Origin of the sequence: Streptomyces sp. NPDC093085 (assembly GCF_040683935.1) — a bacterium.
Taxonomy (GTDB): Bacteria; Actinomycetota; Actinomycetes; order Streptomycetales; family Streptomycetaceae; genus Streptomyces.
On record NZ_JBFBFB010000008.1, the window covers coordinates 1 to 228,380 of the forward strand.

The window sequence follows — 228,380 nt, forward strand, 5'->3', positions numbered from 1 at the left end:
TTGTTCTCCGGCCCCCCCGCCCCCCCGGCGGGGGGGGGGGGGGGGGGCGCGGGGGGGGGGGGGGGGGGGCCGCGTGGGGGGGGGGGGCCGGCCCGGCCCCCCCCACACCCCACTCGTCAGCGCCGCTCAGTACCTGTCAGGGCGCGTACCCGTCACGGGCGCAGGGCGTGCTCCCGTCGCAGTTCCTGCCGGTCGAGCTTGCTGTTGTACGGCGCCAGCGGCTTCGCCTTCGCCGCGTCGCCCTGAACGGCGGCCGGTGCGACGCCCGCCCACTCCAGGATCCTGGCCGTGGCCTTCGCCTGCTCGGCGGGGACGAGAGCGGCGACATTGGCGCCGTGGTTGGCGCCCGGCGCGACATACACATAGCTGTCGCGCGCGCCCTTGCCGAGGCGGAAGGGCTCGGCGCCCCAGGGGTCGTTCTGTCCGTACACGAAGAGCATCTGGTCGGCGTGGTTCCGTACCCACCGGTCGACGTCGGGCATCGCCAGCGGGTTGAACCGCATGGGGATGGAGCGCGGCACGAAGTTACGCGGCGGCTGGTACCCGTACCGGGTCAGCTTGCCCAGGTGGGGCAGCTTGAGGGAGGGCGAGCCGAGCTCGGTGCCCGCCTGGTAGTAGTACGGGGTGTACGGGTCGAGCCCCTGGTCCGTGTAGAACGAGAACCCGGAGATCGTGTCGATGGTGTCGTAGATCTCCTGGTCGGAGGCGGTGGCCGGCGGGATGTACTGGCAGTCGGACTCCAGGCTGTACTGCCAGAACGCCCAGACGTAGTCGAGGACCACGGCCTCGTACGCCCGGTCGAGCGAGCCGACCGTCGTGAAGGTCGCCCCCTCGGCCTCGGCCCACTCCTGGTAGCGCCGCTCCAGCGGCGCCCGCCGGACGAGCGCCTCGCGCTGCACGGCGTTGAGCTTGTCGCGGCACTCCTTGGTGCCGACGCGCTCGAAGAAGCGGTCGTACGCCGAGTCCTCGTCGTTGATGACGTCATTGGGCGCGACATACGCGACGACGCCGTCCATGTCGCGCGGGTAGAAGCGCTTGTAATACGTGGCGGTCATGCCGCCCTTGGAGCCGCCGGTGGTGAGCCACTTCTTGGCGTAGATCGGCTTCAGCGCGGTGAAGATACGGTGCTGGTCGCTGGCCGCCTGCCAGATGGTCAGCTTCGACCAGTCGGCCGGCTGCGGCCGGGACGGGGTGAAGAACCGGTACTCCAGGGAGACCTGGTTGCCGTCGACGATCCGGGTGGGCTCGCTGCGGCTCGGGTTGGTGGAGACGTTGTAGCCGCTGGTGAAGAAGACCGTGGGGCGGTCGGTGTCCTTGTGCAGCAGCGTGAGGCGCTGCTGGAAGGTGCCCTTGGCCGGGTTCCGGTGGTCGACCGGCTGGGTGTACTCCAGGACGAAGTAGCGGTACCCCTCGTACGGCTTCTCCTGGATCAGGCTCATCCCCGGGATCGCGAGGATGCGGTCCTTGATGTCCGTACTGTCAGCGGCGGAGCTGGTGGCCCCGATGGATCCGGGGGATCCGCTGGCAGCGGTGGTACCGGTCGTGCTCGCGGGGGTCGCCGCGCCGGCCGTGGCGGCACCGGCCGTGGTCACGGTGCCTATGACCAGTACGAGCGACAGCACCCATCTCAACGCCTTGCGCATTCACGCTCCCTGTGTTCATGACAGACGCGGTGAACTTAGCGGCACCGGCACCCGCCCCGCCAGACCCGCATTCCCCGATCGCCCGTCAGATGAACCTGCCGGGAGGAAGATCGGGGGAAGGTCAGGGGGGAGGGCAGGGGGACGTCAGGGGGAGGCCAGGGGGACGTCAGGGGAAAATGAGGGGGAACGTCGAGCGGCCTGCGGGGCCTCAGCAGAGGATCCAGCCCGTGGAGCCCTTCTTACCGGAGATCTCGCCGGAGGCCCGTACGCAACGGTTGAGCGCGTGGACGGTGACCGGGCCGGCCTGGCGCGTGAAGTTCCCCTGGTCCACCACGGGCCGCCCGCCGCGCGCCTGGAGACTCACCGTCATGGGCCGCCGCTTCCCCGGGTTCTTGGCGACGGCCAGCGCGCACGCGTACCCCCGCGCCTTGTAGACGCGCAGCTCGCCGGTGGCGAAGGGGACGGTCTTCGCCGGTCTGCCGGAGCAGACGGACGCGGCCTCGGCGGCGGGCGCGTCCGGGGCGCCGACCACGAGGGCGCCGGTGGCGGTCAGCGTGACGAGGCAGTGCAGCAGGATCCGGTTCACCGGGCCACGGGCCGCCTCCACCCCGCCGGTCACGCCGTCGCTCGCCCCGCCGGCCGCCCCGCCGGCCGCGCCACCGCTCGCCCTGCCGGCCGCGCCGTCGGTCCCGCCGCCGCCAGCAAATCCGAACACAGATGCCCCCAAAGCCGTTCGTGTGTACATACGTACGAGATACGACGCACAACGATGGCCCAAGGTTGCGGCGGCACGGAGCCGTACAGCCGCCCCGACCGCCCCAGCCGTCCCGGCCGGCTCCGTACGCTCCCCCGTCCCGGCCGGCTCCGTACACTCCCCCGTCCCGGCCGGCTCCGTACACTCCCCCGTCCCGGCCGGCTCCGTACACTCCCCCGCCTCAGGAGACGACGGCCGCCTCCGCCGCCTTCTCGTCTCCCGTCCCGGCCGTCGCCTCGCCGATGAAGCTCCGCCACAGCCGCGCGTACCGCCCGTCCAGCGCGAGCAGTTCCGCGTGCGTGCCGTCCTCCACGACCTGCCCGTGGTCCAGCACGACCACCCGGTCCGCGCGCGCCGCCGTGGTCAGCCGGTGCGCCACGACCAGCGCGGTACGGCGCCCCGCCAGCCGGTCGGTCGCCTGGTTGACCAGCGCCTCGCTCGCCAGGTCCAGCGCCGCCGTCGCCTCGTCCAGCAGCAGGACGTCCGGGTCGACGAGTTCGGCGCGGGCCAGGGCGATGAGCTGACGCTGCCCCGCCGAGAGGTTCCGGCCGCGCTCGGCGACCTCGTGCAGATAGCCGCCGTCGAGCGTGGCGATCATCTCGTGCGCCCCGACCGCCCGCGCCGCCGCCTCCACCTGCGCGTCGGTCGCCTCGGGGCGCCCGTACGCGATGGCGTCCCGGACCGTACCGGCGAAGAGGTACGCCTCCTGCGGGACGACGCCGAGGCGGTGCCGGTACGCCGTCATGTCCAGGTCGCGCAGGTCCGTACCGTCCGCCGTGACCCGGCCCTCGGTCGGGTCGTAGAACCGCGCGACCAGCTTGACCAGGGTCGATTTGCCCGCACCCGTCTCGCCGACGAAGGCGACGGTCTGGCCGGCCGGTATCCGCAGGTCGACCCCGCTGAGCGCCGCCTCGCCCGCGCCCGCCGTGGCGCCGCTCTCCTCGCCCCGGTAGGCGAAGTGGACGTTCTCGAAGGCGATCTCGCCGCGCAGCGAGAGCACGTCGAGCGCCTTCCCCGGCGCCGGGGCGCGGGTCGATGTGCGTTCCCGCAGCAGCTCCTGGATCCGGCCGAGCGAGACCGTCGCCTGCTGGTAGCCGTCGAAGACCTGCGAGAGCTGCTGCACGGGCGCGAAGAACAGGTCGATGTAGAGGAGGTACGCGACGAGCGCGCCCGTGGTGAGCGTGCCGGCCTGGACCCGCCCCGCGCCCACCACCAGGACCGCCGCCACGGCCACCGACGACAGGAACTGGACGAAGGGGAAGTAGACGGATATCAGCCACTGGCCGCGCACCCGCGCCGCGCGGTAGTGCGCGCTGCGCTCCGCGAAACGCGCGCCGCTGTCTGCCTCCCGGCGGAACGCCTGGACGACACGGAGCCCGGACACCGACTCCTGGAGATCGGCGTTGACCACGCCGATCCGCTCGCGCGCCAGCTCGTACGCCTGGACGCTCTTGCGCCGGAAGAAGACCGTGCCGACGACGAGCACCGGCAGCGTCGTGAAGACGACGAGGGCGAGTTCGAGATCGATGACGAGGAGGACGACGAGGATGCCGGCGAAGGTGACGACGGAGACGAACGCGGTGACCAGACCGGTCTGGAGGAATGTCGACAGCGCGTCCACATCGGTGGTCATCCGGGTCATGATGCGGCCGGTCAGCTCGCGCTCGTAGTAGTCGAGGCCGAGCCGCTGGAGCTGCGCGAAGATCTTCAGACGCAGCGCGTAGAGGATCCGTTCGCCGGTCCGCCCGGTCTTCCGGGTCTCGCCGATCTGCGCCGCCCACTGGAGCAGGACGGTCAGCAGGCCGAGCGCGGAGGCCGCCCAGACCGCGCCGAGGGCGAGCTGTTCGACACCCTGGTCGATACCGTGCCGGATCAGGACCGGGAGCAGCAGCCCCAGCCCCGCGTCGGCGGCGACCAGCACCAGGCTGGCCAGGAGCGGCGGTCCGAAGCCGCGGAGCAGCCTGCGGAGTCCGTACGACTCCTCGGCGGCGACCGCGCGCGCCTCGTCGACGGCGGGGACATCGGTGGCCGGGGGCAACGCGGCGACCTGGGCGAGCAGCTCGGGGGTGGCGCCGGCTTCCGTCGGGTCGCCGGGCGCGCCCCCGTCGCGTATCCACAGGGCGGGGGTGATACCGCGCTCCGCGTCGAACTCGGCGTCGATCTCCTGCTGGACCTGGTCGCCCGGACAGCCGCCCCGGCCGCCCCCGGCGCCCCGGCCCGCACGGCAGTCGTGGCCGTCATGCGCGGCACGGGCGTCATGCGCGGCGCGGGCGTCATGGCCGTCGTGACCTTCGCGGGGGTCATGGCCGTCTCGGGCGACCGCCGGAGTGTCACCGTCGGGCGCCGGGCACTCCGCCGTGACCGGGCACTCCTTCGTGAGCCGCACCGGCGCGGCCTCCGGGGCCGGCGCCTCGGCCGGCCCCTCCAGCCCCTCCGCCCTGGCCAGTTCCTCCAGCTCCTCCAGCTCCTCAAGCTCCTCCAGTTCCTCCAGACCCGCCGTCCCGGCCGACTCGTCCGGCCCCTCCAGGCCCTCCAGCCCCTCCGGCTCCGTCAGCAGCCGCCGGTAGAGCGCGGAGCGCTCCTGTAGTTCCTCGTGCGTACCGATGTCGGAGAGGCGTCCCCCGTCGAGCACGGCGATCCGGTCGGCGAGCGCCAGCGTGGAGCGGCGGTGGGCGATGAGCAGCGTCGTGCGGCCGGCCATCACCGCGCGCAGCGCCTCGTGGATCTCGTGCTCCACACGGGCGTCCACGGCGGAGGTCGCGTCGTCCAGGACGAGCAGCCGGGGGTCGGTGAGGATCGCCCGCGCGAGGGCGATGCGCTGGCGCTGGCCGCCGGAGAGGGTGAGGCCCTGCTCGCCGACCTCGGTGTCGTAGCCGCCGGGGAGTTCGCTGATGAAGCCGTGTGCCTGGGCGGCGCGCGCGGCCCGCTCGATCTCCTCGTCGGTGGCGCCGGGCCTGCCGTACGCGAGGTTGGCGCGGACCGTGTCGGAGAAGAGGAAGCTGTCCTCCGGTACGAGGCCGATCGCGGCCCGCAGCGAGGCGAAGGTGAGTTCCCGGACGTCGTGGCCGCCGACGAGGACGGCGCCGTGGGTCACGTCGTAGAAGCGGGGCAGCAGCAGCGCGAGGGTGGACTTGCCGCTGCCGGAGGCGCCGACGACGGCGACCGTCTCGCCCGGGGCCAGCTCCAGCGAGAGACCGTCGAGGACGGGACGGCCGTTCTCGTACCCGAACGACACGTCGTCGAACTCGACGGAAGCGGGCGCGCTCGCCGCCAGCTCCTTGGTGCCGTCCTGGAGGGTGGGCTCGGTGTCGATCAGTTCCAGGACGCGTTCCACCCCGGCCCGCGCCTGCTGGCCGACGGTCAGGACCATGGCGAGCATCCGGACCGGACCCACCAGTTGGGCCAGATAGGTGGAGAAGGCGACGAAGGTGCCGAGGGTGATCTGCCCGCGCGTGGCCAGCCAGCCGCCGAGGGCGAGCATCGCGACCTGCCCGAGCGCGGGGACCGCCTGGAGCGCGGGGGTGTAGCGGGCGTTCAGCCGTATGGTGCGCAGCCGCCCGGCGAAGAGCCGCCGGCCGGCCTCGCGGAGCTTCCCGGTCTCCTGGTCCTCCTGGCCGAAGCCCTTGACGACCCGGACCCCGGAGACGGCGCCGTCCACGACCCCGGCGACGGCACCTGCCTGCGACTGCGCGTACCAGGTGGCGGGGTGGAGCTTGGTACGGCTGCGGCGGGCGATGTACGCGAGGGCGGGCGCGACGGCCAGGGCTATCAGGGTCAGCGGGAGCGAGAGCCACGCCATGATCACCAGGGACATCAGGAAGAGCAGGATGTTGCCGATGGTCATCGGCAGCATGAAGAGCAGCCCCTGGATGAGCTGGAGGTCGCTGGTGGCGCGGCCGATGACCTGCCCGGTGGAGAGGGAGTCCTGGCGGCGTCCGTCGAGCCGGGAGATCGTGGCGTACATCTCGGTACGCAGGTCGTGCTGGACGTCGAGGGCGAGCCGGCCGCCGTAGTAGCGGCGTATGTACGTGGCGACGTAGACGACGAGCGCGGCCAGGACCAGCAGCCCCGTCCAGGTGAGGAGCGAGCGCGACTCGGCGCCGATCACGTCGTCGATGACGACCTTGGTGATCAGCGGGACGAGTGCCATCACCGCCATACCGGCGAGCGAGGAGCCGACCGCGAGCAGGACATTGCGGCGGTACCGCCACGCGTATCCGGAGAGCCGCCGCGCCCACCCGGCACCGGCCGTCCCCCGCTCCGGGGTCCCCGGTCCGCTCCGCCCTTCCCCGGGCGTCCCCTGTTCCGCCGTCGCCGTCGCCGCCACCGCTGCCTCCGATCCCGTTCCACCTGCCGGAAGGCACCAACGCGGGCGGCCCCGGATTTCATCCCCCCGCAACAAAGACCGGTCCCGGGTCCTAGGACCCGGGACCGGTGTACGCACCGTACTGGCGTGTCGCGGGGACGGCCTCACTGGCGTGTCGCGGGGACGGCCCCCCTGGCCGCCTTCTCCGGGGTCGCCGGTACGGCCTCGTACGGGGTCGCCGGTACGGTGTGGACGGCCGCCCCGGAGGCGGTGGCCGCCGGGTTGAGGTCCTTGTGGACGGCCTTCGCGACGGCCTGGATGGTGTTGACGCCGTCGTTCATCGTCGCGTTGTCATGGGTGAGCACGCTGATCGTGTAGTCATGGCCCTTCCCGGTGAACGCGCCGATGCTGTGGACGCGCCAGCCGTGGGTGGCGCGGGAGAGCCAGCCGTTCTTGAGCTGCACGGTCGCGCTCGCCGGGGCCCCGGCCGGGACGCCCCAGCGCTGGGAAGCGACAACCTTGCGCATCCGCTCCAGGGTGTAGGCGCGCGCGTTGTCGCTGAGCACGGTGTTCTTGGCGGTGAGCAGGGCCAGCAGTTTCTGCTCGTCCTGGGCGGTGATCTGGGTGAGGCCCCAGTAGCCGCCGGTGCCGGGGACCGTCCGGGTCATGCCCGCGGCCTTGACGAAGCCCTTGACCTTGGCCGGCCCGAGCTGCTTCCAGAGGGCGGTGGTCGCGTCGTTGTCCGACTTGGTGATCATGGCCGTGGAGAGGTCGACCTCACGCTGGGTCAGATAGCGGTTGGTCTTCTTCGCGTCCCAGAGGAGGGTGGCGAGCACGGTCACCTTGACGACGCTCGCGGAGTCGAACTTCTGCGTGGCCCGCAGGGTGCAGGTGGTCCTGGTCGTACGGTCGCCGAGCGCGAGCGCCGTGGTGGACTTCCGGTTCTTGAGCGCCGCGGTGATGTCCTTGGTGAGCTGCGCGGCGAGCCCCGCCTTGCCCGAGGTGCAGACGACGGCGGGCGCCACGGCGGCCGGTGCGGCGGCGGGCACCACGGCCGGCGCGACCGCCGGTGTGGTGGCGGGGGTGGCCGCCGCGGCGGGGGCGGCACCCGCGACGGCCGCGACGGGGGCGAGCACCCCGGCGGTGAGCGCCACCGAGAGCGCGCCCCTGGCCCGCCGGGCGGAGGCGCCCACCCGGCACGCCGGGGCGCCGCCCCTGCCGTCGGCTATGCCCTCCGTCGCGTCGCCGGCTCTGTGCTGTGGGTGAGTCATGTCGGTTTCCCGTCCCCCATGTGTCGGTGGACGCGCACTGGCCGGCGCGTCCACTGACATGACTCACGCGTGTCATCGCATGGTTGTACGAGGCTCGGTCATATTTCCGTATGCGGAGCCTCGCCATCCGCATGCGGTCCCTCAGCGGTCGAGGCGCGTCGGCGGTCGAGGTGCGTCGGCGCGAACATCCGGAGCCGGGCCGGGAGGACGACGACGGAGGGGCCCGGTGCCGCGAGCGCCTTCGCCAGGTCCTCCCGCAGCGCCTCCGGTGTCGTGCGGACCGCCGGGACCCCGAAGGACTCCGCGAGGGCGACGAAGTCGGGCCGGTCCAGCTCCGTCCCCGTCGCCTCGCCGAAGGCGTCCGTCATGTACTCGCGGAGGATGCCGTACCCCCCGTCGTCCACGATCAGCCAGGTCACCGGCAGCCCGTACTGGCGGGCGGTGGCCAGCTCGGCTATGGAGTACAGGGCGCCGCCGTCCCCGGAGACCGCGAGCACCGGTCGCGTACGGTCGGCCGCCGCGGCGCCGAGCGCGGCGGGGAAGCCGTATCCGAGGCCGCCCGCGCCCTGGCCCGAGTGCATCGGCCCCGGCCAGGCGGACCAGGCCCAGTAGGCCAGGATCGTCATGTCCCAGAAGCTGGGGGAAGCGGCGGGCAGCGCCTCCCGGACGGCGGCCAGCACCCGCCGCTCCAGCGTCAGCCCCTGGGCGTCGATCCGCTCCCGTACCTTCGCCAGCACCGTACGCACCGAGGCGGCGGCGCCCGGGTCCGGCCGCTCGTCCACCGCGTCCAGCAGGGCGCCGAGCGCGATCCTGGCGTCGGCGTGGATACCGAGCCCGGGGTGGTTGGACTCCAGTTTGCCGAGGTCGGCCTCGATCTGGATCACCTGGCCGCGCGGGCGGAACGTGTGGTAGTTCGAGGAGAGTTCGCCGAGCCCCGAGCCGACCACCAGCACCACGTCCGCCTCCTCCAGGAAGTCGGTGGTGTGCCGGTCCTCCAGCCAGGACTGGAGGGAGAGCGGATGGTCCCAGGGGAAGGCGCCCTTGCCGCCGGCCGTCGTGACCACCGGCGCGGTGATCTTCTCGGCGAGCGCGCGCAGCTTGCCCGCCGCGTCCGCGCGGACCACCCCGCCGCCCGCGATGATCACCGGCAGCGCCGCGTGCGAGAGCGCGTGTGCCGCGACGGCGGTCAGCTCGGGGCGCGGACGCGGCTCGCGCGGTGTGGCGTCCATGGCGGTGACGACCGGCAGCGACACCTCGGCGAGCAGCACGTCCTGCGGGATCTCCACCCAGACCGGGCCGTGCGGGGCGGTGAGCGCGGACTCCCAGGCGGCGGCCAGCGCGGACGGGATCTGGGAGGGCGTACGGACCGGGTGCACGGACTTCACGATGTCGCGGAACGAGCCCTGCTGGTCGCGGAGTTCGTGGAGATATCCGTGGCGCCCGCCGCCCAGCCCCGCCACCGGGACCTGGCTGGAGACCGCCAGCACGGGCGCCGAGGCCGCCGCCGCCTCCTGGAGGGCGGCGAGCGAGGTCAGCGCGCCGGGACCGGTGGAGAGCAGCAGCGGCGCGACCTCGCCGGTGACCCGGCCGTAGGCGTCGGCGGCGAACCCCGCGTTGTTCTCCACCCGGAGCCCGATGTACTGGAGCGAGGAGCGGCGCAGGGCGTCGAACATGCCGAGCGCGTGCTGTCCGGGCAGCCCGAAGACGGTCGTGGCGCCGAGCCCGTAGAGCGTCTCCACGACGAGATCGCCGCCGCGCCGTCCGGGCGGCGGGGCGAGCGCCGCCGCGGTCTGCTCGGGGGTGAGCCGCACCGGTTCGTGGTCGTGGTCGTGCATCAGCGCGCCCCCGCCGTACCACGGTGCTGGTGTCCGTCGCCGCTCATCCTCGGGCCTCTCCGCTGTCGTGCCGCGCGCTGTTCACGCCGTTCGTCTCGCTCATGCCGCTCATGCCGCTGATGTCGTGCCGTTCCGCCTGCTCTGTCTGTTCCGCCTGCTCTGTCTCAAGAATGGACCAGGCCACTGACATCGGGCCCGGACGCCCCCCGCTCCCCCGCCGCCGCACCGTCCCCGCCGTCCTCCCCGCCCTCGCCCGCGAGCCGCGCGCGCCAGGCGGTGAGCACCGCCTCGTCGGTCGGCGGCGTCGCCAGGCTGACGATCACATAGGCGGCCAGGGAGACCAGCAGGCCGTAGTAGATGGGCTCGCTCGCGAGGATCCCGTACGCCGCCATCAGCCCCACGACCGTCAACCCGCCGGTGACCACGGCGGCGAGCGCCCCGTGGACGGTGCCGCGCCGCCACAGCAGCCCGCCGAGGATCGGCACGAGCAACCCGCCGACCAGGAGGTTGTACGCCACCGTCAACGCCTCGACGACGCTGTTCAGCGCCACGGCGACCGCGATCACGGCAACGCCCATGGCCAGGATGAAGAGCCGGTTCCCCCGCACCTCGTCCTCCGCCGGCGCCCCCGCGCCCCCGCCGTCGCGCGGGCCGCCCCGCCCCGCGGTGGAGCGCAGCCGCGCCCAGATGTCGTTGTTCGCCACGGTCGCACAGGCGATCAGGGCGCCCGAAGAGGTCGACATGACGGCGGCGAGCGCGGCGGCGAGCACCAGGCCCCGTACACCGAGCGGCAGTTCGTCCTTGACGATGGTCGCGAAGGCGTCGTCCGGGCGGCCCAGGTCCGGGTAGAGCACCTTGGCCGCCGTCCCGATGACCGCCCCGGCCAGCGCGTACAGCAGACAGTAGGTACCGGCGACGGTGCCGCCCCAGCGCGCCACCTTGTCGCCGCGCGCGGTGAACACCCGCTGCCAGATGTCCTGTCCGATGAGCATGCCGAAGGTGTAGATGAGGACATAGGTGAAGATCGTCTCGCCGCCGATGCCGAACGGGGCGAAGTACTCACCGGGGAGCCGCGCCTTCATCTCCGCGAATCCGCCCGCCTTGACGACCGCTATGGGCAGCAGGAGCAGGAGGACACCTATGGTCTTCACGACGAACTGCACCATGTCGGTGAGCGTGATGGACCACATGCCGCCGAGCGTCGAGTACGCGACGACGATGGCGCCGCCCAGGACGATCGCGACCGTACGGTTCAGGTCGAAGAGGACGTCGAAGATGGTGGCGTACGCGATGGTCGAGGTGACCGCGAGCATCAGCGTGTACGCCCACATCACGACCCCCGAGATCAGCCCGGCCCGGCCGCCGTACCGCAGGTCGAGCATCTCCGAGACGGTGTAGACCTTCAGCCGGGCGATCCGCGCGGAGAAGAAGACGGAGAGCGCGAGCAGTCCGAGGCCGATGGTGAAGACCATCCAGGCGCCGGAGAGCCCGTGCCGGTATCCCAGGCCGACCCCGCCGATGGTCGAGGCGCCGCCCAGCACGATGGCGGCCATGGTGCCCGAGTACATCCAGGGGCCGAGCCGGCGCCCCGCCACCAGGAACTCGCTCTTGGAGCGGGCGCGGCGCATGCCCCACCAGCCCATGGCGAGCATGCCGGCCAGATAGACGACGATCACCGCGTAGTCGACAGCCATGGGCTTCCCTCCGTCACATGAGATGCGCAGGACCCGAGGCGTCCTGTGTGGGTCATGACGGTAGGTGGCCGAAGGGTGGCGCTGAAGTGTACGTTTCATCCATTCTTTCCGCCGAGGATGGAGGGATCGTCCATGCCCGACGCCGACAGGTCCGGCACGCGCCCTCTCCCGGCCTCCGCCCCGCCCACTCCCCCGGTGCCGCTGGCCGAGCTGCTCGCCGACCGGTCGCTGGGGCTGCGCAGGATCGCGGGCCCGCCGGACGACGGCTCCCAGGTGGTGCAGTGGGTGCACACCTCGGAGATGGCCGACCCGTTCCCGTATCTCCTCGGCGGCGAGCTGCTGCTGACGGCGGGCGTCCAGCTCACCGACGCGAACGCCGACGCGTACGCGGAGCGCGTGGTGGCGGCGGGCGCGGCGGCGCTGGGCTTCGGGGTGACGCCGGTGTACGACGAGGTACCGGCCGCCCTGGTCGCGGCGTGCGACCGGCACGGGCTGCCGCTGCTGGAGGTACCGCCCGCCACCCGGTTCACCACCGTGGCACGCGGGGTGTGGCGGCTGATGGCGGAGGCACGCCACCGGGAGCTGCGCCGGGTGACCCGCGCCCAGCAGGGGCTGGCCACGGCGGCGGCCCGCCCCGACCCGGTGCCCGCCGTCCTCCACCAGCTCGCCGTGGGGCTGGCCGGCCGGGCGGTGCTCTTCGCCCCGGACGGCGCCGAACTCCACGCGACGGGGCGCACCCCGGCCCCGGGCGCCCGTACCGCGCTGGCGCGGCTGGCCAGGGTCGTCACCCCGGCGGCGCACGACACCGCCCCCGCCTCGGCGACGGACACCACCGCCCCGACGGAGACGGCCCCGGGCGCCCATCTGGCCGCGTACGCGCTCGGCGGGGGCGGCGGGCTGGTGCTGGGGGTGGCGGCGGAGCGGCGGGAGCCCGGCGACCACACCATCGCCGGGGTCGCCGTCGTGCTGCTCTCGCTGCTGACCGCGCCGCACCAGGGCGCGGCGGAGGCGGGCCGCTCGGCCGCGCTGGTACGGCTGCTGCTCGGCGCCCCGCCCGCCGAGGCGGCGCCGCTGCTCGGCCCGGGCCCCTGGCGGGTGGTCCACGGGCGGGGCGGCGACACGCCGTTCGCGGCCGGGGCGCTGGCGGCGGCGCTGGGCAGCGCGCTGGCCGACACGGACGGCACGACGGTACGGGTCCTCACCGACCGCGAGGTGACCGCGCAGCCCGGCTGGGCCCTCGGCGTGAGCGCCCCGGCCGCCCCGGACGGCCTGGCCGCCGCCGACACCGACGCCCAGCGCGCCCTGGGCCGCGCCGAGGCCACCCGTACCCCTCTCGTACGCCATGACCCGGCGGGCCCGTCCGCCGGTCTCGCGGCCCTGGTCCCCGAGGCGGAGGCCACCGCCCACGCCCGGGAGGTGCTGGCCCCGCTCCTGGCGGCGCCGGGCGCCCCGGCCCTGCTGGAGACCCTGCGCGCCTGGCTCTCCCTGCACGGGAGCTGGGACCGCACGGCGGTCGCCCTGGCCGTCCACCGCAACACGGTCCGCCACCGGGTCACCCGCTGCGCGGCCCTGCTCCGCCGGGACCTGGACGACCCGGATGTCCGCATGGATCTCTGGTTCGCCCTGCGCCGGCCGCTGCCATGAAAGGTCTGGCCAAGGCTCAGCCCTCCAGGGGGAGTTGGTCGCCCGTGGCGCCGACTTCGAGGCGGGCGTAGTCGGGGTGGTCCAGCCGGTGGTGGGCGTAGATCTGGTCGGCCCAGGGCGGGTCGAAGGGGGTGAAGGCGCGCAGGCCCAGGACGCGTCCCAGGGGGCGGCCGGGGTGGTCGGTGTTGAAGTCGGTGACCGCCGCCGCCTCGCCGATCTGCTCGATGCTGCCGGGGAGGTCGTCGAGGTAGCAGGTGACCCGGGGGAGCAGGTGGGTGTGGTCCGGGGTGCGGAAGAGGTCCAGGGCGCGTGCCGTGGAGGAGTAGTAGTCCAGGTCCAGGCTGACGAAACCGACCGGGTGGTCCCGGAGGGCCCCGGCGCGCCGGGCGAGATAGGCGGGCAGCGTCTCGGCGAGGTCTCCGATCACCAGTTCGGTGGCGCCCAGGCGGGCCCGGAGCCGGTCGTGGTCCATGGTGTAGAAGCCGGGGCCGAAGAGGTACGGCAGGTCCCGGGGGTCCTGGTGCGGGGGCATCCCCGTGCCGTTGTCGAAGCCGACCACCCGCACCCGTACCCCGGTGGCCGCGGCGTAGTGCCGGGCGTGCCGGGCGAGCGCCAGCAGCCCGTTGCCCCCGGCCACCCCGAACTCCACCACGGTGACCCCGGGGTGCCCCAGCCGGGCCGCCAGCTCGGTGGCGCGCCGGACCCCGTACGCGTAGTGCGGCCGTTCGACCAGCCCGAACCGGTACGCGGCGGGGGTACGCGTCCCGGGCAGCCGCCCCACCACCCGGCTGAGCAGCGCATGGCGCGTACCGGACTTCGACCAGTCCCACACCAGATCGGCGAACCCCCCGGCGGGCCGCCGACCGTACGGATGCCCCTTCTGCGCCGTCGACCGTGACAACCTGTGCTCCCCTCACCCCGGGCGTACCGGGTCCCTTGTCCTGTCCAGGCCGCCCCCGCCCCAACCGAACGACGACCCAGCGTCATCTGATCGAGTGATACGCGGCAAGGGGACACAGCACGAGGAAGCGGACCGATCGGGGCCAGGGGTGCGACCGGGGGCGCGTCCCGGGGCGCGTCCGGGGCGCGCGCTCAGCTCAGCGGTGGCCGGGCTTCTTCGCCGGGGCGGTCCGCCGTCCGCCCTCGGGGCGGCGGAGCGGGGCGCGGCGGAGGTGTCCGTCGGTCTCGTCGTCGCTGAAGAGCTCCGGATGGCGGGCCCGTATCGTCTCGATGTCGCTGAAGACCAGCCGCAGATGGCTCCGGAGCGCGTCGAGGGCGCCCGGCCCGTCGCGCCGGGCGAGGAGGTCCACCACGGCGCGGTGCTGCCCCACCAGGATGGTGAGCTGCTGGGTCAGCGGCAGCGAGAGCCGGCGGGCCCGGTCGAGCTGGGTCTTGGCGTTGCTCACCACCGGCCAGGCGTCGCCGTGTCCGCTGGCGGCCATGAGGCGGGCGTGGAAGCGCTCGTCCAGCCGGAAGAAGCCCTCCATGTCGTCGCGGCGCTCCGCCGCCGTCTGTTCGTCCAGGAGGTGCCGCAGCTCCGCCAGATCGTCGTCGGTGGCCCGCTGTACGGCGTCCGTGAGCGCCGCGCACTCCAGCGCCTCCCGGACGAACTGCGCGGAGGCGATGTCCCGCAGCCGGATCCGCGAGACGAAGGTCCCCATCTGCGGATAGACGTCGACCAGCCCTTCGTCGGCGAGCAGGATGAGGCTTTCGCGCACCGGGGTCCTGCTGACGCCCAGCTCCTCCGCCAGTTCGTTCTCCGAGAGCGCCGCCCCCGGCTCAAGATCCAGGCTGGTGATGCGTTCTCGGAGCAGGACATGGACGAGCTGCCGGGTGTTGCGGCCCCGTGCGCGCGCCGACTTCAGTTCCGGCCGGTAATCCATCGGTGCCCCTCCGCGGTCCCTCGCTCACGCCCGATCATCTCGCACGCCGATCTCTTGACCTTCACTGCAATACTTGTATGGTAGCCGACTGAACAGACTGAACCATGGGGATTCGGGTCTGCATGTGATGTTCAGGTCTGCAAGGAGGCAGCACATGAGCGCACCCTCGGTCACGTCACCGAAGAGCCCGCAGGGGCTGAGACGGGTGGTCGGAGCGTCCGTCGTCGGCACCATCGCCGAGTACTACGACTTCTTCATCTACGGCACGGCCTCGGCTCTCGTCTTCAACAAGATCTTCTTTCCGGAGGTCGACGCCGCGGTCGGTACGCTCGCGGCCTTCTCCACCTACGCCGTCGGGTTCTTCGCCCGTCCGCTCGGCGGCCTGGTGTGGGGTCACGTAGGGGACCGCATAGGCCGCAAGAAGGCCCTGGTCTTCACCCTGCTGCTCACCGGGCTCGGTACGTTCGCGGTCGGCCTGATGCCCACGTACGACCAGATCGGCGTCTGGGCCGCGGTGATCCTGGTGCTGGTCCGGCTCGTCCAGGGCTTCGGGGTGGGCGGGGAGCAGGGCGGTGCCGTACTCCTGACCGCCGAGGCGGCGCCGCCGGCGCGGCGCGGGTTCTACGCCAGCTTCGTCCAACTGGGCTCCCCCGCCGCGTATCTGATCCCGACCGCCCTCTTCGCGGTCCTGACCGGAACCCTGTCGGAGGCGCAGTTCCTCGCCTGGGGGTGGCGCGTCCCCTTCCTGCTGAGCGCGCTCGTCGTGGTGGTCGGGCTCTACATCCGGCTCAAGGTCGACGAGTCGGAGACCTTCGAGGCCGCCAGGGAGACCCGCAAGGCCGAGACCGCCCCCTTGAAGCTGCTCGTACGGGACAGCCGCAAGGAGATGCTCGGAGGGCTGCTGACCAAGTTCGCCGAGGCCGCCGTCTTCCCCTTCTACACCGTGTTCCTGGTCTCGTACGCGAACGCCCAGGGGGTCGACACCGCCATGGTGCTGAACGCGGTCATCATCGCGATCGCCGCCGAGCTCGTCATGATCCCGCTGCTGGGCCGGCTCACCGACCGGGTCGGACGGCGCCCGGTCTACCTGACGGCGGCGGTCCTCAATCTGGCGCTGATCGTGCCCGCCTTCGAGGCGGTGCGCAGCGGCAGCATGTTCCTGATCACGGCGCTGCTGGTGGCCGGTCTCGCGTTCGGGCACGCCGGTACGTACGCGCCGCAGGCCTCGTACTTCCCCGAGCTGTTCCCCTCGGTCTCCCGCTACACCGGGGTCTCCGTGGTCTGGCAGTTCGGCTCGATGATCGCCAGCGGCCCCTTCACCGTGGTCGCCGCCGCGCTGCTGATCGCCGGGGACGGCTCCTACCTCTGGGTCGCCCTCTATGTGGCCGCGCTGGTGGCCGTCTCCGTCGTCACCCTGCTCTTCATGCCCGAGACCGCGCCCGGCCGCCGCGCCGGCCAGGAGTACGCGCACTGGCCGGCCGCCGGCACGGGGTCCGATGCGGCGGCGGGGGCCGACGCGGGGGCCGGGACCGACAAGGGGGCCGAAAGTCTCTGGACACCCGAACGAACCGCCGGGTAACTTGGACTGAGCAAGCGCTTAATCGAGTGCTCCGGCCAGTTGCGAACCACAGGGGGTCTTCCCGTGCGCCGTACCGTTTACAACGAGGACCACGAGGCGTTCCGGGAGACCATCCGCGCCTTCATCGAGGCCGAGGTCGTCCCGGTGTACGACGAGTGGTACGCGGCGGGGCAGGCGCCTCGCGAGTTCTACCACACCCTCGGCGAGCTGGGGATCTTCGGGATCGAGGTGCCCGAGGAGTACGGCGGGGCGGGCGAGGACTCCTTCAAGTTCCAGGCCGTCATCACCGAGGAGTGCGCCCGCGCGGGGGTCTCCTTCGGCGGCTCCGGCGTGCATGTCGCGCTCTGCCTGCCCTATCTGAAGGCGTACGCGACCGACGAGCAGAAGAAGCGCTGGCTGCCCGACTTCGTCAGCGGCAGGGCGATGTACGCGATCGCCATGACGGAGCCGGGCACCGGTTCCGACCTGGCCGGGATGAAGACCACCGCCAAGCTCTCCGAGGACGGCACGCACTACATCCTGAACGGGGCGAAGACGTTCATCACCGGGGGCGTCCACGCGGACCGTGTCATCGTCTGCGCCAGGACCGCCGCGCCGACGCCCGAGGACCGGCGGCACGGGATCTCGCTGCTGGTCGTGGACACCACGTCCGAGGGGTACGCGGTCGGCCGCAAGCTCGACAAGCTGGGCCTGAGGACCTCCGACACCGCCGAGCTCTCCTTCACCGATGTCAAGGTGCCGGTCGGGGATCTGCTCGGCGAGGAGAACAAGGGCTTCTCCTACCTCGGGCAGAACCTCCCGCAGGAGCGGCTGGGCATCGCCGTCGGGGCGTACGCGCAGGCCGCTGCGGCGATCCGGTTCGCCCAGGCGTACGTCCAGGAACGGACCGTCTTCGGCAAGAGCGTCGCGTCCTTCCAGAACACCAAGTTCGAACTGGCCGGCTGCAAGGCCGAGGTGGACGCGGCGGAAGCGGTCGTGGACCGCGCGCTGGAGGCACACGACCTGGGCGAGCTCTCCGCAGCCGAGGCCGCCTCCGTGAAGCTCTTCACCACGGAGGTCGCGCACCGGGTGATCGACAAGTGCCTGCAACTCCACGGCGGGTACGGCTATATGAACGAGTACCCGATCGCCCGCCTCTACGCGGACAACCGCGTCAACCGGATCTACGGCGGCACCAGCGAGGTCATGAAGATGATCATCTCCAAGTCCATGGGACTCTGACCCCGCGCCCATGAACGACGCGCTCGCCGTCCTGCTCGACCTGCTCGACCCCGAACAGGTCGAGCGGGACATCTTCCGCGGCCGGAGCTCCGCCGTCTCCGGGGTCGTCCCGCGCGTCTTCGGCGGACAGGTGGCGGCGCAGGCGCTGGTGGCGGCGGGGCGTACGGTGCCGTCCGACCGTACGGCGCACTCGCTGCACGCGTACTTTCTGCGGCCCGGCGACCCCGCAGCGCCGATCGTCTACACCGTCGACCGGATCAGGGACGGCCGCTCCTTCACCACGCGCCGGGTCGTCGCGATCCAGCACGGCCGGCCGGTCTTCCATCTCTCGGCCTCCTTCCAGCGGTACGAGGAGGGTCTTGAGCACCAGACGGAGATGGCGCCGGCCCCCGATCCCGAGACGCTGGAGACCGGAGCGGAGACGGTGGCCCGGCACGCCGGGCGGTTCGTGGACCCGGTCATGGCGGAGTGGCTGCTGCGGGCGCGCGAGGCGGTCGATCTGCGCTATGTGGACGCGCCGCCGTACGCGGGCGTGGGGCAGCCGCGCGAACCGCGCTCCCAGGTGTGGTTCCGTACGGCGGGGAAGCTGGCGGACGATCCCCTGCTGCACATCTGTCTGGCGACGTACATCTCCGACATGACGCTGCTGGACTCGGTGCTGCTGGCCCACGGGCGGGGCGGCTGGGCGGTCGGGGACGTGGTGGGGGCGAGCCTGGACCACGCCATGTGGTTCCACCGGCCGTTCCGCGCGGACGAGTGGCTGCTGTACGACCAGAGTTCCCCGTCCTCCTCGGGCGGGCGGGGGCTCGGGCAGGCCCGGATCTTCACCCGGGACGGCGCGCTGGCGGTCTCGGTGGTCCAGGAGGGCGTGCTGCGGGTGCCCCGGGTCAGAGCAGCCCCGCCGCGTTGAGCAGATACGCCGTCATCGGGTCGTAGAAGCGCAGGTCCGTGACGTGGTCGTCGAGCGGGACCGTCACCACGAGGGTGCCCTCGGCCTCACCGAGGAAGAGCGCGGGGTCGTTGCAGTCCGCGTACCCCATGGAGTCGATCCCCCGCTGCCCGGCACACCCGGCCCACCCGTGGTCAGCGACGACCAGGTCGGGCTGCGGTCTGCCCTCCCGCTCCAGGCCGTCGAGGATGGCCCGCATCGGCTCCGGCGAGTGCGTGTGCCAGAGGGTCGCGCCACGCTCCAGCACGGCGACCTCCGCGACCTGGAAGACCATGCCCTCGTCCGCCGTCAGCCCGCCGGGGATCCGGACGATCTCGCATCCGGCGGCGCGCAGCGCGGCGGCGGTCTGCCCGTGCACGTCCAGCAGTCCGCCCGGGTGCCCGGTCGCGAAGAGCACGCGCTCCTTGGCGTCGGCGGCCTTCCGCAGCCGCGCCGCCATCCGCTCCAGCGCGTCGACCGTCAGCTCCGGATCGATGGTGTCCTGCCCGGCCCGGTGCTCCGGATCGTCGTTCACACCGCACCGCTCCGCCATCACGGCGAGCACATCCTGCTCATCCGTCCACCGGTCCCCCAGCTCCAGGCCCAGCCAGTAGTGGCGGTCGCCGTTGGCGAGCTTGCGGTAGTGGCGGAGGTTGTTGTCCCGGGGCGTGGCGACATCGCCGGCGATCCGCGTACGGACGAGATGTTCCACGAGGGCGGGGCGACTGGGTATCGGCATGCGCCTATTGTGCCGTCCGCCCGGCGGGGGTGTCTCTTCCCGGCCAATCCGGCGGGGACCCGGCGCCGGAGAGCTCCCGGGAGTGGTCCACTGTGGTCCGTGGATCCGCGCCTCCGTACGCCGGCCCAGGCGTGCGTCCGCAGATCCGTACATCCACTCCGTACATCCACGCGTTCCATCTCAACCGGGAGTCACCAGTGGCAGCTTCACCCGATCGCGGCACCCTCGTCGAGCCCTTCACCCTGCCGGGTGGCGTGTTCGACGGCGACACCTTCGTGCGGCGGGAGTACCGCCTCGAAGAGCGCCGGGGGCATCCGCTGGTCCTCGCCTTCTACCCGGGGGACGACACCGCCGTCTGCACCAAGCAGCTCTGCTCGTACTCCAGCGGCCTGGAGACCTTCACCGACCTGGGGGCCGAGGTCTGGGGCATCAGCCCGCAGGATGTCGACAGCCATGAGGCCTTCGCGCGCAAGCACGATCTGCGGATCCCGCTGCTCGCCGACACCGACCGGTCGGTCGCGAAGGCGCTCGGGGTGGCCGCGCCCGGGATCGGGGTGCGGCGGTCGGTGTTCCTGGTCGCGCCGGACGGCACGGTGCACTGGAAGCATGTGGCGCTGCTCGGGGTGACCTTCCAGACGGTGGAGACGCTGGCCAGGGAGTTGTCGGGGCTCACCACCGGGTGACGCCTCCGGTCACGGGGTGAGCCGTACGGTGCCCTCGTCGCCCAGCGCGGCGAAGGCACCGTGCGCCAGGCGTCTGAGCAGCGTCTCCGTCCTGGCCCGGCCGGGCAGGCCGCCGCCGTACGAGGAGCCGAGGTGCGGCGTCGAGTTGAGCAGCCCGAAGACGGCGTGCACGGCGCCGCGCGCCTGCGCCTCGGGCACCTGCGGGTAGAGCTCCCGTACGACCGTGACCCACAGCTCCACGTACTGCCGCTGCAACTGGCGCACCAGCTTGCGGTCGCTCTCCCTGAGCCGGTCGAGTTCCCGGTCGTGGAGGGTGATCAGCGCGCGGTCGTCCAGCGCGAAGTCGATATGGCCGTCGATGAGCGAGGCCAGCAGCGCGGCGGGGTCCCCGGGGGCGCCTGAGGTGTCCGGGTCCTCTGGGGTGTCCGAGGTCTCTGGGGCGCGTGAGCCTGCGGAGGTGTCCGGGGCGGCCGATGTGCCGGGGGCTTCCCCGGCGGGCGGGCCCCCGGCGGCGCGGGCCGCTTCGCGGACGCGGAGCCGGCCGCCTTCCAGCAGGCGGCCGCTGATGCCGACCAGCAGTTCGGCGAGCATCGCGTCCTTGCCGGCGAAGTGGCGGTACAGCCCCGGGCCGCTGATGCCGACGGCCGCGCCTATCTCGTCGACGCCGACGCCGTGGAACCCGCGCTCGGCGAAGAGGCGCGCGGCCTGCTGGAGGATCTGCTCGCGACGGTTCGGGGCGGCGGTTCGGGTGCTCATGGGACATCATTCTAGACAACGCCGTTAGCGATCGTTAACCTGAACGAGTGAGGTTAACGCTCACTAACGCCCGGGCAGATACTCCCTGGCAGGACACGTGCGGGGGCGGTCCCGGCACGGGGTGGCGCGAGGGCGCGCGGAGCGAGGGAGCTGACAGCGATGCGGCAGCCGACGAGGCAGGTGACCAGGGTGGACGGGCCGGACGCGGGGGCGGTCGCGGGGCGTGTGGTGGCGCGGGCGCCGGTGCTGACGAGCGCCGCCGACCCGGCGTCCGAGGCCTGGAAGGCGAACGAGGTGGGGCACGGCGCGCTCTCCGACGCGCTGCGGGCGAGGCTGGCCGCCGTGCGCCTCGGCGGCGGGGAGCGGGCGCGGGCCCGGCACACCGCGCGCGGGAAGCTGCTGCCGCGCGAGCGGGTGGACACCCTCCTCGACCCGGGCTCGCCCTTCCTGGAGCTGGCGCCGCTCGCGGCGGAGGGGATGTACGGAGGGGCCGCGCCGGCCGCCGGGGTGATCGCCGGGATCGGCCGGGTCAGCGGCCGCGAGGTGGTGATCGTCGCCAACGACGCGACGGTCAAGGGCGGTACGTACTACCCGATGACGGTGAAGAAGCATCTGCGCGCCCAGGAGGTGGCGCTGGAGAACCGGCTGCCGTGCCTGTATCTGGTCGACTCAGGCGGCGCCTTCCTGCCGATGCAGGACGAGGTCTTCCCGGACCGGGAGCACTTCGGCCGGATCTTCTACAACCAGGCCAGGATGTCGGGGGCCGGGATTCCGCAGATCGCGGCGGTGCTGGGGTCCTGCACGGCGGGCGGGGCGTATGTCCCGGCGATGAGCGACGAGGCGGTGATCGTGCGCGGGCAGGGCACGATCTTCCTCGGCGGCCCGCCGCTGGTGAAGGCGGCGACGGGCGAGGTGGTCACCGCCGAGGAGCTGGGCGGCGGGGAGGTCCACGCGCGGACGTCCGGGGTGACCGACCATCTCGCGGAGGACGACGCGCACGCGCTCCGTATCGTCCGCACCATCGTCTCGACGCTGCCCCCGCGCGGGCCGCTCCCCTGGCCGGTCCGGCCGGTCGAGGAGCCGACGGTGGATCCCGCCGGGCTGTACGGGGCGGTGCCGGTGGACCCCCGTACGCCCTACGACGTGCGGGAGGTGATCGCGCGGGTGGTCGACGGCTCGCGGTTCGCCGAGTTCAAGGCGGAGTTCGGGACGACGCTGGTGACGGGGTTCGCGCATATCCACGGCCATCCGGTCGGGATCGTCGCCAACAACGGCATCCTCTTCTCCGAATCCGCCCAGAAGGGCGCCCACTTCATCGAGTTGTGCGATCAGCGCGGCATTCCGCTGCTCTTCCTTCAGAACATCTCGGGCTTCATGGTGGGCCGGGAGTACGAGGCGGGCGGGATCGCCAAGCACGGCGCGAAGATGGTGACGGCGGTGGCCTGCGCGCGGGTGCCGAAGCTCACGGTGGTGGTGGGCGGTTCGTATGGGGCGGGCAACTACTCGATGTGCGGCCGGGCCTACTCCCCCCGCTTCCTGTGGATGTGGCCCAACGCCAAGATCTCGGTGATGGGCGGCGAGCAGGCCGCGTCCGTCCTGGCGACCGTGAAGCGGGACCAGATCGAGGCGCGCGGCGAGGAGTGGGGCGCCGAGGACGAGGAGGCGTTCAAGGAGCCGATCCGCGCCCAGTACGCGGCCCAGGGCGACGCCTGTTACGCGACAGCGCGGCTCTGGGACGACGGGGTGATCGACCCGCTGGAGACCCGCCAGGTGGTGGGGCTCGCCCTGACCGCGTGCGCCAACGCCCCGCTCGGCGAACCGGGCTTCGGCGTCTTCCGGATGTGAGGGGGCGGCGGCGATGGCTTCGACGGCGGCAGCGGGGACGAGGACGAAGGTGACGGCGGAGACAAGGGTGGGAGCGGGCATGTTCGACACGGTCCTGGTGGCCAATCGCGGGGAGATCGCGGTCCGTGTCATCCGGACGCTGCGGGCCCTCGGGGTGCGGGCGGTCGCGGTCTTCAGCGACGCGGACGCGGACGCCCGCCATGTGCGGGAGGCGGACACGGCGGTACGGATCGGAGCCGCGCCGGCGGCGGAGAGCTATCTGCGCACCGACCGGATCCTGGACGCGGCGGCGCGTACCGGCGCCCAGGCGGTCCATCCGGGGTACGGGTTCCTCTCGGAGAACGCGGGGTTCGCGCGGGCCTGTGCGGAGGCGGGGCTGGTCTTCATCGGGCCGCCCGCCACCGCGATCGAGCTGATGGGCGACAAGATCCGGGCGAAGGAGACGGTACGGGCGGCGGGCGTGCCGGTGGTGCCCGGGTCGACCGGGAGCGGGCTGACCGATGGCGAACTGGCCGCGGCGGCGGGCGAGATCGGGATGCCGGTGCTGCTGAAGCCCTCGGCGGGCGGCGGCGGCAAGGGGATGCGGCTGGTGCGGGCGGAGGCGGCGCTCGCGGAGGAGATCGCGGCGGCCCGGCGCGAGGCGCGCTCCTCGTTCGGGGACGACACGCTGCTGCTGGAGCGGTGGGTGGACCGGCCGCGCCATATCGAGATCCAGGTCCTCGCGGACACCCACGGGAACGTGGTGCACCTCGGGGAGCGCGAGTGCTCGCTCCAGCGCCGCCACCAGAAGGTGATCGAGGAGGCGCCGTCCGTGCTGCTGGACCCGGCGACCCGGGCGGCGATGGGCGAGGCGGCGGTGCGGGCGGCGCGCTCCTGCGGGTACGCGGGGGCGGGGACGGTGGAGTTCATCGTCCCGGGCGACGACCCCGCTTCGTACTTCTTCATGGAGATGAACACCCGGCTCCAGGTGGAGCATCCGGTCACGGAGCTGATCACGGGGCTCGACCTGGTGGAGTGGCAGCTCCGGGTGGCCGCCGGGGAGGAGCTGCCCTTTGCCCAGGAGGACATCGGCTTCACCGGGCACGCGGTGGAGGCCCGGATCTGCGCGGAGACGGTCTCCGTGCAGGAGGGCAGCCGGGGCTTTCTGCCCTCGGGGGGCACCGTGCTGGCGCTGCGGGAGGCGGCGGGCGACGGGGTGCGGACGGACTCGGGGCTGGCGGTCGGTACGGAGATCGGCAGTATGTACGACCCGATGCTGGCGAAGGTCATCGCCCATGGCCCGGACCGGGCCACCGCCCTGCGGCTGCTGCGGGCGGCTCTGGCGGAGACGGTCACGCTGGGCGTCCCGACCAACGCCGGTTTCCTGCGGCGGCTGCTGGCGCACCCGGCGGTGGTCGCGGGCGAGCTGGACACGGGGCTGGTGGAGCGGGCGATGGACGGCCTGGTGCCGGACGGGGTGCCGCCCGAGGTCTACGCGGCGGCGGCGGCCGTCCGCCAGGCGGAGCTGACACCGGGAGCGGGGCCGGGGCCGAGCACCGGCCGGGCGCCGGGCTCGGGGCCAGGATCGGGCTCGGTGGCGGGCACCGGCCCGGGCGCCGGATCCGGGTGGGTGGATCCGTTCTCCGTGCCGAGCGGGTGGCGGCTGGGGGGTGAGCCCGCGCCCGTACGCCATCCGTTGCGTGTAGCGGGACATGAACCCGTTACTCAGGAGGTGCGGGCCTCGGATGTGTTCCGGGTGGCGGCCGACCGGGTCACCGTCACGGTCGACGGGGTGACCCACACCTTCCACCGGGCCGGGGAGTGGCTGGGCCGGGACGGGGAGAGCTGGCATGTCCAGAACTTCGACCCGGTCGAGGCGGCGCTCCGGGGTGCCGGGGCGGGCGGCGGGGTGGACGCGCTGACCGCGCCGATGCCGGGCACGGTCACCGTCGTGAAGGCGGCCGTGGGGGACGCGGTGGTGGCGGGGCAGAGCCTGCTGGTCGTGGAGGCGATGAAGATGGAGCACGTGATCGCGGCGCCTCATGACGGCACGGTGACCGAGCTGGAGGTCACCCCCGGCACGACGGTCGCCATGGACCAGCTCCTCGCCGTGGTCACCCCCGCCGGGGTGGCGGACGGCGCCGGGCGGGAAGGCGGGGAGTCATGACCGAGGGGCTGCCGATGGCCGTTCCTGCGCAGGGGCTGCCGCCCCGGGTGCGGATCCACGAGGTGGGTGCGCGGGACGGGTTGCAGAACGAGAAGGTCGTCGTCCCGACCGAGGTGAAGGCCGAGTTCATCCACCGGCTCGCGCACGCCGGGCTGACCACCGTCGAGGCCACCAGCTTCGTGCACCCGAAGTGGGTCCCCCAACTGGCGGACGCCGAGGCGCTCTTCCCGCTCGTCTCGGAGTTGCAGGGCGAGGTGGCGCTCCCGGTGCTGGTGCCGAACGGGCGGGGGCTCAACCGGGCGCTGGCGCTCGGGGCCCGCCGGATCGCCGTCTTCGCCAGTGCCACCGAGTCCTTCGCCCAGGCCAACCTCAACCGGACGGTGGACGAGTCGCTCGCGATGTTCGCGCCGGTCGTCGCCCGTGCCCGCGAGGAGCGGATGCATGTCCGCGGCTATCTGTCGATGTGCTTCGGCGACCCGTGGGAGGGGCCCGTCCCGGTCCATCAGGTCGTCCGGGTCGCCAAGGCGCTGATGGAGCTGGGGTGCGACGAGCTGAGCCTCGGGGACACCATCGGGGTCGCCACGCCCGGCCATGTCCAGACCCTGCTGGCCGAGTTGAACGAGGAGGGCGTGGCGACCAGCGCCCTCGGGGTGCACTTCCACGACACGTACGGCCAGGCGCTCGCCAACACCCTCGCCGCCCTCCAGCACGGGGTGACGACCGTGGACGCCTCGGCGGGCGGGCTCGGGGGCTGCCCGTTCGCCCGGAGCGCCACCGGGAACCTCGCCACGGAGGACCTGGTGTGGATGCTCGACGGCCTCGGCGTGGCGACCGGGGTCGACCTCGGCAGGCTCACCGGGACCAGCGCCTGGCTCGCCGGGGAGCTGGGCCGCCCCAGTCCGTCCCGTACCGTCCGCGCGCTCTCCGCGCCCGCGTCCACCAAGGAGTGACCGATGTCCCTGGACCACCGCCTCTCCGCCGAGCACGAGCAACTGCGCCGCACGGTGGAGGAGTTCGCCCATGATGTCGTCGCGCCCAAGATCGGCGACTTCTACGAGCGGCACGAGTTCCCGTACGAGATCGTCCGCGAGATGGGGCGGATGGGGCTCTTCGGGCTGCCGTTCCCCGAGGAGTACGGCGGGATGGGCGGCGACTATCTCGCGCTCGGGATCGCTCTGGAGGAGCTGGCCCGGGTCGACTCCTCCGTGGCGATCACCCTGGAGGCCGGGGTCTCGCTGGGCGCCATGCCCGTATACCGGTTCGGCACCGAGGAGCAGAAGCGGCAGTGGCTGCCCCGGCTCTGCTCGGGGGAGATCCTGGGCGCGTTCGGGCTGACCGAGCCCGACTGCGGTTCGGACGCGGGGGGTACGCGGACCACGGCCGTGCGCGACGGCGACTCCTGGGTGATCAACGGCACCAAGTGCTTCATCACCAACTCGGGGACGGAGATCACGGGCCTGGTGACCGTGACCGCCGTCACCGGGCGGAAGCCGGACGGGCGGCCGGAGATCTCCTCGGTCATCGTGCCCTCGGGCACCCCCGGGTTCACGGTCGGCGCCCCGTACTCGAAGGTCGGGTGGAACGCGTCGGACACCCGGGAGCTCTCCTTCTCCGATGTCCGGGTCCCGCTGGACCATCTGCTCGGCGCGGAGGGCCGGGGGTACGCGCAGTTCCTGCGGATCCTGGACGAGGGGAGGATCGCTATCTCCGCGCTGGCGACCGGACTCGCCCAGGGGTGTGTGGACGAGTCGGTGGCGTACGCGCGGGAGCGGCACGCCTTCGGCCGGCCGATCGGTGCCAACCAGGCCATCCAGTTCAAGATCGCGGACATGGAGACCCGGGCCCATATGGCCAGGATCGGCTGGCGGGACGCGGCCTCCCGGCTCGCCCACGGGGAGCCGTTCAAGAGGGAGGCGGCCATCGCCAAGCTGTACTCGTCGACGGTGGCGGTCGACAACGCCCGGGACGCCACCCAGATCCATGGCGGTTACGGGTTCATGAATGAATATCCGGTGGCCCGGATGTGGCGCGACGCCAAGATCCTGGAGATCGGCGAAGGGACGAGCGAGGTCCAGCGGATGCTGATCGCACGGGAGTTGGGGCTTCCCGACTGATCCGGAGCCCCCGCCGCCGGGCCGGTCAGACGGCGGCGGGGACCTGCGTTCCCTGGGCACATCGTGGACGCACCCTGGGAGAGTCGGTGAGGTTAGGCTAACCTGCCTTCGAATGAACCACCGGCCGCCAGGGCCACACCGTATGCAGGGAAAGCGAACGAGCCGATGACCACAGACCGAGTGTTCCCCCTCACCCGCCGCGGCCTGCTGGCCGCCGGTGGAGCCGCCGGACTCGGTGTGCTGCTCGCCGCCTGCGGTGGCGGCTCGCCCTCCACCGCGACCGAGGGGAAGTCCGGTCCGTGGTCCTTCAAGGACGACCGCGGCGAGACGGTGAAGGCCGGCTCCACGCCGAAGAACATCGTCGCCTTCGTGGGGACCGCCGCCGCGCTCCACGACTACGGTGTCGCGGTGAAGGGCGTCTTCGGGCCGACGAAGACGGCCGACGGCAAGCCCGATGTCCAGGCCGGTGACCTCGACATCGGCAAGGTCGAGATCCTCGGCAACGTCTACGGCGAGTTCAATGTCGAGAAGTACGCGGCGCTCGACCCCGATCTCCTGGTCACCGCGATGTGGATCAAGGACGCGCTCTGGTATGTGCCGGACCAGTCCAAGGACAAGATCCTCAAGCTCGCCCCCTCGGTCGCCCTCTGGGCCGCCGAGACCACCATCCCCACGGCGATCCTGCGCCATGCCGAGCTGGCCGAGTCGCTCGGCGCCGACCTCAAGAACGCCAAGGTGACGGCGGCCAGGGAGCGTTTCGAGAAGGCAGCCGAGCGGCTGCGCCAGGCGGCCAAGGCCAACCCGGGCATCCGGGTCCTGGTCGGCTCCGCCAGCCAGGACCTCTTCTACGTCACCCTGGCGAAGTCCGCCGCCGACACCCGCTACTTCGAGGAACTCGGCGTGGAGTTCGTCACCCCGAAGGTCAACGCCCAGGGCTTCTTCGAGGAGCTGAGCTGGGAGAACGTCGGCAAGTACCCGGCCGACATCATCATGATGGACAACCGCTCCTCGGCCCTCCAGCCCTCGGCGCTGACGTCCAAGGCGACCTGGGAGCAGTTGCCCGCCGTCAAGGCCGGCCAGGTCATCCCGCGTACCACCGAGCCCATTTTCTCCTACGACAAGTGCGCCCCGCTGCTCGAAGATCTCGCCAAGGCCATCGAAACCGCGAAGAAGGTCGGCTGACACCCATGAAGACGGCTGAGACCGCACCGTTCCGTTTCTTCTCCCTCCAGGTCGTACGGACGCGGCGGCTCGGCCCGTCCCTGGTCCGCGTCACCTTCGGCGGCGACGACCTCGCGTCCTTCGCCTCCGGGGGCCGCGACCAGAGCCTCTCGCTCTTCCTCCCGCACCCCGGCCAGCCCGCCCCGGTCGTCCCCGTCGAGGCGGGCGACGGCTGGTGGGCCGCCTGGCGGGCGCTGCCCGAGGAGATCCGGGCGGTCATGCGCTCGTACACCCTGCGCGAGCAGCGCCGCGGCCCGGACGAGGTCGACATCGACTTCGCGCTCCACCCCGACGGCGGACCCGCCTGCCGCTGGGCGGGCCGGGCCGCCCCCGGCGACCGGGTGCTCCTGCTGGGCCCGGCGGTGACGGAGAACACGGGGGTGCGGTTCCGCCCGCCGGCCGGCACCGACTCCGTGGTGATCTGGGCCGACGAGACGGCGCTGCCCGCCACCGCGGCGATCCTGGAGTGGCTGCCCGCCGGGCTCAGGGCCGACGTCTGGATCGACGTACCGCACTCCGCCGACCGGCAGCCCCTGCCCACCGCCGCCGACGCCCGGATCACCTGGCTGGTACGGGAGGAGGGCGCGCCGGAGGCGGTGGCGGAGCTGCGCCGGTTCGAGCCGCGCGGCACCGCCCCGTACGCCTGGATCGCCGGGGAGTCGGGGACGGTCAAGGCGGTACGCCGCCATCTCGTCCAGGAGCGCGGGATCGACCGGCGCCGGGTGACCTTTGTCGGGTACTGGCGGCGCGGCCTGAGCGAGGAGCAGTTGCGCGAGGCGGCGACCCGGGAGGCGGTCGCCGCGTAGGGCGCGCCGCCGGACCGCCCCGGACCGCCCCGCGCCTCCTCTCCACCGCCTCCCCCGCCCCTGAGCGCGCGTCAAACGTGCTCTGTCACACATGGGGTGGTTCGGCATGAGAGGGAAAGAGAAACTAAGGTTAGGCTAACCTAACTAATTGTTCATCTCATTCAGTACCACCCCCCGCACACCCCCGCCCCCACATCCGGGAGGACCCCAGCATGCGTGCGCACCTGCTCAATGGCGCGACGGCGGACCGTTACCGACGCTCCGTCACCGAAGGAGTCGAGCGGGTGGCGAACCGACTCGCCACAACGGACCGGCCGTTCACCGGAATCACCCCCGACGCCCTGGCCCCCGTGGTCGACGCGGTCGACCTCGACACCCCCCTCGGTGACACCTCGGCCGCCCTCGACGAGCTGGAGAGCGTCTATCTGCGGGACGCCGTCTACTTCCACCACCCCCGCTACCTGGCCCATCTCAACTGCCCGGTGGTGATACCCGCCGTCGTCGGCGAGGCCGTGCTCTCCGCCGTCAACTCCTCCCTGGACACCTGGGACCAGAGCGCGGGCGGCACCCTGATCGAGCGCCGCCTCATCGACTGGACCGCCGGCCGCATCGGCCTCGGCGACAGCGCCGACGGCGTCTTCACCAGCGGCGGCACCCAGTCCAACCTCCAGGCGCTGCTCTTCGCCCGCGAGGAGGCCAAAGCGGACGACCCGGCGAAACTCCGTGTCTTCGCCTCCGAGTGCAGCCACTTCAGCGTCCAGAAGTCCGCCACGCTCCTCGGCCTCGGCCCGGACGCCGTGGTCTCCGTCCCCTGCGACCGGAACAAGCGGATGCAGGCCGTCGCCCTCGCCGCCGAGCTGGAGCGGTGCCGCGCCGAGGGGCTCACCCCGATGGCCGTCGTCGCCACCGCGGGCACCACCGACTTCGGCTCCATCGACCCGCTGCCCGAGATCGCCGCGCTCTGCGAGCAGTACGACACCTGGATGCATGTCGACGCCGCGTACGGCTGCGGGCTGCTGACCTCGCTCACCCGCCGGCCGCTGCTGGCCGGCATCGAGCACGCCGACTCGGTCACCGTCGACTACCACAAGTCGTTCTTCCAGCCGGTGAGTTCCTCCGCCGTGCTGGTACGGGACGGGGCCACCCTGCGGCACGCCACGTACCACGCGGACTATCTCAACCCGCGCCGTACGGTCGAGGAGCGCATCCCCAACCAGGTCGACAAGTCGCTCCAGACCACCCGCCGCTTCGACGCCCTGAAGCTCTGGATGACCCTGCGCGTCATGGGCGCCGACGGCATCGGGGAGCTCTTCGACGAGGTCTGCGACCTGGCCGCCGAGGGGTGGCAGCTCCTCGCCGCCGACCCCCGGTACGACGTGGTCGTGGAGCCCCAGCTCTCCACCCTGGTCTTCCGCTACATCCCCGAGCCCGTCACCAGCCCCGCCGAGATCGACCGCGCCAACCTCCACGCCCGGAAGGCGCTCTTCGCCTCCGGCGACGCGGTCGTCGCGGGCACCGCGGTGGGCGGCCGGCAGTATCTGAAGTTCACCCTGCTCAACCCCGAGACGACCGTCCGCGACATCGCCGCCGTCCTCGATCTGATCGCCGGCCACGCCGAGCAGTACCTGGGAGAGAACCTTGTCCACGCTTCCTGAGCGCAGCGCGCCGTACGACTTCGTCGGCATCGGGCTCGGCCCCTTCAACCTGGGACTTGCCTGCCTGACCGAGCCGATCGACGAACTCGACGGAGTCTTCCTGGAGTCGAAACCCGACTTCGAGTGGCACTCCGGGATGTTCCTCGAAGGCGCCCATCTCCAGACCCCGTTCCTCTCGGACCTGGTCACGCTCGCCGACCCGACCTCCCCGTACTCCTTCCTCAACTACCTCAAGGAGTCCGGGCGGCTCTACTCGTTCTACATCCGGGAGAACTTCTACCCGCTGCGCACCGAGTACAACGACTACTGCCGCTGGGCCGCCGCGAAACTGGGCTCCATCCGCTTCAACCGTACGGTGACCGAGGTCGCGTACGACGCGGAGAGCGCCCTGTACGAGGTCCGCACCGCCGACGAGACCTACCGGGCCCGGCGCCTGGTCCTCGGCACCGGGACCCCGCCGTACGTCCCCGACTCCTGCCGGGGGCTCGGCGGCGACATGCTGCACAACTCGCGCTATCTGCAAGGGAAGGCGGAGCTCCAGAAGAAGGAGTCCATCACCCTCGTCGGCAGCGGGCAGAGCGCCGCGGAGATCTACTACGACCTGCTCTCCGACATCGACACCTACGGCTACCAGCTCAACTGGATCACCCGGTCGCCGCGCTTCTTCCCGCTCGAATACACCAAACTGACGCTGGAGATGACCTCCCCGGAGTACATCGACTACTTCCACGCGCTGCCGGAGGCGACCCGCTACCGGCTGGAGGCCGGGCAGAAGGGACTCTTCAAGGGCATCGACTCGGAGCTGATCAACGAGATCTTCGATCTGCTCTACCAGAAGAACCTCAAGGGCCCCGTCCCCACCAGGCTGCTCTCCAACACCGCGCTCACCTCCGCCGCGTACGAGGAGACCTCGGCCGGCCGGGGCACCTACACCCTCGGGCTCCGCCAGGAGGAGCAGGAGCGGGAGTTCTCGCTCGCCACGCAGGGGCTGGTCCTCGCCACCGGGTACCGGTACGTCGCGCCCGCGTTCCTCGCCCCGGTCGAGGACCGGATCCGGTACGACGGGCACGGGCGGTTCGATGTCGCGCGCAACTACGCCATCGACACCGCGGGGAACGAGATCTTCCTCCAGAACGCCGCCGTGCACACCCACAGCATCACCTCGCCCGACCTGGGCATGGGCCCGTACCGCAACGCGTACATCATCGGGGAGCTGCTGGGGCGGGAGTACTACCCGGTCGAGAAGGCCATCGCGTTCCAGGAGTTCGCCGCACCGGAAGGCACCGTCCGATGACCGACCACGACCGCCGGGCCGGCGCCCCGCGCCGCGACGATGTTCTCTTCTCCCGTACGGACGAGACGCTGGGCCTCTTCGAGGTGCGCGCCGTCGACCCCTTCGCCGACCTCGAACTGCTGCACGGCTGGGTCACCCACCCCAAGGCCGCCTTCTGGCTGATGCAGGGCGCCTCGCTGCCGGAGGTCGAGCGCGAGTACATGGGCATCGCCGCCGCCGAGCACCACGACGCGTTCATCGGGCTGCACAACGGGGTCCCGGCCTTCCTCATCGAGCGGTACGACCCGGCGGAGGTCGAGCTGAAGGGGATGTACGACGCGGAGCCCGGGGACATCGGGATGCACTTCCTGGTCGCCCCGGTCGAGGGCGACCGCCGGGTGCACGGGTTCACCCGGGCGGTGATCACCACGGTGATGGCGCTGCTCTTCGACGACCCGGCCGTACGGCGGGTGGTGGTGGAGCCGGATGTACGGAACACCGCCGTCCACGCCCTGAACGAAGCGGTCGGTTTCCGGATCGAGAAGAAACTCGAAAAGCCCGAGAAGGACGCGTATCTGTCCTTCTGCACGCGCGAGATGTTCCACGCCGCGCTCGCCGAGCGTGCGACGACCACCGCGACCGCCGAGCCCACCGCTTCCGCCGAGCCCGTCGCGACACCCGCGCCCACCACGACCCCCGCGCCCGCCGTACAAGGAGTCACCCGATGAGCCGCCCGACCGTACCCGCCGCGAAAGCTCCGGCGTCCGCGCCCCTCACCGACGCCGTCGCCCATCTCACCCCGGAGCTCTGGGAGCGGGCCGGGCGGCTGCTGATCCGGAAAGCCCTCGCGGAGTTCTCGCACGAGCGCATCCTGACCCCCGAGCCGCTGGGCGAGGAGCGCTACCGGGTGCTCAGCGACGACGGCGCGACCGCGTACCACTTCACCGCGCGCCGGTTCGCCCTCGACCACTGGCGGATACCCGCCGCTTCGATACGGCGCCACCGGGGCGACGACGAACTGGCGCTCGACCCGCTCGACTTCTTCATCGAGCTGCGCGAGACGCTGGGGCTCTCCCCCGAGGTCCTCCCCGTCTATCTGGAGGAGATCTCCTCCACGCTCGCGGGCACGGCGTACAAACTCACCAAGAAGCCGGTCACCTCGGCGGAGCTGGCCACGGCCGGCTTCCAGGAGATCGAGACGGGGATGACCGAGGGCCACCCCTGCTTCGTCGCCAACAACGGCCGGCTCGGCTTCGGGGTCGACGAGTACCGTGCGTACGCCCCCGAGACGGCGAGCGGGATCCGGCTGGTCTGGCTCGCCGCCCGCCGGGACCGGGCCACCTTCACGGCGGGCGCCGGGCTCGACTACCGGGCCCTGATCGGCGGGGAGCTGGCGGCGGAGACCCGGGAGCGGTTCGACGGGGTCCTGCGCGGCCAGGGGCTCGACCCGGACGACTACCTCCTCATCCCGGTCCACCCCTGGCAGTGGTGGAACAAACTCTCCGTCACCTTCGCCGCCGAGCTGGCCCAGCGCCATCTGGTCTGCGTCGGGGAGAGCGAGGACACCTATCTGGCGCAGCAGTCGATCCGTACCTTCTTCAACACGAGCGATCCCGGGAAGCATTACGTCAAAACCGCGCTCTCCGTCCTCAACATGGGCTTCATGCGGGGACTCTCCGCCGCGTACATGGAGGCCACCCCCGCGATCAACGACTGGCTGGCGGGGGTGATCGAGGCGGACTCCACGCTGCGCGCGGCCCGGTTCTCGATCATCCGGGAGCGCGCCGCGATCGGGTACCACCACCGGCAGTACGAGGCGGCCACCGCCAAGGGCTCCCCGTATCTGAAAATGCTCGCCGCGCTCTGGCGGGAGAGCCCCGTGGAGTCGCTCGGCGCGGGCGAGCGGCTCGCCACGATGGCCTCGCTGCTCCACACCGACCGGGACGGCTCGTCCTTCGCCGGCGCGCTGATCGCCGCTTCGGGGCTGCCGGCCGAGGTGTGGCTGCGCCGCTATCTCGACGCGTACCTGGTGCCGGTGCTGCACTCCTTCTACGCGTACGACCTGGTCTTCATGCCGCACGGCGAGAATGTGATCCTGGTCGTCGAGGACGGGGTGGTCACCCGGACGATCTTCAAGGACATCGCCGAGGAGATCGCGGTGATGGACCCGCACGCGGTGCTGCCGCCGGCGGTCGAGCGGATCCGGGTGGAGGTCCCCGAGGACATGAAGATCCTGTCGATCTTCACCGATGTCTTCGACTGCTTCCTCCGTTTCCTCGCCGCCGACCTGGTCGCGGAGGGCGTCCTGCCGGACGAGGACGCGTTCTGGCGTACGGTCGCCGAGTGCGTCCGGGGATACCAGGACGCGGTGCCGGAGCTGGCCGACAAGTTCGCCGCGTACGACCTGTTCGACGGGGAGTTCGCGCTCTCCTGCCTCAACCGGCTCCAGCTCAGGAACAACAAGCAGATGGTCGACATCACCGACCCGGCGGGCGCGCTCCAGCTCGTCGGCACGCTGGCCAACCCGCTGGCGCGGTTCGCGCGGTAGCCGTACGGGGCGGGGAGGGACGGCTCTCCCCCCTTCCCGCCCCTCTTCCTTCCGTACTCCCCGCCCTTTCCGCCCTTTCCGGCCCTCTTTCCCGCCGGCCGCCCGATGGGAGAATCGCGGCATGGCGGAAATCATCCAGAAGGACGGCACCTGGAGCTTCGACGGCGGTACGGTCCGTATCGTCCCCGGCGGCGACAAGGGCGTGAGCCTGCTGCGCAGGACGCTCGGGGAGATCGCCGTACCGCTGGAGGCGGTGGCGGGCATCTCCTTCGAGGCGGGGCGCCGGACGGGGCGGCTCCGGCTGCGCCTGCGCGAGGGTGCCGATCCGCTGCTCCAGATCGCGGGCGGGCGGCTGGACGAGGGCTCCGAGCCGTATGTGCTGACCGTCGAGAAGAAGCGGTTCGGCGTGGCGGAGTACCTGGTGGACGAGGTACGGAACGCGCTGCTCCTGGACGGGATCGAGGCCGGCCCCGTCGACCGCTACCTGCTGCCGGGCCCCGCGCTGCCGCTCACGGTGGGCGCGGGTGACGCGACCGTCTCCTTCGACGGGGAGCGGATCCGGCTGGACTGGAACTGGAAGACCGAGGAGGCCAAGTCGTCGGGCGGCCCCCGGACGCTCTCCGTCGCCGAGGTGACGGCGGTGGAGTGGCTGCCGAGCATGGGCCTGGAGAACGGCTACCTCCGCTTCGTCCGCACCGGGGACACCGCCACGCTCCCGGCCGAGTACGACCCGTACGCGGTGGACCTCTACGGCTTCCGCAAGGACCCGCTGATGGCCCTGGTCGGCGCGGCGGTCCTGGCGAGGCTCCCGCACCCGCCCGTGGAGGCCCGCGGGGAGGCCGTGGGAAGCGGTACGGAGCCCTCGCGGCCCGCGCCGGAGCCCCCGGGCGCCCCGGCCGTCCCGGCCCCTGCCCCTGCCCCTGCCCCTGCCCCTGCCCCTGCCGACCACGACGCGCTGCTGCGCCGGCTGCGCGAGCTGGGCGAGCTGCGGCAGGCCGGGATCCTCACCGACGAGGAGTTCACCGCCGCCAAGCAGGCCATCCTCGGCGGCCTCTGAGCATGAGGGAGTAGAAGAATCTCCCTCATTCAGCTCTCATTTTCCCGTAGCCCTGCCCGATTCCGGGCAGGATTCTTGCAAAGGCTCCCCCGCCCCAGCAATATCGACGCGTGCTCGAACGCCGCCCGTCGTACGACGACCTCATCGACCACCTCGTGCGCACCACCGCCCTCCAGCGGGGCGAGGCCGCCCGGGTGGTGCTCGATGTGCTGGCGTACTTCGACGAGACGACCGAGGAGTTCGTACGCCGCCGCCACCGGGAGCTCCAGTCCGGCGGCGCGGCCAACGCGGAGATCTTCGAGCGGATCGCGGCCGAGCTGCCGCACCGCGCGGTGGCGCCCCCGGAGCTCTCGCTCCGGCAGTTGCGCCGCATCGTCTACGGCTGACGTACGCACGGCCCACGGGCGACGGACGGCGGCGCGGGCACGCACCGTGAGAACTTCAGGAGGGGCAGAGACGTATGTGCGGAATCGTCGGATACATCGGCAAGCGTGATGTGGCACCACTGCTGCTGGAGGGCCTCCAGCGGCTGGAGTACCGGGGGTACGACTCGGCCGGCATCGTCATCACCGGCAAGCCCGCCGCGGGCAAGCCGGCGGCGCTGAAGATGGTCAAGGCGAAGGGCCGGGTCCGCGAGCTGGAGTCCCGGGTCCCCAAGCGCTTCGCCGGGACCAGCGGCATCGCGCACACCCGGTGGGCCACGCACGGCGCCCCGAGCGACGAGAACGCGCACCCGCACATGGACGCCGAGGGCAAGGTCGCGCTGGTCCACAACGGCATCATCGACAACGCCTCCGAGCTGCGCAGGAAGCTGGAGTCGGACGGGGTGGTCTTCCTCTCCGAGACCGACACCGAGGTGGTCACGCACCTCGTCGCCCGCTCGCAGGCGCCGACCCTGGAGGAGAAGGTCCGCCAGGCGCTCCAGCTCGTCGAGGGCACGTACGGGATCGCCGTGATGCACGCGGACTTCCCGGACCGGATCGTCGTCGCCCGCAACGGCTCCCCCGTGGTGCTGGGCATCGGCGAGAAGGAGATGTTCGTCGCCTCCGACGTGGCGGCGCTGGTCTCGCACACCCGGCAGGTCGTGACGCTGGACGACGGCGAGATGGCCACGCTGAAGGCCGACGACTTCCGTACGTACACCACCGAGGGGTCCACCACCTCGGCCACGCCGACCACCGTGGAGTGGGAGGCCGAGTCGTACGACATGGGCGGCCACGACACGTACATGCACAAGGAGATCTCCGAGCAGGCCGACGCCGTGGACCGGGTGCTGCGCGGCCGGATCGACGACCGGTTCTCCACCGTGCACCTGGGCGGGCTCAACCTGGACGCCCGGGAGGCACGCGGGGTGCGCCGGATCAAGATCCTGGGGTGCGGCACCTCGTACCACGCGGGTCTGATCGGGGCGCAGCTCATCGAGGAGCTGGCGCGGATCCCCGCCGACGCGGAGCCGGCCTCGGAGTTCCGCTACCGGAACCCGGTGGTGGACCCGGACACGCTGTATGTGGCGGTCTCGCAGTCCGGTGAGACGTACGACGTGCTGGCGGCGGTGCAGGAGCTGAAGCGCAAGGGCGCCAGGGTGCTCGGTGTCGTCAATGTCGTGGGCTCGGCGATCGCCCGGGAGACGGACGGCGGGGTCTATGTCCACGCGGGCCCGGAGGTCTGTGTGGTCTCCACCAAGTGCTTCACCAACACGGTGGTCGCCTTCGCGCTGCTCGCCCTCCACCTGGGCCGGATCCGCGATCTGTCGGTGGCGGACGGGAAGAGGATCATCGCGGGGCTGCGGCGGCTGCCGGAGCAGATCGCGGAGATCCTGGCGGCGGAGCCCGCGATCGAGAAGCTGGCGGCGGAGTACGCGCAGTCGGCCTCGATGATGTTCATCGGGCGGGTGCGGGGGTATCCGGTGGCGCTGGAGGCGTCGCTGAAGCTGAAGGAGATCTCGTACATCCACGCCGAGGCGTATCCGGCCTCGGAGCTGAAGCACGGCCCGCTGGCGCTGATCGAGCCGGCGCTGCCGACGGTCGCGATCGTCCCGGACGACGACCTGCTGGAGAAGAACCGGGCCGCGCTGGAGGAGATCAAGGCGCGGAGCGGCCCGATCCTGGCGGTGGCCCACCAGGAGCAGGAGAAGGCGGATCACACGATCGTCGTACCGAAGAACGAGACGGAGCTGGACGCGATCCTGATGGGCATCCCGCTCCAGTTGCTGGCGTACCACACGGCCCTGGCGCTGGGCCGGGACATCGACAAGCCGCGGAACCTGGCGAAGTCGGTCACGGTCGAGTAGGGCGCGGGAGGTGCCTCGCGCACCTCGGTACGGCGCCATGAGAGCGCCCCCAGCGCGTGCCACCCGTCACACTGAGGGCGCTCTCCGAAGGGGCCGGTGCTTGCCCGGGCACCGGCCCGCGGCTGTCGTGGGCCTGATCGCAAGTTGGCCGAGATTGAAAGCGGAATTGGCGCTTCCAGCGGAGAGGCACCGCTGTTCCGCTCTCGGCGTCTCGGCGGCGGGCTCTTCGTACGGATACCTGGGCGGGTGTACGGAGGTACGGGCGTTCCGGGCCCGACGACCGTTACGTACCCCCACAGGGGCGCGCCGCACCCCTACGCGTGAGTAAATTCACGCTGCCGCACGGAGAGTTGACGACGGCTCAGCTCTGTGCCGGAAACGCCGTCACGGGGCCGGAGGATGGCAGCGGTCGGAAGACGACGGCGATCAGGGGACGCGCGGCGGCCAAGGGACGCCCCGTGGTCAAGGGACGCCCGGCGGTCGGCGGATGACGGCGGTCAGGGGATGCCCGGCGGTCAGGGGATGACGACGACAGGGCGCTGGGCGCGGCGGGCGAGGCGGCCGGCGACCGAGCCGAAGATCCGGCCGACGAGCCCGTGCGTGGAGCCGACGACGATGGCGTCCGCCGCGTACTCCTCGCCCACCTCTTCGAGTTCGTGGCAGATGTCGCCCCCGCGCTCGACCAGGATCCAGGGCACCTCGGCGAGGTAGTCCGCGCAGGCCAGCTCCAGGCCGAGCACTTCGGTCCGGTGGTCGGGGACATCGACGAAGACAGGGGGTTCGCACCCCGCCCACACCGTGGTCGGGAGGCGGTTGGCGACATGGACGATGATCAGCCCGGAGCCGAGGCGCCGGGCCATTCCGATGGCGTAGGCGAGGGCGCGCTCACTGGACATCGAGCCGTCGAAGCCGACGACCACCCCGTGCCGGAAGGCCGGATCGCAGGTGGCGCGCGTCTGTTCCGCCGCTTGCAGGTCCGACAACGGGTCGGCTACCTGCTCGCGGTCTGCGGGTTCTGGGATTTCGTGACCGGCCATGGATGTCTCGGCGAAAGAAGTCCTCTTGAGAAGGAGCAACGAGTGGCGGGGCGGACGGAGTGGTGTCCGGGAATCGCCTTCCCCACCCCATACCCCAAAGGGTACGGCGACACTCCTCTCATGCCCAGAGCCCGCCGCGTCACACGCGGCGTTCCAGGGAGCATGCACGAGGCGGTCCCGGATCGCAATGCCTGATGGCTCCTACAGGCTTCCCCAGGGCCCTCCGGGCACCCCTGCGGGGCCCCGGGATCACCCCCACGAGTGACGCCGCGACCCCTCGTGACGGGACCCCTGAGGGGCGCTCGCCGAGGGACGGGGGGAGACGGGGGTCACGGGACGGGAAACCGGGCCCGGAACCCCTCGTACCGCCCCCACGCCGCCCTCCACACCGCCTCCACAACTCCGGGGTCGCTCTCCGGCCACTCAGGGGTGGACCCCCGTCGGACGCGCCAGCGCCGTACGCAAAGATGTGCGGAACGTATGGAGCGTCCGACTGCCATCACTCGTGAAGGGCTCGACCAGGTGGACACCAGATGGACAGGGGGCGCGATGGGTCTCGTGCGCGCACGAGGGGGGTGCGCCGGGGGATTCAGCGCATCGCACAGACGCACCCATCGGTTTTCAGCCAACTTCGCACTTGGGCCCAACCTTTGATGAAATGGCCTGCCAACCCCCTTGCCACCAGGGAAGAAAGGACCGCTCCTGGCTTCCGCACCCTACGGGGATGGGCCATGCGCGCGAGGCCCACTTCCACTCTCGGCTCGCGAGTGAAACGCTTCGTGATCGAATGCTTCGCGCCAAGTTGCCTTGTCGACATAGCGCCGGTTGGAGAACTTGTCACGCCGGCACCACGGAACACAGTAGATTCGATCATGAGGATCGACGGCTGGGGACCCGTGCAAAACCGAGGGGAATCGTGCAGGAGCGAAAGGCCCGACAAGAACGGGGAGACGAGAACACCGAGGGGGGCTTAGCGCCATGAGCCAGGACTCCACCGCCGTACCGGAGTCAGTACGGAAGCTTTCCGGGCGTCGACGCCGGGAAGTCGTCGCCGTGCTGCTCTTCAGCGGCGGCCCCATCTTCGAGAGTTCCATTCCGCTCTCGGTGTTCGGAATCGACCGCCAGGACGCCGGGGTTCCCCGCTACCGCCTGCTCGTCTGCGGTGGGGAGGACGGTCCGCTGCGCACCACCGGCGGGCTCGAACTGACCGCGCCGTACGGCCTGGAGGCGATCAGCAGGGCGGGCACCGTGGTGGTGCCGGCATGGCGGTCGATCACATCACCGCCACCACCGGAGGCACTGGACGCGCTGCGCCGTGCCCATGAGGAGGGCGCCAGAATCGTCGGACTCTGCACCGGCGCGTTCGTGCTCGCGGCGGCCGGTCTGCTGGACGGCCGCCCGGCCACCACGCACTGGATGTACGCGCCGACGCTCGCCAAGCGGTATCCGTCCGTCCATGTGGACCCGCGGGAGCTGTACGTCGACGACGGCGACGTACTGACTTCGGCGGGGACGGCGGCCGGAATCGACCTGTGCCTGCATATCGTCAGGACGGACCACGGCGCGGAGGCGGCGGGGGCGCTGGCGCGCCGGCTGGTCGTACCGCAGCGGCGGGTCGGCGGGCAGGAGCGCTATCTGGACAGGTCTTTACCAGAGGAAATCGGCTCCGACCCGCTCGCCGAGGTGGTGGCCTGGGCACTGGAGCACCTCCACGAACAGTTCGACGTGGAGACGCTCGCGGCCCGCGCGTACATGAGCCGCCGTACCTTCGACCGGCGGTTCCGTTCGCTCACCGGGAGCGCGCCGCTCCAGTGGCTGATCACCCAGCGGGTGCTCCAGGCACAGCGGCTGCTGGAGACCTCCGACTACTCGGTCGACGAGGTCGCCGGGCGGTGCGGCTTCCGCTCCCCGGTGGCGCTGCGCGGGCACTTCCGGCGGCAGCTCGGCTCGTCCCCGGCGGCGTACCGGTCCGCGTACCGGGCCAGACGTCCGCAGGGGGACACCGTGCCGCCGGGGGTGATCGAGTCGATGGTGCCCGCCCAGGCGTCGCCGCACTCCCGGCGTACCGCGGCGGCGGCCGGCGCGCCCGGCCATCCGGCCGCTTCGGCGGCGCTCCCGGAGCACGGAAAACCGGGGCCGGACATGTATGCGGCAGGTCAGGGCCGTCCGAGTCTGCCCGGTCAGCGGAGCGCCCCGTAGGGTAAGGCGTATGAACGATCGAATGGTGTGGATCGACTGCGAGATGACCGGGCTCTCGCTGACGGACGACGCACTCATCGAGGTGGCCGCCCTTGTCACCGACTCGGAGCTGAATGTGCTCGGTGAAGGGGTGGACATCGTTATCCGCCCGCCGGACGCGGCGCTGGAGACCATGCCCGAGGTGGTGCGGCAGATGCACACCACCTCGGGGCTCCTCGACGAGCTGGCGGGCGGGACGACGCTCGCGGCCGCCGAGGAGCAGGTCCTGGCGTATGTACGGGAGCATGTGAAGGAGCCCGGGAAGGCGCCGCTGTGCGGCAACACGGTCGGCACCGACCGGGGCTTCCTCGCCCGCGACATGGCGGAGCTGGAGGGCTACCTCCACTACCGCATCGTCGATGTCTCCTCGGTCAAGGAACTGGCCCGCCGGTGGTACCCGCGGGCGTACTTCAACAGCCCGGAGAAGAGCGGCAACCACCGCGCGCTGGCCGACATCCGCGAGTCCATCGCGGAGCTGCGCTACTACCGCGAGGCGATCTTCGTCCCCCAGCCGGGCCCGGACTCGGACCGGGCAAGACAGATCGCGGCGCGGCACGTCCTGCGGGGGGAGTAGGGCGGCCCCCTCCCGATGGCCCTGGGGCGAGCCTCTGCCGCCCTCAGGGGCCTACGGGGGCCTCCGGGGTCCTGCGGGGCCTCCCCACCCCTCACCTGTCGCGCCCACGACAACGCGGGTGCGAGCACCCTCGGAGACCCTGTACACTTTTTCTCGGCCGGTCAGGGAAACGAAAAAGACCCGGTCATGGTGGGTATAGCTCAGCTGGTAGAGCACCTGGTTGTGGTCCAGGATGTCGCGGGTTCAAGTCCCGTTACTCACCCTTATCGATCAAGGCCGGACCTGCGTAAACGGGTCCGGCCTTTGTCGTGCCCGGAATTTTGGGAACATCACGGGAACACAGGCCCCCCGTCTGCGGCCGGATTGTCCCCACAGGGCGAGCATCGTGGAACGGCCCACGTCGGAGAAGGGCGATAGCCATACACTCGCCGCCATGATCCGCACCGTGGTGTTCGATATCGGCGAGACGCTGGTCCGGGATGACCGGTACTGGGCCTCCTGGGCCGACTGGCTGGGGGCACCCCGGCACACCGTCGCCGCGCTCGTCGGCGCGGTCGTCGCGCAGGGCAGGGACAACGCGGATGCCCTCCGGTTGATCAAGCCTGGAATCGACCTTGCCGCCGAGTACGCGGCCCGCGAGGCGGCGGGCCGCGGCGAGCAATTGGACGAGACCGACCTCTACCCGGACGTACGGCCTGTCCTCGCTCGCCTCCAGGGGCTCGGCGTCCGGGTGGTCATCGCGGGCAACCAGTCCATCAAGGTCGGCCAGTTGCTGCGTGAACTGGACCTCCCCGCCGACTTCGTCGCGACTTCCGGCGAGTGGGGTGCGGCGAAACCGTCGGAAGAGTTCTTCGCGCGCGTCCTTGATGCGTCGGGCGACGCCGGGTCGCGGGAGACCTTGTACGTGGGCGACCATCCCGCCAACGATGTCGCCCCCGCCGCGGCGGCGGGCCTCCTCACCGCGCACCTGCGCCGGGGACCGTGGGGACATCTCTGGGCCGACACTCCCGAGGCCGAGGCCGCGGACTGGCGAATCGACGGTTTGATGGAGCTGACGGAGATCGTCACCCCCTGACGGACGGTACGGTGCCGAGATGGCTGAAGGCGGTCACATCGGACAGCGAATCGCGACGCACCGGCGCGCCCGCCGCTTCACTCAGGCCGAACTGGCCCGCGCCGCGTACGTCTCGCTCGCCACTGTCCGGGCAATCGAGCGCGGCGCCCGCTCGCCGTCCGACGACACCCTGGACAGCATCGCCGCCGCGCTCGGCATCGACCCGAGCCGGCTTGTCACCGACACTGCGCGCACCTCGGACCGGATCCGCGCCGCGCTTCCCGCCATATCCGCGGCCATCGCCGCCTACGACATCCCTGACGGGGCACCAACGAGGCCGCTCCCGCAGCTCGCCGCAGCGGTGGCAGCCGCCGAGGCGTGGCGGCTCGGAGCCCAGTACAGCCGCCTGGCCCAGCACGCCCCTGCGCTGCTCCAGGACGCGCTGCGTACGGTGCACACAGCCACGGCGCCTGCCGACCGTACGGCCGCGCTCGGGTTGCTCGCGTCGACCGCCCGGTCGGCAGGCGCCGTGGCGTACAAGTCCGGGGCACACGACCTGTCAGCTCGTCTCGGCGAGCTGATGCGGTGGGCCGGCACGCAGGCAGACGATCCTCTCCTCGGGGCGGTGGCCGCGTACGTACGGACGGAGACTTTCTTCGCCGCGCGCGCCCACGAGGCCGGTCTCCGCGCCCTGCGCACCGCGATCGACGCCGCCCCGCCGGTCACGAACACAGAACACCGAGCCGCGCTGGCCGCGCTGCACATGCGTGCCGCCGTGGTGGCCGGCCGCTGCGGGGACGCCGACGGCGCCGACGGCCACCTCGGTGCCGCGCGGGTCCTGACCGAGCACGTACCCGAGGGCATCTACCAGGGGACTGCGGTCGGGCCGGACAGCGTGCGCATTCACCAGGTGTCGGTCGCCGTCGGCCTCGGCGGAGACCACGCGTCCCGCGCAGTCGCGATCGCCGAAGAGTGGAAGCCCCCGGCCAACCTGCCGAGCGAGCGCCGGAGCGGCTTCTACATCGAGCTGGCGCGTGCACAGCTCTGGGCCGGGCGACGGGCCGAAGCGCTCGAAAGTCTCCAGGTGGCACGGCGTACGGCGCCCCAGCACACGCGGCAGCATCCGTGGGCGAAGGAAGACACGGCCACGCTGCGGCGTCTCGCACGCGGGGACGCCCCGACTCTGACGGCCTTCGCGGAGTGGATCGGCACCGTCTGACGGGGTGATACACGGTGTAGTACTTGGGGCCCTTGCGGGCGGCCACCATCTGTCTGGTCAGCACATCAGCAGCAGACGGGAACCGTCGACGATGTCCAAGACCGCCCATCCGCCCCCGCCGCCCGTTCGCGTCGCCGGGCCGGTGAGCATCGCCCGCCTCCACGCCGAGGCATGCTTCTACCGCCGGGCCGTGACGAAGACGCTGACAACTGCGGGCACGATCGTGGTAGCCGGCGTCGAGCGGGTGTGGCCGATCGTGACCTGTGGACACCACACGACGGTGGCATGGTGACGACCACTCTTCAAGGGATCCCCGCCGCAGCGCTGGAGGCCCTGGCGGCACCGGACCTGGACCGTCTGGGCGAGGCCAAGGCGCGGGGCGCCGAGTGCGTCTGGTGTCCCACCCGCCTGACCGGTGACACTGCGGTCGATCTCGGCGAACGCAAGTCCATCGAGGGCTGGCTGCTCTTCCCTCGGGCCTGCCCGTCCTGCACCGCCACCGCCGCACGTCGGGCACTGCTCGATCACCGGGGACGGTGCGAGCAGTGCGTGGACGACGCGGCCCAGTGCCTGCTCGGGAGCGGGCTGTACGGGCTCATGAGGACGTGCCGGGCCCTCCAGGGCGGTGCCCGGTGACCGTGCGCGGCACGACGCCGATCACGTCAAGGGCCGAGGCCGAGGACATCCTTGCCCGGGCCGCCGCGCTCAGCGCTGGAGGCGCCGCCGAGGCGGAGCCGGCCGACGGCGCCGCACGGCTGCGGTCCCGCGTAGAGGCTCTCCTGCCTGCCGCCAAGGCTCATGTGGGCGGACTGGCCGGAGCAGCCCTCCGCCGAGACCACCGCCAAGACCGGGTCCGGGGCCGCCCCGCCCGTACGGCGCCACGCGGAGTGCTGGCCGGCCACGCGGCCCCGCGACTACTCGCCGCTGAGACGCCCGTACGCCGCAACTCAGGGGTGCTCACCCCGGCGTACGGGACGAAGGGGGCCGTCCGGTCGTGCGTGGCCGGGCGGCCCGTCTACCGCCCCGGCCGGGAGCCATCCCCGGTCGTCCCCGGCCGGGGCGGGGGCCCCGGGCTCGGGCGTCACAGCCCGGCGATCCTCTGGCCAACTGACCGGGTATTTCCTCGAAGGGATGACTCATGTGGCACACGCTCGGCGCATGCGATCACGACTGGACCCCGTGGAGTGGCAAACAGCGCTGCCCTAAGTGCGCCGCCACGCAAAACTGAACCCGAACCGGGCGCTGGGGGGAGGACCCCAGCGCCCCCGGACGAGAGGCCGGCATGACCGAGCGTGTTCCCTGGGAGGAGCTTCCCGCCGGGCTTCGGGGCCTTGTCGAGGACCGGACCGGTGGGGTGACTGCCGCGACTCCGGTTGTCCAGGGGCTCAACTGCACCGTCGCGCAGGTCCTCGTCACCCGGGAGAGCGGGCCGCTCTTCCTCAAGGGCGTCCGGGACACCGACCTGGACGGTGTCGCCGCGCTGCGGTGGGAGGAGCGGGTCAACCGTGCCGTGGCGGGTATCGGTCCGGGCCTGCTACATAGCGTGCGGGCCGACGGCTGGTACTGCCTGCTGTTCTCGTACGTGGCCGGGCGGAACGCCGATCTCGGCCCCGGCTCCCCGGACCTGGGCGCGGTCGCGGTCGCGGGCATGAACCGGCCTCCGCGCTGGCCTGGCTCCGGGAGGTGCCCGGCTGGCGCGGTGCGGACCCGAGGGGCGTGCGGGCGCTGGTGGGTGCGGTCTGCCGGCAGTGGTCCGCGACGGTCGGGGAGCGGGGCGCCGGGGCGAGCAACGGGCGGTTTCAGGAGCTTGTTCGGCCGTTCTCCGGGCGCCGTTGAGGCTTTCGTGCGGGAGGGGCGGCATTTCGGCGCGGGGCGGGAAAACGGAACACCGCCCTCCATTGAGCGACTTGCACCTTAAAAAGGCAGAATGGGCAAGAATCTGCCCCAATTTTTTTCATCCGGCGCAAAGAAAGCGGTTGTCTGGGCGCGTCGCCCCCTCCTAGAGTGACCGAGCCGTGACAGCCAGGGGGAGGTTGCAGCGAGCCACGAGACATCTCTCGAAATCTCAGGCGCGACAGGGGCGAGGCCTTTATATTTTCGCGCCGCCTTGTGCGTCATGGCTCACTCGTTTCCGTCGCGATATCTCCGCGGACTCAGGAAACCGGAAATCCCCATTCCCATTGTGCTCGTTCTGTCGGCGTGTCACTCAACGGAGGAAAAAATGCATAGGTTACTGGCCACGGAAGCATATGGCGGTTCCCGGTTCACCGGCTCGGGAGCGCTCAGATGAGGCGCGCCGGAGTCTGGGGGCGCCGGGGGCGGGTGTCCGTGGTGCTGGCCACGGCCGTCGCGCTGCTGACCGCGCTGCCCGCGCAGTCCGCCACGCCCGGCGAGGGCGGTGGAAGGGGCTCGGCGGAGGCCAAGGCTCCGGAGGGGGCCGCGCAGGGGTGGGATGCCGAAGGGGCCGGGGATGCCGGAGGGGCCGGGGATGCCGGGGCCGCGGAGGGCAAGGAGCTGCCGCGAGCCGTGCCGGCCGAGCGGCGGCGGGATGTGCTCGGGGACGCGTATGTCTCGTCCAAGGATCTCGCCTGGACGACCTCCGGGGACGGCACCGGGTTTCATGTGCTGGTGGCCGCCCGCAAGGACGGGTACGAGTGGAAGAGCGTGGCCACGCTCGTGGAACCCGGCTTCGACACCGACGCCTGGATCGGCAACGCCTGTGTGACGGGGTCCGGGCGGCGGGCCGTGGTCGCCTATGCGCCGCGTACCTTCACCAACAAGCAGGACCTCATGACGCGGGGCGCGTTCACCGCCGTCGTGGACCTGGTCACCGGGAAGGTCACCAAGCTGCCGGTGCAGGCATCGCTCGCCTATTTCTCGCCGGGGTGCGGGCTCGGTGAGGAGGCTGTGCTCTCGCAGTTCACCGATGACACCATGGGGGTGAACGCCACCCGGCTCGTCACGGTCGACGCCGCGCGGGGCCGTGTCGCCGATCCGGTCCGGCTGAGCGGGCAGGTGACGTCCGCCGTGCCGTACGGGGACGGTGTGGTGGCCGCCGACGGCAACCGGCTGGTCCGTATCGGCATGAAGGGCGCCGATAAGGGGCGCCGTAGTGTGGTGGTCGCGAGCGACAATGTGCCGTTTCAGTTGCGGGCTGATCGTGAGGGTGGGGTCGTTTATCTGGACCGGCCTGCCCTGCCCGCCGGTGCGAGTGCCAAGGCCGTGCAGAAGGGCGTCGCCCTGCGGGTGACCGCCGGCGATCTGGCCGCCACCAAGAGCCGGGTCCGGCCGCAGCGGCTGGCCGAGGGCGCGCTGTCGCGGATGGATCTCACCGCCTCCGCCGACGGCACCGTCATGGTCACCGGCGAGACCCGGGCGGGCGGCACCGCGCTGCCGGCCTCGGTGGTGCGCCCGGCCAAGGCGCCCAAGGGGTCGGTCGCCACGACCAAGGGCGAGGCCCTGGTCACCTCGACGGCCTGGGCGGACGGGAAGGACTCCCGGATCCGGCCGGAGGAGGCGCTGAGCGAGCGTACGGCCCGTATCGGCGTACAGGATCTGGCTACCGGCAAGAGCGCCACCCTTGACGTGCTGCCGACCACGCCGCCCGACGCCACCGGGGGGCAGAAGCAGACGCCCGCGCTGGCTACGGCCTTCTCGGGAGCCGCCTCCGCGTCGAGCCCGCGACTGCTCGCCGCCGATCCGCACGACCCGGTGGAGGCGGAGCGCACCTGCGCCGTACCGCGCGGCGATGTCAAGCACCAGGCGTTCCAGCCGACGCCCCGTCAGGTCGAGTGGGCCGTGGACCAGGCGATCTCCGGGAACCTGGACAAGCTGGTCGTCCGGGGTGCGAGCTGGAAGGGCACGGCCATCGGCTCGTACCGGCCGCAGAATCTCTTCCCGCTCACGCCGCTCTCCGGCGGCGGCCAGATTCCCGCGCAGGTGATGCTCGGCATCACCGCCCAGGAGTCCAACATGTGGCAGGCCACCCGCTATGCCGTGCCGGGGGTCACCGCCAACTCGCTGATCGGCAACTACTACGGCACCAGTTACAACTCCGACGGCCAGATCCCCGACCCGTGGGCGATCGACTGGTCCAAGTCGGACTGCGGCTACGGCATCACCCAGGTCACCGACGGTATGCGGCAGTCGGATACGCAGCTCTCCTCGCTCCAGCAGAAGGCGATCGCCATCGACTACACGGCGAACATCGCGGCCGGTGTGAACATCCTGGTGGAGAAGTGGAACCAGACCCGCGCGGGCGGTCTGACCATCGCCGGCGGGGACCCGAAGTACCTGGAGAGCTGGTTCTTCGCCCTGTGGGCCTACAACTCCGGCTACTACCAGGAGTCCGACGCCGACAAGAACAAGGGCAAATGGGGGGTCGGCTTCACCAACAACCCCGCCAACCCGCTGTGGAAGGCGAACCGGACCCCCTTCCTGGAGAGTGAGACCGGCGGGGACGACTACTCCCACGCGGCGCACCCGCAGGACTGGCCCTACCAGGAGAAGGTGCTCGGCTGGGCCGCCCGGCCGATCTCGGCGCTCTTCAAGCCGGGGGACATGCAGCCCGGTTACCGTGCGGCGTGGTGGCTCACCCCCACCGACCGTACGATGGTGAAGCCGCCGGCGGGGCTCTTCTGCGACAGCTCCAACGAGTGCGACCCCAGCAAGATCGTCCCGGGCGCCTCCAACGACCCGGGGAAGGGTCCCTGCACCCGATCCGACCTGTACTGCTGGTGGAACAAGGCGATCCCGGCGACCGGCTGGAAGAACTGCGCGGTCGGCACCTGCGGCAACGCCATCCACCGCTTCGACGACACCTATCCGGAGCAGCCGGACGAGAACTCCTACCCGCCGCAGTGCTCGGGCGGGCTGCCCTCCGGAGCGCTGGTCGTCAACAGCCTCCCGGACGGGACCAGGCCGGCCGGTTCCGAGAACCGGACCTGCGGGTCCGTCAGTTCGTCGGGCAGCTTCGAGTTCACGTTCAACGCCTCGAACGGCTTCTATCCGGGCAAGATCGACCTGCACCAGATCGGCGCCGGGTACGGGAACCACTTCTGGTTCACCCATACGCGGATGGAGGGCTCCAGCGAGGCCACCCGGCTGGGGACGACCGGTACCTGGAAGCTCGACCGGCAACTGAACGGCTGGGCCCGGGTCATGGTGCACGTCCCCGACCATGGCGCCCACACCCAGCAAGCGAAGTACGAGATCGACACCGGCAGCGGCACCTTCACCCGCGTGCGGTACATCAACCAGAAGATCAAGTCGAACAAGTGGGTCTCCCTCGGCGTCTACCCGGTGAGCGGGACGCCCCGGGTGCGGCTCGGCAGCCAGACCCAGGACGGCGACGGGAGCGAGGACGTCGCGTGGACCGCGGTCGCCTTCCAGCCGCTGGCGGCGAAGCCCCAGCACGTGGTGGCCGTCCTCGGGGACTCGTACACCTCCGGCGAGGGCGCGGGGGACTATCTCCCCGAGTCCGACGCCGACCACGGTGAGAGCCGCTGGAACGCCTGCCGGCGGAGCAAGAACGCATGGGGGCGGAAGGTCGTCCTGCCGGGCACCTCGACCTCGCTGGGCGATCTCTCGGACAACTGGAGCACGTCGGCGGAGCTGGGCTTCGTCGCCTGCTCCGGGGCGATGACGAAGAACGTCTGGGACGCTCCGTTCGACGGCGGGGCGCAGTGGTTCGGCGAGGGGCAGTTCAAGGAGATCAATCAGGTCAACTCGGGTGTGCTCTCCGACGACACCACACTGGTGATGCTCACTCTCGGCGGCAATGACGGGGGAGGGTTCACCAACGCGATGCTGGAATGCTCCGGCATCGGCCAGAACTGCAACGAGGACCCGAACTTCCTGCCGAAGTACAAGGGAATCATCGACAACCAGATGATTCCCAACCTCACCATCACCCTGAACGAAATCGCGCGCAAGGCGCCGAACGCGAAGATCGTGCTGATGGGCTATCCCGAGCTGTTCAGCCGTACGGTCAAATGCTCCGGCTCCTACTACTTCATGATGCCGGAAGTGGCCGCGCTGGCCGAACTCGTCAACTACGCGGACGGCAAACAGCAGACCCTCGTCAATTCCCTGAAGTCCCAGAAAATCGACGCGTCCTACGCCCATCCGGTCGAAGCGTTCGTCGGCCATGGCGGGTGTGACGACCCGGAGTGGATCAACAAGGTCGTCATCGGCCCGAACGGGGACGGCGACTTCCACCAGGGCGACCCCGTCACCAAGGAGGGGGGACAGTGCACCGCGGACTGGCTCCCGGAGTACTGCCTGAGCCGGGAGTCCTTCCACCCCAAGTCGGCGGGGACCACCGGGTACGCGTCCGTCATGCAGAAGGCTCTCCAGGATTCCGGCTACACGGGATCCTGAGCTGATGTAGACATAGGCGACATGACCCTGCCGAACGAACACCGGAACGAGAACCGGCACGAACGCCGGGACGAACACCGGTATGACCGGAGCACCCCGTCGGCCCGCCCCGTGGCGCGGCCGGCGGGGTGCTCCGCCCTGCTCGCCGTGGCCGTTCTGCTCGCCGTGGCCGTTCTGCTGGCGGTGGCCGGGGGGCTGGTCCACTGGCTCCAGGTACGGCTGCCCGCGGGCGCCGAGGAGCGCGAGAGGGCGGACCGGCGCCACCATGTGGAGAGTCTGGCCAGGAACCTGGCGACCGCGGCCCGCGACGGCGAGCTGAGCGACGAGGACATCGGCCGCACCGCCCGCGCCGATCCCTGGACCGTCGAACGCACCGGCCAGGAGATCCGCGTCGTGGTCACCACGACCCCGGAACTGGCCGGCGAACCCGCGGTCTGCTGGGCCTTCACCTTCGAACTCCCCCTGGGCCCGGAGTCCGCCGCCCGCACCGCGCCGCACACCTCCTCCCCCTGCCCGGAACGGCCCGCCCCGCGGGAATGACCCGGCCCGGTCCCTTGACACCCCTTCAGGGAGCGACGACGCTTCAGTCCATCACTTGTGGGAGCGCTCCCATGCCCACTGCCCGTATCTGCCGGCGGCGATCGCAGGGCGGCTCCGTCGGTGCACGAGGAGGACGTCATGCGCACACGTACCCGTTCGTCCCTGAGGCCCGGGGACCGAAGGCGGGGAGCCCGCAGGCTCGCCGCGCTCGCCACCGCCGCCGCCCTGGCCATGGGCGCGCTGGCCGGCTGCGCCTCGGACGACGACTCCCCCGGCGGTACGTCCGGTGCGGCGAGCGAGGGCGGCAAGGGCCAGACCACGATCACCGTGGGGGTCTTCGGCGCCTTCGGCCTCAAGGAGGCCGGGCTCTACGACGAGTACTCCAAGCTCCACCCGGACATCGTCATCAAGCAGACGTCCATCGAACGGAACGAGAACTACTACCCGCAGCTCCTCACCCACCTCGGCTCCGGCAGCGGACTCGCTGACATCCAGGCCGTCGAAGTCGCCAACATCGCCGAGATCACCGCCACCCAGAGCGGCAAACTGGTCGATCTCGGGAAGGCCGAGGGGGTGAAGAAGGGCGACTTCCTGGACTGGAAGTGGGAGCAGGCCACCACCAAGGACGGCAAGACCATAGGGCTGGGCACGGACATCGGGCCCGAGGCCATCTGCTACCGCAAGGACCTCTTCGAGCAGGCCGGGCTCCCCACCGACCGCGCCGAGGTCGGCAAGTTGTGGGCCGGGGACTGGTCGAAGTACCTGGAGACGGGGCGGAAGTTCCAGGAGAAGGCGCCCAAGGGGACCGCCTTCGTGGACTCCGCGAGCGGCGTACTGGCCGCCGTCATGGGCAGCTCCGCCGAGCGCTTCTACGACGCGGACGGCAAGGTCGTCTACAAGACCAACCCCGCCGTCAAGGCCGCCTGGGACAGCGCCGCCTCCTTCGCCGAGGGCGGGCTGACCGCCAAGCTCCAGCAGTTCACGCCCTCCTGGGACCAGGGCTTCTCCAACAGCGCCTTCGCCACCATCTCCTGCCCGCCCTGGATGCTCGGCTACATCCAGGACAAGGCCGGCGCCGCGGGCAAGGACAAGTGGGACGTGGCCGCCGCGCCCAAGCCCGGCAACTGGGGCGGCTCCTTCCTCACCGTGCCCGCCGCGGGGAAGAACGCCCAGGCCGCCACCGCACTCGCCGCCTGGCTCACCGCGCCGGAACAGCAGGCCAAACTCTTCGAGAAGCGCGGCAGTTTCCCCAGCGCGCAGGCGGCCTACGGGCTGCCCGCCGTCTCGGGCGCGCGGCACGAGTACTTCGGGAACGCGCCCATCGGGGAGATCTTCTCCCAGGCCGCCAAGGGGGTGCCCGTACAGGTCCTCGGGCCGAAGGACGGGATCATCTCGCAGAACCTCGCCGATGTCGGCATGCTCCAGGTCGACCAGAAGGGCACCTCGCCGAAGGACGGCTGGAACGCCGCCGTCAAGGCCATCGACAACGCACTGGACCAGTGACCGATGGCCGCACGTGACACCTCCACCGCCGCGCCCTCCGAGAGGGAGGGAGAGGGCGCGGCCCCGGAGGTACGGGCGAGGGCCGCCGGGACACGGGGCCGAAGGGCGCCGGGGCGGACGGCGCGGGGGGCGGACGGCTCCGGCGGCGCGGGCGAGGAGCGGCGGCGGGAGCGGCGGAGCCGGTGGTACCGGCGGGACGTGCGGTGGAGTCCGTACGCCTTCGTCGCGCCGTTCTTCGTCTTCTTCCTCGCCTTCGGGCTCTTCCCGCTCCTCTACACCGGCTGGGCCTCGCTCCACCGCGTGGAGCTGACCGCCCCGGGCGACATGGAGTGGGTGGGTCTGCGGAACTTCTCCCGGCTGCTGAGCGACGAGTTCTTCTGGAACGCGCTGAAGAACACGCTCACCATCGGGGTGCTCTCCACCGTCCCGCAACTGCTGATCGCGCTGGGCATCGCCCATCTCCTCAACTACCGGCTGCGCGGCTCGATGTTCTTCCGGGTCGCTGTGCTCACCCCGTACGCCACCTCGGTGGCCGCCGCGACCCTCGTCTTCGTGCTGCTCTTCGGCCGCGACTACGGGATGATCAACTGGGCGCTGGGGATGGCGGGGATCGACCCGGTCGACTGGCAGAACGGCGCGTGGACCTCGCAGCTCGCGGTCTCCACGATCGTCATCTGGCGGTGGACGGGCTACAACGCGCTGATCTATCTGGCGGCGATGCAGTCCGTCCCCGACGACCTCTACGAGTCGGCCGCGCTGGACGGCGCCTCACGGTGGCAGCAGTTCCTCCATGTGACCGTGCCGTCGCTCCGGCCCACCATCCTCTTCACCGTCGTCGTCTCGACGATAGGGGCGACCCAGCTCTTCGGCGAGCCGCTGCTCTACAACGGGGCCGGGGGCGCGAACGGCGGGGCGAACCACCAGTTCCAGACCCTCGGGCTCTATCTCTACGAGCAGGGCTGGGTCAATCTGCATCTCGGCCGGGCCTCCGCGATCGCCTGGACGATGTTCCTGATCCTGCTGGTCATCGGCGCGGTGAACTGGCTGATCAGCCGTCGGCTGCGGCGGAGCCAGGACCGGTAGGGCCGGGGGAAGGAGAGATATGTCCACGACCACATCGGCTCAGCCCGAGGACGCCACCCCGGGGCCGGCCACTCCTGGGGCGAGCGGCCCTGGATCGGGCGGCCCTGGATCGGGCGGCCCTGGAGCCGCCGGCGTCCGGGACGCCACCGCCCGTACGGGGAGACGAAACGCGTCCGGGAACGGGGTTCCGTTCCGCAAGGGGCCCGCACGCGGCGCCGGGCGGCAGCTCCACGGGGGGCGGTTCACCTACGCCGTCCTGACCGTCTTCACCGTCGGCTCGCTCTTCCCGCTCGTCTGGACGGCGATCGCGGCGTCCCGCAACAACACCCGGCTCGCGCAGACCCCGCCGCCCTTCTGGTTCGGCGGCAACCTGTTCAAGAACCTCCAGATCGCCTGGACCGACGCCAACATGGGGACGGCCCTGCTCAACACGGCGATCGTCGCCGGGTCGATCGCGGCGGGGACGGTGCTCTTCTCCACGCTCGCCGGGTTCGCCTTCGCCAAGCTGCGCTTCCGCTTCAAGAACCTGCTGCTCCTGCTGGTCATCGGCACGATGATGGTGCCGCCGCAGCTCAGCGTCGTCCCCCTCTACATGCTGATCGCCGAGTTGTCCTGGACCGACCGGCTCCAGTCCGTCATCCTGCCCACCCTGGTCAGCGCGTTCGGCGTGTTCTTCATGCGCCAGTATCTGGTCGGGGCGCTGCCCACCGAGCTGATCGAGGCGGCCCGGGTGGACGGCGCGGCGAGCTGGCGGGTGGTCTGGCATGTCGTCTTCCCCGCCGCGCGGCCCGCGATGGCCGTCCTGGGGATGCTGACGTTCGTGATGGCCTGGAACGACTTCTTCTGGCCGATCATCGCGCTGACCCAGAACGGCAGCCCCACCGTGCAGGTGGCGCTGACGGGGCTCGGGCGCGGCTATATCCCGGACCAGTCGGTGATCATGGCGGGCGCCCTGCTGGGCACCCTGCCGCTGCTGATCGCCTTCGTCCTGTTCGGCAAGCACATCGTCGGCGGCATCATGCAGGGCGCGGTCAAGGGCTGAGCCCCGCTCCGGGCCCCGCGTTCTCCGGGCCCCGCGTTCCCGAGCGCGGCCCGGACCTCTCCGGCCTGCCGGGGGCCGCCGGCGCCTCCACCCCCCATCCCTACGGTCACTGGGAGCCCCACCATGTCCGAGAGTTCCACGCCTTACGGGTCCGCCGAGACGTCCGGGGCCGCCCGCTCCTTCCCCCCGGACTTCCTCTGGGGCACCGCCACCGCCGCGTACCAGATCGAGGGCGCGCCCCACGCGAACGGCCGGACGCCCTCCATCTGGGACACCTTCAGCCACACCCCGGGCCGGACGTTCAACGGCGACACCGGCGATGTCGCCGTGGACCACTTCCACCGCAGGGCCGAGGACGTCCGGCTCATGGCGGAGCTGGGCCTCACCGCGTACCGCTTCTCGGTCTCCTGGCCGCGCGTGCAGCCGACCGGGCGCGGCCCGGCGATCCAGCGCGGCCTCGACTTCTACCGGGGGCTCGTCGACGACCTGCTCGACCACGGCATCGAGCCCGTCCTCACCCTCTACCACTGGGACCTCCCGCAGGAGCTGGAGTCGGCGGGCGGCTGGCCCGAGCGCGAGACGGCGTACCGTTTCGCCGAGTACGCGCACCAGGTCGGCGAGGCACTCGGGGACCGGGTCCAGCGGTGGACGACCCTCAACGAGCCCTGGTGCAGCGCCTTCCTGGGGTACGGGTCGGGGGTGCACGCCCCGGGCCGTACGGACCCGCTGGCCGCCCTGCGCGCCGCGCACCACCTCAACCTCGGCCACGGGCTCGCCGTCCAGGCGCTCCGCTCGGTGCTGCCGGCCGGCGCGCAGCTCGCGGTGAGCCTCAACCCCTCGTGCGTACGGGCCCGTACGCAGTCACCCGAGGACCTGAACGCGCGCCGCCGGATCGACGCCCTCGCCAACCGGATCTTCTCCGGGCCGATGCTCTCGGGCGCGTACCCCGAGGACCTCTTCGCGGACACGGCGCGCCTCACCGACTGGTCCTTCGTCCGGCCGGGGGACGAGTCGGTGGCGCACCAGCCGCTGGACGCGCTCGGCATCAACTACTACCGGCCCGATGTCGTCTCGGTGGCGACCGAGGGCGACGCCGAGCGCAACGACGGCCATGGCGCGAGCGACCACTCCCCCTGGCCCGCCGCCGAGGGCATCGCCTTCCACCAGGCGCCGGGCGAGGTGACGGACATGGGATGGGCGGTGGACCCGAGCGGGCTGTACGACCTGCTGATGCGGTACTCGCGGGAGGCGCCGGGGGTGCCGCTGATGGTCACGGAGAACGGCGCGGCGTACGAGGACAAGCCGGCCGACGACGGCACGGTCCACGACCCCGACCGGATCCGCTATCTCCACGGCCATCTGTCGGCGGTCCGGCGGGCGCGGGAGGACGGGGCGGATGTCCGGGGGTACTTCCTCTGGTCGCTGATGGACAACTTCGAGTGGGCGTACGGGTACGGGAAGCGGTTCGGGGTGGTCCGGGTGGACTACGAGACCCAGCGCCGTACGCCGAAGTCGAGCGCCCGGTGGTACGCGCAGGTCGCGGCCACGGGGGAGCTTCCGGACCCGCCGCTCGCCTGAACTGCCGTCGCGTGTAAGGGGTTACGGGTGGATGGGCGCGCTCCGGTACGGGGCTGAGGCGCCGCCGGGGTACGGGTGCGGTGTGCACGCCCCGGCCGGGTGGGGGGTTGTTGTGGTCCGGCCGGAGCGCGCTGCCCCAGGTTGCCGCGTCTCTCACGCTAGCGGTCCGGGGCGGGGCCGAGGCCCTGATCGGGGGTGGTGCGGAGATCCTTAGGGCTGGCTTAAGGGTGGCATCGGGTCACCGAAAGGTTTCTCCCGGCGGCAGGGGGCCGGGGGCCGGTGGTCGGGTGGCGGGGGGGGCCGGATGCCGGTGGCCCGGTGACGGTGGCCGGGTGACGGCGGCCGAGGCGCCGGAGGTGGGCGCTGACGCCCTGTTACGTTCCGCGCGTCGCCCCGGCCGCCCCGGCCGTATCAGTCGCCCCGGCCGCCTCCGCCGATCCGTCACGGTCCCGGCCCAGGCCCCATGGCGGCCGGATCCGCCCACGGCCCCTTCCGCGTCCCCGGCTCCGTCCCCGGCCGCGCAGGCGGTGGCCCCGGCGTTCGTCCGGGGAGCGCCAGCCGTCCAGGCCGAGCCAGATCCGGATCTCCGTACCGCCGAGCACCGAACGTCCGATCCGTACGTCCCCGCCCGTGGACTCCGCGACCCGGCGCACGATGTCCAGGCCCAGGCCCGTGGAGCCCTCGCGGGCGCCGCTGTTGCCCCGGGCGAGCGCGGCCTTGGGGTCGGCGATCCCGGCGCCCGCGTCCGAGACGAGGACGATCACGGCGTCCTCGCCGTCGTGCACGTCGACCGAGAAGGCGGTGCCCTCGGGGGTGTGCCGGAAGACATTGCCGAGCAACGCGTCCAGGGCGGCGACGAGTTCGGCCCGTACGACCGGGGCACGCACCGGTCCGCCGACGCCCGCGACCCGTACCGTACGGCCCTCGTCCTCCGCCAGCGCGGACCAGAAGTCCATCCGCTCGCGCACCACTTCGGCGACATCGCATCCGCCCGCCGGGCCCGCGGCGACCGTCTGCGGCTTCGCCTCGCGGGCGGTGCGGATGATCGTGTCCACCTCGCGCTCCAACTGCGCGACGGCCGACCGGGTCTGGTCGGCGGCCGGGCCCTCGCCGAGGGAGGCCGCGTTGAGGCGGAGCACGGTGAGCGGGGTACGGAGCCGGTGCGAGAGGTCGGCGGCAAGCTCCCGTTCGTTGGCGAGGAGTTGGACGACCTGGTCGGCCATGGCGTTGAACGCGACGGCGGCGGAACGGAGTTCGGGCGGCCCCTCCTCGGGGACCCGGGCGCCGAGCTTGCCCTCGCCGAGCGCGTGCGCGGCGCCCGCGAGCTGCCGGGCGGGCTCGACCATCCGGACGCCGAGCCGGTCGGCGACGGCGACGGAGCCGACGACGAGGGCGAGGCCGACGCCCGCGAGGACCAGCCAGGCGTTGGTCACGCCGTGGGTGACCTCGGCGTCGGGGACGAACACCTCGACGATGGCGATCCGGCCCGCGCCGAGGGCGGTGGGCTGGAGGAGCACCGAGCCGCCGGGCACCTCGGCCATGGCGGCGCGCGGGGTGCGGCGTACGGTCTCCAGGTCCTCGGGCGCGGCGCGCCGGGTGCCGATCTCGACGGCCTCCGCCCTCCCCTCGGCGTCCCCGGTACCGGCCCCGGAACCGGTACCGGCCCCGGAGCCGGAGCCGTTCCGTACGGCGGGGACATGGACGGCCATCCGTCCGTCGGCGCCCGCCTGGGTGGAGGCGACGGCGCGCTCCAGTTCGGTGCGGTCGGTGGTGATGGAGAGGGTGGGGCCGATGGCGGCGGCCTGCCGCTCGGCGTTGGTGAAGGCGCGGTCCCTGGCCATCTCCTTGATGACCAGGCCGAGCGGTACCGCGAAGGCGACCACGACCATCACGGTGACGGCGAGGGAGACCTTGACCAGTGCCCATCTCATCGGCGCGGCTCCCTGCCGGGGGCGGCGGGCGGACCGGCGGGCGGCCCAGGAGGCTCCCCGGGCGGCTCCAGCTTGACGCCGACGCCGCGCAGGGTGTGCAGATAGCGGGGTCTGGCCGCCGTCTCGCCCAACTTCCTTCTCAGCCAGGAGAGATGGACGTCGATGGTCTGGTCGTCACCGTACGACTGCTGCCACACCTCGGCGAGGAGTTCCCTGCGCGGTACGACGACACCGGGGCGCCCGGCGAGAAAGGTCAGCAGGTCGAACTCCCGGCGGGTGAGATCGAGCGGCGCCCCGTCCAGCTCGGCCTGTCTGCGCAGCGGGTCGATGGCGAGCCCGCCCACCCGCAGGACGCTCGGCGGGGCCGTCTCACCGGTGGCGGCGCGGGAGCGACGGAGAACGGCGGCCATCCGGGCCGAGAGGTGCGCCACCGAGAAGGGCTTGACGAGGTAGTCGTCGGCGCCGTCGTTGAGGAGCCGGACGATCTCGGCCTCGTCGTCCCGGGCGGTGGCGATGATCACCGGTACGTCGGTGATGCCGCGCAGCATCTTCAGCGCCTCGGCGCCGTCCAGATCGGGCAGTCCGAGATCGAGAATGACCACGTCGAACCGGAAATGGGCCACTTCACGCAGCGCCTCCAGAGCCGTGCCGACGCTCCGTACGGTGTGGGAGGCCTCGGTCAAGTGCCTGATGAGGGCGGAGCGTACGAACTGGTCGTCCTCGACCACGAGCACACTGGGCATGGGCGGCACCGTACGCCATCGCGCCGGGGGCGGGCGGGGCCCGGGGGCGGAGGATACGGCTCCGGTGGGACAGGGGTGGCGTACGTGGTGCACTATGGCTCCGATGCGCAGAGGACTCGTACACGCGATCGCCTGGCTGCTCGCGACCGGCGCGGCGACCACCCTGACCTGGTGGGGCGTTCACACGGTCATGGCGGGCACGGCGTACGACCCGCCGCGCGCGCTTCCGCTGCCGGTGGAGGGGGCGCAGGAGGTCTCCACGGCCTCGCGGGCACCGCTGGAGTCCTCGACCCACCGCCCGAAGGAGACCCCCGCTCACCCGCCCTCGTCCTCCGCTCCCCCGGCGGGCACGGAGTCCCCGAAGAGTCCGCGGAGCCCGGGGAGTTCGGAGAGTTCGGGGAGCGACGGCAGGTCACCGGGCGCGGGCTCCGGTACGGGCGCGACGCCCCCCGCGAACGAGGGGAACTCCGCGTCCACGGAGGCCGGTTCGGGCGGGAAGGTGGCGGGGTACACGGTCGACGGCGGCCGGGTCGTCCTCGAACTTCACGACGACTACGCCGAGTTGGTCTCCGCGACGCCCAACGCGGGGTGGCAGGTGCAGGCGTGGACGGAGGAGTACTGGATCCGGGTCACGTTCACGCGGGACGGCCGGGAGGTCTCGGTGTTCTGCACGTGGCACGACGGCCCGCCGAGGGTGGAGTTCGACGACCGCTGAAGTGCCTTGTACGGCAGGGGTGTTCGGGGTCAGCCGGGGAACGTGCCGGCGGGCGGCGACGGGGACGCCTTCGCCTCCGCGTCCGTGACGACCGCGGCGCCACCGCTGAAGTCGGTGAGCCCGCGCCCGTGTTCGACCCGCCCCGGGTGCGGATCGCTCGCGACTCTTCGGGTCAGTTCGGCGACGGGGAGTTCGCGGTCGCCGGCGAGCAGCACGGCGTTGCCGAAGCGCCGGCCGCGCAGCACCGCCGGGTCGGCGGCGAGCGCCAGCCGCTCGAACGCGCTTGCGGCGGTGGCGATCTGGCCCCGGAGATGGGCGAGCGGCGGCCCGTCCGCGATGTTCGCCGCGTACCACCCCTCGGGGCTGAGGGCCCGCCGTACGTCGGCGAGGAACTCGGCGCTGGTGAGATGGGCGGGGGTGCGGGTCCCGCCGAACACATCGGCGATCACCAGGTCCGCCCAGCCGTCCGGGACCTTCCCGAGCGCGGCGCGGGCGTCGGTGGAGCGGACCCGGATCCGCGCGCCGGGGTCGAGCGGCAGGTGCGTCCGTACGAACCGGACGAGCGCCGCGTCGAGTTCCGCGATCTGCTGGGTGGAACGGGGCCGGGTGGCGGCGGTGTAGCGGGCCAGCGTGAAGGCGCCGCCCCCGAGGTGCACGACGTGCACGGGCCGCTGGGGCGGGGCGACGAGGTCGATGACATGGCCGAGGCGACGCTGGTACGCGAAGGACAGATACCCCGGGTCGTCGAGGTCGACATGGGACTGCGGCGCCCCGTCGATCAGCAGCGTCCAGGCCCGGGCCCGCTCCGGGTCCGGGGCCAGCTCGGCGGTCCCGGAGTCGACCTCCTCGACCACGGCGCCCGCCCGCCCCCGCTCCCGGTCCCGCCTGCTCCGTGCCATGGACCCATTATCGGCCCAGGTCCGCACCACAGCAGAGCCCGGATCACCGGACCGCCGGTCCGGTCAGCCGCGCCTCAGTGACAGCGGTCCGCCGCCTCGATCAGCCGGGCCGCCTCGCCCAGCGCCGCCCGCAGCACCTCCGGGTCCGTGACCGGGCCGGTCGCCTCGGGGGGCAGCAGCCAGCCGGAGCCGGTGACCGGCGGGTCGGCGGGGGCGCGGCGGCTCCGGGCGCCGAGCGTCTGCGTACAGGCGCTGCCCGGCAGGTCCCAGCCGGCCGCCGTGCCCGGCGGGACGAGAAAGCCGAGTGTGTCGCAGGAGCCGTCGTGCAGCACGGGCCCCACCGCCGGGGCCGCCCCGCGCCGCAGGATGTCCACCGCCTCAAGTCCCTGCCGCGCGGGGACCGTCACCAGGTCGGGCGCCTCACCCGGCTCGCCCGCATCGGCGGAACCGGCCGTCCCCGCCGCCTCCGGCCGTGCGCTGAACTCCTGGTGATGTGCGTGTCGTGCCGTCGTACGCGAGCCACCGCCGCTCTCCGTACCGCTTTTCCACTCCCACTCCAACAAGGCAAGCCCTCCTCGTCGAACGCGGACACTCGAACGCGGACACGTTGAGCGCCTTCTCCGGGTTCCCGTCCGGTTCAACGCGGCGCGGCGTCAACGGCTACGGCGAAACGCCGCCGCAAAGGATGGCACTTCATGGCGGATCCTGGGCGAGAAATCCGATTTGTTGCCAAACTCTCTGTGTGCACGCTGTCACGGACGGTACGTTCGTGCCTGCCGGGGCCACCTGGCAGGCACCAACGTACGGCCGCACCAGGAGAGGGCTCGGCATGACGTCGTCTCGGGCAGTGTCCCGGTCAGTACCCAACCTCGCCTTCCGCCGGCTGCGCGGGCAGCGCTCGCCGGGGGAGTTCGCCGCCGCCGTGCGCCGGGCCGCGCGGGAGATCGGGGAGCATGTCGCGTGCGACGCGCGGTACGTGGGGCGGGTGGAGGCCGGTGAGATCCGCTGCCCCAACTACGCGTACGAACGGGTCTTCCTGCATATGTTCCCCGGCCTGACACTGCGGGACCTGGGGTTCTCGGCGCGCGAGGACGTACGGGGGCGGGCGGCCCGGGTCACCTCCCAGCGCCGCCCCTCCCCCGCCGCCGCCGGCCCTGCCGCCGCCCCGTCGAGCGCCGCCCCGTCGAGCGCCGTTCCATCGGGCGCCGTTCCGTCGGGCCCTGTTCCATCGAAGGCTGTTCCGTCGGGCGAGACCAGCACGACCAGTACAACCAGCGAGGAGAGCGACGTGCTGCGTCGCGCATTCATCACGAGCGGCCCCGCCACGGTGATGGCCGCCTCCCTCGGCCTCGGCGGCACCTCCGCCGCCGCCGCCTCCGCCGCCATCCCCGCCCCCCGGCGGGTCGGCGAGACCGAGGTGCACGCCGTCGAGGAGGCCGTACGGCGGATCCGGCTGCTGGACGACCGGCACGGCGCCGACGGGCTCTACCGGAGCGCCGCCCAGCCGCTGCGCGCCGCGTACTCCCTGCTCGACGCCGGTACGACGACCCGGCGCTCCACCGCCGAGCGGCTCTACGCGGGCGCGGGCGAGCTGTCGATCTCGGTGGGGTGGCTCGCCCATGACTCGGGGCGCTTCGACGCGGCGCGCTCGCATTACGCGGAGGCGCTGGCCACGGCGCGTATCGCGGGCGATCCGGCGCTGGAGGCGCACGCGTTCTGCAATACGTCGTTCCTGGCCAGGGACGCGGGCCAGTACCGGGAGGCGGTACGGGCCGCGCAGGCGGGGCGGCGGGCGGCGGCCCGGCTCTCCTCGCCCCGGCTGCTCTCGCTGCTGGCGCTGCGGGAGGCGGGCGGACGGGCCCGGCTCGGCGACCGTACGGGGTGCGCGCAGGCGCTCTCGCAGGCGCACGGCTACTTCGACCGGGGGCCCTCGGACGCCGACCCGGAGTGGATGTCGTTCTTCGGGGAGCCCGAACTGGAGGCGAACGAGGCGCTCTGCCACGCGGCGCTGGGCGACTGGGCGCGGGCCGCCCGCCACGCGTACCGCGCCGCCGCGCTCCAGCAGCCGCACTTCGCCCGCAACCTCGCCCTCTACCGCGCCGAACTCGCCGCCGACCTGGCCCGCTCGGGAGCCCCGGACGAGGCGGCGGCGGCCGGGCACCAGGTCCTCGACCTGCTGGAGGACGTCCAGTCGTCCCGGATCCACACGGCGCTGGCCGGGACGGTACGGGTGCTGCTGCCGCAGCGGCGGCTGCCGGAGGTCGGCGCGTTCCTGGAACGGCACGCGTCGGTGAACGCGCGGGCGTGAGCGCCGGAGTGTCCCGGCGGAAACGCGCCGGCCTCAGCCCGTCAGGTCAGCCCGTCAGGTGGGCCGTGTCGTTCCAGACCTGGATCGCCGGCATGTCGTACGCCCAGCCCAGGACCGACAGCGAGGTCGGGTCCAGCCGGATCCGGGCCGCGAAGGCGATGTCCTCGCCCAGCCAGCGCGCCCCGATCGCGCGCAGGATGTGGCCGTGCGCGAAGACCAGGACGTCCCGGTCGGCCGAGCGCGCCCAGGCGACGACCTCGTCCGCGCGGGCGGCGACCTGCTCCAGGGTCTCGCCGTCCGGCACCCCGTCGCGCCAGATCAGCCAGTCGGGGCGGCCTGCCTTGATCTCCGCGGGGGTCAGCCCCTCGTACGCCCCGTAGTCGAACTCCATCAGCGCGTCCCACGGTTCGGCCCGCTCACCGAACCCGGCCAGCGCGCAGGTCTCGCTCGCGCGGAGCAGCGGGCTGGTGCGTACGGCCACGTCCGGCAGCCCGGCCCAGGGCTCGTGGTGCAGGCGTTCGCCGAGCAGCTTGGCGCCCCTGCGGCCCTCTTCGAGCAGGGGTATGTCCGTACGGCCCGTGTGTTGTCCGGACAGCGACCAGGCGGTCTGGCCGTGCCGGGCGAGCAGGATGCGCGGTGCCATGGGGAAGCTCCCTGAAGTTCATGTCGGTGCCGCTCCATCATCGCGTACCTGAACGAACGGGGACGTCCAGGGGGCAACCTCGCGACGCTCCGCAGCGTCCCCCTCTGCGTTGGCGTGATCGCACACGATTCCGGGGTACACCCGACCGAATTCGCCGATCGCTTACGCCGTACGGTTGAACGTCGGCCGAAAGCTGCATGAAAACATGATGGAGACCGCCCGGATGCCGTATCCCGCCAGCGCACCTGCCGCACCCGTCAGCGCAGCGGCGGGGAACCGCCCCGCCGACCCCACGGACCCCAGCGGTCCCGATGGTCCCGGTGGCCCCGAGGGTCCCACGGGGCGCGTGCGACTGCCCCGCTGGTGGACGGAAGTGGCGCTGCTGGCCGTGCTCTACGGTCTCTATTCGGCCGGGCGGCTGCTGGCGCGCGGCGATGTGTCGACGGCGGTCGACCACGGTCTCGCGATCCTCCGTGTCGAACAGGCGCTCTTCCTCAATGCCGAGCACCCCCTCAACCGCCTCTTCACCAGCACCCCCGCGATCGGGATACCCGCCGACTTCCTGTACGCCTCGCTCCACTACCTGGTGACCCCGGCGGTCCTGGTCTGGCTCTTCCGCCGCCGCCCCGCGCACTATCTGGCCGCGCGGACCTGGCTGCTGCTCTCCTCGATGCTCGGCATGGCCGGCTTCACGCTGCTGCCGACCTGCCCGCCCCGGCTGCTGGACGCCAGTTACGGCTTTGTCGACACGATGGCCCAGTACAGCGCGTACGGCTGGTGGGGCAACGAGGCGAGCGCGCCGCGCGGGCTCGGCGGGATGACCAACCAGTACGCGGCGATGCCCAGCCTCCATGTGGGGTGGGCGCTCTGGTGCGGGGTGCTGCTGTGGAAGCACGCGCGCACCCCGCTGGTGCGGTGGCTGGGCGTGGCGTATCCGCTGCTCACCACGGTGATCGTGATGGGCACGGCGAACCACTACTTCCTGGACGCGGTCGCGGGCGCCGCGGTGATGGTCGCGGGGGCGCTGCTGACCCGCCCGGCGCGGCGCGCGGTGGAGCGGGCCGCGGCGCTGGTACGGGCGCGGGCGGCGGCCCGGCCGACGGACTCCGCCCCGATTGTCAGTGGCGGATGCGAGACTTCGGCGGGTGAGCGATTCCCTGGGCAGCGGACCCGCGACAGTGCCGGTACGTCCGCCGCGAACAACTCTCCGGCAGCGCCTCGCTGAGCTGCGCGGACCCACCGTCGCGCCGCATCCGCTGGACGCCCGCGCGCTGGCCGCCCTCGCGGCCAACCCCGGCTGCCGGCGCCGGGCGCTGCTCGACGGCGCGGGCGTCGACAAGGCGGCGCTGGCGACGGCGCTGGGCTCGCCCGCGCCGTTCGGGCAGTCGCAGTTCGCCTTCATGCGCGGCAACGCCTTCGAGGCCAAGGTCAAGGCGGACGGGGGCGCGGAGCTGATCCGGCTGGTCGCCGAGCGGCTGGGCGGGGGCGCGCCGCCCGCGCCGGGCGAGGTGCTCGTCCCCGACCTGGCGGCGGCGGGGCCCGAGGGACGCGTGGCCCGTACGGCGCTGGCGCTGCGCGAGGCGACGGCGGCGGGCGCGTGGGCGCTGCTGGACCATCCGCTGCTGGCCCTGGAGGTCGCGGGGTCCTCGGCGTATCTGGAGCCGGACGCGGTGGTGGTCCGTCCCGACGGGCGGTGGACGGTCGTGGAGATCAAGTCCTTCCCGATGATCGACGGCGCGGCGGACGCGGCGAAGGTGGGCGCGGCGGCCCGGCAGTCGGCGGTGTACGCGCTGGCGCTGGAGGCGGTGGCGGGGCGTACCGAGGGCGCGGAGGTGGCCGACCGGGTGCTGCTGGTCTGCCCGAAGGACTTCTCCAACCTGCCGGCCGCTTCCGTCGTGGACGTGCGCAAGCAGCTCTCGGTGACGCGCCGCCAGCTCGCCCGGCTGACCAGGATCGAGGAGATCGCCGACGCGCTCCCGGAGTCCGTGACCTTCGATGTCGGGCGGTGCTCGGGCGCGGAGCTGACGAGCGCGGTGGAGGCGGTGCGGGCGGCGTACGCGCCGGAGTGCCTGGCCGCCTGCGAGCTGGCCTTCCACTGCCGCTCGGCGGCGCGCGCCGAGGGCGCGGTGGAGACGCTGGGCCGGGGGGTACGGGGCGATCTGGGCGGCCTGACCACGGTGGGCGCGGTGCTGGCGGCGGCGCGCGGGGAGGCGGGCGACCCGGCGGACCCGGCGGTCGCCACCCTCCGCCGCGCCGCGGCGCTGCGCGCCCAGGCCCTGGCGGAGGGCGCGCGACGGGCGCCGGGCTCCGAGGGGCGGGGTTCCGAGGCGCGGGCCTCCGAGGGGCGGGCCCCCAAGGGGCCGGGCTCCGAGGGGCCGGGCCCGGCCCGCGAGGCGGCGGCCCCCGAGGGGCGGGGCCCAGCCCCCGAGGCGGCGGCCCCGGAGGTGGCTTCCTCATGTCGCTGATCACCACCCTGGCGCGGCTGGAGGCGACCGAGAGCGGCCGGGCCCAGCCGTTGACGACCGTGGCGCACCGCAGGATCACGGACCGGCCGCTCGTGCTCGTCCCGCTGACCACGGCGGGCGAGGCGGGCGCGCCGCTCGGGGCGCTGGTCGGGACGGACCGGGCGGCGCCCCGGCTGCTGACGGTGGCGCAGCCGCGCGACCGGGATCTGCGCTTCGCGTTCCTCGCCGAGCTGGCGGAGGCGGTGCTGCCGTATCTGGACGGGTACGCGGACGTGGTCGAGCCGGCCGAGCGGAGCGAGACGGACCCGGAGAGCGGGAAGCGGGTCAAGGTCGAGACCGAACTCTGCGTGGACGCACCGCAGTTGATCGTGCCGAACCGGCCGGGTGTCGACTTCGTACGGCTGCTGGGCCGGTCGATGCGGTTCCGGCGTACGGCGGAGGACGACCCGGACGCGCCGTACCCCGCGCCGCCGCGCGTGCCGCTGCTCGGCCGCTGGCTGACGCATTACGGCGAGCGTGCCCGCGTCCCCGGTTCTTCGCTGCTGCTCGCGGCGACGGATCTGCTGGGCCGCCACTGGGCGACCGGCCAGTCCACCCTGGAGGACCAGCATCTGGGCGCGCTGCTCGCCTGGATCGACCCGCCGGAGGGGGCGCGGGGCGCGGAGGCGGCGTACCGGGCGGAGCTGGCCCGGGACGGGGAGGGGCAGTTGGTCTGCCCGCCGGCCGGGCCCGCGACCGATCCGGCGTTCGACAACCGGCTGCTGGCCCCCGCGATCGAGGCGTACGACCGGGCGCGGAGCGCGCACGCGGCGGCGGAGGACGGCGCGGACGCGGAGGCCGAACTGGCCCGGCTGAGCTCGGCGGAGCGGCGGATCCGGGAGCTGCTGGGCTCCGTGCTGCGGCCGACCTGGGACGCGGTCTGGCGGAGCCTGGACCTGCTGCGGGAGCTGCCGGAGGGGGAGCGGGTGGCGGAGCGCTGGACGGGCGACCGCTGGTCGTTCACCGGCCACCGCGACCGGGTGCGCGCCGGGGAGCCGCCCCAGCCGCGCCGGGACGACGCGGTGACGGCGGCCCGGAAACTCGCCGCGCGGGAGACCGCCCAGGGCCGGCTGGAGGCCCAGGAGGCGCTGGACGACCCGCTGGTGCTGGCGGGGCGGCGGCTGACCGGGGAGGCGTTCCTCGCGGAGGTGACGGAGGTGGAGATGGCGTACAGCGAGAGCAAGCGCCCGAGCCCCCGCCCCCTGATCACGCTCCGCACGGAGGACCGCCCGCAGCTCGGGGCGGGGGTGAAGGCGTACCGCTCCCTGGAGGGCCGCCCGCAGACGGCGGAGTTCGTACGGTACGAGGCCGAGGCGGCGCCCGGCGCGGGGGACGGGGCCGGGTCCGGCGGGGCCAGCGGGGCCGGGTCCGGCGCGGGGGACGGCCCGGGAGCGGAATCGGCGGCCACCGCCACGACCACCCTCCTCACCCTCCGCCTGACGGACCGCATGGGCAGATCCAAGGAGCCGGCCCCCGGTTCCGTACCGGCCAAGGGCGACCGGATCGCCTGGACGCTCTTCGAACACGACCAGCGGGGCGGCCCCAAGCTCCCCGACCCGGAGCAGACCCCCTGGACCCACGGCGGCCCGCCGGCGGACCAGCACCCGGCCCTGGACGGCGCCCTCCCGGCCCCGGACCCCCTGACAGAGGACGACTTCCTGTGAAGCAGCCCCCCGCCCTGGACCCGGGCGCCGCCGCGACCCGGGCCACCGACGCGATCCTGCGCGACACGCTGCACGGGACGCACCGCGGTGTCGTCGTGGACTCCCCGCCCGGCGCGGGCAAGTCGACGCTGGTCGTACGGGCCGCGCTGGAACTGGCCGCGGCCGGGCGCTCCCTGATGGTGGTGGCGCAGACCAACGCGCAGGTGGACGACCTGGTCGTACGGCTCGCCGAGAAGGAACCCGAGCTTCCGGTCGGCCGGCTGCACAGCAACGACCCGGCCCCGTACGACCCGGTGCTGGACGGCCTGGAGAACGTACGGAAGTCCGCGAAGGCGGCCGATCTGGCCGGCCTGGACATCGTCATCTCCACGGCGGCGAAGTGGGCGCACGTCCAGAACGTGGAGCCCTGGGGGCACGCCATCGTCGACGAGGCGTACCAGATGCGTTCGGACGCGCTGCTCGCCGTGGCGGGGCTCTTCGAACGCGCCCTGTTCGTCGGGGACCCGGGGCAGCTCGACCCGTTCAGCGTGGTGGGCGCGGAGCAGTGGGCGGGGCTCTCGTACGACCCGTCGGCGAGCGCCGTCTCCACGCTCCTGGCGCACAACCCGGAGCTGCCCCAGCACCGGCTGCCGGTCTCCTGGCGGCTCCCGGCTTCGGCGGCGCCGCTGGTGTCGCGGGCGTTCTACCCGTACACGCCGTTCCGCAGCGGTACGGACCACGGTGACCGGCGGCTGGCGTTCGGCGTCCCGTCCGACGGCTCGGGCCCCGACCGGGTGCTGGACGAGGCAGCCGCGTCCGGCTGGGGGCTGCTGGAGCTCCCCGCGCGGCGTACGCCCCGTACCGACCCGGAGGCGGTGGCGGCGGTGGCCCAGGTGGTCCGCAGGCTGCTGGACCGGGGCGCGGCGGCGACCAGTGAACGGGCCGAGGGTCCGGTGCCGGTGACGGCGGACCGGGTCGCGGTCGGCACGGCCCACCGCGACCAGGCGGCGGCGGTCCGGGCGGCGCTCGCGGAGGTGGGGGTGACGGGCGTCGCGGTGGACACGGCCAACCGCCTCCAGGGCCGGGAGTTCGATGTCACGGTCGTCCTCCACCCCCTCTCGGGCCGCCCCGACGCCACCGCCTTCCACCTGGAGACCGGCCGCCTCTGCGTCCTGGCCTCCCGCCACCGCCACGCCTGCGTTGTCGTCTGCCGCGCGGGCGTGACGGACCTCCTGGACGAACACCCGTCCACGGAGCCGGTCCAGCTGGGCGTCACGATCAAATTCCCCGATGGCTGGGAGGCGAACCACTCGGTCCTGGCCCACCTCTCCGAACACCGGGTCGCCTGGCACCCCTGAGCGCAGGGCGTCCCTGAGGGCAGGGCGCGCCTGAGGACAGGGCGCGCCTGAGCGCGGGGCGCCCTGAGGGAGCCGTGTCTACCGCACCAGGCAGGGCCTCTTGTTGTCGAACGTCCAGTCGGGGATGAGGTAGCGCATCCCGGCCGCGTCGTCGCGCGCGCCGAGTGCCTGCTCCCGGTAGAGCTCGTGGGCGGCGAGGAGGCGGTCGGTGTCGAGCCGGACGCCCAGGCCGGGGGCGCGGGGCAGGGCTATCTCGCCGCCGACGATGCGCGGCGGTTCGACGGTGAGGCGCTCCAGGCCCTCCTGCCAGATCCAGTGCGTGTCCAGGGCGTTGTACTCGCCGGGGGCCGCGGCCCCGCAGTGGGCCACCATGGCGAGGGAGATGTCGAAGTGGTTGTTCGAGTGGCATCCCCAGGTCAGGCCCATGGCGTTGCAGAGCTGGGCGACCCGCACGGAGCCCCGCATGGTCCAGAAGTGCGGGTCGGCCAGCGGGATGGAGATCGACTGGAGGGCCAGGGCGTGGGCCATCTGGCGCCAGTCGGTGGCGATCATATTGGTGGCGGTGGGGAGCCCGGTGGCGCGCCGGAACTCGGCCAGGATCTCGCGGCCCGAGTAGCCGTCCTCGGCTCCGCACGGGTCCTCGGCGTAGGCGAGGGTGCCCACCAGGGGCCGGCACAGGTCGACCGCCTCGCGCAGCGACCAGGCGCCGTTGGGGTCGAGGGTGATCCGCGCGTCGGGGAAGCGTTCCTTGAGGCTCCGGACCGCCTTGACCTCCTCGGCGCCGTCCAGGACCCCGCCCTTCAGCTTGAAGTCCCGGAAGCCGTAGAGGTCGTACGTGGCCTCGGCCTGGCGGACGATCGCCTCAGGGGTCAGCGCCTCCTCGTGCCGGACGCGGTACCAGTCGGCGGTGGCGTCGGGTTCGCGTACGTACGGCAGGTCGGTGCGGTCCGGGTCGCCCACGTAGAAGAGGTAGCCGAGGACCCGTACCGAGTCGCGCTGCTGTCCGTCGCCGAGCAGGGCGGCCACCGGTACGTCGAGGTGCTGTCCGAGGAGGTCGAGGAGGGCCGACTCGACGGCGGTGACGGCGTGCACGGTGGTCCGCAGGTCGAAGGTCTGGAGCCCCCGGCCGCCGGAGTCGCGGTCGGCGAACCGGTCGCCGATCTCGCGCAGGACGCGCTGGTAGTCGCCGAGCCGGGCCCCGACCACCAGGGACTCGGCGTCCCGCAGCGTCCGGGTGATCGCCTCCCCGCCCGGCACCTCGCCGAGCCCGGTCCGGCCCTCCGAGTCGGTCAGGACGACCACGTTCCGGGTGAAGTACGGGCCATGGGCGCCGGAGAGGTTCAGCTCCATCGAGTCCCGTCCCGCGACGGGGTAGACGGAGAATGCGGTGACGGTCGGCTGGCTTCCGCTGGTCATCGGGGCTCCTTGGGTCGGAGAAGGGCTGCGTCGTCAGATGCTTCGGATACCGAGGACAGACGCGTCAGACGCCGAGGACAGACGCGTCAGACGCCGAGGGCGGACGCATCAGACGCTGAGGGCGGATGCATCAGACGCTGAGGGCGGACGCATCAGACGCTGAGGGCGGATACATCAGATGCTGAGGGCGGATACATCAGATGCTGAGGGCGTCGAGCGTCCACTCGACGGCGAGGACACCGCCCAGCCCGAGGACCGCGAGCACGGTGGTGTACGTGGTCCTGGCCTTGATCGCGTCGAGGACCGACAGGTTGAAGTACTCCTTGAACATCCAGAACCCGGGGTCGTTGACATGGCTGAAGGCGATGGAGCCGCAGGAGACGGCGAGCACCATGAGCTCCGGGTGGACACCGCTGCCCGCGACGAGCGGCGCCACGACACCGGCGGCCGTGACGACGGCCACCGTCGCGGAGCCGAGGGCGATCCGGAGGATGACCGCGATCAGCCAGGCGAGGACGATCGGCGAGATGTCCCAGCCCTCCGTGGCGTCCTTGATGTAGTCGGCGATGCCGCCCTCGACGAGGACCCCCTTGTACGCGCCGCCCGCGCCGATGACCAGCAGGATCATGGCCATGGACTTCGCCGCCGAGACGCACGAGGCGCTCACCTCGTCCAGGCCGCGGCCGATCCGGGGGCCGAAGACCCACATGGCCAGGCAGAGGGTGAGCAGGAGGGCGACGGGTGCGGAGCCGATGAAGTCGACGGCGTGCAGGACCGGGCTGTCCTGGTCGGAGACGGCCATGTCGGCCACGGCGGCGCCCGCGATCAGGACGACCGGGACGAGGGCGACGAAGAGGGACCAGGCCATGCCGGGCATCTCGTCCTCTTCGAAGACCCGCTCGGTGACCAGGCCCGTGGGGATCGAGGGGTTCATCTTCCTGACGAACGGAAGGCGCGGCCAGACCAGGGCGATCAGGGCGCCGAACGGCACGGCGAAGAAGAGGCCGTAGAGCAGGGTGTGGCCGACCGAGGCGTCGAAGGTGGCGGCGACCGCGGTGGGGCCGGGATGGGGCGGCAGGAAGCTGTGCATCGTGGAGAGGGCGATCGACATCGGGAGGCCCACCCAGAGCAGGTTCTTGCCGGTGACCCGGACGATGGTGAACGCGACGGGCACGATGATGACGAAGGCGACCTCGTAGAACATGGTCACGCCGATGAGCATGGCGGTCACGACCATGGCGACCTGCACGTACCGCAGGCCGAAGGAGTCGATGAGCCGGTTGGCTATGCGCTGGGCGGCGCCCGAGTCGCCCATGACTCGGCCGAGCATGGCGCCGAGTCCGACGACGAGCATGGTGTCGCCGATCTGGCCGCCGACGCCCTTGCCCAGGACGTCCGCGATATCGGCGGCGGGTATCCCCTGGACCAGCGCGACCCCGACGGCGACCAGGAGCAGGGCGATGAAGCCGTTGAGTTTCAGTCTGGTCATGAGGATCAGCAGGATCAGTACGCTGATTCCGACGACGACAAGTGGCATGGATCAGTTCCCCTTTGAACTGTGCGCGAATGCAAGCCCCTGGTACGGCGTGATGCCGCCGGGCGTCGTACGACCGTGACGTCCGGTCACCCTGTGACCGTGGTCGGCGCGTGACCGTGGTCGGCGCGTGACCGTCGTCAGCACCTGACCGTGGTCAGCGCACGGCCCCCACCAGGGCCAGCCCGGTGTCCAGCACCTGCTCCAGTACGGCGAGGTCCGCCGGCCCCGGGTCGGTCAGCGGTGCGCGTACGGGTCCCACCGCCCGGCCGCGCAGCCGCGCCGCGGCCTTGACGAGGGAGACCGCGTATCCCGGCACCCGGTCGCGCAGCTCGACCAGCGGCACGTAGAAGTCGCGCAGCAGCCTGTCGGTCGTGGCGTGGTCGCCGTTCCGGAAAGCGGTGAAGAAGGTGTTGGCGATCTCGGGGGCGAAGGCGTGGACCGCCGAGGAGTACGCGGGCACCCCGACCGCCGCGTAGGCGCGGGCCTGGATCTCGGCGGTGGCGGCCCCGTTGAAGAAGAGCAGGTGGTCGGGGGCGGCGAGGGTGAGGCGCCGCAGGCGGTCCAGGTCGCTGTGGCCGTCCTTGAGGCCGATGACGGTGGGGATCTCCGCGATGCGGCGGAGGCTGTCGGCGGTGAAGGCCACCTGGTCGCGCTGGTAGACGATGAGGGGCAGCCCGGTCCCCGCCGCGACCCGGCGGACCTGCTCGACCAGGCCGTCCTGCGGGGCCTTCAGCAGGTAGTGAGGAAGGACCAGCGCGGCGTCCGCCCCGGCCTCCTCCGCGATCCGCGCGAACCGTACGGCCTGCGCCCAGCCGTAGCCGATACCGGCGACGACCGGCAGCCGCCCGCCGGTCGCCTCGTCGGCCGCCGCGTCGGCCGCCTCGACCGACGCGGTGACGACCTGCCGGTACTCGTCCTCGTCCAGCGCGCTGAACTCGCCCGTACCGCAGGCGGGGAAGAGCGCGCCGGGCCCGGTGTCGAGCTGGGCCGCCAGATAGGCGCGATACGCATCCAGATCAAGAGCACCGTCGCCCGAGAAACTGGTGAGGGGGAAGGACAGCACGCCGCGCGCCATGCCGTCCCGGAGCCGCTGTGCCACTTCCTGTGCCCGTGCCTGCGCCGGTACTTGTTCCCGCGCCTGCGCCGGTGCCGGTGCCGCCGTGTTCAGCTCCATGAACTTCTCTCCATGTATATGGATTCGAGTTACATATGGGGATGGAGGGTAAAGCGGGCCACACCGCTGGTCAATGGCCCTGCCGGGTGCCCTCCTCATGCACCGCCGTCGTCCAGGCACGGGCCTGCTCGGTGAGCGTGATGCCGAGGCCCGGCCGCGACGAGACATGCATCCGCCCGTCGGCGATGTGCAGCCGCTCGTTGAAGAGGGGTTCCAGCCAGTCGAAGTGCTCCACCCACGGCTCGTGCGGATAGGCCGCGGCGAGGTGCAGATGGATCTCCATGGCGAAGTGCGGCGCGAGGTCGAGGTGGCGCTGTTCGGCGAGGGCGGCCAGCCGGAGGAACTGGGTGATCCCGCCGATCCGAGGCGCGTCCGGCTGAATGATGTCCACGGCGTCCTGCCGCAGCAGTTCCTCGTGCTCGGCCACGCTGGCGAGCATCTCGCCCGTCGCCACAGGGGTGTCGAGCGCGGCGGCGAGCGCGGCGTGGCCGCGGGCGTCGTACGCGTCGAGGGGTTCCTCGATCCAGGTGAGGCCGTACTCCTCCAGGGCGCGCCCCATGCGCTGGGCGGTGGCCCTGTCCCACTGCTGATTGGCGTCGACCATGAGCGGCACGTCGTCGCCGAGGTGCTCGCGTACGGCGGTCAGCCGGCGCAGGTCGGCCTTGCTGTCGGGCCGGCCCACCTTGATCTTGATGCCGCCGATACCGGCGGCGAGGGAGGCGGTGGCGTTCTCCAGGAGCTGTTCGGTCGGGGTGTGCAGAAAGCCCCCGGAGGTGTTGTAGCAGCGTACGGAGTCGCGGTGGGCGCCCAGCAGCTTGGCGAGGGGAAGCCCGGCGCGCTTGGCCTTGAGGTCCCAGAGCGCGATGTCGAAGGCGGCGATCGCCTGGGTGGAGAGCCCACTGCGGCCGACCGACGCGCCCGCCCAGACCAGCTTCGTCCAGATCCGCGCGATGTCGCTCGGGTCCTCGCCGATCAGGGCGGGGGCGATCTCCTTGGCGTGCGCGAACTGCCCCGGCCCGCCGGCCCGCTTGGAATAACTGAACCCGATCCCTTCCCGCCCCTGTTCCGTGCCGACCTCGGCAAAGAGAAAAACAACTTCGGTCATGGCCTTCTGCCGCCCGGTGAGCACCTTGGCGTCACTGACCGGAGTGGCCAGCGGAAGGGTGACCGAGGAGAGCCGGAGCCACGAGATCCGGTCCAGGGTCGCCTCACCCTGCTGCGCGGTATGCGGGGTCACGTTGCGCGTACTCACCACTGAAGCTCCGATGCCGTTGATGGTCCGATGCCCTCGATGGGAGGAGCGGCGCCTCCGTCCCGGGAGCCCGCCGCGCGGCCCGGAAGATCAATCCCGCCCGGCCGTTGCCTTCGAAGCTAAGCCGCCGGAAGATTCCCGTCTAACACCAAATTTGGATGCGTTGATACCTGGGGAGCATCGTTGTTCACACTGACGCAACTGACGAGTTTCCTGGCCGTCGCGGAGGAGCTGCACTTCACGCGGGCCGCCCAGCGGCTCCGGATGACGCAGCCCCCGCTGAGCCGGCAGATCCGGCAGTTGGAGAACGACCTCGGGGTGCGGCTCCTGAACCGTACGAACAAGTCGGTCCAACTGACCCCCGCGGGCCGCGCGTTCCTGATCGAGGCGCGCGGCATCCTGCGCCAGTCCGAGCATGCCGCGCTCGCCGTACGGCAGGTCTCGACGGGCGAGGCGGGCACCATCACCATCGGTTTCACCGCGGTCGGCGCCTACTCCGCCCTCGGCGACATCCTCCGCACGGCCCGCGCGGCGGTGCCCCGGGCGGAGATCGTCCTGCGCGAGATGGTCACCCGCGACCAGTTGGCCGCGCTCGCCAACAACACCCTGGACCTGGGCCTGGTCCGCCCCTCGGCGACCGCCCCGGACATGCTCTCCCGGCCGGCGGTACGAGAGACCCTGCTGGCCGCCCTCCCCACGAACCACCCCCTGACCACCCGCCCCGGCCCCCTGCGCGTCACCGACTTCGAGGGCCAGGAGCTCCTGATGTACTCCCCCACCGAGGCCCGCTACTTCCACGAACTGCTCATCACCATCTTCCGCACCGCCCGCGTCACCCCCGTCTACTCCCAGTACCTGAGCCAGGTCCACAGCATCCTGGCCCTGGTCAACTGCGGCCTGGGCATAGCCCTGGTGCCCGAGGCGGCGGCCCAACTCCGCTACGCCGACATCGTCTTCAAACCCATCACCCTCCCCGCCCCCGAACCCGTGGAACTGGACCTGGTCTGGCGCGGAACCAACGACAACCCGTCCCTCCGCACCCTCCTCCACCACCTGCCGGCCCGCCCCTGAACCGGGACCGCCGAGATCGTCTACCCCACAACACGCATATCGGCGATGTGCCATGGACCAGGCTCCCCAGCCCGCCCTACCGTCCTCATGACAGCAGCGAACGGCCCCGTACCCGAGGAGGGAAACCATGGCGCGCGAGGATCTGACCCGCCTGACGGGCAACGCCGGCGGACCCCATTGCGACGACGACGATTGCCCGAACGTCTACCGGTCCGATTACGGTTCATTCGTCATCCAGGGGAGTGTTTCCGACGCCTTCACTCCCCCTCCGGGGGAGAGCCTGGTCGAGATCCCCGAACAGGTTCTGAGGGAGGCCGTCCGTGCTCTTGGATGGTGAGGACTGGCGTAGGTTCTTCGACGCCTTCGAACGGGAGGCATGGCGGTTCGAGGCGCAGCCCACCTACACCATGCCCAGGGAGCAGGAGAACGTGGCCCGTTTCCTGCGGGGCGAGGAAAGACCCACCGAACACAACGCCCGCTGGCACGAGCGCGTACGCGGTTACGTCGGCTCCGGTCGGCGCGTCGGCCGCGTCCGTATCGTGCGCCGGCCGCTCACCGAGTATCAGCGATATCAATTCACCTGGGGCATCCCCGGAAACATTGCGGCCGGTGAGGACATCCGCGTCCTGGACGTGACCCGTGATGACCACGGACTGCCGCTCTCCGGACGCGACTGGTGGATGTTCGACGAAACCCGTATCGCACACCTGAACTTCCGCCCGGACGGCACCCAGATCGACCGCCGCGCCTACACCGGCGACCCCGCCCCCTATCAGGCGTGGAAGCGCATCGCTCTGGAGCACGCCGTGCCCTTCGAGGAGTACGTGAAGGGCCTTGACGTTTGATCCGGGAAAGCTGGGCCGGTCGAAGGCCGACCTGGCGGAAACACTCCGCGCCCTACGCAGGCAAGCCGGGCGTACGCAGGTCTGGCTCGCCCAGCGCTGCAACATGTCCCAGACCAAGCTCAGCAATATCGAAACCGGCCGGATCACACCAGGCCTGGTCGATGTCGAGCTGATTCTCAGTGCCCTCGACGCGCCTCCCGAACTCGTCACCGAAGTGGCCTCTCTCGCCCGACTCGCCCATACGGAATGGCAGGGCAAGCGCGCCTCGTGGCGCAGGGGCCTGGAGAAACGGCAGGCGGAGTTGGCGAGCCTGGAAACCGAAGCGACCACCATCCGCTACTTCCTGCCGTCGATGGTGACGGGGCTCCTGGCCACACCCGAGTACATCAGGGCCAGTCTCGACCACGCGCCGGTGGACATTTCCAAGACGGTGGCGAGGAAGCTGGAGCGGCAAGCGGTCCTCTACGACAGCGCGAAACGATTCACGTTCCTGCTGACGGAACAAGCCGTGCGATGGGCTGTGGTCCCTAGTGCCGCGATGACCGTACAGATCGACCGCCTTGTGTCGATCTCCCGTCTCCCCCACGTACGTATGGGTGTCATCCCGCTGGGAACACTGGTCGGGCGTGGCCCGATGAACACGTTCACGGTCTACGACCAACGGCTGGCGACCGTCGAGACTTTCACGGGGCGCATCGTTTTCCAGGACGCCAGGGACATCGCAGAACACCTGAAGGTATTCGCCTTCTACGAGGAACACGCATTGCTCGGTGAAGAGGCCAGAGCAGCGCTCGGAAAATGGGCGCTCGGCTATCGTTCCTGATCGTCTACCCCACAACATGAATAACGCTGGGAGTGCTTCAGCTCCGGGAGGAGCATGGGGATCCGATTCCGTTCGGCATTCCGGTAGCGGGAGGAAAAACACCATGAGCACACCAGTCCTGACGCGGACCAGAGACCCGCGCCTCATCCTCAACGCGGTACAGGAACGTGTTCCGCATCTGGTCCCGGATGTCGGCGTGACCGACCTGTGGGAACGCGAGGTGGCGCTCCTGCTCCGGGACAGCGTGGCCGTACGGAGCCTGGCCGAACGCATTCTCGGCCAGGGCATCGCCTATCTGATCACCGCCATGGAGAACCCCGGCGTCGACATGGGCGTGGGGTATACCGTCGACATCGGCGTCCATCAGCTCATCCTCGACACACCCGTGTACTTCGCCTTCTGCGCGGAGTACAACGGCGGGCTGTACAAGCACCACGCCCCGCTGATCGAGCGCCGCCGGGACGGCACCGTGACGCGCACGGCCGCGTTGCTGCGCACGAACGGCTTCGCCGTGGATGCCGAGTTGTGGGAGGTGGACGCGTCCGACTGCTCGCCATGTGACAACAAGGTCCCCGACAGCCACTGATCCGGAGCCTGCGGGTGCCCGCTCCCCTCCTGTGGAGCAAGGTGCCCGCAGGCTCACTTCGACGTATGAGGAAGCGCGCCGTTGCCCGCACGACACGACATCGACAGTGAACGCGAACTCTGGGACGCCTTCGCGGAGAGCACCCAGGGCAAGGTGTCCGGCTCCGAGCCGGGCTTCTGCTGGACGCAGTACGCGGGGCACGGGCCCGGGCCCGAGTTGCTGGGGGATCCGGCTACGGTGCTGGAGATCGGGTGCGGGACCGGGCGGGCGCTCGCGTATCTCGCGGGGCGGGGCGTGAAGGCGACGGGCGTGGACCTGTCGCCCGTCATGGTCGCGAACATCACCCGGCGGTGGGGGCCGCTGGGGGTGCGGTTCGTCTGTGCCGAGGTGCTGGAGCATCTGAGGGCCGAGGCGGCTACCTACGACGCCGTGTATTCGGTCTTCGGGGCAGTGTGGTTCACCGATCCGGCGCGGCTGCTCCCGCTGGTCGCGGCGCGGCTCAACCCCGGCGGCGTACTGGTGTTCTCCCACCCCCCGGCCATCCCCGGCGCGTACGGCCCGCAGGGCATGTACAAGGGCGGGTTCGCGGGGCGGGCCCTGTACACATACCGGTACGCCCATACGCCCCGGAAGTGGGTGAGCCTCCTGCTCAAGGCCGGGTTCAGGAAGGCGGACGTCCAGGTTCTCCCGGCCCCGGAACCGGGGCACATCGGCACGCTGATCGCCCGCGCGGTGGCGCCCTGAGCCACGGGCCGGCGGTCCCGGGCCGTTGGTGTGGTGTTTTCGGGGGATTCCGGAGGCGTACTTGCGGTGGGCGGGACAATGGACGGTGGCCCGTGAGGGGCGGTACCGGTGCGAGCAGGAGGAATGACACATGGCGGATCCCGAACGGAGCGGGCGGCGGGTGCGGCCCGCGCCGCTGCTCTTCGAGCCGTCCGAGGCGGTCGCCGACCCCGAGCACTTCTTCGGTCTGGAATCGATGGACAACCCCGCCGAGCTGCTCGCCCGGGCGACCGAGCTGACGGTGGCGTTCCGGGCCGCGACCGACCGTGCCGTGGAGTTCCAGGCCGTCGCCGCCGCCCAGCTCGCCGACCCGCGCCGGTTCGACCGGCTCACCCTGGCGGAGATCGCCCGGCGCGCGGAGTGGACCGAGGACTACGCCAAGAAGATGGTCGAGTTCGGACGGGAGCTGCTGGCCGGGGAGGCCCGCGCGGGCGGGCAGTAGGGGCATCGGCAGGGCCATGCGGCTGGGGGTGATCGGTGGGGTTGTGGGGGGCTGCGAGGGCAGTAGGGGGGTGGCGGAAGGCGGTAGGTTACGCCTCTCCGTCCCTAGGTGTCCCGGTTTTCGGGAACACTGGGGAATGGGGACGTTACTCCCGGTAGACCTTACTGTCATGAGTGCATGGCTACGCGACGAGTCACCCCAGAGCCCCCACACCGGCGACGACGAACGGCGCAGCGACCTCTTCGGTCTCCTCGGCGGCGAGGGGCGCCATCAGACCGCCCATGTCACCCCGGCCGGCGCGGAGTGGCTCGCCTCGGCGGGGCCGTATCCGCGCTCCACCCTCTCCCTCTGGGCCACCCGGCCCGCCGCCCCCGCCGTGCTGCCCTGCGGCTCCGTCTTCGACGTGGTGAGCGCGCCCGCGATCTTCGGGCGGCGGCTGCTCAACCGGCTCTGGTGCGACGGGCCCGGCTCCGGCCCGGTCGCCGCGCACCGGGGGCGGACCCTGCTCTTCGCCGCGCCCGGCACCGCCCAGCGGCTGCCCTCGCTGCTGGCCTGGGAGGAGTGGGGCGGCCGGGGGCCCGACGGGCGGGACACCGCGCCGCCCGCCCTGCTCTGCCACGGGGCGGGCGACGCCGTGACCGTACCGCCGCTCACCCCCGGCGCCCCCTCCGGGCCGCGCTGGCTGGTCGCGCCGGACACCCGGCACCCCTGGCTCCCCGGGCCCGACGTACTGCTCTGGGCGTGTGTACGGACCGCGCGCGCCGCGACCCGTACGGCCGTCGGAGCGGGCGGTGGCGGGGTCCCGGGGCACCTCCGCTGACCTCCGGGAACGTCCGGCGGATATCGATTTTTCCTGGCGCCGATCCGGGTGCTAAGGTCTACGACGTCAGCAGGCGCCGCTAGCTCAGTTGGTTAGAGCAGCTGACTCTTAATCAGCGGGTCCGGGGTTCGAGTCCCTGGCGGCGCACAGACAGCAGTACGAGAAGGCCCCCGCGGTTTCGCGGGGGCCTTCTCGCGTTGTCGTTTCCGTGTGGCGGGTACGCGCCTCAGGGGGCCGGGGTGATCTTCACCGTGAACGCCCCCGTCGCCGTCCGCTCCGCCACCTGCACCCGGGTCCGCTCCCCCGGCACCGTGAACGTCTCGCCGACCGCCAGCGGCGCGTTCGCCAGGGGCGGGTACACCGAGCGCTCCCAGCACGCCTGGCTGCCCGGGTGCGTGTCCACCACCTGGACCGGGCCGCCGCCGGACGCCTGTCCGCTCCGTACGCGGTAGATCAGCACCCCCTCCGTACAGGTGTGCAGGTCGTTGCCGACGGCCGCGCGCGCCTCGATCGCCAGGGCCCGGTCCTCCCCCGTCCTGACCACCGCGAGCCTCGTCCCCGTACCGCCGCCGAAGGAGGGCTCGGCCGCGACCGGGTCGAGGGTGAGCAGTGTCGTCCCGGTGGGCGGGACGCAGCTCACCTGGCGCCGGTCCAGCCACCCCAGCTTCCACTTGTGCCAGGCGAAGAAATCCGGGGCGAGGCCGAACTGGCTGCCCATGACGTCCCAGTCGCCGACATACGTGTCCCAGTCGCCCTTGTCGCCGGTCGGGCGGTGGTAGAGGTCGGCCAGGTCGAAGACGTGCCCGGTCTCGTGGGCCAGCACATTGCGGTCGGGCGGGTGGCGTTCGAAGACGGTGACGACCCGCTTGATGTCCGTACCGTCGGCGCGCATCGGCCGGTCCAGGTTGACGACCTTCGTGGCGTCCGAATCGACCCCGGGGGCGTCCGGATCGGCGACGAAATAGACCACGTCGTACCGGGAATAGTCGATCTCCGGATCGGAAACGGCCAGCGCGTCCCGGAGATAGGCGGTCCGCCGGCCCGGTTCCCAGTCCCGCCGTATCCCGTACGCGGTGGAGGGGTGCGGCATGGCGAACCAGCGGAGCTGGGGGTGGGCCCGGAGCGTGAACCGTCCGTACGAGGCCCGCTCGTAGAAGCGGCTGGTCGCCGGGAAGTGGTCGGCGGCCAGCGCGGCCGGGGTGGTCAGCGGCCGCGCGTCCGGGAAGGAGAGGAAGACCATCACCGCGTCGAGCGCGCGGGTGGGGCGCGGGTAGGCGTCGTTCCAGGTGTCCAGGCCGACCGAGTGGTGGGCGGCGGTACGGGGCAGAGCGCACGGCCCCTGCGCGGTCGCCGTGGCCGCGGGCCCGGTGACCAGGGACGTGGCGGCGACCGCCATGAGGGAGGTGAGCGCAGCGACGGCCCTGCGCAGCCGGGGCCGCTCCACCGCCTCGGGTGGCCGCGGATCTTCCACCGGCTGCGGACGCTCCACATCGACCTCCGGCTCGGGGAAGGGGGAACGTCTCCACCCTGTGCCGGTTCGCCCCATGACGCCCTGTTGAAGTGCCCCACGCGGGTGAGGGCGTGCCGACACCCCGGGCACGGCGGCGAAGTCACACTCGGTCACATTGGGTGGGCCCGCTGCCACAGCCGTGCAGAAACGATCGCTCGATGACCCGGGAACCCCGCTCCGCGCCCTACTTCCCTACGGGGGAGCTGGAATGGCCACCCGGCCTGCCTCTATGATCGGCAGACTTTCTCTGGCTGACCCGTCTCCACCACCCCCCTGTACGACAACCACCTGCACCGCGGGAGCGAGCCGTGAGCGGAACCCCCGAAGGGCCGCATCCAGCGGCAGCCGTGGCAGCGGGCGGCGGGCGCCCGGCGTACCCGGCCCACCCGGCGCATACGGAGAGTGAGAGCGGCGAAGCCGTCGAGCGCGCCGGGCGCCGGGCCGGGCACGGGGTCCTGCCGGCCGACGACACCGCGCGGCACGACCGGACCACCGCCGAGCAGACCGGGCAGACGGGGCAGGCCGGGCAGGCCGGACGCACCGTGCGGAGCGCCGCCCTCTACGCGACGGACGAGGCACACGAGACGCACGAAATGGACGAGGCAGGGGAGGCACGGGAGGTGCGTGAAGCGCGTGACTATCGCGCCGCCTTCCACGTCTCCCGGCTCGCGATGGCGCTCCTCGACCGCGAGGGCACCGTCGTCGACGCCAACGACGCGCTCGGCGCGCTCCTCGGCGTCCGGCCCGCCGCCCTCGCCGACCAGGCCGCCGCCGACCTCCTCGACCTGGCCGCCGACACCCGCTCCTGGCACGGCTACCGGGACACGCTGGACAGCCTGCGCGCCCACTTCCGCTGCACGCGCCGGCTCAAGCACCCCGACGGGCGGACCCTGTGGACCGAGGTCACGGTGGCGCCCGTACCGGAGACCGGGCGGGTGCTGCTCTCGGTCGCGGACATCAGCGACCGGCGCGAGCTCCAGGCGCGCCTGCGCCACCTCCAGCAGCACGACCCGGTGACCCGGCTGCCCAACCGCACCCTCTTCTTCGAACGGCTCGCCGCCGCGCTGGATGCCTCCGGGCACGGCGCCGGGGGCGTACCGGCCTCGGGGAGCGTGGCGGCGTACGGCACCGGCGTCGCGTACGGGATGACGCACGGCAGGGCCCCCGCGCCCCCGCCCGCCGCTCCCCCGCAGCCGCCCTCGCCCTCGCCGTCACCTTCGCCCGCGCCCTCGGTACGGGGCCACGACCGCGCCGCCGACGACCTCCCGGCCCGCCCCGGGCACCCCGGCCACCCGGGTCACCGGAAAGGAAACGGCCGGGCGGATGGCAGAACAGGGCGGATCGGCCTCTGCTACCTCGGCCTGGACGGTTTCAAGGCCGTCAACGACACCCTCGGCCACCGCACCGGCGACCGGCTGCTCGCCGCCGTCGCCGGCCGCCTCACCGAATGCGCCGACCAGGGCGGCTACACCCGCAGCGGCGGCCATCTGGTGGCCCGGCTCGGCGGTGACGAGTTCGCGATCCTCGTGGAGGACTCCACGGGTACGGAGCAACTCGCCGACCTGGCCCGCTCCGTGCTCGCCGCGCTCCAGCGCCCCTTCGACCTCGCCGGGCACCGGCTGTCGGTCTCCGCGTCGATCGGGGTCGTGGAGCGCGTCACGGAAGGCACCACCCCGACCGCTCTGATGCAGGCCGCCGACACCACGCTGTACTGGGCGAAGGCCGACGGCAAGGCCCGCTGGACGCTCTTCGACCCGGAGCGGAACGCGCACCGGATGACCCGTCAGGCGCTCACCTCCGCGCTCCGCCCGGCCGTCGAGCGCGAGGAGTTCATCGTGCAGTACCAGCCGCTGGTGGGCATGGCCGACGGGGTGGTACGGGGCGTGGAGGCCCTGGTCCGCTGGAACCACCCGCAGTTCGGCACCCTGTCGCCGAATCGGTTCATCGGGATCGCCGAGGAGGACGGCTCGATCGTCCAGCTCGGCCGCTGGGTGCTCCGTACCTCCTGCCGCCAGGCGCGCCGCTGGCAGCTCGACCACCCGGGCGCCCAGCCGCTCTTCGTCAGCGTCAATGTGGCGGTGCGCCAGGTCTGGGACTCCGACCTGGTCGGGGACGTGGCCGGGATCCTGGCGGAGACCGGGCTCTCCCCGCATCTGCTCCAGCTGGAGCTGACGGAGTCGGCCGTGATGGGCTCGGCGGGCCGGCCCCTCCAGGCCCTCCAGGCGCTGAGCGACATGGGCGTACGGATCGCGATCGACGACTTCGGCACCGGCTACTCGAACCTCGCCTACCTGAGCCGGCTCCCGGTCTCGGTGCTCAAGCTGGACGGCTCCTTCGTGCGGGGCTTCCGGTACGACGACGGGGCGCATCCCAGCCCGGCGGACGAGACCATCGTGGAGGCCCTGGTCCAGCTCGCCCACCGGCTGGGGCTGACCGTCACCGCCGAGTGCGTGGAGACCTCGGGCCAGGCGGCCCGGCTCCAGCGCATCGGCTGCGACACCGGCCAGGGGTGGCTCTTCTCCCGGCCGGTCTCCCCGGAACGGATCGCGGAGATGATCGCGGCGGTCAGCCCGAACGGGGTGTGAGGCGGGGCGAGGGCGAGGGGTGCGCGGCCGGCCGCCCGTACATCCCGCCCGCACATCCCGCCCGTACGTCCCGCGCGTACATCCCGCGCGCACATCCCGCCCCGTACGTCCCGCCCGCACATCCCGCCCGTTCAGGCCCCCGCGGCCGGCAGCCCGTACCCGTCGGCGATCAGCTCGTAACTCCGCAGCCGCGCCGCGCCGCCGTGCGCGTTGGCCGTGATCATCAGCTCGTCGGCGCCGGTGCGCTTCTGGAGGTCGTTCAGGCCCTCGACCACCGCGTCCCGCGTGCCGTGCACGATATTGCCGAGCCAGCCGCTGACGAACTCCTCCTCCAGCGGGCTGAACGCGTACGCCTCCGCCTCCTCCGGCGTCGGTACGAGCCCCGGCCGCCCGGTGCGCAGCCGCACCATCGAGAGCGCGCCGGTGCGCACCTGGCGGCGGGCCTCGCGCTCGTCGTCGGCGGCGAACGCGGCGACGCCGATCAGCGCGTACGGCGTGTCGAGCACGGCGGAGGGCTGGAACGACTCGCGGTAGAGGTCGAGCGCCGGGATGGTGTTCTGGGCGGAGAAGTGGTGGGCGAAGGCGAACGGCAGCCCGAGCCGTCCGGCCAGCCGGGCGCTGAAGCCGGAGGAGCCCAGCAGCCAGACCGGCGGCCGGCCCGTGGGGCCCTGGACCGGTCCGGGGACGGCGTGGATACGGGCGTAGGGGTGGGCGTCGGGGAAGTCGTCGTCCAGGAAGCGGACCAGCTCGGCGAGTTGCCGGGGGAAGTCGTCGGCGCCCTCGTGCAGCCGGTCGGAGCGGCGCAGCGCGGCGGCGGTCGCCCCGTCCGTGCCGGGCGCGCGGCCGAGGCCCAGGTCGATCCGGCCCGGCGCGAACGCCTCCAGGGTGCCGAACTGCTCGGCGATCACCAGCGGGGCGTGGTTGGGGAGCATGACCCCGCCGGAGCCGAGCCGGATGCGCTCGGTACGGGCGGCGAGGTGGGCCAGGATCACGGCGGGCGAGGTGGAGGCGACGCCCGGCATGGAGTGGTGCTCGGCCACCCAGTGGCGGTGGAAGCCCCGCTCCTCGGCGAGCCGCGCGAGGGCGACGCTGGTACGGAGGGCGTCGGTGGCGGTGGTGCCGACGCCGACGGTCACCAGGTCCAGCACGGAAAGGGGTACGGGGGCGGTGCCCCGCACGGTCCCCCGGATCTGGTCCTGGGCCCCCGGGCCCGGCTCCGGCCCGGCACCCGCGCCCGGCTCCGGGGCGCCCGCGCCCGTGCCCCGGTCCGGCACGCTCCGGTCCGTCCCGTCCCGGCCCGTCCCACCTTGGTTCGCCTCGTCCACCGGTCAGACCCTCCTGCGTACGCGTACCTGTGACGTCACTTCACGGCGCACAACAGGAGGGCAGCTCCGGTTATTCCCGGCTCCGGTCCCGGAAGGTGCTAGACCCGGCTCGCGAAGAGCGTGCCCAGCGCCGGTGCCCACACCTTCCGCTCCGCGAGCCGCAGCCCCTCCCAGACGGTGACCTGGTTCGCCGTGAGCACCGGCTTGCCCACCGCCTCCTCCAGCTCCGGGAGGTACCCGGCGGTGTGCAGCGCGGTGTCCGGGAGCAGCACCGCCTCCGCGTCCGGGTGGTCGCCCGCGCGGGCCAGCGCGATGACCTGGTCCCGTTCCCATGTGCCGACCTCGGCGGCGGTGACGACACCACTGGCGCGGTCGGCGACCACCTCGATGCCGGCCGCCTTGAGGAAGACCCCGAAGTACGCGGTGACGTCCGCCGGGTAGGTCGCCGCCACGGCCACCCGGCTCGCGCCCAGCGCCCGTACCGCGTGGGCGAAGGCGAACGACGTGCTCGAAGCGGGCAGCCCGGCCGCCGTGGCCAGGGCGCGGGTCTGCTCGTGGGCGCCGTCCCAGCCGTAGACGAAGCTGCCGCTGGTGCACGCCCAGACCACGGACTCGGCGCCGGCCAGCCGCACTTCCTCGACCCCGGCCGCCAGCCGCTCCGCCGCGCCCATCTCCAGCAGCGCGTCGACCCGGTGGGCGTCCTCCCCGATGTCGGTGTGGACGACCTGGAGCCGCACGTCGCGGGAGAGCAGCATCTCGATGCGCGGGTAGTCGTCCTCGGCGGAGTGGCCCGGATAGAGGAATCCGACGGTCGTCATGTCCATCCTTCCGTCATGTCCATCCTTCCGTCTCGTCCGTCCGTGTCGGCGCGACCGGTTCCACCGTAGGCACATTCCCGGCGGTCGGCCGGTCGAGCAGCAGCCGCTGGTACGGCCCCACCGCCTCCGCCCCGATCCTGCGCAGCGCGGCCCACATGGTGACCTGGTTGGCGGAGAGGACCGGTATGCCCAGTTCGGCCTCCAACTGCGGGATCACGTCGTACGTCGGCAGATTGGTGCAACTGATGAAGAGCGCGTCCACGCCCCCGGCCGCCGCGCCCCCGGCGCCCGCGCCGTTCACGGCCGCCATCGCCTGCCGCGCCATGTCCATGACCGAGCGGTACGGAACCTTCCAGATGTCCCGCGTCAGCCCCAGGAAGGCGCGCCCCGTCACGGCTACCCCCACCGCCGCCAGGTACTCCTCCAGCGACCGGGTGACGGACGCCGTATAGGGGGTGACCAGGGCGATCCGTGCCGCGCCCAGCTCGCGCAGGGCCTCCACCAGGGCGCCCGTGGTGGTGAGCGAGGGGACGGCCCCGGCTCGGGCCATCGCCGCGCACATGGCGTGTTCGCCCGCCGGGCCGCCGACGAAGCTGCCCGAGGCGCAGGCGTACGCGATGACCTCGGGTTCGGAGACGCCCAGCGCCCGGACCGCCTCCCCCAGGGTCTCGTGCTCGCTGACCAGCCGCGCCAGGTCGAGGGAGACCTCGACCGGGACGAAGGGCGTCCTGGTCAGACGCAACGAGATGGTGTCGGGCACCCACCGCCACAGTTCGCGGTCGAGTGCGAAATCGAACGGGGCGACCACTCCCACACCGCGCTGTGGCTCCGGTCCGCCCAGAAAGGAGACATCCATGACCCGGCCTCCTTGCTCAGGCTCACGTCCCCGCTGACAAGGCTCAGCTCTTGTTGACGACGGTAGGAGCGGGATGCGAGCGTGGTCAATCGGCACATCTCAGACGTTGCACGGAATTTTCCCCTGGGAAATCCCGGCACGACCGTCGCCCGGTCCCCGCCGGGCGCGGCGGCCCCGGCAGAAGGGCACTCCGGCATGCCACCACCCACCTCCGCGCCGTCCCCCGCCCCGGCCCGGCCGCCCGCGCTCCTCGTCCTGACCACGGACCCGCCGCCGCGGCTGGGCCGGCTCACCGGGCGGGCGAGGGTCACCTCGGTCGACGCCGCCGGGCTCGCCGCCGCGCTGCCGGCCGCCGATGCCCTGCTGGTCTGGGACTTCACCTCGGACGCGGTACGGAGCGCCTGGCCGGGCGAGGGGCCCAGGCCGCGCTGGGTGCACACGGCGAGCGCCGGGGTGGACCGGCTGCTCTGCCCGGAGCTGGTCGCCTCGGAGACCGTCGTCACCAACGCGCGCGGCATCTTCGAGGAGCCGATGGCCGAGTATGTGGCGGGGCTGGTGCTGGCCATGGCGAAGGACCTGCCCGGCACTCTGGAGGCGCAGCGCCGCCGCCGCTGGCACCACCGCGAGACGCTGCGGATCGCGGAGAGCCGGGCGGTGGTGGTGGGCGCGGGCCCGATCGGCCGGGCCATCGCCCGTACGCTGCGGGCGCTCGGGATGACGGTGGCCGTCACGGGCCGTACGGCGCGCCCCGGCGTGTACGGCGCCGACCAGCTCGACCGGCTGCTGACCCGGGCCGACTGGGTGGTCTGCGCCGCGCCGCTGACAGAGGCGACGCGCGGCATGTTCGACGCCAGGGCGTTCGGGCTGATGCAGCCGTCGGCGCGGTTCGTCAATGTGGGCCGGGGGCAGCTCGTGGTCGAGGAGGACCTGATCGCTGCGGTCTCGAAGCGGTGGCTCGCGGGGGCGGCGCTCGATGTCTTCGACCGGGAGCCGCTGGATCCGGCCGACCCGCTGTGGGACGTGCCGGGGCTGCTGGTCTCCCCGCACATGAGCGGCGACACGGTGGGGTGGCGGGACCGGCTGGGTGAACAGTTCGTCGAGTTGTACGAGCTGTGGGTGGCCGGAAAGCCGCTGCCGCATGTGGTGGACAAGAAACGTGGGTACGTCCCCATGCAGGACTGATCGCATCAGACCGCATCCGACCGTATCGGAGGCCAGATGACGCCCGCCGGAGCCACCGGACCCGCCACCGGACCTGCCACCAGCCCCACCAGTCCCACCGACCCCACCGGCCTCGCCGGCCTCTCCGCCCGGGCCCTGCTCGCCGGTTACGCCCGGGGCGACTTCTCCCCCGTCGAGGCGGTCCGCGCCGTACTGGAGCGGATCGAGGCGGTGCAGCCGCTGGTCAACGCCTATGTACGGGTGGACTCGGCGGCGGCCCTTGAGCAGGCGGCGGCCTCCGCCGAGCGGTGGCGCAGAGGGGAGCCGCGGGGGCTGGTGGACGGGGTGCCGGTGGCCGTGAAGGACCTGCTGCTCCAGCGCGGGACGCCCACCCTGCGCGGCTCGCGCACCGTACGGGCGGCGGGCGCCTGGGACGAGGACGCGCCGCCGGTGGCGCGGCTGCGCGAGCACGGCGCGGTCTTCGTCGGGAAGACCACCACCCCGGAGTTCGGGTGGAAGGGCGTCACGGACTCCTCGCTGAACGGGGTGACGAGGAACCCGTACGACACCTCCCGCACCTCCGGCGGCTCCAGCGGCGGGAGCGCCGCGGCGGTGGCGCTGGGGGCGGCGCCGCTCGCGCTCGGTACGGACGGCGGGGGTTCGATCCGGATCCCGGCCTCGTTCTGCGGGATCTTCGGCCTCAAACCCACCTACGGACGGGTCCCGGTCTATCCGTCGAGCCCCTTCGGCACCCTCTCGCACACCGGACCGATGACCCGGGACGCGGCCGACGCGGCGCTGCTGCTCGATGTGATCAGCGGCCCCGACTGGCGGGACTGGTCGCAGCTCGCCCCGGCGCCGCCGGTCCGGGAGGCGCTGGGCGCGGGCGCGGACGGGGTGAAGGGGGTGCGGATCGCCTACTCGCCGTCGTTCGGCGGGCAGGTGGCGGTCCGCCCCGAGGTGGCCTCGGCGGTCCGGGGCGCGGTGACCGCGCTGGCCGGGCTCGGCGCGTATGTCGAGGAGGCGGACCCGGACATCAGCGACCCGGTGGAGGCCTTCCACACCCTCTGGTTCACCGGCGCGGCGCGGCTGGCGGCGCCGCTCGGGAAGGAGCAGCGGGCGCTGCTCGACCCGGGGCTGCGGGAGATCGTGGCGGCGGGCGAGCGGCGGAGCGCGCTGGAGTATCTGGCGGCGGTGGACGCGCGGATGGAGCTGGGGCGGCGGCTGGGCCGCTTCCACACCCGGTACGACCTGCTGGTCACGCCGACGCTGCCGGTCACCGCCTTCGAGGCGGGCCGGGAGACCCCGCGCGGCTCGGGGCAGCGGCGCTGGACGGCGTGGACCCCGTTCACGTACCCCTTCAACCTGACCCAGCAGCCCGCCGCCACGGTGCCGTGCGGGGTGGACGCGGACGGGCTGCCGGTCGGGGTGCAGATCGTGGCGGCGCGGCACGCGGACGGGCTGGTGCTGCGCGCGGCGCACGCGCTCTACGAGTCCGGCGCGGCCCGGATCCCCGCGCCGGCCCCCGGGCCGCCGTACGGTACTCCGGTGGCTAAGCCCGCCGGAAGCTGAGCGTCTCGCCGGTGGCCCCCGCCCGCCAGAGGTCCTGGCAGGCGTCGGCCATCCGGTCGAGGCCCTCGACCACCGTGCCCCAGACGATGCCGGGGACCCACCCCATGTCGCCGTTGATCAGCAGGTTGTTCCGCTCGTAGAAGAGGGCGAGGTCGACGACGGTGCGCCGGCCCGCGGTGGCCTTCTCGTCGTATCCGTACGACGCGGTGGAGAGCTCCGTGTCGGAGAAGGTGAAATAGCACAGATCTCCGGGGATCGGGGTCACGGTCGGATTTTCGAGTGGTGGTTCCTCGGCGGCGAAGGCCGGAAACAGTGCGTAGATCTCGTTACGGGCGTACTTCGCGTGGTAGACGTCCGAGCCCAGCGGCAGCGCCTCCCACACCGCGGCGCAGGTGACCGGGGCCCGGTCGGCCAGCAGTTTCGCGGTGCAGTGCACGCCGCGCTTCTCCAATGACACGGTGACAAATCGATCGGTCATGGACTCATGGTCCTCACCGTCCCGAGTCAGTCAAGGGGACACCGGGTGCGTGAGATCGGCTCAAATCGATGTGCATAACCCGAAGGGAGTCGGGTAGCCGCGCGCCCATGGCCTCACCACCTGAGAACACCATGGAACCGCCCGAGAACAGCAGGGAAAGACGGACGAATCCCCCCGTACGCCGACGTTCCCTGCTGCTGGGGATGGGCGCCCTGGGCGCCGCGGGGGCGCTCGGCGCCGCCGGGTGCGGCCGGGTGCCCTCGGGGGACACCCTCGCCCGGCTGCGGTCCCAGCGCACGGTGCGGCTCGGCATCGCGGGCGAGGCGCCGTACGGGTACATCGACGAGCAGGGCGATTTCACCGGCGAGGCGGTGGAGCTGGCGAAGATCATCTTCAAGCGGCTGGGGATAGCCGCCGTCCAGCCGGTGGCCACCGATTTCTCCTCGCTGATCCCGGGGCTCAACTCGCAGCAGTTCGATGTGGTCTCGGCCGGGATGTACATCAACGCGGAGCGGTGCAAGCAGGTCATCTTCGCGGATCCCGAGTACCAGATGCTCGATTCCTTCATCGTGCGCAAGGGGAACCCGAAGAAGCTCCTCTCCTACCAGGACGTGGTGCGCGCCAAGGCGAAGCTCGCCACGGGGACCGGGTACGCGGAGATCGACTACGCGATAGCCGCCGGGATACCCGAGAAGGAGATCGTCATCCTCCAGGATCCGGTGGCGGGGCTCAACGCGGTGGAGTCGGGCCGGGTCGACGTCTTCGCCGGGACGGCGCTCACCGGCCGCGAGGTGGTGCGGAACAGCAGGCGGGCGGAGGCCACCGAGCCGTTCGCGCCGCTGGTGGACGGCGAGAAGAAGGTGGACGGCGGGGGGTTCGCCTTCCGTCCCACGGACACCGGTCTGCGGGACGCGTTCAACGACGAGATCCACCGGATGAAGCGGAGCGGCGAGCTGCTCCGGGTGCTCAAGCCGTTCGGTTTCACCGAGTCGGAGATGACCACCCTGACGGCGAAGGAGCTGTGCGCATGACCACAGGTCTCTGGGTCCACTGGGTGCTCCCGGGCATCTGGATCACCGTCCAGCTCACCCTGTACAGCGCGGCGCTCGCCGCCTTCGTGGCGTTCGCCGTGGGCATGGCCCGTACGCACCGGTCGCGTACGGTCCGCTTCCTCGCCGGTTTCTACACCGAGGTCTTCCGGGGCACCTCGGCGCTGGTGCTGATGTTCTGGCTCTTCTTCGTGCTGCCGGGGCTCTTCGGCTGGGCGCTGGTCCCGATGTGGGCCGCCGTGCTGGCGCTGGGGCTCTCGTACGGGGCGTACGGCGCCGAGGTGGTACGCGGCGCCCTCAACTCCGTGGTGCCGGCGCAGCGCGAGGCGGGCATCGCGCTGAACTTCACGCCGTGGCAGCGGATGCGGCTGATCCTGCTGCCGCAGGCCGTACCGGAGATGATCCCGCCGTTCTGCAACCTCCTGGTCGAGCTGTTGAAGGGCACGGCGCTGGTCTCGCTGCTCGGGGTGGCCGATGTGTCGTTCGCCGCCTATCTGGTGCGGCTCGCCACCCAGGAGTCCGCGCAGATCTACTCCATCACGCTGGTGATCTACTTCCTGCTGGCGCTCGTGCTCACGCGCTCCATGAAGGCGCTGGAGCGGAAGACGAAGGCCGGTATCGGCATCACCCTCACCGCACCGGGCACCCCGGGGACCGCCGGAGGCGCCCGATGAACACCTGGGACTGGTCCGCCGTCGCGGACTTCATGCCACGCTTTCTCGACGGGCTGCTCCTCACCCTCCAGGTGCTGGTGCTCGGCTCGCTGCTCTCCTTCACCCTCGGTCTGGTCTGGGCGATCGGATTCCGGGCCCGGGCCCGGGCCGTCCGCTGGCCGGTCCAGGCCGTCACGGAGTTCATCCGGACCACCCCGCTGCTGGTGCAGCTCTTTTTCTTCTACTTCGTCCTGCCCGAGTGGGGCATTCAGTTCTCGGGACTCACCACCGGCACGATCGCGATCGGGCTGCACTATTCGACGTACACCGCCCAGGTCTACCGCGCCGGGATCGACGCGGTCCCCGTGGGCCAGTGGGAGGCGGCCACCGCGCTGAGCCTGCCGCTCCCCCGGACCTGGATCGCGGTGATCCTGCCGCAGGCGATCCGGCGCATCGTGCCGGCGCTCGGCAACTACGTCATCTCGATGCTGAAGGACACCCCGCTGCTCGCCGGGATCAGCGTGCTGGAAATGCTCCAGCAGTCCCGGCTGGAGAGCGCGGCCACCTTCCAGTACACCGAGCCGCTGACCGTGGTCGGCATCGCCTTCATCCTCATCGCCTACCCGGCTTCTCTTCTCATGCGAGCCCTGGAGCGTCGTCTTGTCCGCTGACCCCACCCTCACGTCCCCCGGCAGCGGCAGCGGTCCGTCCGCCGGTACGGAGAACGAGCTGATCCGCTTCGAGAACGTCACGAAGCGCTTCGGCACGAACACCGTCCTGGACAACCTCTGTTTCTCCGTGCGGCCGGGAAAGCATGTCACCCTGGTCGGCCCCTCGGGGTCGGGCAAGACGACCATCCTGCGGCTGCTGATGACGCTGGTCACCCCGGACGAGGGGACCATAACCGTCGACGGCGAGAAGCTCTTTCCCGCGCCGGAGAAACACGTCCGCGAGGTGCGGAAGAACATCGGGATGGTCTTCCAGCAGTTCAATCTCTTCCCCAATATGAATGTCCTGCGCAATGTGACCGAGGCGCCCGTCCGGGTGCTCGGGCTCGGCAAGGACGAGGCCGCCGAGCGCGGCCAGGAGCTGCTCGACCTGGTCGGGCTCGGCGACCGCTGCGACGCCCGGCCGACCCAGCTCTCCGGCGGCCAGCAGCAGCGGGTGGCCATCGCCCGCGCGCTGGCGATGCGCCCCCGGATCCTGCTGCTGGACGAGGTCACATCGGCGCTCGACCCCGAGCTGGTCGCGGGCGTCCTGGACGTGCTGCGGGACATCGCGCACACCACGGACATCACCATGCTCTGTGTGACCCATGAGATGGGGTTCGCCCGGGACATCTCCGATGACGTGATGATGTTCGACGCCGGGAAGGTCATCGAATCGGGGCCGCCGGAGAAGATCTTCACCGACCCGGAGCACGAGCGGACCCGGGAGTTCCTCGGCACGGTGCTCTGAGCGCGGGCGCTCCAAGCGAGGAGGGGGCGGTCCCGGGCGGCGTGTCGGCGAGGGCGCGGAGGGCGGGGTTCCGGGCGGCAGGCGAGCGATCGATGCCCAGAGCTTCGCTCTGGGTACCACGCCCGGCGTGCGCCCGGCGCGAATTCAGGGCGCGCTCCTGTCGTACGGAGCCGCCCTCCCTCTCGGCACCGATCCCCGCCCTGACCTGCGGGCGAGCCGGAGCCGGACCCCAAAAGTATCCCTCTGGCATATGCCAGAGTGGTGCGCCGCAGTACAGAGCGGTGGGCCACCCGGAATTCGCCGGTCGAGAGCCGCCCTTTTTCCGGGTCCCGGCGGTTATCGTGGTCGGCGAGCTTGCGGTGACGACCTGCCAAGGGGGGACCGTGGCGCTGAAGCCGGAACCGACCGCGCCGTTTCATTCGGTGCGCTATGTCCTGCGCGTACTGGAGACGGTCTCCCGGCACGGCGGCGGGGTGACCGCCGCCCGGATCGCCACCGAGAGCGGACTCCCGGCCGGCCATCTCACCCCGCTGCTCTCGATGCTGCGCCGCGAGGGGTACGTGGAGCAGGTGCCGGACGGCGCCTATGTCATCGGCGACTCGCTCACCCAGCTCGGCTCCGGCGCCGGCCGCGCCCAGTTCCTCGAAAGCCGGCTCCAGGACACCCTCGCCGCGGTACGCGACCGGATCGGCGCCGCGCTCTACGTCAGCCGGTACGTCGACGGCGAGATCGACATCACCCAGGTCTCCGAGGGTCCGCTCACCCCCGCCGTCCACGAGTACGTGGACTTCCGGACGACGGCGCACGCGAGCGCGATCGGGAAGTGCCTGCTGACCCAGCTCGACCACGGCGGACGGAAGGAACACCTCTCCCGCCACAAGATCGCCCGGTTCACCTCCCGCACCATCACCAGCGAGCGGCTGCTGCTCGCCCGGCTCGACGGCCATCCGCCCACCATGCCGGTCCTGGACCTCCAGGAGTACGCGCTCGGCACGGTCTGCGCGGCGGTGCCGCTGACGGCGGGCGCCTCGGTCGGCTGTCTCGCCCTCTCGCTCCCGTTGGAACACGCCCACCGGCTGCGCGCCGCGGCGGAGGCGCTGAACCGGGAGGCGCCCCAGCTCGCCCTGGCACTCACGCTCTGAGGGGCCGGTCGGGGGCCGAGCGGCGGGCCGCGAGGGGGTCCGGACAGGGGCCCCGAGGGGGTCCGGGCGGCCGTGGTGCGGAGCACCCCCGTACAGCGGGTATTATTTTCGAGTCAGCAGGCGCCGCTAGCTCAGTTGGTTAGAGCAGCTGACTCTTAATCAGCGGGTCCGGGGTTCGAGTCCCTGGCGGCGCACCGACACGATGAGGCCCCTCGCGCGAGCGGGGGGCCTCACTCGTACCCGTGAGGGACCGCGCGATTACGCGGGGCCCTGCGCGCCGCCCTGCGCACCGCCCGCGTTCTGGGCCTCCGAGCCGAAGATGTCGACCGCGTGGTAGTACGTCCACGCCGTCGCGTCGCACGACGTCTTCTTCGCACCCGTGTACGCCGAGCAGACCCGCTTCAGGTCCGCGTAGAGCGCCAGGTCGAGCCGGGCCTTGTTGGCGGGGAACTGGCCGGCCGCCTTGTAGTTCCGGTAACCGAAGTCATGGCGTGCACATGACATCTTGAAAGGAAAACCGAAGGGGTTGTCGGGCGAGGAGGAGCAGTAGTCCGTGGACCAGTCGAAGCCGTAGGCGGCCCAGGCGCCCTGGTTGCCGTTGGCGGCGAGCCAGGAGTTGTAGCTGGCCGCGCTCTCCTGGGTGAAGCTGCTGAGGACCTGCGCCTTGTCGGCCGGGGCGGCGGCGGCCTCGGTGGAGGCGAGCAGGGCGGCGGGGAGGGCGAGAGCGAGGGCGGCGAGCGGAAGTGCCAGACGTCTGCGCATGACGGAAAAACCTCCGGGCATGTGGGGGGGAACGCTCCTTGCCTGGGGTGACATGGAGCGGCAACAGCGTGAGCTCCGCGGCTGTCGGCCAGGTCTACGCGCGATGACCGACGCGGAAATGATCCCCCAATTCCAGCCACTCGGAAACCCTTTTGGCGTCCACACGCCCCTTGGGAGCGCGGCCTGTTGACGTTCCGTCGGGCATCTGTCCGGACTTGCCGGACAGATGCCGCCGGGAAACGGGCCGCGCTCCCAAGGTTTCACTCTCTGACTCTCCGTCAGATCAGTTGGTCATACGCCCTCACAGGTCCTCGGACGACCGTGTACGACCGCGTACGACCTCATACGGCCCCGCGCTCAGAACTCCACGTCGGAGCAGGCGTAGAAGGCGTTCGACGTGTCCGCGATGGTCCAGACGGCCAGGATCATGTGGCGCCCCGACTTCGAGGGCAGCGTGCCCGAGTGCGAGAGGGTGGCCGGCGGCTGCTGGTTGTTGTACGGCACCGTCAGGAACGGCTGGAGCTCCAGCGAGGCCCGGGTGAGCGGCTGCGAGGGGTTCCAGCCGTCCTTGGTGACGTAGTACCGGAAGTCGGTCGTCGCGTGGCGCGCGGTGAACTGCCAGGTGAAGGTGTGGCTCTGGCCGCTCGCCAGCCGGGTGGTGGGCCAGGAGCCGCCACGCGCGTCGTCGAGCTGCGCGAACTGGCCGTTGCCGCCCGAGCAGATCGCGCCGTCGGCGGGACCGGCCTCCGGGAAGCCCTTGGGGCCCTCGACGCTCTGGGGCTCCCACTGGATGTTGCCGCAGTTGGCGACGGTGCCGTTGGCGCAGAGCTTCTGACGGCTGATCGGCGACTCGGTGTAGCCGTGGCCGCTCGCGCTGCCCGTGGCGAGCAGGGATACGGCGGTGACGGCGAGGCCGACGACGGCCGCGCCTAGCTTCTTTCGCATGCTTCACTCCAGAGAACGTGGGGGAGTTCGGTGAGCTGAGCTGCACGCGCGTGCGGTGGTACGGATGACACAGGCGACACCGGTGACGCCGGTCACGCAGGTGACACCGGTGACGCAGAAACGTTTGGTCTGGACCAAGTCTCAGACTATGGAGAAACTTTGACCGTGTCCACAACATGAACACGTTTGAGGTCCAGACCACTTGGGCGGTCCTACGGGGCCCCGTTCCCCTGACGCCCCGTGTAGAAGGCCACGGTGAGGTCCTTGACGAGGGCCTTCCGCTCGTAGTCGTCGAGTTCGACCAGGCCGCGCGAGGTCAGCCGGTGCACCGTGTCGTCCACCGCGTCCACCACCGAGGTCAGCACGGAGTCCCGGTGCCGGGCGTCGATCGCCGCGATCCGGCTGCGCTGCATCGCCGCCGCGATCTCCGGCGCGTACTCGATCCGGGTCGGCTGGGCCGAGAAGACCTCGACCCCCACGGGCCTGCACTCCGCCGAGAGCATCCGGGTCAGCGCGTCGCCGACCGCCTCCGCGTTCCGCAGGGTCGGCGCCTCGTCATGGAACGCGTCGGCCGGGAGCTGCGAGAGCACCCGCGCCATGGCCGCCTCGACCTGTTCGCGGAGATACCCCTCGTGGTCCTCGACGCCGAGGGCCGCGCGTACGGTGTCCCGGACCCGCCAGACGACCAGGACGACCACGCGCAGCTCGGTGCCGTTCGCGTCGACGGCGGGCATCGGCTCGCTCCGCCAGTGCCGCAGCCGTACGTCGACCCCGCGCCGCAGCAGCAGCGGGCTCATCCAGAGCAGCCCGGTGCGGCGCACGCTCCCCCGGTAGTCGCCGAAGAGCGTCAGCACCCATGCCTGGCCGACCCGGCCGCGCCCGAGCCCGCCGAAGGCGAAGAGCGCCACGGTCACGCCGAGCGCGAGCAGCGCCCACTCCACGGCCCCGATGCCGAGGTACGGCCGGACCGGCAGCCGCACCGCCTCGGCCAGCCCGGCCGGCAGGGCCCCGGCCCACCACCCCACGGCCGCGCACCCGAGCAGGGCGGCGAGCCCGACCAGTACGGCGGCGGAACCGGAGAGCGCGGGACCGGGGCGTTCGGTGAGCCTCGGGTCCCCGGAGGGCGCGGCGCGCGAGGGGAGCACGGGCGCCGGAGCGGGCACCGGCGCGCGCCGGATCCGGGGCTGCTCCCCGGTCCCGAGCCGCCGTCCGACCACCGTGGGCCGGGGCGCTTCGGCCTCGTCCCGGAAGAGCAGATGCACCGGGATCTCATGGGTGGACTCCCCCACGATCAGCGGACTCCAGCGGGCCCGCGCCCCGGGGTACCCGGGCGGGGCGGGCCGTACCGAGTCACCCGGCGCGGCGGACTCGCGGGACGCCCCGCCCCGTACGGGCTCGCGCGCCTGGGCCGCCTGAACGGCGTCGAAGCCGACGGTGTCGTCGAAGCCGTCGGCCCCGCCCCGGCAGTGGACCGGCTCGGGGGCGTCGTCCACCCCGGCGCGCCGGCCCGGGGCGAGGTCCTGGACCGCCCCGGAGCCCCGCACCGGGGTGGTGCCCTGGGGCGCGTCGGGGGCGCGGGACGCGTCGGGGGTACTCGGGGCGCTCGTACGCTCCGGATCGCGCGCCCCGCGCGGAACTCCGGGGGCGGAGTCCGCCGGGGCGGGCCCGGACTCCCCCGCGTCGGCCTCCGCCCCGGGCCCGGGCTCCGTCACCGGCACCACGGCCCGCTCCGGCCCGGACGCCGGGACCGGGACCGGGACCGCCACCAGGGCCTGCTCCGGTCCGGGTACCGGGGCCGGGGCCGGCGTCAGCACCGGGAGCGGGACCTGCACCGGAGCCGGAGTCGGCTCCGGGAACGGCGCCGGCTCCGGGAGCGCCTCCGGGACCGGGGCCCGGACGGGCGCCGAGGCCCGCTCCGGCTCCGGGACCGGCGGCGGCTCCTGGCGTACCGTGAAGATCCCCCGGAGGCCGTGTTCGTCGTCGTTCGGTTGCGGGGTGGTGCTGGTCGTCACCGTCATGGTCACCGTCGTCCTCGTGTCGGTGTGTCGGTCATGCGAAGAGCCGTCGCCAGGTCTCGGGCCCCGGGTAGCCGTCGGCCGCCGCGCCCCGCCACCCCTGGGCGCGCTGGAACGCCTCGACGTTGCGCCGGTCCGCCTCCGTCCAGCGGGGCCCCGGGCCCTGGGTGTAGTGGCGGCCGAAGCCCCGCTGCACCAGCCGTCTGCCGAGCCGGTCGACATACGCGTTGGAGGCGCCGGGGCGGAAGTACGCGGCCCCCGGGAACGCCCCCGCCGCGGGACCGGCCGAAGAACCGGGGGGCGGGGCGGTGGGCGGCTCGCCCGGCGTGCCGCCCGGCTTCGGCGCCGCCGGGATCGGCTTGCCCAGGCCCTTCACCAGGTAGCGCCAGGTCGCGGGGCCCGGCAGGCCGTCCGCCTCGGCGCCGCGCCAGCCCTGCGCGCGCTGGAACGCCTCGGTGGCCCGCCGGTCCGCCTCGCCCCAGCGGGGTCCTGGCCCCTGGGCGTAGAAGCGCTTCCCGCCCCGCTCCACCAGCATCCTGCCGAGCTGGGTGACATACGCGTTGGAGGCGCCGGGCCCGAAGGCGCTCGCCCCGGGGTAGGTGGCGGACGCCCCGCTCGCGGTGGACGTACCGGCGCCGGACCCCTTCGCGTCGGCGCCCTCGACGACCCCCTTGTAGCGGTAGGGGAGGTAGCGGTCGGAGTTCTCCCAGTACGCCATGGGCGTCGACTGCGCCCGGGTGTGCGGCTTGGTCTGCTCGTACGCCACATAGGAGGTGTGCGTGTAGTCGGTCCAGCCGCCGAAGATGGTGACGTGGGAGCCCTTGTTCGGGTTCTCCGGGTTGTGGAAGAGCAGGATGTCCCCGGGCTGGAGCTGCCCGCGCTCGATCCGTACGGCGAACTGGTCCAGGCTCCCCGTCCACTCGTTGCCGGGGAGGTGCCAGGCCATCGAGACATAGCCGGAGCAGTCCTGGCGGTACCCGTCCGACCAGTACTTCTCCATGCTGTACGGCACCTTCTCGGTCACCCAGAGCTTGGCGCGGTTGATGATCTCGGCCCGGGTGATCGCGCCCGACCCCCCGGCGGGCCGGTGCGACCCCGGCCCCGGGAGGGGCCGCCCGTACAGCGGGCCCTTCCCGCCCTGCGGGGAGCCCGGAGTCCCCGGGTCCGCTTCGGCGGCCACCCGGCCGGCGAGCCCCGCCGTACCCGCGAGCGCCGTACCCGCGGCGCCCGTATCCGCGAGCCCCGCCGTACCCGCGGCGCCCGGCGCGGCCACCGCGCCCGCGGCCCGCGCCGGTGCGACCGCCGCCGCGCCGAGCGCGACCCCCGCCGCCGTCACCACCACCAGCGCACGCCGGGCGCCGTGCGCCGCCGGGTGCCCTCCGCACCGTACGGGCAGGCCTTTGGCCAGATCGCGCCGGCGCTCGGCGCATCCGGCGCAGGAACAGTCGAGAGCGGGCTCGTACTCCTCGAAGACCGGGACGGTCATGCGATCCCCTCCACACTCATCCTCATCGGGACGCTCTTCGTTCACGGTCTCGCGACCGGTGGTGCGGGCGTCAGTGTGCCAACTATACGGACAAATTGCATTTTGACGGATCAAAGGTAAGAAAGGACAATCCGACAGGCCGCCCGCGCCGGGAAATGGTCGGCCCCACCCCCTCCGGTCGGGTAGAGTTCTCCAGGTCAGCAGGCGCCGCTAGCTCAGTTGGTTAGAGCAGCTGACTCTTAATCAGCGGGTCCGGGGTTCGAGTCCCTGGCGGCGCACCGACAGGAGAAGCCCCCTCACATCAGGTGAGGGGGCTTCTCTCATTCCCAGGTGAGCAAGCGACTCGCGGAAACTCGCCAAGATTGGCGAGTGCTCGCCATCGCATCCGTCACACCGAACGCTCAAATCGCCCAGACGATCGGTAATCGTCTCTTCTCTCCCTTGCGATCTCCCTGGGGGTCGGACAACCTATCCTCAACTCATCACCACCAAAGGAACACGTCATCCGCACAGTTGCAGGCGGCGGACGGGGTCGTTCCGGCGATGGGCCGCGCGCAACCGGATGGGGGCGTTTCCCTGTCATAGGGAGACAGAGGACGCAATCCGCGCGCCGGGTCACCGGCCGGGGATGCCGATCAGGGGACGCGGTCAAGGGGGACCGCTCCGAACAGAACCGTGTCCGAACGGACATGCGGGCGTACGAGCAGATCTGGGCCAGGACACTCGATCGACCACGCAGAACGTATGCGTGCGGGGGGATGACGTATGACGTCGACGCCAGACGGGCCGGGCAGCGACCGGCAGCGGACCGAGCGCACCGACGCGTCCCGGACCACCCAGCTCCGGATACCCGCGCATCTCAGACGCCAGCGCTCCCGGGCCGCCAAGGACGTACTGCCCACGTACGACTACGAGCACTACAGCCGGCTCGCGGGCCCGCTCACCCGGCCCGCGCCGGACCGGCCGTACAAGGTCCAGTACCGCTCGCTGCTCTCCCAGGAGAACCGGCGGATCCGGGCCGCCCTGCTGCTCGGCGCGGCGCCGCTGCTCTCCATCGGGCTCTTCGTCTGGCTGATGCAGCCCCAGCACTGGACCGAGCGCGACCCCAACCTCGACAACGACCTGCTCCTCGTCCTCGACGTCGTGATGCTCGTCTCGATCGGACTGATCGAGCTCTTCCGCACCATGAATGTCCTGTCGAACGCGCATGCCACGCTGGTCGCGCGCGACCCGGTGCCGGTCATCCCCGAGAGCGGCACCCGCGTCGCCTTCCTCACCTCCTTCGTGCCGGGCAAGGAGCCCCTGGAGATGGTGACGAAGACGCTGGAGGCGGCGGTCCGGATCCGGCACCGGGGCGTGCTGCACGTCTGGCTGCTGGACGAGGGGAACGACCCGGCGGTCAAAGAGGTCTGCGCCCGGCTCGGCGTGCACCACTTCTCCCGCAAGGGCATCGCGAAGTGGAACCAGCCCTCCGGCGCGCACCGGGCCAAGACCAAGCACGGCAACTACAACGCCTGGCTGGACGCGCACGGCGACGACTACGACTACTTCGCCTCCGTCGACACCGACCATGTACCGCTCCCCAACTACCTGGAGCGGATGCTCGGTTACTTCCGCGACCCGGATGTCGGCTTCGTCATCGGCCCGCAGGTGTACGGGAACTACGACTCGTTCGTCACCAAGGCCGCCGAGTCCCAGCAGTTCCTCTTCCACGCGCTGATCCAGCGGGCCGGCAACCGCTACGGCGCCCCCATGTTCGTCGGCACCAGCAACGCGGTCCGGATCAGGGCGCTCAAGCAGATCGGCGGTCTGTACGACTCCATCACGGAGGACATGGCGACCGGCTTCGAGATGCACCGCCACCGCAACCCGGTCACCGGCAACAAGTGGCGCTCCGTCTACACCCCCGACGTGCTCGCCGTCGGCGAGGGGCCGACCGCCTGGACGGACTTCTTCACCCAGCAGCTCCGCTGGTCGCGCGGGACGTACGAGACGATCCTCAAGCAGTACTGGAAGGGCTTCGGCACGCTGCCTCCGGGCAAGCTCTTCAACTACACCATGATGATCATCTTCTACCCGATGTCGGCCCTCAACTGGATCCTGGCGGCGCTGAGCTGCGCGCTCTTCCTGGGCATGGGCGCCTCCGGGGTCCAGATCGACCCGGCGATCTGGATGATGCTGTACGGGAACGCCTCGGCCCTCCAGATCGGCCTCTACATCTGGAACCGCCGCCACAACGTCTCCCCGCACGAGCCGGAGGGGTCCGGCGGGCTCGCCGGGATGGCGATGTCCGCGATGTCGGCGCCGCTGTACGCGCGTTCGCTGATGGACGCCGTCCTGCGCCGCAAGAGCAGCTTCGTGGTGACCCCGAAGGGCGACTCGTCCAGCCCGGACACCCTCTTCGGCACGTTCCGGGTGCACTTCTTCTTCATCGTCGTCTTCGGCGGCTCGATGGTCGCCTCGCTGATCCTGGGCCATGACCATCCGGCGATGCTGATCTGGGCGACGCTGGCGATGCTGATCACGGCGGCGCCGGTCCTCATCTGGTGGTGGTCGCTGCGGGAGGAGAAGCGCGCGAAGGGACCGAAGGGCGGGAAGCGCGCGAAGGGCACGAAGCCGGGGGCGCGGCCTGCGGCGCAGCCGCCCGTACCGCCACAGGTGGGGTACGACGCGCAGCCGCCCGTCCCGCCCGTGCAGCAGACGGCGGTGCTTCCGCAGCAGTCGTACGACGCACCCGTACCGCCCGCGACACCCGCACCAACGGCACAGATTTCCCTTGGGGGACGTAAGAAATGAGCGCGATTCCCGTCCGGCAGAACCACCGCAAGAACCGGGCCCGGCGCATCGCGATCGGCGCGGCGGTCGTCGTCGCGGTGGCCGGCTTCAACGGACCCGCGCTCTACCGGTTCGGCTCGGCGCAGTACCACGACTACACGATCAACCGGGCCGACTACAAGGCGGCCAACGGCCACTGGGACTTCCTCGACGTCCCCGCCAAGTTCAAGATCAACTCGATCCACGCCTCGCTCCTGCACACCGGCAAGGTGCTGCTCATAGCCGGGTCGGGGAACAACCAGAAGAACTTCGACGCGGGCAAGTTCGAGTCGGTGCTCTGGGACCCGGCGACGAACAAGTACAAGATGATCCCCACCCCGAAGGACATGTTCTGCTCCGGGCACACCCAACTGCCCGACGGGAACCTGCTGGTGGCGGGCGGTACGAAGCGGTACGAGAAGCTCCAGGGCGATGTCACCAAGGCGGGCGGCCTGATGGTCGTCCACAACGAGAACCCCGACAAGCCGATCACGCTCCCGGCCGGCACGGTCTTCACGGGGAAGGAGAACGGCAAGACGTTCGTCTCCAAGGACCCGGTCCTGGTCGAGAAGGCCACCAAGGTCTTCGACAAGGCGACCGGCGCTTTCCTCCGCAACGACCCGGGGCTGGGCCGGATCTATGTGGAGGCCCGCGAGTCCGGCACCCGGTACGAGACCGGCGCCGAGGACAACTACCGGGTGGCTGGGCTGAAGGGCGAGGACGCGCGGAACGTCTACGGCATCGCGCAGAAGCTCGCCCTGGACAAGAAGGACTTCCAGGGCATCAAGGAGGCGTACGAGTTCGACCCGGTCGCGGAGAAGTACATCCCCGTCGACCCGATGAACGAGGCGCGCTGGTACCCGACGCTGACCACGCTCCCGGACGGCAAGGTCCTCGCCATGTCCGGCCTGGACGAGATCGGCCAGATCGTCCCGGGCAAGGACGAGATCTACGACCCGGAGACCCGTACCTGGAAGTACACCGGGATCGTACGGCGCTTCCCCACGTACCCCGCGGTCTTCCTGATGGACAACGGCAAGCTCTTCTACAGCGGCTCCAACGCCGGGTACGGGCCCGCCGATGTCGGCCGTGACCCGGGGGTCTGGGACCTGGAGACGAACACGTTCCAGAAGGTCCCGGGGCTGAGCGACCCCGACCTGATGGAGACCTCGGCGACGGTGATGCTGCCGCCCGCGCAGGACCAGAAGTTCATGGTGATCGGCGGCGGCGGGGTCGGCGAGTCGAAGAAGTCGAGCGAGAAGTCCCGGCTGGTCGACCTGAAGGACGCGGACCCGCGCTTCAAGGACGGCCCGAGCCTCGACCAGGGCACCCGCTACCCCAGCGCCTCCCTGCTCCCCGACGACAGTGTGCTGGTCACCGGCGGCTCACAGGACTACCGGGGCCGCGGCGGCTCGAACATCCTCCAGGCCCGTATCTACGACCCGTCCTCCGACCGCTACACCCGGGTCGCCGACCCGCAGGTGGGCCGGAACTACCACTCGGGCTCGGTGCTGCTGCCGGACGGCCGGGTCATGATCTTCGGCTCGGACTCGCTCTACGCGGACGACGCCAACACAAAGCCGGGCGTCTTCGAGCAGCGCATCGAGATCTACACACCGCCGTACCTCTACCGGGACGCGCGCCCGGAGGTCACGGAGGGCCCGGAGAAAGTGACGCGGGGCGGCTCGGCGGTCTTCAAGGTGAAGGACCCGGACGGGGTGATGACGGCGAAGCTGATGCGGCCGAGCGCGGTCACCCATGTCACCGACGTCGAACAGCGCACGGTGGCACTGGACTTCGAGAAGACGGCGGACGGCATCAAGGTCACGGTGCCGAAGAACAGCGCGCTGGTGCCGTCCGGCTGGTACATGCTCTTCGTCACGGACGGCGCGGACACGCCGTCGAAGGCGGTGTGGGTGGACGTGCAGTAGGAACCAGTAGGGACAGTAGGGACCAGTAGGGGTCCGCTAAGGGCTGGTCCACGAGGGGGGAAGGGTCAGGGGCTCCCCTAGTGGACCAGCCCTACTTCGTGGCGCGGGCCAGTTCCAGGGCGTACTTCGGATACCACTCCCCCGCCTTCGGGCCGCCCTTGCAGTCGCCGTCCGACTCGCCGGGGCGCTTGATCCAGAGGTACGCCTTGACCAGCGGGTCGCCGGTGCGGACCGTCGGGCGTTCGCCGAGGGCGCGGCCGGGCGGGTTGCACCAGTTCTCGGCGGGGTCGCCGCCGGTGTACGGGCCGTTGCCGTTCCGGCTGGTGTCGATCACGAAGGGCTTGCCGCCGACCTTCGCGGAGAGCCGCTTGCCGAAGTCCTCGCTGGCGTCGGTGGCGTAGAAGTTGGAGACGTTGACGGAGAAGCCGTCGGCGGCGGCGATCCCCGCCCGCTGGAGCGGTTCGTAGAGCGCGTCGGGGGTCTGCCACCCCGCGTTCCCCGCGTCCAGGTAGACCGTCGTCGCGGGCTGCTTCTTGAGGCGTTCCACGGCACCCTTGAGCAGGTCGTACCGTTCCTCGTGGAACTGCTGCGGCGTACAGCCGTCGACGAGGTGGAGGACGGCGTCGGGCTCCAGGATCACGGTCGCCCGCCGGTCGCCGATGCCCTGGGCGACCTGGTCGACCCAGGCCCGGTAGGCGTCGCCGTCGGCGGCGCCGCCCTTGGAGAACTGGCCGCAGTCGCGGTGCGGGATGTTGTAGAGGACCAGCAGGGCCTCCCGGTCGGCCTTGGCCGCCGCTTCCGTGAACCCCTTGGTCTGCGCCTCCGCGTTGTCGGGGACGACCCACTCGGCGACCGGCTGTTCGGCGATCTTCCCGATCTGGGCGGCGCTGTCGGTGTCGCCCTTCGCGGTGTACGCGGCGACCTGACGGGCCGCGCCGCTGTCGGGGTTGACCCAGTAGGGGTCGTCCGCCTTGGGCCGCTGGCTCACGGGGGCCGCCTTCCGCCCGTCACCGTCCCCGTCGTCACCGCCGCCGGACGAGCAGCCGGTCAGCAGCAGCGCCGCCGCCCCGGCCGCCGCGATCCACGCCGCCGTGCCGCCCTTACCGCCCCCACCACGCCCGCGCCGGACGCCCCCACGCCCGCGCCGGGTACAACTGCCGTACATCCACTCCCCCTTGATGTGCCGGCCTCGCCGCCGGATGCCCCCGGTCCCCAATCCTGGCATACCGGCCCCGGCCCCCGGCGCGGTACGGCGTACGCCGGAGGGCGGCGCGGAACGTACGGAACGTACGCCGGGCAGGGGGTGCGCGCCGGTCGGCGCACGCCGGGTGCGCGGTCAGCGCACGGCGGTGAGATAGGCGGAGACGACCACGTTCGCCGAGTACGCCTGGGCCGCCTTGTCGAAGGTGCCGCCGCAGGTGATCAGGCGCAGCTCGGCGCGGGTCTTCTGACCTGAGCCGTAGACCTTCAGCGGGTCGAACCGGTCCCGTTCGACCACCTGGACGTCCTCGATGGTGAACTCGGCGGTCTGCCCGTCGGTCCGGGCGACCCGGACCTTCCCGCCCCGCTTGGCCGAACTGAGTCCGTAGAAGACGGCCGGTTCGGTTCGGGTGTCGACATGGCCGACGAGGATCGCGGCGCCCGCCGCCCCGGGGCGCACCCCGCCGCCGTACCAGCCGACCGTGTCCGGCGTCCCGTACGGCGGCGGGTCGACCGCGCCCGTGGCGTCGAGGCCGCGCGCCACCACCGGTGCCTCGATGCCGAGCGAGGGGATCTCGACCCGGCGCGGGGTCCCGCCGTCCGGCACCCCGGGTTCCCCCGACTGCCCGTAGGGGTCGGACCCGTACGGGTCGGGGTGCCCGGGCAGGCCGGAGTCGAGCGGGGTGCGGGGCGGTGGCAGGTCCGTGCCCGGGCGGCCGACGGCGGCGATGTCCCCGGTGGCGGGGGCGGTGAGGGGGACGGGCGGCTGGTCCTTCGCCCAGATCCAGAGCCCGAGCAGCAGAATCGCCCAGGCCGTACCGGTTATCAGCCGCCCCGAGCCGCGCTCGTACCGGCGGCGCCTGCTCCATGACCACCCCTGGTACCACCACTCGGGCGGCGGCTCCGGGGGCCTGTGTACGCGGAACATGTCAGTCGGTGTCCCGCCCCGTGACCGTGCCCGTGCCCGTGCCGGCACCCGCGGCCGTACGCTGCCGCCGTACGCTCCGGAACGCGACGGCGACCGCCGCGACCCCGGCGAGGACGAGCCCGATCACGGCGTGCGAGGTGCCGGGCCCGGCGGTGTCGGCGGTGTTCGCCTCTCCCTTGGCCGCGTCCTTGGCCTCCGGCCGGGCCCCTTCCTTACCGGCAGGACCGACATCGGCGGCAAGCTGCTGGGCCATCCCGCCCCCGCCGGCCCGGACCGGGCCCCACGGGTCGCGGTGGTGCTTCCAGCGGTCGCGGTCGTGGTCCCGGCCCTTCTCGCGGTCCCAGCGGTCGTGGTCCCGGTCGCGGCCCCGCTCCCGGTCGCCGTCCCAGCCGCCGGCGGGGTCGGTACGGCCGTGGTCGGGGCGGCCGGGATCCGGCCGGTTGTGCTGGGTGACGTCGAAGCTGCCCGCGTCGGCGTGGCCGTGCCCGTCGCACTTGATCTCGATCCGGGCCCGGCCGGCGGGCGCGCCGGGTTTGATCCGGGCATGGCCGGAGAGCGGCACCGGCTGTCCGGGGTGCTGGGCGGCTTCGGCCTGGTCCCGGTTCCAGTCCTCGCCCCAGGCGCGGCGGGCGAGCTTCGCCTCGCCGGTGAAGACCGGGGAGACCGCCACGGCCTCCTGGCTCTTGCAGCCCTCGGCGCGGATCTCCACCTCGTCCCCGGGGCCGGCGGTGGACGGGATGACGGTGACCGTTACGGAGTCATGGGCCTGGGCGGGTGTGACGGTGCCGAGGACGGGCGCGGTCACCAGGACGGTGACCACGCCCGTGGCACGGAGTGCGAGCAGAGCAGTACGCATCGTGAACCTCCTGGTACCGCCAGGCTCACCCGTGCGCGGGGTTTTCGCATCCTCAACGGCGCGGCGTCACCCCGTAAACCGCTCTGACGTGCTCAGACGCGATCGACCAGATCGGCGATCGAGTCAACGACCTTCGAGGGGCGGAAGGGGTGGTGGTCGATGTCGGCGCGGGTGGTGAGCCCGGTGAGCACGAGGAAGGTCTCCATCCCCGCTTCCAGACCGGCCAGCACGTCGGTGTCCATCCGGTCGCCGATCATGGCGCTGGTCTCGGAGTGCGCGCCGATGGCGTTGAGGCCGGTCCGCATCATCAGCGGGTTGGGCTTGCCCGCGAAGTACGGCTCCTTGCCGGTGGCCTTGGTGATCAGCGCGGCGACGGCGCCGGTGGCGGGGAGCGGGCCCTCGGTGGACGGGCCGGTCTCGTCGGGGTTGGTGCAGATGAACCGGGCGCCGCCGTTGATCAGCCGGATCGCCCTGGTCAGCGCCTCGAAGCTGTACGTACGGGTCTCGCCGAGGACGACGTAGTCCGGCTCGTGGTCGGTGAGGATGTACCCGATGTCGTGGAGGGCGGTGGTGAGCCCCGCCTCGCCGATCACATAGGCGGTGCCGCCGGGCCGCTGGTCCTCCAGGAACTTGGCGGTGGCGAGCGCGGAGGTCCAGATGTTGCCGACGGGGACGTCGAGGCCCATGCGGGCGAGGCGGGCCTGGAGGTCGCGCGGGGTGTAGATCGAGTTGTTGGTGAGGACGAGGAACGGCTTCCCCGAGTCCCGCAGCCGCTTGATGAACTCGGCGGCGCCGGGGATCGGCACGCCCTCGTGGATGAGGACGCCGTCCATGTCGGTGAGCCAGGACTCGATCGGCTTGCGCTCTGCCACGGGACTGTTCTCCGCTCTGCGGTTCTGCTGCGAGTTCTTCTGCGGGGTCTACTGCGGGGACTGCTGCGGGGTGTTCTGCGGGGTCTGCTGCGGGGACTGCTTGCGGCGTCTGCGGGGCCGAATACGCCGTACGTACGCCTCGCACGTTCGCCTCGTACGTACGGGCGACGCGTCCCAGCCTAACCAGGGTGGGCGGGACTCCGGCCAGGGCGGGCGGGACCTCATCCCCCCAGCTCCGGTTCCCTCCCCCGGCGGCGCCCGAACACCGGCGCGAGCACCAGCTGCGCCGCGCCCTCCGCTACGGCGTGCGCGCCTCCCCCGGCGGGCGCCACCGGGATCCCCGCGCCCCCGGCGCGGGCCGTGAGGACGGCGCGTACGCCCCGTACGAAACACTCCTCGTGCGCGGTGACGGTCCGGCCGCCGAGCAGCACGCGGTCGATGTCCAGGAGCGCGACGAGGTTCGCCGCGCCCTCCCCGAGGATCCGGGCCGCCTCGTCCAGGTCGCCCCGGGCGACGGCGGCCAGGCAGAGCGCCTCGACGCACCCCCGGTTGCCGCAGCCGCACAGGGGCCCGTCGAGCTGGATGACCTGATGGCCGAACTCGCCCGCGCCGGTGCGCGCGCCCCGGTGCAGAACGCCCCCGAGGACGAGCCCGGCGCCCAGCCCCGTACCGAGATGGAGATACGCGAAGGAGTCGCCCCGCCCGGCGGGGGCACCCTTCAGGGCGAGGCCCAGGGCGGCGGCGTTGGTGTCCTTGTCGAGGACGACGGGGAGCCGGAGCCGCGCGGCGAGGGCGTCCCGCAGCGGAAACCCCTCCCACTCAGGAAAGCCGGTGACCCGGCGCGGCACCCCGGTCACATGGTCGAGCGGCCCCGGCATCGCCACCCCGACCCCGAGCGGCCCCCGGGGGAGGGACCCGGGCGGCTGCGGGCGGGCGGCGTCGAGGGGGTCCCGTACCGCGAGCGCGCGGGCCGCGTCCGCCCGTACCGCCGCCACCTGCTCCGCCGCCTCCGCCACCACCCGCTCGGCGCCCGCGCCCAGGTCGAACGGCACGGTCCGGGCGGCGACCGGGGCGCCGGCCAAGTCGACCACCACGGCGGTCAGTTCGTCCCGGTCGAGGTGGAGCCCCACGGCGTACGCGGCCGAGCGGACCAGCCGGAGCACGGTGCGCGGCTTGCCGCCGGTGGAGGCGCGCCGGCCGGCCTCGGCGGCGAGCCCCTCGGTGCGGAGCCGGGCGGTGATCTTGCTGACGGCCTGCGGGGTGAGCCCGGTGCGCTCGGCGAGTTCCAGCCGGCTGATGCCGCCCGTACCCGCCGTACGGAGCAGGTCGAGCACGAGCGCGGCGTTGTGCCCGCGCAGCACCGGCAGATTGGCCCCGGAGCCGCCCGGGCCCACCCCGGCGCGCACGCTCATGTCCACTCCAGCCCCTGCCCCTGCACCTGCACCGCGCCCATCCCCGCGCCCATCCCCGCGCCCGCACCGACGGCACCGACCGCCGCGCCGACCGCCGCATCGACGGCACCGACTGCCGCACCGCGCGCCGCGCCGCACATCGCACCACGCGCCGCTCTTCCGCGCCTTCTGCTCACCTGCCCCATTGTCCACACCTCTTGCACTTTGGAAACACCGTTGCTTAAGTGGGTTCATGACTGGTACCGGCACCCCTCCGCGCGTCGGACTCGTGGGCTACGGCCTCGCGGGATCCGTCTTCCACGCCCCGCTCCTCGCGGCGGCGGAAGGTCTCGTCCTCGACACGGTCGTGACGGCCGCCCAGGAGCGCCGGGTGCAGGCCCGCGCCGAGTTCCCCGACGTACGGTTCGCGGCCACGCCGGAGGAGCTGTGGCAGCGGGCGGACGAGCTGGACCTGATCGTCATCGCCTCCCCGAACCGGACGCATGTCCCGCTCGCGCGGGCCGCGCTGGAGGCCGGTCTCGCGGTCGTCGTGGACAAGCCGCTCTCCGGCACGGCGGCGGAGGCGCGGGAGCTCGCCGCGCTGGCGGAGGAGCGCGGGCAGCTCCTCTCCGTCTTCCAGAACCGCCGCTGGGACAACGACTTCCTCACCCTGACCCGCCTCATCGGCTCGGGCCGGCTCGGCGACGTACAGCGCTTCGAGTCCCGCTTCGAGCGGTGGCGCCCGCAGATCAAGGGCGGCTGGCGGGAGTCGGGCGCGCCGGAGGAGATCGGCGGGCTCCTGTACGACCTGGGCAGCCATGTGGTCGACCAGGCGCTGGTGCTCTTCGGTCCGGTCGTACGGGTCTACGCGGAGGCGGATGTCCGGCGCCCCGGGGCCGAGACGGACGACGACACGTTCATCGCCCTGACGCACGCGAACGGCGTCCGCTCGCATCTGTACGTCAGCGCCACCACGGCCCAGCTCGGCCCGCGCTTCCGGGTGCTGGGCTCGAAGGCGGGGTACGTGAAGTACGGCCTGGACCCCCAGGAGGCGGACCTGCGCGCGGGCAAGCGGCCCGGCGCGGGGCGCGCGGCGGGGTGGGGCCTGGAGCCGGAGTCGCTGTGGGGCCGGCTCGGCGCGGGGGACTCGCCGCTGACCGGGGGCGGCCACCCGGTGGAGACGGAGCCGGGCGACTACCCGGCGTACTACGCGGCGATCGCGGCGGCGCTGCGCGACGGTACGCCGCCGCCGGTTTCGGCGTACGAGGCGGCGGCGACGCTGGATGTACTGGAGGCGGCGGTGCGCTCGGCGCAGGAGGGCGCGACGGTCACGCTGGAGGCCACGCACCCATGACCGCCACGGACCCGGATACGGCCCCGGATGACGTCACCGTCGCCGAACTCGAAGCGCAGGAAGCCCGTCTGACGCTCCCCCGTTTCACGTACGAGACCGCCTGGAAGCTCGGCAACCTGCTGGTCGAGCTGGCGCGCGCCCGTAACGCGCCGGTGGCGATCGACATCCGCCGGGGCGCGCAGCAGCTCTTCCACTGCGCGCTGCCCGGCTCGACGGCGGACAACGACGCCTGGATCGACCGGAAGCGCCGGGTCGCGGCGCGGTACGGCGCGTCGTCGCTGCTGGTGGGCGCGCGCTGCCGGGCCAAGGGCACGACGTTCGAGGAGTCCTCCCGGCTGGACCCGGACCGGTACGCGGCGCATGGCGGCGCTTTCCCGATCGCGGTGGAGGGCGCGGGGATCGTCGGGACGGTGACGGTGTCGGGGCTGCCGCAGGTGGCGGACCACGAGCTGGTGGTGGAGGCGCTGGAGAGGCTGAGGGAGGCCGAGGGCTGGGCTGGGGCCGGGGCGGGGCCGGGGCCGGGACCTGAATCCCCTTAAGGGTCGCTGCCCGTAGCGGGCACTGCCCGTAGGGGGCAGTGCCCGTAGGGGGCACTGCCCGTAGGGGGCACTGCCCGTAGGGGGCACTGCCCGTAGGGGTCGCTACCCGTACGGATCGCTGCCGGTACGGGTGAGCCCGTACGGGGCCGAGCCGCTCGCCCCCGTACCGCCCCGCCCCCGTACCCCCACCCCGGTACACCCCGCCCCCGTACACCCCGCCCCGTACACCCGCCCCCGTAAGGGCTCCCCCCACCGTCCCCTCTCCGTCACCGTCCCCGCTCCCCCCTCTCCTCCTCCCGCCCTCAGGCGTCGGCGAACTCCTGCCGCTGGCGCCCGAGCCCGTCGATCTCCAGCTCCACCACATCGCCCGCCCGCAGATACGGCTTGGGCTCGGGGCGGCCCATGGCGACACCGGCGGGGGTACCGGTGTTGATCACGTCGCCGGGGTAGAGGGTCATGAACTGGCTGACGTACCGGACGATCTCGCCGACGCCGAAGATCTGCTCGGCCGTGGTGCCGTTCTGCTTCAGCTCCCCGTTGACCCAGAGCCGCAGCCCGAGGTTCTGCGGGTCGGGCACCTCGTCGGCGGTGACCAGCCAGGGGCCCAGCGGGTTGAACGTCTCGCAGTTCTTGCCCTTGTCCCAGGTGCCGCCGCGCTCAATCTGGAACGCGCGCTCGGAGACGTCGTGCGCGACCGCGTACCCGCCGACGTGCGCGAGCCCGTCCTCCGCCGATTCGAGATAGCGCGCGGTGCGCCCGATGACGACGGCGAGTTCGACCTCCCAGTCGGTCTTGACGCTGGTACGGGGGACGAGAACGGTGTCCTCAGGTCCGATCACTGTGTCCGGCGCCTTGAAGAAAATGATCGGCTCGGCGGGGATCTCGGCACCGGTCTCGGCGGCGTGGTCGTGGTAGTTCAGCCCGATGCAGACGATCTTCCCGATCCGCGCGAGCGGCGGCCCGACCCGTTCCCCGGCCGCGTCGAGCACGGGCAGCTCACCGGAGGCGGCGGCGCGACGTATGCGTTCCCGTGCGGTTTCGTCGGCGAGCAGCGCACCGTCGATGTCCCCGACCAGCCCGGAGAGATCCCGGAGGGTGGTCCCGTCCTGGTCGAGCAGCGCCGGGCGCTCCGCCCCCGCCGTACCGACACGCAGCAGCTTCATGGTCCGTGATCTCCCTCTGGTTCGCTGGCTCGACTGGCGCGTCCGTTGGCCGCCGTATCCGCATACATCCGATCACTGCACAGGAAGGGAGGCAACCCCCCACTCACCCCGTGGACGCCGTCACCCCATGAGCACCATCACCCCGTGGACGCCGTCACCCCGTGGACGCCGCAAGCGCGCCCACCCCGTCGGCGTCCCGGTACATGTCCCGGTAGAGGAAGTACCGCTCGGCGGCGGTCCAGGTCGTACTGGTGACGACGTACAGCGCGGCGGCCAGCGGCACGACGGCGACGGTGAAGAGCGTCGCGAACGACAGCAGCGGCATCATCCTGGTCATGGCCCCGAGCCCGGGAAGCTGCTGCCCGTCGGGCGTGGCGGTGGGCGCGGGGGCCGGCATGCTCGCCATCTGGATCTTGGCCCGCCGGTAGTTGAACGTGGCGACGGCGGCGACGATCACGAAGAGCCCCAGGTAGACGAGGCCGGCACCGCCGAGGACGCCGCCGTTGCCGAGGGCGTCGAACCAGCGGTCGCCGAGGGGCGCGGCGAAGAGGGAGTGGCCGAGGAGTTCGTTGGCCTCGCCGCCGATCCGGGTGTTGGAGAAGAGGTGGTACATCAGGAAGAAGGCGGGCATCTGCGCGAGGCTGGGCAGGCAGCCGGAGAGCGGCGAGACGTTCTCTTTCGTGTGCAGTTCCATGATGGCCTTCTGGAGGCGTTCAGGGTTCTTGCCGTGCTTCTTCCGCAACTCGGCGATCTGCGGCGCGAGCCGGGTACGCGCCTTCTGCCCCCGGGCGGCGGCCCGCGACAGGGGGTGCACGGCGAGCCGTACGCACGCGGTGAACAGGACGATCGCGGCGGCGGTTGCGCCGGCGTGGAAGAGCGGCTGGAGCAGGTCGGCGAGGGAGCCGACGAGGTGGGCGAATACGGACATGAACGCGGACAAGGTGAGCCCTCCGGGGTCTCGTCGTGCCGGATGGTCGTGCCGGATATGAGGCGCGCCGCGACAGAGGGCGGCGGCAAGGCGGCATGACGACCCACGCGAGAAGCAAAGAGGACACAGGGGGACGCAAGAAAGCAAAAGAAGACAGAAGAAGACACAAGGACAAAAGACAAAGGCCAAAGGACACGATCACACGCCGTACACCGGCGCTCTCAAACCGTCCTGCGCCTTCCCCGCACCTTCCCTGCGCCCGCCCTTACGCTCTCAGGCTCCCCTACGCGAAGGCCGTCGAGGAGACCAGGCCGGGGGCTCGGGGCCGAGGGCGCCCGGAGGCGTCGGGGTCGCGCTGGGGAAGGAAGGCCGTACGGTGCTCACGGTCGCGGATGGCCGTCCGTACCCGGTGCGGAGGGTGGCCCGGCACCGAGCGCGCGCTGATCACGGCGCAGACGACGAGGGCGGAGCCCGCGGCGGCGGTGGCGGTGGCGGCGAGTGCGACGGCGGTGGCGAGGCTGCCCGCGTCGAGCAGCAGGAACTCGGTGAGGAAGAAGATCAGCAGCCCGTGCCCGCCGCCCCGCGGCAACCGCAGCACGTCCCGCGCCACGCCTGGCATCACACCCCCACCTCCTCCGCTCACAAGCCTCCGCCCGCCATGTCCCCTCCCCTCGGTTATACACGACGTCCACAACCCCCCGTTCCCCGTTCCCCCGACGGCGCTACGGTGTGGACCATGCGCCCCGACATGCTGCCTGCCGACCACATCGCGGAAGCCGAGCGACTGCTGCGCACCGCCACCCAGTACCCCGAGGACCACGAACCCCTGTTCCTGCGGGCCGCGGCCCATCTGGAGCTGGCCGGCGACCGCGAACGCGCCACCGGCCTCTACTCCTCCCTCCTCGCGGCCTCCCCGGCCCCGGACCACCCCCATCTGGTGAAGGCGCTCCAGGCCGCCAACCTGTGGGAGTACGGTCACGAGGCGGAGGCCCGCGCGATCATCGAGGGGGTGCGCGCCGCGGCCCCGCTCGATCCGGCGCCGTGGGAGATCGTCGCGGAGACCCTGGAGTCCCACGACGAGCTGGAAGCGGCCCACGACTCCTTCACCACCGCGCTCCGCCTCCTCCTCTCCCCGGACGAGGAGGTCCCGTACGCCACCCAGTCCCTCCTGATCGGCCGCCACCGCGTACGCCGTCTGCTGGGGCTGGACCACGACACCTGGGACGCCCTGGCCGACCAGGTCAATCCGATGCCCATCTCCCTGGACGAACTCCACGACCCGAAACGCCTCTGGTCCCTGGGTTCCGAGAACCCCGAGGAGCTCCAGGCCGAGATCACCCGCCTCCGCGCCGAACTGGGCTCCTACCGCACGGCCCTCTCCCGCCCCTTCCCGGTGGCGCTGCTGCACTGGCCCGCCGACGAACTGGCCGAACTCCTCACCGCGTACCCCTCCCTCGCCACGGAGTACCCCTCCCACGAGGCCCACCTCACCCAGGTGGAGTCCGCCCTCCGCGACCTGGCCGCCACGGGCACCCCCAACCTGGGCATCGTCACCGCGACGGTCCCCTCCTACGAGGCCTTCGCCGCCTCCGAACAGTCCTCCCCCACCCACACCCCCCTCCTCCCCCAATACACCACCACCCTCGCCGCCCGAGCCCGAGCCACCCCCTGGCCCCCCACCCGCAACGCCCCCTGCTGGTGCACCTCCACCAAGGCATACCGGGACTGCCACGGGGGCGGGTGACCGCTCCGAACGACCTCGGAGCGACACCGGAAAATGGGACACTGGGCCCATGCGAGCCGCACCCCCGTCCAGCCCTGATGTCTCGGCCCGGATGAGTCGACAGACCAGCCAGGACACCGGCGCCGAACGGGCGGTGCGGCAACTGCTCCACGCCTCCGGGTACCGCTACCGCACCCACTATCCGGTGCCGGGGATGCGCAGACGGAAGATCGACATCGCGTTCACCCGTGCCCGGTTGGCGGTCCTCATCGACGGCTGCTTCTGGCACGGCTGCCCGGAACATGCCACCAGCCCCAAGGCGAACGCCGAATGGTGGCGGAAGAAGCTCGATCGCAACATCGAGCGGGACCGGGAGACAAACGCGCAGTTGCGGTCCGAGGGGTGGACCGTGTTGCGTTTCTGGGAACACGAGTCACCGGAGGCCGTGATGCGCCAGGTGGCCACGGCTGTCGAACAGGAGAAGGCGAACAGGCGGAAATGACCCACGGAGGGCGGGGGCCGGTGAGCGGACTGCGATGCGTCGACGTGTGCGCGGGCGCGGGGGGATTGGCTCTGGGACTGGAGCAGGCGGGCTTCGCCCCCGTACTGCTCCTGGACAAGAACCCTGTGGCCTGCGCCACCCTGCGTGAGAACCGCCCTGCGTGGCACGTTCTGGAGGCGGATCTGCTGGACTTCTCCCCGTCTCGGTATCAGGAGATCTATGACGTGGATCTCCTGTCGGCGGGACCTCCCCGGGTGAGGTCGGGTGCCACTGTTGCGCGCACCGGGGCCGAGACGGAGCTGCGACTGCTGGAGGCCACCGTCTACCTGGCGCATGCCGTCCAGCCTCGCGCGCTGGTCGTCGAGAACGTACCGGGGCTGGTGAACACGCCCGGCCTCGCGTCGATACGCGAACTCATCGGCGACGAGCTGAGCCATCTCGGCTACCGGTTCCGGTGGTTCCTCCTGAACGCGGCCGACTTCGGGGTGCCCCAGAGTCGGAGACAAGGAATGCTCGTGGCGCTCAAGGAACGGTATTTCGATGCGTTCCGTGCACCGGAACCGACGGTGCGCGAGTACGTGTCCGTGGGTCGGGCCCTCCGCCGCTCCATGGCCATGGGCGGTTGGCGGGACGCCGATCGATGGGCGGCCCAGGCTCTCGCCGTGGCACCGACCTTGGTGGGCGGGTCGGACCGGCGAGGCGGCCCCGACCTCGGACCGACCGGGACGCGGAAGGCCTGGGCCCGGATGGGGGTCGACGGCAGCAGCGTGGCCGACAGCGTTCCCGGCGCGGACTTCGTCTGGGCGCCGGAGACCGGGCAACACGGGATGGTGCGGATCACGACGGACCAGGCCGCGCTCCTCCAGGGGTTCCCGCCCGAATGGAAGTTCGCGGGGAGGAAGACGGCTCGTTACCGCCAGATCGGGCATGCTTCCCCGCCCCCCGTGGCCAAGGCGCTCGGGCTGGCGATCCGAGCTGCGTTGGATTCACCTGTAACTCCTGTCCCGCGTTACACTCCAGCCCCATGAACAGCCCGGAAACACAGGTTCACCACCTCGACGGAATCCGGATTCTGGACCTTTTCGCAGGCCCGGGTGGACTCGATGTGGCAGCGCACTTTCTGGGCTTCAAGAGCATCGGGATCGAGTGGGACCGGAACGCGTGCGAGACCCGCTATGCCGCGGGACTGCCGACCATCCACGCCGATGTGAGCGTGATGCGCGCGAGTCGCTTCGACGAGATCCCGAAGTCGGTCGACGTCCTGGCGGGTGGGCCTCCCTGTCAGTCCTTCTCCGTCGCGGGCAACGGCAAGGGACGGCGAGCGCTCTCCGAGGTGAAGGATTTCATCCACCGTCTCGTGGACGGGGACGACGAGGCGAAGATCGACGAGGACCTGCGCGCCCTCGACGACTCGCGCACCGCCTTGGTCCTGGAGCCCCTTCGCTGGCTGCTCAAAGCGATCGAGACGGACGGACGCGACCCCTACAAGGTGATCGTTCTGGAGCAGGTGCCCGCGGCCCTGCCTCTCTGGGAGGTCTACGCGAAGCTTCTGCGCGCCGGCGAAGGGCGGCTCAACGGCGTCAAGTACGAGGCGGAATACCTTCAGTTGAAAACGGAGCAGTTCGGCGTCCCGCAGACGCGCACACGCGCCGTACTCGTCGCCCGGCGCCCGGGGCACGGAGCCATCGAACCATTCGATACCACCCATCTCCCCTTCGACCTGAATCGTGGGAAACGGAACGCCTCCCAGCCGGACCTGTTCTCGGCCGATTCCGACGTCCCCGGAGGCAAGCGGCGCTGGGTCTCCATGGCCGAGGCTCTCGACTCGGCGAGCAGGCTGAAGGGTTCGCCTGTGGACGTGTCCCGGCTCCGGACGAGAGGCAGGATGAAGTTCTTCGTCGTCTCGAACTACGGCTCCGGGGGCGACCCGAAGAATCGGGGCCGGCGCCTCTCCTCCGAGCCCGCCTTCACGGTCACCGGGAAGATCTCCCGGAACAAGGTGTACAGGTCCGCGGAGGAATACGAGGCGGCCCGGTCCGACCGGTTCACCATCCCCGAGTCGGGGGTTCTGCAGACCTTCCCGCACAACTTCCCGTGGTCGGGCAAGGACCAGGCGCAGCAAGTGGGAAACGCGGTGCCGCCCCGGCTGGGCATGCACGTGCTCAGCCGGGCGCTCCGCGGGAACGCTCCCTCGGAAGGGGAGCTGGCGGCCTCCGTCACCTGGCCCGATGTGCCCCCGGCCGGCACGGCCGAACTGCGTGCCATCGGCTGTGGCGATCAGAGCCGGTGCCCACCGGATTCACACAAGGTCACCCGCTCTCCTCAGGAACCCGCCCCCTGACCGGCGCGTCCTCGAAAAGGTCCTCGAAGAGGGCGACGAGCCGCTCCACCGCCTCGTCCGGGACGCTCTCCTCCTCCGGGCCTTCGGGAAGGCTGTTACGGGGGGACGGACCGGCGGACTCGGCCCCCGCGATCCAGTCCCGCAGGGAGTCGCCGTCGTGTTCCAGGTCCGGGGCGATGACGTCGTACATCAGAGTGGCCGCAGCGGCATTGACGGCGGCCGTCAGGGCGTTGACCTCGCGACCGGTGCGCACGACCCCTCTCTCGATGAGCCGGACAAGGGCGAGAGAGGTGGGGCGGTGGTCGATGATGTCCAGCCGGAGAGCCGAGTTGAGCATGTCCTGGCTACCGCAGGCCACGACGGCGGGGCGGTAGTCCGGGCCGTCGCGGAAGAGCTCGGCCGCCCACCACAGGCGGGCGAACGCCTGCTTGTAGTGCGGGCCGACGAACTTGTCCCGGGCCACACGTCCGGGCGAGCCGTCGGCCTTCGGCTCGGAGAGATGCCGCCAGACGACATAGTCCGGAGCCACCCCGAGGGCCAGATACGTCCAGAGCCCCTTCTCGGCTGCCTCCCGGCGCGTCAACCGCAGAGTCTCGTGCAACCGCGGCGCCAGCCAGGCGTCGGCCGCCGTGGGGCGTTCGCCGTGGAACTTCGCCAGGGCGTGGTCCATCAGATCTCGTACCCGGTGCAGGCCCAGTCGTGCTTCGTCGTCGGGCAGCGGCTCGGCAACCTTGTTCAACGCGATGGAAGGAACGTCGTCGCGTCCCTCCAACAGTCCCGCGGAAATGTACTCCGCGGCCTGTACATCGGAGAGCAGGGCAAGTCGCTCCGGAAGGTACTCGGGGCGGGAAGTCACGCGCGGGTCTCCTGGTCGAGTCGTTCGATGTCACGGACAGTGTCGGCCAGGGCCCGGGGGACCTCGGCACGGCGGGAGGCCGCGTACTGGACCCGCGGTTGCAGGTCCGCCCAACCCCCCTCGCCCGTGCGTCGGATGTGCACCTCGCGGAGTGCGTCCTCCACGGACCGCCCGGGAACGATGTCCGGCAGCATTTCGCGGAGCACCTCGCCACGCCAGTCCGGCGGGAGGAGCGGCGTCCCGTCGTCCTCGATCTCCAGGTCGCCGATGGCGGTGTGAAAGACGGCGGTCCACACATCGGTACTCATCTGGGCCAGCAGTATCTCTCGTACGACGCTCTCCACCTTCGAGCCCTGGCCGTCCACCAGCGCCACGAGGCCCTCGAAATCCGAGTTCAGGCGGACGACGGGCATCCGGCCCGCGGTGTCCAGGATCCAGGGGGCGTCCCGGAAGCTGCGCAACCACTCGGCGCTGCGGGCGAAACTGACCGCGTTCAGGTCGATCTGGCGATGCCTGAGCGGGGCGTCGGCCGTCATGTCGACCAGCCACTCGTCGTCCGTGGAGGCGATGACCCGCCCTTCGACTCCGCCCACGGTCGCCACCACGTGCACGACGAGGGACGCACGATCCAGGTGGTCGGACCGGTCGAGTTCGATCTCCCCCGACCACTCCCTCCCGCCCACCACGTCGGGCGTCAGCCGTGCGACGGTACGCGTGTTGGTGGCCCCCTCCGTCAGGACGGCGACGACCGTGACATCCGACCAGTGGCCCTTGGTCTCGATCTCACGTACCGGTACGGTCGCGGTCAGGGTGAGCCGTGCGCTCTGCCAGTCGTCGCGCTCGGCCCTGCCGAGTGCCACCACCTTCTCGACGACCGAATACCCCTTGGTGTCCATCTGCTCCCGATGGTCGCCCGGGCCGATCAGCCGGACGGCCGTGACACGCGCCGTCACCGGGCCGGTCGGCCGCTCGTAGGGATAGGCCCTCACGCGACATCCCCCTTGCTCTCGTGGAGTTCGACGACGAGTCCCGTCAGCGCGGCCCGCACCGGGTGCGTGGACACATCCGTGACTCCTCGAAAGCTGGCGCGGCGGACGCCCGGCGGGAAATACAGCATGCCGTCGGAGACCTCGCAGTTGCTCACGGCCACGAGTTCGGCCCACATGACCACGGGACGCGTGCCGGAGCGAACGTCCAGCTTCGCGACGGGGCTCATACGCCAATGATCTCCCCCCGGCGACACCTTGACCTCAGCGGTGACCTGCCAGGCGCCGGAGACATCGACGACGGCCTTCAACTCGTCCAGTTTCGGCGGCGCCACCGTCCCCTTGGCCTTGGCGGCGGGCCTTCCCGAGAGGTTGAACCGCTTGCTCGACCTGCTCGCGCCACTCCTCTTCCTCTCCTGAGGAATCGCCACGAGTCCGCGCACGGCCTTGTTGGTCTCGGTGGTCAACGTCGCGATCCGCCGATGGGCCGAGGGCGAATAGCGCATCCGCAACTCCTCGGTCTGCCCCCACTTGTTGTGCTCCGGTGGCTCGGACGAGCGGAGGAACTCCTCGGCCTCGGCGGCGAACGGCGCATCGTCCCCCGCCGCGAGTCCCACGAGCAGAACGCCCTGGAACGGGTTGGTCCCCACAGGGATTTCGGGCACCGAACTGGTCTTGACGGTCATGCGATTGCCACGCATCGCGGTCACCTGGTTGATCCTGCCGTCCTGGTCGGTGGCCTCGGTGACGAGCAGTACCGCCCGGTGTTCGCCGGCCGTACCGGCGAGCCCGTCCCTTTCGGGGACCTTCAACGGCACCGTGACGAGGGCCACTTGACCTGCTTCTGTGAGCCGGTCCACCGTCGTGCCGCTCAGGAAGGCGTGCAGGGCGCGCGAGCGCGCGGGCTGATGCACATGGGGATCGACCTGCTCCTCCGCAAGGACTTCCGCACCGTTGCGCAGCGTCCGCACCGAAGCCTCCAGCAGGGGGCGACGGTCACCGCCCGCTGTCATGGCGGCCCAGAAGTTCCGCCCCAGTGCGTGGACCAACCTCCGGTGCATGCGCTCCAGAGTGTCGTCGTCGTCCAAGTCCCCTTCCTGATCCCGTCCGTCCCCCGCGAGGCCGGCGACATCGTGGGCTCCGACGATCAGGAAGGACGTACCGGGCTCATCGCTCTCGCGGGTGAGATGCAGGTTCGCGACCGTGTCCTCGTCGCCCCACCAGGAGCGGACGACCTCCGTGTTGTCGGACTCCGGGTCCGGCAGGCCCAGCCAGGCGGGACCGGCGAACCTCTTCCCCTCCACCTCGCGCCAGGGCAGGTCGAGGCGCCCGATCAATCGCCTTCGGGTATGCCCCTCATGCGGTTCGGAGAGTGTGGAATTCATGAGGACGAGCCCGAGACGGCTGGTGGACCAGAGCGTCGCCTTACCGAGTCCGTATGAACCGCCCGCCGCGGCATTCGACTTGTGACTGTCGAGTTGCCGCCGCACAACAGCCGCGAAGCGACCGTCCTCGTAATCGTCGCCGGTCAGCCCATTGGCGTTGTAGTCGTCGACACGGAGAAGAACCAGGCGGTCTCGCTCGGTCATATCTCGCAGACCCGCGCTGATGACGCGTCCGACCTTCTGATCCTGGGCAGCGGCGGCCTCGTAGTGGGGGCGCAGAACGTCCCAGTGGATCGCGGCACGGAATCTGGCCAGCGCGTCACCGGACAGTTCATGCAATGTGTAACGGACGTGGACCGGAAGGTCACTCCTCCGGTCTCGCTCGTCCAGGCTGTTCTGGGTGGCCTCGCGGGCGAGAACCTCCAAATCGGCCTCGAAAGCGAAGGCCGCCGCATTGCCGAACTCCCTTCCACCGTCGTCGTGTCCGGGCCGGTGATACCAGACGGCCGGCGTCTCCACCGGCTCCGCCCGATCCTCCGGAGCGACCACGGAGTCCCGCCCGATCCCTTCCCCGACCCCGAAGATCCCCCGCACCTTGGTCACATGGTCCGGGCTGGGAACGGAGCGGCCTTGGAGCCAGGTCTCGACAAGCGCTCGGGGCACTCCCAGGCGGTGCGCCAGTTCACTTTCGTCGGTTCCCTTTTCCCGCATGCGCTCGGCCAACCATCGATCGAACTCCGTGCCGTTCACGGCCACCGTTCCCGCTCTCCTCTCATCGCTGTTCCCCGTTCCCGGCGTGGTTCCCGCCGCGCCGGTGCGACCGTTCGGCGGCGGCTCGCCCGCCGCTTCGCGCGCCATCCGGCGCGCGGCGTTCGCCCGACGGCGCTCCGCGTCCTCGTCGTCGGGTTCGAGTCCCATCTGGATCCTCAGGTCCTTGATCGCGCGCTTCTCGATCTGCCGGATGCGCTCGCGCGTGACCCCGATCCGCTTACCGATCTCATCAAGCGTCCAGGGTTTCCCGTCGATGAATCCGAATCGCAACAGAAGAATTTCACGCGTTCTCTTCGTGAATACACACGCATCGAAAGTCTGCATCATCTCCTGATGCTCGAACGCGGCTCGAAGCATCTGCTCCGGGCCCGGCACCGGACGGAATGTGTCGACGACGAGATCTCCGAGCGTCACGTTCTCGCCCACGGGTCGTTCGAGCGACAGAACCGCACGGCGACTCAACCCTACATAGATCTTCACCTTTTCAGGATCGAGTTTGCAGGCCAGGGCGATATCGTCCACTTCGGGGATCCTGCCCTGGTCGAGAATCGCCTTCTGCGCCTTCCGTACTTTTTCCACATGGTTCCAGATGTGGACCGGGAGACGGATCGCCGCCTCTTCATTGATCACGGCCCGAGTGATTCTCTGCCGGATCCACCATGTGGCGTAGGTGGAGAACTTGCACCCCAGGGAGATGTCGAACCCCTCCACGGCACGGATGAGACCTATCGTGCCGTGCTGAAGAAGATCCTCGTACATGGGGTTGTCCGGCCAACGCCCCAGACCGTGAAGGAACTTGCGGACGAGGAGCTGGTTGTGCACGACCATCGCGGTCAGCGCTCGGTGCTCCTCACCGTCCCTCGGGAGCGCCGCCAGGTAGCCGTCCGGCAAGGGCTCCGACGGCTTTCCGGCCCCTCGGAACAGGAGGCAGAGCCCCACCTCCTCCTCCGGGCTGAGCAGGCGGTGCTGCGGCCCCGCCCTCCTTCGATCGACTTCGAGCACCTTCCGAGCGGCACGACGAGCAGCCGCCAGGTCATGGACCCGCACGGTCCCTCGGAACGACTCCGGGTCCGGGGCATCTTCTTCCTCTCCTTCCTCCTCCTCGGCGCCTTCCGACTCTTCGAAGTCCCCGTCGGAGTCGGCCCGGTGGTCGAAGATCACGCTCCGTGACGCGTCCGGCTCGGCCTCGTCGGTTTCGTCCGCCACTTCCGCCGCGGTCACGGCCTCGTACAGGGTGGAGGTCTCCTGCGCGTCGAGGCGCGCGGCCTTCATCACCTGCTCCAGAGCCGTGCGGCGCTCGACCCCCTCGTCCGTGAATCGACGGGTGAGACGGACGAGCAGATCCCATCCGGCCTCATCCGTCGGTCTGTCGGCTCCGTCGTCCCGCTCTCCCGCCATCACACTCTCGCCCCCCGGTATCACACGCCGTGCCCCCTGCCTCGTAGTCCATCACTCATCGAGCTGTCGCCGCCGGCACTTCCTCACCAGGTTTCCTACCGCGAGATCCGTCACCGGTATCTTAAAGAGCCGAGGGTGTGACCATGGGGAGAGTGGATGCGGATCATTCCGAGTGAGATCTCGAACAACACCAGAAGCCAGGCCGAACGGAGTGTGTTCGCAGCCCTCAAGGCGATTCCGGACGGCGAGAGCGTCGCGCTCCACTCGGTGCATCTTCCACAACACCACAGGAAACGTGTGGGCGAGATCGACTTCGTCGTGATCATGCCGGAGATCCTGCTCTTCATCGAGGTCAAGGGAGGCCAGGTCCGACAGCACGACGGGAAGTGGTACTACGGGCCGCCCGGCCGTGAAGACGGCCCCAAAGAGAGTCCTTTCGCCCAGGCCAACGGCGGGATGCACGAGTTCGATCGGGAGATCGGCGCGCTGATCGGCAACTTGAGGGACCACGGTGTCCCCAGCGGCTACTTGGTGGTCACCCCGGATGTCGATATCCCGCGCACCACCGAGTTCGAGCCCCAGCAGTATCTCGGTGCGACCGCCTACGACGGCGGACGCGGCCTTGCGCAGGGCATCGAGCGGGCGACCCGGTTCTGGTCGGACCGGAACCGTTGGGCCCGGACGCCCGTATCCGCCGCCCTGCGCAAGAAGATGCTCGACGCCGTCCGGCCGGAATTCGACCTCGTACCCAATCTGCACTCCCGGTTGACGCACCTCGAAGCGACGTTCGAGCGCCTCACCGACGAACAACTCGCCCGACTGGACGATCTCGAGACCCACCCGCGTCTGACCTGGACCGGCGGCGCCGGCACCGGAAAAACGTTCCTTGCCACCGAGGCCGCTCGCCGAAAGTCCGCAACCGGTAGCGTCCTGTTCACCTGCGCGAGCAGCACACTCGCCACTCACCTGCGCAGAGTCCTCCCCGAGCACGCCATCACCGTCCTGCCCTTCGAGCGGCTGGACGAAGTCGGGCACCGCACCTTCGATCACCTGATCGTCGACGAGGCGCAGGATCTGATGACCCTCGACCATCTCGACGTCCTGGAGAATCTGGTCTCGGGCGGCCTCGACACGGGTCGATGGATCTTCATGCTCGACCAGAACAACCAGGTCCTGACGCCCGACGCCTACGACCCCGAGGCATGGGACTACCTGAGCGAGCTCGGCACGCCGTACGGCCCCCTGAGGCGCAACTGCCGCAACACGGTGCAGATCGTCCATCAGGTTCGTCGCTACACGGGGGCGGATCCGGGTGTCGCCTCCGCAGGCGAAGGGGAACCGGTCCGCTTCGCCGACGTGCAAGACCCTCAGGAGGAGGCCGCCGCTCTCGACGCCTACGTGGACGAGTTGGTACAGGAGGGTGTCCCCCTACGGGACATCACGGTGCTCTCCGCCTCCGGTGAGTGGGGGACGAGTTCGGCCCGTCTCTCCCGGCGGGCCGGCAAGATCGAGCGATTCGTCGACGTGGTCGGGACGGAGCGGACGAAGCATCGGCTCACCTGGTCGTCCGTCGCCGATTTCAAGGGCCATGAGAACCGCGTCGTCTGCCTGATCGACCTCGCACCCGACCATCTCAAGGGCCGCCTCGACACCCTCTATGTCGCCTGGACCAGGGCCCGCGCGCAGCTCTGGGTCGCCTGCACCCCCGATACCCGCCGCGCGCTGAGGAATCTCGGCATCGCCACCCTGACGCGGCAGGAGGGAATCCGATGAACCTTTCGGAAGCGCGGCTCTCCGAGCACCGTACCGAGTTCGTCGCCTACCTCCGCCGACAGTTGGTCGGTCCTGCCAGCGCCGAGGACGAGATCCTCGCCGACCCTCCGGACCGTCGCTATCTGATGGGGACGCTGCATCCGCGTGGCGCCTCGCTGCTGGAGCACTCACAGGACGACGGCGAACAGGCATTCGGCGAATCGGCGTCGGGGAACGGCGAGGAGGACAGTTTCGCCGACGACCCCGTGGCCGAGGCGAACGCATGGCTCCCGTCGTCGCTCGGCTTCTCCTTCTTCACCAACGCGTCGCACCTCGACGTGACCTGCGGGGCGTCCCGCTATCTGACGTCCCGCGAGGGCGGGCGTCGCCGTTGGCAGAGGCAGCCTCGGCTCTCCACCACGAAAACCGTCACGGTGGACGACATGACCCCGATCCCCGTTCTGGAGGGTCACGGTCGTCTCCATGTGCGGTGGCGCCCGTTCGGAGGCGGGCACCTCGTCACCTGTGTCCTCGCCAACGCCCATGACGAGGAGGAGAGCACGTACAAGGACCGCGACCTGATGCTCTTCCAGGCCGAACTTCGGGCGACCACGCTCGGCGGGCGGGTGCTGGAGTACCCCAGCACCCGTCTCAACAGCCGTGACGAGGAGGAACAGGAACTCCGGGTCCAGTACCGGCACATCGTGACCAGGGCCGTGGGGCACGGATGCGCGGTGGAGTGGGATTCCGACACCGACGCGGTCACCACCGTACGGGCGCAGGTCATGCCCCGACAGGTGGTCGAGCACATCAAGCCCGACGGTCCCAAGGACCTGCCGATCCTCGATCTCGCGCGCCTGTCCCGGACCGATCTCACGGTGGCGGACCTCCGGGACGAACTCGACTCCTTCGTCCTGGGATACGGCGAGTGGTTCGAGACCCAGCGGTCCCAGGCCGAGGATGTGCAGCAATGGGCCGCCGAACCCGTCGCGCGCATCCTCGACCGTATCGAGACCGCCCTCGACCGTATGGCGTCGGGGGTGGCGGCCCTCACCGCCCCGACCCCGGCAGGGGAGAAGGCCCGCGAGGCGTTCCGTCTGGCCAACCGGGCCATGGCGCTCCAGATGCTCCACAGCCGCCCCGAACTCGCGGGCAGCCGCCGTCGCAGGAACAGCGAAGTGGTCGAGTTGTCCGAACCTGGCGGCGACTACGCGTGGCACCCGTTCCAACTCGCCTACTTCCTCCTGGTGGTCGAGGGGTTGATGAACCCCGAGCACGAGGATCGCAGGACGGTGGACCTCATCTGGTTCCCCACCGGAGGCGGCAAGACGGAGGCATACCTCCTCACCGCCTGCTTCGAGATCCTCTGGCGCCGGCTGCGCTTCGGTGCCCTCGGCGGCGGTACGGCGGTGCTGAGCCGGTACACCCTGAGCCTGCTCACCACGCAGCAGTTCCAACGTACGGCGACCGCCGTCTGCGCCCTTGAGCACATCAGGAGGGGAAAGGACGGGCCGCTCCGCCACGACCTCGGGGAGGAGCCCATCTCCATCGGGCTCTGGGTGGGCATGGAGACGACTCCGAACAAGATCTCTGTCGCACAGGACGAGCTCGGGGTCCTGAAGCAGATGAACGAACCCGACGACCGTTTCCTCCTGGAGCGCTGCCCTTGGTGCGGCACCGAGATCGTCCCGGTACGAGCGGGGCAGGACAAGGACTTCGGCATCCGGGCGGACGGCGTCAGCACGTCGTTCTTCTGTCCACGTCGGACCTGCGACTTCCACGACCTGCTCCCGGTGTCCGTCGTGGACGAGCAGATCTACAAGGAGCCCCCGACATTCGTGCTCGGCACGGTGGACAAGTTCGCCCGCCTGGCATGGGAAAAGGAGGCGGGGAACCTCTTCGGCAAGAACGGCGGACGCGCCCCCTCCCTGGTGATCCAGGACGAGTTGCACCTGCTGGCGGGCCCGCTGGGGACGACGGTCGGTCTCTACGAATCGGCCATCCTCGAACTGTGCGCCTGGGGCGGAACCGCGCCGAAGGTCATCGCGTCGACGGCGACCATCCGCCGCTCGCAGGACCAGGTGCGCAGCCTTTACGGGCGTCCGACGCAGCTCTTTCCCCCGGCCGGGATCAAGGCCGGAAGCTCCTACTTCGCCTCGCCCGACGAGGACAAGCCCGGCCGGCTGTACGTGGGCGTGATGGCCCAAGGGCACACCGCCTCGACCTCGACCGTTCATGTGGGCGCCGCCGCGTTGCAGGCCCCGAAGGAGATCTGTGAGGACGACACGCTCCGCGACGCGTACTGGACCGCGGTGGCCTACCACAACAGCCTGCGGGAGCTCGGACGCACCGTCACGATCGCGAGGGACGACATCCCCGCGCGTCTTGAACATCTGACGAAGGACGACGCCCTACGGCGCGAGCTGAACGACGAGTCGGTGGTCGAGCTGACCAGCAACATCCCTCGTGCCGCTCAGCCCCGACTCCTCGAACGTCTGGGCAAGAGTTTCAAGAGTCCCGACAGCGTCTCCTTCCTCGCCACGACCAACATGCTCTCCGTCGGTGTCGACGTGCCACGACTCGGTCTCATGATCATGAACGGTCAGCCCAAGACGACCTCGGAGTACATCCAGGCCACCAGCCGTGTCGGCCGTCGTCATGTGCCGGGGCTCATCGTCACGCTCTTCCGTTCGACCAAGCCCCGCGACCGGTCCCACTACGAGTCGTTCGGTGTCTACCACCGCTCGCTCTACCGACACGTCGAACCGACCAGTGTCACGCCGTGGTCGATGCCCTCGCGCAAGCGAGCACTCCACGCCGTGCTGACCATCCTGGTGCGGCACGGGATCGGCCTGGACGCGGAGGACAAGGCCGGGGACATCGTCCACCACGCGGCCGAGGTCGCGCGGATCCGCGACCTCGTGGTGGATCACGTGCGGCGGGCCGACCCGGAGGAGGCCGAAGCCGCTGCCGAGCATCTGGACGAGCGGATCGAGGAGTGGAGGCAGGAAGCCGAGATCGCGCGCGGCGACGGCAGCCGGCTCCACTATCAGTCCCAGGGGCGCATGTACTCCGCGCTCCTCACCGACTTCGGCAAGAAGGACGGCATATGGGAGACGGCCCAGTCGATGCGCAACGTCGACCGTGAGTGCCTTGTCGCCGTGAAGGGAGCATGAGCAGCAGTGGGAAACATTCGGCGGAAGGTCCGCAGGGCTCAGACCATTGTCCCCTTCGGTGTCGGGGGGATCCTCGACCTCCGCGGCGAATCGTTCGTCGCCGGCGACATCAGAGGGTGGCCGGGGAGCGCGGAGCTGGTGGAGTCGCCCCGGCTCGCAAGAAAATTGCGGGTCGCGCAGTTCCGCTCGGCCCCGGTCATCCCCTCCGGGAAGGCCGCCCAAGCAACCCGCATCGGGCCTTCCTACGTACGGTTCCCCAAGTGGCTCTTCTGCCCGAAGTGCCGAGAGATGCAGCTCTGGGTCACCCATCGCGAGACGAAGGACAAACAGCCGACGTGCGGGCGATGCCCGGGAAAGTCGACGCTGGCCCCGATGCGTTTCATCCAGGTGTGCAGGGCCGGCCACATGGCCGACATCGACTGGCGCCGATGGGCCCACTCCAGGAGTGAGAGCCATGAGCAGCGCCAATGCCAGGTGAACCGGCTCCGGTTCGTCACCACGCCCCAGTCCTCCGGGCTCGACGCCCTGCGCGTCGTCTGCTCCGTCTGTCACGCCGGGCGCAACCTGGCGGGGATCAGTCAGAAGAACATCCTTCAGAAGATGGGCCTCCCCTGCCCGGGAACCCACCCCTGGCAATCCGGGACCGATGAGGCGGACTCCTGCGAGGAAACGCCACAGGCAGTGCAGCGCGGTGCCTCGAACGTCTACTTCCCGATCACCCACTCGGCGCTCGACATCCCCGAACCCACAGGTCTCACCGGGGACGAAGAAGCGACCGGGAATGTCGTCGCCCACCGCTTCTGGCCGCACTACGTCGCCGAGGGCGACAGTCCGATCACCGATCACTTCAGGAAGATCATCGCCTCGGAGTGCAAGGTTCCGGAGCAGTTCGTGGAAGCGCTGCGACGCCGCCGGACCGAGGAGGCCGAGGCGACGTCGTCCCCGGATCACTCGGACGACGACCTGAGCATCGCGGAATGGACAGCTCTCTCCGTACCGGGATCCGTGGCCAACTCGGATACGTTCTCCGTACGTCGGACCCGGCTGGGAATCGATCACGACCATCCCGAGTCGATGCGGAAACTGGCCGCGGACATCTCCGCGGTGGTCGTCGCCGACCGGGTGCGCGAGGTGCGCGCGCTCGAAGGGTTCACCCGGTACGAGCCCGACTCCGGCGACGGCGAGGAGACCGAAGGCGGACGTGTCGTATCGGTCGACACACGTGCTCGCCCCCAGTGGCTGCCTGCGGTGGAGACCTACGGCGAAGGAATCTTCATCGCCGTCGACGAGGCACGCCTGAGCACCTGGGAGCGGCTTCCGGCGGTGCGCACCTGGACGGAACGCATCGAGCGCAATCTGGGCGCCTCCTACAAGGCCGAGCGTCTCCGGGAGAAGACGGGGCCCGCACTCCTCCCTCGTTTCGTGATGCTGCACACCCTGGCCCATCACTTCATCCGCCAACTCTCCTACGACAGCGGATACAACGCGGCTTCACTACGAGAACGTGTCTACGCCCGCAGTCACGCCCCGGGAAGCGAGCTGCCGCCCCAGGCCGGAGTGTTCGTCTACACGGCCGCGGGGGACGCGGAAGGGACATTGGGCGGGCTCGTGCGCCAAGGGCAGCCCCCCAACCTCGCCGAGACTCTGATCAGGCTGCTCGAATCCGCTCAGTGGTGTTCGCAGGACCCGCTGTGCGCCGACTCGACAGGCAGGTCGTTGGCGAACCTCAACCGCGCCGCCTGCCATGCGTGCACGCTCCTTCCCGAGACCTGCTGCGAGGTCGACAACTCCCTGCTGGACCGAACCCTGTTGATCGGCGACGACGAGGTTCCGGGATTCTTCCGGGGCGTCATCCGGACCGCTCTCGAAGAATCGGCCGGCGCCGTCGAGCTGCCATGAGTATTCCCTCCCTGCTGGATCTGAGAACAGAGCAACAGGCCGTGATCGATCTTCCCTTCCACGGGAACCATGTCGTCACCGGTGCGACCGGGTCCGGAAAGACCGTGATGGCGGTCTACCGCGCGTGGGCGATGGCGGTGACCGGTCGCGACGTCCATCTCTTCACGCACTCCAATCCGCTCCATCAGTACCTCGCCCAAGTCGCACCGGAGCTCACCGAGGCGATCAAGGTCACCACCTACCATCGGTGGGTCAGGTGGTTCTGGAGCCGGCACTTCGATACCGAACCGCCGAGCACCGACGAGGATGGATTCGACTACGACTGGATCGAGATGCAGCGGCACTGCATCATGCGGGGCTTCAAGTCGGTCGCGCATCTGGTGATCGACGAGGGCCAGAAGCTCCCCGCCGCCTTCTACCAGTGGTGCCGGATCGTCGGCGCCGGTGTCACGGTGTACGCCGACGAGAACCAGCGCATCGACGACGCCCAGAGCACCCTGTCCGAGATCTGCCGAGCCCTCGCCGTGGACGACGATCCGCTCGTGCTGCGCGAGAACCACCGGAACACACGGGAGATCGCGACCCTGGCATCGGAATTCCACACGGAAAACGGGAAGGCGGTCGTCCCACCGACGCGTGAGGGGCGTGCACCGACGATCCTGAAGGTTCCCTCGCTGAAGCCTTTCGTCAGCGGGGTCTCCCATTATTTCCGCGCGCATCCCGAGCGGAGCATCGGAATCATCGGCAGATCGCATCAAGTACTGCGGGACATCCAGCGGGCACTGACAGAACTCAAGCTCGCCAAGCACACCCAGGCATACACGTCCGGAGATCGCTACCGGAACGCCGTCGACTTCTCCAGGCCGTCGATCCTGGTCGTGAACTCCGCCAGTGTGAAGGGCCTGGAGTTCGACAGCGTCTTCGTCCCGGACCTGGACGCGTACACGGAGGACCCGACCGGAATGGAGGCCCGCCTCCGCTTCTTCATGCTCTGCACGCGAGCCCGCGAGGACCTCTACTTCGCGTACCGGGGCCCCCAGGAGCCGGCCATCGTCGAGCACCTCCCGGAGTCGTTGCTGGCCCGACGCGCCATGTGAGCCGCCCGGGAACGGCCGCCGGGTCAGTCACCACCCGAGGCGGCGGATTCGTGGCGGGTCGTGGAGTGCGGGGTGCGTCGGGGGGAGTTGGTGTCCATGCGGGTGGGTGGGGAACTCCCTGCCGAGCGGGCTCGGGAGCGCGTCACCGAGGTTCGGCCCGTCGTTCTGGGACGGGAAGGGGTTCCTCGACGGCGTGGGGTGGGGTGCGGGGAAGGGGTGGCGGTTGTTGTGGGTGGGGGGTGGTTTTTTGCTCTGGTCAGGGTGGTGTGGAGCAGGGTGAGGAATGACCGGGGGTCGGCGCGGAGTTGGGTGGGGGATACGGACAGGACCAGGTAGCCCTGGCTGGTCATGAGGTTGCGGCGGGTCATGGTGCGTTCCCAGTCGCCGGGGCTCAGGTGCCACTGTCTTGAGTCGATCTCCAGGACCACCGATACCTCGGGCCAGTGGGCGTCCGGGCGGGCCAGGAAGGTGCCGTCGGGGTAGAAGAGGGGCTCGTTCCAGAGCGGGTCGGGGATGCCGGCGTCGCGGAGGAGGTGGCGGGCCTCGGCCTCCTCGACCGAGCGGACGCCTGCGGTCAGGCCTTCCAGTGTCTCGGTGACCCGGGGGTTTCTCAGGGCGCGCGTGATACGTAACTCCGTTCTGAGGTCCGGGAGGGTGCAGCGGCCTCGCTGGACCACCTCGGTCAGCAGGGCCGTGACCTCGGGGCCGCTCCTCAGGTGCGGGACCGCGTCGGCCACCGCCCGGGGGAGCCTCGCGCAGGGCAGGCGTTGTACGGGGAGTACGGAGACGGGCCTTCGGGTGGTGCGGATACGGACGAAGGAGGTGTTCTGCGGCCGGCGTCCCCCCGTCACCAGGACGTCCACCGGGCCGGGGCTGCCCGACCGGCCCGCTGCCCTGACTCCGTACAGGCCCAGCGCGGCCAGGCCGGTGAGCATCGCCCCCTCACCCGCGTTCAGCAGCGCCGCGCGCAGGCGCTGGCGTGCGCTCGGCGGGCCCGTCTGGAGCAGGACCACCCGGGGCAGGACGCGCTGCCACTGGCCTCCGGGACGGCAGCGGCGCCTGACCGTCGCCGCCGATACGCCCAGCTCGGCCAGGCGGGTTGTCGTTATCAGGCTGTCCTGTGCCTTGGGGAGGAGGGTGAGGGTGGTGGGGGTTGTTCTTCGGCGTGTCTTCTTGCTGAAGGGGTTCTCGGCGGGCTGGGGGTGATCTTGGTTGGTGGGCATGGGGGGTGTATGCCCACACCCTGCCCTTCGTTACCCTGCGTGACCTAAGGTGGCGTGTGTACGCCAATCGGACATCAGGGCGTCACGAGTGCTTGCCGTCGGGGCTCTCTCTGCCGTCCGGCCATACCTCTATATGTGTCTGCTCCAGCTCCAGCATCACCCTCTGCTCCATCCCCAGCGCCGCCGTGTACTCCGCCGGGAGCTGGAGTCTGCCCGCCCGGTCCAGCATCGCGAACTCCCTGGCCACCACCGACTCCTGGCCGTCCGCGTCGATCTCCGTACGGCGCAGGACCTCGGACGACGTGCGGCCGTCGCGTATCGCCACCGTGCGGCGGACCTCGTTCTCCACCGCCTGGTCGTGCGTGACGATCACGATGGTCGTGCCCAGTTCCTCGTTGGCCCGGCGGAACGCCGCGAAGACCTGCTCGCCCGTCGCCGAGTCCAGTTCGCCGGTCGGTTCGTCGGCGAGGAGTACGGACGGCTCGTTCGCCAGCGCCACCGCGATGGCCACTCTCTGCTGCTGGCCCCCGGAGAGCTGGTGCGGGCGGCGGTCCGCGCACCCGGTTATCTCCAGCATCGACAGGAGGGCGGTGGTCCGGTCCGCCTTCGAGGCCGGCTTCCTCGCGGCGCCGCCGCTCGTCGTGCCCCGGCGGGGCGCCTTTCCTCTCAGCTGCATGGGCAGCGCTACGTTCTGCGCCGCCGTCAGGTACGGCAGGAGGTTCCGTGCCGTCTGCTGCCATACGAAGCCGACGACCTCCCTGCGGTACTCCAGCCGCGCCCTCGCGTCCATCGTCAGCAGGTCCCGGCCCGCCACCCGGGCCGCGCCCGCCGTGGGGACGTCCTGGCCCGCGAGGATGTTCATCAGGGTCGACTTGCCGCTGCCCGACGCGCCCACCAGCGCCATCAACTCGCCCTCCTGGACCGTCAGGTCCAGCCCTTGCAGCGCCTGCACCTCCACCCCGTCCGTGGTGAAGACCCGCACCAGGCGGTCGCAGGTGATCAGGGCGTCGTGGCCGTACGCGGGGCGGTCCCGGTGGGTCGTCGCCCGCCGTTCCAGGTCGGTGAGGGTGGGGGGAGGAGGGAATGCCCGGTCTTCTGTCATCTTGTCTCTCCTGCTCTCAGCTCCGTGACCGTTCCGCGTCGCCCCGCCCACCACGCCTGTCCCGCCGCCACCGCCCCCGCCAGGAGCAGCACCCCGGCCGCCGGCAGCAGCAGGGACCGGCCGTCCGTATGCAGCGGTACGCCCGCCTCCGGTGCCGTCTGCGCCAACCCGTCGTGCGGGAGAGCCAGTTGGGCCAGGTCTACGCCGGGGCCCAGCAGCCGGACGGTCGCCCACCCCACCAGGATGCCGCCGCCCGCCGCCAGCAGGGCCTGCGGCAGGGTCTCCAGGGTGAGGAGCAGGCGGCCCTGGCGGGTGGTGAGGCCCATGGCGCGGAGCCGGGCGAGGAGGGCGGTGCGTTCGGGGGCGGCGTGCAGGAGGGCGAGGAGGAGGGTGAGGGCCGCGTACGCCGCGCCCGCCGCCACCGCCGCCGCGTAGACGCGCTCCGCGCCCGCCTGGAGGGGGGATGCGGTGAACGCCGCCCGCTCCTCGCTCCGTACGGTCACCTCCGGAGGGTGCGTTCCGCCGATCGCGGCGCGCAGTTCCTTGCCGCTCAGGTGCTCGCCGGTGACCAGGAGTCCGGTCGGCGGGCCCGGTGTCAGGGCTGCCGCGTCCACCAGGAGGAAGTCGGAGCGGGGTGCGGCCGGGGTGTGGGCGCGGACCGCCGTGACCCGTACGGTGATCTCCCCCACCGCCGAGGCGATCCGGTGCTCCCCGGCGCCCAGCCGCTCCGCCACGGAGGGGGATGCCACCGCGTTGAGGACCTCCGGCCCTTGCCCGGTCTTCGTCCGGGGGGTGCCTTCCCGTAGGGGGGTCCCTTCCTGTAGGGGGGTCCCTTCCCTTACGGGGGTCACTTCCGGTAGGGGGGTCCCTTCCCTTACGGGGCCCCCTTCCCCTACGGGGTCACCTTCCCCGTCAGGGGCTCCATCCCTTACGGGGCCCCCTCCCCGTACGGGGTCACCTTCCCCTTCAGGGGTCCCTTCCCGTACCGGGCCGCCCGTCAAGGTTTCCGCCGGGAACGCCCCCAGGTCCAGTCTCGCCGCCAGTCGGGCGTACGCGGCCGGGTCGACGCCTATCAGGGGGAACGCCTTGCCCTCGCCCTCCGGGCGGGCAGTCTGGTCGCCCCGTATCGGTGTCACCTCCTGTACGCCGTCCACCGCGCCCACCGCCTCCGCCGCGCCCGCCGGCAGTCCGGCCACAGCGCCCGGGACGGTGATCCTGGCGTCCGCGCCGACCGCCAGCAGCGCGGCCCGGTCGCGGGCCTCGGTGATGCCGGCCAGGACCGAGCCGCCGAACGCCGCCGTCGTCAGCGCGATGAGCAGCGCCAGCAGCGGGAGCGCGGTCGTCGCGGCGGACGCCCGGCCCGCGCGCGCCAGCGCCAGGAAGCCGACCGCCCCGCGCAGCCGCGCCACGGGGCGCGCCGCGTACCGCAGGGGCAGGGGGTAGAGGCGTACGAGGAGCAGCGCGGCCATCAGGGCCACCAGGACCGGGGCGGCGAGGAGGAGGGGGTCGGCCGTGCCCGTCCCGGTGCCCCTGCGGCGCAGCGTCTCCACCGAGGCCGCCGCCAGGACCAGCAGGGTCAGTTCGGCCACCGTACGGCGGCGGCTCGGGCGGGCCGTCGCCAGGTCGTCCCGGCCACCGGACCCGCCGCTTCCGGCCCCGTACGCCCCGCCCCCGTACGCCCGTACCCCGCGCAGTGGCGCGACCGCCCGCAGCGGGAAGGCCGCGCAGGTCAGCAGGGCCACCGCGATCGCCGCGTACACGGCGGGCCGCAGAGTCGTTTCGCCGCCGGGCGCGCGTACGGTGACCACCGCCAGCAGCAGTCCGGCTCCGGCGGCGGGCAGGGCGATCACCGCCGTCTCGGCGAGCAGCCGCCCGCCGATGGCGGCGAGCGAGCCGCCGCGCGAGCGGAGCAGGGCGAGTTCGGCGGCGCGGCCCGCCGCGAGCAGGCCAGCGGCCATCACGAGGACGACGGCGGCGACCGCGCCCGTGCCGACGGCCGCGACCATGACGACCCGCCCGATCTCGCCGCTCGTCGCGACATGTCCGGCGACGATCTTCCCCAGGCCGGTCTCCACCGTCGCGTAGCCGCCCGCGATCTCCCGCAGCCGCAGCAGCCCCGTGCCGGTTTCGAACGACGCGATCCCCCGGCTCAGTTCGGGTGCGTCCGATGCCGTCAACTGCCCTGCGTCCGGGGCGAATCGCCAGTACGCCTGCGGCCCGGCCTGGACGCCGAGGAGGGCGGGCGCGGCCCCGGGCGCCAGCAACAGCCCCGCCTCCCAGCGGAACTTCGGCGGCTTGGACGCGTCCGCGCTCTGCCCGGGGGTGCGCAGCAGCGTCTCGGCGGACCAGTAACTCCCCTCGGGGTCATGGGGTTCGACGACCCCGGTGACCCTTACGGTGAGGGCCGGGGTCCCGTAGGGGTCGTGGAGGTGGAGTACGGAGCCGGTACGGAGCCGGAGTACCCGGGCGGTGTCGGTGGTGACCGCCGCCTCGACCTCCTCGGTCTCCCCGGCCGCCTCGGCCTCCCCGGTCCCGGCGTCCGTCGCCGGTGCGGCGGAGGGCAGGCGTCCGCTCCGTACGGTGGCGTGGGCGCCCAGCGCGTTCTGGGTGAACGGCGTGAACCGGGGCGGGAGCCCGTCCGGGCTCGGCAGCCCGGGGTCCGTGGCGGTCAGCGACTCGCCGGTACGGACGCCGTACGCCGACTCGCCCCGGTCCAAGGGCAGTTGCTCCCCGACGCGCGCCGCGGCCCGCCGGTGCAGTTCGCCGAGCGCATCGGGGCGTACGGCCTCCACCAGGGCTGATTCCGGGGTCTCCACCCCCGACAGCGGCGCCGTGAGCTGGAGTACGGTGCCGGACGCGGGCGCCCCGGCGATCTCGCGCCGCAGCCCGTCGGTCCCGGAAGCGTCGACCGCCCGGGGGAACGCGGCGGCGAGGAAGGCCGTGAACAGGACCAGCACGGCGAGGGCCACGGCCGTCCCGGGGGCGGTACGGAGCCGGGTACGCACCCAGGGGGCCACGGGGCGGGGGGTGCGGGTACCCGTACGGGTCCTGCGGGGGCGGATACCCGTAAGACCCTTAAGCCCCTCAAGGCCCTTAAGGGTTGGTCTGCTCGTCATGTCAGTGGTCCCCCTGGTGGCGGAGGGCGGCCGCCAGGCCGGTGCCGCGCCGGGCGGCGAGGAGGGCGGTGAGCAGCAGGGGCACGGCCGCGACGGCCAGGAGGAAGAGCGCCACCTGCCCGGGCGGGAGCTCCACGAGCACGGGCGGGCGGGGCCGGGTCGCCCCGGCCGTCAGTACGGTCAGCGGTACGAGCGCCCGCGCCAGCGCCACCCCGAGCGCCGCGCCGACGGCGAGGCCGATCCCGATCAGCACCCCCTGTTCCGTCGCGACCAGCCGGGCGAGGCCGCGGCGGGGCGCTCCGAGGGCGCGCAGGACGGCGAGTTCGGCGCCCCGCTCGCGCAGCGCGCCGGCCGTGGCGACCGCGAACCCCACGGCGGCGAGCGCGGCGGCGGTCCGCGCGACGGCGAGCAGCGCCGCGCGCGGCCCGTCGCCGAGCGGGTCGGCGAGCAGCCCGGCCGCCGTCTCCTCCCGTACGAGCACCTGCGCGGGCGCCGCCCCGCCGGAACGGTCGCGGAGGGCGGCGGCGACCTGGGCGGCGGCGCCGGGTGCGGTGCTCAGCCACCACTCGTTGGGCGCCAGGGAGGCGTCGCCCGCGTAGCTCCGGGCGGTGCGGGCGGCGAGCGCGGCGTTGGCGGCCTTCAGGTCGACGAGGAGGGCACCGCCGTCGGTGCGCGCGGACTCGCCCGGGGTTCCGGCCGCTGGTCTGGTTGATGTTCCGGTTGCCGCTCCGGCTACCCCTCCGGCCGATGTTCCGGTTGATGTTCCGATCGCCGTTCCGGTTGTGGGCAGTTCGCGTACGGTCCGTACGACCGTCACCCGTATCTGCTCCCCCGCCAGCGTCACGTCCACGTCGTCCCCGCGCGCGGCCCCGGTGGCCCGCAGGAAGGCGTCGGTGGCCACCGCGGGGACACCCGTCGTACGAGCCGGTGGCGCCGCGCCCGCGACATCGAGCCGGACGGTGAAGCGGGCGGTGCCGCCGTTCTGCGCATGTCCCGTGCTGTACGTGACGGTGAGCGGCGCCGTGGCGGACGCGGCCGGGGCGAGGGCGGTCGGCGCGCCGGGCGCGGCGGACTCCTGCACCGTGACGCCGCCCCGCCAGCGCAACCCGTCCGGTACGGGGACCACATCGCCGTCGCCGGTGGCCAACCGCTCGACCGTGAGACGGTGCCGCTCGGGCTCCTGGTCCTGGCCCGGGGCCGTACCGCCGAGCCGCAGCCCCGTCACCCGGAGCGGTCCGGCCGGCGCGCTGCGGGCGTTCGAAGCGGTGAGGTCGAGGGCGACGGTGGCGCGGTGCGGGCGGCCGTCGGCGGGGAGCTGGCCGGCGCTGAGGCGGTACGGGATGCCGTACCGGTCCTCGACCACCACGAGGAGGGTGGGGGCGGAGGGCGAGGCCGGGGGCGCCCCTGGCCCCCGTACCGTCGTCATCCGTACATCCAGGGTCAGCGCGCGCGCCCCGTCCGGCAGGGTGATTCCGTTTCCGGCTCCGCTTCCGGCTCCGTTTCCCGGTCCGGTTCCTGGTCCGTTTCCGGGTCCTGCTCCGGTACGGTCGGCCGCTTTCCCCGGTGCCAGCCCGGCCGTCAGGTTCTCCGGATCGCCGTCCAGCAGGTCGGGGCGGGCCAGCATCCGTTCCTCCGCGTGCGCCGTGTCCAGGGCGAGTACGGTCGCCGTCCGGCCGCCCGAGAGGCTGGTCTCCGTACGGTGCGCGGGGGCCGCCTGGCGTACCCCCGGCAGGGTGGCGTAGCGGCCGGCCTGCCCCGGTTCGGCGGGCCTGGCGTCGAGGACGCGGACCGAGGCGCCGGTCGCGAAGTCGGCCTGGTCGCGCTGGGACCGGTCCCATGACGCGCTCTGGCCGATCGCGAGCAGGCCCGTGGCCACGGCCAGGACCAGCAGCAGCGCGGGCCCGGCGCCGCGCAGCGAACGGCGGGCGAGGCGGTGGGCGGCGAGCGCGCCGGGGAGGCCACGGCCCCGGGCTGCGCGGCGTTCGGCGAGCCCGGCCAGGGGCGGCAGCAGGCGCAGGGTGAGCACCGTACCGGCGAGCAGGGCGAGCGCGGGGGCCGCGACGAGGAACGGGTCGATGCCCAGGCGGCCCGCGCGGTCGCTGCCGAGCACCCCGGTGCCGGCCCCCTCCCCGCCGCCGGTCCGCTGGTCCAACTGCCAGTAGGCCAGGGCCGCGACGAGCAGCAGCGCGAGATCCGCCCCGGCCCTTACGGGTCCGGGCAGCGCGGCGCCCCGGCCCCGGGTCCCGTTCCTCTCCCCCGTACGGGAAACCCCGGAGCCCCGGCCGGACCCGGAGGCCCCGGAGGCCCTGTCAGGGCCGGGGGTCTCGGGGTCACCGGCCGCCCGGCGGAGGGTCGGCACCACCACCAGCGCCGCGCACCCCAGCGCGACCGCCCCTGACACCAGCCACACCGGCCACCCTGGCCAGCCACCGGGCCAGACGGCCTCGCTCGCCCCGTCTGCCCCACCTGCCCCACCTGCTCCCGCCGTGGTGGCCGTCGAGCGGGCGAGCAGCGCCGTCAGCGGGGCGGCGAGCAGCGCGGCGCAGAGGGCCGCCGGGAGCGCCAGCAGCAGCGCCTCGGTGGCGGCGAGTCCGGCGAGGCGGGCGCGGGAGGCCCCGCGCGCCCGCAGCAGCTCGGTCTCGCCCGCGCGCTCCGTACCGAGCGAGCGGGCCACCATCAGCAGCGTGCACCCGGCGAGCAGCAGGAGCTGGAGCGCGACGATCAGCAGCGTGGACCGGGAGACCAGGAGCGCCCGTTCGGTCCGGTCGAGCAGGGCGGGCAGCGCGGTGGTCGCGCTCGCCGAGCCGCCGAGTGCGGGGTCGGCGCGGAGCCGTTCCGGGACCTCGGTGGAGGCCGTGCGCAGCGCGTCGATCCGGTCGGTGGTGACCGTACGGAAGTCGGCGGCGGCCAGCCAGCCGGTGGCGGCGCGGGAGAGGTCACCGGCGGCGAGTTCGGCCGCGTCGGTGAGCAGCGGGCCGTACGTGGTGAAGCCGCCCTCGGTGACGCCGCGCCCGCCGAGGGCGTCCAGCCGCCAGTAGGGGTCGTCGGGGTCGGTGGCCCGGTAGGTGCCGGTGACGAGGACCGTCCGCCGGGCGTCGGAGAGCCGGTCGGTGAGGGTGAAGCGCGCGCCGGGCGCCAACTCCAGCCGCCGGGCGGCCTCTTCGGGCAGCGCCACCGGGAGGGGGCCGGAGCCGGCTGTGGAGTCGGTTGCGGAGTCGGTTGCGGAGTCGGGTCCGGAGCCGGGTCCGGCAGCGGTACCCCTAGGGGTGGGCCACGCGCCCGCGACCAGGGTGATACGGGAACGGTCCAGCGCGGCGAAGTGGGTGAGGTCCGGCTTCTCCTCCGCACCCGGAGCGGACGGGGAGCCGGGTGCGGAGACGGCCGCCGAGACGGACTCCGAGGCGGGCCGGAGGGAGGCGGGCAGCGCGTAGGGGCCCGAGCGCTCCAGCCTCCGTACGGTCACGGGCAGCCCGTCGTACGCCTCGCGCGCCGCCTTCCGTACGGCCGCCTCCGCCGCGTCCCGCCCCTGCCCCGCTCCGGGGCCCGGCCGCTGTCCCGTTCCCTGCCCCGGTACGTCCGCGCTGACGACGAGGACGGCGGAGGCGGCGTCCCCGCCGCGCAGGGTCTCGCGGAGCGCGGTGTCCCCGACGGAGGCGGAGAACGCGGTCAGGGCGGCGAGGACACAGGTGGTCAGCGCGACCGCGAGCAGCGCGGCGGCCAGCAGCAGCCGATGCCCGGCCGCGCGCAGCAGGACGAACCCCGTCACACTTCCCCCGACTTCCCCCGAAAACCCCTGCTCCGACGCCCCGCGCCGGCTTCCCCCGAGGGGCTGTTCCCCTTAAGGGTTTCTTCCCCCCTAGGGGTCTCCCCGTCGATCTCCACTCAGCCAAACAGATAACCCAACCATTGCCTACCCCCCGGTACCCCCACATACGGTGACCGGAACGGCAATCACAGCACGGGGGATGCGCTCATGACCGAACCCATCGAAGGTCAGGTGATGGTGCGGGCCGAGAACCTGCACCGCTCGTACGGCGGCAGCGGCGGCGCCACCACCCGCCGGGCCGGCGGCCGGGGAACCAGCCGGGCCGCCGGTACGAGCGCCCTCGCGGTCCATGCCCTGCGCGGCGCCTCCCTCGAAGTCGCCCGGGGCGAACTCGTCGCGGTCAAGGGGCGTTCCGGGGCCGGGAAGACCACCCTGCTCCATCTGATCGGCGGGCTGGACACCCCGGACCAGGGCCGGGTCGTGGTCGACGGCACCGACCTCGCGGACCTCGGCGAGCGCGAACTGCTCGAACTCCGCCGCGACCGCGTCGGCTTCGTCTTCCAGTCCTTCGGTCTGATCCCGCTGCTCACCGCCGCCGAGAACGTCGGCGTTCCGCTGCGGCTGCGCGGCGCCGACCCGCGCGAGCGCGACGAGCGGGTGGCGCTGCTGCTCGCCCTCGTCGGCCTCACCGACCACGCCGCCCAGCGCCCCGGCGAACTCTCCGGCGGCCAGCAGCAGCGCGTCGCCCTGGCCCGCGCGCTCGCCAACCGGCCCGCCCTGCTGATCGCCGACGAGCCGACGGCCCAGTTGGACGCGGAGACCGGGTTCGCGGTGATGGAGCTGCTCCGCACGGTCGTACGGAGCGAGGGCACGACCGCGCTGGTCGCCACGCACGACCCGCAACTGCTCGATCTGGCGGACCGGGTGGTGGAGCTGAGCGACGGCCGGATCGTCGAAACGGAGACCGCCTGACCGCCACTGACGGCCCCTCCCCCCGACCGCCCCCGACCGCCGCTGGCGGCCTCATCGGATCACCGGAGAAAAGTTTTTTCGGGAGCGTTGAACACCCCGGCGCCCGGCCCCGTACTCCATGGCAACTCCCCCATGGTGGCTGGGCGCGTGAACGGACGACAGGGTCCGGTACACGCGCCCAGCAATCTTTCCGGGCCCGTACCGCTCCGCCCCACTCCGTACCGCTCTGCCCCTCCGTACCCCTCCGCTCCGTACCGTCCCGACGCCCTACGCGCCCAGCGCGTGCGACACCGTATAGATGAGCAGACCGGCCAGCGCGCCGACCACCGTGCCGTTGATCCGGATGAACTGGAGGTCCCGGCCGATGTTCGCCTCGATCTTCCGCGAGGTGTCGGCGGCGTCCCAGCTCGCGACCGTGTCCGAGATCAGCGAGGTGATCTCCCCCCGGTACGTGGCGACCAGGTACCCCGCCGCGTCTTCGAGCCAGCCGTCCACCTTCTCCTGGAGCCGGTCGTCCGTGACCAGCCTGCCGCCGAGCGAGAGCAGTGAGGCGCGCGCCCGCAGCCGCAGCTCGCTGCGCTCGTCCTCCGCGGCCGAGATGATCATGGCCCGTACGGAGGCCCATGCCGAGGCGATGATGTCCTGCACCTCGGGCCGGGCCAGCAGCTCCGACTTGAGCCGCTCGACCCGCGCCCTGGTCTCCGTGTCCGACTGGAGGTCGGCGGCGAAGTCGCGCAGGAAGCGGTCGATCGCGCCGCGCGCCGGGTGCGAGGGCATGTCGCGCATCTCGGTGACGAAGCGCACCAGCTCCTTGTAGACCCGGTCGCCGATCCGCCGGTCCACGAACCGGGGGGTCCATCCCGGCGCGCCGCCCTGGACCGCGTCCATGACCGAGTCGCCGTGGGCCACCAGCCAGTCGTGCGCCCGCGCGCAGATCAGGTCGACGGCCCGGTGGTGGGCGCCGTCCGCGACGACCTTGTCCAGCGTCTTGCCGATGCCCGGCGCGATCTCGGCGGCGTCCGCGCGGCGGGTGATCGCCTCGCCGACGACCGCCTGTACGTCCGCGTCGCGGAGCACGGTGAGGGCGCCTCGGAGCGCGGTGGAGAGTTCGGCGGTGACCCGGTCGGCATGGTCGGGGTGGGCGAGCCAGGCGCCGAGCCGGCCGCCGATGCCGAGGGCACGCAGCCGCGTCCGTACGACGTTGTCGGAGAGGAAGTTCTCCCCGACGAAGGCGCCCAGCGTGGCGCCGAGCTGGTCCTTCTTGTGCGGGATGATCGCGGTGTGCGGGATGGGCAGGCCGAGCGGGTGGCGGAAGAGGGCGGTCACCGCGAACCAGTCGGCCAGGGCGCCCACCATGCCGGCCTCGGCGGCGGCGGCCACGTAACCGGCCCAGGGGCCCGCGCCGGAGTTCTTCGCCCAGGTGGCCAGAACGAAGATCAGGGCGACCAGGACGAGCAGCGCGGTGGCCGTGGTCTTCATCCGGCGGACGCCGCGCTGCTTCTCCTCGTCGGCGGCGGTGTACGAGAACCCGGGCAACGTCGACCGCCGCCGGGCGCCCCCACCGGGGCCGGAGCCGGACCCGACGCCGTCACCGGGCCCCGACCCGGAACGAGCCCCCGAGCCGGACCCGGACCCGACGCCGTCACCGGGGTCGCGGCCCGAGCCCCGGCCGTTCTCCGCCCCGGGGCCCGACGGCAGCTCTCCCCGCGTGGCCGGAGCCGGCGCCCTCTCGGCCGGCCTCTCCGGATCCGTACGTCCCATCCACTCCACCTGTTCCCCGTAACCTCTTGCGCCGCGCACACCTTGTACGCCTCGTACGCCCGGCGCACCTCGTACACCTGGCGCACCTCGCACACCTGGCAGGTTCGGCACGCCTCGCGGACCGCGCCGAGGCTCCACTTCTACACATTCTCCTTCCTCGGCTACTCCCGGGGCGCCCGGCGAGTTCCCCCGCGATGCCGGATGATTGCTCTGTACGCAGTGGTGAGGGGATTCGGGGGCCATGAACAGACACCGCGGTTTTGCCCTGCTCGGGGGGCTGATAGCAGTGGCGGCGCTGGTCTGCGCCGCGATATTCGGGGGGTTCGCCCTGCTGGCTCCCGGCTCGGGGCCGGGCTCCGACGACGCGAAGGGCGCCACAAGCCCCACGAGCCCCACGAGCCCCACGGACCGCACCGGCTCGACCGGTGAGAGTTCCGCCACCACCCCGCCCCCCGGCCGGGCCGCGCCCGCCTCCGCCGACGCCTGGACCGCGACCTGGGCCACCGCCCCCGTAGGGGTCGAGGAGGGTGCGCCTCAGGGTTATCCGGGTCGTACCATCCGTAACGTCGTGCACACCAGCATCGGCGGCACCAGCGCCCGCGTCACGTTCTCCAACCTCTACGGCACCGAGGCCCTGTTCATCGGCTCGGCGTCCGTCGCCGTGGGCGCCGAGGGGCCGGGCGCGCGCCCCGGCAGTCTGCGGCGGCTCACCTTCTCCGGGCGCCCGGAGGTGACCGTTCCGCCGGGCGGCCAGGTCATCAGCGACCCGGTGGCCCTGCGCCTGCCGTACGGCGGTGACCTGCTGGTCTCGCTCTACACACCGGTCGCGGGCGGGCCCGTCACCTACCACCCGTACGCCCTCCAGACCTCCTACTTCGCCGACGGCGACCGTACGGCGGACACCACCGGCGCCCCCTACACCGAGCCCACCAGGGCCTGGCGCTATGTGACCGCCGTCGACGTACAGAACCGGGAGGCGCGGGGCGCGGTGGTCGCCTTCGGCGACTCGATCACCGACGGCGTCGGCTCCCGTACGGACCTCAACCACCGCTGGCCCGACATCCTCGCCGGGCGCCTGCGCGAACGGCATGTCGGCGTGGTCAACGCGGGCATCGGCGGCAACCGGGTGCTGGCGGACTCCGTCGCGACCCGTAAGGGTGCCAGCGGCATCGACCGCTTCCCGCGCGATGTGCTGGAGCGCGCGGGGGTACGGACCGTCGTGATCGACCTCGGCGTCAACGACATCCTGCGCGGCGCGGAACGCGACCCGGAGAAGATCACCGCCGGCCTGCGGGAACTGACCCGCCAGGCCCACACGCGCGGCCTCCGGGTCATCGGCTCGACCCTGACCCCGTTCGGCGCCCACCGGGGCTACAACATGATCACCGAGTCCGTACGGAACCAGGTCAACGCGGAGATCCGGGCGGGCGGTGTCTTCGACGACGTCGTCGACTTCGACCAGGCGGTCCGGGACCCGTACGCCCCCCACCGCATCCGCCCGTCCTACGACTGCGGTGACGGCCTCCACCCGAGCGACGCGGGGTACCGGGCCATGGGCAACGCCCTCGACCTGGCCCTGCTGGAAGCGAAGGTGCCCGCGAAGCTGTGACGGACCGGGGGCGGACCGGGGCGGACCAGGGCGAACCGGGAGGGCGGACCGGAAAGCGAACCGGGGGTGGACCGGGGGCCTCCGCCCCGTTCCCCCAGCCCCCTCAGCCCAGTTCCTTGCGGCCCCGGCCGTCGTCGCCCGCGCGCTTCTCCAGCTTCTGGCGCTTGCGCTCCTCCTTGAGCCTGCGCCGCTCCTCCTCCCGGAGCTTCCGCTCCACCCCGACCCCGCCCATCAGCGCGAAGCCGGTGACGATCACACGCGGCGAACCCGGGCTCACCGGGGTCTCCTTGTCGTCCGTCTCGCCGAAGCCGCCCATCAGGCCGAAGCCCCTGACCTCGACCTGCATGTCCGGCGGGGCGGTGACGTGGACGCCGCCCATGATGGTGACGCAGCGGATCACCGCGTCGCGGTCCTCGAAGCGCGCCTCGCGCAGGTCGATCTCGCCGCCCGCCTGGAAGACCACCGCCGTGAACTTCCGGCCCACCGTCCACGTACCCCTGCGCCGGAAGCCGCCCCAGAACGCGAACGCGCCCTTGGAGGTGGCCGGGCCCCGGCCCACGCGGTCGGCCCAGCGGCCCGGCGCGGTGTCCCCGGCCGGTACGGCGGACGAAGAGGTCCCCGTACGGGCCAGGTCCGCCGTGCTACCGGGCGCGGGCAGGTCGCGTACGAGGGGGACCAACTCCCCGTGGGTACGGGCCTGGTAGGCCGCCCCGAGGCGCTCGTCGAACTCCTCCATCGTGAGGCGGCCCTCGGCCATCGCCTCACGGAGCCGCTCCGCCACCTGCTCCCGCTCGGTGTCGGAGGCGCGCGTCTCAGGGCTTTCACTCGTCATGGCAGAAGAGTAGTCACCTGTGAGTACCACGTCACACGGCTGAACGACCCGCGTACATCGTGGCGATGACGGATTCGATGTCCGGCTCCCGCACCGAGAGATCCACCAGCGGGTACGCCGCGGCGATCCGCGCGACCAGTGGCGCCGCCGACTCCGTCGACGGGAACGCCAGCCACTGCCGGGGCCCCTCCACCCGTACCACCCGGGCCCCCGCCGACGCGGACGGGCCCATCGACTCCACGTCGATCGGGGGGAGTTCGCGCTCCAGGTCGACGACGAGGGTCCGCTCGCTCCCGCCCACCGTGTGCAGCCCCGCCAGGTCGCCGTCGTAGAGCAGCCGGCCGTGGTCGATGACCATGACGCGGCGGCAGAGCTGCTCGATGTCGGTGAGGTCGTGGGTGGTCAGCAGCACCGTCGTGGCGCGCTCCGCGTTCAGGTCGCGCAGGAACCCCCGTACCTTCGCCTTGGAGACCACGTCGAGGCCGATCGTCGGCTCGTCCAGATAGAGCACCTCGGGGTCGTGGAGGAGCGCCGCCGCGATGTCGCCGCGCATCCGCTGGCCGAGGGAGAGCTGCCGTACCGGTACGTCCAGCAGGTCGCCCAGGTCGAGCAGTTCCACGCACCGCTCCAGGTTGGTCCGGAAGCGGGCCTCCGGGACCCGGTACATGCGGTGCATCAGCCGGTACGAGTCGATCAGCGGCAGGTCCCACCAGAGCGTGGTCCGCTGCCCGAAGACGACGCCGATCCGGTGCGCGAGCCGGGTCCGCTCGCGCGACGGGTCGATGCCGGCGACCCGCAGCCGGCCGCCGCTGGGGGTGAGGATGCCGGTCAGCATCTTGATGGTGGTGGACTTCCCGGCGCCGTTCGGGCCGATGTAGCCGACCATCTCGCCGCGCCCCACCCGGAAGCTGATGCCGTCCACGGCGCGGACCTCGCGCTTCTCGCGGCGCAGGAGCCCGGTCCTGCGGCGGACCTCGAAAACCTTCTCCAGGCCGTCCAGTTCGATGAAGCCGTCGCCGTCCATGCCTCCCTCTCCCTCTCCCTCTCCGTGACTGTCGCCCATGGTCCGCCCCTAACTCCCCGTACTCCGGTACGCCCGCAGCCCCGCCCGCCAGGCCGGCGCCGCCAGCGCGCAGCACGCGCACGCCACCACCGGCGGCAGGAACGCCAGCTCCTGCGGGAGCCCCAGGGGGTTGGGCCGGTCCAGTACGTACAGCGCCGGGATCCAGTTGACCCAGGCCAGCGGCACCACGAAGGTCACCCCGCGCACCAGGTCCTTCGCGAAGACCGTCGGCGGGTACTGGAGGAGCGTCGCGCCGCCGTACGTGAACGAGTTCTGCACCTCCGTGGCGTCCTGCGCCCAGAACTGGAACGCCGCGCCCACCACGAAGACCGCCGCGAAGATCGCCGCCCCGCTGACCACCATCACCGGCACCATCAGGACCCGCGTCGCCGTCCAGTCGATGTCCAGCACGGTGAGCGCGTACCCGAGGATCAGCAGCGACTGCACCACCCGGCCGATCCTGCGCAGCGCGAACCGGTCCGCCGCGACCTGCGCCAGCACCGGGACCGGCCGTACCAGCAGCGTGTCGAACGTGCCGTCGCGGACCCGCGAACCGAGCCGGGCCACCGGGCCCAGGAAGAGTTCGGTGAGGCCGAAGGAGGCGGCGCAGGTCCCGTACAGGAAGGCGATCTCGGGGAGGGTGTAGCCGCCCAGGGCGTCCACGTGCGAGAACATCATCAGGATCGCCAGGAAGTCGAAGGCGCTGACGGCGAAGTTCCCGAAGGCGGTCATCGCGAAGGAGGCGCGGTACGTCATCGTGGAGCGGATCCACATGACGCAGATCAGCCGGTACGCGCGCAGCCCGTCCCGCAGCGCCGCCGCACGCGAGGCCCGCGGAACCCGTACCTCCGCCACCGCACCCGGATCCGGCCGGAACGCCGTCCCCGCCCCGGCCCCCGCCCGAGGCTCGGCCCCCGCCGGGGACTCCGCCGCCTGCTCCCGGGACTCGGCCCCCGCCCGGGACTCACTCCGTGCCCCCGTCACACCCGTCTCCTCAGCCACCCTGGACCACCACCCTCCGCGTAGCCACACCCTGGAGCAGCCGCCCCGTCGCCAGCAGCGCCGCCGCCCAGGACGCCTGGAACGCGTACGCCTCCACCAGGCCCCACCCCGTCCGCCGCCCCAGGAAGACATCGGCCGGGATCTGGAGGAGCGACGCCCACGGGAGCGCCCGCGCGATCTCGCCCAGCGCGCCCGGGAAGACGGTGAGCGGGAGGAGCAGCCCGGAGAAGAAGGTCCCCGCCAGGAAGGCGATCTGGGCCACGCCCGTGCCGTCCATCGTCCAGAACGCGGAGAGCGCCACGAGATAGCGGACCGCGAAGCTGACCACGACGCCCAGCGTCACGGAGGCCAGGAACGCCACCCAGACCAGCGGCGAGCCCGGCATCGTCAGCTCGAAGACGAGCGAGCCGACCGCCATCGGCGCGATGCCCCGTCCGACCAGGTGGAAGGCGGCGCGGCCGAGGTCCCCGGCGAGCCACCAGAGCTGGAGGTCGGCGGGGCGGTAGAGGTCGACGGCGATGTCGCCGGTGCGGATGCGCTCGATCAGCTCGTCCTCGAAGCCGCCGCCCATCATGGAGCAGGTCATCAGCAGCGCCTGGCCGAGCCAGACGAAGGTGACGGCCTGGGAGAGGTCGTACCCGCCGAGCTGGGGCCGCTGGTCCCAGAGCGCGATGTAGGTGTACGCGATGATGAAACCGAAGACGGTGTTGGTGAACACCCCCGCGGCGGTGGCCATACGGTACGTCGCGTACCGCCGGAACCCGCCCACGGCGACCGCCCAGTAGAGCCGCACTGGGGCCCTTCCCTCCACGTACCCTCCCTCGGCCCGGCCCCGGCACCACCCCGGCACCAAAGCGCACGAGCCTAGTACGGGGCCCTCGGCCGCCGCGAGCGATTTCCCACCGCCCGGCCAGGTCCGGTCACCGCGGGCCAGAACGTGACGCGGGTCACCAATCGAGCGGAATCACCGGAACCACCTGCCGTTCTGACGTGTTTCATAGGCGTGCGCAGCGATTCTTACGCCTGCGCGACGAATGGACTGATACGACACCGTTATGCCGGAGAGTCAACCTCCGGCCACGGCCGAGGAGTCTCCACACACATGAACGACGAGCCACAGCACCAGGGCTGGGGCTGGGCCCCACGAGACCCCTCGGCACCCGCCTCGCCCCGTACCACGGGAGCACCAGGAGACGCCGGAGCCGCCGGGGCCGGCCGGGCCGCCGCGCCAGGCGTACGGCACCGCACCGGCGTCCGGCGACTCCTGCCCACCTGGCGCATGGTCCTCGGCGCCTTCCTGGCCTGCGGCTTCCTCCTCGCCGGCGGCTTCGTCCTCGGGTACCGGCTCGTCCCCATCCCGGCCGCCAACGCCACGGCCACCGCCCAGTCCAACGTGTTCCTCTACGCGGACGGCACGGAGCTGGCCCGCGAGGGCGCCGTCAACCGGGAGAACGTACGCCTCGCCCAGGTGCCGAAGAGCGTGCAGCGTGCGGTGCTCGCCGCCGAGGACCGCGGCTTCTACAGCGAGCCCGCCGTCGACCCCCAGGGCATGCTCCGCGCCGCCTGGAACACCGCCACCGGCAAGGGCACCCAGGGCGGCTCCACCATCACCCAGCAGTACGTGAAGAACTACTACCTCGGCCAGGAGCAGACCGTCGTCCGCAAGACGAAGGAGTTCTTCATCGCGATCAAGCTCAACCGCGAGGAATCCAAGGAGCAGATCCTCCAGGGATATCTGAACACCAGCTACTTCGGCCGCAACGCCTACGGAATCCAGGCCGCCGCCCAGGCGTACTACGGCAAGGACATCGAGGACATCACCCCCTCCGAGGGCGCCTACCTCGCCTCGCTCCTCAACGCCCCCAGCGAGTTCGACGTCGTCACCCACCCCGACAACAAGGCCGCCGCCGTCGCCCGCTGGAACTATGTGCTCGACGGCATGGTCAAGGAGAAGTGGCTCGACCCCGCCACCCGCGCCACCCTCACGTTCCCCACACCGGGGCGCGTCAACGCCACCGCCACCGGGCTCTCCGGGCAGCGCGGCTATCTCGTCCAGGCCGTCGAGGACTATCTCACCGGCAACAAGATCATCGACGCGAAGACGCTCGCCACCGGCGGCTACCGGATCACCACCACCCTCGACCACACCAAACAGAACGCGCTGGTCAAGGCCGTGGACACCCAGGTCAACTCGCAGCTCGACAGCTCCCGCGACGCCGACCGGAACGTCCGCGTCGGGGGCGCGTCGGTCGACCCGGCGACCGGCCGCGTCCTCGCCATGTACGGCGGCATCGACTACACCAAGCAGTACGTCAACAACGCGACCCGGCGCGACTACCAGGTCGGCTCCACCTTCAAGCCGTTCGTCTTCGCCGCCGCCGTCCAGAACGGCTCCCACACCCAGGACGGCCGCACCATCACCCCCAACACCGTCTACGACGGCGACTCCGGCCGCATGGTCGAGGGCCCCGAAGGACCCACCGGCTACGCCCCCGCCAACGAGGACGACACCGACTACGGGCCCATCACCGTACGGACCGCCACCGACAAGTCCGTCAACGCGGTGTACGCGCAGATGGCCCAGGACGTCGGCCCCGCCACCGTACGGGACACCGCCGTCGCCCTCGGCGTCCCCGCCACCACCCCCGACCTCACCGCCTCCCCCTCCATCGCCCTCGGCCCGGCCACCGCGAGCGTCCTCGACATGGCCCAGGCGTACGCCACCCTCGCCCACCACGGCGAGCGCGTCCCGTACACGATCGTCGCCAAGGTCACCAAGAACGGCACCGATGTCGCGCTCCCGAAGCGCACCCCCGTCCGGGCCGTCAGCCGTGCGGCCGCCGACACCACCACCGCCATGATGCGGGGCGTCGTGGACGGCGGCACCGGCACCGCCGCCCAGTCCGCGGGCCGCCCGGCGGCGGGCAAGACCGGCACGGCGGAGGACGACCGGGCCGCCTGGTTCGCCGGCTACACCCCGGACCTGACCACCGTCGTCGCCGTCATGGGCGCCGACCCCGAGACGGCCCAGCAGAAGCCGCTGTACGGGGCGCTCGGCCAGCCCCGGGTCAACGGCGGCGGGGCGCCCGCCCAGATCTGGGGCCAGTACACCGCCGCCGCGCTCCGCACCTCCCCCGTACAGGACTTCGACCTCCAGTTGGAGCCGGGCGCCCAGGAGCGCGCCCCCTCCTCCGACGAGCCCTCGCAGCGGCCGGGCCACTCCGGCAGCGCCTCCCCCGGAGCCGTCCAGGGCGCGACCGAGGGCCAGTCGCAGGACACGGCGGGCACGGCGGGCCGTACCGGCGGAGCCTCGGCGGGCTCCACCGGAGGCACCCCCGGCCCGGGCGAGAGCCGGCCCGGAGGCGGCACGGCCGGCGGGGCGGTCGGCGGTACGGCGGCCACGGGCGGCACCGGCTCGGCCGGCACCACCGGCGCCACCGGCGGCGAGACCACGGCCACGGGCGGCGGTACGGGCACCACCGGAACCAGCGGCTCCGGCGGAGGAGGCGGGAGCGGAGGCGGGGGCGGCGACGCGGGTGGTACGGGGGGCACGGGCGGCTCCGGCGGTACGGGCGGAGCCGGGCAGGGCGCCCCCGACACCACCCACCAGAGCCACCTGAGCCAGGGCCAGGGCCAGAGTCAGGGCCAGGGCACCAGCTAGCGCGGTGTCAGTGCCCGGACGTGACCTTCAGCCCCACCACGGCCACCACCAGCAGGGTGACGAAGAAGATCCGGGCGGCGGAGGCGGGCTCGCCCAGCACCACCATGCCGAGCACCGCCGCACCCGCCGCGCCGATCCCGACCCAGACGCCGTACGCGGTGCCGATCGGCAGCGTCCTGGCCGCCTGCGCCAGCAGCACCATGCTCGCCACGATCCCGGCGCCCGTGAAAAGGCTGGGCCAGAGCCGGGTGAACCCCTCGGTGTACTTCATCCCGATCGACCAGGCCACCTCCAGCAGCCCCGCGATCACCAGAAGAACCCACGCCATGACGCCACCTCCGACAAAGAAAGCACGGACAACAGGTGCGTCGTCTTTCGTCTGTCCCGGTACGGCGCGTCTCGTCGGGTCCCCCAACGTAGCAAACACCAGTGGGCCCAGAGATCCAGCGATAACAGGTGGGGCCGGAGATCCAGAGGTACAGGTGGGGTCAGAGGTACAGGCCGGTCGAGTCCTGCGCCCCCTCGAACCGGTCGGCGGCGACCGCGTGCAGATCGCGCTCGCGCATCAGGACGTACGCCACCCCGCGCACCTCCACCTCGGCGCGGTCCTCGGGGTCGTACAGCACCCGGTCCCCCGGCGTCACCGTCCGTACGTTCTGCCCCACGGCCACCACTTCGGCCCAGGCCAGCCGGCGGCCGACCTCCGCCGTCGCGGGGATGAGAATGCCGCCGGACGAGCGGCGCTCGCCCTCCGGGATGTCGGTCCTGACCAGGACGCGGTCATGGAGCATCCGGATGGGCAGTTTGTCGTGTTGGCTGGGGGAGTTCTCGCTCACATCCCCGAACCTACCTGCCCGTGACACCTCCGTACGCCAGTGGGGTGACCCGGATCGCCGCCCGGCCGCGTCCGGCCCACGTCCGGCCCACGTCCGGCCCTCGTTCAGCCCTTGTGCCGACGCCCCGGCCGTCCCGCCCGTCCCGAGCGGCCGGAGAGCACCAGCAGCCCCACGAGCCCCACCGCGAGCAGCGCGACCGGCACCACCCGCTCCAGCCGGGGCCCGCCGTCGGCGTGGACGAACGGGGCGCGGACGCCCGCGATCGTCCGGTTCACGGCGACGAACGCCCGTCCTGCCGTCTGGTCCACCGTGGAGGCCACCTTGGCCTTCGCGTCGCCGACGATCGTCTTCGGGTGCACCCGCACCCCGATCTCGTCCAGCGTCTCGGCGAGCTGCCCGCGCCGGCGGACGATGTCCGCCTCGATCTGCGCCGGGGTCCTGGAATCCGACACCGCGCTGCCTCCGTCGTCGTGTCCGGTAGTCCTCGTAGTCCTTGGACGACAGTCTGTCAGCTCAGGGACGACCTCACCCAACGGCACCCCCGACTACGCTCGCCCCGTACCACCCGTACGACGACCCGTACCACCCGTACGACAACCCGTACGACCCGTACCGCCGATCCCTCCAAGGAGAACCGAGAACCATGAGCGAGCGCCTCGCCCCCGGCGACACCGCCCCCGACTTCACCCTGCCCGACGCGGACGGCAAGGACGTCTCACTCGCCGGCCACCGGGGCCGCAAGGTCATCGTCTACTTCTACCCGGCCGCGCTCACCCCCGGCTGCACCAAGCAGGCGTGCGACTTCACGGACAACCTCGACCTGCTCGCGGCGGCCGGGTACGACGTCATCGGCGTCTCCCCGGACAAGCCGGAGAAACTGGCGAAGTTCCGCGACCAGGAGAGCCTGAAGGTCACGCTGGTCGGCGACCCGTCGAAGGAGGTCCTGGAGCGGTACGGCGCGTTCGGCGAGAAGAAGATGTACGGCAAGACGGTGACCGGGGTCATCCGCTCCACGATCGTCGTCGACGAGAACGGGACGGTCGAGCACGCCTTCTACAACGTGCGGGCGACCGGCCACGTGGCGAAAATCATCAAGGACCTAGGTATCTGAATCTGCCCCGCGACCCGGTACGGACCAGTAGGCCCCTCAGGGCTCCCCCAGCCCCGGAACCCCTCTCTCCCTGTCCGTACCGGCGGTCCGGAAAGGATCGGCGCCATGCCCGGCCAGGAACGCCAGGAGGAGCCCGCCGATCCGGCGGCGGTCAGACGGCACCCCGCCCTGTTCCGCGCCATCCGGCAGCGGAAGAACCCCCGGCTGCGGCGGAGCGACATCACCGTCACGGACGAACGGGCGGTGCGGCGGGCGGTGAAGGCGGCGGCGCTCGGCAACGCCATGGAGTGGTTCGACTTCGGCATCTACAGCTATCTGGCCGTCACCATCGGGCATGTCTTCTTCCCGTCCCGGAACCCCACGGTCGAGCTGCTGTCGTCGTTCGCGACCTTCGCCGTGGCGTTCCTCGTACGGCCGCTCGGCGGCATGTTCTTCGGCCCGATGGGCGACCGGATCGGCCGGAAGAAGGTCCTCGCGCTGACGATGATGCTGATGGCGCTGGGCACCTTCGCGATCGGGCTGATCCCGTCGTACGCCACGATCGGCTTCTGGGCCCCGGCGCTGCTGATCCTCTTCCGGCTGGTGCAGGGGTTCTCGACGGGCGGGGAGTACGGGGGCGCGTCGACGTTCATCGCGGAGTACGCCCCCGACAAGCGGCGCGGCTTCTACGGCAGCTTCCTGGAGTTCGGGACGCTGGCGGGTTACGTGGGCGCGGCGGGCCTGGTCACCCTGCTCACCGCCGCGCTGGGCCCGGCCACGATGGAGTCCTGGGGCTGGCGGCTGCCGTTCCTGATCGGCGGCCCACTGGGCCTGGTCGGCCTCTATCTGCGACTGCGTCTGGACGAGACGCCCGCGTTCCAGCGCCTGGAGTCGGAGAGCGCGCACGCCGCGACGGCAGCGGACACGGTGGAGCCGACGACGCGGGCCGACCTCGCCGAGATCTTCCGCCGCTACTGGCCGGCGCTGGTCCTCTGCGTCGCCCTGGTGGGCGCGTACAACATCACCGACTACATGCTGCTGTCGTACATGCCGACGTACCTGTCGGACCAGCTCGGCTACAGCGAGACGCACGGGCTGCTGATCCTGCTGGGGGTGATGGTGGCCCTGATGCTGGTGATCAACCAGGTAGGCCGCCTGAACGACCACTACGGCCGCAAGCCGCTACTGCTGACAGGCATGCTGGGCTTCCTGATCCTCTCGATCCCCGCCTTCCTCCTGATCCAGCAGGGCGCCGTGGTGGCGATCACGGCAGGCATGCTGATGCTCGGCCTCTCCCTGGTCTGCCTCTTGGGCACGATGGCGGCGGCGCTCCCGGCCCTCTTCCCCACCCATGTCCGCTACGGCGCCCTCTCGGTCGGCTACAACGTCGCCACCTCCCTCTTCGGCGGCACGACCCCCCTGGTGATCACCGCCCTCATCGGCCTGACCGGCGACGACCTGATGCCCGCTTACTACGCGACGGCGGCGGGCCTGGTGGGCGCCATCGCGGTGACCCGCATGCGGGAAACAGCCCGCCGCCCCCTCACCGGCTCACCCCCCTCCGTGGCCACCCCGGAAGAAGCCGCCCAACTCGCCCACGCCCAGACCCCGGAGCCGAGATTCTGATGGGATCGGCGGAGAGGGGCGGAGATCGGCGGAGATCACCGCCGGCCTCCTGGCAGGGGCCTCGGCCCGATAGCATGATGAGAGCAGCACGCGGCCGTGTCGTAACTGGCAGCCGAGCTGGGTTTAGGTCCCAGTGGGAGAAATCCCGTGTGGGTTCGAATCCCACCGGCCGCACCGTGGGCGATGGCCCCGTCCCGCAGGGGGCGGGGCCGTCGGCGTGTCCGGGCGGTCGGTAGCGCGCTCAGTACAGCGTTTCCCGGAGGACCGGGACCAGGGCTCGGAAGGCCTTGCCTCGGTGGCTGATGGCGTTCTTCTCGTCCGCCGTCAGTTCGGCGCAGGTTCTCGTCTCGCCGTCGGGCTGGAGGATCGGGTCGTAGCCGAAGCCGCCGGTGCCGGCCGGGGTGGGGCGGAGGGTGCCGTCGAGGCGGCCTTCGACCACGTGTTCCGTGCCGTCGGGGAGGGCGAGGGCGGCGGCGCAGGCGAAGTGGGCGGTGCGGTGGGGCGGGGCGATGTCGGCGAGCTGGGCCAGGAGGAGGTTCAGGTTGGCGGTGTCGTCGCCGTGGGTGCCGGACCAGCGGGCGGAGAAGATGCCGGGGGCGCCGCCCAGGACGTCGACGCAGAGGCCGGAGTCGTCGGCGACGGCGGGCCAGCCGGTGGCGGTGGCGAGGGCGCGGGCCTTGAGGAGGGCGTTCTCGGCGAAGGTGACGCCGGTCTCCTTGACGTCGGGGACATCGGGGAACTCCTCGGCCCCGGCCAGGTAGTACGGCAGGCCGGCGGCCACGAGGATGGCCTTGAGTTCGGTGATTTTCCCGGCGTTGCGGGTGGCGAGGATCAGGCGGGTCATGCCGCCCAGTCTCCCGTACGGGCGGGACCGGCCCGCCGTGCGGGCCCACGGCGGCCGGGGGGCCGTTCCCGTACGGGAGGGAGGGGGGGCGGGGCGTCAGGCGTCTGTGGTGGTGGCGAGGGCTTCCGTCTGGAGCTTCGCCAGGTCGACGCAGCCGGCCGTCGCCAGGCCGAGGAGGGCGTCGAGTTCCGCGCGGTCGAAGGGCTCGGCCTCCGCCGTGCCCTGGACCTCGACGAAGCGGCCGTCGCCGGTGCAGACGACGTTCATGTCGGTCTCGGCGCGCACGTCCTCTTCGTAGCAGAGGTCGAGGAGAGGGGTGCCGTCCACGATGCCTACGCTGACGGCGGCGACGGTGCCGGTGAGCGGGCGGCGGCCGGCCTTGACGATCTTCTTGCCCTGGGCCCAGGCGACCGCGTCGGCGAGGGCGACGTACGCGCCGGTGATGGCGGCGGTGCGGGTGCCGCCGTCGGCCTGGAGGACGTCGCAGTCGAGGACGATCGTGTTCTCGCCGAGCGCCTTGTAGTCGATGACGGCGCGGAGGGAGCGGCCGATCAGGCGGCTGATCTCGTGCGTACGGCCGCCGATCTTGCCGCGTACGGATTCGCGGTCGCCGCGGGTGTTGGTGGCGCGGGGGAGCATGGAGTATTCGGCGGTGACCCAGCCTTCGCCGCTGCCCTTGCGCCAGCGCGGGACGCCCTCGCTGACGGAGGCGGTGCAGAAGACCTTGGTGTCACCGAAGGAGATGAGGACGGAGCCCTCGGCGTGCTTGCTCCAACCGCGCTCGATGGTGACGGGGCGGAGCTGTTCGGGGGTTCGGCCGTCGATACGTGACATGCCGCGAGCCTATCCGGAGGCGGGGAGGGGCCCGGCCGCGCGGCGGCGACCGTGAACGGATTCCGGCCCCTCCCGGCCGGGAGGGAGAGCACTTGTTCCGGGGCAGCCATTTGTTCCGGGGGGCGACCGCCCGTCCCGAGGCGACCTTCTGTTCCGGGGCGACCGCCCGTCCCGGGGCAGCCATTTGTTCCGGGGGCCGTCGTCCCGGGCCCCGGGAGGGTGCCGGTTACATCATGTCTTCGATGTCCGCCGCGATCGGGTCCGCGTCCGTGCCGATGACGACCTGGATCGCGGTGCCCATCTTGACCACGCCGTGGGCGCCGGCGGCCTTGAGGGCGACCTCGTCGACGAGGGCGGGGTCGACGACCTCGGTGCGGAGGCGGGTGATGCAGCCCTCGACCTCCTCGATGTTGTCGAGCCCGCCGAGCGCGGCGACGATCTTCTCAGCCTTGGTGGCCATGTCTCTTTCTCCCTGACTCTCGCACACGGACCGTTTTGTCACCGTAACGCACGGTTGGCTCATCCTCGCGGGCGGGCCGTCACGCCGTACCGAATGATGGCGGGAGAAGCCTAACCCTACTGGTCTACACCAGTCGCGAGGAGGTGAGGCCGGGTGTTCCAGGGGTTGCAGAAGGTGGGGCGGAGTCTCCAATTGCCGGTGGCGGTGCTGCCGGCCGCCGGGCTGCTGGTGAGCCTGGGGAATCTCTTCTCGGCGTATCTGCACGGGCCGTTCTGGGAGCGTACGGCGAAGGTGTTCACCCAGGGCGGCACGGCGATCCTGGACGGGGCGTTCGGGCTGCCGCTGCTCTTCTGCGTGGGCGTGGCGATCGGCTTCGCGAAGAAGGCGGACGGGTCGACGGCGCTGGCGGCGGTCGCCGGGTTCCTCGTCTACCACAACGTGCTCGCCGCGTTCCCGGTCGCGGGCTCGGTCACCAAGGCGACGCCGGACGGGGTGCCGCAGAATCCGGGGGTGCTCGGCGGGATCCTGATCGGGCTGCTGACGGCGGTGGTGTGGCAGCGGTTCCACCGGACGCGGCTGGTGGAGTGGCTGGGGTTCTTCAACGGGCGGCGGCTGGTGCCGATCCTGATGGCGTTCCTGGGGGTGGCGCTGGGGGTGGTGTTCGGGCTGCTGTGGCAGCCGGTGGGGGACGCGCTGACGGCCTTCGCGCGGCAGCTCATCGGGCTGGGGGCGTGGGGCGCGGGGATCTTCGGGGTGGCGAACCGGCTGCTGATCCCGATCGGGATGCATCAGTTCCTGAACACGTTCTTCTGGTTCCAGGCCGGTTCGTTCACCAAGCCGGACGGGACGGTGGTGCAGGGCGATCTGACCCGGTTCTTCGCCGGGGATCCGTCGGCGGGGCAGTTCATGTCGGGGTTCTTCCCGATCATGATGTTCGGCCTGCCGGCCGCCGCGCTTGCCATCACGCACTGCGCGCACCCGCGCCACCGCAAGCGGATCGCGGGGCTGATGTCCTCGGTCGCGCTGACGTCGTTCGTGACGGGGGTGACCGAGCCGCTGGAGTTCTCGTTCATGTTCGCCGCGCCGCTGCTGTACGGGGCGCACGCGCTGCTGACCGGCGCCTCGATGGCGATCACCTGGGCGCTGGGGGTGCACGCGGGGTTCAGCTTCTCGGCGGGGCTGATCGATTACGTCGTCAACTGGCATCTGGATACGAAGCCGTGGCTGATCGTGCCGATCGGGCTCTGTTTCGCGGTGGTGTACTACGTGGTCTTCCGCGTCGCGATCACCGTGTTCGACATCCCGACGCCCGGGCGGGAGCCCGAGGAGACCGAGGCGGAGGCGGAGGCGCGGAACACGGCCGCGTGATCCCCGTTCGCGCGCGTAATCCAGGTCACATTTTTCACCGAATTGCGGCGGTTCCTTATCCCTTCCTCACCGTGTACAACTGGTCTAAACCACCGAGTGGTGTAGACCAGGAGGAAGTCCATGTCGTCCATGGCCGGCGCCGCGTCCGCGGCCCAGAACAAGCCCGTGGCGGAGAAGCCGAAAAAGGGCAGCGGTGTGATGTCCGTGATGCAGCGTATCGGGCGCAGCCTGATGCTCCCCGTCGCGGTGCTGCCGGCCGGTGCGCTGCTGGTCCGGCTCGGGAACGGCGACATGCTCGGCCGGGAGTCGTTCCCCGTCTTCCTCACCAAGATCGCCGGGTTCATGGCGGCGGGCGGCAACGCGATCCTCGACAACATGCCGCTGCTCTTCGCCGTCGGCATCGCGATCGGCTTCGCGAAGAAGGCGGACGGCTCGACCGCGCTCGCCGCCGTCACCGGCTATCTGGTCTTCAAGAACGTGCTGGGCACCTTCACCGACCCCAATCTGCCGCAGGTGGCGCAGGTCGCGGACGGGAAGGTGGTGATGGTGGACGCGCCCGTCGACGCCAAGGTGCTCGGCGGGGTCGTGATGGGCATCGTGGTCGCCCTGCTCTACCAGCGGTTCTACCGGACCAAGCTGCCGGACTGGGCGGGCTTCTTCGGCGGCCGGCGGCTGGTGCCGATCCTCGCCGCGTTCGCCGGGCTCGTGATCGGCATCGTCTTCGGCTACATATGGCCGGTTCTCGGCGCCGGGCTGCACTCCTTCGGTGAGTGGCTGGTGGGGTCCGGCGCCATCGGCGCGGGCATCTTCGGGGTGGCGAACCGGGCGCTGATCCCGGTCGGCATGCACCACCTGCTCAACTCGTTCCCCTGGTTCCAGGCCGGTACGTTCGACGGCAAGAGCGGCGACATCAACCGCTTCCTGGCGGGCGACCCGACGGCCGGGCAGTTCATGACCGGGTTCTTCCCCATCATGATGTTCGCGCTCCCCGCGGCCTGTCTGGCCATCACCCACTGCGCGCGCCCCGAGCGCCGCAAGGCCGTCGGCGGCATGATGCTCTCGCTCGCGCTGACCGCGTTCGTGACCGGCGTCACCGAGCCGATCGAGTTCACGTTCATGTTCATCGCGCCGGTGCTGTACGCGATCCACGCCGTGCTGACGGGTGTTTCGATGGCGTTGACGTGGGCGCTGGGCATGAAGGACGGCTTCGGCTTCTCGGCGGGCGCGGTCGACTTCTTCCTCAACCTGGGGATCGCGACCAACCCCGGGGGCCTGGTCCTGGTCGGCCTCGGCTTCGCCGTCCTCTACTACGCCATCTTCCGGTTCGCGATCGTACGGTTCAACCTCCCCACCCCGGGGCGGGAGTCCGACGAGGAGCTGGCCGAACTCGCCAAGGCGGAGGCCAAGTAGGCGCGGGCGGGTTACCGGGGCGCTCCGCCCCTCTCAGGCCCCGCGGGCCCGGCCGATGTCAGGACGGCCGGGCCCGCGGTCTGTTCGGATGAGGGCAGGAGCGGGTGTCAGATCTCGTAGACCGCGCTCAGATCTCGTAGACCGCGCCCGGAACGGCGAGTTCCGCCGGGCCCGGGTAGACCGCGCGGGCGTCCGTCAGATTCCGTTCGCTGTCCGTCCACGGCGGTACGTGGGTGAGGACCAGCCTGCGGGCGCGGGCGCGGGCCGCGTGGTCACCGGCCTCGCGGCCGTTGAGGTGGAGGCCCTCGACGTCCTCCTTGCCGTAGGTGAAGGCCGCCTCGCAGAGGAAGAGGTCGGTCTCCTCCGCCAGCTCGACCAGCGGGTCGCAGACCCCGGTGTCCCCGGAGTAGGTGAGGGAGCGTCCGCCGTGCCCCACGCGGATCGCGAAGGTGTCGACGGGGTGCGCGACTTTCTCCGTACGGACGGAGAAGGGGCCGATGTCGAAGGAGCCCGAGCCCGGTTTGAGCGTGTGGAAGTCGAAGACCTCGCTCATGGACGTGTCGGTCGGGGTGTCCGCGTACGCCGTGGTCAGGCGCTGCTCGGTGCCCTCGGGGCCGAAGACGGGGATCGGGTCGCACCGGCCGCCGTCGAAGCGGTAGTAGCGCGCGACGAAGTAGGCGCACATGTCGATGCAGTGGTCGGCGTGGAGATGGCTGAGGAAGATGGCGTCGAGGTCGTAGAGACCGATGTGGCGCTGCAACTCGCCCAGGGCGCCATTACCCATGTCGAGGAGCAGCCGGAAGCCGTCGGCCTCTACGAGGTAACTGGAGCAGGCCGATCCCGCGGCGGGGAACGAGCCCGAACAGCCGACGACGGTGAGCTTCATGGAGCGGGAACCTCCGTGGCGTGGAAGGCGGGGCGACGGGGGTGTGCGTTTACCGAGCGTAAAGCGCGAAACGGCTGGTCGCTCCTTCACAGTGGTCCGTTGTGGGGGAACTCACCCAGGACGTCACTGGTTCGGATGGTCCGTACGGGTGGGCCTCCGTACCGGTGGGGCCGTTACGCCCCGCCACACTCCGTCGCGCTCCGCCGCTCGCTCCCCCGTTCCCCGCTCTCCCCGTTCCCCGCTCTCCCCGTCGCCCGGCTTCCCGGCCGGCCGGTCCGTACTTCCGGCGCGCCCGTGCTACGGCGCGCCCCTGCTTCCTTCCGGCGCGCCCGTTCCTCCGGCGCGCCGTCAGGCCCAGAGCTGGCCGTGCAGCGCCTCGATCGCCTCTTCGGTGGTCGCGGCGGTGTAGACGCCGGTCGAGAGGTACTTCCAGCCCCCGTCCGCCACCACGAAGACGATGTCGGCGCTCTCCCCCGCCTTGACCGCCTTGCGGCCCACCCCGATCGCCGCGTGCAGCGCGGCGCCGGTGGAGACACCCGCGAAGATGCCTTCCCGCTGGAGGAGTTCGCGGGTCCGGGCGACCGCGTCCGCCGAGCCGACGGAGTAGCGGGTGGTGAGGACCGAGGCGTCGTACAGCTCGGGGACGAAGCCCTCGTCGAGGTTGCGCAGCCCGTAGACCAGGTCGTCGTAGCGGGGCTCGGCGGCGACGATCTGGACGCCTTCGACATGCTCGCGCAGATACCGGCCGACGCCCATCAGGGTGCCGGTGGTGCCCAGGCCCGCCACGAAGTGGGTGACGGAGGGCAGGTCGGCGAGGATCTCGGGTCCGGTGGTGGCGTAGTGGGCGCCCGCGTTGTCGGGGTTCCCGTACTGGTAGAGCATCACCCAGGAGGGGTTCTCCTCGGCGAGCTCCTTCGCCACCCGTACGGCGGTGTTGGAGCCGCCGGCGGCGGGGGACGGCACGATCTCCGCCCCCCACATGGCGAGCAGCTCGCGCCGCTCCCGCGAGGTGTTCTCCGGCATGACGCAGACGATCCGGTACCCCTTGAGGCGGGCCGCCATGGCGAGCGAGATACCGGTGTTGCCGCTGGTGGGCTCCAGGATGGTGCACCCCGGGGTGAGCCGGCCGTCCTTCTCGGCCTGTTCGATCATGTGGAGCGCGGGCCGGTCCTTGACGGAGCCCGTGGGGTTGCGGTCCTCCAGCTTCGCCCAGATCCGGACGTCGTCCGACGGGGAGAGCCGGACGAGCCGGACCAGCGGGGTGTTGCCGACCGCCGCCAGCGGGGAGTCGTACCGCATCAGACCGCGCGCATCTCGTCGGGCACACCGGAGAGCGGGAGCGCGCCGCCGGCCACGGCCGGGAGGATGGTGACGCTGTCGCCGTCGGCGAGCTTGGTGGCGATGCCGTCCAGGAAACGGACGTCCTCGTCGTTGAGGTAGACGTTGACGAAGCGGCGGAGCTGGTTGTCCTTGGCCGGGTCGATCAGCCGTTCCCGGATGCCGGCATGCCGGGTGTCCAGGTCGGCGAAGAGCTCGGAGAGCGTGTCGCCGGTCCCCTCGACCGCCTTGGCTCCGTCGGTGTAGGTGCGGAGGATGGTCGGGATGCGGACCTCGATGGCCATGACATGGGCTCCTGTCGGGAGACTGCGTGACGGGCGCGCGGCTCGGGCCCCCGCGCGAGGGGGTGGTGCGGTGTCTGCGGTGAGGTGCTGACGTGCGGTACGGCGTACGGAACCGGACGGAAGGGAACCGGACGGAACGGTACGACGGTACGGGTCCGGCGTGCGGGCACGGGGCTCCGCCCGCCGGGCGGGCAGTCGCTCAGCCGGCGGTGCGGCCGGGACAGATGGCACTCGCGAGGCGGCACAGATCGACGTGCAGCCGCGCCACGAGCAGCGGGGTGCTCGGCGTCTTGTCGCTCACATCGAGGAAAACCATGCGCTCATCGTATCGATTCCCGTTCAGCGGCTGGAGATGTGTTCCCACTGGGCGGACGGTCGCGGTCCATCAGGTGGGACGTCACACGATGTCGACGGGCTCTTCCGTCACTTTTCCGTCCACGATGCGGAACGAACGGAACTGGAAGGGGCCCGCGCCGTCGGTGTCGGCGGTGGAGACGAGGACGTAGTGGGCGCCGGGTTCGTTGGCGTAGGTGATGTCCGTACGGGAGGGGTACGCCTCGGTCGCGGTGTGGGAGTGGTAGATGATCACCGGCTCCTCGTCCCGGTCGTCCAGCTCCCGGTAGAGCTTGAGCAGGTCCGCCGAGTCGAACTCGTAGAAGGTGGGCGAGCGGGCGGCGTTCAGCATCGGGATGAACCGCTCGGGCCTGCCGCTCCCCTCGGGGCCCGCGACGACACCGCATGCCTCGTCGGGGTGGTCGGCGCGCGCGTGCGCCACGATCTGGTCGTGCAGGGCCTGGGTGATGGTCAGCATGAAGAAAATATAGAGGGACCGCCTGCGCGGCGAAGGGCCGCGCCCCCTGGGGAGCTTCCCGAGGGGCGCGGCCCGATGCGCCGGTACAGCGGTGCGACGGTCGAGCGGTGTGGCGGAAAAACGGTGTCGTGGGAAAGCGGTGTCGCGGGGAAGCGGTGTCGCGGGACAGCGGTCAGTCGGCGGCCGGGGCGTAGGCCGGCTGTCCGGGGTCGCCGGTGTTCTTCGCCGCGCGGCCCTTGAGGAGCTGCCAGCCGATCGCGAGGCAGACGGCCCAGACGACGCCCACGTAGAGACAGATGCGGGCCTCGCTGTCGTACGCGATGAGACCGGTGACGCCGAGCAGGAAGGCGGCGGCCCAGCGGCTGCCGTGGATACCGGCCGGGGCCGGGAAGGGGGAGGCCGGGAGGCGGCCCGCCTCGACGGCCTTGCGGTACCGCATATGGCTGATGAGGATCATCATCCAGGTCCAGATGCCGGCGGCGGTGGCGACCGAGGTCACATAGCCGAACGCCTTCTCCGGGACGATGTAGTTGAGGATCACGCCGACGCCCATGAGGACGACGGAGACGGTGATGCCGACGGCCGGGGTCTTCCGGGCGTTGAGCCTGCCGAGCGCGCCCGGGGCCTCGCCGTTGGCCGCGAGGTCGCGGAGCATCCGGCCGGTGGAGTACATGCCGGAGTTGCAGGAGGAGAGCGCGGCGGTGAGGACGACGAAGTTGACGATGCCCGCGGCGAGCGGGATGCCCATCTTCTCGAAGGCGTACACGAAGGGGCTCGTACCGGCCTGGAACTCGGTCCACTTGACCACCGAGAGGATCACCAGGAGCGCGCCGACATAGAAGACGATGATGCGCCAGGGCAGCGTGTTGATGGCCTTGGGCAGGGTCTTCTCGGGGTTCTCGGACTCGCCCGCCGTGACGCCGACCAGCTCGACGGCGAGGTACGCGAACATCACGCCCTGGAGGGTCATCAGGCTGGAGCCGATGCCGTTGGGGAAGATCCCGTGGTGGTCCCAGAGGTTGGCGACGGCGGCGGTGTCCCCGGCGTCGGAGAAGCCGAGGGTGAGGACGCCCAGACCGATGACGATCATGCCGATGATGGCGGTGACCTTGACCATCGAGAACCAGAACTCGACCTCGCCGAAGATCTTGACGGAGATCAGGTTCACTCCGAAGAGGACCACGAGGAAGACCAGCGCGCTGACCCACTGGGGGATCTGCGGGAACCAGAAGTGGATGTAGATGGCGGCGGCGGTCAGCTCCGCCATGCCGGTGACCACCCACATCAGCCAGTACGTCCAGCCGGTGGCGAAGCCGAAGAAGGGGCCGAGGAACTCGCGGGCGTACTCGGCGAAGGAGCCGGAGACGGGCCGGTAGAGGAGGAGTTCGCCCAGCGCCCGCATGATGAAGAAGATCACCACGCCGGCGAGCGCGTACATGAGGATGATGCTGGGGCCCGCCTTGGCGATGTTCGCCCCGGCGCCCATGAAGAGGCCCACACCGATGGCGCCGCCGATGGCGATCATCTGGACCTGGCGGCTGCCGAGCCCCCGCTCGTACCCCTCTTCGCCCACGCCGCGCCCGGCGGGACCTCCGGACGGCCTGCCGCCGTCCTGCTCCTGGTCGACCTGCGCAGAGGTCATGGTCGTGCGCCTTTCTCCATTGCGGATCCGTGGACCGCCTCGGCCACGGAGCCGTCGTCGATCCCCCCGGATACAGATGGAGTGCCACCGGCGGTCGGCCGGTCGAAACACCCCCGGGGACAGGGGTGGCGTCCCCGGGGGGTCCGGCAGATCTATCACGGGACGGCGGACGACGGACGCCCGCGACTGTGGCACAGCAGACAGAAAAAAGCGGACGAATCCCACCCCGGACCGCAAAGAACGCGGGATCGGTGATGTGATCGTTACCCCGAATTGAGCGGCATTTGAGCGAACGGGAAGGGGCCGTACGGAGGCACGGAACCCACCGCCCCGGCCGCTCCTGCCCTGGTCACCCCGTCACGCGTACGAGGTCCCCGTCACGGGAGCACCGTCTCCACCAGGGACTCCTGGAGCGCGCCCAGCCACAGGTAGGCCATCACCATCGGCTTGCGCGGGTCGGAGTCGGGGAGCCGGTACAGCTCGCCGCCCTCGTCCTCGTCGGTGACCTCAAGGCGGGTCCCGATCGTGAGCCGCAGGTCGTTGAGGGCGCCGAGCCAGTGCAGGCAGTCGTCCGGCGTCAGCTTCAGTACGGCGCCGCCCTCACCCGTGGCGGTGACGCCGTCCAGGGTGCGCACCAGCGCCAGGCCGTCCTCGCGCTTCCGGCCGCGCAGGTCGTTCTCGGTGAAGCGGCGGAACTCGGCGGAGTACTCCTTGAGCTCCTCGTCCTCCTCCCCGGAGCCGGGCCCCTCCGGGTCCCCGTACGCGTCCGGGAAGAGCCGGGCCAGCGCCGGGTCGGCGGGCGGCTCGCTGGGTCCCGGGGTGAAGAGCGCGGCGAGCGGGTCCTCGCCCTGGGCGGGCTCGTCGCCGGGGCCGATCAGCTCCAGGAGCTGGACGACCAGGGAGCGGAGGATGGAGATCTCGACCTCGTCGAGCGCGACGGCCGCGCCGCCGCCCGGGATCGCCTCGAAGCGCCCGGCCATCAGGTGCGGTCCTGCGAGAGGGTCGCCCAGAGCCCGAATCCGTGCATCGCCTGCACGTCGCGCTCCATCTCCTCGCGGCTGCCGCTGGAGACGACCGCGCGGCCCTTGTGGTGGACGTCGAGCATCAGTTTGTGCGCCTTGTCCTTCGAATAGCCGAAATAGGTCTGGAAGACGTAGGCCACGTAACTCATGAGGTTGACCGGATCGTTGTGGACGATCGTCACCCACGGCACGTCCGGCTCGGGGACCGCGAAGGTCTCCTCGGCCGATTCGGGACGTTCGATCTCAGTCGGCGCAACACTCACGGTTCGGAACGACCTTCTTCTCTGCGAGTTTCTGTGCGTCCCATGCTGCCACCACGTGACCGGTGTCGCACAAACGGCCACCAGAGAAATCGTCAGAGTGACGACTATTCGGGGTAGCATCGTCGTATGAACACTGCGGACCTTGCGCACACGGCAGGGCTTGGACTGCCGGTCGACATCCCGTCGACCGCGCTCTTCACCGATCAGTACGAGCTGACGATGCTGGAGGCGTCCCTGCGCGGGGGTACGGCCGACCGGCGCTCCGTCTTCGAGGTCTTCACCCGGCGCCTCCCCGAGGGCCGCAGGTACGGGGTGGTGGCCGGCACCGGGCGGGTCCTGGACGCCGTCGAGAACTTCCGCTTCGACCCCGCCCTGATCGGCTTCCTGCGCGAGAACGAGGTGGTCGACGAGGCGACCCTGGAGTGGCTCGCCGCGTACCGCTTCCGCGGTGACATCTGGGGGTACCCGGAGGGCGAGGTCTACTTCCCCGGCTCCCCGGTCCTCCGGGTCGAGGGCTCCTTCGCCGAGTGCGTGCTGCTGGAGACCGTGCTCCTCTCGATCCTCAACCACGACTCGGCGATCGCCGCCGCGGCCTCCCGGATGGCGAACGCGGCGGGCGGGCGCCGGCTGATCGAGATGGGCGCGCGCCGTACCCACGAGCTGGCCGCGGTGGCCGCGGCGCGCGCCGCGTACGTGGGCGGCTTCGACGCCACCTCCGACCTGGCCGCCGGGTTCCGGTACTCCATCCCGACCGTCGGGACGAGCGCGCACGCCTTCACGCTGCTGCACGACACCGAGCGGGACGCGTTCCGCGCCCAGGTCGACTCGCTCGGCCGGGGGACCACGCTGCTGGTCGACACGTACGACGTGGCGGAGGCGGTACGGACCGCCGTGGAGATCGCCGGGCCCGAGCTGGGCGCCGTCCGGATCGACTCGGGCGACCTGCTGCTGGTCGCGCACCGGGTCCGTACCCAGCTCGACGAGCTGGGCGCGGTGAACACCCGGATCGTGGTCACCTCGGACCTGGACGAGTACGCGATCGCCTCGCTGGCGGCGGCGCCCGTGGACGCGTACGGCGTCGGCACCCAGCTCGTCACGGGCAGCGGCCACCCGACCTGCTCCATGGTCTACAAGCTGGTGGCCCGCGCCGCATCCGCCGATCCGAAGGCCCCGCTGGTGCCGGTCGCGAAGCGGTCGACGGGCGGGAAGACCTCGGTGGGCGGGCGGAAGTGGGCGGCGCGCCGGACGGACGCGGACGGGGTCGCCGAGGCCGAGTTGCTCGGCACCGGACCGGTCCCGGCGGAGCTGCTGGACCGGCAGCTCCTGGTGGAGCTGGTCAAGGGCGGCGAGACCGTGGCGCGCGAGCCGCTGGACCGGGCGCGCGAGCGGCACACGGCGGCGCGGGCCGCGCTGCCGATGTCGGCGACGCAGCTCTCCCGGGGGGAACCGGTCATTCCGACCGAGTACGTGTGAGGCCGGGGGCGCCGGGGAGCGCCGGGCGCGTGTCCCCCGAGCGCCCCGGGGAGCGGCCCCGGGAGGGACGATGGAAGGGGACGCGCGGGCGGGTGAGCCGGGCGGGGCGCCGTACGCGCCGTGCGGGTGCGGTCGTACGCCCCTCGGCACGACCCCGGTACGACCCCTCCCGTACGGCCCCGGGAGTCTCTACGCTCACATTCCAGCCGCCCTCCCCCGGTCGCACGCCCCGTTCGGTATCCCCGCACCGCCTGATCCCCGTACCGCCTCCTGTCCGCTCCCCACTGAAGGACCCCCCTCATGCACCGCGCACTGATCGTCGTCGACGTACAGAACGACTTCTGCGAGGGCGGCAGCCTCGCCGTGGCCGGGGGCGCCGATGTCGCCGCCGCCATCACCGAACTGATAGCCCAGGCGACCCCTGGTTACCGCCATGTGGTCGCCACCCGTGACTGCCATGTCGATCCGGGTGACCACTTCGCGGTGGCCCCGGACGTCCCGGACTATGTGGACTCCTGGCCGCCGCACTGTGTGGCCGGTACGGAGGGGGTGGGCTTCCACCCGAACTTCGCCCCGGCGGTCGCCTCCGGCGCGATCGCCGCGGTCTTCGACAAGGGCGCCTACTCGGCCGCGTACAGCGGTTTCGAGGGCGCCGACGAGAACGGTGTCCGGCCGGTGGAGTGGTTCCGGGCGCGCGGGGTCACCGAGGTCGACGTGGTCGGCATCGCGACGGACCACTGCGTACGGGCCACGGCGCTGGACGCGGTACGGGCCGGGTTCACCACCCGGGTCCTGCTGGACCTGACGGCCGGGGTGGCCGCGGGGACCACCGAGCGGGCCCTGGCGGAGCTGCGGGAGGCGGGGGTGGAGCTGACCGGGCGGGCGGTCGTCGAGCCCGTCTGAGCGCCCGCCCAGCGCCCTTCGGCGCCCTCTCAGTGCCCCATCGCGGCCGGTCTGAGCAGCGCCCGGATCGGCCGCCAGAACTGGTCGTCCGGGGCCCCCGACCCCGGCGAGGAGGCCGCCGCCGTGCGCCAGAGCAGGCCCTCCGGGTGGTGGAGTACGGCGGTGATCTCGTCCGGGGTCGGCGGCTCCGCGTTGCCCCGCAGGTAGACCGCGCGCAGCCCGAGGTTCCGCAGCCTGGTCAGGGCGCGGGGCCGGTTCGCGGCGTGCACCAGGACGCGCACGGTGCCGCCCTCGGCGGCCGGGCTGGGCAGGGCCAGCGCGACCACCACGGTGCCGTTCGGGAGCTTGCTGAAGCCGCCACTCGCCATGTCTTCCTCTCCCCCGCCTTCTCCCCCGTCGGACGTCGGTGTCAATAAGAGAACTGTAGGACGCACCTAAACACGAACGGCCGCCGCCCGCCAGGGGGCAACGGCCGATCATGGGTCTGACCTGGTGTTACTTAGGGTTACTTACTGGATTTACCCACCTTGACCGTGATCGTCCGGCCATCGCGCGGCTGGTCCACGATGGTGATCCTGGTGTTGGTGTCAGTGACCTTGACGCTTCCGCCCTTGTTCTCCTCGCTCCAGTACGAGCCCGTACGGTCGTCGAAGTACGGCACCCCGGGACGCGCCGCGATCCGGGTCGGGGCGTCCGCCTTGTGGAGGGTGAGCGGGGTCGTCGGGTAGCGGCTGAAGGTCGAGTCGAAGGACTGGATCCGGTTCCGCATCAGCGTGCCGTCCGACCACCGCAGCGGCTGCGGGTGGGCGTCGACCGGCAGGACCCGGCCCTCGCCCGGGTGGGCGCTGGTGTTGTTGTCCTTCTGGGAGGTGTCCCAGAGCCAGACCAACAGGCCGGTCTGGTACGGGTAGTGCTCGACCCGGGCGTCCAGCGGCGCCGTGAAGCCGAAGTTGTACGGGCCGACCTTGAGGGTCTGGTCGTACGAGACGTACTGGCGGTTCTCGGCGATGTAGTACTGCGGGTAGTCCTGGGTGAAGGACTCGCCGATGCGCGAGAAGCCGTTCGCGCTCCAGCCGGCGTCGTCGCCCTCGGCGTTGTCGGTGAAGACCGGGGCGCCGTCGGCGGTGAGGGTGATCTCGTCGGCCGTGAAGCCCTTGCCGCTGACGCCGCCGTCGGTCTGGTAGCGGAAGCGCAGGTCGAACTTCCGGCCCGCGTACGCGTCCAGCGGGAAGACCAGCTTCTTCGCCGTCTCCGAGACGCCGGTCAGCGCCGTGCGTCCGGCGTCGTCGCGCGGCAGGGCCGCGCCGTCCGCCGTGCCGTCCAGCGGGGTCCAGTTGGCGCCGCCGTCCGTGGAGACCTCGGTGTAGAGGAAGTCGTAGTTCTCCTCGATGTCCCACCAGCCGGTGAGGGAGAGCGCGGCGGACGAGGCGCCGGTCAGGTCGACGGAGCGGGTCAGGGTGTTCTTGAGGTCGTCACCCATGTCGCTCCACCACTGCTTCGCGCCCTCGGCCGGCTTGACGATCGTCGTCGTCTTCTCCTTGTCGGGGAGTTCGACGACGAGCGCCTGCGGGTTCGCCGTGTTGTAGGCGGAGACGCCGAGCTTGTGGGTGGAGGCGGTGGCGGCCTTGGCCTGGTCGTAGTCGAGCCAGCCGAGCTGGAGCTTGTCCCAGGCGGTCATGTCGCCCGGGAGGTCGCCGATCTGGTCCTTGCCGGTGCCCAGCCAGGAACCGGAGGACATCAGCGTCCAGAAGCCGGTGGAGTTCTCGCCGCCCTGGGTGTCGTAGTGGTCGGGCAGGCCCAGGTCGTGGCCGTACTCGTGGGCGAAGACCCCGAGTCCGCCGTTCTCCGGCTGCATCGTGTAGTCGCCGACCCAGATGCCGGTGTCGCCGATGGGCGCGCCGCCCGCCTTGTTGTACGCGGGGCCCGTGGAGCCCGCCTGGGTGCCGTACGCGTACCAGCGGTGGGCCCAGAGGGCGTCGGTGCCCTGGACGCCGCCGCCGGCGGACTCGTCCTCACCGGCGTGGACGATCTGGAAGTGGTCGATGTAGCCGTCGGGCTCGTTGAAGTCGCCGTCGTTGTCGTAGTCGTACCGGTCCCACTGGTCGTACTGGGAGAGGTACTCCTTGATCTCGGCGTCCGTCTTGCCCTGGGCCTTCTGGTCGGCGGTCCAGGACGCGAGGGCGTCGCGGACCAGGTCCCAGACGTTGGCGCAGTTGGAGGAGCCGCAGTAGTTGGAGCCGTAACGGGCCTCGTTCCACTTGACCTTGACCCAGTCGGAGACCTCGCCGTCGACCGAGTAGCGGCCGGACGAGGTCTTCTCGTAGTAGGTCTTCAGGGACTGCTTCGGCTGCCCCTTGGCGTCGTTGCCGGTGCCGAAGTAGAGGTCCTGGAAGTGCTGCTGGCTGTAGTCGGCCTGCCAGGCGGTGGAGTTGTCGACCTTCCGGTCCGGCTCGGCTATCTCGTTGTGCGCGGGGCCGGGGTCGCCGCCGTACTTGACGACGGGCGGCAGCGGTCCGTCGGGGCCGTCCGGGTCGTACATGGTGGTGTTGTCGACCTCGTCGCCGAACTCCACCAGGATCGTGAAGATCTTGTCGGTCTTCTCCCGGGCCAGCTCCACGTACTTGCCGCTGTCGAGCTTGACGACCTGGGAGCCGCCGCGCTTCTCCTTCTTGGCCTTGCCGGACAGGACCTGGCGGAGCGCGGCGTCGCGCTGCTTCGTCTGCTGGTCGCTGAACGGGCCGTCCAGGTCGTGCTCCACGTGGCCGGCGCCCGGCGCCGGGTCGTGGCGGTCGGCCGAGGAAGCGGCGGACGCGTTGGAGGCGGTGGAGGCGGGGTTGTCCTGGGCCTGTGCCGTGGTGAAGGCTGAGGCCGTCGCGGCGGTGGCGGCGAGCGCCACGATCACCGCCGACACTCTTCTCGCCCGTGGGTTTCTGATCACTTGGTCTGTGTTCCTCCCCGGCGCAGCGGTCCGCGGACCGGAAGTGGAGGATCCGCGCGCGACTGCGCGTCATAAGTGACGACATTGGACCGGAGTTGCCGGAGAAAAGACAGACCTTGACTTGAACCCGTCAATTGCACTATGCGATTGTCCGGATCCGGTATGCGGACAGTGAGGGCAAACCGGCCAACGGGCGCATATTTTCGGCCGGTTGATGCGGGGGCGTGATGCGGTGCGCCCCCTGTGCACCGGGGGTGGAGGCCGGGTCGGGCTTAGTCCCCGTTCCCCTCGGGGTATCCACGCCCTTAGAGTCGCTAGCGAGTGCGACCGCCTTGCGACGTCCTGACACCACTTGTCCAGTGCACGGAGTGATACGAGACCCCGCGAGACGCAACAAAACATCCCCAGAGACAAAGAATCCCCAATACCCCACAGCACACACCCCCGAGGGACGGATTCCGCCATGCCGCGTCCGACTGCCGCACAGCTCGCCTACGGCTCCGCCACCATCGTCTGTTCCACCCTCGTCATGCTGCTGCTCTCCGGTACGAGCACGGGCATCGGCGTGGCGGTGATCGGTGTCGCCGCGCTCGGTCTGGGGCTGCTCGTCGCCATGACCGCGCCGCTGCCCCGCAAGGCCCGTGCCGCCCGCTCCGCCACCCCGCACCGCAGGCCCGCCGCCGAGACCACCGCGGCGCGCGCCACGGCGCCGGGGCAGCGCACGCAGGGGGCGGGCGGGAGCGCCGTCAACGCGGAAGCCCACCGCTGACGCCCGCCGGCCGGCGGGCGGCGGTCCGCCGCCGGACCGCCGCCGCCTACTGAGGCGCTGTCACCACGACGGTCCTGGCCGCCTTGTCGTGCAGGCCCTGCCGGTACGGCCGGCTGGCCAGGATCGTGATGATGATGATCAGCCACCAGAGGAAGAGGCAGCAGACCAGCGCGGGCACCCAGAGCACCAGCGCGCGCACCAGGGCCGCGTTGGGCGAGGGCACGGCGCCGTCGTTGAGCATCGCCACCCGCAGCCGGAGCCAGCGCTTGCCGAGGGTCTGCCCGTACTTCCGGGTCATCAGGGTGTCGTAGCCGACGTACGCGATGATCGAGATCAGCGACCAGAGCCACTGGGTACCGGTGTTGACCTGGTTGGTGACCTCGTTCCAGTTCCCGTTGTTCGACGCGTGCCAGCCGCCGGTGAGGAGCGAGATGATCGCCAGCGGGATGAAGATGATCAGCGCGTCGATCACCCGGGCGGCGAGCCGGGTCGCGAACGGGGCGAGCGGCGGCATCCCGGCGAGCGGGTCCGTCCCCCCGTAGGGGTCGCGCCCGCCGCCTCCCCCGCCTCCCCCGTAGGGGTCCTGTCCGTGGGGCGGTGCGCCGAACGCGCCGCCGCCGGGGGCGTCGGGGTCGTATGGCGGCGCCTTGGGCGGCCCGTGCTCCCCGCCGTACGCCCCGTGCGAGGAACCCCCCGAGGAGCCCCAGGAGTCCCCCGAGGAGCCGCCCGAGGACGGGGGCGGCCCCTGGGGCCCGGTGGGTTCCTGGGGCCCCTGGGACCCCTCGGGGTGCTTGAGGAAGGGGTCGGAGGGGTCGTCACCGGGCGGCGGTCCTGACGGCGGCTGGTCGTTGCTCATGGGGGCAGTGCACCCCGGGCGGCGGGGGCCCGCAACGGCGTGCCGCCGTTCGGCGGAACGGCGGCTTCCGCCCCCTACGGGCCGTCAGGCCGGCCGGCTGTCAGGCCGTCCGGCTGTCAGGCCGTCCGGCTGTCAGGCGTCTGGCCGTCCGGCCGTCAGCGGGCCACGAAGGTGTGGGCGGCCTTGTCGTGCCAGCACTGCCGCCACGGGCGGTCGATCAGGCACCAGAGCACATTGGCGATCCCCACCACCAGCACCCCGAGCACGCTGTAGACCAGCCAGCGGCGGAGCGCGGCGCCGAAGGCGGGGGGTTCGTGGGTCTCGATGTCCCGGACGTCGAGCCCGCAGAGCTTCTTGCCCAGCGTGGCGCCCCACTTGGCGGTCGGCACCGCCTCGTACAGGACGCCGACGACCAGCAGCGTGGCGAGGACCCCGCCGAAGTACCCGGCCGTGGTGGCGTCGAGCAGCCAGACGGTGACGGTCTCGCCGGTCTGCCGGGCCGCCTCGACCTTGGTGTCGATATGGGCCAGGGCGCCGCTGATCAGCGGTACGGCGGCGGCACCGACGACCAGGCCGAGGACCAGCGTGTCGATCAGCCGGGCCACGACGCGCTTGCCGAGGCCGGCCGGGCGCGCCGCCGCCTGGGCCCGCGCGGCCTGGAGGAACGGGTCCTCGACCGGGGGCTTCCAGGGCACCACGGGCTGGTCGCCGGGGTCCGCCTGGGCGAGCCGGTGCACCTGCTGGGCCCAGGAGGTGGCGCCGCCGCCGCTGCCCGCGCTGACCGGCCCCGGCTCCGGCCCCGGCGCGGGCTCGGGGGCGGGGGCCGGGACGGGTGCGTAGGGCTGGGGCTGGGCCGGAACGGCGGGGGCCGGGGACGCGGTCCGGTCCTGGGGCTGCTGCTGGCCGGGCTGGCGGGCGGGGAGCTGGGGCCTGGGCCCGGCGCCGACCGCGCGGATCGCCATGGTGCCCTCGTCCCGGCCGGTACGCCCCGAGGCGGCCTCCTCGTCCTTGGCGCGGCGGGCGGCGCGCAGGGCCCGGATGGTCATGGTGGAGTCGGCGGGCGGGCCGCTCTCGCGGGGCGTGGGGGGCTTGTTGCGGCGCAGGGGGCGGATCGCGACCGTACCGTCGGTGACGGGTGAGTCGTGGTCCACGTCGATGCCGTTGCCGCCACCGGCTCCGGTGCCGTCGCCGCCGGGCGCGCCTCCCGGCTCCGTACCGGTGGCGCTCGGGCCGGGCCCCAGGGCGCGTACGCCGGGGAGCGCGCCCCCGGTCGGGTCGGGGGCCGGGGCTCCGGGGCCCTCGCCGCCGTCGGCGGCGGCCGGGGGTGCCGGGGAGGGCGCGGGGATCCGGGGGTCCTGGCCGGGGGTCGCGCCCCAGGAGACCCGGGCGTCGCGGGCGCCGCCGAGGCCGGACTGGCGGGAGGCGTCGGCCCGCCACGCGGAGGCGGGCTCCTGGGCGGGCCGCCCGCCGGAGCCGTCGTCCAGGAAGACCGGGCCCGTCTCGTCCACGGCGGGCGGCGCGGGCGGGGGGACCGGGGCCGGGGCGGGCGCGGCGGCCGGGAGCGCGGGCACGCTCTCGCCCTCGCGGGGCGCCGGGCGCGAGGTGCCGGGCACCCAGGCGGCACCGTTCCAGTACCGGATGTACCCGGGGATGGAAGGGTCCGGGTAGAAGCCTTCCCGGGGTACGTTCCCGCCGTCACCAGGAGGAGTAGCCACTGACCCCAACTCCGTTCGTTCACACCAAGATTGACCTGACAGGACCGCTCGGCGCCGAACCGGTCACCGGATCCGCCGCCACCGCTCGTCCAGGAAGACGTCCAGGAAGACATCCAGAGGGACATCGGGGAAGACATTAACGAAGAACGCGGGGTCCGGAAGCTGGCGCCCGACGGAATCGGGCGTCTTCGGGCGAGGGGCCGGGAGCACTGCTGCGAAGCGTAAGGCTGCTGGGTGGAATCTGTTCGCCATGGTGCACGAAACCTGCACATCGGTGCGGCATGATCGGTCGATTGACCTTCCTCCCGAAAGCCGCCGGAAGGGCCGCCCGGGGGGCCGCCCGGGGGCCGCCGGGAGACCGGCTGGGGAGCCTCCGGGAGACGGCTGGGAGAGCCGCCGGGGATGCCGGCGCGGAAAGTCGTGAGTTCCTTGCGAAAGCCGCGTCATAAAGCGCGCGCCGCCGCCTCTCTTCTGATGAGGTCCCACCACCGGGCCCTGTCGCAGGAGAGGAAGTGCCCGCCCATGCACTCTGTGGTCGAACGTGAACTGGAACTGAATCTGGTGCTCTCCCCCGAGCGCTCCATCCCCGTGCCGGCCCGGCTGACGTACCGGGTGGCCGATCCGTACGCCGTGCACATCACCTTCCATATCGGCTCGGACTCCCCCGTGCACTGGACCTTCGCCAGGGAACTGCTGGTGGAGGGGGTGTTCCGGCCGTGCGGTCACGGCGATGTCCGGATCTGGCCGACCCGGGTCGACGGGCGTCATCTGCTCTGTGTCGCGCTCTCCTCCCCGGACGGGGACGCGCTGCTGGAGGGTCCTGCGGCGGCGGTGTCGGCGTGGCTGGAGCGGACGCTGCGGATCGTGCCGCCCGGTACGGAGGCCGGGCGGCTCGGGCTCGACGCCGCGCTCACCGAGCTGCTGGCCCCGGCCGCCGCCGACGAACTCTGGCTGCGGGACCCGTGGCCGTCGGACGAGTCGGCGGACGGCGACGCGTGAGCCGCCCGGCCCGGCGCGCCGCCGCGCACACCGCCCCGCACTCCGCCGCGCACACCGCCGCGGACGCCTCCGCACGTAACGCAAGGAGGTTCGACGCGTGACGCGCGGGAAGCGGGTGACGACAGTGACCCCGGCGGGCCACTTTGACGGGCGGGGCTCAGAAGAGCTTGCCCGGGTTGAGCAGGCCCAGCGGGTCGAAGGTCCGCTTGATGTTCCGCTGCAACTCCAGCCCCACCGGCCCCAGCTCCCGCGAGAGCCACTCCTTCTTCAGGGTGCCCACGCCGTGCTCGCCGGTGATCGTGCCGCCCAGCTCCAGGCCGAGGCCCATGATCTCGTCGAACGACTGCCGGGCCCGCCGGGACTCGTCCGGGTCGGCCTGGTCGAAGCAGACGACGGGGTGGGTGTTGCCGTCGCCCGCGTGCGCGCAGACGCCGATGGTCAGGTCGTACTTCTCGGCGATGGCGGCGGTGCCCTCGAAGAGCGCGCCGAGCCGCGAGCGCGGTACGCAGACGTCGTCGATCATGGTGGCCGATTTGACGGCCTCCAGCGCGGGGAGGGCGAGGCGGCGGGCCTGGAGCAGCAGTTCGGACTCGGCGGCGTCGTCGGCGGGGACGACCTGGGTGGCGCCCGCCGCCGTGCAGAGCTCGCCGACGGCGGCGAGGTCGGCGGCGGGCTCCGGGGTGTCGAAGGCGGCGAGGAGGAGCGCCTCGGTGGAGTCGGGGAGGCCCATGTTGGCCATCGCGTTGACGGCGCGGACGGTCGTCCGGTCCATGATTTCGAGGAGCGAGGGGGTGTGCCCGCGCTCCATGATCCGGCAGACGGCCTCGCACGCGGCGGCGGCCGAGCCGAACTCGGCGGCGAGGGCGAGCTGCTGGGGCGGTTCGGGCTTGAGCGCGAGGACGGCCTGGACGACGATGCCGAGGCTGCCCTCGGAGCCGACGAAGAGCCGGGTGAGGTCATATCCGGCCACGCCCTTGGCGGTGCGGCGTCCGGTGGTGAGGAGCCGGCCGTCGGCGAGGACGACATCGAGTCCGAGGACGTACTCCGCCGTCACCCCGTACTTGACGCAGCAGAGCCCTCCGGAGGCGGTGCCGATGTTCCCGCCGATGGTGCACATCTCCCAGCTCGACGGGTCGGGCGGGTAGGCGAGGCCGACCTCGGCGACGGCGCGGGAGAGCGTGGCGTTGATGACGCCGGGCTCGACGACGGCGATCCGGTCGACCGGGTTGATCTCCAGGATCCGGTCCATTTTGGTCAGGGAGAGGACGATGCACCCGTCCGAGGCGTTGGCGGCGCCGGAGAGCCCCGTACGGGCGCCTTGCGGCACGACGGGGGTACGGAGCGCGGTGGCGGTGCGCATGACGTGCTGGACCTGTTCGACGGTGCGCGGGAGCACGACGACGGCCGGGTCGCCGGCCGGGCAGAAGCTGGCCATGTCGTTGGCGTAGGAGCGCGTGATGTCGGGATCGGTGATCAGGGCATCGGCGGGGAGGCCGGTCCGGAGCCGTGCGAGAAGATCGTCCATACCCCCAGGCTCGCACCCGGGGCCATCGGTGTGAACCCGTGTGCGTCTCACGGCCCACAACACGGTGTGCTCTTCATATTGACGCACAGTAATCGCCATGAACCCCATGAAGACGGAGCAGGTCAGGCAGGTCAGACGGGCGGCGCTGGCCGCCGGGGTGGGCGCGGTACTGGTCGCGGGCGTCGTGCTGTTCGTCCCCGACCGGGACGGAGCGGACGAACGCACTCCGCAGGAACGGGCCCTGGCTGCGGTGAGCGCGGGCGCGCCCGCCTCGCTGGCCGACCTCGACGCGCTCATCCAGGACCGCGAGAAGTGGGTACGGGTCCACCCGGAGGACGCCTCGGCGTGGGCGGTGCTGGGCGCGGCGTATGTCGAGCGCGGGGAGCGGCACGGGGACTCCTCGTACTACTCCAAGGCCGACCAGGCGCTCCAGCGCTCCCTGAAGGGCCAGCCGGTGGGGGCGGCGGGCCCGGAGGACCACGGCGCGCGCGGAGCGGACGGTACGGGGGCCGAGGGTGCCGAGGATACGGAGGCGGACGGCACCGCCGACGGCTCCGGGGACGACAGCAAGCGGGGCGGGGCGGGCGTGCCCGCCCGTACCCAGGCGCTGGCGGGTCTCGCCTCGCTGGCCAACGCCCGCCATGACTTCACCACCGCCAAGAAGTGGGCGGAGACGCTGCGGGCCCGGCAGCCCCGGGCGTGGCGCGCGTATCCGGCGCTGATCGACGCGTACACCGGCCTGGGCCAGTACGCGGCGGCCGGCAAGGCGCTCGACAAGCTGAAGGAGCTGCGCCCCGGCTCCCCGGCGGCGCTGAGCCGCGCGGTCTCCGTCTACCGGGACCGGGGCTGGCGCGAGGACGCGGAGGCGAAGGCCGACGAGGCGTCCACGCACGCGGATTCGCCCACCGAGAAGGCGGAGGCGCTCTGCGCGCTGGGCGAGCTGGCCTGGGAGCGCGGTGAGCCGTCGGAGGCGATGGGCCACTACGACGCGGCCCTCACCGCGCTCCCCGACCACCCCGCGGCGCTGGCGGGCCGGGCCCGCGCGCTCGCCGCGCTGAGCCGCACGGACGAGGCGTACCGCGCCTACCAGGCCGCCCTGAACCGTCTGCCGCGCCCGGAGTACGCCCTGGAACTGGGCGAGCTGTACGACGCGAGCGGCCTGGACGGCGACGCCCGTACCCAGTACGCGACCCTGCGGGCGCGGGCGTCGCGGGCCCAGGGCGACGGGGTCAACGAGGAGCTGGTCCTCGGCCGCTTCGAGGCCGACCACGGGGACCCGGCGGCGGCGGTGGCGCGGCTGCGCGCCGAGTGGGGCCGGGGCCACCGCAGCATCGACGTGGCGGACGCCCTGGCCTGGGCCCTCTACCGGGTGGGCCGCCCCCAGGAGGCACTCCCGTACGCGAAGAAGGCGACGGACCAGGGCCGGCGGAGCGCGCTCTTCCTCTACCACCGGGCCGAGATCGAACGCTCCCTGGACCTGTACGGCCCGGCCCGCCGCCATGTCGGGGACGCGCTGCGGATCAACCCGTACTTCTCGCCGCTGCTGGCGCCCCGCGCGATCGACGCGCTGGAGTCGCTGGGCGAGCCGGTGGAGGGCGGCCCGCGCGACATCGAGGGCGCGGGCTCGACCCCGCAGCCCGCGGAGATGGCCCGCCCCACCTCGGGTGCGGCGACACCGGCCCCGGCCCCGAGCGGGACTCCGGCCCCGGGTGGAACGCCGACAGGGGGTGGGACTCCGGCCGCGCCCGTGGCGTCTGAGGCGCCGGTGCCGTCGGCGTCCTGAGGGGCGGGCGGCGGTAGCGGCGTACGTACGGGAGCGGCGTACCGGCACGGGGGTACGAAGGGAGCGGGGCCCGGTTCGGGGGAACCGGGCCCCGCTCTCGTGTACGGCCGGTGCTTGGAGCCTCGGCGGCTCTCGGTGTTCCGGTCGTTCCTGCCCACCCCGGGAGCGTTCGTCAGCGGGTGAAGTGTTCGGCGAGGAGCCATCCGGTGACCGTGTAGGCGGCGAGGGCGGCGCTGACGACGAGCACGGTCCGTACCGTTCGCAGGGCCCGTGCGGTGTCATCGGGATCAGGCCGCATGCGCCGTGCGGACCCGCCGCCGGAACGGAAACGGCAGCCGGAGCCGGAGCCGGTCGAACCAGCCAGGTTTGCTCTTGCGGTGCCTGCGGCGCTCCGGGGGCTGCGCATGGCGTGCCAGTGGGTACGCGGACAGGGGCAGGGGCAGGTACCCGGGCACGGACAGGGGCGCGAGTACGGGTGCGGGTAGGGGTACGGGGAGTGCTCTGAGGGTGTATCGGCCGCTGAAGTCGTTGGCGGTGAGGGTGAATTCGGCTCCGGCGAGGAGGCGTTCCCGGGCGGTTCTCTGTGCTTGGGGGGTGTGGCACCAGATGCGGAGGGTGGTGGGGACGTCGGGGTCGGGGGACCATACGGGGGTGAGGGTTCCGCGTGGTGTCCATGCGGTTCCCGGGCCGGGGTCGAGGCCGTTGGCGATGCGGCGGGCCTGCTGGCGCAGGAAGACCAGGGCGGCATCCGCCGTGACCGCTTGTCGGGCGGCGAGGACGACCCGTGCCTGGGTGCCGGTGGCGGTGGGTCCTTCGCAGACCACGGTCACGTTGTAGAAGCGGGCGCTGCTCATGCCGGGCGCCACCCGGTGGGGGGTGTGGCCGGGGGGCGTTGGCGGCGGTGGAGTTCGGCGAGGGCGCGGAGCTGGGTGCGTTCGCGTTCGGTCGCGGGGCGTACGGCGTTCAGCGTGGCCTGCCAGGTGTGCCCGGAGGGGCGGACGAGGCAGACCAGTGATCCGGCGAACGAGCTGATGATGCCCGGCATTTCGGTCCGCCGGTCGTACACCGCCATCCCGACCCGCAGACCCGACAGAGCAGGCAGCGAGGACGACTCAGGGGCGGAAGAGGTGGACGGGGCGGAACGCAGGCCCCGGCGGCGCGGCGGGTAGCGGGGCGGGACGGGCGGTTCGGGAGTCGTCATCCGGACTCACCGGCCCGCCGGTGCGGGTGCGCCGCGATCTGCCGCGCGCAGTGGGCCACGCTGGCCTCCCCGATCCCCCGACAGGCGTTCTCCCGCCGCCGGTCCCACCAGTCACACAGGTCACAACCGGGAACCGGGGCCGGTCGCCAGGGGCCCGGCAGGCCACTGGTCGCCGTTACAGCGGGCAGCTCGCCTGTCATGTCTTCGCCCATTAGGGGGACCATTCGCTGATCCATGTTCCGCGCCTCCAGCGCCTACGTATTGTGCTTGCTTAATTACAGATTCGGCGGCGGCGCGTAGTCTCACTAGGGGCATCGCTTTAACGCTGCGGAAGTTAAGTGCCCGAGACCACTAAGGGGGCGCGTACTCGTGCCACAGGAAGACGACAACGGTCAACCGGAAGCGACAGCGAGCCTGTTGTCCTTCTTCGGCTCACGAGTTCTCAGGCTGCGGACCGAACGGGGCTGGTCGCAGCAGGAGTTGGCCACGAAGGCGCACGCGACCGGGGCCATGATCAGCTACGTGGAGAACGCGAAGCGCGTACCCAGCGCCGACTTGGCGGCGGACCTGGACAGGGCTTTCGGTACCGACTTCTTCGAGGAGTTCCTGCCGTTCGTGATCCGGTACGCCTACCCGGGCTGGTTCCTGCCCTATGTTGAGCTTGAGGCGCAGGCGTCCTCGATCCGCGCGTTCGACGGTCAGGTGGTGTCCGGCCTTCTCCAGACGGAGGGGTACGCGCGGGCGGTGGCGGAGAGTGGACGACCGGACAGGGTGGAACCTCTCGTCGCCGCTCGTATGACGCGACAGGCGATCTTCGAGCGGGAGGACCGTCCGCGCGCCTGGTTCATCCTGGACGAGAATGCGCTCACCCGCCCCCTGGGCGGTCCGGCGGTCATGCGCGCCCAGTTGGCCCGGCTCTTGGAGGTGGGCGAGGAGCCGCGCACCGTGATCCAGGTGCTCCCCCGTACCGTGGTCTCCCACCCTGGGCTGGACGGATCCTTCACGCTGCTGAGCTTCGGCCAAGGCGAAAACCCGAAGACGGGCAACCGTCGTCCGCCTCATGATGTGTTGTACGTCGACGGCTTCTCACGGGGCCGGACTGCCCTGGACGAGGCGGAAGTCACCTACGCCGGGCACGCCTATGATCTGCTCAGGGGCTATGCCTTGTCCCCTCAGGAGTCGGCCGGGCTGATCCGGCGACACATGGAGGAACTAGCGAAATGACCAGCGCAAGCAAGCTGCCCGTCCGCTGGCGCAAGTCCAGTTACAGCGGCCCCAACGAAGGCACGTGCCTTGAGATCGGGGAAGGGATCCCCGGGATCGTCCCCGTCCGGGACTCCAAGAACCCCCACGGCCCCGCCCTCGGCTTCCCCGCCCACTCGTTCACCGCCTTCGTGGCGGGCGTCAAGTCAGGCGAGTTCCGCGCCGCCTGATCACCCGGCGCAGCGGGTACGGGTTCACCGGCCCCCTGCGCCCCTCCCCCGGAGCGGAGTACACCCATGACCCCCGACCTCGCTCATGCGCGGTGGATGAAGTCGACCTACAGCGACTCGAACGGGGGCGACTGCCTCGAATGGGCCCCCGCACACGCAGCCTCCGGCACCGTCCCCGTCCGCGACAGCAAGAACCCGCACGGCCCCGTCCTGGGCTTACCGGTCGGCTCGTTCGCTGTCTTCGTCGCGGGCGTCAAAGCGGGCCGGTTCCGTAGCGCCTGATTCCGCGGCACGGCGCCCAGCGGTTCACCGGGCCCCGTCACCCTCCCCGGGGTGGCGGGGCCCGGCCCGTCACCCCGGGGAGGTGGGGGTGTTCGCGACCGCCGCCTCGGTGACGCGGCGGGCGGTGGCCGCGAGGGCGGTGACCGCGGCGTCGGGTGACTGGCCGCAGAGGTCGATCAGGGTGAACAGCGATTCGGCGCTGATGACGACGGCGAGGTCGCGGACGAGTTGTTCCGTCTCCGGGCGTCCCGCCAGGCCGTTCCGGTCGATCCAGGGGGCGAGCGCGTGCTCGATGAGCGCGAAGCGGTGGGCGGGACGGCTCTTGGCGGCGGCCGGTTTCGCGACGGTCGCGGCGACGAGGGCGCGGACGGCGCCTTCCCTGCGCAGCACGGCCCGGCCGAGGACCTCGGCGGCCTGGCCGATCCGTACGACCGGGTCGTCGCTGTCCGTCATCGACCGGAGGATCTCGACCTGGTCCGTCGCCGGGACGGAGGCGCGCAGGAGCGAGACGAGGTCGGGGAAGTACCGGTAGAGGGTCGCTTCGGAGACGCGCGCGTCGGCCGCGATCGCCGACGCCTTGATCTCCGCGCCGCTCTCCGCGCGGGCGCGGGCCGCCTCGACAATCGCGGACCTGGTGCGTTCCATCTGGTTGGTGAGCCGGCGTGGGCGATCCTGCCCGTCCATGACCATCCTCCTCTGTCCTCCGGGTCCTCCCCCGGCAGTATAGGGCGGCACCCTCGCCGTGAATGACTGACACCTTCGTGAAAGTTCACTTGCACGAGGAGGGTGAACGGTCCTAGAGTCCTGGCAACGGTCACATCAACCAGTCACCGGGAGACTTCATGGCCAAGGTGTCGATCATCGGTCCGGACGAGGGCGAGCTCTTCGTCAACGGGCCGTCGCGGATCCGCATCCTTGAGGACGGCAGCAACACCGAACACCGCCTGGGGATGGGCGAGATCACCCTCCCTCCCCACACCCCCGGCCCGCCGCAGCACCGCCACGCCGAGCACGACGAGGGCTTCTACGTGCTCTCGGGCAGTGTGCGGTTCACCGTGGGGCAGGTCGACCACGACGCCTGCGCGGGCACCTGGGTCATGGTTCCGCCGGGCGCGCCGCACACCTTCGCCAATGTGAGCGACGAACCCGCGTCCATGCTGAACACCTTCACCCCGGACCTCTATGTGCGGTACTTCCGCGACCTCAAGGACATGGTGGAGTCGGGACAGCCGCTGACCCCCGACTCCGTGGCCGAGGTCTGGACGAAGTACGGCACCGAACCGTCCACGGAGTACGCCCCGTGATCCCCGTGACCCCCGTGACCTTGCTGCTCGTGGCCAACACCGTCGCCGCCGTGGCCAGTACCGCCTTCGCCGTGGTGGGCGGCGTACGGCCGGCGGCACTGACCGCCAGCGATCCGCCGACCGGCGGTGAACGGTTCTACGGCTGGATGTACGCGGCCAGGGGACTCCCGCTGGGGGTGGCGGCCGGGGTCGTACCGCTGCTGTGGTCGGGTCCGGCCACCGCGGCCGTCCTGTACGCGGCGGCAGCCGCCCAGGTGGGCGACGCGGCGATCGGCGTCGCCCGCCGGAAGTGGACGATGATCGCGGGCCCCCTGCTGCTGACCGCGATACATGTGGCGACGGCTGTCGCCCTCCGGTGAGGGGCCTTCCCCTTTCGGTGAGGAGTTCTCACTCCCTCATTCCCTCACTCATTCCCTCCCTCACTCCGGCGCCCGGGGGAGGCGCAGTTCGAAGCAGGCGCCGAGGGTCCGGGGGGTGAGGGTGAGGGTGCCCTGGTGGCGGTGGGCCAGGTCGCGGGCGATGGCGAGGCCCAGTCCGGTGCCGCCGCTGTCGCGGGAGCGGGCGTCGTCGAGCCGGACGAAGCGTTCGAAGATGCGCTCGGCGTCCTCGGCGGGCACGCCGGGACCGTCGTCGTGCACCGTGAGGACCACCCGGTCGTCCTCGTTCCGGATGGTGACCTGGATGCGGTGGGCGGCGTGGCGGGCGGCGTTGTCGAGAAGGTTGCGCAGCAGCCGTTCGCACTCGCCGGGGTTTCCGCGTACGTGCGCGGGGGCCGAGGCGGGGGCGGTGCTGTCGCAGGTGAGGGTCAACGGCCGTGCGGTGAGCGGGTACTGCTCGGTCAGCCGGGTGGCGAGGGCGGTCAGGTCGACGGTGCCGGGCCCGGCGGCCACGGGCGCGCGGGTGTCGAGACGGGCGAGGAGGAGCAGGTCCTCGGCGAGGGCCTGGAGGCGGCGGGTCTGCCGGGCGGCGGTGGTGGCTGCGGCGGGCCAGTCGGTGCGTTCCGGGTAGGCGAGCGCGACCTCCAGGCTGGCGAGCAGGGTGGTGAGGGGGCTGCGCAGTTCGTGGGCGGCGTCCGCGACGAAACGGCGCTGCTGGGCTGCGGCGTTGTCGATGCGCTGGAGGGTGGTGTTGATGGTGGTGGCGAGGGCGGTGAGCTCGTGCCCCGTGGCGGGGACGGTGACCCGTTCGCGCGGGTCGCTCGCGGTGACCGAGGCGGTGAGGACGCGGATGGCCTCGACCGGGCGCAGCGCGATCCGGACGGCGCAGTAGGCGACGGCGGTGATCAGGACGAGGACCGCGAGCCCGGCCAGGAGCAGCGGGCGGCCGACGGTCCCGGCGATCGCGTCGGCCGTGTCCGGGACCACCACCGCGTAGACGCGGAGCGTGGCGTCGTCGGCGACGCCCAGAGCCGCCGCCTTGGCAGCGCCGAGTTCGCCGGCGCCGATGTCGTAGAACATGACCGTATGGATCCGGCCGGCCCGTTCGAACCGGTCCCTGGGGTTGTTGTCGCGGGGCGCCGGAACGCGGAGGGGCAGGATCGTCAGGAGCCCGGGGGCCCTGGCCTCCGTCGGGGCGGGCAGCGCGTGGCGGGTGCCGGGGTCGAGCTCCTCCATGCCCCCGCCGTAGGCGACGGCGGAGCGCCGGCCGGTCGCGACGATCTCGTACGGTACGGAGCTTCTGCGGGCGGGGACCACACCGTCGCGCACCTGCTCGCAGAGATACCCGAGCTGCCGCTGCGCCTCGGCTTCGGCGATCTCCACGCTCCGGCGGTGGACGTCGTGGTACGCCCACCAGCCCGCGCCGGCCAGGATGACGGCGGTGGCCGAGGCGGCGGCCAGGGCGGCGCGGGCCCGTACCGAACGCGGCCACCAGCGGAGGCGGGGGAAGCGGCGGGGGCGGGGTCCGGGGGCGTCCGCGGTCGTCCGCCGGGGGAAGCGGCGGGGGCGGGGGCGCCGGTCAGTCGCGGTCACGGTCGTCCACCAGGCGGTAGCCGGTGCCCCGTACGGTCTGGAGCGAGTGCCGGTGGAACGCGGCGTCCACCTTCTTGCGCAGGGCACTGACGCGCGCCTCCACCAGGTTGGGGTCCCGGGCCTCGTCGGGCCACGCGTGATAGAGCAGGTCCGCCTTGGAGACCGCCTGGCCCGCCCGGCGGGCCAGCAGCTCCAGCACGGCGAACTCCCGGGGGGTGAGGTCGACCCGGGTCCCGGCGCGGCGGCAGACCCGGGCGGCGACGTCCAGCGAGAGGTCGCCCACGGCGAGGACCGGCGGGACGGCCGTGGCGGCCCGCCGGACCAGGGCGCGGAGCCGGGCGACGAGCACCAGGTACGAGAAGGGTTTGGCCAGGTAGTCGTCGGCCCCCGTGTCCAGGGCCTCCGCCTGGTCCCACTCCCCGTCCTTGGCGGTGAGCACCAGGATGGGGGTCGCGTTGCCCTCCCTGCGCAGTTGGGCGCAGACCTTGTAGCCGTTGAGCCCGGGGAGCATCAGGTCCAGGACGATCAGGGCGTACTCCCCGGTCCTGGCCATCCACAGGCCCTGCCGGCCGTCATGGGCGAGGTCGACGCTGTACCCCTCGGCGGTCAGGCCGGTGTGCAGGGTGTGGGCGAGGTCCACCTCGTCTTCGACCACCAGGATGCGCATGGGGTGCAGCCTCGCACAGCGCGCGGGCGCCTTCCTGATCGCCCGGTCAGGTCGGGTCAGGGAACGGTCAACGAGGTCCGGGCAGGCTGGTCCGGTGTCCTCACCACTGCTGAAGGCCCCCGGGCCCCTCTCCGCAACCGCCCCCGGACCCCTCTCCGGGCCCGCGCCCGCGACCGCGCCCGTCCGCCGGCCGGCACCGGGGCCCGCCACCGCCGTTGTCGTCTGCGCGCCCCTGGTACTGACCATCGCTCTCGGTCTCTGGGGGGTCCGCAGGCAGAACAGCATGTGGGGGGACGAGGCCGTCACGTACCAGCTCGCGCACCGCGGCCTCGGGCAGATCTGGCGGACCGCCCAGGAGGTCGATCTGGTCCATGCCCTCCACTACGCCCTGATGCACGGGCTCTTCGGCCTCTTCGGCGGCGGGCTGCTGACGCTGCGGCTGCCGTCCGTGCTGGCGATGGCCGTGGCGGCGAGCGGGGTCGGGCTGCTGGGGCTGCGGCTGGCTGGGCCCCGGGCCGGGCTGCTGGCCGGGCTGGTCTTCCCGCTCCTTCCCCAGGTCCAGAAGTACGCGCAGGAGGGCCGCTCGTACGCGATGGTCTGCGCCCTGGTCGCCTGGGCCACCTGTGCGCTCGTGGCCGGTGTCCCGCACCGGGCCGGGCGGCGGGCGCGGTGGCGGACGCGGTGGCGGTGGGCCGGTTACGGCGCGCTCATGCTGCTCGCCTCTCTGCTCCACGAGTTCGCGGTGCTCGCCCTGGTCGCCCACGGCGTCACGCTCGTCGTCTCCCGGGTGCCGCGAGCCGTGCTGCGGGCGTGGGGGGTGACGGCCGCGTGCGTGGTGGCCGGGGCGTCGCCGCTGATCGTCCTCAGCGCGGGGCAGTCGGGGCAGGTGGCCTGGATCGGCTGGCCCGGAACGGCGCGGCTGCTCGCCTTCCTGGCCATGGTGGCCGCGGGCCTGGCGTGTGCCCGCGCGCCCCTGGGGGGACCGGGCCCGGTCCGGCTCTCCGTGGTGGCCGTGCCGCTCCTGGTGCTCCCGGGCCTTCTGCTGATGCTCGCCTCGCTGGTCAGGCCGCTCTTCGTCGACCGGTACGTGCTCTACAGCTGTGTCGGGGCCGCGTTGCTGCTGGGCGCCTGGGCGGACCACTTCCACCGGTCGCGGCGCTTCCCCCGGGCCGCGCCGGTCGCGGCGGTCGCCGTGCTGGCCGCGCTCGTCCCGGTGAGCCTGGCGCTGAGGACGCCCGGGAGCCGCAGCACCGATGTCGTCGCCATCGGCGCCGCCGTACGGGAGGCGGGCCGCCCCGGTGACGGGCTGCTCTTCCTCGACGGGCGGCACCGGATCTGGACGGCGGCCGGTCCCGGGGACACCCGTGCCCTGACGGATCTGGCCCTGGCCCGGGACCCGGCCTCGTCGAACACGCTCGCGGGGGTCGAGCTGCCCGCCCCGGACACAGCGGCACGCATGCTGGAGTTCGACCGGATCGTCGTGGTCCGCGCCCCGGCGGGTGCGCACGCGCCCACCGGCCCGCAGGCGGAGGCGAAGGCGAGCACCCTGCGGCGCCACTTCAGCGAGGGCGGAACGACGCAGGTCAACGGGGCGCGCGTGACCGTCTACGTCCGGGTGCACCGGCCTCCGTCGACCGCCCGGGAGTGACGGGAGGACCCGGGAAAGGCCCCGGTGGACGGGGCCCGCGAAGGGGTTCCTGCAAGCGAAATTGCGATGTACAGTTCTGCAATCTCGATTGCGGCGGATCCCGCCCGTACCTGGGAGCGCCCCGTGCCCCGTACACAGAACGACGACCATTCCCCCGGTGCCTCCGGTGCCTCCGGAGCCTCCGGCGTCCCCGACGGCGCCGGTGTCCCCGACGGCTCCGGTGCCTCGTCGCCGGGCGACGCCTCGTGGCTGGGCGACGCGCTGCCGGACGTGTCGCTCACCAAGGCGCAGTCGCGCGTGGTGGACGTGGTCGTCCGTAACCCGCAGCTCGCCTCCTACGCGGATATCGCGGAGATCGCGCAGCGCGCGGACGTCAACAGTTCCACCGTGGTCAGGACGGCCCAGGCGCTCGGGTACCGGGGATGGCCGGATCTCCAGCGGGAGCTGCGCGCCCGCTATCTGGTGCTGATCTCCACCGAGGACACCCTCACCGAGCACGGTGAGCACCGCAGCCCGCTGCACGACGCGCTGACGCACGACATCGACAATCTGCGGCAGACCCTGGAGAACAACACGGCGGCGGACACGGAGGAGACCATCGCGGCGCTGGCCGCCGCCCGGTCGATCCTCGTCGTCGGCATCGGTTCCTTCGCCGGGCCCGCCGGTGTGATGGCGCACCTCGGCTCGACCATGGGGTATCCGATCACCCTGGAGAACCGGGCGGGCGTCCATCTGGCCAGCGCGGTCAACAGTCTGGGGCCGGGCGATGTGCTCGTCGTCGTCAACATGTGGCGGTCGATGAAGCAGGTCATCGCCGCCGCCGAGGCGGCCAGGGAGGCGGGCGCCACGGTCGTCGCGCTCACCGACATGCGCCGGGGGCGGCTCGCCACCGCCGTCGCCCACCATCTGCTGATCGTCCCGTCGGAGGGGATCTCCTTCTTCCAGTCCGTCACGGCGGCCACCTCGGTCGTCTACGGGCTGCTCGCCGGGATGCAGGCGGCCCATCCGGAGCGGAGCCGGGCCGCCATCCGCCGTACCCAGCAGTTGTGGAAGGACCTCGACATCTATCTGGAGTAGGCCGCCCCTCCGGCCCACGCCGCGGCCCGCCCCGGCCCGGCCCACGCTCCGGCCCCGCCCACGCTCCGGCCCCGCCCCCTGCCCCCGTCCCCCCTCACTTCCTGGATCAGGAGCTCCGTATGAGCAAGCAGCATGTCGCCGTCGTCGGCCTCGGCTCCATGGGCGGTGCCATGGCATCGGCCCTGCGCGCCGCGGGGTGGCAGGTGCGCGGGTACGACCCGTCGGCCGCCGCCCGTACCGCCGCCGAGGAGGCCGGTGTGGCCACCGTGGACCGGGTCGAGGAGCTGGCCGGCACGGCGTACGCCGTGCTCTCGCTGCCCTCGGCCCGGGTGGTCGAGGCGACCGTGCCCGCGCTGCTGGGGCGGCCCGGCACCGTCGCCCTGGTCGACACGACGACCTCGGAACCGGCCACCAGCGCCGCCCTCGCCGCCCGCGCGGCGGAGCGGGGCGCGGCCTTTGTCGACGCGCCGGTCTCGGGCGGGCGGGACGGGGCGCTGGCGGGGCGGCTGACGGCGTTCGTCGGCGGTACGGAGAGCGCCCTGGAGGCGGCTCGGCCCGTACTGGACGACCTGACGGCCGGTCAGTACCGGCACCTGGGCGGGCCCGGCTCCGGCAATGTGGTCAAGCTGCTCAACAACGTACTGGCCGCCGTCAACCTGGTCTCCGTGGGCGAGGCCCTGGCGGTCGCGCAGGCGTACGGGGTCGACCCCTCGGCGGCGGCGGCCGGGATCAGCGGCGCCTCCGGGGGCAGCAAGGTGTCCGCCGCCATGTACCCGGACTGGGTGCTCTCCGGCACCCATGACTCCGGTTTCGCCCTCGGGCTGATGGCCCGGGACGCCGCGCTCGCCGTCGAGATCGCCGGGCAGCGGGGCGAGCGGCCGAAGCTGCTGGCCGCCGCGAGCGAGCGGTGGCAGGAGGCGCTGGCCGCCCTCGGGCCCGGCGCCGACTTCACCGAGATCGCCCGCACCGTCGCCCCGTCCCTCTGCCGTGACGCCGCACCCACCTGCCGTGAAGGAGCATCCACCGCATGAGCACCCTCCCCACCACCCCGGCCGACACCCCGGTCGGCACTCCGGCGGATCCGGCCGCTGCCCCGGCGAACACACCGGCCGCCTCCTCGGCCTCTTCTTCGGCCTCCTCCTCGGCCGCCACCGCGCGGTCCGCCCTGGACGGCGCCTTCCCGGGAGGTCTCGGCGCCTTCGTCGACGGCCGGATCGCCGTCGGCGGCGGCGAGACCGTGCCGCTCACCGCCGCCGCCACCGGCGAGCGCTTCGGCGGCTTCCCCGACCCCGGCCGGGAAGGCGCCGACGCCGTGCTCGCCAGCGCCGTCCGGGGCGCGGCGGTGTGGGGCGCGACCGACCCCTTCGAGCGGGCCGCGATCCTGCGCGAGGTCTCCCGTACGGTCGCCGAACACGCCGAGGAACTCGCCGTGCTGGAGTCCGCGACCACCGGCAAGCCGCTGCGGGACACCCGGGGCGAGGCGGCGAAGGTGGCCGAGATGTTCGGCTACTACGCCGGGTGGGCCGACAAGGTGACCGGGCTGACCATCCCCGTACCGGGAAACTGGCACACGTACACCGAACGCGTCCCGCACGGCGTCGTCGTGGCGATCACCCCGTGGAACGCCCCGCTCTTCACGGCCGGCTGGAACGCGGCGGCCCCGCTCGCGGCCGGGAACGCCGTCGTCGTGAAGCCCAGCGAGTTCACCCCCGTCTCCACGCTCCGGCTCGCCGAACTGGCGCACCGGGCCGGGCTGCCGGACGGCGTCTTCAACGTCGCCGTCGGGCTCGGCGGGACCGTGGGCGCCGCGCTGACGAGCGACCGCCGGGTCGGGAAGGTCTCCTTCATCGGCTCGGTGGCCACCGGGCGCCGGGTGGCGGTGGCGGCGGCGGGGGCCGGCATCCCCACCGTGCTGGAGCTGGGCGGCAAGAGCGCCAACATCGTCTTCGCCGACGCGGACCTGGAGCGGGCGGCGGACGGCGCGGTCGCCGCGGTCTTCTCCGGGGCCGGGCAGTCCTGTGTGGCCGGTTCACGGCTGCTGGTGGAGCGGAGCGTGCACGCGGAGTTCGTGGCGCTGGTGGCGGAGCGGGCGGCGCGGCTGCGCCTCGGCGACCCGCTCGACCCGGCCACCGAGGTGGGGCCGATCCTGACGGCGCCGCAGTACGCCACGGTGAACGAGCTGATCGAGGCGGGGATACGGGACGGGGGCCGCCGGGTCACCGGCGCCGAACTGCCCGCGGCGCTCACCGGTTCCGCGCTGGCGGGGGGACACTGGGTGGCGCCGACCCTGCTGGACGGGGTCACCCCCGGCAACCGGCTGGAGACCACGGAGGTGTTCGGCCCGGTGGTCGGCGCCGACGCCTTCGACACCGAGGCGGAGGCCGTCGAGCGGGCCAACGCGACCGACTTCGGCCTGGCCGGGGCGGTCTGGACCGGCGATGTCTCCCGGGCGCACCACGTGGCGCGCTCCGTGCGGGCCGGCACGTTCTGGATCAACGCCTACAAGACCATCCATGTCGCGGTCCCCTTCGGCGGATTCGGCGACTCCGGACACGGCCGCTCCTCGGGACCCGGAGCGCTGGACGAGTACACCCAGCCCAAGGCGGTCTGGGTGCCGACCAGGGGCGCCGGGGCACCGTTCCCGTCGCTGTCCTACTCGGGATAGGGAGCAACACCATCATGAAGTTCTCCACCGCGAACTCCTCGCCCGGTCCCGCCTCGGATCCGGCCGCGACCGGGAACGGGAACGGAACCGGCTCCGGGAACGGCTCCGGGAACGGGAACGGGGCCGGGACCCGGCAGATCACGAGGCAGACGCTGCCGATCGCCGCCCTGGCGCTGGTCATCGCCCTGGCCGTGCAGGCCATCGGGGAGGCCGACATCCATCTGGGGATCGGTTCGATCATCCTCTTCCCGATGGTCTGGGGCCTCATCCTGGGCCTGCTGGTCTCCGTACAGAAGGTCAAACCGCTCGGCCTGGACCTCCAGCGGACGGCGTCGGCCCTGGTCGGTGTGGCCGTACTGCTGCTGGTGGCCCGGCTGGCCTTCAACATCGGCCCGAGCCTGCCCACCCTCGTCAAGGCGGGCCCCGCGCTGCTGCTCCAGGAGGCGGGCCATCTCCTGGGGACGATCGCGCTGGCCCTCCCGCTCGCCGTACTGCTGCGCATGGGCAAGGCCACGGTGGGCGCGACGTTCTCGCTGGACCGGGAGCCGTCGTTCGCGATGGTCTCGGAGAAGTACGGGCCCGACTCGGACCAGTACCGGGGCGTGCTCGCGATGTACGTGTTCGGGACGCTCTTCGGAGCCGTGTACATCACGCTCCTGTCCTCCCTGGTCTCGAACTGGCACCTCTTCGACCCGCTGGCGCTGGCGATGGGCGCCGGGGTCGGCTCCGGGTCGATGATGGCGGCGGCCTCCGCGTCGATCGTGGCCGCCCACCCGGACCAGCAGGAGGCCATCCTCGGCATGGCCGCGGTCTCCAACCTCATCACCACGGTGCTGGGCGTGTACGTCGGGATCTATCTGGCGCTGCCGCTGGCCGACCGGTTCTACCGCGTCCTCACCCGGCGGAGGGACGGCACCGCGCCGGCGCCGGCGGAGGCGCACGCGACGGCGGAGGGCGCGACTCCCGTAGCGGACGGTGGTGCGGAGACGAAGGAAACGGCGACGAGGGAAGCGGCCGCTGAGGAAGCGGCGGCGAACCGGGCGTTCCGGGAGCGGGTGGCGGCGTCCTCGGCCGAGGTGAAGCTGCCGCACTGGCTCTCGCTCGGCGTGCTGACCGTGGTGGGCATCGGCACCGCCTCGGTCTCGGCCGGGGGCCTCAGCCTGAAGATCGTCGGGGGGTACGCGATCCTCCTGGCCTTGGTGGTGCTCGGCTTCCTGCTGGCCAGGGTGGTCCGGAAGGTGTCGGCGATAGTGTGGATCACCACCATCGGCGCCTATGTCTCCAGCCCGTGGTTCTTCGCCGCCAAGACGCTGAACCCGCTGGTGAGCGCGGTGGACTTCCTGTCGATCGCCACCATCATGCTGACCCTGGCGGGTCTCTCGCTCGGCAAGGACCTGCCGCTGCTGCGGCAGATCGGCTGGAAGATCGTCCCGGTGGGGCTGGTCGCGATCAGCGCGTCGTTCCTGCTCTCCGTGGTGATCGCGGAGTTCACCCTCGGCATGTGGGGCTGACGGGCGGGCTGACGGACTGACGGCGCGCTTCGGCGTACGGGAGGCGGGGCCCGCTTCGGCGTAGGGGAGGCGGGGCGCGCTTCGGCGTACGGGAAGCGGGGCCCGGTCTCCTCGGACCGGGCCCCGCTCACCCACGTACCGTACGGACGGTGACGCGCGCCTCCGTCAGAGGTTGCCGCGCCGCTCCTGCTCGCGCTCGATCGCCTCGAAGAGCGCCTTGAAGTTGCCCTTCCCGAACCCCATCGAGCCGTGCCGTTCGATCATCTCGAAGAAGACGGTCGGCCGGTCCTGGACCGGCTTGGTGAAGATCTGGAGCAGATAGCCGTCCTCGTCCCGGTCGACGAGGATCTTCAGCTCGCGCAGCGTCTCGACGGGCACCCGGGTCTCCCCCGCCCACTCGCCGAGCGTGTCGTAGTACGAGTCCGGGGTGTCCAGGAACTCCACGCCGCCGGCCCGCATGGCCCGTACGGAGGCGACGATGTCGTTGGTGGCGAGCGCGATGTGCTGGACGCCCGCGCCGCCGTAGAACTCCAGGTACTCGTCGATCTGGGACTTCTTCTTGGCGACGGCGGGCTCGTTGATCGGGAACTTCACCTTGAGGGTGCCGTCGGCGACGACCTTCGACATGAGCGCGGAGTACTCGGTGGCGATGTCGTCGCCCACGAACTCCTTCATGTTGGTGAAGCCCATGACCTTGTTGTAGAAGGCGACCCACTCGTTCATCCGGCCGAGTTCGACATTGCCCACGCAGTGGTCGATGGCCTGGAAGACCCGCTTGGCCGGGGGCGCGACGATCGGCTCCGCCGCCTCGAAGCCGGGCAGGTAGGGGCCGTCGTAGCCGGTGCGCTCGACCAGGGTGTGACGGGTCTCGCCGTACGTGGCGATCGCGGCCCGTACGACCGTGCCGTGCGCGTCCTTGGTCTCGTACGGCTCCTGGAGGCCCCGGGCGCCGTGCTCGGTGGCGTAGGCGTACGCGGCGCGCGCGTCCGGGACCTCGATGGCGAGGTCCACGACGCCGTCGCCGTGGGCGGCGACATGGCCGGCGAGGAAGCGGCCCCACTCGGTGGACGGCTTGACGACGGACGTGAAGACGAAGCGGGCGCCGCCGCTGGTGAGCACGTAACTCGCGGTCTCGCGGCTGCCGTTCTCGGGTCCTGAGTAGGCGACGAGCTTCATGCCGAAGGCGGTGGAGTAGTAGTGCGCGGCCTGCTTGGCGTTGCCGACGGCGAAGACGACCGCGTCCATCCCCTTGACCGGGAAGGGATCGGCCTCGCGCGCGGTGTCGGGGGTGACGGTTCCGGGGGTGGTGGTTCCGGGAGTGACTCCGGACGTGGCGACCGGGGTTCCGAGGGTGCTGTGCGTCGAGGTGTCAGCCATGGGGTCAGCGTCGCCCCGTTCCACAAGGTGCGCAACAGTTCTGGTTTTCGCTGGGCGATCTGTACAGCGGATCGCGAGAATGGCGGGACGTTCTGTACAGCATGACCACCATGACCACGGCGAAGGGAGTGCGGCGACGATGGGTATCGACGGGCTGGACGGGCGGCTGATCGTACTGCTGGCGGAGGAGCCCCGGATCGGGGTGCTGGAGGCGTCGCGGCGGCTCGGGGTGGCGCGCGGCACCGTACAGGCGCGGCTCGACCGGCTGCGGGCGAACGGGGTGATCAAGGGGTTCGGCCCGGCGGTGGACCCGGCGGCGCTGGGCTATCCGGTCACCGCCTTCGCCACGCTGGAGATCAAGCAGGGCCAGGGCACGGACGTACGGGCCCATCTGGCGGGCGTCCCCGAGGTGCTGGAGCTGCACACCACGACGGGCGAGGGGGACATGCTCTGCCGCCTGGTCGCCCGCTCGAACGCCGATCTCCAGCGGGTGATCGACCGGGTGGTCGGCTTCGAGGGGATCGTCCGGGCGTCGACGGCGATCGTGATGGAGAACCCGGTGCCGCTGAGGATCATCCCGCTGGTGGAGCAGGCGGCGCGGGACGAGTGAGGCTCGCCGGGGGGGGCGGCCGGCGCTGGGCATCCCCGATCCAAAGATTCCGTTGCAAAGAAAGCGTTGCAACGGAGTCTTTGCACGGCTACGGTGGCACCATGCCCGAGCCCGAGCCCGAACCCATGTCCGAGTCCACCGAGTCCACGCCCCAGCCCCCGCCCGAAGGGGCGCAGCCGCCGCCGCACAACGTACGGACCCTGGACGCGCGGTCATTGCGCGGTCTGGCCCACCCGCTCCGTATGCGCCTGCTGAGCACGCTGCGCCACAACGGTCCCGCCACCGCCTCCCAACTCGCCGCCCGGCTCGGCGAGTCGAGCGGTGCCACCAGCTATCACCTGCGCCAGCTCGCCGAGTACGGCTTCGTCGAGGACGACCCGGAGCGCGGCAAGGGCCGCGAGCGGTGGTGGAAGGCGGCACAGGACGGGGTCCGCTTCACCGAGGAGCTGCACGCGAACCCCGATCCCGAAGTGCGGGGCGCGGCCGACCTGTTCCTGCACGAGGTGGCCACCACCCACACCCAGGAACTCACCACCTGGCTGGGCACGGCGGGCGACTGGCCGGTGGAGTGGTCCCAGGCGGCGGACATGAGCGACTTCACGCTCCGGCTGACGGCGGCCCAGCTCATCGAGATGAACGAGAAGGTGCACGAGGTGATCGAGGGCTACCGCCGGTTGGGCCCGGCCGCCGAGGACGCCCCGAAGGTCCGTATCCATCTCCACGCCTTTCCGCACGCCGGCCCCACGGGCTGACGCCCGTCCCAGAGCGATCCCAGGGGGGAACCGCCTGTCATGCACGCCGACATCCATTTCACGCTCCACACCCTGCGCGCCGCCGAACTCCGCTCGGAGGCCGCCGAGTTCCGCCCGGGGAGCCGCCAACTCCCCGGGCCGCGTCGGCCCCGTACCGCACTCCGCGTCCGACTCGGCTGGTCGCTGGTCGAGTTGGGGCTGCGGCTCGTCAACCGCCCGGTAACGCACCCGGCAACACACCTCGCATGACCGGGACCAAGACCCCCGGCACGCCTCCCGGGAGCCGCGAGCGCTGGCCGCTCGTCGCCACGCTGGCCGCCAACACCGTCTCCATCGCGGGGAGTTCGCTCACCCTCATCGGGGTGCCCTGGTTCGTGCTCCAGACGACGGGGAGCGCGGCCGACGCCGGGATCGTGGCCTTCTGCGCGACGCTGCCGGTCGTCGTGTCGGCGATCGTGGGCGGGCCCGTGATCGACCGGCTCGGGCGGCGGCGGGTCTCGCTCGCCTCCGATCTGGTCTGCGGGCTCGCCGTCGCCGCGATCCCGCTGCTGCACTACGCGGGCGCGCTGCGGTTCTGGATGCTCTGCGCGCTGATGGCGCTCAGCGGCCTCGTCCACACCCCGGGGCTCACCGCCCGCTACGTACTCCTCCCCGACCTGGCAGCGCGCGCCGGGACGACCCTGCCACGGGCGGCGAGTCTGTACGACGCGGCCTCGCGCGGGGCCCGGATGTCCGGGGCGGCGCTCGCCGGGGTGCTGATCGCGGTGGTGGGCGCGGAGGCGGTGCTGCTCCTGGACGCGGTGACGTTCGCGGCCTCGGCGGGGCTGATCGCCTCCGGGCTACGGGGAGTCGGCGCCGCCCAGCCTCAGCGGCTCGCCCCGGTCTCGCTCGCCTCGTACCGTACGGAGCTGGGCGAGGGGTACGCCTTTCTCGTCAGGACGCCGCTGCTGCTCGCCATCACCCTGATGGTGATGGTCACCAACGGCCTCGACCAGGGCTGGAGTTCGGTCCTGCTGCCGGTACACGCCCGGGACGCGCTGGGCGGGGCGACCCAACTCGGGCTGCTGACAGCGGTGTTCGGCGGGGCCGCGCTGCTCGGGGCGCTGCTGTACGGGGCGTACGGGGAGCGCTTCCCGCGCCGGGCGGTCTTCGCGGGAGCGTTCCTGCTCTGCGGGGCGCCCCGGTATGTGGTGGCGGCGGTGACGGACGGGACCCTGCCGCTGGGGGTGACGATGGCGCTGGGCGGGTTCGCGGCCGGAGTGCTCAACCCGATCCTGACCACCGTGATCTACGAGCGGGTGCCGGACGCGCTGCGCAGCCGGGTGTCGAGCGTGACGACGGCGGGGGTGGAGCTGACCATGCCGCTCGGCGGGCTCGGGGCCGGGCTGCTGGTCGAACGGGCGGGGCTCACCGGCGCGTTGCTGACCCTGGGCGGGATCTATCTGCTGGCGACGCTGAGCCCGCTGGTCTTCCCGGCCTGGCGGACGATGGAACGTACCACCGGCACGGGAACCGCCACCGGCACCGACGCCGGAACCGCCACCGCCACCGGCGCCACCGACGTCAGCAGCTCGGGACCTGGCCCGTCCGCCCCTGCGCCAGCGCCTTGAGCGCCGTCACCGCGCCCTTGAGCGTGGTGACGGGCACCAGCCGCATCCCGTGCGGCAGTTCGGCCTGCGCGTCCGCGCACTCCGCCCTGGGGACGAGGAAGACGGTCGCCCCGTCGCGCCCCGCCGCCTGGGTCTTCAGGGCCACCCCGCCGACGGCGCCGACCTCGCCGCCGTCGCTGATGGTCCCCGTACCGGCGATGGTGCGGCCCCCGGTCAGGTCGCCGCCCGCGCCGTCGCCGTCGAGCTTGTCGACGATGCCGAGCGCGAAGAGCAGCCCGGCGCTGGGGCCGCCGACGTCCGCGAGATGGAGGCTGACGTCGACCTTCGCCGGGTCCTCGCCGAGCAGGGCGAGGGCGGCGGTGGTGGCGGAGTTCTGGGAGTTGATCATGTCCTGGGTGTTGTGCCGGCGGACCTGCTGGTCCGACTGGCCCGACGGGTAGACCGCCTCGCGCGGCAGGACCGCCCGGTCCCTGCGGAACCAGCCCTCGACCACGTCCCCGAAGTCGACATCGGTGGAGGGGCCCGTCGCCTCGATCGTCGTCATCCGCAACTGCCCCTGAGGGGTGCGGGTGGGCACGCCCTTGATCGTGATGACCTCCTCGCCCTTGTTCGCGCCGAGGACGTCCGCCGTCATCCCGGGCTGCGCGACGGCGTACGGCAGCGGCGCGACACCGACGACGACGAAGAGCGCCACGATCGGGAGCGCGCAGACGGCGAGGACGCCGGGGCGGGAGAGGACGGCGGGGCGGAGGGAACGGGCGAGGTGAGCGAGGCGAGGGGACACGGTGGCCAATCTATCTGCCCGGCGGGTACGGGGGCGCCGGGCGCCGCCTCAGCCTCTGCCCGGCGGGTACGGGGGCACCGGGAGTCGCCTCAGCCCGTACGGGGCACCGGTCGCCGCCTCAGCACCCTCCCCCTCCCCCTCCCTCTCCCCTCCTCCTCCCGTCTCAGCGCAGGGCGTCGGCGACCTCGCGGGCGGCGTCGACCACGCGCGGACCGACCCGTTCCGGTACGGCGTCCGCGAGCATCACCACGCCGACGCTCCCCTCTATGCCGGTCACCCCGACCAGCGCCGCCGCCGCGCCGCTCGCGCCCGCCTCCAGTTCGCCGCTGGTCAGGGTGCACCGCGGCTCGGTGAGGGGGGCGCCCCGGGCGGCGAGAATCGCCTTGCCGGCCGCGCCCCGGTCGAGGGGGTGGCGGAAGCCGGCCCGGTAGGCGACGTGGTAGTCGGTCCAGGTGGGTTCCACGACGGCGACGGCGAGCGCCTCCGCCCCGTCCACCAGGGTCAGATGCGCCGTGGCGCCGATGTCCTCGGCGAGCGAGCGCAGCGCGGGCAGCGCGGCCTCCCGTACCAGCGGATGGACCTGGCGGCCCAGGCGCAGCACGCCGAGGCCGACTCTGGCCCGGCCGCCCAGGTCGCGCCGTACGAGGGTGTGCTGTTCGAGGGTGGCGAGCAACCGGTAGACGACGGTCCGGTTGACGCCGAGCCTGGTGGACAGCTCGGTGACGGTCAGCCCGTGATCGGTGTCGGCGAGCAGTTTGAGGACGCGCAGTCCCCGGTCGAGCGTCTGGGAGGTCTCCGCGGTCACGACGCCCTCTCCTTCGGAGTGAGTTCGGAGATGAGTGAGGAGATGGTGACGACGGCGCTCTCCCTGTCCCCGGGGGCCACCGGCTGCGCTACGGGGCGGAGTTGCCACGGAGCGTTCACACTGCCGGGACAGTAACCACCGGTACCGCTCAGCGGAAGCCCTCGTCCAGAATCCGGGCATCCGAGGTAAGTCAACGCGTATTGGTGGCAAATGTCCGTTCGGACGATGACATCCCGTACATGTATGTGAATCAGAGCGTGATCACGAAGGGGGCGCCACGGCTCCCGGAGGCCCCTCGGAAGGCCTTCCGGGGGGCACAGGAGGGCCGGTGGGACAGAAATGGCCGCCTCCGGGACCCCGGGGCGGCCACTTCCGTACACGAACCGTTACAACAACGATGACATTGCGCACAGCGCCTGCGACAGACCTCTACAGGGTCAGCGCATCCGCGTGGCCCACTCCCCCACCTTCGCGATGCGCTCCCGCAGTTGCCCCGCCGTCGCCTCCGCGCTCGGCGGACCGCCGCACACCCGGCGCAGCTCCGTGTGGATCACCCCGTGCGGCTTGCCGCTCTGGTGGACGTAGGCGCCGACCATGGTGTTGAGCTTCTTGCGCAGCTCCAGCAGCTCCTTGTGGGAGACCACGGGGCGGCGCTCGGCGGGCAGTTCCAGGAGATCGGCCTCGGCGTCCGGCTTCTTCCGGCTGTGCGCGATCTGCCGGGCCTGGCGCTTCTGGAGGAGCATCTGCACCTGGTCGGGTTCGAGGAGCCCGGGGATGCCGAGGTAGTCCTGCTCCTCCTCGCTGCCGGGGTGCGCCTGCATGCCGAACTCGGCGCCGTCGTACAGCACCCGGTCGAAGACCGCGTCGGACTCCAGCGCCTCCCAGGGCAGCATGTCCTGCTCCCCCGTGTCCTCGTCCTGTTCGCGCTCGGCCTCCGCCATCTCCTTCTCGGACTCGGCGTACGGGTCCTCCTCCTCGCCCTCCTTCTTCGGCTTGTCGAGGACGTGGTCGCGCTCGACCTCCATCTCGTTGGCGATGCCGAGGAGGGTGGGGATGGTGGGCAGGAAGACGGAGGCGGTCTCGCCGCGCCGGCGGGAGCGCACGAAGCGGCCCACGGCCTGCGCGAAGAAGAGCGGGGTCGAGATGGTCGTCGCGTACACGCCGACGGCGAGGCGCGGCACGTCGACGCCCTCGGAGACCATCCGGACGGCGACCAGCCAGCGGTCCTGGCTCGCGGAGAAGTCGTCGATGCGCTGCGAGGCGCCGACGTCGTCGGAGAGGACGAGGGTGGCCTTGGTGCCGGTGATCTCCCGGATGAGCTTGGCGTACGCGCGGGCCGCCTCCTGGTCGGAGGCGATGACCAGGCCGCCCGCGTCCGGGATGGCCTTGCGGACCTCGGTCAGCCGCTGGTCGGCGGCGCGGAGCACGCTGGGCATCCAGTCGCCGCGCGGGTCGAGGGCGGTGCGCCAGGCCTGCGAGACCGCGTCCTTGGTCATGGGTTCGCCGAGGCGGGCGGCGACCTCGTCGCCCGCCTTGGTGCGCCAGCGCATGTTGCCGCTGTAGCTGAGGAAGATGACCGGGCGGACGACGCCGTCGCGCAGGGCGCTGCCGTATCCGTACGTGTAGTCGGCGGCGGAGCGGCGGATGCCGTCGTTGCCCTCCTCGTACGCGACGAACGGGATCGGGTTGGTGTCGGAGCGGAACGGCGTCCCGGTGAGCGCGAGGCGGCGGGTGGCGGGTTCGAACGCCTCCAGGCAGGCCTCGCCCCAGGACTTGGAGTCACCGGCGTGGTGGATCTCGTCGAGGATGACGAGGGTCTTGCGCTGCTCGCACCGGTTGCGGTGGAGCATGGGCCGGACGCCGACCCCGGCGTAGGTGATGGCGACGCCGTCGTACTCCCTGCTCACCGGGCCCGCGCTGTACTCGGGGTCGAGTTTGATGCCGACCCGGCCGGCGGCCTCGGCCCACTGCTTCTTGAGGTGCTCGGTGGGCGCGACGACGGTGACCTGCTGGACGACATGGTGGTGCAGCAGCCAGGAGGCGAGCGTCAGGGCGAAGGTCGTCTTGCCGGCGCCGGGGGTGGCGACGGCGAGGAAGTCCCGGGGCTGCTCCTGGAGGTAGCGGCCGAGGGCACCTTCCTGCCAGGCACGCAGCTTGTTGGCGGTGCCCCAGGGGGCGCGGCCGGGGAAGGCGGGCGAGAGGTGGTGGGAGGAGGCGGCGGTGGTAGTCACGGTCTCCGGTTCGGACGCTCGGCGACGGGGGCACGCGGTACGCGGGGTACCGGGGGTACGGGGCGTACCAGGGGTACGGGGTGCAGCGGGCGTGCGAGGTTCCGGGGGCGCGGGGTGCGCCGAGGTTCCCCGTACGGCCGAAGCACCCGTACGTACGACAACCGGGCCACCCTACCGGCGGGGTGACCCGGGGCTCGCGGCACGAACGCCTGTCATCCGGGAGATGGGACCCGGATCACATGGCGTCGTGGAGGGCGCGCAGCCGCCGCCCGATCTCCGGGGCATCCTCAAGGGTGCCCATGGCGACCTCGATGACCAGCTTGTACGCGGCGTCCTGATCGACGCCGAGCATGTCGGCGCCGTTGAAGTCCAGGAAGACGACCGTGGACATCCACGCCATACGCTTGTTCCCATCCACCAGGGGATGGTTCACGGCCAACGACTGGAGCAGCGCCCCGGCCTTTTCGAAGAGATCGGTGTACGCCTCAACGCCGAACATCTGCGACTGAGGGCGGTGCACCGCCGAGGTGAGCAGACCCAGGTCGCGCACCGCGACCGGCTGCCCGCAGGCGAGTTCCGCCAGGTCCAGTACTTCCTGGACCGTCAGGTACTTCACTGTCCTACTCCCCCAGCCGCCGCAGCAGATCGGCGTGGCCCGCCGCGTACTTGGCACCGAGGCGTCGGACCGCTTCCTTGTCCGCCTCCTGCTCCAGGTAGCGGTCGATCGCCTGAAGCGCTATGGCGTGCATGCTGCGCCCCTCTTGTTCCGCCCGGAGCCGGAGCGCCTCTTGCTGTTCCTCACGCAGTCGCAGATTCATAGCCATACCAGAACGGTACCACCAATGGGGTCATGGTGGTACCAGCTACTGCACCCGTACCCGCGTCGCGACCCACACCCCCGCCAGAGCCACCGCCGCCATCGGCAGGAACACGGCGGCGAAGGCCACCGGCTGCGAGGCCGACGCGGCGGACGCGGCGGACGCCGCCCCGGCCACGTGGCCCGCGCCGCCCACCGCCCCGCCCCCCAGCGCCGCGAACGCCGCGCCGCCCGCCGCGAGCAGCAGGACGTTCGACAGGCCGTCGGAGATCTGGAGCGCGGCCGAGTTCTCGCCCGCCTCCTCCGGCGCCGAGAGGTGGAGCAGCAGCACGCTGGTGGAGGCGATCACCAGACCCATGCCCAGACAGCCGAAGGCCCAGGCGACCGCCACCACCCAGACCGGCACGGCGTCGATCAGGACGCTCGGCGCGGTCACGATGGCCAGCGCCACCAGCACCATGCCGCCCGCCATCAGCCGCACGCGGTACGGCTCCATGCGGGGCCGGGACTGTATGTACGAGCCGAGCGCCCAGGTCGCGCCGCCGACCGCGAGCGAGAGCCCGGCCAGGGTCGGCGACAGACCGCGCTGGGTGACCAGCATCAGCGGCACGAAGCTCTCCGCCACGATGAACGACCCGGCGGCGACCCCGCGCAGCAGCACCACGGAGGGCAGCCCGCGCGCCGCCCGCCAGGTCCCGCCGGGCAGCAGCCCGAGCACGGCGGGCACGAGCAGGGCGAGCCCGACGGCTGCGGGCAGGAACGAACGGGGCCGCAGGTCCTGCCCGGCGTACTGGAGCAGCGCGGCCCCCAGCGAGATCCCGAACGCAAGCCGAATCCGGCGACCGCCGAACCGGGAGGCGGGGCGGGGGCGTTCCTTCCTGGGGGCAGAGGTCTCCGCCGGGGCGGCCTCCGCCGGGGCGGCACGGTCTGCTGGGGCGGCAGCGTCAGCGGGGGCGGCCTCCGCCGGGATCGCACGGCCCGCCGGGTCGGCACCGTCAGCCGGGACGGCAACCCCAGCCGGGGCGGCCTCCGCCGGGCCCGAGGCCATGCGCCGGATCGGGGAGACGCCGAGGAGCAGCGGCGGCAGGACGAGGACGGGGATGCCGAGGAAGACCCAGCGCCAGCCGAGGTGTTCGGTGACGGTACCGGCGGCCAGCGGTCCCACGACCGAAGGGACCACCCAGCACGCGGCGATCGCGGCCATCATCGCGGGCCGCAGCCGGGACTCGTACGCGCGCCCGATGACGACGTACAGCGCGACGATCACCAGCCCGCCGCCGAACCCCTGCACCGCCCGCCCCAGGATGAACACCCACATGGAGTCCGCCGCGCCGGAGAGGAGCAGCCCTGCGGCGAAGGCGAGGACGCCGACGACGACCGGTGCGAGCGGCCCGGTCCGGTCGGACCACTGGCCGGCGAGGACCATCGCGAAGAGGCTGGTGGTGAAGTACGCGGAGAACGCGAAGGCGTACAGCGACACACCGTCCAGATCCCGCGCGGCGACCGGCATCGCCGTACCGACGGCGGTCGCCTCGAAGGCGATGAGCAGCACGACGGCGACGATCGCGACGGTGAGCGCCCGGTGCGCGGGCCCGAGCACACCTCCCCGCCACCCGACGCCGGCCCCGGGCATCGGCGACGGCGTCGATGCGGGCGTCGAGGCCGGAGTGAGCGCCCGCGCGGGGGGATGGGCGGCGCGTTCCCGTGAGTCCATTGGGCCAGGGTAAGAGGCGTACCGGCGGTTGAACCCTGTCGCGGGGCTGATCTCGGAGCAGGACCTTGGTCGTACGACCGCCCCTGTGCAGCTCGCGCGCCCCGGTGCCGGGGTCAGCGGGGCGGGGTGACGAGCCCCATCTCGTACGCGGTGATGACGAGCTGGACCCGGTCCCGGGCGCGCACTTTGGTGAGCAGGCGTGAGACGTGCGACTTGGTGGTGGCCACGGTGATGAAGAGCTCCTCGGCGATCTCGGCGTTCGACCGGCCCCGGCCGATGAGGGTCAGTACTTCCCGTTCCCGCTCCGTGATGCCCTCGCCCCCGCGAGGAGGGCGCCCCGGGGCCGGCGCCGGGCGTCCGACGAAGTCCGCGATCAGGCGGCGCGTCGTGCTCGGCGCGATCAGCGCGTCCCCGGCGGCGACCACGCGGACCGCCGCGAGGATGTCGTCCAGCGCCATGTCCTTGACCACGAAGCCGCTCGCGCCGGCCCGGAGCGCGCCGTAGACATGGTCGTCCTCGTCGAAGGTGGTCAGGACGAGAACGCGGGTGGGCGCGGGGCCGGCCGTGATCAGGCGGGTGGCCTCGATCCCGTCCATGCCGGGCATCCGGATGTCCATGACCACGATGTCGGGGCGGATGTCGTTCACCAGGCGGACGGCCTCGGCGCCGGTGGCGGCTTCACCGACGACCTGGAGGTCGCCGTGGTCGGCCATGAGCACCCGCAGCCCGGACCGCACCAGCGGCTGGTCGTCGGCGAGCACCACGCGGACGGTCACCGGGGCTCCGCCGGAACCGTGAGGGGAGCGGGGGGAGTGGGGGGAGTCGGGGGAGCGGGGGAGGCGAGGGGAGCGGGGGAGGCGAGGGGTACGGGCAGCGGCAGCCGGGCCGCCACCCGGAAACCGCCCTCGGGGCGCGGCCCGGCAGTGAGCTGACCACCCAGCAGGACGGCCCGCTCCCGCATCCCGACAATCCCGAAGCCACGGCCGGGACCACGGCCGGGACCGGGGCCGGGACCGGGGCCGGGACCGGGGCCGGGGCCGTTGGCGGTGCCGCCGGGCGCCGCGTGGTCGGCGATGGGCCCGGAGGTCGGGCCATTGCCCGCCGCCCCGGGCGCCGGGCCATCGGTGGCGGCGCCGTGCCCGTCGTCGACGATCTCCACGGACAGTTCCTCTTCCCCGTAGTCGATGGTCACCCGGCAGTGCCCGGTGCCCGCGTGGCGGACCATGTTGGTCAGTGCCTCCTGCACGATGCGGTAGGCGGACAGCTCGATGTCGGCCGGCACCGGGCGCCGTACCCCGCCCCGGCACACCTCGACACGTACCCCCGCGTCCGCCGTCGCCGCCGCCAGCCGTTCGATGTCCGCCAGCCCGGGGGCCGGCGCGAGCGGGGCCCCCTGCGGGGCGGTTCCGTTCCGGGCGGCGTGGTCGCCGTGGTCGGCCGGGTCCCCCTGGTCGGTCTGACGGAGCGACACCACGGTGCGCCGAAGGCCCGACAGGACCTCCCTGCTGGTGGCCTCGATGGCGCGCAGGGCCTCGCGTGCCTGCGCGGGCTGCGTCTGGATGACCCGGCCGCCCATACCGGCCTGGATGGCGATGATGCCGATGCTGTGCGCCACCATGTCGTGCAACTCCCTTGCGATCCGCAGGCGTTCGGCGGTCACCGCCTCCGCCACCGCCCGCCCGCGCAGCACCGCCGCGTGCTCGCGGCGCTCGCGGCACAGCAGACCGGCCATGCAGGAAGCGGCCAGCGCCAGCAGGGCGATCACCTCGTTGACGACCAGACCGTCCCCGTGCGCGCCGGCGCCGATCACCAGGAGCTGCACGGCGAACGACACCGCCACGGCGACGGTCGCGGTGCGCCGCGCGCGGGTGGCGACGATGACCCCGACCACGAGGTCCACCGCCAGATACGACAGGAACTCGCCCTGGTACGACGTCGCCAGGGTCGCGTGACTGGAACTCGGAGGGCCCACGATCACGGCGGTGGACCCGACGAGCGCCAGGGCCAGAGCCGGCAGCGGCGCCCGTCGTACCACGCCGGCGAGGAGCGTCGCGGCCAGCAACGCCCCGCTGCCGTGGACCGTGCCCGGCGCCCGTGGCGCGGCGCCCACCAGCAGAGCCACCACCAGGAGGTACCCGGCACTCCCGGCCCAGGCCAGGGTCTTGGTTCTCGTCATCGGCGGCGGCACTCCCCCTCTCTCGTCCTCCCCGGAACGTCATCCGTGCGGCCTGGCCCAGCAGGGCGCGGCCCGCACAGGCAGTGGCGCGGCGCGCGCAGGCGGTGGCACCGCACCGGCACCGGCACCGGCACCGGCACCGGCACGGCACGGCACGCTCAGGCGGTCACGGCGGCGCGGCCGTCGTGACGTTCACTCCATGGCCGGCCGCCATGGGTGCACGCCGCGAGAGTAACCGGCCACCGCCGGTACGGCATCAGCCCGGGGACGTACGCCCACGGGCGAGGGCGGCCCGCGCGATTGCGTCCCACGGCCCCATGCCCGGACAGGGCAGCTCCCGGCAGTGTGGTGCCGTGATCGAAGTCAGCGGACTCACCAAGCGTTACGGCCGCAAGACCGCCGTCGACCATCTCTCCTTCACCGTACGGCCGGGCCGGGTCACCGGATTCCTCGGCCCCAACGGAGCCGGCAAGTCCACCACCCTGCGCATGATCCTCGGCCTGGACGCGCCCACCACCGGCGCCGCCACCGTCAGCGGTGTGCCCTTCCGCCACCACCCGCGCGGGCTGCGCCACGTCGGCGCGCTCCTCGACGCCGGGCAGGTCCACGGTGGCCGCCGGGCCGTGGCCCACCTGACCGCTCTGGCCCGGAGCAACGGCATCCCCCGGCGCCGGGTGGAGGAGGTGCTCCAGGACGTGGGGCTGGCCGAGGTGGCCGACCGCCGCGTCGGCGGATTCTCCCTCGGCATGAAGCAGCGCCTCGGCATCGCCGCCGCCCTGCTCGGCGACCCGCCCGTGCTCCTGTTCGACGAACCGATCAACGGCATGGACCCGGAGGGCGTCCTCTGGATGCGCCGGCTCTTCCGGCGCCTGGCCGCCGAGGGGCGTACGGTCTTCCTCTCCAGCCACCTGATGGCGGAGATGGAGAACACCGCCGACCATCTGGTCGTCATCGGCCGGGGCCGTCTCATCGCCGCCGAGCCGCTACGGGACTTCGCGGCACGCGGCACCCGCCGCGATGTCGTGGTGGCGACCCCGCACCCCGCCGCGCTGGCGGCCCTGCTGACAGCGGCGGGCGCCTCCGTCCGCGCGGAGGGCGCGGCGGAAGGCGATCCGGGCATGGCGGAGGGCGATCCGCAGGGCGCGACGGAGGGCGGTCGGGGTGTGGCGCAGGGCGCCGCCGAAGACGGTCCGGAGAGCGCCGCCGAAGGCGCGGCCGGCGCCGGGAGGCTCACCGTCACCGGGCTCCCGGCGGACCGGATCGGAGCCCTCGCCTGCGAGAACGGCATCCGGCTGAGCGAACTGACGCCCCGCACCGCCTCGCTGGAGGCGGCCTTCATGCACCTCACCGCCGACAGCACCGAGTACCTGGCAGGAGCCCCCCGATGACCCCACTCACCTCCCTCCCCGACCCTGACTCCAGCCCCGCCCCCGACCCCGACTCCGCCCCTCGCTCAGGCCCCGTAACCACCCCCAGCACCACCCCCGTCACCACCCCCACCCCCGCCCCCGATCTCACCACCGCCCCGGCCGCCCGCTTCCGTGACCTGCTCGCCGCCGAGTGGATCAAGGTATGGTCCCTGCGCTCCACCCCCTGGACGACGGGACTCACCGTCCTGTTCGTCATCGGGGCCGCCGCCGTGGCCACGTTGACGGACCACGCCGCGCGCTCCGGCCCCGTAGATTTCCGGTCCTTCGACGCCTATCCGGCGGCCGGCTACTGGACGCTGATGCTCGTGGCCAGCAGCATGGGCGCCCTCACCGCCGTGAGCGAATACAGCAGCGGGCTGATCCGTACCACCACCGTGGCCGTCCCCGCGCGCGGTTCCGTGGTGCTCGCCAAGGCGGCCGTCACCGCCGCGCTGTGGACGGCGGTAGGCACGGCCGCCTCCACCGGCTCGTTCCTCGTCTCCCAGGCCATCCTGGACGGGCACCACGCCGGCGTTCCGATCACCCACCCCGGGGTGCTCAGGCCGCTGGTGGCGTCCGCGCTGCTGGCCCCGGTCTGCGCCCTGGTCGGCCTGGCGCTCGGCGTCCTGCTCCGGCACGCCGCCGCGACCATGGTCACCGGCGTCTTCGTCCTGCTGCTTCTGCCCACCCTCTTCTCGGAGACGAACCGCTGGTCGGCGGGGGTCAGACACGCGCTGGTCGCGGCCGCGTGGAACCGCCTGATCCAGAACTGGGAGCCGGGCCCCGGCTTCCTGGGCCACCCCGCCACGGTCCCGGGCTCCTGGGCCGTGTACGCGCTCTGGCCTCTGCTCACGATCGCGCTCGCCGTGCTCGTCGTACGGCGCCGCGACGTCTGAGCGCGCCCCTCCCCTGCCCCGGTGTTCGCGGGCGGCCGACCGTGAACGGCGTATGGCAGTCGTATTGCGGACCACGGGAAGGCCTTGAGCCCCGGGACACACCCGCCGTAACTTCGTCAGCAGAACACAGCAGAGCAGAGCACATGGCCGTGTGCCCGAGTGGTTGAGGGGCTCGACTGCAAATCGAGTTACGTGGGTTCGATTCCCGCCACGGCCTCTGGTCCCGGTACGCGTACGGGCCGCCCGCCCCCGGCACCACCGGGGCAGGCGGCCCGTACCGCCGTACAGCCTGTCCCCCTCCCTCCACCGCCTCCCCCTCCTCCCCCCTCCTCCCCCTTGACTACCCGTCAGTAGCGGCTCCACTGTTGTGGCCATGACGACGACCACCGGAGCGGGATCACGCACGGCACGTCGCACCACCAAACGGCGCACCACGACGCGTCGCACCCCACGCAGGGCCGCCCGGGCCACCCTCTTCGGCGCCGCGCTCGCCCTGCTCACCGGCGCCGCGCTGGCCGCCCCGCCCCCCGCGACGGCGACCACCACAGCCACCGCAGCGTCCACCGCAACCGCCACCACCCCCCTCTGGTTCGACGGCCGGGCGGCGACCGAGGTCTCCGTGACCCCCGCCGGGTCCGGGGACGGGGCGGGCGCCCGGTTCACGGACGGGTACGGCCGGGAGGTCGTCCTGCGCGGGTTCAACGTCTCCGGCGAGACCAAGCTGGCCGAGAACGGCGGCCTGCCCTTCGCCGACGCGGCGGACGCCCGCGCCTCCGCCGCCGCGCTGCGGACGCTGACCGGCGGAAACGCCGTACGGTTCCTGCTCTCCTGGGCGTACGCCGAGCCCGAGCCGGGGGTCGTCGACACCGCGTACCTGCGCCGCGCGACCGACCAGATCAAGGCGCTCCGCGCCGCCGGGCTCCGCGTCTTCCCCGACTTCCACCAGGATCTCCACTCGCGGTACCTCTTCGACAAGGACAGTTGGTACACGGGGGACGGCGCGCCCCGCTGGGCCGTCGAGGCGGGGGCGTACCCGCGTGAGTCCTGTGGCATCTGCGTCATGTGGGGCCAGAACATCACCCAGAACCAGGCGGTGAAGAGCGCCACCCGGGACTTCTGGACCAACCGGACGCTCACGCTCCGCGACGGCTCCACGCGCCCCGTCCAGACCGCGTTCCTCGACACGGCGCAGACGACGATGACGTACCTCGCGCGGAATCTCACCGCGGAGGAGTTCGCGGGCGTCGTCGGCTTCGACCCGTACAACGAACCGTACGCGGGCGAGTACGCGGCCGGTCAGGACAGCCGCGCCTGGGAGCGGGAGGTGCTCTGGCCGTTCTACGAGAAGTTCCGGGCCCGGATGGACGCGGCGGGGTGGCGCGACAAGCCGCTCTTCGCCGAGCCGAACATGTTCTGGAACGCCAACCTGGACTTCGCGCGGCAGCCGGGCGGCCTGCTCGACGCGGGCGCCGCCGGTCCGCGCTACGTCTTCAACACGCACTTCTACGACCAGAAGGCGATCTCCGGCATCTTCATGTGGGGCAAGGCGGAGGACGGCCAGTACGTGAACGACTTCACGACCGTCCGCGACCGCGCGGCGGCGCTGGGCACGACCGGGATCGTCAGCGAGTTCGGCCACCCGCTGAACGGACTGACCGCCGACAAGGCGCCCACCGTGAACAAGGCGATGTATCAGGCGCTCGACTCCCGCCTGTCCGGGGCGAGTTGGTGGGCGAACGCGACGCGCTCGGGCCCGGTGCTCTCGTCGACGCAGTGGCAGTGGGACATCTACAGCGGGCGCCACCGCGAGGCGATGAACGGCAATCCCGACAAGATCCTCACGGAGGCCGACGCCTGGAACGACGAGGACCTCTCGGCCGTACGGCAGGACGCGTCGGGCCGCGCGGTGCTCCGCCAGGACGCACGACTGCTGGACCGGATCTACCCGGACGCGGTGGCGGGCCGTACCGTCGCGTTCACGTACGAGGACCGCTCCAGGGACGGCGCGACGGACACCACCGGCACGACCACGGGCACCCCCCTGACCTGGAACCGTATCCCCGCCACCATGCCGGAGACGGCCCGCCTGGTGGGCACGGGCCGGTACGGCGTCCTGGCCTGGCGCTCGCAGGGCCCCACCCGCGCCCCCACCCAACTCCACCTCCCGGCCGGCTTCACCCCCGACGGGACGACGGTGATCTCCGACCTGGGCACGGCGACGGGCCTGCCCGCGTACACCGCGCAGGGCGAGACGGCCGACCACCCACTGGCGACGGCCCCGGAACAGGGCACCACGGCAGACGACCCCCTGACCACAGCCAACCGCCTGCTGCTCACCGCCCCACCCGCGTCGGACACGGCGGGCACCGTGCACTACGCGCTGATAGCGGAGGCCCCGGCGACCCCGGAACTACGGGCGGCGGCGCAGCGCGAACTGGCGGCGTGGGCGGCGGGCCTGGCCTGAACGAGGGTCTCCCCCTCCCCTGACACCGTGTGCATACGCACACCCGCTCCGCTATCTTGATCCGGACAGGAGACGGGGACAGGGGAACGGGGAGACACCCAGGATGACCACCGGGGCGTACTCGGCCAAGTGGCAGCAACTCTTCGACCTTTCGGACCAGTCCGGCCCCACAGCACCGCCGACCAGCCAGACATCTGCCCACATGTCACTGGCATCGGCCACGGCAGGGGGTACGGCGGGAGATACGGCGGCGGGCGGCGGCGACGCGGACCTCCACCACAGCGACGAACCGTGGACCAAGGCGGCAGGAGTGGCCGAGGAGTTGCACACCACGGTCACAACCGCGAAGCGGAGCCTCACCACGGCACACGAGGACGTGTCGCCGGGCCTGGCGGGCCTGGCGAGCGCGGCCGCCCTCGCGTCGGTTCTGACGTCCTGGGAGAAACGGCTCGGGTCGGTGGGGAGCGAGTGCGGTTCCCTCGCCCCGAAGCTCCGCCTGGTAGCCAAGGGCCAGGGCGAACGCAACGCGGAAGTGAAGTCCGCCTTCGCGGGACTGGAACGCCCGCGCGAGGAGAACGCGAAGTGACCGAAGTGACCGCCACGCCCCTGACCTGGCAGCAGCGCGGAGCCTGAAGTGCTCCGACCTCCAGAACGCTGCTGACGGCTGGGCCGAGGTGAGCAACCGTGCCGATGCCGCCCGTACGAAAATCAGCAACGAGATGCTGAACAGGCTCGCGGAAACCGAGAAGGGCGAAGCGGCAAGCGCGGCCCTGAGCCGACTGAGGCGGCTGGACCGGAACTTCGAGTACCTCTACACAGAGTGCGGCCTGGTCCGTACGACGCTGAACAGCCTGGCATTCGAACTGAGCGACGCCCAGAAGCGCCTGACCGCAGCTCTGGACGACGCGTCGGCCTCCGGCTTCACCGTCCACCCGGACGGCGCGGTGAGCTACCCGTCCGAGGGCAAGGCCATCAACGGCAAGCCGTACCCCGCCGGCAAGGCGACCTCCTCCACGGTAGGCACCCCGTACGGCCCCACCCTGGGCCTCACCTCGGGCCCGCCGCCCCTGGCCATCCAGAGCCCGAACCACACCAGGGCACAGGACATCGCGGACCGCATCCGGAGCGCCCTGGACGACGCCAAGGAGGCCGACCGCCGTGGCACCGCGGCCCTGGCCAAACTCAAGGCGGCGCCGGGCCTGACGGTGGACACGAAGACCTGGACGGACGCGGCCGGCGACGCCGACGCGGTCCGCGCCATGGCCCACACCTACCTGAAGGACAACATCCCGCTGGACAGCCCCCCAGCGGAACGCACCACCTGGTGGACCCACCTCACCCAGGCGGAACGCGAACAGTACCTGGCGACCTACCCGGACATCATCGGCAACCTGGACGGCATCCCGGCCGAGGTACGCGACACGGCCAACCGCGACAACCTCCAGCTGTTGATCGGCGAACTGGCGGGCCGGGACGGCGAGAAGGCCCGGGCTCAGTTGGAGGGGCTGCGGTCGATCGATCAGCAACTCCGTGAAAAGCCGAGGGACGGAGCACCCCCGATGTACCTGCTGGGCATCGGCGACCAGGGCAACGGCCGCGCGATCGTGTCCTTCGGCAACCCTGACGCCGCACGGAACGTCGCGGCGTACGTTCCGGGGCTGGGCACCAAGCTGGACGGGGACTTCGCGGAGACGGACATCCAACGAGCACGCGACACGGCCAAGGGCGCGCGCGGGTACGACAAGTCGAGCGCGGCGATCGTCTGGCTCGGCTACGACGCACCGCAACTTCCGGCCGAAAGCCTGATCAACAATACGGACGTGATGTTCGAAGGCAGAGCCAAGGCCGGGGCATCCAGCTACAACCAGTTCATGGCGGGCATCTCGTCGACGAACCAGCACGCCGATCCTCATGTCACCGCCATCGGCCACTCCTACGGTTCCTTCACGGTGGGGCAGGCGGCACAGCAGAAGGGCGGCATCCCGGGTGCCGATGACATCATCCTCCTGGGGAGCCCCGGCACTGGCGCAAACTCCGCCGAAGACCTCGGAGTGGGCAAGAACCACGTGTACGTAGGAGCTGCGGAGAACGACCCGGTCACCAGGATGCCGAGCAAGCGCGGAGTACTCGGCGGCTACTCGGAACTGCTGCTGAACGTCGCCGGAGGCCCCGCCAGCGGACTCGCTGGTCCGACAGGAGATGCCGTCGCAGGCCACAGACTGTCCGAGGACCAGAGCCATAACTGGTTCGGCACAGACCCAGCACACAAGGACTTCGGCGCAACGCGCTTCAAGGTGGCGGACGGTCCGGTCCCGGTCGTCGGTGGGCAAGGGCCGACACCAGCCCATTCGAACTACTTCAACCCCGAAAAAGACAGGGAGTCAGCAGACAACATTGCGAGGATTGTCGCGGGCTCGAACGGTCTCACGTTTCAGGAGCATCGATGACGAAGGCAGTGCGCCACACTCTGGCCACAGCCCTGGTGGTGTTGACGGCCGGATGTGGCGTCTCCGGTGCGCCCTGGACTCAGAAAGAAGACGATCACATGGCGAGCAAGATCAGCCTGCAAGAAGCAGCAGAGAAAGCCGACGCGATCATGCTGGGCACTTTCTCGTCTGTACGCCCACCCCTGAACTGGGTGCATGACGCGGACACTGACAGCAGGTGTCCCGACTACACCATCGATGGCAAGAAGACCGGATCGGCGACCCGGCGTGCGGTAGTGATGACCATGGTCTCCGATGAGCGACGAGGCAGCCTGCTCGGCGTGCTGGAGAGAACATGGAAGCAGAAGGGATACGAGATCACCGGTACAAACCCTTCCAAGGAGCATCCCGCCATTTTCGCCCGGACGCCGGAGGACTTCCGTATGGGTGTCACCGTAGGCGACAAGGGCCAGTTCTTCTTCACCGTCACGACGGCCTGTTACATCGAGTCCGACGTCGCTCCGCCCAAGACCAAGGCGAACGGAACCCCTTTCGAGGGCGAGGACGTCCCCTACCCCTCCGTGCACTCCGACTTCTGGTCCGCGACCACACCGCCCCCGAGCGGGTCGCCCACCCCCTGAAAAGGCCGACGACCCCGCCCGCGCCCAGCCGACCTCAATGACCCGGTCCCGGAGGGGCGTTACGAGGGTCAACGGGCGCCGCCCCCGGCACCGCCCCCTGGCCGCCGGGCGGCATCGGCTGCTGATACTGGTACGGGTACGGCGCATAGGCCGGAGCGGGCGGCGCCGAGGGCACCGCATCCGCCGAGGCCCGGCGGCGCGACCGCACCACCGGCACCGCCACCGCACCTCCCAGCAGCGCGGCCGCACCAATACCCAGGCCGATCCACAGACCGGTGTCACCGCCACCGTCCGCCCCGGCCGCAGCCGCAGGCCGCTTGTCCTCGGCCTCGCTGTCGCCCGAGCTGCTCGCCGGCGTCGGGGCCGCCTCGGGCGAAGGCCCCTCCGAGGGCTCCGCCTCCACCAGGTCGTCCAACGGGTACTCGTCCGCCGGGCCAGGGTCACCGGGTGTCGTGAGGGCTATCCGGGGGCGGACCACGCCGTAGCCTCCGAAGTCCGTGCGCTCCTCACCGTTCTTCGGCTTGCCCGCAGTGTTCAGCATGACGCGAAGGACCTGATTGTTCGTCCAACTCGGGTACTTGGCCCATATCAGCGCGGCCGAGGCAGACACGAGGGCGGAAGCGTCACTGGTTCCATGGCTGAGACAGATCTCCGTTCCGCCAGGGCAAGCCGAGAGCATTTCCGCACCAGGGGCCGAAAGGTCCACCTGGGGCCCACGCTCAGACTCGTCGGTGACCTTAATATCCTTATCAACAGCAGCCACACCCACCACACCAGGTGTCGCCGCCGGATACATTACCGGATTCCCCTCTTTTCCACTGTTCCCAACGGCCGCGATCACCAGCGATCCGTTATCGAGAGCGTACTTTACGGCGTCATTTATACTGCCGTCCGTTATCCTTGACCCCTGCGAAATATTGATCACCTTTGCACCCTCGTCCACCGAATACCTAATGGCTTGGCTAAGTGCATCGGTCCATTTTTCCGCATTTGCCGCGAGTTTCGTGCCCTCATTTATCCTGGGAAGCCTTATCGGGAGAATTTTTACACCAGGGGCGAGACCAAATGCCCCCTTCCCTCCGGACCGCTTCCCAGTCCCCGCGATCAGCGAGGCCATCGACGTGCCGTGTCCGACCTTGTCGGTGTTCTCATCACCTGGCTGCTCCGTCGAAAGATCAAGCCCCGACAGAACCTGGCCCGCAAGATCCGGCATGCTCTTATCGACGCCCGTGTCCAGCACCGCCACTGTGACGCCTTTACCGGTGCTCGTACGCCACATCTCATCGGCCTTCATGGCATCCAGATGCCATTGATCCTCGCGAACAGTCTTCGCATAGGCCAGAGTCGCGGCGATGCCCACCAACAACATTCCCAGCGCGGTAGACACCACCCGCGCATACCTGACTACTGAACCACTGCTGCTGCGCATCTGATTCCTCTTACCAAGAGCCATGGGGGGGATGAGGGCTGGGAGTTGCTGTCCATGTGGGGGGGCAGTCAATCACCGGCGGCACAATGCGCCGACGGCCCTGCTGCCAGGTCTCCTCGTCCTCGACCAGATAATCCGGGCGCTCGGCATCCTCACGGTCCCGGCGAGGGGCGGTGCTACGGGTTCCCGGCACTGTTCCCCCCGTACGTCCGGACTGCCCGTTACGGACCAGAACTGAACCGCCTGGAGTAAATGGTCCCCTCCCCTGTAAAGTGCCCCGTTGCCGTCGCATCCGCCGCCTACCTCACCGCCGTGAGACATGCCCCCGCGCTGGTTCATACACGTTTACTCTGAAGAGTCCAGCAGCCTTGACTCCAGTCGGCCTCAAGCCCTCGGCCCCGGAGCGGCGTTGCGGGGGTCAACGGGCGCCGCCCCCGGCATCGGCCCCTGGCCGGGGTGCACCGACTGCTGCTGGTACTGGTACTGCTGCGGCGCGTAGGACGGAGCCGGCGGAGCCGAGGGCACCGCATCCGCCGAGGCCCGGCGGCGTGACCGGACTACCGGTATCGCCACAGCACCCCCGAGCAGCACAGCCGCACCAATACCCAGACCAACCCACAGACCGGCGTCTCCGCCATCGTCCGACGCGGCGGCCACCGGCTGCTTGTCCTTGGCCTCGCTGTCGCCCGCAGTACTCGCCGGCGTCGGAGCCGCCTCAGGCGAAGGCCCTTCCGAAGGCTCCGCCTCCACCAGGTCGTCCAACGGGTACTCGTCCGCCGGGCCAGGGTCACCGGGTGCCGTGAGGGCTATCCGGGGGCGGACCACGCCGTGACCAAGATAGGTGTTGCTGTCATCACCGTTCTTCGCCTTACCCGCAGTGTTCAGCATGACGCGAAGAACCTGATTGTTCGTCCAGTCCGGATACTTGGACCAGATCAGCGCAGCCGAAGCAGAAGCAAGGGCACTCGCGTCACTGGTCCCGTCGCTGCTACATATCCCAGATCCAATCTTGCAGGGTGTCATGATCTCCGCACCGGGAGCCGCAAGGTCTACCTGCGGACCATGCTGCGACTCCTTGGTCGCCTTGATGCTCTTGTCAACCGCTGCTACACCCACCACACCGGGCGTAGCAGCCGGGTAGTAGACGAGGTTCCCGTCGTCACCGCTGTTTCCCACGGCAGAAAAGACAAGGGAACCCTCATCAAGGGCATACTTAACAGCATCAGTTACGTTATCTCCGGTCACCCTCGTACCCAGCGATATGTTGATGACCTTCGCACCCGAATCCACAGCGTGCCGAATTGCTTCACTGAGGGCTCCGGTGTACATGTCGACATCGAACGACAGCCCTGACGGCCCCTCATCGGCTTCAGGCATCCTGATGGGAAGAATCTTCGCACCGGGAGCCAGGCCAAAGATGCCTTTTCCTCCCGAGCGCTTTCCGGTTCCCGCGATGAGGACGGCCATAGATGTCCCATGTCCATCGGGATCCGTATTCTCGTCACCTGGCTTCTCCGTCGAGAGATCACGCCCCGGCACGACCTGCCCGACGAGATCGGGGAAGTTCTTGTCAACGCCTGTGTCGATCACTGCAACCGTGACACCCTTGCCTGTGCTCGTGCGCCACATTTCATCGGCCTTCATGGCATCCAGATGCCACTGATCCTCGCGGACAGTCTTCGCATAAGCCGGAATCGCGGCAATGCCCACCAACAGCATTCCCAGAGCGGCAGACACCACCCGTGCATACCTGACCGCTGAACCACTGCTGCTGCGCATCTGATTCCTCTTACCAAGATCCGTGGGGGGATGGGGATTGGGAGTCGCTGTGGTGGGGAGAAGGTCAGTCGATCACCGGCGGCACAATGCGCCGACGGCCCTGCTGCCAGGTCTCTTCGTCCTCGACCAGGTAATCCGGGCGCTCGGCATCCTCACGATCCCTGCGAGGGGCGGCATTGCGGGCGCCGGGCACTGTCCCGCCCATACGCCCTGACTGCCCATTACGAACCAGACCCGAGCCACCCGGGGTGAAGGGTCGTCCCTGCGAAGTACCTTGCCTTCCGCCGACAACACCACCGGTCTCCGACGCGAGCCGCCGACCGGACATCATGCCGCCCCGGCCGCTTCCCGCACCTGTTCCTCCCCCGTGAGGCATGGCTCCGGGGACTCGGCCTTGAGCCTGCCCACGCGCCTGACTCGACTCGCCACCGATGACGGTGCCTCGGGGGATCCCGCCGGTCGGGCGGCCCGGGTTCTGAGGTACGGGCCTGCCTCCAGTGATGCCGTTCTGCTGAGGGAGCCGTGCCCCTGCAGTCGAACCGCCGGAACTCTGGCCGGGGAGCAACGGGCCACGGAGCCCGGGACCAGTGCGCCCGCCGATCCCGCCGGGCCCTTGAGGCACAGGCTTGCCGCCGAACGCTGGCGGCACCACACCGACCGGCAGGGAGGTCAGCCCTTCCGACTTGCCACCGGGCGGCATCACGCTCGGCGTCACAGAAGGTCCGTTGGGAGTCTGCGGCAACGTGGTCACGCTGTCGATGCCCATGTCGACCGGACGTTCCGGCACGGAAACGGACGGCAAGGTCGGCCGTGCTACTTCTGTCGGCACCGACGTGCCACCAGGCGAGGACGGCAAAGAATGTGCATCCACCGCTGCAGACTGCGCTCCGGAGGTATAAGCAGTCGCAGACGCAAGAGTGCCTCCGCCACCCGCTCCGGAGGAGTCGACGGTAGAACGTTGTGTCCCCTCAAGTGTGTGAGGGCGTTCCGGCATGAACTGCGCCGGTGGCGCCGGGAATGTAGGCGGGGCCTGGGACGAGATCTGCTCGGCCGAGTAGACGTACGTCTGGGCCAGTTTCCTCAGTTGCTGGGCTGCTTCCTGGCGGCGGGACTCCATGCCGTCCTGGGCGCCCCGCAGTTCTTCGCGGTGCTTGGAGATGTCCCCCGCACCGGCGTCGTGCCGGGCCGCCTGGATGACGATCTGGGCGTCCTTGGCCTGCTTTTCGAGCGCCGCGGACCTGGGCGGGAGCGCCGACTTGGCCTGGGTGATGGCGGTGGCGACCTCCGCCAGCCAGGAGGAGGCGTTCTTGCTGTACGCGCCGAGGTCCAGGGTGGCTATGGCCGCCTGGTGGCCCCAGTCGTGGAAGGCGTCGCCCGCCTTGCCCTGCCATTCGAGGCGGGCCACGACGGACTTGAGGCCCATGCCGATGCGGTTGATCGTGGTCGACGCCCCGGACAGCTTCCGTGCCAGCTCCGCGGCCGACTCGCTGCTCGCGCCTTCGAGCATGTCGATCAGTTCCTGATGCGACTTCGACTCGAAGTCGGTCTCCTGAAGCGCCGGCGCCCTGCGGCGCCCCTTCTCACCGTCAGCCATGTCCCACCCCCGCGTCCAACGTTCCCGCTACCCCACTCATCAGATCTGACCAGTCTTGGCTCCGGGCCCCGGCTGGTCGCCTGTGCCGTTCCCGTTGCCCGAAGGCCGGCCCTGTGCCCCGCCCTGCTCCCGCACCCCGCTCTGCTGGGCCGCCGGTTCGTCGTATTCCGTGCCGGCTTCCTTCGCCAGGAGCAGCATGCGGGACCGGACGTCCTCGTTCATGTTCTCGTAGCCCTTGCGGGACGCGTCCAGGCCGACCGAGAGGCCCTCGATCTGCATGGCCAGCATCTTCGACAGGTTCTCCAGCTCGTCGTGGACGACCTGGTACGTGCCGTACAGGTACTCGCTCTCCCTCAGCGCGGCGGTGCCCAGATGGCTCTGGACCATGCGGACGCCGCCCACCTTCTTCGGTGCGGCTTCCGACTCCTCCAGCTTGGTGAGGAGTTCGTCGACCTCCTTCTTGAAGGTCTTCAACTCCGTCTCGTCGACATCGACATCCGCGTTCCCCGTCTGGGTGGGCAGCGTCGGATATACCGGCCTTCCCGTCCCGTCGTCCAGCGCCATCGGCGCGCCTCCCCGTTGTCCCCCAGTGCACACACAGCTACGGAGGCCACTCTAACCAGCGCCTCTGACACCGCACACGTCGGGCTTGCATCTGCAACTTAGATCACGCCAGTACCAGTTGCACACCAATAGATGCCGAGGAGGGAGGAAGAAGGAGTTGGGAGTGGGGAGCAGGAAGAGGGAGAAGGGGCAGGGAGAGGAGGAAGAAGGAGCTGTCTACGCCCCCGCCACCGCCGCCACCGCCGCCTGTGGGCGGATCGGGAGGCGGCTGATCGGGCGGCCCGTGGCGGCGCGTACCGCTGAGGCGACCGCTGCCGGGGAGGTGACGACCGGGGCGGCGCTGGCGGGTTTGGCGCCGAAGGGGGCCACCACGTCGCGTTCCTCGACCAGGCGGACGATCCGGATGTCCGGGGCGTCCAGGGAGGTCGGGAGGGCATAGCCGGTGAGGTCGGGGCGGCGGACCACGCCTCGGGTGGTGCGGAGGTTCTCCGTGAGGGCGGTGCCGATGCCCTGGGTGATGCCGGCCTCGATACGGGTGGCGAGCTGGGCCGGGTTGAGGACGCGGCCGACGTCCTGGGCCACCGCCATCTCCACGACGCGGATGGAGCCGAGTTCGATGTCGACGTCGACCACCGCGCGGATCGCGCAGAAGGCCATCCCGACGAACGCGTCGCCCTGGCCCGCCTCGTCCAGCGGTTCGGTGGGGTGGGGGCGGCACTGGGCCGTGGCCCAGAGTTCCTTGCCGTCCATGGCCTCGGTGACGGTCGTCGAGAGCACACCGTCGTACGAGGTGATCTTGCCGTCGGTGATCTGGAGCAGCTCGGTCGACATGCCGAACTTGTGGGCCAGCGGCTGGAGGAGCTGTGTGCGCACCATCTTGGCGGCCCGTTCGACCGCGCCGCCCGAGACCCAGGTGTGCCGGCCGTGGGCCGCCGGGCCCGCGGGGGGCTGGTCGGTGTCGACGGAGGCCACGTGGACTTCTTCGATGCCCAGCGTCTCCTGGACGATCTGGCGGGCCAGGGTGGAGAAGCCCTGGCCGGTTTCGACGGCGGCGCAGAGGACGGTGGCGATGCCGTCGTGGACTTTCACCGTCGCCGTGGAGACCTCGTCGGCGCCCTCCGCGCCGAGCATGTGGACCATGCCGAGCGCGTAGCCGACCCCGCGCCGTACCGCGCCCGGTTCGCCCGCGCCCTCGGGGCCGCCGGGGAGGAGCCAGGCGGCTTCCGGGGTGTCCTTGGGGAGGGCGGGGAGGGGGTAGTCCCGTACGGCGGAGAGGAGTTCGGCGACCGGGGCGGGGCAGGTGACCGTCTGGCCGGTGGGGAGGATGTCGCCGGTGGCCAGGACGTTGCGCAGGCGCAGTTCGGCCGGTTCCATGCCGAGTCTGGCGGCGAGTTTGTCCATCTGGCCCTCGTACGCCGCGCACACCTGCATGGCGCCCTCGCCGCGGACATGGCCGGAGGGCGGGTTGTTGGTACGGACGGCCCAGCCCTCGATGAAGGCGTGCGGGACGACGTACGGGCCGCAGGCGAAGGCGACGGCCGCGGCGAGCGATTCGGACGAGGCGTCGGCGTACGCGCCCGCGTCGAGGAGGATCTGGGCCTCGACCTTGAGCAGCCGGCCCTCGGCGTCCGCGTGGTGGCGGTAGCGGAGCAGGGTGGGGTGGCGGTGGGCGTGGCCGAGGAAGGACTCCTCGCGGGTGGCGGCGAGTTTGACGGGGCAGCCGGTACGGAGCGCGAGCAGGCCGAGCGGGATCTGGAAGCCGGGGTCCTCGCGGTCGCCGGTGGCGCCGGGGACGCCGGTGACGACGACCTTCACCTGTTCGGGGTCGAGGCCGAAGCAGGCGGCGGCCAGGTCGCGGTCGGTGTGCGGGTCGGTGGAGGCGGTGTAGATCTCGACGCCGCCGTCGGGCCGGGGGACGGCGAGGCCCGCCTCGGCGCCGATGGGGGCGGGGTCCTGGCGGCCGATGCGGTAGAGGCCCTCGACGACGACCTCGCCGGTGAGCGCGGGGTCGCCGTAGCGGAGCGGGATATGGCGGATGAGGTTGCCGTCGGGGTGGAGCGGTTCGGCGGCGAAGGCCTTCTCGGGGTCGGTGACCGGGTCGAGGATCTCGTACTCGACGGCGATGGCGGCGGCGGCGAGCCGGGCCGTGTCGGGGTGGTCGGCGGCGACGGCGGCGATGGCCTCGCCGTGGTGGCGTACGACGTCGGCGGCGAAGACGGGGCGGTCGGCGACCTTCCTGCCGTACGCGGAGTCGCCGGGGACGTCGGTGTGGGTGATGACGGCGCGTACGCCGGGCATGTCGGCGGCGGCGGCCGTGTCGACGGAGGCGATACGGGCGTGCGGGTGCGGCGAGCGCAGGATGGCCGCCCAGAGCAGGCCCTCGGCCCACAGGTCGGCGGCGTAGGGGAAGGTCCCCTCGGTCTTCGCGCGTGCGTCGGCCGGGGCCAGTGAGGCGCCCAGGCCGTGCGCGGGCGGCTCCTGGTGGGGACCGTCGAGCGTGGTCCCGGTGGCCGCGTCGTTGCTCACGCCATGCCTCCGTCGGGCGAGTGCGGGTTCGGGTGCGGGTTCTGGTGCGGGTGCGGGTGCGGGTTCTGGTGTGCGTTCCCGTTCGGGTTCGCGTTCAGGTTCCCGTTCGCGTTCGGGTTGGCGCTCTGGTGTCCGTTCGCGTTCGGGTTCCCGGCCCCGTTCGCGTTCCGGTGCTGGTCTCCAGCGGCGCCGGCGCGGGCCTCCTCGGAGGCCGCGGCCGCCGCTTCCGCGCTCGCCCTGCGCTCGGCGACGACCTCGCCGACCGCGTCGAGGACGCCCCGGTAGCCGGAGCAGCGGCAGAGGTTGCCGCAGAGGGCCTGGCGGGTCTCCAGCTCGCTGGGGGCGTGGTTGCCCTCCAGGAGGTCGTGGACGGTCATGGCCATGCCGGGGATGCAGAAGCCGCACTGGACGGCTCCGCAGGCGGCCAAGGCCCGCTGGACGTCGGAGGGTTCGCCGTCGACGGCCAGGCCCTCGACGGTGCGTACCTCGGAGCCGGCCGCGGTGGCGGCGGGGACCAGGCAGGAGGCGACGAGCCGGCCGTCGACCTGGACGTTGCAGGCGCCGCACTCGCCCTGGGAGCAGCCGTCCTTGGCGCCCGCGAGGCCGAGCCGTTCGCGGAGCACGTAGAGGAGCGACTCGCCGATCCAGGCGTCGGTGACGGGGCGGTCGGCGCCGTTGACGCGCAGGACGTAGGAGCCCGCGGGGTGTTCGGCGCTGTCGTTGCTGTGGGTCAGCGGAGCGAAGTCGGCGTCCGGGGAGTCCGGCGAGTCCAGGGCGGCCAGGGGGTCCGGCGAGGGTGCCTGCTCCGGTACGGGGGCCACCGGGGCCTCCGCCTCCGGTGCGGGCTCCGGGCCGCCCGGGGGTACGGGGGCCTCCTCGGCCGGTTCGGCGGGCGCCCAGGGGGTGCCGACGCCCGGCAGGGTCGCGGAGGCGGCGTCCGCGGACCACTGGGCGGCGAGGACGGAGGTGGAGAACTCGCCGGACTCGTCGGGGAGATCGGCGCCCGCCACCGGGATCGACCACTGGCCGGTGGCGCCGGTGGCCCCGGAAGGCGCGGCTCCGGATCCGTTCCCGGGGTCGCCGGGGGCGGTGGCCCCGGCGGGCGGGAAACCGGTGCCCGGGACCTGGACGCCGTCCTGGGCGCCGTCCTGGACGCCCTCTTGGGCGCCGTCCTGGACGACGGCACTGAAATTCCAGTGACTCGTGCCTTGTGGCTCGTAGCCGCCGGGGCCGTATCCGCCGTGGCCGCCGCCGTGCACGTAACCGCCGCCGTAGGCGTCCTGCCCATAGGCCCCGTCCGGGGCCCCTGCGACCGGCTGGGCGGCCCAGCCGCCCGGGGTGGAGTGATCGGCCCCGGCCGGGCCGGCGGGGGCCTGTGGGTCGATGCTGGGCGGCACGTAGCCGTGGCCGGGCGCGGCCAGCGGCGCGTCCAGGGCGTCCTCGGGCGGCAGTTGGACGAAGGCGGTCGCCTCGGCGTCGTACTCGCCGCCGTGCGGGACCGGCTGCCAGCCGCCCCGCCGCTCGGCGTCCTGGCCCGGAACGGCCCCCTGGCCGGGGCTCCCCTGGCCGGGTCCCGAAGGGTCGTTGGTGGTCACGACAGCGCCCTCCCCAGTGCTCGTCGGGCCAGCGCGGCGACGGTGCGCCGCAGGTGCAGTACGGCGGCGGACGGCGCGGGCGCCTCTCCCCCGTCGGCGGGCGGCGGCGGGTCCGGGATGCACGCGGCGGCCACGTACTCGCCGAAGGCCGCCAGCGCCTCCTGGGCGAGCCCCCGCGCGCCGTCCCAGTCGATCAGCGAGGCGATCCAGCGCTCCGCGTCGAGCGGGCGCAGCGGCATCGGGGCGATCGCGCCGACGGCGCAGCGCACGCCGCGCCGGGCCGGGTCGAGGACGACGGCGACGGAGGCGGTGGCCCGGCCGGGTCCGGTCCGTCCGGTCGCCTTGAGGAAGACCTGGGGGGCGTGGAGCAGCGGCACCCGTACGAAGCCGATCAGCTCGGCCGGGGCGAGCATCTCGCGGCCCGCGAGGAGGTGCGAGACGGGGATCTCGCGGCGCGCTCCCTCGGGGCCCGCGACGACCAGGTCGGCTTCGAGGGCGGCGAGGACGGGCAGGGCGTCGCCGGTCGGGGCGGCGGTGGCGATGTTGCCGCCGAGGGTGCCGGCGTTACGGATCTGGGGCGGCCCCGCGGCGCGCGCGGAGGCGGCGAGCGCGGGGATCAGCGCGGCGAAGTCGGGCCTGCCCATGCGCGCGTGGGTGAGGCCGGCGCCGAGCAGCGCGTGGCCGTCCTGGTAGTGCCAGCCGCGCAGCTCGCTGATCCGGCCGAGGCCGACCAGTCCCGCGGGCCGCAACTGGCCCTTGTTGACGGCCGCCATCAGGTCGGTGCCGCCCGCGACGGGTACGGCGGCAGGCATCTCCGTGAGCGCCGCCACGGCCTCGTCGAGCGAGGCCGGCAGCGTCACGAACTGCGCTGTCTGCGGTGCGTGCGTGGTCAACCCCACTGCCCCTTTCCGGTGTCCCGGTGTCCCGCCTGTGTTGCCGTACCGTACGTGCTCACAGCCCGGACGTGGCAACTCTGGCACATCTTCCGGGCCGGGCGACGCGAGGGTCCACGAAGGACGCATCCGTCCCCGACCAGGAGGAAGGTCCCCTTTCGTCCCTCTTCTGTGCGACGCACGGAATGCCACTCTTCGGCGGTCGTTGTATGACTTATCCGCCTGAGGTGACGCGGAGTCCGGTGTGCTTCTCCTGGTGACTCCCCGGTGGCTCAGACGCGGGGCGGCGGCCCGTCGAGCGGCCGTCCCCGCACCCCGGGGCGGCGCTGCCAGGGCAGGGGGCCGCCGGGCGGCCGGTAGCCGACGCCGAGGGCGTCGAGCCGGCGGTAGTGCTCGGCCATGCGCTGTTCGAAGTCGGCGAAATCACGTTCCTCCGGGGCGGGCAGCGCGGACCAGGCGACCTCGGCGAAGGCGGCCAGCCGGGGGAAGACCTGGTATTCGGCGCGGCCCCGGTCCTGCATCACCTCGGTCCAGACGTTGGCCTGGGTGCCGAGCACATGGGCGGCTTCTTCGGCGGTGAGGTGCGGCGGTACGGGTTCGAAGCGGTAGACGTCCTCCAGGGTGCGGACGTATCCGATGGGCATCGGCTCGTCCTCGCCGGGCGCCTGACGGTGGTCCAGGTAGACATGCTGTTCCGGGCACATGACGACGTCGTGTCCGGCGCGTGCTGCGGCGACCCCGCCCGCGTACCCCCGCCAGGAGGAGACGGCGGCGCCGGGCGCGAGGCCGCCCTCCAGGATCTCGTCCCAGCCGATGAGGCGCCGCCCGCGCGCGGAGAGCCAGCGGTCGAAGTGGCGGATGAACCAGGACTGCAACTCCTCCTCGCCCGCCAGGCCCAGCTCGCGGATCCGGGCCTGGGCGGCCGGGGAGCGCTTCCACTGGTCCTTGGGGCACTCGTCGCCGCCGACGTGGATGAACGGTGAGGTGTCCGGCGGGAAAAGTTCCAGCACCTCCGTGAAGACGTCTTCGTAGAACCGGAGGGTGGTGTCGGTGGGGGCGAGTACGTTGTCGTTGACGCCCCAGGTGTCCCAGACGGTGAGGGAGGCCGTGTCGACGACATCGGTGTTGCCGAGTTCGGGGTACGCGGCGATGGCGGCCTGCGAGTGGCCCGGGATCTCGATCTCGGGCACGACGGTGATATGCCGGGCGGCGGCGTACGCGACGATCTCGCGGATGTCGTCCTGGGTGTAGTAGCCGCCGTGGGGTGTCTCGTCCCACTGGCCGGACGCGCGGTGTCCCCATGTGGTACGGGGGCGCCAGGCACCCACCTCGGTCAGTCCCGGGCGGCTCTTGATCTCGATGCGCCAGCCCTGGTCATCGGTGAGATGGAAGTGAAAGACGTTCAGCTTGTGCGCGGCGAGCAGATCCAGCCACCGCAGAACGCCGTCCTTGGGGGTGAAGTGGCGTGAGACGTCGAGCATCAGCCCGCGCCAGCCGAAGCGGGGCGCGTCCTCGATGACGGTCGCCGGCAGCGACCAGCGCTGGCCGGGGTCGAGCGGCGCGGCCCGGTGGGCGTCGGGGCCGAGGAGCTGACGGAGCGTCTGCGCGGCCCAGAACACCCCGGCGGGTCCGCCGCCGTCGAGCCGTACGCCGTCGGCGGCGACGGTGAGCCGGTATCCCTCGGGGCCCAGCGCGCGCCCGAGCTCCGCGTCGACGGCGAGGGCGATCAGATTGTCCCCGGGGCCGGCCGGGCCCGCCGACGGCCCCGTACCGGCGTCCGGGAACGGCAGTCCGGTGGCGGCGCCGACGGCGGTACGGAGCCACCGCGCCGTGGCCTCCGTGCCGGGCCCCGCCTCGATCGCGGTCTCCGCGTCGAGCGGGAAGCCGTCGGGGAGGCCGTCCCGGGTGTGCGGCGCGGGCCAGGAGCGCCGGGGGTCGGGGATCAGGTCCATGGGGTGGTCGCTCCTGCGGTCCGGGGGCGGGACCGCTTGCCTACCCGGGACCGCGCCCCCGGAACCCCGACCGTGAGGCGGCACCGTACGACCGCACCCGCCCCGGGCACGCGTACGGCCCCCGGGGCACGCGGTGCGCGCGTGCCCCGGGGGCCGTACGGGCGGAACAGGCAGGCAGGCCGTTGCTTCCTGCCTACTTCCTGCCTACTTCTTGCCGCTGTCCTTGCCGCTCTTGCCCTTGTCCTTGTCCCCGCCGGGGCCCATGGACTCGTAGATCTCCTTGCACATCGGACAGACCGGGTACTTCTTGGGGTCGCGCCCCGGTACCCAGACCTTTCCGCACAGCGCGACCACCGGAGTGCCGTCGAGGGCACTCGCCATGATCTTGTCCTTCTGGACGTAGTGGGCGAAGCGCTCGTGGTCGCCGTCGCCGTGCGACACCTGGGGTGTCGGCTCCACGAGGGTGCTCGTACCTGCCCCGCGATCGGGCTCAAGAGTGCTCATGAGTACCTAGGGTACCCACGCCGGAGACATCACGGAGTAGCCGGGTCCGTGCACTCCGCAGCCGGAACCGTCCCCCGCGCGCCGACGCCCCCCGAGTGGCGAGTTCCGGCCAACCCGCCCACCGGGCGCGTCCCGCGCCGGCCGGCCCCGCACCGGCCCACCGCCCCTCAGTTGAGCGACGGGTCGTCCGGGTACGTCGCCACCATCGCCAGCGAGCTGCGCTGCCGGCGCAGCACCGCCCGCCACAGCGACTCGGGCCGGGGCGAGGAGACGTCCCCCGGCTCGGACTCCACCACGTACCAGGCGCCTTCGCGCAGTTCGCTCTCCAGTTGGCCGGGGCCCCACCCCGCGTACCCGGCGAAGATCCGCAGCGAGCCGAGCGCGCGGGCCAGCAGTTCGGGCGGGGTCTCCAGATCGACGAGGCCGATCGCCCCGTACACCCGGCGCCACCCCAACGGCCCCTCGTCGCCCGGGATCACGGCGACCCCGAGCGCCGAGTCGAGCGAGACGGGGCCGCCCTGGAAGACCACGCCGGGATCGCCGGCCAGTCCGCCCCAGGGCTCCAGGATCTCCCCGACGTCCACGGGGGTGGGCCGGTTGAGGACGACGCCGAGCGAGCCCTTGTCGTCGTGGTCGAGCAGCAGGACGACCGCGCGGTCGAAGTTCGGGTCCGCCAGGGCGGGTGTCGCGACGAGCAGCCGCCCTGTGAGCGAGGACACCTCGGTCATGGCAGACATGATCCCGCATCTTCGCCGTCCGTGTGGGGGACCCGGCAGAGTGAGCGTGCGCACGGCCGAGGGCGCACAGCGGCAACGGGAGCGCACGGGGCGGCGGGAGACGTACGGACCGGCGTCGCGGCGGTACCCGGGGGGTGCGGGTCGGGCCCGGGGGCCGCGGGGACGGCCGGGGCGGCCGGGGCGCCCGGGGCGTCCCCGCCGGTGACCCTGTGCGAGGGGCGTTCCACCGTACGTATCAAGCGCGCTCCCTTACGTGTCCATTACGTATCCGACGCCGCCCGGCCCTTACGGCGCAGGGGGTGGGGACCCTTACCCTTTTCCTTGGCCACCCGCCCGCCCACTCCGGAACGCGAGATTCATGACCGGCACCGACGATGTAATGCTTGTCCACGGCGGCACCCCGCTGGAGGGCGAGATCCGGGTCCGAGGCGCGAAGAACCTGGTGCCCAAGGCCATGGTCGCGGCGCTCCTGGGGAGCGGCCCGAGCCGGCTGCGCAATGTGCCCGACATCCGCGATGTGCGGGTGGTACGGGGGCTGCTCCAGCTCCACGGGGTGACGGTGCGTCCGGGCGAGGAGCCGGGCGAGCTGGTCCTCGACCCGACGCATGTCGAGAGTGCCAACGTCGCGGACATCGACGCGCACGCGGGTTCGTCCCGTATCCCGATCCTCTTCTGCGGCCCGCTGCTGCACCGGCTCGGCCACGCGTTCATCCCGGGGCTCGGCGGCTGCGACATCGGCGGCCGGCCGATCGACTTCCACTTCGACGTGCTGCGCCAGTTCGGCGCGACGATCGAGAAGCGCGCCGACGGCCAGTACCTGGAGGCCCCGCAGCGGCTGCGCGGGACGAAGATCCGGCTGCCGTACCCGTCGGTCGGCTCGACCGAGCAGGTGCTGCTGACGGCGGTGCTCGCCGAGGGCGTCACCGAGCTGTCGAACGCCGCGGTGGAGCCGGAGATCGAGGACCTGATCTGCGTGCTCCAGAAGATGGGCGCGATCATCTCGATGGACACCGACCGGACCATCCGGATCACCGGCGTCGACCGGCTCGACGGCTATACCCACCGGGCGCTGCCGGACCGTCTGGAGGCGGCGTCCTGGGCGTCGGCCGCGCTGGCCACCGAGGGGAACATCTACGTACGCGGCGCGCAGCAGCGGTCGATGATGACGTTCCTCAACACCTACCGCAAGGTGGGCGGCGCGTTCGAGATCGACGACAAGGGGATCCGGTTCTGGCATCCGGGCGG

At 71.8% G+C, this 228,380-nt stretch carries 192 protein-coding genes, 6 tRNA genes, 1 pseudogene and 1 riboswitch (1 of these 200 running past the window's edge); of the genes and pseudogenes, 103 read left to right on the top strand and 96 right to left on the bottom strand.

The features are described 5' to 3' along the window. Positions 1-152 precede the first annotated feature (152 nt). The 6 genes from AB0O07_RS22130 to AB0O07_RS22155 all read right to left on the bottom strand — a co-directional run bounded on the left by AB0O07_RS22130 (position 153) and on the right by AB0O07_RS22155 (position 11,503). The gene (locus AB0O07_RS22130; protein ID WP_365635842.1) at positions 153-1,643 is read right to left on the bottom strand and encodes a S28 family serine protease; all 1,491 of its coding nucleotides are present in this window, start codon (positions 1,641-1,643) and stop codon (positions 153-155) included. Between the two features lie 208 nt (positions 1,644-1,851). Further along, positions 1,852-2,196, bottom strand: coding sequence for a hypothetical protein (locus AB0O07_RS22135; RefSeq protein ID WP_365636225.1), 345 nt, complete (start codon positions 2,194-2,196; stop codon positions 1,852-1,854). A gap of 382 nt (positions 2,197-2,578) precedes the next feature. Further along, on the bottom strand, positions 2,579-6,724 hold the full coding sequence (locus tag AB0O07_RS22140) for an ABC transporter ATP-binding protein (RefSeq protein ID WP_365635843.1): 4,146 nt from the start codon (positions 6,722-6,724) through the stop codon (positions 2,579-2,581). 143 nt (positions 6,725-6,867) lie between these two features. Further along, positions 6,868-7,974 carry a serine hydrolase gene (locus tag AB0O07_RS22145; protein WP_365635845.1) on the bottom strand — a complete coding sequence of 369 codons (1,107 nt, stop codon included), beginning with the start codon at positions 7,972-7,974 and terminating at the stop codon, positions 6,868-6,870. Positions 7,975-8,072: 98 nt separating this feature from the next. Continuing rightward, positions 8,073-9,812: a thiamine pyrophosphate-binding protein gene (locus AB0O07_RS22150; RefSeq protein ID WP_365636227.1), complete on the bottom strand. Its 1,740-nt coding sequence runs from the start codon at positions 9,810-9,812 to the stop codon at positions 8,073-8,075. 161 nt (positions 9,813-9,973) lie between these two features. Beyond that, positions 9,974-11,503 (bottom strand): sodium:solute symporter, encoded by a 1,530-nt coding sequence (locus AB0O07_RS22155; protein WP_365635847.1) that lies wholly within the window; start codon positions 11,501-11,503, stop codon positions 9,974-9,976. A gap of 132 nt (positions 11,504-11,635) precedes the next feature. Here AB0O07_RS22155 and AB0O07_RS22160 point away from each other — a divergent pair, with 132 nt between their 5' ends. Further along, positions 11,636-13,147 carry a PucR family transcriptional regulator ligand-binding domain-containing protein gene (locus AB0O07_RS22160; protein ID WP_365635849.1) on the top strand — a complete coding sequence of 504 codons (1,512 nt, stop codon included), beginning with the start codon at positions 11,636-11,638 and terminating at the stop codon, positions 13,145-13,147. A 16-nt stretch (positions 13,148-13,163) separates the two neighbouring features. On the opposite strand, the gene AB0O07_RS22165 is transcribed toward AB0O07_RS22160, so the two are convergent. Continuing rightward, complete coding sequence (locus AB0O07_RS22165; RefSeq protein ID WP_365635851.1) at positions 13,164-14,048, bottom strand: hypothetical protein; 885 nt, start codon at positions 14,046-14,048, stop codon at positions 13,164-13,166. Positions 14,049-14,244: 196 nt separating this feature from the next. Then, the gene (locus AB0O07_RS22170) at positions 14,245-15,030 is read right to left on the bottom strand and encodes a GntR family transcriptional regulator (protein ID WP_365635852.1); all 786 of its coding nucleotides are present in this window, start codon (positions 15,028-15,030) and stop codon (positions 14,245-14,247) included. 154 nt (positions 15,031-15,184) lie between these two features. Between AB0O07_RS22170 and AB0O07_RS22175 the strand changes: the two genes are divergently transcribed. The 3 genes from AB0O07_RS22175 to AB0O07_RS22185 all read left to right on the top strand — a co-directional run bounded on the left by AB0O07_RS22175 (position 15,185) and on the right by AB0O07_RS22185 (position 18,740). Further along, entirely contained in the window at positions 15,185-16,609 is a 1,425-nt protein-coding gene (locus AB0O07_RS22175; RefSeq protein ID WP_365635854.1) for an MFS transporter, read from the top strand. A gap of 63 nt (positions 16,610-16,672) precedes the next feature. Next, on the top strand, positions 16,673-17,830 hold the full coding sequence (locus tag AB0O07_RS22180) for an acyl-CoA dehydrogenase family protein (RefSeq protein WP_365635856.1): 1,158 nt from the start codon (positions 16,673-16,675) through the stop codon (positions 17,828-17,830). A 10-nt stretch (positions 17,831-17,840) separates the two neighbouring features. Next, positions 17,841-18,740 (top strand): acyl-CoA thioesterase II, encoded by a 900-nt coding sequence (locus AB0O07_RS22185; protein ID WP_365635857.1) that lies wholly within the window; start codon positions 17,841-17,843, stop codon positions 18,738-18,740. On the opposite strand, the gene AB0O07_RS22190 is transcribed toward AB0O07_RS22185, so the two are convergent. Further along, positions 18,718-19,497, bottom strand: a complete 780-nt coding sequence (locus AB0O07_RS22190; protein WP_365635858.1) for a phosphatase — start codon at positions 19,495-19,497, stop codon at positions 18,718-18,720. The two genes, AB0O07_RS22185 and AB0O07_RS22190, sit on opposite strands and share 23 nt — an antisense overlap. 197 nt (positions 19,498-19,694) lie before the next feature. On the opposite strand from AB0O07_RS22190, the gene AB0O07_RS22195 reads away from it, so the two are divergent. Further along, positions 19,695-20,180, top strand: coding sequence for a peroxiredoxin (locus AB0O07_RS22195; RefSeq protein ID WP_365635859.1), 486 nt, complete (start codon positions 19,695-19,697; stop codon positions 20,178-20,180). A gap of 9 nt (positions 20,181-20,189) precedes the next feature. Here the strand turns inward: AB0O07_RS22195 and AB0O07_RS22200 are convergent, their stop codons facing one another. Further along, positions 20,190-20,936, bottom strand: coding sequence for a TetR/AcrR family transcriptional regulator (locus tag AB0O07_RS22200; RefSeq protein ID WP_365635861.1), 747 nt, complete (start codon positions 20,934-20,936; stop codon positions 20,190-20,192). Positions 20,937-21,164: 228 nt separating this feature from the next. Here AB0O07_RS22200 and AB0O07_RS22205 point away from each other — a divergent pair, with 228 nt between their 5' ends. The 13 genes from AB0O07_RS22205 (at position 21,165) to glmS (ending at position 37,891) form a co-directional block, all read left to right on the top strand. Beyond that, positions 21,165-22,781 (top strand): carboxyl transferase domain-containing protein, encoded by a 1,617-nt coding sequence (locus tag AB0O07_RS22205; RefSeq protein WP_365636229.1) that lies wholly within the window; start codon positions 21,165-21,167, stop codon positions 22,779-22,781. A 79-nt stretch (positions 22,782-22,860) separates the two neighbouring features. Continuing rightward, positions 22,861-24,927: a biotin carboxylase N-terminal domain-containing protein gene (locus tag AB0O07_RS22210; protein ID WP_365635862.1), complete on the top strand. Its 2,067-nt coding sequence runs from the start codon at positions 22,861-22,863 to the stop codon at positions 24,925-24,927. After that, the gene (locus AB0O07_RS22215; RefSeq protein WP_365635863.1) at positions 24,924-25,877 is read left to right on the top strand and encodes a hydroxymethylglutaryl-CoA lyase; all 954 of its coding nucleotides are present in this window, start codon (positions 24,924-24,926) and stop codon (positions 25,875-25,877) included. The genes AB0O07_RS22210 and AB0O07_RS22215 overlap by 4 nt, the downstream gene beginning before the upstream one ends. Positions 25,878-25,880: 3 nt before the next feature. After that, a complete protein-coding gene (locus AB0O07_RS22220) occupies positions 25,881-27,041 on the top strand; it encodes an acyl-CoA dehydrogenase family protein (protein ID WP_365635865.1) in 1,161 nt (386 codons plus the stop codon). Positions 27,042-27,206: 165 nt separating this feature from the next. Continuing rightward, a complete protein-coding gene (locus AB0O07_RS22225) occupies positions 27,207-28,223 on the top strand; it encodes an ABC transporter substrate-binding protein (RefSeq protein ID WP_365635867.1) in 1,017 nt (338 codons plus the stop codon). 5 nt (positions 28,224-28,228) lie between these two features. Further along, positions 28,229-29,068, top strand: a complete 840-nt coding sequence (locus tag AB0O07_RS22230) for a siderophore-interacting protein (protein WP_365635869.1) — start codon at positions 28,229-28,231, stop codon at positions 29,066-29,068. 212 nt (positions 29,069-29,280) lie between these two features. Continuing rightward, positions 29,281-30,723 (top strand): aspartate aminotransferase family protein, encoded by a 1,443-nt coding sequence (locus tag AB0O07_RS22235; protein ID WP_365635871.1) that lies wholly within the window; start codon positions 29,281-29,283, stop codon positions 30,721-30,723. Further along, on the top strand, positions 30,707-32,017 hold the full coding sequence (locus AB0O07_RS22240; RefSeq protein WP_365635873.1) for a lysine N(6)-hydroxylase/L-ornithine N(5)-oxygenase family protein: 1,311 nt from the start codon (positions 30,707-30,709) through the stop codon (positions 32,015-32,017). Before AB0O07_RS22235 ends, AB0O07_RS22240 begins: the two co-directional genes overlap by 17 nt. Beyond that, a complete protein-coding gene (locus tag AB0O07_RS22245) occupies positions 32,014-32,724 on the top strand; it encodes a GNAT family N-acetyltransferase (protein WP_365635875.1) in 711 nt (236 codons plus the stop codon). Before AB0O07_RS22240 ends, AB0O07_RS22245 begins: the two co-directional genes overlap by 4 nt. After that, positions 32,721-34,544 (top strand): IucA/IucC family siderophore biosynthesis protein, encoded by a 1,824-nt coding sequence (locus AB0O07_RS22250; RefSeq protein WP_365635876.1) that lies wholly within the window; start codon positions 32,721-32,723, stop codon positions 34,542-34,544. Before AB0O07_RS22245 ends, AB0O07_RS22250 begins: the two co-directional genes overlap by 4 nt. Positions 34,545-34,665: 121 nt before the next feature. Beyond that, on the top strand, positions 34,666-35,601 hold the full coding sequence (locus tag AB0O07_RS22255; protein WP_365635877.1) for a DUF4429 domain-containing protein: 936 nt from the start codon (positions 34,666-34,668) through the stop codon (positions 35,599-35,601). Between the two features lie 110 nt (positions 35,602-35,711). After that, complete coding sequence (locus AB0O07_RS22260; protein WP_365635879.1) at positions 35,712-35,987, top strand: hypothetical protein; 276 nt, start codon at positions 35,712-35,714, stop codon at positions 35,985-35,987. A 74-nt stretch (positions 35,988-36,061) separates the two neighbouring features. Further along, positions 36,062-37,891 carry a glutamine--fructose-6-phosphate transaminase (isomerizing) gene (gene glmS, locus AB0O07_RS22265; RefSeq protein WP_365635881.1) on the top strand — a complete coding sequence of 610 codons (1,830 nt, stop codon included), beginning with the start codon at positions 36,062-36,064 and terminating at the stop codon, positions 37,889-37,891. Positions 37,892-38,406: 515 nt separating this feature from the next. On the opposite strand, the gene AB0O07_RS22270 is transcribed toward glmS, so the two are convergent. Beyond that, positions 38,407-38,928, bottom strand: a complete 522-nt coding sequence (locus tag AB0O07_RS22270; protein ID WP_365635883.1) for a universal stress protein — start codon at positions 38,926-38,928, stop codon at positions 38,407-38,409. Between the two features lie 978 nt (positions 38,929-39,906). Here AB0O07_RS22270 and AB0O07_RS22275 point away from each other — a divergent pair. From AB0O07_RS22275 to AB0O07_RS22305, 7 genes are all read left to right on the top strand, one after another. Then, the gene (locus tag AB0O07_RS22275; RefSeq protein ID WP_365635885.1) at positions 39,907-41,127 is read left to right on the top strand and encodes a helix-turn-helix domain-containing protein; all 1,221 of its coding nucleotides are present in this window, start codon (positions 39,907-39,909) and stop codon (positions 41,125-41,127) included. A 10-nt stretch (positions 41,128-41,137) separates the two neighbouring features. Further along, complete coding sequence (gene orn / locus AB0O07_RS22280; RefSeq protein ID WP_365635886.1) at positions 41,138-41,740, top strand: oligoribonuclease; 603 nt, start codon at positions 41,138-41,140, stop codon at positions 41,738-41,740. 189 nt (positions 41,741-41,929) lie between these two features. After that, positions 41,930-42,002, top strand: a tRNA-His gene (locus tag AB0O07_RS22285). A 171-nt stretch (positions 42,003-42,173) separates the two neighbouring features. Next, a complete protein-coding gene (locus AB0O07_RS22290) occupies positions 42,174-42,815 on the top strand; it encodes an HAD family hydrolase (RefSeq protein WP_365635888.1) in 642 nt (213 codons plus the stop codon). Between the two features lie 19 nt (positions 42,816-42,834). Continuing rightward, entirely contained in the window at positions 42,835-44,013 is a 1,179-nt protein-coding gene (locus tag AB0O07_RS22295) for a helix-turn-helix transcriptional regulator (protein ID WP_365635890.1), read from the top strand. A gap of 91 nt (positions 44,014-44,104) precedes the next feature. Next, complete coding sequence (locus tag AB0O07_RS22300) at positions 44,105-44,305, top strand: hypothetical protein (protein ID WP_365635892.1); 201 nt, start codon at positions 44,105-44,107, stop codon at positions 44,303-44,305. Then, positions 44,299-44,649 carry a hypothetical protein gene (locus AB0O07_RS22305; RefSeq protein WP_365635894.1) on the top strand — a complete coding sequence of 117 codons (351 nt, stop codon included), beginning with the start codon at positions 44,299-44,301 and terminating at the stop codon, positions 44,647-44,649. The genes AB0O07_RS22300 and AB0O07_RS22305 overlap by 7 nt, the downstream gene beginning before the upstream one ends. Positions 44,650-44,675: 26 nt before the next feature. Here the strand turns inward: AB0O07_RS22305 and AB0O07_RS22310 are convergent, their stop codons facing one another. Beyond that, complete coding sequence (locus tag AB0O07_RS22310; RefSeq protein ID WP_365635896.1) at positions 44,676-44,915, bottom strand: hypothetical protein; 240 nt, start codon at positions 44,913-44,915, stop codon at positions 44,676-44,678. A gap of 1,384 nt (positions 44,916-46,299) precedes the next feature. Between AB0O07_RS22310 and AB0O07_RS22315 the strand changes: the two genes are divergently transcribed. The 6 genes from AB0O07_RS22315 to AB0O07_RS22340 all read left to right on the top strand — a co-directional run bounded on the left by AB0O07_RS22315 (position 46,300) and on the right by AB0O07_RS22340 (position 56,140). Beyond that, the gene (locus AB0O07_RS22315; RefSeq protein WP_365635898.1) at positions 46,300-50,394 is read left to right on the top strand and encodes an SGNH/GDSL hydrolase family protein; all 4,095 of its coding nucleotides are present in this window, start codon (positions 46,300-46,302) and stop codon (positions 50,392-50,394) included. A 21-nt stretch (positions 50,395-50,415) separates the two neighbouring features. After that, complete coding sequence (locus AB0O07_RS22320; RefSeq protein WP_365635899.1) at positions 50,416-50,934, top strand: hypothetical protein; 519 nt, start codon at positions 50,416-50,418, stop codon at positions 50,932-50,934. Positions 50,935-51,072: 138 nt separating this feature from the next. Further along, complete coding sequence (locus tag AB0O07_RS22325) at positions 51,073-52,437, top strand: ABC transporter substrate-binding protein (RefSeq protein WP_365635900.1); 1,365 nt, start codon at positions 51,073-51,075, stop codon at positions 52,435-52,437. 3 nt (positions 52,438-52,440) lie between these two features. Continuing rightward, the gene (locus AB0O07_RS22330; protein WP_365635902.1) at positions 52,441-53,520 is read left to right on the top strand and encodes a sugar ABC transporter permease; all 1,080 of its coding nucleotides are present in this window, start codon (positions 52,441-52,443) and stop codon (positions 53,518-53,520) included. 19 nt (positions 53,521-53,539) lie between these two features. Further along, positions 53,540-54,562 carry a carbohydrate ABC transporter permease gene (locus AB0O07_RS22335; RefSeq protein WP_365635904.1) on the top strand — a complete coding sequence of 341 codons (1,023 nt, stop codon included), beginning with the start codon at positions 53,540-53,542 and terminating at the stop codon, positions 54,560-54,562. A gap of 123 nt (positions 54,563-54,685) precedes the next feature. Further along, complete coding sequence (locus AB0O07_RS22340; protein ID WP_365635906.1) at positions 54,686-56,140, top strand: GH1 family beta-glucosidase; 1,455 nt, start codon at positions 54,686-54,688, stop codon at positions 56,138-56,140. 374 nt (positions 56,141-56,514) lie between these two features. On the opposite strand, the gene AB0O07_RS22345 is transcribed toward AB0O07_RS22340, so the two are convergent. Further along, positions 56,515-58,071 carry a HAMP domain-containing sensor histidine kinase gene (locus AB0O07_RS22345; protein ID WP_365635907.1) on the bottom strand — a complete coding sequence of 519 codons (1,557 nt, stop codon included), beginning with the start codon at positions 58,069-58,071 and terminating at the stop codon, positions 56,515-56,517. Further along, positions 58,068-58,814: a response regulator transcription factor gene (locus AB0O07_RS22350; RefSeq protein ID WP_365635909.1), complete on the bottom strand. Its 747-nt coding sequence runs from the start codon at positions 58,812-58,814 to the stop codon at positions 58,068-58,070. The genes AB0O07_RS22345 and AB0O07_RS22350 overlap by 4 nt, the downstream gene beginning before the upstream one ends. A gap of 103 nt (positions 58,815-58,917) precedes the next feature. Between AB0O07_RS22350 and AB0O07_RS22355 the strand changes: the two genes are divergently transcribed. After that, on the top strand, positions 58,918-59,529 hold the full coding sequence (locus AB0O07_RS22355; RefSeq protein WP_365635911.1) for a hypothetical protein: 612 nt from the start codon (positions 58,918-58,920) through the stop codon (positions 59,527-59,529). A 29-nt stretch (positions 59,530-59,558) separates the two neighbouring features. Here AB0O07_RS22355 and AB0O07_RS22360 read toward each other — a convergent pair whose 3' ends face one another. Both AB0O07_RS22360 and AB0O07_RS22365 read right to left on the bottom strand, forming a co-directional pair. Further along, positions 59,559-60,428: a fused MFS/spermidine synthase gene (locus AB0O07_RS22360; protein WP_365635912.1), complete on the bottom strand. Its 870-nt coding sequence runs from the start codon at positions 60,426-60,428 to the stop codon at positions 59,559-59,561. Between the two features lie 74 nt (positions 60,429-60,502). Further along, positions 60,503-60,838, bottom strand: a complete 336-nt coding sequence (locus AB0O07_RS22365; protein ID WP_365636232.1) for a hypothetical protein — start codon at positions 60,836-60,838, stop codon at positions 60,503-60,505. Between the two features lie 419 nt (positions 60,839-61,257). On the opposite strand from AB0O07_RS22365, the gene AB0O07_RS22370 reads away from it, so the two are divergent. Further along, the gene (locus AB0O07_RS22370) at positions 61,258-62,736 is read left to right on the top strand and encodes a tetratricopeptide repeat protein (RefSeq protein WP_365635914.1); all 1,479 of its coding nucleotides are present in this window, start codon (positions 61,258-61,260) and stop codon (positions 62,734-62,736) included. A gap of 46 nt (positions 62,737-62,782) precedes the next feature. Here the strand turns inward: AB0O07_RS22370 and AB0O07_RS22375 are convergent, their stop codons facing one another. Beyond that, positions 62,783-63,379, bottom strand: coding sequence for a histidine phosphatase family protein (locus AB0O07_RS22375; protein ID WP_365635916.1), 597 nt, complete (start codon positions 63,377-63,379; stop codon positions 62,783-62,785). A 346-nt stretch (positions 63,380-63,725) separates the two neighbouring features. Here AB0O07_RS22375 and AB0O07_RS22380 point away from each other — a divergent pair, with 346 nt between their 5' ends. Genes AB0O07_RS22380 through AB0O07_RS22395 form a run of 4 tightly spaced genes read left to right on the top strand, consistent with a single transcriptional unit; the run spans position 63,726 to position 68,884 of the window. After that, entirely contained in the window at positions 63,726-64,604 is an 879-nt protein-coding gene (locus AB0O07_RS22380; protein WP_365635918.1) for a phosphatase PAP2 family protein, read from the top strand. Beyond that, on the top strand, positions 64,525-65,844 hold the full coding sequence (locus AB0O07_RS22385) for a hypothetical protein (protein ID WP_365635920.1): 1,320 nt from the start codon (positions 64,525-64,527) through the stop codon (positions 65,842-65,844). Before AB0O07_RS22380 ends, AB0O07_RS22385 begins: the two co-directional genes overlap by 80 nt. Further along, complete coding sequence (locus tag AB0O07_RS22390; protein ID WP_365635921.1) at positions 65,835-67,547, top strand: hypothetical protein; 1,713 nt, start codon at positions 65,835-65,837, stop codon at positions 67,545-67,547. The genes AB0O07_RS22385 and AB0O07_RS22390 overlap by 10 nt, the downstream gene beginning before the upstream one ends. Continuing rightward, entirely contained in the window at positions 67,544-68,884 is a 1,341-nt protein-coding gene (locus AB0O07_RS22395; protein ID WP_365635922.1) for an AAA domain-containing protein, read from the top strand. Before AB0O07_RS22390 ends, AB0O07_RS22395 begins: the two co-directional genes overlap by 4 nt. A 78-nt stretch (positions 68,885-68,962) precedes the next feature. Here AB0O07_RS22395 and AB0O07_RS22400 read toward each other — a convergent pair whose 3' ends face one another. The 4 genes from AB0O07_RS22400 to AB0O07_RS22415 all read right to left on the bottom strand — a co-directional run bounded on the left by AB0O07_RS22400 (position 68,963) and on the right by AB0O07_RS22415 (position 74,266). Continuing rightward, positions 68,963-70,300 carry an enolase C-terminal domain-like protein gene (locus AB0O07_RS22400; protein WP_365635924.1) on the bottom strand — a complete coding sequence of 446 codons (1,338 nt, stop codon included), beginning with the start codon at positions 70,298-70,300 and terminating at the stop codon, positions 68,963-68,965. 196 nt (positions 70,301-70,496) lie between these two features. Next, complete coding sequence (locus AB0O07_RS22405) at positions 70,497-71,837, bottom strand: gluconate:H+ symporter (RefSeq protein ID WP_365635926.1); 1,341 nt, start codon at positions 71,835-71,837, stop codon at positions 70,497-70,499. 154 nt (positions 71,838-71,991) lie between these two features. Beyond that, positions 71,992-73,011: a 5-dehydro-4-deoxyglucarate dehydratase gene (locus tag AB0O07_RS22410; protein ID WP_365635928.1), complete on the bottom strand. Its 1,020-nt coding sequence runs from the start codon at positions 73,009-73,011 to the stop codon at positions 71,992-71,994. Positions 73,012-73,081: 70 nt separating this feature from the next. Then, on the bottom strand, positions 73,082-74,266 hold the full coding sequence (locus AB0O07_RS22415) for a mandelate racemase/muconate lactonizing enzyme family protein (RefSeq protein WP_365635929.1): 1,185 nt from the start codon (positions 74,264-74,266) through the stop codon (positions 73,082-73,084). A gap of 180 nt (positions 74,267-74,446) precedes the next feature. Between AB0O07_RS22415 and AB0O07_RS22420 the strand changes: the two genes are divergently transcribed. The 9 genes and pseudogenes from AB0O07_RS22420 to AB0O07_RS22460 all read left to right on the top strand — a co-directional run bounded on the left by AB0O07_RS22420 (position 74,447) and on the right by AB0O07_RS22460 (position 79,780). Next, positions 74,447-75,334, top strand: coding sequence for a LysR substrate-binding domain-containing protein (locus tag AB0O07_RS22420; RefSeq protein WP_365635931.1), 888 nt, complete (start codon positions 74,447-74,449; stop codon positions 75,332-75,334). 127 nt (positions 75,335-75,461) lie between these two features. After that, positions 75,462-75,671: a hypothetical protein gene (locus AB0O07_RS22425; protein WP_365635933.1), complete on the top strand. Its 210-nt coding sequence runs from the start codon at positions 75,462-75,464 to the stop codon at positions 75,669-75,671. Next, positions 75,655-76,179 (top strand): DUF6879 family protein, encoded by a 525-nt coding sequence (locus AB0O07_RS22430; RefSeq protein WP_365635935.1) that lies wholly within the window; start codon positions 75,655-75,657, stop codon positions 76,177-76,179. The genes AB0O07_RS22425 and AB0O07_RS22430 overlap by 17 nt, the downstream gene beginning before the upstream one ends. Further along, positions 76,169-77,002: a helix-turn-helix transcriptional regulator gene (locus AB0O07_RS22435; protein ID WP_365635936.1), complete on the top strand. Its 834-nt coding sequence runs from the start codon at positions 76,169-76,171 to the stop codon at positions 77,000-77,002. The genes AB0O07_RS22430 and AB0O07_RS22435 overlap by 11 nt, the downstream gene beginning before the upstream one ends. Before the next feature lie 103 nt (positions 77,003-77,105). After that, a complete protein-coding gene (locus AB0O07_RS22440) occupies positions 77,106-77,588 on the top strand; it encodes a hypothetical protein (protein WP_365635938.1) in 483 nt (160 codons plus the stop codon). Positions 77,589-77,669: 81 nt separating this feature from the next. Then, on the top strand, positions 77,670-78,332 hold the full coding sequence (locus AB0O07_RS22445; protein ID WP_365635940.1) for a class I SAM-dependent methyltransferase: 663 nt from the start codon (positions 77,670-77,672) through the stop codon (positions 78,330-78,332). 130 nt (positions 78,333-78,462) lie between these two features. Further along, positions 78,463-78,813 carry a hypothetical protein gene (locus tag AB0O07_RS22450; protein ID WP_365635942.1) on the top strand — a complete coding sequence of 117 codons (351 nt, stop codon included), beginning with the start codon at positions 78,463-78,465 and terminating at the stop codon, positions 78,811-78,813. 169 nt (positions 78,814-78,982) lie between these two features. Then, positions 78,983-79,716, top strand: a pseudogene (locus AB0O07_RS22455) (hypothetical protein). Further along, a tRNA-Lys gene (locus AB0O07_RS22460) sits at positions 79,707-79,780 on the top strand. The pseudogene AB0O07_RS22455 and the gene AB0O07_RS22460 overlap by 10 nt, the downstream one beginning before the upstream one ends. A 79-nt stretch (positions 79,781-79,859) precedes the next feature. Here AB0O07_RS22460 and AB0O07_RS22465 read toward each other — a convergent pair. Next, on the bottom strand, positions 79,860-81,104 hold the full coding sequence (locus AB0O07_RS22465; protein ID WP_365635943.1) for a M6 family metalloprotease domain-containing protein: 1,245 nt from the start codon (positions 81,102-81,104) through the stop codon (positions 79,860-79,862). 632 nt (positions 81,105-81,736) lie between these two features. On the opposite strand from AB0O07_RS22465, the gene AB0O07_RS22470 reads away from it, so the two are divergent. Further along, a complete protein-coding gene (locus AB0O07_RS22470) occupies positions 81,737-83,728 on the top strand; it encodes a bifunctional diguanylate cyclase/phosphodiesterase (RefSeq protein ID WP_365636234.1) in 1,992 nt (663 codons plus the stop codon). A 131-nt stretch (positions 83,729-83,859) separates the two neighbouring features. On the opposite strand, the gene AB0O07_RS22475 is transcribed toward AB0O07_RS22470, so the two are convergent. The 3 genes from AB0O07_RS22475 to AB0O07_RS22485 all read right to left on the bottom strand — a co-directional run bounded on the left by AB0O07_RS22475 (position 83,860) and on the right by AB0O07_RS22485 (position 86,727). Then, the gene (locus AB0O07_RS22475; RefSeq protein WP_365636237.1) at positions 83,860-84,918 is read right to left on the bottom strand and encodes an LLM class flavin-dependent oxidoreductase; all 1,059 of its coding nucleotides are present in this window, start codon (positions 84,916-84,918) and stop codon (positions 83,860-83,862) included. A 233-nt stretch (positions 84,919-85,151) separates the two neighbouring features. Beyond that, complete coding sequence (locus tag AB0O07_RS22480) at positions 85,152-85,871, bottom strand: decarboxylase (RefSeq protein ID WP_365635945.1); 720 nt, start codon at positions 85,869-85,871, stop codon at positions 85,152-85,154. A 13-nt stretch (positions 85,872-85,884) separates the two neighbouring features. Then, on the bottom strand, positions 85,885-86,727 hold the full coding sequence (locus AB0O07_RS22485; RefSeq protein WP_365635946.1) for a decarboxylase: 843 nt from the start codon (positions 86,725-86,727) through the stop codon (positions 85,885-85,887). Between the two features lie 195 nt (positions 86,728-86,922). Between AB0O07_RS22485 and AB0O07_RS22490 the strand changes: the two genes are divergently transcribed. After that, on the top strand, positions 86,923-87,909 hold the full coding sequence (locus AB0O07_RS22490; RefSeq protein WP_365635948.1) for a D-2-hydroxyacid dehydrogenase: 987 nt from the start codon (positions 86,923-86,925) through the stop codon (positions 87,907-87,909). A gap of 36 nt (positions 87,910-87,945) precedes the next feature. Next, positions 87,946-89,460 carry an amidase gene (locus AB0O07_RS22495; protein WP_365635950.1) on the top strand — a complete coding sequence of 505 codons (1,515 nt, stop codon included), beginning with the start codon at positions 87,946-87,948 and terminating at the stop codon, positions 89,458-89,460. Here the strand turns inward: AB0O07_RS22495 and AB0O07_RS22500 are convergent. Next, complete coding sequence (locus AB0O07_RS22500) at positions 89,441-89,938, bottom strand: DUF3830 family protein (RefSeq protein ID WP_365635952.1); 498 nt, start codon at positions 89,936-89,938, stop codon at positions 89,441-89,443. The two genes, AB0O07_RS22495 and AB0O07_RS22500, sit on opposite strands and share 20 nt — an antisense overlap. A gap of 203 nt (positions 89,939-90,141) precedes the next feature. Between AB0O07_RS22500 and ehuB the strand changes: the two genes are divergently transcribed. From ehuB to AB0O07_RS22530, 6 genes are all read left to right on the top strand, one after another. Beyond that, positions 90,142-90,969, top strand: coding sequence for an ectoine/hydroxyectoine ABC transporter substrate-binding protein EhuB (gene ehuB, locus AB0O07_RS22505; protein WP_365636238.1), 828 nt, complete (start codon positions 90,142-90,144; stop codon positions 90,967-90,969). Further along, complete coding sequence (gene ehuC / locus AB0O07_RS22510) at positions 90,966-91,661, top strand: ectoine/hydroxyectoine ABC transporter permease subunit EhuC (RefSeq protein WP_365635954.1); 696 nt, start codon at positions 90,966-90,968, stop codon at positions 91,659-91,661. Before ehuB ends, ehuC begins: the two co-directional genes overlap by 4 nt. Further along, entirely contained in the window at positions 91,658-92,311 is a 654-nt protein-coding gene (ehuD, locus tag AB0O07_RS22515) for an ectoine/hydroxyectoine ABC transporter permease subunit EhuD (RefSeq protein WP_365635956.1), read from the top strand. The genes ehuC and ehuD overlap by 4 nt, the downstream gene beginning before the upstream one ends. A 58-nt stretch (positions 92,312-92,369) precedes the next feature. Next, positions 92,370-93,098: an ectoine/hydroxyectoine ABC transporter ATP-binding protein EhuA gene (gene ehuA / locus AB0O07_RS22520; RefSeq protein ID WP_365636241.1), complete on the top strand. Its 729-nt coding sequence runs from the start codon at positions 92,370-92,372 to the stop codon at positions 93,096-93,098. A gap of 383 nt (positions 93,099-93,481) precedes the next feature. Continuing rightward, positions 93,482-94,240 carry an IclR family transcriptional regulator C-terminal domain-containing protein gene (locus AB0O07_RS22525; protein WP_365635958.1) on the top strand — a complete coding sequence of 253 codons (759 nt, stop codon included), beginning with the start codon at positions 93,482-93,484 and terminating at the stop codon, positions 94,238-94,240. 120 nt (positions 94,241-94,360) lie between these two features. Beyond that, positions 94,361-94,434, top strand: a tRNA-Lys gene (locus tag AB0O07_RS22530). Positions 94,435-94,498: 64 nt separating this feature from the next. On the opposite strand, the gene AB0O07_RS22535 is transcribed toward AB0O07_RS22530, so the two are convergent. The 4 genes from AB0O07_RS22535 to AB0O07_RS22550 form a co-directional block, all read right to left on the bottom strand. After that, positions 94,499-95,002: a phospholipase gene (locus AB0O07_RS22535; protein WP_365635960.1), complete on the bottom strand. Its 504-nt coding sequence runs from the start codon at positions 95,000-95,002 to the stop codon at positions 94,499-94,501. Between the two features lie 357 nt (positions 95,003-95,359). Continuing rightward, the gene (locus AB0O07_RS22540) at positions 95,360-95,947 is read right to left on the bottom strand and encodes a lytic polysaccharide monooxygenase (protein ID WP_365635962.1); all 588 of its coding nucleotides are present in this window, start codon (positions 95,945-95,947) and stop codon (positions 95,360-95,362) included. Between the two features lie 212 nt (positions 95,948-96,159). After that, positions 96,160-97,965 carry an SPFH domain-containing protein gene (locus tag AB0O07_RS22545; protein ID WP_365635964.1) on the bottom strand — a complete coding sequence of 602 codons (1,806 nt, stop codon included), beginning with the start codon at positions 97,963-97,965 and terminating at the stop codon, positions 96,160-96,162. A 31-nt stretch (positions 97,966-97,996) separates the two neighbouring features. Next, positions 97,997-99,448 (bottom strand): peptidoglycan-binding protein, encoded by a 1,452-nt coding sequence (locus AB0O07_RS22550; protein ID WP_365635966.1) that lies wholly within the window; start codon positions 99,446-99,448, stop codon positions 97,997-97,999. Between the two features lie 204 nt (positions 99,449-99,652). Between AB0O07_RS22550 and AB0O07_RS22555 the strand changes: the two genes are divergently transcribed. From AB0O07_RS22555 to AB0O07_RS22565, 3 genes are all read left to right on the top strand, one after another. After that, positions 99,653-99,726 (top strand) — tRNA-Lys (locus AB0O07_RS22555). Between the two features lie 487 nt (positions 99,727-100,213). After that, entirely contained in the window at positions 100,214-102,244 is a 2,031-nt protein-coding gene (locus AB0O07_RS22560; protein WP_365635967.1) for a cellulose synthase catalytic subunit, read from the top strand. Continuing rightward, positions 102,241-104,193, top strand: coding sequence for a galactose oxidase-like domain-containing protein (locus tag AB0O07_RS22565; protein ID WP_365635969.1), 1,953 nt, complete (start codon positions 102,241-102,243; stop codon positions 104,191-104,193). The genes AB0O07_RS22560 and AB0O07_RS22565 overlap by 4 nt, the downstream gene beginning before the upstream one ends. Positions 104,194-104,284: 91 nt before the next feature. On the opposite strand, the gene AB0O07_RS22570 is transcribed toward AB0O07_RS22565, so the two are convergent. The 6 genes from AB0O07_RS22570 to AB0O07_RS22595 form a co-directional block, all read right to left on the bottom strand. Next, on the bottom strand, positions 104,285-105,358 hold the full coding sequence (locus AB0O07_RS22570) for a glycoside hydrolase family 6 protein (protein ID WP_365635971.1): 1,074 nt from the start codon (positions 105,356-105,358) through the stop codon (positions 104,285-104,287). 171 nt (positions 105,359-105,529) lie between these two features. Next, complete coding sequence (locus AB0O07_RS22575; protein ID WP_365635973.1) at positions 105,530-106,321, bottom strand: class F sortase; 792 nt, start codon at positions 106,319-106,321, stop codon at positions 105,530-105,532. A 1-nt stretch (position 106,322) separates the two neighbouring features. After that, positions 106,323-107,177, bottom strand: a complete 855-nt coding sequence (locus tag AB0O07_RS22580) for a hypothetical protein (RefSeq protein WP_365635975.1) — start codon at positions 107,175-107,177, stop codon at positions 106,323-106,325. A 92-nt stretch (positions 107,178-107,269) separates the two neighbouring features. After that, positions 107,270-108,049, bottom strand: coding sequence for an HAD-IIA family hydrolase (locus AB0O07_RS22585; protein WP_365635977.1), 780 nt, complete (start codon positions 108,047-108,049; stop codon positions 107,270-107,272). A gap of 221 nt (positions 108,050-108,270) precedes the next feature. Continuing rightward, entirely contained in the window at positions 108,271-109,461 is a 1,191-nt protein-coding gene (locus AB0O07_RS22590; protein WP_365635978.1) for an ROK family transcriptional regulator, read from the bottom strand. Beyond that, positions 109,458-109,637 carry a hypothetical protein gene (locus AB0O07_RS22595; RefSeq protein WP_365635980.1) on the bottom strand — a complete coding sequence of 60 codons (180 nt, stop codon included), beginning with the start codon at positions 109,635-109,637 and terminating at the stop codon, positions 109,458-109,460. The genes AB0O07_RS22590 and AB0O07_RS22595 overlap by 4 nt, the downstream gene beginning before the upstream one ends. 56 nt (positions 109,638-109,693) lie before the next feature. On the opposite strand from AB0O07_RS22595, the gene AB0O07_RS22600 reads away from it, so the two are divergent. Next, positions 109,694-110,794: a Gfo/Idh/MocA family oxidoreductase gene (locus AB0O07_RS22600; RefSeq protein ID WP_365635981.1), complete on the top strand. Its 1,101-nt coding sequence runs from the start codon at positions 109,694-109,696 to the stop codon at positions 110,792-110,794. Beyond that, positions 110,791-111,333, top strand: coding sequence for a heme-degrading domain-containing protein (locus AB0O07_RS22605; protein ID WP_365635982.1), 543 nt, complete (start codon positions 110,791-110,793; stop codon positions 111,331-111,333). The genes AB0O07_RS22600 and AB0O07_RS22605 overlap by 4 nt, the downstream gene beginning before the upstream one ends. 302 nt (positions 111,334-111,635) lie before the next feature. On the opposite strand, the gene AB0O07_RS22610 is transcribed toward AB0O07_RS22605, so the two are convergent. The 3 genes from AB0O07_RS22610 to AB0O07_RS22620 all read right to left on the bottom strand — a co-directional run bounded on the left by AB0O07_RS22610 (position 111,636) and on the right by AB0O07_RS22620 (position 114,043). Beyond that, the gene (locus tag AB0O07_RS22610) at positions 111,636-112,496 is read right to left on the bottom strand and encodes a fumarylacetoacetate hydrolase family protein (protein ID WP_365635984.1); all 861 of its coding nucleotides are present in this window, start codon (positions 112,494-112,496) and stop codon (positions 111,636-111,638) included. A 154-nt stretch (positions 112,497-112,650) separates the two neighbouring features. Further along, positions 112,651-113,436, bottom strand: a complete 786-nt coding sequence (locus AB0O07_RS22615; RefSeq protein ID WP_365635986.1) for a YidC/Oxa1 family membrane protein insertase — start codon at positions 113,434-113,436, stop codon at positions 112,651-112,653. Positions 113,437-113,707: 271 nt separating this feature from the next. Then, a complete protein-coding gene (locus AB0O07_RS22620) occupies positions 113,708-114,043 on the bottom strand; it encodes a DUF6412 domain-containing protein (RefSeq protein ID WP_365635988.1) in 336 nt (111 codons plus the stop codon). A gap of 117 nt (positions 114,044-114,160) precedes the next feature. Between AB0O07_RS22620 and AB0O07_RS22625 the strand changes: the two genes are divergently transcribed. From AB0O07_RS22625 to AB0O07_RS22640, 4 genes are all read left to right on the top strand, one after another. Further along, positions 114,161-115,168, top strand: coding sequence for an SEC-C domain-containing protein (locus AB0O07_RS22625; protein WP_365635990.1), 1,008 nt, complete (start codon positions 114,161-114,163; stop codon positions 115,166-115,168). Between the two features lie 49 nt (positions 115,169-115,217). Further along, on the top strand, positions 115,218-115,649 hold the full coding sequence (locus tag AB0O07_RS22630; protein WP_365635991.1) for a very short patch repair endonuclease: 432 nt from the start codon (positions 115,218-115,220) through the stop codon (positions 115,647-115,649). Then, complete coding sequence (locus AB0O07_RS22635) at positions 115,646-116,677, top strand: DNA cytosine methyltransferase (RefSeq protein WP_365635993.1); 1,032 nt, start codon at positions 115,646-115,648, stop codon at positions 116,675-116,677. Before AB0O07_RS22630 ends, AB0O07_RS22635 begins: the two co-directional genes overlap by 4 nt. A gap of 77 nt (positions 116,678-116,754) precedes the next feature. Then, complete coding sequence (locus AB0O07_RS22640) at positions 116,755-117,990, top strand: DNA cytosine methyltransferase (RefSeq protein WP_365635994.1); 1,236 nt, start codon at positions 116,755-116,757, stop codon at positions 117,988-117,990. Here the strand turns inward: AB0O07_RS22640 and AB0O07_RS22645 are convergent. Genes AB0O07_RS22645 through AB0O07_RS22655 form a run of 3 tightly spaced genes read right to left on the bottom strand, consistent with a single transcriptional unit; the run spans position 117,959 to position 123,386 of the window. Further along, a complete protein-coding gene (locus AB0O07_RS22645; protein WP_365635995.1) occupies positions 117,959-118,846 on the bottom strand; it encodes a DUF6339 family protein in 888 nt (295 codons plus the stop codon). The genes AB0O07_RS22640 and AB0O07_RS22645 overlap by 32 nt on opposite strands. Continuing rightward, positions 118,843-119,835 carry a hypothetical protein gene (locus AB0O07_RS22650; protein ID WP_365635997.1) on the bottom strand — a complete coding sequence of 331 codons (993 nt, stop codon included), beginning with the start codon at positions 119,833-119,835 and terminating at the stop codon, positions 118,843-118,845. Before AB0O07_RS22650 ends, AB0O07_RS22645 begins: the two co-directional genes overlap by 4 nt. Further along, positions 119,832-123,386: a sigma-70 family RNA polymerase sigma factor gene (locus tag AB0O07_RS22655; protein ID WP_365635999.1), complete on the bottom strand. Its 3,555-nt coding sequence runs from the start codon at positions 123,384-123,386 to the stop codon at positions 119,832-119,834. Before AB0O07_RS22655 ends, AB0O07_RS22650 begins: the two co-directional genes overlap by 4 nt. A gap of 156 nt (positions 123,387-123,542) precedes the next feature. Between AB0O07_RS22655 and AB0O07_RS22660 the strand changes: the two genes are divergently transcribed. From AB0O07_RS22660 to AB0O07_RS22675, 4 genes are read left to right on the top strand one after another with little or no spacing between them, the layout of a single operon-like run. Beyond that, the gene (locus AB0O07_RS22660) at positions 123,543-125,159 is read left to right on the top strand and encodes an NERD domain-containing protein (RefSeq protein WP_365636000.1); all 1,617 of its coding nucleotides are present in this window, start codon (positions 123,543-123,545) and stop codon (positions 125,157-125,159) included. Further along, the gene (locus tag AB0O07_RS22665) at positions 125,156-128,314 is read left to right on the top strand and encodes a helicase-related protein (protein WP_365636002.1); all 3,159 of its coding nucleotides are present in this window, start codon (positions 125,156-125,158) and stop codon (positions 128,312-128,314) included. Before AB0O07_RS22660 ends, AB0O07_RS22665 begins: the two co-directional genes overlap by 4 nt. A gap of 6 nt (positions 128,315-128,320) precedes the next feature. After that, positions 128,321-130,213 carry a DrmB family protein gene (gene drmB, locus AB0O07_RS22670; RefSeq protein ID WP_365636003.1) on the top strand — a complete coding sequence of 631 codons (1,893 nt, stop codon included), beginning with the start codon at positions 128,321-128,323 and terminating at the stop codon, positions 130,211-130,213. After that, positions 130,210-131,310 (top strand): hypothetical protein, encoded by a 1,101-nt coding sequence (locus AB0O07_RS22675; RefSeq protein ID WP_365636005.1) that lies wholly within the window; start codon positions 130,210-130,212, stop codon positions 131,308-131,310. Before drmB ends, AB0O07_RS22675 begins: the two co-directional genes overlap by 4 nt. A 23-nt stretch (positions 131,311-131,333) precedes the next feature. On the opposite strand, the gene AB0O07_RS22680 is transcribed toward AB0O07_RS22675, so the two are convergent. The 4 genes from AB0O07_RS22680 to AB0O07_RS22695 form a co-directional block, all read right to left on the bottom strand. After that, positions 131,334-132,533 carry a hypothetical protein gene (locus AB0O07_RS22680; protein ID WP_365636007.1) on the bottom strand — a complete coding sequence of 400 codons (1,200 nt, stop codon included), beginning with the start codon at positions 132,531-132,533 and terminating at the stop codon, positions 131,334-131,336. Positions 132,534-132,615: 82 nt separating this feature from the next. Further along, positions 132,616-133,635: an ABC transporter ATP-binding protein gene (locus AB0O07_RS22685; protein ID WP_365636009.1), complete on the bottom strand. Its 1,020-nt coding sequence runs from the start codon at positions 133,633-133,635 to the stop codon at positions 132,616-132,618. After that, the gene (locus AB0O07_RS22690) at positions 133,632-136,652 is read right to left on the bottom strand and encodes an FtsX-like permease family protein (protein ID WP_365636011.1); all 3,021 of its coding nucleotides are present in this window, start codon (positions 136,650-136,652) and stop codon (positions 133,632-133,634) included. The genes AB0O07_RS22685 and AB0O07_RS22690 overlap by 4 nt, the downstream gene beginning before the upstream one ends. 100 nt (positions 136,653-136,752) lie before the next feature. Continuing rightward, entirely contained in the window at positions 136,753-140,517 is a 3,765-nt protein-coding gene (locus AB0O07_RS22695; RefSeq protein WP_365636012.1) for an ABC transporter permease, read from the bottom strand. Positions 140,518-140,724: 207 nt separating this feature from the next. Between AB0O07_RS22695 and AB0O07_RS22700 the strand changes: the two genes are divergently transcribed. Then, on the top strand, positions 140,725-141,489 hold the full coding sequence (locus AB0O07_RS22700; protein ID WP_365636014.1) for an ABC transporter ATP-binding protein: 765 nt from the start codon (positions 140,725-140,727) through the stop codon (positions 141,487-141,489). 267 nt (positions 141,490-141,756) lie between these two features. Here AB0O07_RS22700 and AB0O07_RS22705 read toward each other — a convergent pair whose 3' ends face one another. Next, entirely contained in the window at positions 141,757-143,250 is a 1,494-nt protein-coding gene (locus AB0O07_RS22705; RefSeq protein WP_365636016.1) for a DUF445 domain-containing protein, read from the bottom strand. Positions 143,251-143,491: 241 nt separating this feature from the next. Between AB0O07_RS22705 and AB0O07_RS22710 the strand changes: the two genes are divergently transcribed. Next, positions 143,492-144,859: an SGNH/GDSL hydrolase family protein gene (locus tag AB0O07_RS22710; protein ID WP_365636018.1), complete on the top strand. Its 1,368-nt coding sequence runs from the start codon at positions 143,492-143,494 to the stop codon at positions 144,857-144,859. A 103-nt stretch (positions 144,860-144,962) separates the two neighbouring features. Here AB0O07_RS22710 and AB0O07_RS22715 read toward each other — a convergent pair whose 3' ends face one another. From AB0O07_RS22715 to AB0O07_RS22730, 4 genes are all read right to left on the bottom strand, one after another. Further along, the gene (locus AB0O07_RS22715; RefSeq protein ID WP_365636020.1) at positions 144,963-145,691 is read right to left on the bottom strand and encodes a DUF1707 domain-containing protein; all 729 of its coding nucleotides are present in this window, start codon (positions 145,689-145,691) and stop codon (positions 144,963-144,965) included. A gap of 31 nt (positions 145,692-145,722) precedes the next feature. Then, positions 145,723-146,715, bottom strand: coding sequence for an ATP-binding cassette domain-containing protein (locus AB0O07_RS22720; RefSeq protein WP_365636021.1), 993 nt, complete (start codon positions 146,713-146,715; stop codon positions 145,723-145,725). A gap of 48 nt (positions 146,716-146,763) precedes the next feature. After that, on the bottom strand, positions 146,764-147,609 hold the full coding sequence (locus AB0O07_RS22725; RefSeq protein WP_365636243.1) for an ABC transporter permease: 846 nt from the start codon (positions 147,607-147,609) through the stop codon (positions 146,764-146,766). Between the two features lie 139 nt (positions 147,610-147,748). Next, positions 147,749-148,549 (bottom strand): ABC-2 family transporter protein, encoded by an 801-nt coding sequence (locus AB0O07_RS22730; RefSeq protein WP_365636023.1) that lies wholly within the window; start codon positions 148,547-148,549, stop codon positions 147,749-147,751. A 309-nt stretch (positions 148,550-148,858) separates the two neighbouring features. On the opposite strand from AB0O07_RS22730, the gene AB0O07_RS22735 reads away from it, so the two are divergent. Further along, positions 148,859-151,417, top strand: coding sequence for a transglycosylase domain-containing protein (locus AB0O07_RS22735; protein WP_365636024.1), 2,559 nt, complete (start codon positions 148,859-148,861; stop codon positions 151,415-151,417). Between the two features lie 7 nt (positions 151,418-151,424). Here AB0O07_RS22735 and AB0O07_RS22740 read toward each other — a convergent pair whose 3' ends face one another. From AB0O07_RS22740 to AB0O07_RS22750, 3 genes are all read right to left on the bottom strand, one after another. After that, positions 151,425-151,745 carry a multidrug efflux SMR transporter gene (locus AB0O07_RS22740; RefSeq protein ID WP_365636026.1) on the bottom strand — a complete coding sequence of 107 codons (321 nt, stop codon included), beginning with the start codon at positions 151,743-151,745 and terminating at the stop codon, positions 151,425-151,427. 34 nt (positions 151,746-151,779) lie between these two features. Beyond that, positions 151,780-151,844, bottom strand: a riboswitch (guanidine-III (ykkC-III) riboswitch). Positions 151,845-151,905: 61 nt separating this feature from the next. Then, complete coding sequence (locus AB0O07_RS22745) at positions 151,906-152,208, bottom strand: co-chaperone GroES (RefSeq protein ID WP_365636245.1); 303 nt, start codon at positions 152,206-152,208, stop codon at positions 151,906-151,908. Positions 152,209-152,357: 149 nt separating this feature from the next. After that, complete coding sequence (locus tag AB0O07_RS22750) at positions 152,358-152,705, bottom strand: DUF3618 domain-containing protein (protein WP_365636027.1); 348 nt, start codon at positions 152,703-152,705, stop codon at positions 152,358-152,360. Positions 152,706-152,896: 191 nt separating this feature from the next. On the opposite strand from AB0O07_RS22750, the gene bcp reads away from it, so the two are divergent. The 3 genes from bcp to AB0O07_RS22765 all read left to right on the top strand — a co-directional run bounded on the left by bcp (position 152,897) and on the right by AB0O07_RS22765 (position 155,143). Further along, a complete protein-coding gene (gene bcp, locus AB0O07_RS22755) occupies positions 152,897-153,364 on the top strand; it encodes a thioredoxin-dependent thiol peroxidase (protein ID WP_365636029.1) in 468 nt (155 codons plus the stop codon). Between the two features lie 105 nt (positions 153,365-153,469). After that, positions 153,470-154,969 carry a glycine betaine/L-proline transporter ProP gene (proP, locus tag AB0O07_RS22760; RefSeq protein WP_365636031.1) on the top strand — a complete coding sequence of 500 codons (1,500 nt, stop codon included), beginning with the start codon at positions 153,470-153,472 and terminating at the stop codon, positions 154,967-154,969. A 90-nt stretch (positions 154,970-155,059) separates the two neighbouring features. Next, positions 155,060-155,143: transfer RNA gene (locus AB0O07_RS22765), tRNA-Leu, on the top strand. 67 nt (positions 155,144-155,210) lie between these two features. Here AB0O07_RS22765 and rdgB read toward each other — a convergent pair. The 3 genes from rdgB to AB0O07_RS22780 all read right to left on the bottom strand — a co-directional run bounded on the left by rdgB (position 155,211) and on the right by AB0O07_RS22780 (position 157,107). Then, positions 155,211-155,813, bottom strand: coding sequence for an RdgB/HAM1 family non-canonical purine NTP pyrophosphatase (gene rdgB, locus AB0O07_RS22770; RefSeq protein ID WP_365636033.1), 603 nt, complete (start codon positions 155,811-155,813; stop codon positions 155,211-155,213). Between the two features lie 96 nt (positions 155,814-155,909). Beyond that, positions 155,910-156,647: a ribonuclease PH gene (gene rph / locus AB0O07_RS22775; protein ID WP_365636035.1), complete on the bottom strand. Its 738-nt coding sequence runs from the start codon at positions 156,645-156,647 to the stop codon at positions 155,910-155,912. 226 nt (positions 156,648-156,873) lie between these two features. Further along, positions 156,874-157,107, bottom strand: coding sequence for a PTS glucose/sucrose transporter subunit IIB (locus AB0O07_RS22780; protein WP_365636037.1), 234 nt, complete (start codon positions 157,105-157,107; stop codon positions 156,874-156,876). 153 nt (positions 157,108-157,260) lie between these two features. Here AB0O07_RS22780 and AB0O07_RS22785 point away from each other — a divergent pair, with 153 nt between their 5' ends. Both AB0O07_RS22785 and AB0O07_RS22790 read left to right on the top strand, forming a co-directional pair. Then, on the top strand, positions 157,261-158,475 hold the full coding sequence (locus AB0O07_RS22785) for a PTS transporter subunit EIIC (RefSeq protein WP_365636038.1): 1,215 nt from the start codon (positions 157,261-157,263) through the stop codon (positions 158,473-158,475). A gap of 129 nt (positions 158,476-158,604) precedes the next feature. Next, complete coding sequence (locus AB0O07_RS22790) at positions 158,605-159,885, top strand: PTS transporter subunit EIIC (protein ID WP_365636247.1); 1,281 nt, start codon at positions 158,605-158,607, stop codon at positions 159,883-159,885. 127 nt (positions 159,886-160,012) lie between these two features. Here the strand turns inward: AB0O07_RS22790 and AB0O07_RS22795 are convergent, their stop codons facing one another. The 8 genes from AB0O07_RS22795 to clpS all read right to left on the bottom strand — a co-directional run bounded on the left by AB0O07_RS22795 (position 160,013) and on the right by clpS (position 166,131). Then, positions 160,013-160,771 carry an MBL fold metallo-hydrolase gene (locus tag AB0O07_RS22795; protein ID WP_365636040.1) on the bottom strand — a complete coding sequence of 253 codons (759 nt, stop codon included), beginning with the start codon at positions 160,769-160,771 and terminating at the stop codon, positions 160,013-160,015. 348 nt (positions 160,772-161,119) lie between these two features. Next, positions 161,120-162,070 carry a cysteine synthase gene (locus tag AB0O07_RS22800; protein ID WP_365636041.1) on the bottom strand — a complete coding sequence of 317 codons (951 nt, stop codon included), beginning with the start codon at positions 162,068-162,070 and terminating at the stop codon, positions 161,120-161,122. Then, positions 162,070-162,393, bottom strand: a complete 324-nt coding sequence (locus AB0O07_RS22805) for a MoaD/ThiS family protein (RefSeq protein ID WP_365636043.1) — start codon at positions 162,391-162,393, stop codon at positions 162,070-162,072. The genes AB0O07_RS22800 and AB0O07_RS22805 overlap by 1 nt, the downstream gene beginning before the upstream one ends. Before the next feature lie 199 nt (positions 162,394-162,592). Beyond that, positions 162,593-162,709, bottom strand: coding sequence for a putative leader peptide (locus AB0O07_RS22810; protein ID WP_365636045.1), 117 nt, complete (start codon positions 162,707-162,709; stop codon positions 162,593-162,595). A gap of 81 nt (positions 162,710-162,790) precedes the next feature. Then, positions 162,791-163,204, bottom strand: coding sequence for a M67 family metallopeptidase (locus AB0O07_RS22815; RefSeq protein WP_365636047.1), 414 nt, complete (start codon positions 163,202-163,204; stop codon positions 162,791-162,793). Between the two features lie 172 nt (positions 163,205-163,376). After that, positions 163,377-164,729, bottom strand: a complete 1,353-nt coding sequence (locus tag AB0O07_RS22820) for an amino acid permease (protein WP_365636250.1) — start codon at positions 164,727-164,729, stop codon at positions 163,377-163,379. 494 nt (positions 164,730-165,223) lie between these two features. Continuing rightward, positions 165,224-165,826 carry a DUF2017 domain-containing protein gene (locus AB0O07_RS22825; RefSeq protein WP_365636048.1) on the bottom strand — a complete coding sequence of 201 codons (603 nt, stop codon included), beginning with the start codon at positions 165,824-165,826 and terminating at the stop codon, positions 165,224-165,226. After that, entirely contained in the window at positions 165,826-166,131 is a 306-nt protein-coding gene (gene clpS, locus AB0O07_RS22830; RefSeq protein ID WP_329826863.1) for an ATP-dependent Clp protease adapter ClpS, read from the bottom strand. Before clpS ends, AB0O07_RS22825 begins: the two co-directional genes overlap by 1 nt. Positions 166,132-166,257: 126 nt before the next feature. Between clpS and AB0O07_RS22835 the strand changes: the two genes are divergently transcribed. Together AB0O07_RS22835 and AB0O07_RS22840 are read left to right on the top strand one after the other, a co-directional pair. Then, positions 166,258-167,604 (top strand): nicotinate phosphoribosyltransferase, encoded by a 1,347-nt coding sequence (locus AB0O07_RS22835; RefSeq protein ID WP_365636051.1) that lies wholly within the window; start codon positions 166,258-166,260, stop codon positions 167,602-167,604. Between the two features lie 300 nt (positions 167,605-167,904). Then, positions 167,905-168,507, top strand: coding sequence for an isochorismatase family protein (locus AB0O07_RS22840; protein ID WP_365636052.1), 603 nt, complete (start codon positions 167,905-167,907; stop codon positions 168,505-168,507). A 29-nt stretch (positions 168,508-168,536) separates the two neighbouring features. Here the strand turns inward: AB0O07_RS22840 and AB0O07_RS22845 are convergent, their stop codons facing one another. Continuing rightward, positions 168,537-168,875, bottom strand: a complete 339-nt coding sequence (locus AB0O07_RS22845; RefSeq protein WP_365636054.1) for a hypothetical protein — start codon at positions 168,873-168,875, stop codon at positions 168,537-168,539. A 137-nt stretch (positions 168,876-169,012) separates the two neighbouring features. Continuing rightward, positions 169,013-171,445 (bottom strand): immune inhibitor A domain-containing protein, encoded by a 2,433-nt coding sequence (locus tag AB0O07_RS22850; protein ID WP_365636056.1) that lies wholly within the window; start codon positions 171,443-171,445, stop codon positions 169,013-169,015. Between the two features lie 463 nt (positions 171,446-171,908). On the opposite strand from AB0O07_RS22850, the gene AB0O07_RS22855 reads away from it, so the two are divergent. Beyond that, positions 171,909-172,214 carry a hypothetical protein gene (locus tag AB0O07_RS22855; protein WP_365636057.1) on the top strand — a complete coding sequence of 102 codons (306 nt, stop codon included), beginning with the start codon at positions 171,909-171,911 and terminating at the stop codon, positions 172,212-172,214. 46 nt (positions 172,215-172,260) lie between these two features. Here AB0O07_RS22855 and AB0O07_RS22860 read toward each other — a convergent pair whose 3' ends face one another. From AB0O07_RS22860 to AB0O07_RS22870, 3 genes are all read right to left on the bottom strand, one after another. Beyond that, a complete protein-coding gene (locus AB0O07_RS22860; RefSeq protein ID WP_365636060.1) occupies positions 172,261-173,070 on the bottom strand; it encodes an RDD family protein in 810 nt (269 codons plus the stop codon). A gap of 155 nt (positions 173,071-173,225) precedes the next feature. Beyond that, positions 173,226-174,785 carry an RDD family protein gene (locus tag AB0O07_RS22865; RefSeq protein WP_365636062.1) on the bottom strand — a complete coding sequence of 520 codons (1,560 nt, stop codon included), beginning with the start codon at positions 174,783-174,785 and terminating at the stop codon, positions 173,226-173,228. A gap of 63 nt (positions 174,786-174,848) precedes the next feature. Then, on the bottom strand, positions 174,849-174,995 hold the full coding sequence (locus tag AB0O07_RS22870) for a hypothetical protein (RefSeq protein WP_365636064.1): 147 nt from the start codon (positions 174,993-174,995) through the stop codon (positions 174,849-174,851). Positions 174,996-175,307: 312 nt separating this feature from the next. On the opposite strand from AB0O07_RS22870, the gene AB0O07_RS22875 reads away from it, so the two are divergent. After that, entirely contained in the window at positions 175,308-175,784 is a 477-nt protein-coding gene (locus AB0O07_RS22875) for an SsgA family sporulation/cell division regulator (RefSeq protein WP_365636066.1), read from the top strand. A 157-nt stretch (positions 175,785-175,941) separates the two neighbouring features. On the opposite strand, the gene AB0O07_RS22880 is transcribed toward AB0O07_RS22875, so the two are convergent. Beyond that, positions 175,942-177,309 carry an FAD-linked oxidase C-terminal domain-containing protein gene (locus tag AB0O07_RS22880; protein ID WP_365636068.1) on the bottom strand — a complete coding sequence of 456 codons (1,368 nt, stop codon included), beginning with the start codon at positions 177,307-177,309 and terminating at the stop codon, positions 175,942-175,944. Positions 177,310-177,406: 97 nt separating this feature from the next. Between AB0O07_RS22880 and AB0O07_RS22885 the strand changes: the two genes are divergently transcribed. After that, positions 177,407-179,092, top strand: coding sequence for a tetratricopeptide repeat protein (locus AB0O07_RS22885; RefSeq protein WP_365636069.1), 1,686 nt, complete (start codon positions 177,407-177,409; stop codon positions 179,090-179,092). 172 nt (positions 179,093-179,264) lie between these two features. On the opposite strand, the gene AB0O07_RS22890 is transcribed toward AB0O07_RS22885, so the two are convergent. The 3 genes from AB0O07_RS22890 to AB0O07_RS22900 are packed head-to-tail and all read right to left on the bottom strand — an operon-like array spanning position 179,265 to position 180,293. Then, positions 179,265-179,390, bottom strand: coding sequence for a hypothetical protein (locus tag AB0O07_RS22890; RefSeq protein WP_365636071.1), 126 nt, complete (start codon positions 179,388-179,390; stop codon positions 179,265-179,267). Beyond that, positions 179,380-179,946 (bottom strand): hypothetical protein, encoded by a 567-nt coding sequence (locus AB0O07_RS22895; protein WP_365636073.1) that lies wholly within the window; start codon positions 179,944-179,946, stop codon positions 179,380-179,382. Before AB0O07_RS22895 ends, AB0O07_RS22890 begins: the two co-directional genes overlap by 11 nt. Next, positions 179,943-180,293 carry a hypothetical protein gene (locus AB0O07_RS22900; RefSeq protein ID WP_365636074.1) on the bottom strand — a complete coding sequence of 117 codons (351 nt, stop codon included), beginning with the start codon at positions 180,291-180,293 and terminating at the stop codon, positions 179,943-179,945. Before AB0O07_RS22900 ends, AB0O07_RS22895 begins: the two co-directional genes overlap by 4 nt. A gap of 369 nt (positions 180,294-180,662) precedes the next feature. Between AB0O07_RS22900 and AB0O07_RS22905 the strand changes: the two genes are divergently transcribed. The 3 genes from AB0O07_RS22905 (at position 180,663) to AB0O07_RS22915 (ending at position 182,008) form a co-directional block, all read left to right on the top strand. Beyond that, positions 180,663-181,517, top strand: a complete 855-nt coding sequence (locus AB0O07_RS22905) for a helix-turn-helix transcriptional regulator (RefSeq protein WP_365636076.1) — start codon at positions 180,663-180,665, stop codon at positions 181,515-181,517. Continuing rightward, complete coding sequence (locus AB0O07_RS22910; RefSeq protein WP_365636078.1) at positions 181,514-181,726, top strand: DUF397 domain-containing protein; 213 nt, start codon at positions 181,514-181,516, stop codon at positions 181,724-181,726. The genes AB0O07_RS22905 and AB0O07_RS22910 overlap by 4 nt, the downstream gene beginning before the upstream one ends. Before the next feature lie 66 nt (positions 181,727-181,792). Further along, complete coding sequence (locus tag AB0O07_RS22915) at positions 181,793-182,008, top strand: DUF397 domain-containing protein (RefSeq protein WP_365636080.1); 216 nt, start codon at positions 181,793-181,795, stop codon at positions 182,006-182,008. Positions 182,009-182,077: 69 nt separating this feature from the next. On the opposite strand, the gene AB0O07_RS22920 is transcribed toward AB0O07_RS22915, so the two are convergent. Next, positions 182,078-182,692 (bottom strand): TetR/AcrR family transcriptional regulator, encoded by a 615-nt coding sequence (locus AB0O07_RS22920; protein ID WP_365636082.1) that lies wholly within the window; start codon positions 182,690-182,692, stop codon positions 182,078-182,080. Between the two features lie 158 nt (positions 182,693-182,850). On the opposite strand from AB0O07_RS22920, the gene AB0O07_RS22925 reads away from it, so the two are divergent. After that, positions 182,851-183,312 (top strand): cupin domain-containing protein, encoded by a 462-nt coding sequence (locus AB0O07_RS22925; protein WP_365636084.1) that lies wholly within the window; start codon positions 182,851-182,853, stop codon positions 183,310-183,312. After that, positions 183,309-183,671 carry a hypothetical protein gene (locus AB0O07_RS22930; RefSeq protein ID WP_365636086.1) on the top strand — a complete coding sequence of 121 codons (363 nt, stop codon included), beginning with the start codon at positions 183,309-183,311 and terminating at the stop codon, positions 183,669-183,671. Before AB0O07_RS22925 ends, AB0O07_RS22930 begins: the two co-directional genes overlap by 4 nt. 60 nt (positions 183,672-183,731) lie before the next feature. Here AB0O07_RS22930 and AB0O07_RS22935 read toward each other — a convergent pair whose 3' ends face one another. Both AB0O07_RS22935 and AB0O07_RS22940 read right to left on the bottom strand, forming a co-directional pair. Continuing rightward, the gene (locus AB0O07_RS22935) at positions 183,732-185,150 is read right to left on the bottom strand and encodes a HAMP domain-containing sensor histidine kinase (RefSeq protein ID WP_365636253.1); all 1,419 of its coding nucleotides are present in this window, start codon (positions 185,148-185,150) and stop codon (positions 183,732-183,734) included. 118 nt (positions 185,151-185,268) lie between these two features. Then, a complete protein-coding gene (locus AB0O07_RS22940; protein WP_365636088.1) occupies positions 185,269-185,949 on the bottom strand; it encodes a response regulator transcription factor in 681 nt (226 codons plus the stop codon). A 283-nt stretch (positions 185,950-186,232) separates the two neighbouring features. Here AB0O07_RS22940 and AB0O07_RS22945 point away from each other — a divergent pair, with 283 nt between their 5' ends. From AB0O07_RS22945 to AB0O07_RS22965, 5 genes are all read left to right on the top strand, one after another. Continuing rightward, positions 186,233-187,597 (top strand): hypothetical protein, encoded by a 1,365-nt coding sequence (locus tag AB0O07_RS22945; protein ID WP_365636255.1) that lies wholly within the window; start codon positions 186,233-186,235, stop codon positions 187,595-187,597. A gap of 123 nt (positions 187,598-187,720) precedes the next feature. Then, complete coding sequence (locus AB0O07_RS22950) at positions 187,721-188,674, top strand: MurR/RpiR family transcriptional regulator (protein WP_365636090.1); 954 nt, start codon at positions 187,721-187,723, stop codon at positions 188,672-188,674. 119 nt (positions 188,675-188,793) lie between these two features. Then, the gene (locus AB0O07_RS22955; protein WP_365636091.1) at positions 188,794-189,705 is read left to right on the top strand and encodes an NAD(P)-dependent oxidoreductase; all 912 of its coding nucleotides are present in this window, start codon (positions 188,794-188,796) and stop codon (positions 189,703-189,705) included. Continuing rightward, a complete protein-coding gene (locus AB0O07_RS22960) occupies positions 189,702-191,339 on the top strand; it encodes an aldehyde dehydrogenase family protein (RefSeq protein ID WP_365636093.1) in 1,638 nt (545 codons plus the stop codon). Before AB0O07_RS22955 ends, AB0O07_RS22960 begins: the two co-directional genes overlap by 4 nt. 14 nt (positions 191,340-191,353) lie before the next feature. Beyond that, positions 191,354-192,850 (top strand): DUF3100 domain-containing protein, encoded by a 1,497-nt coding sequence (locus tag AB0O07_RS22965; RefSeq protein ID WP_365636095.1) that lies wholly within the window; start codon positions 191,354-191,356, stop codon positions 192,848-192,850. A 165-nt stretch (positions 192,851-193,015) separates the two neighbouring features. On the opposite strand, the gene hppD is transcribed toward AB0O07_RS22965, so the two are convergent. After that, entirely contained in the window at positions 193,016-194,095 is a 1,080-nt protein-coding gene (hppD, locus tag AB0O07_RS22970) for a 4-hydroxyphenylpyruvate dioxygenase (protein ID WP_365636257.1), read from the bottom strand. Positions 194,096-194,366: 271 nt separating this feature from the next. On the opposite strand from hppD, the gene AB0O07_RS22975 reads away from it, so the two are divergent. From AB0O07_RS22975 to AB0O07_RS22990, 4 genes are all read left to right on the top strand, one after another. Beyond that, positions 194,367-194,837 (top strand): Lrp/AsnC family transcriptional regulator, encoded by a 471-nt coding sequence (locus AB0O07_RS22975; protein WP_365636097.1) that lies wholly within the window; start codon positions 194,367-194,369, stop codon positions 194,835-194,837. A gap of 101 nt (positions 194,838-194,938) precedes the next feature. Further along, complete coding sequence (locus tag AB0O07_RS22980) at positions 194,939-195,589, top strand: helix-turn-helix domain-containing protein (protein ID WP_365636098.1); 651 nt, start codon at positions 194,939-194,941, stop codon at positions 195,587-195,589. 39 nt (positions 195,590-195,628) lie between these two features. Further along, positions 195,629-195,838, top strand: coding sequence for a hypothetical protein (locus tag AB0O07_RS22985; protein ID WP_365636100.1), 210 nt, complete (start codon positions 195,629-195,631; stop codon positions 195,836-195,838). Then, positions 195,835-197,199, top strand: a complete 1,365-nt coding sequence (locus AB0O07_RS22990; RefSeq protein ID WP_365636102.1) for an MFS transporter — start codon at positions 195,835-195,837, stop codon at positions 197,197-197,199. The genes AB0O07_RS22985 and AB0O07_RS22990 overlap by 4 nt, the downstream gene beginning before the upstream one ends. Here the strand turns inward: AB0O07_RS22990 and AB0O07_RS22995 are convergent. The 8 genes from AB0O07_RS22995 to AB0O07_RS23030 all read right to left on the bottom strand — a co-directional run bounded on the left by AB0O07_RS22995 (position 197,153) and on the right by AB0O07_RS23030 (position 205,726). After that, entirely contained in the window at positions 197,153-197,983 is an 831-nt protein-coding gene (locus AB0O07_RS22995) for a S16 family serine protease (RefSeq protein WP_365636104.1), read from the bottom strand. The genes AB0O07_RS22990 and AB0O07_RS22995 overlap by 47 nt on opposite strands. Before the next feature lie 163 nt (positions 197,984-198,146). Further along, complete coding sequence (locus AB0O07_RS23000; protein ID WP_365636106.1) at positions 198,147-198,788, bottom strand: helix-turn-helix domain-containing protein; 642 nt, start codon at positions 198,786-198,788, stop codon at positions 198,147-198,149. Between the two features lie 437 nt (positions 198,789-199,225). After that, positions 199,226-201,019, bottom strand: a complete 1,794-nt coding sequence (locus tag AB0O07_RS23005; RefSeq protein WP_365636108.1) for a DEAD/DEAH box helicase — start codon at positions 201,017-201,019, stop codon at positions 199,226-199,228. Positions 201,020-201,254: 235 nt separating this feature from the next. After that, positions 201,255-201,635, bottom strand: coding sequence for a type II toxin-antitoxin system death-on-curing family toxin (locus AB0O07_RS23010; protein ID WP_365636110.1), 381 nt, complete (start codon positions 201,633-201,635; stop codon positions 201,255-201,257). 4 nt (positions 201,636-201,639) lie between these two features. Beyond that, positions 201,640-201,837: an Arc family DNA-binding protein gene (locus AB0O07_RS23015; RefSeq protein ID WP_365636260.1), complete on the bottom strand. Its 198-nt coding sequence runs from the start codon at positions 201,835-201,837 to the stop codon at positions 201,640-201,642. 45 nt (positions 201,838-201,882) lie between these two features. Beyond that, positions 201,883-203,469 (bottom strand): MFS transporter, encoded by a 1,587-nt coding sequence (locus AB0O07_RS23020; RefSeq protein ID WP_365636263.1) that lies wholly within the window; start codon positions 203,467-203,469, stop codon positions 201,883-201,885. A 194-nt stretch (positions 203,470-203,663) separates the two neighbouring features. Next, positions 203,664-204,326, bottom strand: a complete 663-nt coding sequence (locus AB0O07_RS23025) for a response regulator transcription factor (protein ID WP_365636112.1) — start codon at positions 204,324-204,326, stop codon at positions 203,664-203,666. Further along, a complete protein-coding gene (locus tag AB0O07_RS23030; RefSeq protein WP_365636114.1) occupies positions 204,323-205,726 on the bottom strand; it encodes a histidine kinase in 1,404 nt (467 codons plus the stop codon). The genes AB0O07_RS23025 and AB0O07_RS23030 overlap by 4 nt, the downstream gene beginning before the upstream one ends. A gap of 353 nt (positions 205,727-206,079) precedes the next feature. On the opposite strand from AB0O07_RS23030, the gene AB0O07_RS23035 reads away from it, so the two are divergent. From AB0O07_RS23035 to AB0O07_RS23065, 7 genes are all read left to right on the top strand, one after another. Then, on the top strand, positions 206,080-207,114 hold the full coding sequence (locus AB0O07_RS23035; RefSeq protein ID WP_365636116.1) for an ATP-binding cassette domain-containing protein: 1,035 nt from the start codon (positions 206,080-206,082) through the stop codon (positions 207,112-207,114). Next, positions 207,111-208,031 (top strand): ABC transporter permease, encoded by a 921-nt coding sequence (locus tag AB0O07_RS23040; protein ID WP_365636118.1) that lies wholly within the window; start codon positions 207,111-207,113, stop codon positions 208,029-208,031. The genes AB0O07_RS23035 and AB0O07_RS23040 overlap by 4 nt, the downstream gene beginning before the upstream one ends. Positions 208,032-208,176: 145 nt before the next feature. Beyond that, a tRNA-Cys gene (locus tag AB0O07_RS23045) sits at positions 208,177-208,248 on the top strand. Between the two features lie 156 nt (positions 208,249-208,404). Then, positions 208,405-210,495, top strand: a complete 2,091-nt coding sequence (locus AB0O07_RS23050; RefSeq protein ID WP_365636119.1) for a cellulase family glycosylhydrolase — start codon at positions 208,405-208,407, stop codon at positions 210,493-210,495. A 103-nt stretch (positions 210,496-210,598) separates the two neighbouring features. After that, entirely contained in the window at positions 210,599-211,081 is a 483-nt protein-coding gene (locus tag AB0O07_RS23055) for a hypothetical protein (RefSeq protein ID WP_365636121.1), read from the top strand. A 133-nt stretch (positions 211,082-211,214) separates the two neighbouring features. Then, positions 211,215-212,942, top strand: a complete 1,728-nt coding sequence (locus AB0O07_RS23060; RefSeq protein WP_365636123.1) for an alpha/beta hydrolase — start codon at positions 211,215-211,217, stop codon at positions 212,940-212,942. Then, positions 212,939-213,562 carry a hypothetical protein gene (locus tag AB0O07_RS23065; RefSeq protein WP_365636125.1) on the top strand — a complete coding sequence of 208 codons (624 nt, stop codon included), beginning with the start codon at positions 212,939-212,941 and terminating at the stop codon, positions 213,560-213,562. Before AB0O07_RS23060 ends, AB0O07_RS23065 begins: the two co-directional genes overlap by 4 nt. A 34-nt stretch (positions 213,563-213,596) precedes the next feature. On the opposite strand, the gene mycP (AB0O07_RS23070) is transcribed toward AB0O07_RS23065, so the two are convergent. The 10 genes from mycP (AB0O07_RS23070) to AB0O07_RS23115 all read right to left on the bottom strand — a co-directional run bounded on the left by mycP (AB0O07_RS23070) (position 213,597) and on the right by AB0O07_RS23115 (position 227,126). Continuing rightward, a complete protein-coding gene (gene mycP / locus AB0O07_RS23070; RefSeq protein WP_365636126.1) occupies positions 213,597-214,991 on the bottom strand; it encodes a type VII secretion-associated serine protease mycosin in 1,395 nt (464 codons plus the stop codon). Between the two features lie 384 nt (positions 214,992-215,375). Next, positions 215,376-216,770: a type VII secretion-associated serine protease mycosin gene (gene mycP / locus AB0O07_RS23075; protein ID WP_365636128.1), complete on the bottom strand. Its 1,395-nt coding sequence runs from the start codon at positions 216,768-216,770 to the stop codon at positions 215,376-215,378. Positions 216,771-216,834: 64 nt separating this feature from the next. Next, positions 216,835-218,364 carry a hypothetical protein gene (locus tag AB0O07_RS23080; RefSeq protein ID WP_365636130.1) on the bottom strand — a complete coding sequence of 510 codons (1,530 nt, stop codon included), beginning with the start codon at positions 218,362-218,364 and terminating at the stop codon, positions 216,835-216,837. Positions 218,365-218,403: 39 nt separating this feature from the next. Next, a complete protein-coding gene (locus AB0O07_RS23085; RefSeq protein ID WP_365636132.1) occupies positions 218,404-218,928 on the bottom strand; it encodes a hypothetical protein in 525 nt (174 codons plus the stop codon). 216 nt (positions 218,929-219,144) lie between these two features. Beyond that, positions 219,145-221,454, bottom strand: coding sequence for a molybdopterin cofactor-binding domain-containing protein (locus tag AB0O07_RS23090; protein ID WP_365636134.1), 2,310 nt, complete (start codon positions 221,452-221,454; stop codon positions 219,145-219,147). Beyond that, positions 221,451-223,049 (bottom strand): (2Fe-2S)-binding protein, encoded by a 1,599-nt coding sequence (locus AB0O07_RS23095; protein ID WP_365636135.1) that lies wholly within the window; start codon positions 223,047-223,049, stop codon positions 221,451-221,453. The genes AB0O07_RS23090 and AB0O07_RS23095 overlap by 4 nt, the downstream gene beginning before the upstream one ends. Then, a complete protein-coding gene (locus tag AB0O07_RS23100) occupies positions 223,046-223,942 on the bottom strand; it encodes an FAD binding domain-containing protein (RefSeq protein ID WP_365636137.1) in 897 nt (298 codons plus the stop codon). Before AB0O07_RS23100 ends, AB0O07_RS23095 begins: the two co-directional genes overlap by 4 nt. Positions 223,943-224,214: 272 nt before the next feature. Next, the gene (locus AB0O07_RS23105) at positions 224,215-225,894 is read right to left on the bottom strand and encodes a beta-N-acetylhexosaminidase (protein ID WP_365636138.1); all 1,680 of its coding nucleotides are present in this window, start codon (positions 225,892-225,894) and stop codon (positions 224,215-224,217) included. A 204-nt stretch (positions 225,895-226,098) separates the two neighbouring features. Further along, positions 226,099-226,398 (bottom strand): DUF3039 domain-containing protein, encoded by a 300-nt coding sequence (locus tag AB0O07_RS23110; RefSeq protein WP_329826823.1) that lies wholly within the window; start codon positions 226,396-226,398, stop codon positions 226,099-226,101. A gap of 167 nt (positions 226,399-226,565) precedes the next feature. Further along, positions 226,566-227,126, bottom strand: coding sequence for a YqgE/AlgH family protein (locus tag AB0O07_RS23115; protein WP_365636139.1), 561 nt, complete (start codon positions 227,124-227,126; stop codon positions 226,566-226,568). 367 nt (positions 227,127-227,493) lie between these two features. Here AB0O07_RS23115 and murA point away from each other — a divergent pair, with 367 nt between their 5' ends. Next, positions 227,494-228,380, top strand: partial view of a UDP-N-acetylglucosamine 1-carboxyvinyltransferase gene (gene murA, locus AB0O07_RS23120; protein WP_365636140.1) — the 5' portion only. It continues 457 nt past the right edge of the window; only the first 887 of its 1,344 coding nucleotides appear in the window; the start codon lies at positions 227,494-227,496; its stop codon lies off the right edge, out of view.

What these genes read in the sequence shown, in the direction of transcription:
- AB0O07_RS22390 (WP_365635921.1), top strand. Translation starts at nt 65,835, where the DNA reads ATGTCGCTGATCACCACCCTGGCGCGGCTGGAGGCGACCGAGAGCGGC.
- AB0O07_RS22330 (WP_365635902.1), top strand. Translation starts at nt 52,441, where the DNA reads ATGGCCGCACGTGACACCTCCACCGCCGCGCCCTCCGAGAGGGAGGGA.
- AB0O07_RS22255 (WP_365635877.1), top strand. Translation starts at nt 34,666, where the DNA reads ATGGCGGAAATCATCCAGAAGGACGGCACCTGGAGCTTCGACGGCGGT.
- AB0O07_RS22130 (WP_365635842.1), bottom strand. Translation starts at nt 1,643, where the DNA reads ATGCGCAAGGCGTTGAGATGGGTGCTGTCGCTCGTACTGGTCATAGGC.
- AB0O07_RS22470 (WP_365636234.1), top strand. Translation starts at nt 81,737, where the DNA reads ATGGACGAGGCAGGGGAGGCACGGGAGGTGCGTGAAGCGCGTGACTAT.
- AB0O07_RS22320 (WP_365635899.1), top strand. Translation starts at nt 50,416, where the DNA reads ATGACCCTGCCGAACGAACACCGGAACGAGAACCGGCACGAACGCCGG.
- AB0O07_RS22235 (WP_365635871.1), top strand. Translation starts at nt 29,281, where the DNA reads ATGCGTGCGCACCTGCTCAATGGCGCGACGGCGGACCGTTACCGACGC.
- AB0O07_RS22355 (WP_365635911.1), top strand. Translation starts at nt 58,918, where the DNA reads ATGCGCAGAGGACTCGTACACGCGATCGCCTGGCTGCTCGCGACCGGC.
- AB0O07_RS22245 (WP_365635875.1), top strand. Translation starts at nt 32,014, where the DNA reads ATGACCGACCACGACCGCCGGGCCGGCGCCCCGCGCCGCGACGATGTT.
- ehuC (WP_365635954.1), top strand. Translation starts at nt 90,966, where the DNA reads ATGACCACAGGTCTCTGGGTCCACTGGGTGCTCCCGGGCATCTGGATC.
- AB0O07_RS23105 (WP_365636138.1), bottom strand. Translation starts at nt 225,894, where the DNA reads ATGGACCTGATCCCCGACCCCCGGCGCTCCTGGCCCGCGCCGCACACC.
- AB0O07_RS22675 (WP_365636005.1), top strand. Translation starts at nt 130,210, where the DNA reads ATGAGTATTCCCTCCCTGCTGGATCTGAGAACAGAGCAACAGGCCGTG.
- AB0O07_RS22825 (WP_365636048.1), bottom strand. Translation starts at nt 165,826, where the DNA reads ATGGCCGGGCGCTTCGAGGCGATCCCGGGCGGCGGCGCGGCCGTCGCG.
- ehuB (WP_365636238.1), top strand. Translation starts at nt 90,142, where the DNA reads ATGGGCGCCCTGGGCGCCGCGGGGGCGCTCGGCGCCGCCGGGTGCGGC.
- AB0O07_RS22715 (WP_365636020.1), bottom strand. Translation starts at nt 145,691, where the DNA reads ATGACGAGTGAAAGCCCTGAGACGCGCGCCTCCGACACCGAGCGGGAG.
- AB0O07_RS22170 (WP_365635852.1), bottom strand. Translation starts at nt 15,030, where the DNA reads ATGGATTACCGGCCGGAACTGAAGTCGGCGCGCGCACGGGGCCGCAAC.
- AB0O07_RS22790 (WP_365636247.1), top strand. Translation starts at nt 158,605, where the DNA reads ATGGCCGGCGCCGCGTCCGCGGCCCAGAACAAGCCCGTGGCGGAGAAG.
- AB0O07_RS22405 (WP_365635926.1), bottom strand. Translation starts at nt 71,837, where the DNA reads ATGCCACTTGTCGTCGTCGGAATCAGCGTACTGATCCTGCTGATCCTC.
- AB0O07_RS22225 (WP_365635867.1), top strand. Translation starts at nt 27,207, where the DNA reads ATGACCACAGACCGAGTGTTCCCCCTCACCCGCCGCGGCCTGCTGGCC.
- AB0O07_RS22295 (WP_365635890.1), top strand. Translation starts at nt 42,835, where the DNA reads ATGGCTGAAGGCGGTCACATCGGACAGCGAATCGCGACGCACCGGCGC.
- AB0O07_RS23085 (WP_365636132.1), bottom strand. Translation starts at nt 218,928, where the DNA reads ATGGCGCTGGACGACGGGACGGGAAGGCCGGTATATCCGACGCTGCCC.
- AB0O07_RS22185 (WP_365635857.1), top strand. Translation starts at nt 17,841, where the DNA reads ATGAACGACGCGCTCGCCGTCCTGCTCGACCTGCTCGACCCCGAACAG.
- AB0O07_RS22300 (WP_365635892.1), top strand. Translation starts at nt 44,105, where the DNA reads ATGTCCAAGACCGCCCATCCGCCCCCGCCGCCCGTTCGCGTCGCCGGG.
- AB0O07_RS22720 (WP_365636021.1), bottom strand. Translation starts at nt 146,715, where the DNA reads ATGGACGGCGACGGCTTCATCGAACTGGACGGCCTGGAGAAGGTTTTC.
- AB0O07_RS22210 (WP_365635862.1), top strand. Translation starts at nt 22,861, where the DNA reads ATGTTCGACACGGTCCTGGTGGCCAATCGCGGGGAGATCGCGGTCCGT.
- AB0O07_RS22735 (WP_365636024.1), top strand. Translation starts at nt 148,859, where the DNA reads ATGAACGACGAGCCACAGCACCAGGGCTGGGGCTGGGCCCCACGAGAC.
- AB0O07_RS22780 (WP_365636037.1), bottom strand. Translation starts at nt 157,107, where the DNA reads ATGGCCACCAAGGCTGAGAAGATCGTCGCCGCGCTCGGCGGGCTCGAC.
- AB0O07_RS22985 (WP_365636100.1), top strand. Translation starts at nt 195,629, where the DNA reads ATGCACGCCGACATCCATTTCACGCTCCACACCCTGCGCGCCGCCGAA.
- AB0O07_RS22795 (WP_365636040.1), bottom strand. Translation starts at nt 160,771, where the DNA reads ATGAAGCTCACCGTCGTCGGCTGTTCGGGCTCGTTCCCCGCCGCGGGA.
- AB0O07_RS22875 (WP_365636066.1), top strand. Translation starts at nt 175,308, where the DNA reads ATGCACTCTGTGGTCGAACGTGAACTGGAACTGAATCTGGTGCTCTCC.
- mycP (WP_365636126.1), bottom strand. Translation starts at nt 214,991, where the DNA reads ATGCGCAGCAGCAGTGGTTCAGTAGTCAGGTATGCGCGGGTGGTGTCT.
- proP (WP_365636031.1), top strand. Translation starts at nt 153,470, where the DNA reads ATGCCCGGCCAGGAACGCCAGGAGGAGCCCGCCGATCCGGCGGCGGTC.
- AB0O07_RS22230 (WP_365635869.1), top strand. Translation starts at nt 28,229, where the DNA reads ATGAAGACGGCTGAGACCGCACCGTTCCGTTTCTTCTCCCTCCAGGTC.
- AB0O07_RS22955 (WP_365636091.1), top strand. Translation starts at nt 188,794, where the DNA reads ATGAGCAAGCAGCATGTCGCCGTCGTCGGCCTCGGCTCCATGGGCGGT.
- AB0O07_RS22945 (WP_365636255.1), top strand. Translation starts at nt 186,233, where the DNA reads ATGTGGGGGGACGAGGCCGTCACGTACCAGCTCGCGCACCGCGGCCTC.
- AB0O07_RS22885 (WP_365636069.1), top strand. Translation starts at nt 177,407, where the DNA reads ATGAACCCCATGAAGACGGAGCAGGTCAGGCAGGTCAGACGGGCGGCG.
- AB0O07_RS22290 (WP_365635888.1), top strand. Translation starts at nt 42,174, where the DNA reads ATGATCCGCACCGTGGTGTTCGATATCGGCGAGACGCTGGTCCGGGAT.
- AB0O07_RS22600 (WP_365635981.1), top strand. Translation starts at nt 109,694, where the DNA reads ATGACTGGTACCGGCACCCCTCCGCGCGTCGGACTCGTGGGCTACGGC.
- AB0O07_RS22400 (WP_365635924.1), bottom strand. Translation starts at nt 70,300, where the DNA reads ATGACCAGCGGAAGCCAGCCGACCGTCACCGCATTCTCCGTCTACCCC.
- AB0O07_RS22350 (WP_365635909.1), bottom strand. Translation starts at nt 58,814, where the DNA reads ATGCCCAGTGTGCTCGTGGTCGAGGACGACCAGTTCGTACGCTCCGCC.
- AB0O07_RS22440 (WP_365635938.1), top strand. Translation starts at nt 77,106, where the DNA reads ATGAGCACACCAGTCCTGACGCGGACCAGAGACCCGCGCCTCATCCTC.
- AB0O07_RS22345 (WP_365635907.1), bottom strand. Translation starts at nt 58,071, where the DNA reads ATGAGATGGGCACTGGTCAAGGTCTCCCTCGCCGTCACCGTGATGGTC.
- AB0O07_RS22270 (WP_365635883.1), bottom strand. Translation starts at nt 38,928, where the DNA reads ATGGCCGGTCACGAAATCCCAGAACCCGCAGACCGCGAGCAGGTAGCC.
- AB0O07_RS22710 (WP_365636018.1), top strand. Translation starts at nt 143,492, where the DNA reads ATGAACAGACACCGCGGTTTTGCCCTGCTCGGGGGGCTGATAGCAGTG.
- AB0O07_RS23110 (WP_329826823.1), bottom strand. Translation starts at nt 226,398, where the DNA reads ATGAGCACTCTTGAGCCCGATCGCGGGGCAGGTACGAGCACCCTCGTG.
- AB0O07_RS22335 (WP_365635904.1), top strand. Translation starts at nt 53,540, where the DNA reads ATGTCCACGACCACATCGGCTCAGCCCGAGGACGCCACCCCGGGGCCG.
- AB0O07_RS22490 (WP_365635948.1), top strand. Translation starts at nt 86,923, where the DNA reads ATGCCACCACCCACCTCCGCGCCGTCCCCCGCCCCGGCCCGGCCGCCC.
- AB0O07_RS22275 (WP_365635885.1), top strand. Translation starts at nt 39,907, where the DNA reads ATGAGCCAGGACTCCACCGCCGTACCGGAGTCAGTACGGAAGCTTTCC.
- AB0O07_RS22915 (WP_365636080.1), top strand. Translation starts at nt 181,793, where the DNA reads ATGACCCCCGACCTCGCTCATGCGCGGTGGATGAAGTCGACCTACAGC.
- AB0O07_RS22590 (WP_365635978.1), bottom strand. Translation starts at nt 109,461, where the DNA reads ATGAGCGTGCGCGCCGGGGTGGGCCCGGGCGGCTCCGGGGCCAATCTG.
- AB0O07_RS23055 (WP_365636121.1), top strand. Translation starts at nt 210,599, where the DNA reads ATGACCACCGGGGCGTACTCGGCCAAGTGGCAGCAACTCTTCGACCTT.
- AB0O07_RS22635 (WP_365635993.1), top strand. Translation starts at nt 115,646, where the DNA reads ATGACCCACGGAGGGCGGGGGCCGGTGAGCGGACTGCGATGCGTCGAC.
- AB0O07_RS23115 (WP_365636139.1), bottom strand. Translation starts at nt 227,126, where the DNA reads ATGACCGAGGTGTCCTCGCTCACAGGGCGGCTGCTCGTCGCGACACCC.
- AB0O07_RS22220 (WP_365635865.1), top strand. Translation starts at nt 25,881, where the DNA reads ATGTCCCTGGACCACCGCCTCTCCGCCGAGCACGAGCAACTGCGCCGC.
- AB0O07_RS22250 (WP_365635876.1), top strand. Translation starts at nt 32,721, where the DNA reads ATGAGCCGCCCGACCGTACCCGCCGCGAAAGCTCCGGCGTCCGCGCCC.
- AB0O07_RS22810 (WP_365636045.1), bottom strand. Translation starts at nt 162,709, where the DNA reads ATGGTTTTCCTCGATGTGAGCGACAAGACGCCGAGCACCCCGCTGCTC.
- glmS (WP_365635881.1), top strand. Translation starts at nt 36,062, where the DNA reads ATGTGCGGAATCGTCGGATACATCGGCAAGCGTGATGTGGCACCACTG.
- AB0O07_RS22360 (WP_365635912.1), bottom strand. Translation starts at nt 60,428, where the DNA reads ATGGCACGGAGCAGGCGGGACCGGGAGCGGGGGCGGGCGGGCGCCGTG.
- AB0O07_RS22625 (WP_365635990.1), top strand. Translation starts at nt 114,161, where the DNA reads ATGCGCCCCGACATGCTGCCTGCCGACCACATCGCGGAAGCCGAGCGA.
- AB0O07_RS22680 (WP_365636007.1), bottom strand. Translation starts at nt 132,533, where the DNA reads ATGCCCACCAACCAAGATCACCCCCAGCCCGCCGAGAACCCCTTCAGC.
- AB0O07_RS22175 (WP_365635854.1), top strand. Translation starts at nt 15,185, where the DNA reads ATGAGCGCACCCTCGGTCACGTCACCGAAGAGCCCGCAGGGGCTGAGA.
- AB0O07_RS22900 (WP_365636074.1), bottom strand. Translation starts at nt 180,293, where the DNA reads ATGACGACTCCCGAACCGCCCGTCCCGCCCCGCTACCCGCCGCGCCGC.
- AB0O07_RS23065 (WP_365636125.1), top strand. Translation starts at nt 212,939, where the DNA reads ATGACGAAGGCAGTGCGCCACACTCTGGCCACAGCCCTGGTGGTGTTG.
- AB0O07_RS22975 (WP_365636097.1), top strand. Translation starts at nt 194,367, where the DNA reads ATGGGTATCGACGGGCTGGACGGGCGGCTGATCGTACTGCTGGCGGAG.
- AB0O07_RS22820 (WP_365636250.1), bottom strand. Translation starts at nt 164,729, where the DNA reads ATGATCGCCATCGGCGGCGCCATCGGTGTGGGCCTCTTCATGGGCGCC.
- AB0O07_RS23020 (WP_365636263.1), bottom strand. Translation starts at nt 203,469, where the DNA reads ATGCCCGGGGCCGGCGTCGGGTGGCGGGGAGGTGTGCTCGGGCCCGCG.
- AB0O07_RS22655 (WP_365635999.1), bottom strand. Translation starts at nt 123,386, where the DNA reads ATGGCGGGAGAGCGGGACGACGGAGCCGACAGACCGACGGATGAGGCC.
- AB0O07_RS22160 (WP_365635849.1), top strand. Translation starts at nt 11,636, where the DNA reads ATGCCCGACGCCGACAGGTCCGGCACGCGCCCTCTCCCGGCCTCCGCC.
- AB0O07_RS22145 (WP_365635845.1), bottom strand. Translation starts at nt 7,974, where the DNA reads ATGACTCACCCACAGCACAGAGCCGGCGACGCGACGGAGGGCATAGCC.
- AB0O07_RS22215 (WP_365635863.1), top strand. Translation starts at nt 24,924, where the DNA reads ATGACCGAGGGGCTGCCGATGGCCGTTCCTGCGCAGGGGCTGCCGCCC.
- AB0O07_RS22340 (WP_365635906.1), top strand. Translation starts at nt 54,686, where the DNA reads ATGTCCGAGAGTTCCACGCCTTACGGGTCCGCCGAGACGTCCGGGGCC.
- AB0O07_RS22560 (WP_365635967.1), top strand. Translation starts at nt 100,214, where the DNA reads ATGACGTCGACGCCAGACGGGCCGGGCAGCGACCGGCAGCGGACCGAG.
- AB0O07_RS22495 (WP_365635950.1), top strand. Translation starts at nt 87,946, where the DNA reads ATGACGCCCGCCGGAGCCACCGGACCCGCCACCGGACCTGCCACCAGC.
- AB0O07_RS22410 (WP_365635928.1), bottom strand. Translation starts at nt 73,011, where the DNA reads ATGGAGCTGAACACGGCGGCACCGGCACCGGCGCAGGCGCGGGAACAA.
- AB0O07_RS22610 (WP_365635984.1), bottom strand. Translation starts at nt 112,496, where the DNA reads ATGAAGCTGCTGCGTGTCGGTACGGCGGGGGCGGAGCGCCCGGCGCTG.
- AB0O07_RS22940 (WP_365636088.1), bottom strand. Translation starts at nt 185,949, where the DNA reads ATGCGCATCCTGGTGGTCGAAGACGAGGTGGACCTCGCCCACACCCTG.
- rph (WP_365636035.1), bottom strand. Translation starts at nt 156,647, where the DNA reads ATGTCACGTATCGACGGCCGAACCCCCGAACAGCTCCGCCCCGTCACC.
- AB0O07_RS22545 (WP_365635964.1), bottom strand. Translation starts at nt 97,965, where the DNA reads ATGACGGTGACGACCAGCACCACCCCGCAACCGAACGACGACGAACAC.
- AB0O07_RS22535 (WP_365635960.1), bottom strand. Translation starts at nt 95,002, where the DNA reads ATGCGCAGACGTCTGGCACTTCCGCTCGCCGCCCTCGCTCTCGCCCTC.
- AB0O07_RS22570 (WP_365635971.1), bottom strand. Translation starts at nt 105,358, where the DNA reads ATGTACGGCAGTTGTACCCGGCGCGGGCGTGGGGGCGTCCGGCGCGGG.
- AB0O07_RS22425 (WP_365635933.1), top strand. Translation starts at nt 75,462, where the DNA reads ATGGCGCGCGAGGATCTGACCCGCCTGACGGGCAACGCCGGCGGACCC.
- orn (WP_365635886.1), top strand. Translation starts at nt 41,138, where the DNA reads ATGAACGATCGAATGGTGTGGATCGACTGCGAGATGACCGGGCTCTCG.
- AB0O07_RS23080 (WP_365636130.1), bottom strand. Translation starts at nt 218,364, where the DNA reads ATGGCTGACGGTGAGAAGGGGCGCCGCAGGGCGCCGGCGCTTCAGGAG.
- AB0O07_RS22485 (WP_365635946.1), bottom strand. Translation starts at nt 86,727, where the DNA reads ATGGATGTCTCCTTTCTGGGCGGACCGGAGCCACAGCGCGGTGTGGGA.
- AB0O07_RS22805 (WP_365636043.1), bottom strand. Translation starts at nt 162,393, where the DNA reads ATGGCCATCGAGGTCCGCATCCCGACCATCCTCCGCACCTACACCGAC.
- AB0O07_RS23060 (WP_365636123.1), top strand. Translation starts at nt 211,215, where the DNA reads ATGCTGAACAGGCTCGCGGAAACCGAGAAGGGCGAAGCGGCAAGCGCG.
- AB0O07_RS22580 (WP_365635975.1), bottom strand. Translation starts at nt 107,177, where the DNA reads ATGCGTACTGCTCTGCTCGCACTCCGTGCCACGGGCGTGGTCACCGTC.
- AB0O07_RS22845 (WP_365636054.1), bottom strand. Translation starts at nt 168,875, where the DNA reads ATGGCGAGTGGCGGCTTCAGCAAGCTCCCGAACGGCACCGTGGTGGTC.
- AB0O07_RS22305 (WP_365635894.1), top strand. Translation starts at nt 44,299, where the DNA reads ATGGTGACGACCACTCTTCAAGGGATCCCCGCCGCAGCGCTGGAGGCC.
- AB0O07_RS22990 (WP_365636102.1), top strand. Translation starts at nt 195,835, where the DNA reads ATGACCGGGACCAAGACCCCCGGCACGCCTCCCGGGAGCCGCGAGCGC.
- AB0O07_RS22840 (WP_365636052.1), top strand. Translation starts at nt 167,905, where the DNA reads ATGCACCGCGCACTGATCGTCGTCGACGTACAGAACGACTTCTGCGAG.
- AB0O07_RS22370 (WP_365635914.1), top strand. Translation starts at nt 61,258, where the DNA reads ATGACGTCGTCTCGGGCAGTGTCCCGGTCAGTACCCAACCTCGCCTTC.
- AB0O07_RS22745 (WP_365636245.1), bottom strand. Translation starts at nt 152,208, where the DNA reads ATGCTCCATGACCGCGTCCTGGTCAGGACCGACATCCCGGAGGGCGAG.
- AB0O07_RS22155 (WP_365635847.1), bottom strand. Translation starts at nt 11,503, where the DNA reads ATGGCTGTCGACTACGCGGTGATCGTCGTCTATCTGGCCGGCATGCTC.
- rdgB (WP_365636033.1), bottom strand. Translation starts at nt 155,813, where the DNA reads ATGACCCGCCTGATCCTCGCCACCCGCAACGCCGGGAAAATCACCGAA.
- AB0O07_RS22375 (WP_365635916.1), bottom strand. Translation starts at nt 63,379, where the DNA reads ATGGCACCGCGCATCCTGCTCGCCCGGCACGGCCAGACCGCCTGGTCG.
- AB0O07_RS22190 (WP_365635858.1), bottom strand. Translation starts at nt 19,497, where the DNA reads ATGCCGATACCCAGTCGCCCCGCCCTCGTGGAACATCTCGTCCGTACG.
- AB0O07_RS22660 (WP_365636000.1), top strand. Translation starts at nt 123,543, where the DNA reads ATGCGGATCATTCCGAGTGAGATCTCGAACAACACCAGAAGCCAGGCC.
- AB0O07_RS22880 (WP_365636068.1), bottom strand. Translation starts at nt 177,309, where the DNA reads ATGGACGATCTTCTCGCACGGCTCCGGACCGGCCTCCCCGCCGATGCC.
- AB0O07_RS23030 (WP_365636114.1), bottom strand. Translation starts at nt 205,726, where the DNA reads ATGACGAGAACCAAGACCCTGGCCTGGGCCGGGAGTGCCGGGTACCTC.
- AB0O07_RS22890 (WP_365636071.1), bottom strand. Translation starts at nt 179,390, where the DNA reads ATGCGGCCTGATCCCGATGACACCGCACGGGCCCTGCGAACGGTACGG.
- bcp (WP_365636029.1), top strand. Translation starts at nt 152,897, where the DNA reads ATGAGCGAGCGCCTCGCCCCCGGCGACACCGCCCCCGACTTCACCCTG.
- AB0O07_RS22620 (WP_365635988.1), bottom strand. Translation starts at nt 114,043, where the DNA reads ATGCCAGGCGTGGCGCGGGACGTGCTGCGGTTGCCGCGGGGCGGCGGG.
- AB0O07_RS22480 (WP_365635945.1), bottom strand. Translation starts at nt 85,871, where the DNA reads ATGACGACCGTCGGATTCCTCTATCCGGGCCACTCCGCCGAGGACGAC.
- AB0O07_RS22965 (WP_365636095.1), top strand. Translation starts at nt 191,354, where the DNA reads ATGAAGTTCTCCACCGCGAACTCCTCGCCCGGTCCCGCCTCGGATCCG.
- AB0O07_RS22700 (WP_365636014.1), top strand. Translation starts at nt 140,725, where the DNA reads ATGACCGAACCCATCGAAGGTCAGGTGATGGTGCGGGCCGAGAACCTG.
- AB0O07_RS22685 (WP_365636009.1), bottom strand. Translation starts at nt 133,635, where the DNA reads ATGACAGAAGACCGGGCATTCCCTCCTCCCCCCACCCTCACCGACCTG.
- AB0O07_RS22325 (WP_365635900.1), top strand. Translation starts at nt 51,073, where the DNA reads ATGCGCACACGTACCCGTTCGTCCCTGAGGCCCGGGGACCGAAGGCGG.
- AB0O07_RS22200 (WP_365635861.1), bottom strand. Translation starts at nt 20,936, where the DNA reads ATGAGCACCCGAACCGCCGCCCCGAACCGTCGCGAGCAGATCCTCCAG.
- AB0O07_RS22800 (WP_365636041.1), bottom strand. Translation starts at nt 162,070, where the DNA reads ATGCGGTACGACTCCCCGCTGGCGGCGGTCGGCAACACCCCGCTGGTC.
- AB0O07_RS22665 (WP_365636002.1), top strand. Translation starts at nt 125,156, where the DNA reads ATGAACCTTTCGGAAGCGCGGCTCTCCGAGCACCGTACCGAGTTCGTC.
- AB0O07_RS22980 (WP_365636098.1), top strand. Translation starts at nt 194,939, where the DNA reads ATGCCCGAGCCCGAGCCCGAACCCATGTCCGAGTCCACCGAGTCCACG.
- AB0O07_RS22740 (WP_365636026.1), bottom strand. Translation starts at nt 151,745, where the DNA reads ATGGCGTGGGTTCTTCTGGTGATCGCGGGGCTGCTGGAGGTGGCCTGG.
- AB0O07_RS22835 (WP_365636051.1), top strand. Translation starts at nt 166,258, where the DNA reads ATGAACACTGCGGACCTTGCGCACACGGCAGGGCTTGGACTGCCGGTC.
- AB0O07_RS22895 (WP_365636073.1), bottom strand. Translation starts at nt 179,946, where the DNA reads ATGAGCAGCGCCCGCTTCTACAACGTGACCGTGGTCTGCGAAGGACCC.
- AB0O07_RS22925 (WP_365636084.1), top strand. Translation starts at nt 182,851, where the DNA reads ATGGCCAAGGTGTCGATCATCGGTCCGGACGAGGGCGAGCTCTTCGTC.
- AB0O07_RS22315 (WP_365635898.1), top strand. Translation starts at nt 46,300, where the DNA reads ATGAGGCGCGCCGGAGTCTGGGGGCGCCGGGGGCGGGTGTCCGTGGTG.
- AB0O07_RS22920 (WP_365636082.1), bottom strand. Translation starts at nt 182,692, where the DNA reads ATGGACGGGCAGGATCGCCCACGCCGGCTCACCAACCAGATGGAACGC.
- AB0O07_RS22550 (WP_365635966.1), bottom strand. Translation starts at nt 99,448, where the DNA reads ATGACCGTCCCGGTCTTCGAGGAGTACGAGCCCGCTCTCGACTGTTCC.
- AB0O07_RS22815 (WP_365636047.1), bottom strand. Translation starts at nt 163,204, where the DNA reads ATGCTGACCATCACCCAGGCCCTGCACGACCAGATCGTGGCGCACGCG.
- mycP (WP_365636128.1), bottom strand. Translation starts at nt 216,770, where the DNA reads ATGCGCAGCAGCAGTGGTTCAGCGGTCAGGTATGCACGGGTGGTGTCT.
- AB0O07_RS22860 (WP_365636060.1), bottom strand. Translation starts at nt 173,070, where the DNA reads ATGAGCAACGACCAGCCGCCGTCAGGACCGCCGCCCGGTGACGACCCC.
- AB0O07_RS22450 (WP_365635942.1), top strand. Translation starts at nt 78,463, where the DNA reads ATGGCGGATCCCGAACGGAGCGGGCGGCGGGTGCGGCCCGCGCCGCTG.
- AB0O07_RS22605 (WP_365635982.1), top strand. Translation starts at nt 110,791, where the DNA reads ATGACCGCCACGGACCCGGATACGGCCCCGGATGACGTCACCGTCGCC.
- AB0O07_RS22540 (WP_365635962.1), bottom strand. Translation starts at nt 95,947, where the DNA reads ATGCGAAAGAAGCTAGGCGCGGCCGTCGTCGGCCTCGCCGTCACCGCC.
- AB0O07_RS23015 (WP_365636260.1), bottom strand. Translation starts at nt 201,837, where the DNA reads ATGAATCTGCGACTGCGTGAGGAACAGCAAGAGGCGCTCCGGCTCCGG.
- AB0O07_RS22575 (WP_365635973.1), bottom strand. Translation starts at nt 106,321, where the DNA reads ATGTTCCGCGTACACAGGCCCCCGGAGCCGCCGCCCGAGTGGTGGTAC.
- AB0O07_RS22855 (WP_365636057.1), top strand. Translation starts at nt 171,909, where the DNA reads ATGCCGCGTCCGACTGCCGCACAGCTCGCCTACGGCTCCGCCACCATC.
- AB0O07_RS22910 (WP_365636078.1), top strand. Translation starts at nt 181,514, where the DNA reads ATGACCAGCGCAAGCAAGCTGCCCGTCCGCTGGCGCAAGTCCAGTTAC.
- AB0O07_RS23040 (WP_365636118.1), top strand. Translation starts at nt 207,111, where the DNA reads ATGACCCCACTCACCTCCCTCCCCGACCCTGACTCCAGCCCCGCCCCC.
- AB0O07_RS23050 (WP_365636119.1), top strand. Translation starts at nt 208,405, where the DNA reads ATGACGACGACCACCGGAGCGGGATCACGCACGGCACGTCGCACCACC.
- ehuD (WP_365635956.1), top strand. Translation starts at nt 91,658, where the DNA reads ATGAACACCTGGGACTGGTCCGCCGTCGCGGACTTCATGCCACGCTTT.
- AB0O07_RS22565 (WP_365635969.1), top strand. Translation starts at nt 102,241, where the DNA reads ATGAGCGCGATTCCCGTCCGGCAGAACCACCGCAAGAACCGGGCCCGG.
- AB0O07_RS22960 (WP_365636093.1), top strand. Translation starts at nt 189,702, where the DNA reads ATGAGCACCCTCCCCACCACCCCGGCCGACACCCCGGTCGGCACTCCG.
- AB0O07_RS22500 (WP_365635952.1), bottom strand. Translation starts at nt 89,938, where the DNA reads ATGACCGATCGATTTGTCACCGTGTCATTGGAGAAGCGCGGCGTGCAC.
- AB0O07_RS22630 (WP_365635991.1), top strand. Translation starts at nt 115,218, where the DNA reads ATGCGAGCCGCACCCCCGTCCAGCCCTGATGTCTCGGCCCGGATGAGT.
- hppD (WP_365636257.1), bottom strand. Translation starts at nt 194,095, where the DNA reads ATGGACGCGGTCGTCTTCGCCGTCGGCAACGCCAAGCAGGCCGCGCAC.
- AB0O07_RS22705 (WP_365636016.1), bottom strand. Translation starts at nt 143,250, where the DNA reads ATGGGACGTACGGATCCGGAGAGGCCGGCCGAGAGGGCGCCGGCTCCG.